Source organism: Paenalcaligenes hominis, from assembly GCF_011927625.1.
In the GTDB taxonomy this organism is placed as follows: Bacteria; Pseudomonadota; Gammaproteobacteria; order Burkholderiales; family Burkholderiaceae_B; genus Paenalcaligenes; species Paenalcaligenes hominis.
In genome coordinates this window covers 1-230686 of the sequence record NZ_JAATIZ010000002.1, presented here as the reverse complement: position 1 = coordinate 230686, position 230686 = coordinate 1, and the positions used below count along the sequence as shown (strand labels likewise).

Sequence of the window (230686 nt, the reverse complement as noted above, 5' to 3'; positions counted from 1 at the left end):
AATATCCCAACGTTGTTTGGCGTGCTCGCAAATAGCGGTAATTTCGCGTTCACACATGCCCGGATAGTGTTCTAAGAAAAGGGTGTCAGTGGGTGCATCGGGGTTGAAATCGCGTACATAGCCCATAAAAGTTAATAACGCGCCTGCATGCCCCTGATGAGCTTGATGCAAGTCTGCAATCAGCTGAGCCGCATTAAAATCGTGTTCTTGAACGATAACCATATTAGCCTCCGGTAACAGGTTCAAAGACGGCCACCTCGTCACCTGGGTGAATAATGGCATCATGGTCTACATGGTATTGATTAACAGCAATTTTCAATCGCGACTGCAGAGGGGCAAGTACAGGGTATGTGCTGACGATATGCTCTAGCCATGCGCTAACAGCAATAGGCTGATCTAACGGCCAGCTTTCTTGACGTGTTTGGGTTAGCTCGGCAACTTGAGCAAAATATAAAACGTGAATAGTTGAAGTGGACATGAGAGCTCCTTGAAAGGTAAGAAAACGATCTGGGTTTAGGCTTTTGCTTCCCACACCCCAGATTTACCTCCGGACTTGCGCAGTAAACGCGTGTCTTCAATAACAATACCTTTATCAGCGGCTTTGCACATATCGTAAATAGTGAGGGCGGCAACACTAGCAGCCATCATGGCTTCCATTTCAACGCCAGTGGTATAGGCACACCGACAGGTAGCAAAAATATGCAATACATGATGGTCAGGGTCGAGCTCAAAGTCGATCCCGACAAAGTCGAGGGCCAAGGTATGACACAAAGGAATTAAATCGGCGCAGCGCTTTGCGGCTTGGATACCAGCGATGCGTGCGGTGTTTAATACCTCGCCTTTGGCGTTATCTTGGGCAGTCAATAGTTGATAGGCCCCAGCGCTTAAGCGCACTGTGCTACGAGCAATTGCCTCACGAGCGCTGCGCGTTTTATGGCTGACATCCACCATGCGGACTTGACCGCTCTGGTCTAGGTGGGTCAGGGTTAAATCGGAATCTGTGATTTTGAAGCCCATGTTTTTCTCTGTGGTTTGAGTTCTAGACTAGCTAAATAGGCTAAGCCAATAGGTGTTCTATTATACCCACCCCGTTACGATTCAGCGCAAAAGCCCCTAACACCCTAAATGGGTCATAGGGGTAATAGGCATGTCAAAGCTTTAGCCTACTGACAAGTCTTTACTTTTTTTCTATTTTGCTGCATTGCCGTGCACGGGCACTATCTATTAGTATGACATGACTAAACCCATTCCCCTGAGGAGGAAATATGACGATAAAAGTAGGTGATACCGTACCCAACGCCACGTTGGCAGAGTTTGTTACTGGGCAGACACCACAAAGCCACCAGGTCGAGGACTTGGTTCAAAACAAACGTATTGTGCTGTTCTCTGTGCCGGGTGCTTTCACGCCCACCTGTACCGAGCGCCACTTACCTGGCTATTTAGAGCTAGCAGATGCTTTTAAAGCCAAAGGTATTGATGAAATATGGTGTGTGGCCGTTAATGACATGTTTGTCATGGAGGCATGGGGGCGTGATCGTCAGGTGAATGGTGCCATTCGCATGATGGCAGACGGCAGTGCTGACTGGATGAAAAAACTGGGTCTGGTGTTAGACTTAAGTGCAAAGGGTCTTGGGTTGCGAGCACAACGTTTTTCCGCTTATTTAGATAACGGAGAGGTCAAAGCGCTGTATATCGACGAAGGCGGCGCCCTAGACAAAAGTGATGCTCAGACCTTATTTAATCAGCTTTAATACGCCGCACGGCATTTTTGCTTTCTTAGCACAGCTGGCTTAAGCCAGCTGTCTTATTTAATGTATTCACATGCTCAACTCAATTGGTGCGTTTTCTTCCTTGTATTTAGCCACTCTGGTGCTGTTAACCGGATCAGGTTTATTTAATACTTACATGGGGCTGCGCCTTACCCAGCTTTCTGTCTCAGAAATTTGGGTAGGGGCTTTGCTGGCCATTTTCTATTTAGGTCTTGTGTTTGGGGCCCGTGTGGGGCATCGGCTTATTCTTAGCATTGGACACATTCGCGCTTATGCTGCAAGTGCTGCGTTTGTGACGGTCTCCGTATTAATCCAAATCATGGTGGATAACCTTTGGGTTTGGTTAGGTCTGCGTTTTATCGCCGGAGCGGCGATGGTGACACAATTTATTGCCATTGAAAGTTGGCTTAACGAGCAAACGGATAACGAACGCCGCGGCATTATTTTTGCTTTTTATATGGTAATGAGCAGTTTGGGTACCGTGTTAGGCCAGCTGGCATTGACACGTTTTCCTGATATGAATTACGAGCCACTTATTTTTGTAGCGATTTGTTCTGTTCTTAGTCTGGTCCCCATTGCGTTGACCCGTCGTCTGCACCCCGCGCTTCAGGTGCCTGCACCTATCCATGCGCGCTACTACATTGAGCGCGTTCCGCTATCAATTAGTGTCTTGTTAGTTGCCGGCATGCTGACGGGGGCGTTTTATGCTTTAGGGCCTGTGTATGCACTACGGGCCGAACTAAACAGCGAGCAAGTGGCTGTGTTTGTGGCTATTTCTGTGGCCGCTGGGGTTATGGCTCAGTGGCCGATCGGCTGGTTAGCTGATCGCATCGGTCGAGTCACTACCTTACGTATTAATGCTTTACTGCTCTTTGTCTTTGCCCTGCCGTTAGTCGGGTGGCTGGATTTTTCGTATTACTGGTTACTTGGCTTTTCCGCATTATTTGGTGTGTTGGTTTTTACTTTGTATCCCCTTGGGGCTGCTTTTGCTAATGACAACGTAGACCCAGACCGGCGCGTGGGTTTAAGCGCTATCTTATACATGGTGTATGGCGTAGGGGCGTGTATTGGCCCACTACTGGTTGGGGTACTGATGGACAAGCTAGGCAGCAACTGGTATTACATTTTTTTCTGTGGGTGTGGAGTGGGCTTAAGCTTTTTAGTACGTCCTACTAAAATCAAAGGCACCCATCTTAGTCAAGATGCACCGACCGATTTCGTACCCATGCCACATATGCACAGCTCTGCTGCGCTAGATCCTCGGGTTGATATCAGTAGTGATATTTCACATGACCCGGTGTTCGATGAGCTCAACCCCGAGCACGACGCAGAGCCTCCCATACCTACGGCAGACTCTGCCCCCGAGGCGCCGGTGGCGTCGAGTGTACGTGTTGATTAGTTTAAGGCAATAATGCCACAACAGCGCTTAAAGCCAGCCCTATGCCAATTATGCTAATAGGGCTGAGCTTTTCTTTAAAGGCGCCTGCCCCGATTAGAGTTCCTAAAGTGATCACCCCGATATTCATGGTGGCAAACACCAAAGTAGGGTGCTCGGGAAAGTGCTGGTGCGCTCTAATATAAAAATAAATATTCCCAAAGTTTAATAGGCCGAGCAATAACCCAGCCATTATGGATCGAGCATGCCATTGGGTTTTTTGCCAAGTTAGCCAACTAAACAAAAGTAGCGCAGCCAACACAAAGGTAACGAGTAAGCTACTGCTGAATCCCGCGCCACTTTTTGAGAGCTGTTTAAAAAGCACATCAATCGTACCGTAGCCAAGCCATACGCCTAATAGCCAGACGCTAGCAGAGACCGCGATAGGCTGGTTAAGCTTTTTAGAGCCAAAGCTTAAACACATAAGGGCCATTAACCCTAACCCAATGCCTAGCCATTTAGTGCCAGCTAATACTTCGCCAAACACTACCGCAGCGGCAATTAAGGGAATGACTAAGGACAGACGTTGAGCCGCGTCACTGAGTACAATTCCAGCATGGCGTACAGCTTGTGCCATCACCAGAAAAATACTAGGCAACAGCACACCTAAGGCGATGACGACCCAATAAGGGGTATGAGGTGTAAATAAGCTGCTGGGCTTAGGCTGTAAAAGAACAAGAGTCAGCGCAATAGCTGATACATAATTAAACGCGATGGCTTGTGCGATTTGAATGTGACGTGCACGAGCGAGCTTCAATAGGACCGATACGGCAACACTGCAAATAACGCTGCTAAAAAGTAGCCACATGATTACAGCGCTTCCGCAACAGCACGGGCTTGACCACAGCGCTTAACCGTGTCTGTGCCTAGCTCATCTTGTGCTGAACAAGTAGTGGGATCCATAGCATGATGGCTAGAGTGTAAATTTAAACGTTCAAATAGAGATTGATCCGCAGTGAATTGTGGATTGCCCGTTGTTAATAGTTGATCACCATAGAAAATGGAATTGGCCCCAGCCATAAAACATAAGGCTTGACTGGCATCACTCATGCTACTGCGGCCAGCTGAAAGTCGTACGGCGGCTCGAGGCATAGTAATACGCGCAATGGCAATAGTGCGTATAAATTCAAACTCATCAAAGTCATCATTATTCGCTAATGGTGTGCCTTGCACACGCACTAACTGGTTAATTGGCACAGACTCAGGGTATGGATCGCGATTGGCCAGTTGAGTAATAAGGCGAGCGCGCTGCTCTCTAGATTCGCCAAGGCCGACAATCCCGCCAACGCAACTTTTCAGCCCAGCTCTTTGCACACGATCTAATGTATCAATACGGTCTTGATAGGTACGCGTACTAATAATTTGTTTGTAAAAGTCTTCCGAGGTATCCAGGTTGTGATTGTAATAGTCGAGGCCAGCTTCTTTAAGGCGTTCGGCTTGACCGTCTTTTAGCATGCCTAGCGTAACGCAAGTTTCCATGCCCAAATTTTTTACTGCCTGAACTAACTCAATCACTTGGTCGACTTGCTTTTCAGTAGGTGAACGCCAAGCGGCTCCCATGCAAAAGCGTTGTGCACCATTATTTTTCGCGGCTTGAGCCGCCGCTAATACGGTTTCCACATCAAGTAAGCGTTCGTTTTCTACATCGGTCGCGTATTTAGAGGATTGTGGACAATAACTGCAGTCTTCTGGACAGCCGCCAGTCTTAATAGAGAGCAGGCTAGAAAGTTGAATAGCGTGTGGGTCGTGATGCTCACGGTGCACTTGTTGAGCTTTCCAGATTAAATCCATAAAAGGCAGCTCATACAAAGCGACCACGTCAGCGACGGACCATGCGGAAACAGTTGCGGATTGACTCACAATAGCCCCTTAAAAAACAGTGAGTTAAATAAGCACAGACTATAGTGAATAGAAGACACGACGCCAAATTTCGTATTAGATGAAAAGTGTAACTAGCATAGTTACATTGTGCATAAAGCATAATTTGTCTGCTGTTAAGCTATTTTAAAGGAACTTAACTTTATTGACGGTAATGTTTGGTTGCATATTACAGGGACTGCACAATACTTTTAGGCAACAAGGGGCAGGTGGTATATAGTCTGGTGGGCTAAATGCAAAAAAGCCTTGTGAAAATCACAAGGCTTTTAAAATCTGGCGGAGTGGACGGGACTCGAACCCGCGACCCCCGGCGTGACAGGCCGGTATTCTAACCAACTGAACTACCACTCCTAGTGGTTTATTTGCCATCTGTGTGATGGCGTCCCCACGGGGATTCGAACCCCGGTTGCCGCCGTGAAAGGGCGATGTCCTAGGCCTCTAGACGATGGGGACCTAGCGCAATAAGCGGTATATATATTTGTAATTAAGTTAGGGAATTACAAAAATATGAAATTTGGCGGAGTGGACGGGACTCGAACCCGCGACCCCCGGCGTGACAGGCCGGTATTCTAACCAACTGAACTACCACTCCTAGTAGTTTTTTGCCATCTGTGTGATGGCGTCCCCACGGGGATTCGAACCCCGGTTGCCGCCGTGAAAGGGCGATGTCCTAGGCCTCTAGACGATGGGGACCTAGTGTGCAAATAAAAACTATGGGTAAGTTTAAATAAGCGGTCAAGCAATAAATCGTTGGTGGAGGTAAACGGGATCGAACCGATGACCTCTTGCATGCCATGCAAGCGCTCTCCCAGCTGAGCTATACCCCCATTTGTTGCGGTCATATAATGTATGACTGCGCTAACGAAGAATTAGAATTATGCACTAACTTTTCGGTTTATGCAAGCCTTTTTGCAAATGATTGTAAATTTACTAAAGACTGTGTTGTGCAAGACATAAAACAAACCAAGTGTAAAAGATTGTCTTAAACTTAAGGTTGTTTTGATTGTTGTCATAATCACAACAAGATAAGAGTATACCATTAAAATATTTAAAAGCTAGTTTTATGTAGGGGGTGTTACCATGGGTTACATCGAAAAGATGTTGTTACGGTTAGCCAGCCATACTTTTTATTTATTTAACTCGTTATCGGTGACCTTACGGTTTGGACCTAAATAGTTCAGTTCATCACGGAAATTACATGTCAGCACAATCAAAAGAACGGCCTCGAATTACTAAGCAGCAACAGTTGTTTTCTAGCCTGGCAAATAATGCTTTGGTGGGTGTTGCAATTATACAAAACAATCGCTTTAGCTTTGTAAATAGACAGTTTGCGCAACTAGTTGGCTATGAGCGCAATCAACTATTAAAAATGGGGCAGGTTCATACGGTATGCGCTAACTATGACTCCATACTTGAACAATTTGTTCTGGGTCAAAAAGAACTCTTAATTGAAGACCAGTTTACTCATTTTAGTGGCCGTAAGGTCGATGTAGAAGTATGTTTTATCCGAACGCATTACGATGAAACGGCAGCGCATGTGCTGTTTGTCTTAGACATCAGTCAACGAAAGGAAAGTGAACGCTCAGCACAAATTGCTGCGTTGGTGTATGAAAATACGGGCGAGGCGATTGTGGTGACGGACGAAAATGGGTTGGTGGTAGATGTAAACCCCGCTTTTTCTGAAATAACCGGCTATGAGCTGCCAGAAATTGTAGGGCGATCAATGAATATTTTGTCTTCTGGGCGTCACAGCACTTCCTTTTATCGCAAGATGTGGCAACAGTTGCGCACCACAGGGCGTTGGCAGGGCGACCTTTGGAATAGACGAAAAAATGGCGAGGACTATGCTGAGCGTTTAAACATCAGCACTTGCTATAACGAAGACGGGTCTGTTTACAGGCGTATTGGTCTGTTTTTTGATGTCACAACCCATAAAGAACGCGAGGAGGACATTTGGCGCCAAGCTAACTACGACCACTTAACTGAACTGCCAAACCGCCAGCTGTTTCAAAAGCGTTTGCAACAAGCCATGCAAGAGGCCGACGAACACAACAAAGCCTTTGCGCTTATTTTTCTTGATTTAGATTTATTTAAAGACGTTAATGACACCTTTGGCCACGATGTGGGCGACTTGCTCTTACGTGAAGCGGCAAGACGATTGCTGTCGTGTGTGCGTGGTGAGTCCGATACCGTAGCGCGCATTGGTGGCGACGAATTCACTGTGATTGTGACTAACGTAGCTGATCAGCAGATTGTCAATCGCATCTGCGAAGACATTCTTCAAGCTATTGCCCAACCCTATTATTTAGGCGATGGAATGGCCACGGTTTCGGCCAGCATTGGTATAACCATGTACCCAGAGGACGCTGCCGATGCCAGCGAGCTACTTAAAAATGCAGATATGGCTATGTATGGGGCAAAAGATTCAGGGCGCAACCAATACTGTTATTTTATCCCTGCCATGAGCGAGGCCATTCAGGCGCGGATGATGTTCTCTGAAAGCTTACAACGCGCCATAGACGAGAATCAATTTATTCTGTATTACCAGCCTATTGTGGATATGCGCACAGGCCAAGTGGTGAAATACGAGGCCTTAATTCGATGGCAACATCCAGAGCTCGGTTTGGTGCCGCCCTCAGAATACATACCTTTTGCCGAGGACTCTGGCTTAATCGTAGGCATTGGCAATTGGGTCTTTAAGGCAGTACTAGAACAAGCCAAAATTTGGTATGAAGAAGGTCGCGAGCAGTTCATCAGCTTAAACGTTTCACCAGCACAGTTTTACACTGATGGGGTGAAAGCGGATGATTGGATTAGTTCAATCAAAGAGGCAGGGGTGCCGACGCAGATGATTGTGATTGAAATCACTGAACGTTTGCTCTTGGAAAACAACCCCGTTATTACACACATCTTGCAGCAGTTCCGCGAGGCAGGCTTGCGGATTGCTCTAGATGATTTTGGCACGGGCTTTTCTTCGTTAACGTACCTAAAACGTTATCCCATTGATATTATTAAAATCGATCAGTCGTTTGTACGTAACTTGGCCTCCGAGTCCGAGGATCTCGCTTTGTGCGAAGCCATGATTGTCATGGCTAAAAAATTGGGCTTAGAGGTGATTGCAGAAGGTGTCGAGGGCCCTGAACAGGAAAAGTTATTGCTCGAGGCCGGCTGTGCATTGGGGCAAGGCTATTTATATAGCCGCCCTGTTACTGTTCAGGATTTAGATCATTGGGCTCTGGAACGCAAACGAAATGCCATCAAAAGTAATACCAATGACCCGATTATGACAGGGCCATTTCCAACCAAAACATATATGGTTTGACCCGTCATACCCTGAATTTCTACATCCAATACACCCACTGTATGTGGCGGCAACACGGCTTGTAGCTCACCAGTGGAGCTAATGGATGCAGTCATACCCGTATTGGTGGCTCGCAACATTGGGCGCGCTGTTTCAATGCTGCGTAAACGCGCTATTTGTAAATGTTGACGCAAGGCCCACGAGTCACCAAACCAACCTAAGTTACTGATATTCACTAAGACGGTAGCGCCTGAGCCCAGTTCAGGATGATCGCGTACGCTTTGAATAATTTCTTCGCCAAATACGTCTTCATAGCAAATATCAGGACCGATGTATTCTGACCCTATGGCAAAATTTGCCTGTCGAGTGCTCCCCCGATTGAAGTCACCAAGAGGAATCGCCATGGCATCGACAAACCATCGAAAACCTAACGGTACAAACTCACCAAAAGGAACCAGGTGATGTTTATCGTAGCGCTGTTGCATTTGCAATTGCTGAATAGCAGCGGGATGAGAATCGGCCGTGATGGTAAAAGCACTATTGGTATAGATGGCTTGTTCGCCTTTTTGCGCATACAACGGCGCGCCTAATAAAAGAGTCGCGTTTTGCTGAGCTGCAATATCAATCCATTGTTGCCAAAACTGAGGCTGCCACTGATGCTGAAACAACGGTACTACCGTTTCAGGTAGCACAATTAAACTGGGTTGGCTGTTTGCACTTTTGGCAGGCAAGGCGGCAAGCTTTTGATACAGCTCGACCCCATCGTTCATGTATTGGCTATCAAATTTTATGCCTTGGTCGACATTTCCCTGAGCTAAGCGTACAAAAAAAGGCTCACCATGGGGTCTGGACCACGTCACGCTATGAAGCACAATTCCTAGCACCGCTAAGGCAAATGCAATGCCTAAAGGAAAATTGTGGCTTTTAGGTGCAACTTTGCTCGTGTTAAGCGCAAATAACGCGAGGGCACACGCTGTATACGCCACAACCCAACTGAGTCCATAGGCACCTGCCACAGAGGCCCAGCCAGCAAACATGCCGTCTACGTGACCGTATGCAATATTTAACCAAGGAAAGCCGGTTAAAAAGGTGCCTCGAATCCATTCAAATAGCGTCCACGCACTGGCCCACACAGCGGCTACAGCTAGTTGTTCTTTCCAACCGATGTCTCGACTACGCCGTATAAAAAAGCGGCTCAATGCCACAGCAAAGACGTAGTACATAGCCATAAACGCAGCAAAAAGAAACACTGCTGCGCCTGCAAGTGGGGCTGCTAACCCACCGTACTTATGCATACTGATAAAAAACCAGTATAAGCCCACACTAAATTGCGTAGTCCCAAATAACCAAGCTCCCCATAATGCCGTACGGGTTCTTGGCGCTTTGAGCATATAAAAAATAAAAGCTGCAAAGCTCAGCAACTGTAAATAGGGCAATAGCGCACTGGGTACAGGCCCCGGAGCAAAGCTTAATGCATGAATGGTGCCCAGCGGAATTAACGGGAGCACGCTAAATGAAGTAGAGCGTTGAAACATCACATCGTGTCAGATTCGTGTTCAGAAAGCGAGGGGTCAGTGGGGAGATGACGTTGCACGTGAAGCCATAACGCACGTTTAGGGTCGGCGCGTAGCACCGTAATATGAATCCCTTGAATGGTTGTGGTGTCGCCACGTTTGGGGATATAGCCCATTTCAGCTGCTAACCAACCCCCAATGGTATCGTAGTCGTCATCAGACAATTGCGTACCAAATGCCTCATTAAAATCAGCGATTTCTGTTAGTGCCATAACACGCCAGCTATTGTCACCGGCCTGGAAAATGGTTTGAGCGGTATCCTCGTCGTATTCATCTTCGATATCACCCACAACTTGTTCAAGCACGTCTTCCATGGTCACTAACCCTGCGGTACCGCCATGTTCATCAATCACAATAGCAATGTGATTGCGGCTACTGCGAAACTCGTGCAATAACACATTGAGTTTTTTCGTTTCGGGGATAAACACAGCAGGTCGGACTAGAGGACGCAAATCAATATTGGGGTTTGCGATGGAAAGCAGTAAGTCTTTAGCTAAGAGGATACCTACGATATTGTCGCGATCGTCTTCATAAACAGGAAAACGAGAGCGTCCTGTTTCGACAATAAGTGGTAAGAGTTCTGAGATAGGTTTTGAAATATCCAGCAAATCGATTTTAGATCGCGGCACCATGATGTCGGCTACCGTTTTACTGGTTAGATCAAGAGCACCTACAATCATGGTGTAGGAGTCGTTGTTGATAACCTGACGTTCTAAGGCCGCCTCAAGGATAGCCTTGATGTCTTCACGGTCGGTCGGTTCAGCGCGACGTTGAAAAAAACGGGTGATAGGAGATAAGCGTTTTTTACTACGCGGCTCGGGTTCGGGATTGGTATTTTCTGACATGCCCTAAAGGACGGAATTGATAATGGTTTAGCATAACTTAAAAGTGCAGCTTTTGTTATGCGAAATTAACCTAAATAAGGGTTAGCTATAGCTAGGTGCTGCAAAATATCGATTTCTAGACCCTCCATTTCTTCGGCCTCATCATCGTCTAGATGATCGTATCCAAGAGCGTGCAGTACCCCATGAATACAAAGGTGAGCGGCATGGTCAAGAAATGTTTTTTTCTGCTCTAGGGCTTCAGCCTCTAGAACAGGAATACAAATAATAATATCACTGCTGACTGTTTCTGTTGCATCAATGCCGTATTCGAATGTCAGCACATTCGTTGCGTAATCTTTATCGCGGTACTGATGATTTAGCGCCTTTGCCTCGTCTGCATCACAAAAGCGAAAGGTGAACTGAGCTTGGGCGTACGGAACAGATAAACCAGCATCAGTATAAACTTTAGTCGCTTCGCTTACGGCTGTTTGCACCCAGAGCGTAATCCGCTCTGAGGTGAGGTCTGGATGAGAAATAGCAAATTGAATGTCGAGTTCTACGGGAATCATACGAGTTATTGTCCGTGCGACTCGTAGGCGTCAACAATTCGGCCTACTAAGGGGTGACGCACTACGTCTTTGCTAGAGAGCTGACATAAAGCAATGCCTTTTACCCCTTTTAAAATAGAAACCGCGTGCATCAACCCACTGGATTGCCCTTTAGGTAAATCAATTTGGGAAGGGTCGCCAGTGATGACGGCTTTACTGCCAAAGCCAGTACGCGTAAGAAACATTTTCATTTGCGAGGGGGTGGTGTTTTGCGCTTCATCTAAAATAATAAATGAGTGATTGAGCGTACGCCCACGCATATAAGCCAAAGGCGCTATTTCAATGACTTGTTTTTCAAATAAACGCTGTACTTTCTCGAACCCCATCAGGTCGTAGAGTGCATCATAAAGTGGCCGTAAATACGGATCGACTTTCTGATTGAGATCCCCAGGTAAAAAGCCTAAACGTTCACCGGCTTCGACGGCAGGCCGAGTTAGCACAATGCGTTCAACGGCCTCGCGCTCAAGGGCATCAATCGCGCATGCCACCGCTAAAAAGGTTTTACCTGTGCCTGCGGGCCCGATGCCAAAGGTAATGTCGTGATTAAGAATTTGACCTAAGTAATCACGTTGACGGGGCGTGCGGGGTCTTAGATCACGTCGACGCGTGCGAAGATTAAGCTCGCCTTCATTTAATACCGGTGCAACGGGAATGTACTCCTCGCTAAAGTCGCGAATGGGGTCGGCATCCATTGGCTTTTCTTTGGCACGAAGTTCGACTAACCCTAACTGGATATCATCCAGGCTAAGAGACTTATGAACAGCGCGATCATGAAACCAACGGATGGCGTCTGCAGCCAATTCGGCCTTAGCCCCCTCTAAAATCACGTGTTCGCCGCGACGACGTAGTTGTACGTCATAAGCGACGGCAATTTGACGCAGGTTTTCATCAAGAGGGCCACAAAAATTGGCCAAGTGGGTGTTATCCCCTTCGAGGTGTACGGTTTGCTTCGGGTTGGACATTAGGCTCCACTCACAGTGTCGGTGGTAATAATTTCACCGCGTAGCGTGTTGGTTAAGGCTTCAGTGATGCGTACTTTGACCAGTTGGCCGATGAGTCGTGACTGACCTGGAAAGTTGACGATACGATTGTTTTCGGTACGGCCCATAATTTCGTTGTCGTCCCGTCTAGATAAGCGTTCAACCAATACGACTTGTTCAGTGCCCACCATGCTTTGAGCAATGGCATTGGCTTGTTCGTTAATCAAAGCTTGGAGGCGATGGAGGCGATTGAATTTTTCCTCTTTGGTGACATCGTCCGCTAGATCTGCTGCTGGTGTGCCAGGGCGACGTGAGTACACAAACGAGAACGACGTATCAAACCCGACATCTTGAATAAGTTGCATGGTTTTTTCAAAATCGGCCTCGGTTTCGCCTGGGAAACCCACAATAAAATCCGAAGAAAGCGTTAAGCCGGGGCGTGCAGCACGCAAGCGCCGTGCGATAGATTTGAATTCTAATGAGGTGTAGCCGCGTTTCATGGCGCTTAGGACACGGTCGCTACCTGCTTGCACGGGTAAGTGCAAGAAAGGGACCAACTTAGGGAGTTTGCCGTGGGCCTCAATGAGACGCGACGTCATTTCTTTTGGGTGCGAGGTGGTGTAACGAATACGTTCAATACCTGGAATCTCGTGTACGTATTCAAGCAACATCGCAAAGTCAGCAATTTCGTCGCTATCAGGCATAGCGCCACGATAAGCATTGACGTTTTGACCTAACAGTGTGATTTCTTTTACGCCTTGGTCGGCGAGATCAGCGACTTCGATCAGTACGTCTTCAAATGGACGTGAGATTTCAGCACCACGAGTATAAGGCACCACACAAAAGCTACAGTATTTACTGCAGCCTTCCATAATGGAAACAAAAGCGGTGGGGCCATCAATACGGGCAGGGGGTAGATTGTCGAATTTCTCGATTTCTGGAAAGCTAATATCGACTTGGGCTCGCCCTTTTTTCTTGCGCTCTACGATTAGCTCAGGTAGACGGTGTAAGGTCTGAGGGCCAAACACGACATCCACATACGGAGCACGCTCGATAATGGTTTTACCTTCTTGGCTGGCAACGCACCCGCCCACGCCAATGATGAGTTCTGGGTTTTGTTGTTTTAGATGACGCACCCGCCCTAAGTCAGAAAAGACTTTCTCTTGTGCCTTTTCTCGTACTGAACAGGTGTTGAAAAGAATAATATCAGCATCGTCCGGAGTGGTAGTCATTTCTACTGGGCCGTACTTATTCAGTACATCCGCCATTTTCTCGGAGTCGTACTCGTTCATTTGACAGCCAAAGGTACGAATAAAAAGTTTGCGTGGCGCCTTTGGGCTAGCTGGCGTAGCGGTATCAGAAGTGAGGGTATCTTTTTGCATAGTAGTAAGCCGTAGCGGGTGTAGACCCCGTGGGCAAAGTGAAAGTTAAACCAAGCATTATAACGGTGCCTGCTTATGAAAAGCAGTTAATTCACATGGATGCGGTATAAAAAGCACAAAAGGCTGCTTGATATCAAGCAGCCTTTTGTTTATCGCCAGCCGTAATGCGGGACAGGCAAAGTTAAATTAGCCTTAATCAAGCGCTTCAGCGGTGGGCTCTTCATCTTTATTCACTTGCTTAGGAATTAAGTCTTCGCGTTTTAAGCCTAGACCAAGAGAAATACCCGACGCCACAAACACAGACGAGTAAATCCCAAACCAAATCCCAATGGTTAATGCTAAGGAGAAATAATGCAGCGTAGGGCCACCAAAGAAGAACATGGATAACACCATTAACTGTGTTGAGCCATGCGTAATGATCGTACGAGAAATGTTTTGTGTAATAGACAAGTTAATAATTTCTGGTACGGGCATGCGACGCTGTTTGCGGAAGTTTTCGCGAATACGATCCATAACCACGACGGATTCGTTGACGGAATACCCCAGCACAGCCAACACACCTGCTAAGACCGGCAAGGAAAACTCCCACTGGAACAAAGCAAAAAATCCCAAAATAATGACCACGTCGTGCAGGTTGGCAATTGCACACGCAATGGCAAGTTTCCACTCAAAGCGGAACGCCAAATACACCATAATGCCAACCACGACAAAGAGCAGAGCCAACAAACCATTGTGTACGAGCTCTTGGCCGACCTGAGGGCCTACAAACTCGACACGACGTAGCTCTACGTCACTGTGTTGGGCTTGTAAAGCCGCCAGCACCGACTCGCTTTGTGCCGAAGTGTCATTGGTATCTGTAGCAGGCAAACGAATGAGCACATCCTGAGACGTACCAAAGCTTTGCACTTGAAAATCGCTATAGCCAATGTCAGACAGAGCGTTACGAATTTCCTCGACCTGGGCGGTTTGCTCGTAGTGCACCTCCATGACCGTACCACCGGTGAACTCAATGGAGAGATTAAACCCGCGCACCACGATAAAAAACACGGCAGCAATAAAGGCAGCAAAACTAATTAAGTTCAACACCTTCACATGCCGCATGAAGGGGATAATACGTGAAATACGAAACAGTTCCATAATTAGTCTGCCTTGTTTGAATCAGTGGGTTTCCAAACTTGCCCGATAGCAATGGTTTTCAGACGACGACGCCCGCCGTACCAAAGGTTAACCAAGGCACGTACTCCGACGACGGAAGAGAACATAGACGTCAAAATACCGATAGTATGAACAACGGCAAAACCTCGTACCGGACCGGAACCAAAAGAGAGCAACACCACACCCACAATTAAGCTAGTCAGGTTTGAGTCAAAAATGGTGGCCCAAGCGCGATCAAACCCAGCATGAATGGCTTGTTGGGGGCTGAGACCATTGCGAAGCTCTTCACGAATCCGCTCGTTAATCAGTACGTTAGCGTCAATCGCCATACCCAAGGTTAATGCCAGCGCGGCAATACCAGGCAAGGTCATCGTGGCTTGCAGCATAGACAGTACGGCTAACAGCAAGAGAATATTAAAGGTTAGACCAAGCGTAGAGAAAATACCGAAGAGGTGGTAGTACACAATAATGAAAATCGCTAAGGCAATAAACCCATATAAAGTCGAGTTAAAGCCTTGTTTGATATTTTCTGCACCGAGGCTTGGGCCAATGGTGCGCTCTTCAATAATGCTCATTGGGGCAGCTAGCGAACCAGCGCGCAACAGCAAAGCCACATCGGCAGCCTCTTGTACACCCATACTGCCTGAGATTTGTACTTGTCCGCCAGGAATTTCAGAGCGAATAACCGGTGCCGTCACGACTTCGCCTTGGCCTTTCTCAAAGAGAACAATGGCCATACGTTTATTGATGTTGTTGCGCGTGACGTCGCGGAAAATACGCGCCCCTTTGCTATCCAAAGTCAAATTAACGGTAGGTTGTTGCGTTTGAGAGTCGCGTCCAGGCTGAGCGTCTTGAAGGTTTTCACCCGTTAAGATGACTTGACGGCGTAACAGTAGCTCTTGACCATCACGGTCTTTATAGCGTTCTAGACCGAAAGGAACAGTACCCGCGGCTAGGGCAGCTAGCGCTGTGGGTGAATCATCGACCATGCGGATCTCTAGCGTAGCGGTACGGCCCAAAATCTCTTTGGCTTTTGCTACGTCTTGGACACCCGGTAATTGCACCACAATGCGGTCTGCACCTTGCTGCTGAATAATAGGTTCAGCGACGCCAAGTTCGTTAATACGATTGTGCAGCGTGGTGATGTTTTGACGTAAGGCATTGGCTTGCGTTTGCTGAATAGAAAGATCAGACAGCACCGCTTGAAGCTCAGTGTCCGAGCCGCTAGGGTTGAACTGCAAGTCAGCTAGTTGGCGACGCAAATGGGTCTGAGCGGCATCACGGTCTGCCGCCGAAGCAAAGCCCATCACAATGGATTGACCCTGACGTTCGATGCTTTGGGCGCGGATATCAGCCTCGCGTAACGCTGTACGTACTTCAGAGGCGAGGGAGTCGTAACGGCTAGTTAAGGCCCCTTGCATGTCCACTTCAAGTAAGAAGTGCACGCCACCGCGTAAGTCCAACCCTAAGTGCATCGGCTTGGCGCCAATAGCGGTGAGCCAGTGCGGCGTCGATGACATCAGATTCAGAGCGACTGTGTAATCAGGATCATCGGGATTGCGAATAAGCTCTTTTTCCAATAAATCTTTGGCTTTGAGCTGAGTGTCGGTTGAGTTGAAACGAATACGTACCGTGCCGGCAGGCCCATTTTGCTCGAAATAGGCCCCATCCATATCAATTTGATGGCGACGTAAAATATCCTCCACTTGATTAAGGGTGGATAAATCGACTTTTACAATGGATTTAGCGCTGGCAACTTGTACGGCAGGGGATTCACCGAAAAGATTAGGGATGGTGTAGAGCACGCCGATGACGAGCGCCACCAATACGGTGAGGTATTTCCAAAGGGGGTAACGGTTCATAGTTTTAGCGGCAACGGCACATAGCCCCTAGTGGCAAAGGTATCACTAGGGACCTGAACGTACCAATTACAGTGATTTGAGGGTGCCCTTAGGCAATACAGAGCTAACGGCTTGGCGTTGCACAATGATTTCAACAGGCTTGTCCGCAATATCGGCCACGGTGATAGTAACGAAGTTGTCGTTAAGCTTGGTTACTGTACCGGCAATGCCACCACCTGTAATGACTTCGTCACCTTTGCTTAGATTAGCTACCAAGTTGCGATGTTCTTTTTGACGTTTCATCTGAGGACGAATCATCAAAAAGTACAAAATCACGAACATTAAGATAATTGGCAACATGCTAGCTAAGGCGCTGGGGGCATCAGCCGCTTGTGCTGGAATCAAGGTAAGGACTTGAGTTAAGGACATGAGTTTGCTCCACTAAAGGGAAAAAGTTGTTCAGGAAATTGTAATAAATGGGCTATTGTAATGCTTATTCAATACCACGGGCACGATCTGAGGCAAATTGCTTACGCCAGGCCTCAAAGCGGCCAGCCTCAATGGCATCGCGCATTTCTTGCATGATTTGTAAATAAAAATGCAGATTATGCAAGGTGTTTAAACGAGCCCCAGTAATTTCATTTGCACGTTGTAAATGATGCAAGTAAGAACGACTGAAATGCTGACAGGTATGACAACTACAGCTCGGGTCTAATGGTTTGGTGTCATCTTTATACCGCGCATTGCGGATTTTGACATCTCCAAAGCGTGTAAACAACCAGCCGTTACGTGCATTGCGTGTAGGCATCACACAGTCAAACATGTCAATGCCATTGGCTACGCCATCGACAAGATCTTCGGGGGTGCCAACACCCATCAAATAGCGGGGTGCCTGCTCGGGTAAAGCGGGCGTGGTGTGCTCGAGGATGCGCAGCATGTCCTCTTTAGGTTCTCCGACAGATAACCCGCCAATCGCGTAGCCCTCAAAGCCAATATCTGTCAGTCCGGCTAACGATTCATCGCGTAAATCTTCGTACATGCCGCCTTGTACAATACCGAAAAGTGCGTTGGGGTTTTCGGTGTCTTTGAAAGCCTGTCTAGAGCGTTTGGCCCAACGTAACGACATGCGCATGGACTGTGCGGCTTCATCATGCGTAGCAGGGCGCCCGTCGATTAAATAGGGGGTGCACTCATCAAACACCATCGCAATATCGGAGTTTAAACTGCGTTGAATGCGCATGGATTCTTCGGGTGTTAAAAACAGTTTGTCGCCGTTAATAGGAGAGGCAAAAGTCACCCCTTCTTCGGTGATTTTACGCATTCCTTTCAGGCTAAATACTTGAAAACCGCCCGAGTCGGTCAAGATGGGCTTGTCCCAACCCATAAATGAATGCAGGCCGCCATGGTTTTCCATGGTGTGTGTGCCAGGGCGCAGCCACAAATGAAACGTATTGCCTAATACGATTTGAGCCCCAATGTCTTTGAGCTCGTGCGGCAGCATCGACTTCACGCTGCCATAGGTGCCTACGGGCATAAAAATAGGGGTCTGCACCTCACCGTGATTTAGGGTGATTGTGCCACGACGGGCTTTGCCATCGGTTTTAACTAATTGAAAATTAAGTCCACTCATGAATTAAATTTTTCTATAAACATGGCATCGCCATAACTAAAAAAGCGATAGTGCATTTGTACGGCATGATGGTATGCGGCACGGATCGGCTCAATGCCTGCCAGAGCAGACACTAACATTAATAAGGTGGATTGGGGAAGATGAAAGTTAGTGATTAACGCATCAATGCACTGAAATTGATAGCCAGGAGTAATAAAAATACGGGTATCGCCTTGGATGTCCCCATTGCTGAGCAGAATGCCCTGAGTTTTCTCGGGTTGGGCAGCAGACTCTAGGGCTCTGACACTAGTTGTACCCACCGCAATGACCCTGTTGCCGGCCGCGCGCGTTTGCGCTATGGCTGCAAGCGTGGCGGCAGGGACGGTATAGCGCTCAGCATGCATTTGGTGATCAGTAATCTGTTCAACGCGTACAGGCTGAAACGTACCAGCGCCTACATGCAAAGTCACAAACGCAATTTGCACCCCTTGGTCTTGAAGGTGTTGGAGTAAAGGTTGGTCAAAGTGCAAGCCAGCAGTAGGTGCTGCAACGGCGCCTGGATGCTGAGCATACACCGTTTGATAGCGGTCTTCATCTGTTTGTTCGGCATTGTGGGTGATATAGGGCGGCAATGGTAACGCACCAAAGCGCTCTAAGGCGTCTAAGGCCGGTTGATCAAATTCGACTTCGAACAAGGCGTCATCCCGACCTGTTACGGTTAACACCAAATCGCCCTCAGAAAAAATCAGGCGTGTACCCGGCTTGGGCGCTTTGCTTGCACGAATATGAGCCAGCGCAGCGTGCTCGTTAACAATACGCTCGATTAACACTTCGACCTTGCCGCCTGATTCTTTCTGGCCATGTAAGCGTGCTTTAATCACTTGAGTGTTGTTAAACACAAGTAAGTCACCGGCGCGAAGAAAATGCGGTAGCTCGGTAAAAGAGTGGTCGTGACACTGCCCTTGGGCATCTAAGTGCATCAAGCGGCTACCCGTACGTGTTTGAGCTGGATGCTGAGCGATGAGTTCGTCAGGTAAGTGATAATCAAAAAGAGAAAGCGGAAGCGAGGCGGAATCAGACATAGATAATAAATAATAGCTGTAGAGAAGCGCAGAGTCGTATTTTAAGCAACTCTGCCCATTTGCACACTAGGTTTTATGGTTAAAGCCGTGTCACAAGCTGAGTATTGCTGTGTAGAATGGGATTTTGTATAACGCAATGTCGTGGTTATTAACTGTATTTAGTGGGGAATCTAGTATGCGCTTTGTCGCTTTAGCGATCCGACACCGGGCTATGACGCTTGTCGGTTTGAGTGTAATAAGTGTTCAGCTTTGGGCTCAACAGTTACCGGCCGAATTACAACAGGTGTGGAAAAATACGCGCTTGCCTGATGCGGCTTTATCGTTAGTGGTAAAAGAAGTAGATGGTCCTATGCTGGTGCAGCACAACTCGACTGTGCCCCGTAATCCGGCCTCAGTAATGAAAATGGTTACCACTTGGGCGGGCTTATCTGCCTTAGGTCCCGAGCACACCTGGCGTACTACTGTTTATACTCAACCGAATGCGCGTATTGATGAACAAGGCACCTTACATGGTCCGCTTTATATCAAAGCATCAGGGAACCCAATGTTCTCTGTGCCCGATCTTTGGGACTTATTACGCGATGTACGGATGCGCGGCATTAAAAACCTAAGCCAAGTCATCATTGATCGTCAAGTTTTCGGTCAGGTGACCACAGACACCTATGCCTTTGATGGGGCCGGGGATCGTCCCTACAACGCCAGCCCTGACGCAATGATGGTAGGTTTTGGTGCCTCACGTTTGGTTTTTCAACCGGATTCAAAAAACAAAAAGTGGGTTGGGTTTATCGACCCCCCCATCCCTGGAGTACGCCTGGAAAATCAAGTGCAGTGGAGCGACCAGCGTTGCCCTGGCTCGCCCGTAGTGGGAACGCGAATTCAATCCGCGCCCAATGGCGTAACCGTACAAGCCTCAGGCACAGCAGCCGGCTCGTGTGGCGAGTTCAGTGTGTATCGCCTTACTATGGGTCAGCAGGCTTTCTTTGACGGTGTCTTTAAAATGATTTGGAAAGAGCTCGGGGGCACCTTAGCGCACGATATCAGTGCCGGGGCCGTTCCTCGTCAAGCCCAAGCCTTAGTTTGGCAAGATTCCCGTAGTTTAGCCGATCAAATACGCGTAATTAACAAGCAAAGCAATAACGTTATGGCTACTTTGCTGTTGCTAAGCGTAGGCAACCAGATTAATGGCAATGGCGCTACGGTGGGCTCAGCAGAAAATGCAGTGATTCAAATTCTACGTGCACAGGGCATTAACACTGCCGGTTGGCGCGTTTCAAATGGCTCTGGCTTAGCGCGCGAAGCCCGTGTCACAGCCAATGGCATGGCTCAAATGCTTGATGTGATCTGGCAGTCAAACTATATGCCAGAGTTTATTTCCTCTTTGGCTATTTCTGGGGTAGATGGCACGGTGCGTCGTCGTTTACGCGATGATGAGGTTCAGGGTCGGGCCCATTTGAAAACTGGTACCTTGCGCGATGCTCGGGCTTTGGCTGGGTATGTACTGGGCAGCAGCGGCAAGCGTTATATTATGGTTAGCATGGTAAATGGCGAGGGAACAGCTGCAGTACGCCCTTTTGACGATGCCTTAGTAAAGTGGTTGGCCGAGCAGTAAATTCAGCGCAAATAGCTTAAAATCACTTAGTACTCGCTCATTCCTATGAGCCCCAAAGATCTTTTTAAAGAATACGACATGGCAATACATGAAATCCAACACCCCCTGATTCGTCATAAACTTGGGCTGATGCGTCGGGCCGACCTAAGTACAAAAAACTTTAGGGAAATGTCACAAGAAATTGCGGCACTCTTAACCTACGAAGCCACTAAAGATCTGCCTTTGGAAAGTACTGCAATTAACGGTTGGTGTGGCGAGATAAACGTAGAAAAAATCGCAGGTAAAAAAATAACAGTGGTGCCTATTTTACGGGCTGGTATAGGCATGCTGGACGGGGTATTAAGCCTCGTTCCTGGCGCCAAGGTTTCGGTCATTGGTATTGCCCGCAACGAGGAAACCCTAGAGGCTCAAACCTACCTAGAGCGCTTAGTTGGCGAGCTAGATCAACGCTTTGCATTAATTATTGACCCCATGTTGGCCACAGGTGGGTCGTTAGTAGCTACTATTGATTTACTGAAAAAGGCGGGTTGTAAAACCATTCGCGCTTTAGTCTTAGTGGCTGCTCCCGAGGGCATCAAAGCAGTTCAAGACGCGCATCCAGACGTAGAGATCTATACCGCATCCATCGATAGCCACTTAGATGAGCACGGTTATATTATTCCTGGTTTGGGCGATGCAGGCGATCGTATTTTTGGCACACGTCAAAAAGTTGAGTCATAAAGTTTTTGCGATAAATTCTTACAAACTGGGGGTTTGGTTTGCAGCGGCATCGATTGAAATCAAGTAGCATGAAATTAAATTTACACGCTTTGCAGAGAATCTAAACTAGAGCTTTGCATCAAGTGGTAAAGTATAGGTATACCAATCCTGTTTTCTCTTAACCCTAGGAGTTCGTTATGGTAACTAAGAATGATGCACGTAAAGCAGAAAATGAGCTAATTGACAATGTGAAAAGCAGCTTAGACGACGCAGAGCGTTTGTTGCGAGACGCAGCAGAGGCCACCGGTGATAAGGCCAACGAAATGCGCGAAGCAGCATTAAACTCTTTACGTACTACTCGTGAGGCCTTACACGATACCCAAGAGATCATGGTGGAACGTGGACGCGAGGCCGTCAAAGCAACTGATCATTATGTTCACGACAACCCTTGGCAAGCGATTGGTATTGCCGGCTTAGTCGGCTTGTTATTTGGGATGCTAGTTAGCCGCAAATAAACCCACTTCAAGCCCTTTACTTTGTGTAAAGGGCTTTTTTACCAATAAAAGGGCAGAGCATGTCATTAAGACACCGTGTTGGTGCTCTAGGTAGTACCGCACTTTCTATCTTACGCACTCGGCTCGAGATTTTTGCTCTTGAGGCCGGTGAACAAAAAGCCAGTTTAATCCAGTTATTAGCCTTATTTGCGGGGGCATTGCTATTTTCTACCCTTGCTATTTTGGTTTTTAGTTTGTGGATTGCTTTGTTATTTTGGCCTACGGAATATAGATATTGGGCAATAGGCATATTAATGGCCGTGTATGCGGTGTTAGCCATTGTTTTTAGTCTTAGGATCGTGCGGCGTTTAACCCGAGAGCCTATGCCCTTTGCTGTGACTCTTGATGAGCTAGGGCGCGATATTCAGTTATTGGATCGGTTACGTACCGACGATGAGGACGCATAATGGCTAAATCCAATCCTTATTTAGAGCGTAAAGTTCGTATCGAGGTGTTACGAGCGCGAGCAGCAGTAGAGCGTGGTCAACTGTGCAAAGTGGCCTCCGAGCTAAGCCATAGCCTTGAACCCAGCACGTTATTCAATGTAGTCCGTAGCCAACTTACCCACGGTTTAAGTTCAGGCTTAGGTGCAGGGATGGGGTCGTGGGTTGATCTTATTTTCTCGTCAGGACGACGCTACCCTCTTTTATTTTCTGGTGCTTCTGCGTTATTAAGCAGCGTCCTTGGTAAAAAGAAATGGCGTCTTGGCGCAATGGCGTTAACGGCTTGGCGCCTATTTGGGGCCTATCAGCATTTACACGCAAAAAAGCAAGAGCGCTATATACAGCCTAGAAGCCGGTCGAAATCGACGGTTATCGGGCCATTTTAATGGCCTCATCATAATGAAAGCAGCCCTCACTACGAGGGCTGTTTTTCTATAGGCCTAGATCGCTCCAAAGGCTGTCGACTTTTTTAACTACCTCTGGGTCCATGTTGATGACGCGACCCCACTCGCGCTGAGTTTCGCCGGGCCACTTGTTCGTTGCATCCATCCCCATCTTGCCGCCTAACCCCGACACTGGCGAGGCAAAATCTAAATAATCAATGGGTGTGTTTTCCACTAGCACCGTGTCGCGTACAGGATCCATACGAGTCGTCATGGCCCACACGACCTCTTTCCAGTCGCGCGTGTCGATGTCTTCATCTACCACAACAATAAATTTTGTGTACATAAACTGGCGCAAAATACTCCAGACCCCAAACATAACGCGCTTAGCATGCCCGGCGTATTGCTTGCGAATGGAGACGACGGCGAGCCGATAACTGCAGCCTTCGGGAGGTAGGTAAAAATCGACAATTTCAGGTAATTGACGTTTTAATAAAGGCACAAAGACCTCGTTTAAGGCTACCCCTAATACTGCAGGCTCATCAGGCGGTTTGCCAGTATAAGTACTGTGATAGATAGGGTTGCGGCGCATAGTAATGCGCTCTACGGTAAATACAGGGAACCAGTCTTGTTCATTGTAATAGCCCGTATGGTCACCGTAAGGACCCTCTAAGGCCATTTCGTAATCGGAGGCGGGTAGAGGATTAACGCCCTCGGGTACCTCGGGGCGAACCGCATCGGGGTGGCTACTAGGCAGAATATGGCCCTCGAGCACAATTTCCGCATAAGCCGGTACGGAGAGATCACTGCCAATAGCCTTAGCTAACTCGGTACGAGAGCCACGCAATAATCCCGCAAATTGGTATTCGGAAAGACTGTCAGGGACAGGTGTGACGGCACCTAAGATTGTAGCGGGATCGCAACCTAATGCGACGGCAATAGGAAAGGGCTCGCCAGGATTAGCCAAAGCGTGGTCTCTAAAGTCGAGGGCGCCCCCTCGGTGTGAGAGCCAGCGCATAATGAGCTTATTGCGGCCGATTTGCTGTTGACGATAAATGCCTAAGTTTTGGCGCCGGGCATTTGGCCCCTTGGTAATGACTAACCCCCAGGTTAATAGGGGGGCGGCATCACCGGGCCAGCAGTATTGCAGGGGGATATCATCAAGATTCACGTCGGCGCCTTCGAGCACAATGTCTTGGCACGGCGGGCTTTTGACTTGTTTAGGCGCCATATCCCACAAAGCAGACTTCAGCATAGAAATCTTTGAGAAAGCGTCTTTTAGACCGCGAGGTGGCTCGGGTTCACGTAAATTAGCTAAAAGCTCGCCTACATCGCGCAAGGCGCTGATGTCATCCGCACCCATTCCCCACGCTACACGTTTTGGTGTGCCAAACAGGTTGGCTAGCACAGGGATTTTGGCAGGTTGATTTAAGTGGATGGGCTGCTCAAACAAGAGTGCAGGGCCCTCGGCTCGTAATACCCGATCTCCGATTTCTGTCATTTCTAAATGAGTGGAAATAGGTTGGGTGATACGTTTAAGTTCACCCGCTTTTTCGAGCTGTTGGATAAAGTCACGTAAGTCGCGGTATTTCACAGGGATTGAATGCTCCAGTTTCACACAGGGGGCGTTAGGGGTATGATCAGTTTAATTCATTATAGAGGAATAAGGGCTATGTCTAGTGTAGGCCACCCGTGGATCAACCGTAGCCTGCAATTTGTGCATTCACGGCTCGGTGAATTTGTTCACTTATGTGCCATTTATTTAGGAATAGCAGTACTGGTAACTATTGCTGCAGGCGCAGCGGTTCCCACTATCCGTGATCAAGCCAAGCATATCTACGAAGTCGTCGTCGAGGCGTTGCGTCCCGAGGTCATGAGCCGAGGTGAATACGTGACCCTAGGTTGGCTATTGCACAATAATGAAACGGAAGGGGTGGTAATTAATAAAGACGGAGACACTCAGGTCACTCGGCCTTCGCCTTCGGCTTACACCAGTTTTGCTCAGGTCTTACAGCAGTCGGCAGGAGGGATCAGTATTAACGGGGTCAGTCGTACCCAATTGCATGCATTACGTAGTTATATTTCACGTAAATACAAATTATCTAACGTGATTACGGGTGCGTTAATTCAATTAGCTTATGAAAATGGTCGGGATAAAGATTTGGACCCATTGCTAATTTTGGCTGTAATTGCGATTGAATCAACCTATAACCCTTTTGTAGAAAGCCATGCAGGTGCACAAGGCTTAATGCAGGTAATGACACGTGTGCACCAAGACAAGCTTGAAGGCTACACCGAAGGCAACTTGGCTGTGTTTAGCCCTGTGGCTAATATTCGCGCTGGCACACAGATTTTGTATGATTGCAAACGTCGTCGCGGGTCGGTTACCGGCGCCTTAGCCTGCTATGTAGGAGCCACCGGCCCCAGCGATGGGGGGTATGGGGCAAAAGTACTGGCCGAACGCCGCCGCATTGCATTGGCGTCCGGAATAGCTGTTAAAGACTAAGCCAAAAATTTACGCATCCGCTCAATGGCCTCTTCGAGGCGTTCCATGGTGGTGGAATACGAAAAGCGCAGCATTTTTTGTGCATAGGTAGGCCCAAAGTCCATGCCGGGTACGGCGGCGACATGCGCTTGGTGTAAAAGCTGTTCTGAAAACTGATGGCTATTAGGGCTATGGGCAGACACATCCGCATAAATATAAAAAGCACCATCAGGGGTGACTGGCACGGCTAAGCCTAACGAGGCAAAGGCCGGTAACAAGAAGTCACGACGGGCTTTAAAGGCCAAACGACGCTGCTCGTAAATAGCTAAGGCGTCGGGTTCAAAACAAGCTAAGGCGGCATGTTGCGCTAGCGAGGGCGCACAAATTGATAGACTGGCAGCTAGTTTTTCCATAGCAGGAATAATTGCGCTAGGGGCAATCAACCAGCCCAAGCGCCACCCCGTCATGTGAAAGTATTTGGAAAAACTATTAATAACGATTAAGTTTTTGTCTATACAAAGGGCGCTCTCGGGTTTGTCCTCGTAGTAAAGCCCTAGGTAAATTTCGTCCATAATCACAAAACCGCCACGGGCTTTAACGGCGTGGATGAGGGCTTCGAGATCGGCTTTAGCGATAGTCGCGCCAGTTGGATTGCTAGGCGACGCAATCAACACACCACGCGTTTTATCGGTCCAGTGTGTGGCGATATCGGTGGCTGTAAGGTGAAAACGGTTTTCAGCAGTGGTGGGAATCAGGCGTGAAACGCCTCCGGCAGCTAAGATGAAATTTTGATTGGCGGGGTATGACGGGTCGGGCATAAGGATCTCATCGCCCGGATTGATCAGAGCAAGCGTTGCCAAACTAAGTGCCCCCGATGCCCCCGCTGTAACCATAATTTGATCTGGATTCACCTGGGCATTGAAGTGTGTGCGGTAGTAGTCACAAATAGCTTGTTTGAGTTCAGGAGTGCCTGATGGCGCCGTGTATTGTGCCTTGCCCGCGGATGCCGCTCGGTTCAGTGCTTCTACTACGGATGGGGGCGCAGTAAAATCAGGTTCACCAATACCAAGGCTAATAATATCGTTGCCTTGAGCAGCTAAAGTGTTTGCTTCTTTAAAGAGTTCTACAGCATGGAATGGCAAAGCCAGCTCCGTGCGATGGGCTAGGCGGGGCATACTAAACAGGTCTCATTATTTAATTGTGAATGAAATATATCCGTGGAGGATACATGCAGAATCCATCTAGGCGCGCTTTTTTAGGTGGTAAAGCGCCCGAGTTACAACCTTGGGATCAGTTTTTGTTGGCGCTAGGACGTAAAACGCAGGGTAGCATTCGGACGTTGGGGCCGAACTCGCAGCAAGCTTTGTGCACCGCACAGCAAAGCACAGATATTCATCATGCTCGTCAATTATGCCAGACATTTGGGGTAAAGCTGTATGTGGGCCAAGACCTAATCCCTCATGAAGCCGATTTAGCCCCCTCACTCTGCTTGGATTTGTCGTATTTAAACCAATTAATGCCAGTGAATAACAAGGGGAATCAATGGTTTATGCAGGCAGGCGTCACCATGGCTCAACTACGAGAAATTGGCTTTACCATCCCCGCAGATATCCCTGACGCCCTGTGGGTGGCGCAATGGTTAGGAAGCCCCCATTATCAGTCCTACGCACTGCAGCATTTGGCTCACAGCGGGCTGGTACATGCTTCATTACTGATGGCCGATGGGTCCGTAGGTAGCTTAGGTCCTTTCGGGGTTGAAAATACCAAACCGTTAAACACCGCGACATTACGCGCGGTGATACCGCAGTTATTTCAACTCGCTCATTCAGAGTGGGCTCAGCCGCTTTCTGTATCCGAGTGGCCAGCCACTTATCGTCTTGATATATTCAATACATCAAACCCTTCACTCAATCTTGCCCATCTCCTCTTAGGTGCAGGACAAGACCTAGGTCTGTTAGAGTGGGTCGTTATGGATCTCACTGTTTGGCAAGCCGCACCACGGCGCTCCTCTGTCCCTCTCATTGAGCCTAAGACCTTAATTTATGCTCAAGAGCTTGATGCGGCAGTGAAAAAGGTGTTTGATCCCACTGAGCTTTTTATAACGCTGCGTTACTCATAACTTTTTCTTTTATATGCTGTGCTGCAGCATGGACATGTGTGGTTCAGCGAGTAGAATAGCTATTCCATTTTCTAAACAATCAGCATTACTCTTGTAGGATAGTTGTCGTCATGGATGAAAATCTGCGTAAAGCCGCGCTGGAATATCACGAACAGGGGCGCCCCGGTAAATTATCGGTTACGCCCACCAAGCAATTAGCTAACCAACGCGATTTGGCGCTCGCCTACTCGCCCGGTGTGGCCGCTGCTTGCGAGGAAATTGTGGCTGACCCACAAAATGCGTACCGTTACACAGGCCGAGGCAATTTAGTCGGGGTCATCACAAACGGTACCGCTGTGTTGGGCTTGGGTAACATTGGTGCTTTAGCCTCCAAACCTGTAATGGAAGGCAAAGCCGTATTATTTAAAAACTTTGCTGGTATTGATGTGTTTGATATTGAGATCAATGAAACCGATCCAGATAAACTCGTCGATATTATTGCGGGCCTAGAGCCAACCTTTGGTGGCATTAACCTCGAAGACATCAAGGCGCCCGAATGTTTCGAGGTTGAGCGCAAGCTGCGTGAACGCATGAATATCCCAGTCTTTCACGACGACCAACATGGCACCGCTATTTGTGTGGCTTCTGCATTCCTAAACGGCTTATCAGTGGTTGAAAAAGACCTAAAGACAGTCAAGGTGGTGGTATCAGGCGCGGGTGCTGCGGCGTTAGCATGTCTAGATCTGATGGTAGATCTCGGTTTACCTCTTGAAAATATTTGGTTAACGGACATCGAAGGGGTGGTTTTCCAAGGCCGCACCGTATTGATGGACGAAAAAAAAGCCCAATACGCTCAAGCCACAGAGGCGCGTGTATTAGCCGATGTGATTGCCGATGCCGATGTGTTTTTAGGCTTATCAGCAGGTGGGGTCTTAAAGGCGGAAATGGTGGCACAAATGGCACCACGTCCTTTGATTTTGGCTTTAGCCAACCCTACTCCTGAAATTCTGCCTGAAATTGCTCATGCTGTGCGCGATGACGTGGTCATGGCGACAGGGCGTTCCGATTACCCCAACCAGGTTAACAATGTTCTTTGTTTTCCTTATATTTTCCGCGGTGCTCTAGATATCGGGGCCACTACCATTACACGTGGTATGGAAAAAGCCGCCGTGCATGCAATTTGCCAGTTAGCACGCGAGGAACAAGACGAGTTAGTAGCCGCGGCGTATGGGCTCGAAGACGTAGAGTTTGGGCGCAACTACTTTATCCCTAAACCGTTTGATTCCCGTCTTATTTCCCGCATTGCACCCGCTGTGGCTCAAGCTGGTATGCTCGAAGGGGTAGCAACACGTCCTATTAAGGATTTTGGCAGCTACACCTACCAGTTGCAGCAATTTATGCACCGTTCTGGTGCGTTTATGAAGCCAATTTACGGTATTGCTAAGGGCTTAGTTAAAGACGGCGCAAAGTCACGCATTGTATTTGCCGAAGGGGAAGACGAGCGCGTATTACGTGCGGTACAAGTGGTGGTGGACGAACAATTAGCCAAACCTATTTTGGTAGGCCGTCCATCTGTCATTGAGCAACGTATTGCACGCTATGGTTTGCGCCTACGTCCGGGTATTGATATTGAAATCACTAACCCCGAGCAGGACGATCGTTTTAATACGTATTGGCAAGCCTATTGGGAGCTACGTAGTCGCGATGGCGTAACCAAGGAAATGGCACGCGTCGAAATGCGACGTCGTTTCACTTTGATTGGCGCCATGATGGTGCATCTAGGCGAAGCAGATGGCATGATCTGCGGCACGGTTGGCACTTATGCAAATCATTTGCGTTATGTGGATGAGCTCATTGGTAAAGCCCCCGGTGCCAAAACCTACGGCGCGATGAATATTTTAGTATTAGGCGAGCGCACCGTTGCCATTGCGGACACCCACGTTAATGACAACCCCACCGCAGAGCAAGTGGCAGAAATTACGATTGCTTCGGCACGCCGCATGAAAGAGCTTAGTCTGGTACCTAAGGCCGCGTTGTTGTCGCGCTCTAATTTTGGTACAGAGGTCACCCCTTCTAGCACCAAAATGCGCGAGGCATTAGACCTAATTCGCCAGTGGGAGCCAGACCTCGAGGTAGATGGTGAAATGCATGGCGATTGCGCTTTAGACGAAGAAATGCGCAAAAGCATTTTGCCTAATACTACCTTATCTGGTTCAGCTAACTTGTTGGTTTGCCCCAACGTCGATGCAGCAAATATTGCCTATAACCTGTTGAAAACAGACCGAGGTGGTAACGTTGCCATTGGGCCATTTTTACTAGGCGCGAATGCACCCGTCAGCATTTTAACGGCGACTTCATCAGTGCGCCGTATCATCAACATGACGGCCTTAACTGTGCTCGAGGCAAATACGAAGTACGGCGGTTAACCAACCCTCACTCCTAGGGTGCTGTGCATAAAAAACAGCACTCTAGACCATTCCGTGTTCTGTGCTTGCCTAAAGCAGCGAAAATAGATTAAAAAAGCGACTTTAATTAGTCAATAGAAAGAACTCAAGCAGGATTCAACCACCATGATTAAGCAACTCATTATTCACACTATTCTGGAGGCAAGGGAATGAGCCAAGCTACGCTGCAAGCTTTACTGCAGAATGGAGGTCTCATCGAGGCCACCGAGTCCCAGCAGGACGGGATTTTTGCTTTGGCACAAGCGGCCGATATCACTTCTGTTACGGTAGAGTGCGATCGTGCTCGTAGCCGCTCTGCTGTGCTTCGCGCTATCGTCAAAGCCGTTGATTTTCCCGAGTTTTTCGGCAACGATCTGGATGCCTTATACGACTGTTTGTGCGATACCGTTTTAGATCAAAAAACCGGCTTGTATGTCTGGTTTAATAAATTACACACTGGCGATCCGGCATTAGCTGATGACGCCCAAGCGATTATTAGTGTATGCAATGATGTGGCAGATTTTGCCAGTAACAAGGGCCGCTATTTTGCTTATACCGTGATTCACGCCGGCAAGCATCCCGACCCTGATCCAGGCATTGCGCCCACCCCCTATTCGGGCACATCCGAAGACTAATCACTCGATCCAGCCCAGTTGGCCGCGTATTGCGCCCACTAAGGCGATAGCAGCGGTTTCGGTACGTAAAACACGTGCTCCAAACCGCATAGAAATAGCGCCTGCATTGAGCGCTATTTTCTTTTCTTCGTCCGACCAGCCACCCTCGGGCCCGATTAATAGGATCCAATGAGAGCGTTGCTGTGCGGTGGCCTGGCGGATAGCGTCTGGGAAGTGCTGGGGGGCGTCGGGGTCACAAAACAGCAGTAAATCGTCTGGTTGTAATGATTGGCACAGCTGTTTTAGGGTGGCTAAGGGCTCTACCTGTAATAGCTGATTGCGTCCGCATTGCTCACTCGCTGATTGTGCAATACGCTGCCAATGTTGTAGCCGTTTTTCTAAGCGTTCACCTGAAAGCTTTAAGGTACTGTATTGGGCGGCAATAGGCTGTAGCGCATAGGCGCCCATTTCTACTGATTTTTCACAAATCCAGTCCATCTTATCGCCCGTAGCGAGCCCTTGAGCAATAGTCAAACGTAAAGGCAGCTCGCGCTCAATAGGCGTGAACGTCAAAATATGAGCGCGTACCTGTTTGCCTTCATAATGAATTTGGGCATTGAATTCACCGCCTTGGCCATTAAATAAGGTGATATGGGTTTGGTCGGCTAGTCGCAAAACACGCTGCATGTAATGAGCGAGCTCTTTCGGTAAATCGAGGGTGGCCTGAGGTTCGATGGCATAGGGGTAAAAAAAACGGGGCAAACTCATAGTTGTATAAATACAAAGTAAAGGGGGTAAAAAAGGAGTAGAACAGCGAGTGGATTCGTTGAGAGCGATTTGTATTGCTCAATAATGCTAAAATCAAAGACTTTAGAATTTCTGATTGATTTAATGGGTTTGGCAATACGCTTATTACCCCCTAGAGAGCATTTCATGGATCTTCCTCCTTCCACCGCAAAGACTATGGCTAACGCAATCCGTGCATTAGCTATGGATGCCGTTCAATGTGCTAAATCCGGTCACCCCGGCGCCCCAATGGGGATGGCTGAAATCGCCGAGGTAGTATGGAACCGTCACCTAAAGCATAATCCTCAAAACCCTAATTGGTTCGACCGCGACCGTTTTGTTTTATCTAACGGTCATGGCTCTATGTTGATTTATGCCTTGTTGCATTTAACTGGTTACGACTTACCCATAGAGGAGTTGAAAAACTTCCGCCAGCTGCATTCACGTACTCCTGGTCATCCCGAGGTAGGCTACACAGCAGGGGTAGAAACCACCACTGGACCATTAGGCCAAGGCCTAACAAATGCGGTGGGCATGGCGTTAGCTGAAGCCCTATTAGCCAAGGAATTCAATCGCCCTGACTACTCGATTATCGATCATTTTACCTATGTTTTTATCGGTGATGGATGCCTTATGGAAGGCATCTCCCACGAGGCGTGTTCCTTAGCTGGTACGCTTAAGCTCTCTAAGCTAATTGTGCTCTACGATGATAACGGTATTTCTATTGATGGTCAGGTCGAGCCGTGGTTTAGTGATGATACGCCTGCACGCTTTCGCAGTTACGGTTGGAATGTAATTCCAGCCGTAGACGGTCACGATGCCGAAGCCGTTAACGCGGCAGTCAATCAAGCCAAAACCTATGCAAATCAACACCAAGGGCCTACTTTAATCTGTTGTCGCACTGTAATCGGACAAGGTTCCCCCAATTTAGCTGGCTCTGAAAAATCACACGGTGCGCCATTGGGCGATGCAGAGATTGCACTAACTCGTGCCGCCATAGATTGGCCACATGCACCGTTCGAGCTGCCTAGCGAAGTCTACGAGCAGTGGGATGCCAAAGCCCGTGGGCAACAGGCCGAGTCCGAGTGGAATACACTGTTTGCTGCGTACCAAGCCGCCTATCCCGAGCTTGCCGCTGAACTCATCCGTCGTATGGCGGGCGAATTGCCTGCTAATTTTGATGCGTTGGCCCAAGACTTCATTGCCGCCACCAACGCCAAGGCCGAAACCGTTGCGACACGCAAAGCCTCGCAGCTCGCGATTAGTGCCTTAGCCCCTGAAATCCCTGAAATGATAGGTGGTTCGGCCGACTTAACGGGTTCTAATTTAACCAACTGGCCTGGCGTGGAGCCACTACGTGTAGGCAAAGACGGCATTCAGTTTGGTCGTCATATTAATTATGGTGTGCGCGAGTTTGGTATGGCCGCGGTCATGAACGGGATGGCCTTGCACGGTGGTTATGTGCCATTTGGTGGCACCTTCCTGACCTTCTCTGATTACTCACGCAATGCTATTCGTATGGCTGCGCTTATGAAACAGCGCGTTATCCATGTGTTTACGCACGACTCTATTGGTTTGGGCGAAGACGGCCCCACCCACCAATCTATCGAACACGCGACAAGTTTACGTTTAATCCCTAACTTGCACGTGTGGCGTCCTTGCGATACCACTGAAACGGCTGTGGCTTGGGTTCAAGCCTTGGCTCGTCCACAAAGTGTTGGCCTAGCTGTTAAACAGGGTGGGCCAAGCGCGTTATTGCTTTCACGTCAAAATCTACGTTTTGTCCCCCGTGATCAGGCCACGATAGCCGCCATTGCTAAAGGGGGCTATGTGTTGGCAGATGTCGAGCAGCCCCAGGTTATCCTCATCGCAACGGGTTCCGAGGTAGAGATTGCTTTAGATGCTCAGGCTCAGTTGTCCGATAAAGGCATTGCTGCGCGTGTGGTGTCTATGCCTTGTACTAATGTATTCGACGAGCAAGATGCTGAGTGGCGTAATAGCGTACTATTACCCGGTGTTCCCCGCGTGGCTATCGAGGCAGGGTCTACCACTGGCTGGTATAAATATGTAGGTTTAGATGGTGCCGTTATTGGTTTAGACACCTATGGGGAGTCTGCTCCGGCTGGCGCATTATTCGAACATTTTGGCATTACAGCGGCTCAGTTAGTCAAAGCCGCAGAGCAAGTTCTGTAAAGGAGATACATACATGACCATTCGTGTCGCTATTAACGGTTACGGTCGTATTGGCCGCATGACACTACGTGCCCATTACGAGTACGGTAAAAAACACGGTATTGAGATCGTCGCCGTTAACGCCCCTGGTCAAGATGTCGTCGCACGTCATCTTACGCGCTATGACTCAGTTCACGGACGCTTTAATGCGGATGTCGAGCTAACGGAAGACAACCAGTACTTAGTTGTTAATGGTGATCGCATTCGTTTGTTGTCCGAGCGCGATCCCACTAAACTGCCTTGGGGCGAGCTTGATGTGGATGTGGTGCTTGAATGTACCGGTCGTTTTACCACCAAAGAAGCCGCAGGGGCGCACATACAAGCCGGTGCTAAAAAAGTCTTGATTTCTGCTCCGGGTGGAAAAGACGTCGATGCAACCATTGTGTATGGCGTCAACCACGACACGTTGAAAGCCAGCGATACGGTTGTATCTAATGCCTCATGTACCACAAACTGTTTAGCGCCCTTAGTCCAGCCGCTACATGACGAGCTAGGTCTAGTGAATGGCTTAATGACAACCATTCATGCCTATACCAATGATCAAGTGCTCATTGATGTGGCGCATAAGGACTTACGTCGTGCCCGTGCGGCAGCAGAAAGCCTTATCCCCACTAAAACCGGAGCCGCCGCCGCAGTGGGGCTGGTGTTACCCGAGCTAAACGGCAAGTTAGACGGTTACGCTGTACGTGTGCCTACTGTGAACGTTTCCATGGTGGATCTAACCTTTGTGGCTGCACGCGCTACGGATGTCGAAGAGGTAAACCATATTCTTAAAACAGCCGCTGAAGGGCGCCTAAACGGGGTCTTAGCATACTGTGACGAGCCATTGGTTTCTATTGATCACAACCACAGCACCCCATCCAGTATTGTCGATTCTTTATTAACTAAAGTATCGGGCAACTTGGTTAAAGTCGCTGCTTGGTATGATAACGAATGGGCTTTCTCTGTTCGTATGCTCGATACGACTGCAGCCATGATGTCTGCAAAATAATCCTTTTCTGTTTTAGGCGGGGCTTGCCCCGCTTTTATTTTGTCTAAAGCAACCATGAGTACATCGATTACGACTTTGGCCGAGTTAGCGGCCGCCGGCCAACTTAAAGGCAAGCGCGTTTTTATTCGTTCCGATTTAAACGTGCCCTTAAGTAAAGGTGAAATTACTGAAGATACACGCATTAAAGCGTCGCTACCTGCGATACGTATGGCACTCGATGCTGGCGCAGCGGTCATGGTCACTTCGCATTTAGGACGTCCTAAAGAAGGCGTAGTGATGCCTGAAGACTCACTCGCTCCTGTGGCTGAGCGCCTTTCTAAAATGCTGGCTTTGCCTGTGCCCCTACGTCGTGATTGGGTTGATGGGGTTGATGTAGCGCCCGGTCAGGTAGTGCTGCTTGAAAATTGCCGTTGTAATGTGGGCGAAAAAGCCAATGACACAACCTTAGCTAAAAAAATGGCTGCTTTGTGTGATGTATATGTGAACGATGCGTTTGGTACCGCGCACCGTGCTCAAGCCACTACCGAGGGTATTGCTCGTTTTGCACCGGTAGTGTGTGCGGGGCCACTGTTAGCAGCAGAACTAGAGGCACTAGGACGTACCCTAAAAGACCCAGCTCGTCCTTTGGTCGCGATAGTAGGGGGTGCAAAGGTCTCCACTAAATTATCCATCTTATGTGCTTTGGCTGACAAGGTAGATCAGTTGATCGTTGGTGGTGGCATCGCCAATACATTCATGGCCGCAACGGGGCAACCAATTGGCAAGTCGTTGGCTGAGACGGATCAAATTGATGAGGCCAAAGCGGTATTAAAGCAAATGGCGGCGCGTGACGCAGCAGTGCCGGTACCAACGGATGTGGTCTGTGCTAAAAGCTTTTCGACCGATGCAGTGGCTACCACCAAAGCGGCTGCAGAGGTAGAAGATGACGACTTAATCCTAGATATTGGTCCCGAGTCTGCTCAACAGCTTGCAGAGATTTTACGTAATGCCGGCACGATTGTATGGAATGGTCCAGTGGGTGTGTTTGAGTTTCCGGCCTTTGCCAGTGGAACGCGTACCATTGCGAATGCGATTGCCGATTCAACCGCTTTTTCCATTGCTGGTGGGGGGGATACGCTAGCGGCCATTGCCAAGTTTGGTATTGCCGATAAGGTCGGGTATATATCCACAGGTGGCGGGGCTTTTCTTGAGTTTTTGGAAGGCAAACGCTTACCTGCCGTAGCGGTACTAGAGGAACGTGCTTTAGCGTAATGCCTCTTTCAGCTGGGTAAAGATAAAAGGCTAAGCCCTAGTGTGCTTAGCCTTTTACGTTATAGGATGGGAGTGACTTGGGTGACAGCGGAGTTAACCGCTTTAATAGCATAGGATAATACAAAGCCAGTACGACAGCACGTATTGTAATGTAGACCACTAAGGCCACCCAAAGGCCACGATTACCATAAAGCGCGCTCCACCAGGTACCCAAGGCAATTAAAACAGCTAAGGCCAATACCGTGGCATTGCGCATGGCGCGACTTTGCGTCGCTCCGATAAAAACCCCATCAAGCTGAAAGGCGGCAAACGACACAACAATATACAAAGCCGCATAAGGCAGGTGTTGGATAGCCAACTGTTGAACGTGGTGGTCTTGGCTTAGCCAAGGGATGGTGTAGGAACCGCTCGCATAGATCCCCACCCCCAATAAAGCAGCGGTAATGGCTGCTAAAACAGTGGTACGGCGCACTTCCGTTTGAAAGCGCTGTTTATCGACGGCCCCATAGGCTTGACCTGCACGCATTTCTGCCACGTTGGCATAGCCATCCAAAAAGAAAGCAGATAAGGTAATGAACTGCAAGAGTAAATGGTTCGCCGCCAAGGTCTCGTCGCCCAGCTGTGCGCCTTGTTGCGCAAACCAAGCAAAACCACTGATCAGGGCAAGGGTACGCACCATAATGTCGCTGTTGACATGCACTAAGGCCCAAAGCTTTTTGCGGTTTAAAATGCGGTTTTTTAGTGCTACAACACGGGCCTTGGGGTAACGAATGCCCATTTTCTTTAAGACCCAATATAACGCAAAAAAAACAGTAATCCATTCGGCACAGACCGTGCCTAAAGCAATCCCCTTTACCCCTAGACCAAAGCCCAGTACAAAAATGACATTAAAGAGAATATTTAATCCATTTAATAATAGTTGTACGGCTAATAGGGTGCGAGTCCACCCCATGCCAATTAAAATGCCAAGTAAAGCAAACGTGGTTAAGGTGGCCGGGGCGCCCCAAATACGTAAATAAAAATAGCTTTGTACGCGTTCGTTGACATCGTTGCTGGCGCTTAGGGTAGTCGTAGCCACCCAGCCTATAGGCTGTTGTAGCAGGATAAGGGCTAACCCAATCGCCACAGCAATAAACAAGGTTCTAAATACCAAAGCATGCAGTTCTTGGTGGTGTCGTGCCCCAGCGGCTTGAGCAATAAACCCAGTCGTCCCCATGCGTAAAAAGCCAAAGCCCCAGTACACAAAACTAAAAATTAATGAGGCAAGTGCAATAGCACCTAAGTCACTGGCTGTTCCTGTTTGTCCAATCATGGCGGTATCGACTAGGCCAAGAATAGGCACCGCAGCATTGGCTAAAATAATAGGAAAAGCCAAGCGTAGCAAATCAAGATAGGGTTTAACCAACATGCTAATGAGCTAAATAATCATCAATGACGGCGTCATAGCCAGCTAAGGTTTGAGGGTAGGTAAACGTGAAACCACTTAACAGTAAGCGTTGATTGCAAAAATGTTTAGACTCGTAGGGGATCTGGGCATCAAGCACTGGAGCGGGTACACCTAACCGCGCGCTACTGTGCAAATACAGTTGACGTAAAGGTAATGGGGTACTGTCGGTAGCTACATAACATAGCTCTGGGTTAGGGTGCTGCAAGAGATGAGCACACGCGCGAGCAGCATCATCGACATGGATACGGTTGGCGTAATTATCCATGGCCGGATTAATGCGCATGGTTTGATTCGTTAAGCGCTCAAAAACCATAGTGCGTCCGGGGCCATACAACCCACTAAAGCGCAAAATTACTAGCTTGTCGCCTAACTGTTCAGTCAGATAGCGTTCTGCTGCTTGAATGGCCTGACCCGAAAACGTCGTGGGTTTTAGCAGGGAAAATTCATTCTGTGGCACAGGATCAGGGCCGTAAACCGAGGTGCTCGAAATAAAAATAAAGCGTTGCAATGCCGTTTGGTCGATGGCGTTAATCAGATTTTTTAGGCCTTGTTCATACACGGCTTGGTAGGACTCAGCGGTGCGACTGTTCGGCGTTACGCTATAGACTACGTGGCTTGCTGAGGGTAGAGCAGACAATTGATTTGGCTGGGTAACATCGGCGTTAAAAACGTGATTAAAGCCAGGGTGAGCTGGTTCGTGTCGCTTTAATGCAATGCGGTGCCAGGTGTCGCAAGGTAAATAAGCTGCACAGCGCTGGGCAATGTCTCCTGCGCCAACCCAAAGTAAGGTGTTTTGCATAGGTGTCTCAAGAAATAAAAAGCAGCCTGAGTGTAGGCCAATTCATACGATGTGATTAGGGCATAGTATGACAGCTTGAATAATGAAATGAGAAATCAGGCTGCAGTACCTGTGTGCAAGACGTCGCTTGTGTTGGCCTGCGCACATAGTGTGCTCAGTGTAGAATAGAGGCTTAGCTATATACTTATCTGTTTTTTGTTTTAGGGATATTATGAGTTCAACGCGTTTAGTTCGTCAGCACCCCGATCAGCTTATTATTGGGCTGGTGTCTGTGTCTGACCGCGCTTCCTCGGGCGGTTACGAAGACCAAGGCATTCCTGCTTTAACCTCTTGGCTTGATCAAGCTTTAGTTCAGCCTTCACAGTATGTGGCGCGATTAATTGCTGATGAGCCAACCCTGATTGCTAATACGTTAATCGAGCTAGTTGATGAGCTCGGTTGTGATTTAGTCTTAACAACAGGGGGCACGGGGCCTGCACGACGCGACGTCACACCCGAAGCCACCCTCGCTGTAGCAACTAAAGAGATGCCCGGGTTTGGCGAACAAATGCGTCAGATTAGTTTACAGTTTGTGCCTACGGCGATTTTATCGCGTCAAGTTGCTGTCATCCGTGAAACCGACACGCATGCCGCGTTGATTATCAACTTGCCTGGTCAACCTAAAGCCATTGCGGAAACGCTTGAAGGCTTGAAAAACAAAGACGGAAGCACCCAGGTTCCAGGTATTTTTGCTGCGGTGCCTTATTGTATCGACCTAATTGGTGGCCCTTATGCGGAAACGCACGAGCAGGTTGTTGCATCTTTCCGACCAAAGTCAGCGCGCCGCGGTGTTTAAACATAAACTACACAAGCAAAAAACTTCATTCCACCTTAAAATTATCTATTCATTATTTGTTTTCTAGGAGAATTCACCATGGCATTGGTCTCCATGCGTCAGTTGTTGGATCATGCAGCTGAAAATGGTTACGGTATTCCGGCATTTAACGTTAACAACCTAGAACAGGTTCAAGCCATTATGGAAGCCGCCCATGAGACAGACAGTCCTGTCATCATGCAAGCTTCAGCAGGTGCGCGTAAATATGCGGGCGAAGCTTTCCTAAAACATCTGATCGAGGCAGCCGTTGAAACCTACCCTCACATTCCTGTGGTGATGCATCAAGACCACGGTCAATCACCTGCTGTCTGCCAAGGGGCGATCGACTTGGGCTTTACCAGTGTGATGATGGATGGCTCCTTGAAAGAAGATGGCAAAACGGTTGCTGATTTCGAATATAACGTTGACGTCACACGTCAAGTCGTTGAAATGGCTCACAAGCTAGGCGTTAGCGTCGAGGGCGAGTTAGGTTGCTTGGGTTCTTTAGAAACCATGCAGGGCGACAAAGAAGACGGTCATGGTTTCGAGGGCACCCTCACCATGGATCAGCTTTTAACCAGCCCCGAAGAAGCCGCCGAGTTCGTACGACGCACTCAAGTAGATGCACTGGCTATTGCGATTGGTACCAGTCACGGTGCCTACAAATTTACACGCGAGCCCACGGGCGATATTTTATCTATCGAGCGCGTCAAGGAAATCCATGCGCGTTTACCTAATACTCACTTGGTGATGCATGGTAGCTCCAGCGTACCCCAAGAGCTCTTAGCTGAAATCCGTCAGTTTGGTGGTGACATGAAAGAAACCTACGGTGTGCCCGTGGCTGAAATTCAAGAAGCCATTAAATACGGTGTGGTGAAAGTCAACATCGATACCGACATTCGTTTAGCTATGACGGCAGCGGTACGTCGTTTTATGTTTGAAAACCCCAGCAAATTCGACCCGCGCGAGTTCCTAAAACCTGCACGCGAGGCAGCTAAAGCGATTTGTATTGCGCGCTATCAGCAGTTCGGTACGGCAGGGAATGCCTCAAAAATCAAAGCGATCCCTCTACAAGAAATGGCTGCTAACTACGCGTCGGGTGCACTAGCCCAACACATTAAATAAGTTTTTAATCGATGTGGCGGTGATTTCACCGCCCTTTGTTTTATAGGATATACCGTGCAAGCTCTATACCAAAGCACGCTGCAATCGTTACCTTTACTTGGTCGTGGCAAGGTACGCGACATGTATGCTGTCGGTGACGACAAACTATTAATTGTTGCCTCAGACCGCTTGTCTGCGTTTGATGTGATTCTCGAGGACCCTATTCCAGGCAAGGGGGCGGTACTCACCACATTAACAGAATTTTGGTTAGAAAAATTAGCGCACCTTGTGCCTAATCATGCCACCCATATCGATCCCTTAACCGTGGTCGATGCGTCTGAACACGCGCTGGTTAAAGATCGGTCTATGGTTGTTAAACGCTTAAAGCCCATTATGGTAGAGTGCGTAGCTCGTGGCTATGTGGTGGGCTCAGGTTGGGCCGAGTATCAGCAAACAGGTCGTATTTGTGGTATTGACCTACCGGCTGGGTTGCAACAAGCTCAAAAGCTTGATCAGCCTATTTTTACACCAGCAGCCAAAGCCGAGGTCGGCGAGCACGATGAAAACGTAAGCTTTGATTATGTCGTGGCCGAGCTAGGCCTAGAGCTAGCCGAGCAGCTGCGTGACACCACATTGGCTTTATATCGTGCAGCAGCAGACTATGCGGCCTCTAAAGGCATTATTATTGCTGATACCAAGTTTGAGTTTGGCTTAGATGAAAAAGGCGTGTTGCATCTCATGGACGAGGTCCTCACTCCTGACTCATCACGGTTTTGGGATCAAACCACCTATGCAGTAGGCAGTAATCCACCCTCATTTGACAAGCAATTTGTGCGTGACTGGCTAGAGACCCAAGACTGGGATAAAACAGCCCCTGCACCGCGCTTACCTCAAGACGTTATTGATCACACAGCAGCCAAATACGCAGACGCTGTGACTCGCCTAGGAGCCTAATGCCATGACTCAAATCAAAGTGGGGATTGTAATGGGTTCCTCCTCCGACTGGCCGGTCATGCAACACGCTGCAAAAATCTTGACTGATTTTGGTGTGCCGTTCGAGGCCAAGGTGGTATCAGCGCACCGTATGCCAAACGATATGGTCGATTATGCAGCCCAAGCCAGCGCCGAAAACTATCAAGCCATTATTGCAGGTGCAGGGGGGGCGGCCCATTTACCTGGCATGTTGGCAGCACTAACCGAAGTCCCTGTGTTTGGCGTGCCGGTGCCTTCACGTTATCTAAAAGGCGAAGACTCGCTGCTTTCTATTGTGCAAATGCCTAAAGGCGTACCGGTAGCAACCTTTGCTATTGGCGAAGCCGGGGCCGCTAATGCCGCCTTGCATGTGATTGCTAATTTAGCAGTACACGATACGGCCTTAAAACAGCAGCTCGTCGCATTTCGTGCAGCGCAAACAGAACAGGCCCGCGCTATGTCTTTACCTGCTGTGGATGAGTCAAACTAATGTCAGCGCTTGAAATCGTATTGCCGGGGCAATGGCTAGGTATGGTGGGCGGTGGTCAGCTCGCTCGTATGTTTTGTTTTAGCGCCCAGCGCATGGGGTACAAAGTGGCTATTTTAGACCCCGACCCATTCAGTCCAGCAGGGGCCGTGGCTGATAAACACATTTGTGCCTCGTACGATGATGGGATGGCGTTGCTCGAGCTAGCAGAGCTGTGTCCTGCGATTACCACCGAGTTTGAAAACGTACCAGCGCAAAGCTTGATGCGTCTTGCAGAGCAGTGTCGCGTCACCCCCAGTGGCGAGGCGGTAGCTATCGCCCAAGATCGCATCCGCGAAAAGCAATTTATCACTAAAGCAGGGGTGCCTATTGCGCCGTATTGCGCCGTACACTCCATCGAAGACCTTCTGCATGCCGATGCTGGCTTATTTCCAGGCATCTTAAAAGCAGCACGCTTTGGGTATGACGGTAAAGGTCAGGCACGTGTACAAACCAAACAAGAGGCCCTGCAAGCTTTTGCTAATTTTGGTCAAGTGGCTTGTGTGCTTGAGTCCCTCCAGCCTTTGGTGGACGAGGTGTCAGTGGTAGTGGCCCGAGGGCTAGACGGTACCACCGCCATGTATGCGCCTTCTCATAATCAACACCGAGACGGCATTTTAGCTGTATCAACGGCCGCAAGCGCTAACACGCCTCAGCCGTATTATGCACAAGCCCAAGCGGCTGCCGTCGCTATTGCCGCCGAGCTTAATTACTACGGCGTTTTGTGTGTCGAGTTTTTTGTACTCGCAGACGGTACGTTGTTAGCAAACGAAATAGCACCACGCCCGCATAATAGTGGCCACTTTACGATCGAGGCCTGTTATAGCAGTCAGTTTGATCAACAAGTGCGTGTTATGACTGGTTTACCCCTTGGTTCCACCGCCGAGGTACAGCATTCAAAAATGTTTAATTTGCTGGGCGATCTATGGTTTGACCAAAACAACCAGTACAGCGAACCACAGTGGGCTCGGCTCGTTGCCATTCCTGGTGTGTATTTGCATTTATATGGCAAAGCTGAAGCCCGTCAGGGACGTAAAATGGGGCATGTGACGTTGTTAGCAACCGATACTGAGCAACTACAAGCCAAAGCGCGGCAGGTGGCTCAGGTTTTAGGGTTTGACTGGTATGAGTGATTTGGCTGCACATATTAACGAGGCGGCGCGTCGATTGGTCCAAGGTCAATTGGTCGCCTTTCCTACCGAGACGGTGTATGGGCTTGGGGCCGATGCCTCAAACGCTCAGGCGGTGGCAGCTATTTTCCACACCAAAGGCCGTCCCACCAACCACCCCGTTATTGTGCATGTGGCACCCAATGCGGACCTATCGCATTGGGTAACGCAGGTTCCACCCGAGGCTCAGCAACTTATCGATGCATTTTGGCCTGGCCCGCTAACCTTGATTTTACCGCGTGCTGCTAGCGCTTCCGCTGCGGTCTCTGGGGGGCAAGATACCATTGGAATACGTTGCCCTTCCCATCCAGTAGCTCAGGCGCTACTTAAACGCTTTGCCCAATTAAAAGGGCCCGAGCAGCCCGCTGGGGTAGCAGCCCCATCAGCCAATCGTTTCGGCCAAGTATCGCCTACCCAAGCCCAACACGTAAGAGACGAGTTTGCTCACCTAGAAGCCGATGCCCTCTATATTTTGGCAGGGGGTAACGCCGATGTAGGCATTGAATCCACCATTATTGATCTGTCTCGAGTCGGTCAAGGGGTAGCCCCTGTTATCTTGCGGCCAGGGCATATTACGGCAGAGCAAATAGAGGCCGTACTGGGTCAGCCTTTGGGACACAATGCCAAAACAGCCAGCACCCCTCGGGTCTCAGGGTCATTAAAAGCGCACTATGCTCCGCATACCCCATTGTATTTAAAACGTCGCGACCAACTGGAAGACCTAACCGATAGCAATGCGGTGGCAGTGGTATTTGACGAAACGGTGCAGACGCAAGCCCATGTGTATTTGGCTCCGGCAACGGCTGAGCAGTATGCCAGTCAACTCTATGCTATGTTGCGACAGCTTGATGAGCAGGGCTACAGTGCGATTTATCTGCAGCAGCCCCCTCAGACGACCGAATGGGAAGCCGTTAACGACCGTATAGGTCGTGCCGCCGCGGCATTTGACTCAGCGCGCAACAACGCCTAGGTATCAGCTTGGAATACCATTCAGTGTAGCTTTGCCCTAAGAACAACGCGTTGCTCTTAGGGCTGTATATTCACTAAGCGTTGGATTTTTCTAAAAACTTTGAGACGGCCTCGATCACTCGTTCTGGCATCTCAATATGAGGCGAGTGCCTGCATAGCTCTAAGACGCACAGCTCGGTGTGTGGAACCTGTTTTTTAATATCATAGAGCTGATTTAACGACGCGTATTCGTCATCCGTCCCCTGAATAGCCAGCACGGGGCATTGTATAGAGGCAATATCCTGCTCTATATTCCAGTGTTCTAGGTAGTACTCACTACCCCACACACTGGCCCAACCCCAAAATGCTGAGTCAGGGTCAGCGTGATAGCGTTTTAAGCGCGTTTTTAAATCGCCTGTCTCATACCAGCTAATGGCTTGTTGCACGCCATCTACCGTCATCCGTTCCACATAGACGTGGGGTGCGAGGATGATGATTTGTTGGGCTTGATTATTGGGCATAGCCGCGTACAGCAAGGCAATGGTTGCCCCATCGCTATGACCAAATAACGTGACGGGCTCCTGCACATTGAGTGCGGTCAATAATGCGGGCAAAGCTTGCTGGGCTTCAATATGTAGATAGTCACCTTGCCAGATTTCGTCAGCAGGGCGGGCAGAGCTGTGTCCATAGGCATAACGGGAATACACTAAGCCTCTGTAACCCAAGTGCTGACAGAGCTGATCTGGCCAGTGTTGCCAGTGCGTCAGCGAGCCGAGACCTTCGTGCAAAAACACCATGATCGGAGCAGTCGGGTCTTCAACACCTACCCACTGGTATTCAAGGGTTTTGTCTTTACCATTCCAATAGAGATCAATGGTTTTTCGATTTGTCATTGCATCTACCGCTTTATCAAAAAAGCGACTGCACGGGCAGTCGCTGAGTGGGGCAAGCACAATAGCGATTAGCTCAGGTGAGCATTCAAGCACTTGCTGAGTTCAAACATACTGATTTGCTCTTTGCCAAAAATAGGCTTGAGCTTGGCATCAGCATTGATATTACGGCGATTTTCTGGTGCCTGCAAATCATGCTTTTTAATGTATTCCCACATTTTTTTTGTTACTTCAGTGCGTGGTAGCGGTTTCTTCCCCACAATTTCAGCCAGTTCTGCGCTAGGGGTCATGGGTTTCATGAAACCAGTACCAGCCGCGTTAGCGGTTTTGGTTGCATTGGTTTTCTTTGCTGCAGTGGTTTTAGTGGCTTTAGCCATGGTTTGCTCCTCTTGAATAAGTCGCACAGGTTAGTAAGGGCAGTTGCCAGCCTCACTAAAACATATCATGCTATGAATGTTTAGCCTATCTAAGCACAGCATTTCTTTATCTTAGCCCTATAAATGTAAGAATGACGCCACAAAAACCTCTATTGACAGAACTTGATAGCCTTCAGCCCTTTATTGCTCAAGTACGGCAGCAGATTCATGCAAACCCCGAGCTTGGTTTTGAGGAGCACCGTACCGCCGCTTTGGTGGTTACCTATTTAAAACAATGGGGGCTAGAGGTGCATGAAGGCATTGGCGGCACAGGCATCGTAGCTGTGCTTAAAGGAAAACAACCAGAAGCTCGACGCATAGGATTACGTGCTGATATGGATGCGCTGCCTATCCAAGAAAAAACGCAGTTGCCTTATCAGTCCACCATTGCTGGACAAATGCATGCGTGTGGTCACGACGGTCATACGGCTATTTTGTTAATGGCGGCAGCTTACTTAGCGCAACATCGCGATTTTACCGGCACAATTCATTTTATTTTTCAGCCTGCCGAAGAAGGCCTAGGTGGGGCGCAAGCTATGATTAACGATGGCCTGTTTACCCGTTTTCCTTGTGATGCCGTATTTGCTTTACACAATTGGCCGAGCTTGCCCCCCGGCCATATTGGTATTAATGCCGGACCAATGATGGCTGCGGCTGATACGTTCACTGTGACGATCACGGGTCATGGGGGGCACGGAGCACACCCTTACTTATCCAAAGACCCCATCGTGACCGCAGCTCATTTAATTACGGCGTTACAAAGCATTGTTGCCCGTAATGTGCATCCCTTTGAAGCCGGCGTTGTTACGGTATCTGCAATGCAAGCCGGGAATTTAAGTGCATTTAGTGTAATTCCAAACCAAGTGCAGCTTTGCGGCACGGTGCGAAGTTTTTCTAAGGTCATCCAACAACAGATTCGCCAGCGCATGGACGAGATTTGTCAGGGCATGGCTCAGACTTTTGCGATGAGTATTGAGCTTGAGTACAACGAGTTATTCCCAGCCACTATTAATACGCCAGTGCATGCACATTTAGTGGCTACGGTAGCGCACGAGCTATTTGGTTCAGAGTGTGTAGAAGACAACTTAACACCCTCAATGGGGGCAGAAGACTTTTCTTTTATGCTTGAGCAATGCCCAGGCGCATATTTCAGATTAGGGCAGGGGGGTGCAGACCAAGGGCGGGTATTGCATAATGCTACTTTTGACTTTAATGATGCAGTGCTAAGCCAAGGGGCGGCGATGTTTATACGCATAGCACAACGCTTTCTGGCACAAAGCGCTGCAAATGAATAACCAATAGGATTGATTATGACGGCAACTCCACAGCAATTACGTTTTCGACGCCCCGATGACTGGCACGTGCATTTACGCGATGGCGATATGTTGGAGTCGGTAGTAGCGCATACGGCTCAACAGTTTGCGCGTGCTATTGTCATGCCGAATTTAACCCCTCCGATTATCACCACTGAACAAGCGCTTGCTTATAAGTCACGTATAGAAGCCGCGTTGCAGGCTACACCTGAAGCCCCCGCATTTACGCCTTTAATGACGTTGTATTTAACGGATAATACGCCTGCTGCTGAAATAGCTAAAGCCAAGGCATCAGGTGTGGTGCATGCCGTAAAACTGTATCCAGCGGGGGCCACAACGAATTCTGATGCCGGCGTTACGGATTTGCTTAAACACTGTGGTGCAGTGCTTGAGGCCTTACAAGCGCATCAAATGCCGCTATTGGTACATGGCGAAGTAACAGATCCTGCAATTGATGTTTTTGATCGAGAGGCGGTGTTTATTGATCGGGTGATGTTGCCGCTGCGTCAACGCTTTCCTGAGCTCAAGGTGGTGTTTGAGCATATCACTACCAAAGAGGGAGCAGACTATGTGGCTACAGCTGAAGGCCCTATAGCAGCAACCATTACGCCTCAGCATTTACTGTATAATCGCAATGCACTTTTTAGCGGTGGGCTGCGCCCGCATTGGTACTGTTTACCTGTATTAAAGCGTGAGAAGCACCGCCAGGCTCTTTTAGCCGCTGCTACTAGCGACAGTAATCGTTTTTTCTTAGGTACAGATAGTGCACCGCATGTTAAGGGACGCAAAGAAATGGATTGTGGCTGTGCTGGCTGTTATTCTGCCTTACATGCGCTTGAGCTATATGCCCAAGCTTTTGACTCGGTTGGAAAGCTAGATCGTTTTGAGGCGTTTGCCAGTTTAAATGGGCCTGCTTTTTATAACTTGCCCGTCAATAACGATTACGTTACGTTGGAACGAGTTCAAAACACTATCCCACAGGTGTTGGATGTAAAAGCCGGAGAGCTAGTGCCTTTAGCGGCAGGAGAACAGTTGGCTTGGCGCTTCGTAACAGGTGCTTAACACCCTTCTCTCCCTAAAGTGCAAGGATTCTTATGGCGCTCAGGGGCGGTATTGAGCCACCCCTGAATCGCTTCGATGAGTTCTTGCTGGCGGCATGACTGCACTGCTCACTTCACAGCCGAACGGGGCGTGTCCCGACCCTAAAACGCTGATCGCGCCAACGAGATCAGCGTTTTCCTCGAAATTGTGGTCCACGTACTGAGCGGCGGGCTGTTCCGCGCAATCTGATAAGCACGAAAACTAGCGGAAATAAACACAAATACGCTGACCATTTAATTCATGTACTTGCATAGGGATTTCATAGAGCTCAGTAAGCACTTGGCTAGTAATAATTTGCTCCGCAGTGCCTTGAAACGCTAATTGACCACGACGCATAGCAATAATATGGTCTGCATAACACGAAGCAAAGTTAATATCATGCAAGACAACAACGACAGTTTTGCCTTTTTCATCGGCCGCACGGCGTAATAATTGCATCATGCCAACCGCATGGTGTATATCGATATTGTTTAACGGTTCATCTAACAACACATAGTCTGTGTCTTGGCACATCACCATCGCTACATAGGCACGCTGACGTTGCCCACCCGATAGCTCATCCAAATGGCGATGCTGGTAGGGTTCCAAATCAAGGTAATGAATAGCTTCATCGATATGCTCTTGATCTATGGCCGTGAGGCGACCTCCAGAGTGGGGGAAGCGACCAAAAGCGACGAGGTCTCGTACGGTGAGCCTGAGTGTGGATTCATTATGCTGACGCAATATGGAGAGACGTTTGGCAAGTTCGACACTAGGGGTGTGCTTAATATCAAGACCATCGATTGCCACGCTACCAGTGCTCATGGGAGTTAAACGGCTGATCATGGATAACAGCGTAGATTTACCTGCCCCATTTGGGCCAATAATGGCTGTGATCCCCCCTTGGCTGATCTGGACACTCACCTGATCCACAACGAGTGTGTCATGGTATTTTTTGCTGAGGTTTTGTGTACTAATCACTGCTTAATTCCACGTAATAACAACATAATAAATAAGACTCCCCCGACTAATTCAATTGTCATCGCTAAAGGTAGACTAGAGTGCAAGACTTGCTCAAATATAACTTGGCCCCCAACCAAACAGATGATGCCTGCCAGTATGCTAGTAGGAAATGTCCAGCGGTGCAGATGTGTGCCTGTTAGCCAGTAAGCCAAATTAGCTACGACCAGCCCAAAGAAAAGCATGGGACCGACCAAAGCGGTACTAATAGAAATCAATATGCAAATAGCAGCCATAACCAGGGTGACTATTTTGTTATAAGGCACCCCCAAATTGATAGCTACATCTCGGCCTAGGCTTAAAATATCCAATGAGCGTCGTAATATAACCAGCACCGCAGCACAGAGGATTACACCACCAAATCCTAACCATAACAGTGACAAATTAATGCGATTGAAGCTGGCTAGACTGTTGGCTGATTGAATGGAAAACTCAGTCGGATCTGTAATACGCAGAGCCAGCTCTGCTAGTTCGCGGAAAAAAATACCCCCGACTAAACCCAGCAGTATCAGCACATGTAAGCCGCGTATAGATCGGTTAAAAAGTAGCTGAAATAGGATGAGCGCTATAGCCACCATGGTCACCACTTCTAGTAGGAATCGTAGCTCTGGCGCGCCATCTAAGCCGCTTTTAGCGCCCCATAATGTTAATCCCACGGAATGCACCAACATATATAGCACATCAAAACCCATTAACGAGGGGGTTAAAATCCGACTATGGGTAATGGTTTGAAAAGCAATGGTAGCTAAGCCCATGGCGATAGCCACTAGGAGCATGGCTAAAAGACGTTTGCCTCGGTGCTGTAAAATAAACTCCCAATCGGTTTGCACATTGATCGTCATAAAACTGACTATGCTGAGCAATGCAAATAAAAGGGTCATACTAAAAAGGACTTGGCCTCGTCGAGTTAAGCCCATTGTTTATGCCCTCTTAATAAAATAATTAAAAAAACAGCACTGCCTACAATAGAAAGTAGCGTAGCGGAAGGGACCTCATAGGGATGGATAAGCAATCGGCCAACTAAGTCTGCCCCTAGCATTAAGGCTGAACCTGAACCGGCTACGAGTGGAATAGCACGTCTTAAATTATCGCCGGTGATTAAGCGCACACTATTGGGCACAATAAGGCCAATAAAAGGCAAAATACCAGCAGTAATCACAACGCTGGCACTCACCATAGAGATTAGCAGTACACCTAGGGCCATGAGCCGCCCATAATTCACACCCACATTGGCGGCAAAGTCTTGGCCCATTCCAATAACGGTGAATCTATCGGCCAATACCATAGCTAAAAACGTCATTGCCGCAGCTGCCCAGAGCAGCTCGTAACGCCCACGTAAAATAGTAGAGAAATCGCCGCTACTCCAATTACGCAACGCTTGGCTAAGCTCAAACTGATGGGCCAGTAAACTGCTAGCTGCATACAGTACACCAGCTAAGACTAAGCCCACTAGAGGCACGATCAGGGCAGAACGCAAGGGGATGCGTTGCAAGATGCTTAAAAACAGCGTTGTTCCTAGCAGAGCAAACACGGTGGTGATGCTAAATTTTAGCCATAAGGCCATGCCAGGAGCGATAATGCTGCACACCACTAGGCCTAAGGTAGCTGCCTCTGTGGTCCCTACCAACGAGGTGTCTACTAAACGGTTACGTGCTAGCATTTGCAATATCAAGCCAGACACCGCTAAAGCGGCTCCGCTTAAAATCAAAGCCAAAGTACGAGGCCATCGGCTAACAAACAATAACTGTGTCACTCTGTCATCGGGCTGCGTAAACAGGTGCAGCAATTTCATGCTGCTTGCGCCTACATTTAAACTAGTAATAGCCAGAGTAATAATAAGTGCAATTAAGCCCAGACCCCACCAAAAAAGGCGGGGCTGAGAAGGGGCAGGAGCGAGAGCAGGCATTTATTTGGCAAAAATGCTCAATAGATGATCTACACTGTTTTGCATAACACGTATACCGCTGTTATCAAGCAAATACCAACTAATGGGTTCTAAATAGACAATTTGATCTTTAGAGCCAGCGTTTGTGGCTTTGATTAGCTCGTTGTCCATCATTTGTTTAGCGGCAACCCCTTCGCGGTTAATCGCTGCATCCCGGTCCATCACAAAGATCCAGTCGGGATTGGCCTCTAGTAAAAATTCATAAGATACAGACTGACCATGACGACCTACTTTTAAATCAGAAACGGCGGGTGTTACACCAAACACATCATGGATCATGCCGAAACGAGTCCCAATACCAAAAGCACTCATTTTGCCACCAGATGTCAGCAACGTGATGCCTGTGCCTTGATCTTTGCTTTGCTGCTGCAACGCCTCAACCGAGGTTTTTAATTGAGTGCTTAGAGCAGTGGCTTGTTCTTGACGGTCGAAAATTTCCCCAAGAATTTCGGTGTTACGTATGACACTACCTAACATGTCACTAGGGTTAGGGGTCAGGTCTAAGGTAGGCCCGTATTGGGTTACTTCCTCGTAAGTGCCGGCTCCGCGACGACCTAGAATAATTAGATCGGGCTTGAGGTTTTTTAAGGCTTCAAAGTCGGGCTCAAACAGTGTGCCGACTTTAGCAAAACGATTGTTCGCGTATTCTTTTAACATAGGAGGAACCAATGCTGAGCTTGGAATTCCCTGTGCTTGTACGCCTAAAGCAGCCATGGTGTCTAAGGTTGACCAGTCGAGTACCGCAACGGTTTTTGGGTTTTTTTGTACCTGCGTTGTGCCTTGGGCATGTTCAATGGTTACTGTTTCTTGAGCTAGTGCAGCAGAAAGAGCCCCAGTAGTTAATAAAATAGCCAAAGTAAGAAATCGGGAAAAAGCAGATAAACGCATATACATAGCGAACCTCAGTCTAAGCCATTAATCGGTTTGTGAATGATAGGACTGCTATTCTATATGAGAATGATTTTTATTTGTGGTTTATGGCTTAGTGTGATGCTCTCAGCACTATAGGGCTTTTTGTGTGGAGCAGGAAAGCTGATCAGCACCATCAGCTAAGCGCCCAAAAAACAGGATTGGAATCCTGTTTTTTGAGTGCTCATAAGCTGCATTTTTAAGGTGGTTATTGTTCTAATTTTTCCCAACGCTCAAAGAGTTCGAGTAGCTGAGCATCTAAAGTAGCCAGCTCAGCATGAATAGCCTCGGCTTTGGCATTACCATCTGCATAAATAGAGGGGTCGGCCAGCTGTTCAGCTAATGCGGTTTGCTTGGCTTCTAAGGCCGCAATTTTCTCGGGCAGCTCAGCCAATTCGCGTTCCTCCCAAGGGGCCAGTTTATTTTTGGTCGGTGCAGGTTTAGGCGCGTTTTTAAGGGTATCTGCCTTAGGTTTTTCTATAGCTGTAGGTGTGGTTGAAACAGTAGTCGGCTTGGGGCGCTGTGCCAACCAGTCGTCATAACCACCTATGTATTCCCCCCATTTACCGTTGCCTTCAGCGGCAATGACTTGAGTCACCACATTATTTAAAAAGGCGCGATCGTGACTGACGAGCATGACGGTGCCCGTGTATTCGGTAAGTAATTGCTCAAGCAGTTCCAGTGTTTCAATATCGAGATCGTTCGTGGGTTCGTCTAATACGAGTACATTTGTGGGTTGGGAAAACATGCGTGCTAAAGCTAAACGAGCGCGTTCACCGCCCGATAGCGTTTTGACTGGGGAGTGCGCACGAGCAGCAGGGAAGAGAAAGTCTTCTAGGTAGCTCATGACATGCTTGCGTTGATCACCAATTTCAATCCACTCGGTACCTGGGCTAATGGTCTCTACCAAGCTGGCGTTCTCGTCTAAATTGGCGCGCATCTGATCAAAATATCCAATGGTAAGCTGAGTGCCGTGTTTGACGTGACCATCAGTAGGGGTTTGCAAACCCAGCAAAATGCGTAGTAGTGTGGTTTTACCCGCCCCATTTGGTCCAATAAAACCAATACGGTCACCACGCATAATCACCGTAGAAAAGTCTTCGATTAAGACGCGGTCATCGAATTGCTGACGAATGTGTTCGGCCTCAATCACAATACGACCGGATTTGCGCCCCTCAGCAATGGCAAAGTTCACATTACCACTGCGCTCTCGGCGTGCGGCACGTTCGCGACGTAGGGCCTCTAAGCGCCGTACGCGGCCTTCATCGCGTGTACGTCGAGCTTGGACGCCTGTACGAATCCAGACTTCTTCTTGAGCCAGAAATTTGTCAAATTTGGCGTTTTGTTGGGTTTCAGACTCGAGCCATTCGGCTTTGCGTGCTTGCCACCGTGAAAAGTTACCCGGAAAGCTGAAAATTTGTCCTCGATCCAATTCAATGATGCGCGTGGCTACGGCATCTAGGAAGGCTCGATCATGGGTGATGACAATGATGCTGCCTCTAAATTGTTTGAGCTGTTGCTCTAGCCACAAAATGCCATCGAAGTCGAGATGGTTAGTGGGCTCGTCAAGCAGTAATAAATCAGGTTCATCTGCCATAGCTTTAGCTAATGCGACCCGTTTGCGTGTGCCCCCTGATAGCGTGTCTGTTAGGGCATCGCCATCAAGACCTAACTGATCAATCAGCGCACCCACTCGGCCTACGCGCTGCCAATCTTCGGTTTCAGCGTAGTCGTCACATAAGTAATCGTAAATGCTAATGTGGGGCGGTAAGTCGGGCTCTTGCTCGACGGTAGCAACACGCAAACCACTTTTAAACATAATTTCGCCTTCGTCAGGCTGAAAGCGCTGATCGATAAGCTTTAATAATGAGGATTTTCCAGTGCCATTGCGTCCAATTAACCCGCAGCGTTCGTTATCGTAAATGATAAGATCGGCTTCATCTAAAAGAGGATAATGCCCAAAAGCAAGTTGGACGCGGTTTAAGGTCACTAAATGAATAGACATAGGCGCATAAAAATAAAAATGAAATAGGGGCTTACGCAGGGTACAATACCCTTGTGGGGCAGGTCGGGCAATCGCGTTAAAGCATTTTAACGAGGAAGGTCCGGACTCCATAGAGCAAGATAGCGGCTAACAGCCGTCTGGCGACTCGCAAGACAAGCCAAGGACTAGGGCCACAGAGACGAGACTGCGTTGGGGGCATATTTATTATATATGCACTGGTACGGCTATCTCCGTACTGCTTAGTTGATTTTTTCAACTATAACAATGCAGGGTGAAACGCGGTAACCTCTATCTGGAGCAACATCAAATAGGCATGCGCGGGGTTATCCCCACAGGGCGGCTCGTCCCAGCATGCGGGTAGATGGCTCGAGCCCATAAGCAATTATGGGCCTAGACGAATGATTGCCAGCCTTCGGGCTTACAAAATCCGGCCTATAGACCTGTTCCACTTTTCTCCACGATTTGCTTCCCTGCAAACCGATCAAATGTTAATGATTGTAATAAATATATCGCCGCCTTATCTAAAGGCGGCATTTTTATTTTCATAAAGCACTTGCACTCGTTAGGGCAATACGTTGATTTATCAAGTTTTTTGACTAAGCCCATCCCTTAGCAGTGTAACCTAAGTGATTGTTGTCATTGCAAAACTTTGGTTTAGAGCCTTGACCAGTTTACAGGCATAGCTTAGAGTGGGAAAAAGTGGGGTTTAGTGTAAATGGATGGGGCCATGTTCCAAGGAAGCAGTGCTCTTAGTCTTGACGCTAAGGGTCGTTTGACGATTCCTACGCGTTACCGTACGACCTTATTGGTCGAGGAGGACGGTTGTCTTACGCTTACACGACATCCTGACGGCTGCTTAATTCTTTATCCCCGCTCAGTCTGGGAACAAAAGCGCGAGCAAATAGCGGCTTTACCTATAAGCGCGCGTGCTTTACAGCGTTTAATGTTGGGCTCTGCTCAAGACGTAGACATTGATTCAGCTGGGCGTATTCTCATCGCTCCCGAATTACGTCAGGCAGCGGGCCTACAAAAGAACACCATGCTTTTAGGTTTGGGCGGTCATTTTGAGCTCTGGGATGCTCAGTTGCTAGAAATCCGTCAAACTGAAGATCTAGCACAAGGGCTTCCAGAGGCACTAGAACAATTTTCACTCTGAGTCGGCTCGTTTATGGAACTCAAACATCGTTCCGTTTTGTTGGAAGCTACCGTTTCCGCATTGATTGCACCGCGTTTTAAGGCAAAACGTTGGTCGGCACTCGATTCGACTCTACCTCCGGTAGAGGGCACCTTCGTGGATGCAACCTTTGGCCGAGGTGGTCACAGTCGTTATTTACTCCAGTTTTTAGCTCCTACGGCTCGTTTGGTGGTTTTTGATAAAGACCCTACTGCCATAGAGTTTGCGCTGGCTTTACAACAAGAAGATCCCCGCGTCGTGGTGTGCCATGATGGTTTTACAAACATGGCTGCGCGTTTAAACGAACTGGGTATCGAACAAATTGATGGTGTCATGATGGATTTAGGGGTGTCATCACCCCAACTTGATGATGCTGAACGTGGTTTTTCTTTTATGCGTAATGGTCCTTTGGACATGCGTATGAATAACTCAACCGGCCCTACGGCCGCCGAATGGTTGGCTACTGCCGACCTAGATGATATTAAGGAGGTCATCGCAGATTATGGCGAAGAACGGTTTGCTTTCCAGATTGCAAAGGCGATTACAACACGCCGCGAATCCAGCCCGCTACACACCACGCATGATCTCGCCGAGTTGGTCGCCGGCACCGTCCGCACGCGGGAAAAGAATCATCACCCAGCCACCCGGACCTTCCAGGCTATACGGATTTACCTCAACCGCGAGCTCCAGGAGCTTACGGATGCGCTCCCGCTCACTCTAGAATTGCTTAAACCGGGTGGCCGCCTAGCGGTCATCAGTTTTCACTCTCTCGAGGATCGGATCGTAAAGCAGTTTATTGCTGCCGCTTCGAATCCTGCTGCGCCGTATGCACGTTTACCTGTAGCGCCACACGATTTGCCTCCTGCTTGGCTAGACAACTTAGGACGTGTGTTACCCGACACCACTGAAATCGACGGTAACGCCCGCTCGCGATCAGCGGTGTTACGCGTCGCAGAGCGCACCCCTGCTGCATTAACTACTGCTTGGCAAAGCCAGTTAGCCGAAGCGACTGCATACTTAGCTAATGCAGGAAGCTTTAAACGCGGGGGACGGCGCTGATGTTACGTATTGCTGTGCCTTTACTTGTTTTGGCAGTCATGATTTCTGCAATTAGTTTAGTAAAAACGCGTTATCATTCTCGCTCACTTTTTATTAAAAGCGAGCAGCTAAGCCTTCAGGCCCAAGAGCTAGATATTGCATGGCGACATTTGCAGTCCGATCGAGCCGAGCTTGCACGCCACGCTCGTGTCACTCAGATAGCTAAAGACCAGCTTAGTTTAGTGCCAGCCGAGCTCCCACGCACGATGTATATCCCGGGCAAACCCTCTGTGTTAATTCAAAGAGAGGGGCGGCCATGAGTGCGCGTGATCATAAAGTTAGAAAAAAACAGCCCGTCACTAGTGTCCCTCTATGGCGGGCTAGATTCGTTTTAGTCTGCATTCTTTGTGCGTTTGGAGTGCTTATTGCCCGTGCTTTGCAACTCCAAGGGCTAAATACAGAGTTCTTACAAGCCCAAGGGGAAAAGCGCTATCACCAAGAGCTCAGTTTACCGGCGATACGCGGCAAGATTTTTGACCGATCAGGCAAGGTTGTCTTGGCGTCTACCGTCTTAGTCAAAGCGGTGTGGGCGAACCCCCAAGACAGTGCTAAAGCCACTGACGAGCAACTCACCCAAGTGGGTGCCATCTTGAATCTTCCCCTAGCAGAGGTAAAACGCCTCATTGCAAAAGGCGGTCGAGAGTTCGCTTACCTTAAACGTCAAGTTGAAATGGACGAAGCAGAGCAAGTCCTAGCTTTAAAAGTGCCGGGTATCCATACGCGCGATGAGGTTCGTCGGGTCTATCCCGAGGGCGAGACCGTATCGCAAATTGTGGGTATTACCGATATTGATGGCGAAGGAACAGAAGGGGTCGAGCTCACTTTCAATACCGAGCTGGCCGGTCAAGCCGGTTCACGAAAAGTCTTACGGGATCGTTTAGGCCGAGTACTCGAAGACGTGGCAGAAGTCATTCCGCCTGTGCATGGGCAAGATTTATATTTATCCCTGGATGCGGGTATGCAGTACGACACCTACATGGCATTAGAAAAAGCCATGCAGGAAACCAATGCGAATGCGGCCAGTGCCGTGGTAGCCGATGTGCAAACAGGGGAAATTCTGGCGTTAGTGAATTTGCCTACGTTTAATCCTGCTCAACGGCATACCATTCGCCCTGAGTTCACGCGTAATCGTGCATTAACCGATACCTTCGAGCCAGGCTCCATCATGAAGCCATTTACAGTGGCTTTAGCTTTAGATATCAAACGAATTGGGTTAAATACCAAATTCAATACAGGAAATGGGCAGTACCGTTACCAAGGGCACACTATTACTGACGTTAGTCGTAATAATGGCGTGTTGGATGCGGCAGGTATCTTGCGCCGCTCTAGCAACATCGGCATGACCATGATTTCCGAGATCCTCACCTCAGAGGAAATGTGGCAGCGCTTTACGATGTTAGGCTTTGGGCGCGCCCCGCAAATTGGGTTTCCGGGTGCGGTAGCAGGGCGCCTACGCCCTTGGGATAGATGGCGCCCTATCGAGCGTGCCACCATGGCGTATGGCTACGGTTTATCCGTTTCATTGATGCAAATGGCCCAAGCCTATACGACCTTTGCCCGCAACGGCGATATGGTTTCCCTTAGCTTGATCAAACGCGAGACGCAGCCCACGACCATTCAGGTTTTTAGACCCGAGGTCGCGGTAGCAGTACGCCACATGTTAGAGGCAGCAGCAGGGCCCGATGGGGCGCGCTTAGCTCAAGTACAAGGCTACCGCGTGGCCGGGAAAAGTGGTACGGCTCGTAAGATTGTTGATGGAAAATACAGCAAATCGCTGTACAGAGGTTCCTTTGTTGGCTTTGCCCCCGTTTCGAATCCTCGCATTGTGGTGGCAGTCAGCATAGACGAGCCCAAAGGACATTATTTTGGTGGTCGAATAGCTGCTCCTGTGTTTGCTGACATTGTGGCAAATAGCTTAAGACGCCTTGAAATTGAACCGGATGAACCGGTGGACGCCTTGGTTGCCCTAGGTGCCGATCAGGAGAAAAGATAATAATGAACGCAATAACTATTGTAGATTGGTTAAAAGAACATCACGTTAAAGCGACAGCGCATTTATGTTTGGATTCACGCACTATTCAGGCGGGCGATGTGTTTTTTGCTTGTGCCGGGTTAGCAAGTAATGGCCATGACTACGTGCAGCAAGCGATCGCCGCGGGGGCGGCGGTTATCGTGCAAGACGATACAGCGTCATCAAACAGTTCAGTACCCACTTTGGTGGTACCGGGCTTACGTCAACAGTTGGGCGCCGTTGCCCACGAATGGTACGGCAAGCCTTCTGAGCACATGACTGTTATTGCCGTAACGGGCACGAATGGAAAAACCTCGAGTGTGCAGTGGTTGGCTGCCATGCTAAATAATTCCGGCGTGTCGTGCGGTACGATTGGTACGCTAGGTGTGACCTTACCCGATGGCACTAATTTAGGGGGCGCACTGACCACCCCAGATGTACTGACTATGCATCGTAGTTTGGCGGCTATTCATGCCGCTGGTGCAAATCTGGTTGCTTTAGAAGCCTCCTCAATTGGCTTAGAGCAAGGACGCCTTGATCACGTCCAGATTGATATTGCGGCCTTAACTAATTTATCGCACGACCACTTAGATTATCATCACACCCCAGAGAATTACGCCGCTGCCAAGCGTTTGCTCTTCCGTTGGCCCAATTTGCGTTTAGCGGTAGTGAATCTAGATGATGCCTTTGGTGTGCAGCTTAAAAGTGAAGCCCAAGCGCAGCGTATCTTAAGCTATTCCACCCAAGATGCGCAGGCCGATTTATTTGCCGAAGACATACATACCGCTGCAGATGGTCAAGTCTTTAGCTTGGTCGAAGCTCACGGCACAGCCCAAATCCTAACGCGTTTATTAGGTGCTCATAACGTATCTAATTTGCTGCTTGTCTCTGCGGTATTGCTAGAGTTAGGGTGGCCTATTTCTAAAATTGCGCGGTTAATGGCTACCTTAGGCCCTGTTCCTGGGCGTTTGGAAATCGTTAAACCCTTGGCGGTAGGTACGCATCGTCCGGCACCTTTAGCGGTGGTCGACTACGCCCACAGCCCCGATGCCTTAGAGCGCGCTCTGCTGTCATTGCGTGAAACAGCAGAGGTGCGCGGTGGCCGAATCTGGTGCGTATTTGGTTGTGGGGGCGACCGTGACAACTTAAAACGCCCATTGATGGGGACGATTGCCGATCGATTGGCAGATGAAGTCGTCATTACTACAGACAACCCACGCTCTGAAGATCCGCAACAGATTATTCAGCATATTGCGGCCGGCATGAGCTCGACTCCGCATACAGAGTTAGACCGTGCCCAAGCGATTTTACAAACCCTATGGCGTGCCGAACCCAATGATATTGTGCTGATTGCTGGCAAAGGCCATGAAACCTACCAAGAGGTCAATGGGCAACGCCATCCCTTTGACGACCGTCATTGGGCTGGCTTTGCCTTAACGTGGCTACGTGGTTTGTCTATTTCAACCGACACACGTACATTACAGCCTGGTCAGCTCTTTGTGGCTTTACAGGGCCAGAGCTTTGATGGACATGATCACGTACAAACTGCCAAGGAAAAAGGCGCTGTAGCCGCCGTGGTGGCTCATGCTGTCGAGGTTGACTTGCCGCAGTTTATTTTGGGTGACACGCAAACCGCCTTAACCAAGGCCGCGACATTATGGCGTCGTCGCTTTACGATTCCTGTGGTGGCTGTGACCGGCAGCAATGGTAAAACCACCACCAAGGAAATGATTGCCGCTATTTTTACGGCTTGGTTAGGCAGTAGCGATCAGTTTTTAGCGACAGCAGGCAATTTAAACAACCAAATTGGTGTGCCGTTGTCTGTACTGCGTTTACAACCTACCCATAAAGCTGCCGTTTTCGAGTTAGGCATGAATCATCCTGGCGAAATCTTGCCTTTGGCGCGTATTGCAGCCCCTACTATTGCACTCATCAATAATGCTCAGCGTGAACATCAAGAGTTTATGCAGACAGTGGATGCGGTAGCAGCAGAAAATGGAGCCGTCTTAGGTGCTTTAAACGAGCAGGGCATAGCAGTTTTCCCCGCAGACGATACCTACACCGCGTTTTGGCAAGAGTTAGCCGAGGGGCGCACTACACACGGTTTTGGCTTTAATAACGAGGCGCAGGTACGTGCTGATTCCATTCATGCAGATGCCAATGCCACTCAATTCAAGCTGATCCTCAACACAGAAACTGCCAATGTGCATCTTCCCGTACCAGGGGTTCACAACCTACGTAATGCCTTAGCGGCAGCAGCGTGTGCCGCCGCAGCGGGCGCGCCTTTAGCCGCTATCGTGGCTGGTCTCGAGTCTTTCAAGGCCGTCCAAGGTCGTATGCAAGTAAAACACTTGCCAAATGGTGTGCAGCTCATTGATGACAGTTATAATGCCAACCCTGATTCAGTCCGTGCCGCTATTGATGTCTTGGCACAATTAGAGGGTAAAAAAGTGTTGGTTTTAGGGAATATGGCCGAGGTCGGCATAAATAGTGGTGCCGTCCACTCAGAGGTAGGCGCTTATGCGCGCGAACTAGGTATTGATGTGTTATTGGTGCATGGTAACGAAGCCCTCAAGGCAGCAGAGGCCTTTGGCCAAGGGGCCAGCAGTTACGACTCACTCGAACAATTAACCCAGCAACTCTTAAAAGAAATGCCCGCTCAAACCTTAGTTAAAGGTTCGCGCAGTGCGCGTATGGAGCGTGTGGTTGCCGCGTTAGAAACGCATTTCGCGGAGACCCATTATGCTTCTTGAGCTAGCGCGGTGGCTTGCTGAATCCCATGTCCGCGCTTTTGGGGTGTTCGAGTACATTACCTTACGAGCCGTATTAGCCTGTGCCACCTCATTAATTATTGGTTTATGGAGTGGCCCCTGGGTAATTCGTCGTCTGACCGAATTAAAAATAGGTCAGGCGGTACGTAATTACGGTCCTGAGTCGCATTTGCAAAAAAATGGTACCCCTACTATGGGTGGGGTGTTGGTGCTGATTTCTATCGGTATTAGCACGATTTTATGGGCCGATTGGACGAATCGATTCGTGTGGGTTGTATTACTCGTCACGTTTGGTTTTGGCTGGATCGGTTGGGCAGATGATTATAAAAAAGTCGTGCACCGTGACCCCGAAGGCATGTCATCACGCCAAAAGTTTTTTTGGCAGGCATTAATTGGGATTGTGGCTTCGGTGTATTTAACGTTTGCGGTTTCTGCTCCGGATACAGCGGAACTGTGGCCTTTATTTAAAAGTTGGGTGCTTAGCGGCTTTACAATGCCATTGCCCACCCAAGCCGATTTGATCGTTCCTTTTTTTAAAAGCATCAGTTACCCGTTGGGGGTTTTAGGTTTTGCTGCATTAACGTGGTTTGTCATCGTAGGTTCTAGCAATGCGGTGAACCTAACAGATGGCTTAGATGGGCTCGCGATTATGCCTACCGTCATGGTGGGTAGTGCATTAGGTATTTTTGCCTATGTGGTAGGTCGAGTGGACTATTCCAAATACTTATTATTTCCGTATATTCCTGGCGCTTCAGAGCTAATGGTAATTTGTGCAGCGATTGCGGGGGCAGGTTTAGCCTTTCTTTGGTTTAATGCGTACCCCGCCCAAGTTTTCATGGGAGACGTTGGGGCGCTGGCGTTAGGTGGGGCCTTAGGGACCATTGCCGTTATTGTGCGCCAAGAAATTGTGTTCTTCATTATGGGTGGGGTGTTTGTAGTAGAAACGTTGTCAGTCATGATGCAGGTCACTTGGTTCAAATACACCAAAAAACGGTACGGTGAAGGGCGGCGGATCTTCAAGATGGCACCTCTGCATCACCATTTTGAGGTCAGTGGGTGGAAAGAAACCCAAGTGGTGGTTCGATTCTGGATCATTACGATGATGCTTGTTCTAATTGGCCTCTCTACACTTAAACTACGATGAAAGAGTCTGTCTTTACCACCTCTTCCTATGGCTACACACTTATCCTAGGCTTAGGGGAAACCGGTTTGGCTGCAGCGCATTGGTACTTACAACAACACTTGCCAATACGAGTGGCCGACACCCGGTTACACTACCAGGTGAAAACAGAGGCGTTGGCTCATCAGTACAATGATGTCGCCATCGACGTTGTATTAGGTGCAGAGGCACTCGACCCCAATGTACTAACGGGTATACAAACGGTGGTTATCAGTCCCGGCTTAGCGCCAACTGATCCGCAAGTAGCGCATTTGTTAAGCTTAGCTAAACGTCAAGGTATTTCCGTTATTAGTGAAATAGAGCTATTTGCTCGGGCTTTAACCGATTTAGCACGTACCGGTTATCGTCCTACCGTGTTTGGGGTCACCGGAACGAACGGCAAAACCACCGTCGTGCAGCTGACTAAATACATGCTCCAAGAAGCCGGCCAGTCTGTGCTTGCCGCAGGGAATATCAGTCCGGCGGCGCTATCCGCTTTGGCAGAGGCCTATGCTCAGCAGCAGCTACCGGATTACTGGATTATCGAGCTTTCCAGCTTTCAACTTGAACATACCTTTAGCTTAGCGCTGCAAGCCGGTGTGGTATTAAATATCAGTCAAGATCATATTGACTGGCATGGGTCAATGCAGGCTTATATTGCCGCCAAGGCTCATTTGTTTAGTATGTGCCAACACGTGATCGTGAATCGCGATGACCTTATCACATTCGCCATGCCTACAGCAGAGATGCAAGTACAAAGCTTCGGACTCGATCAGCCTGTGACGGCGTGTGATATCGGGTTAGGTCTTAACCAAGAGCAAGAATGGATTGCGTTGTCCACCGTGCAGACGGGGGCGCTAGAGTATGTATTACCTATTTCAGCATTGGCTCTAACGGGGCGACACAACATAAGTAACGCGTTGGCTGCACTAAGCTTATTGCGTACCACTGGCCTAGATTGGGATGCTTTGCTTCATGCTTTACATAATTATCATGGTGAGCCTCATCGCTGTCAGTTTGTGCGTATGGTGCAGGGGGTAAGCTTCATTAATGACAGTAAAGGCACGAATGTTGGGGCAACAGTAGCCGCTATCGAAGGGCTGGGCCGGTCTATGGTGCTCATAGCAGGGGGTGTAGGCAAAGATCAAGACTTTACCCCTTTAGCCGATGCTGTTGCTCAAAGTGCTTGCCGTGCTGTGATACTGATCGGACGTGATGCCGCCTTATTAGCCCGCGCCTTTGAGGCGCTAACTATCCCCGTTGTGTTAGCAATGAACCTCACTCAAGCCGTACAGCAGGCGTTTGAATTCAGTCAGGCAGGGGACACCGTGTTATTGTCACCCGCGTGCGCCAGTTTGGATATGTTCAGCAATTACATAGATCGTGGCCATCAGTTTGTGGATGCCGTCACTGAGTTAGCTTTGGACAAAGGAGAGGTGGCGTGACACGATCAGTCCCATTAAATCAGCGGGTTTTAGGAAAGCGGTCACGGGCACGGACTGCAATGCCTAGTATTGATATGCCATTACTGACGGTAGTGTGTATGTTAGCGGCCTTTGGCTTATTAATGGTGTATTCGGCCTCCATCGCCTTAGCGGATGGCCCGCAGTATCGTAATTATGGCCACTATTATTTTGTCATCCGTCATACGTTGTTTTTAAGTTTGGGCGCTGTGTTAGCGGGGGCAGCCAGTCTGGTACCGATGCGCGTCTGGGAAAAACTGGCCTTGCCCCTTTTTATCCTTGCTCTGGTGCTGTTGGTATTAGTGCTAATTCCTGGTGTAGGGCGTGAGGTCAATGGGGCACGACGTTGGATTCCCTTAGGAATAGTTAATTTCCAGCCTTCTGAGTTTATGAAGGTGGCGATGGTTATGTTTGCCTCCCTCTATGTGGTGCGCAAAAAGGAAACCATTTCCGAGTTTTGGCGTGGCTTTGTACCCATCATATTGGTAGTGGGTGCGGTAGGGGGACTCCTTATTTTAGAGCCCGACTTGGGGGCTTTTGTCGTGACAGCGTGTATCGCGATGGGCGTGGTTTTTATTGGTGGTATTGCCTTGCGCTGGATGATCGGTATGGTGGGTTTATTCGGGGGCGTTGGGGCCATTATGATTTGGTTTGCGCCGTGGCGCCGTGAGCGTTTATTTGTGTATTTAGACCCTTGGAAGCCTGAAAACGCCTATGGCAGTGCCTACCAGCTTTCGCACTCGCTTATTGCGTTTGGGCGTGGTGAGTGGACCGGTGTGGGCTTAGGTTCTAGCGTAGAAAAACTGCATTATTTGCCCGAGGCCCATACAGACTTTATTGTGGCGGTGATTGGCGAGGAGCTCGGCTTTGTCGGGGTTAGTCTGCTTATCATTGCTTTTGCTTTTGTGATTTGGCGTGCATTTGAAATTGGGCGTCAGGCTATCGCCATGGAGCGCTTATTTAACGCCATGTTCGCCCAAGGAATTGGAGTATGGTTTGGCGTGCAAACCTTTATTAATATAGGGGTTTGTTTAGGCGTATTGCCTACCAAAGGTTTGACCTTGCCATTAGTCAGTTATGGTGGTTCAGCCACAATTATGAGTCTCATTGCGTTAGCGATATTATTGCGCATCGATCATGAGAACCGAAACTTAATGCGAGGTATCCGTCAATGAGCCGTTCGATTTTGATTATGGCCGGAGGCACAGGTGGGCATATTATGCCGGGCTTGGCGGTCGCTCATTATCTACGAGCACAAGGGTGGCGCGTGTATTGGCTTGGCAACCCAGATCGCATGGAAGGTCAACTCGTAAAAGAGCACGGCTTTCCCTTGTTGCCCCTACATTTTTCCGGGGTGCGAGGTAAAGGGCTAAAGGCTCTATTGCAGTTACCGTTTCGTTTACTAAGCGCGTGTGTAGAGGCTCGACGGGCTCTGCAAGAGGCCCAGCCTAATGTCGTGCTCGGGATGGGCGGCTATGTGGCTTTTCCTGGTGGGATAATGGCAAAGTTAGCGGGTATCCCTTTAGTGGTACACGAGCAAAATGCCATAGGCGGTACAGCGAACCGCTATTTAGCTAAAATAGCGCGTCAAAGCTTAGTGGGTTTTCCTGGGGCATTACCTGGGGCCATTATGGTGGGAAACCCTGTGCGTAATGCGTTTACACGCCAACGTGCGCCTGCCGAACGTTACCAAGCCCGTAAAGGAACTTTACAAATCTTAGTATTAGGTGGCAGCTTAGGGGCCGCTCCTTTGAATAAAATCATACCCGCTGCACTGGCACAAATTTCGGCCCAGGATCGGCCTTATGTCGTGCATCAAACGGGTCAGGCGCACACCAAGACTGTCCAAGACAATTATGATGCGCTTCAGGTACACGCTCAGGTCGTCCCCTTTATTACAGATGTGGCTGCTGCCATGGCAGCGGCTGATGTCGTCATTTGTCGAGCCGGGGCCATGACGGTAGCGGAAGTCGCCGCTGTTGGGGTGGCGGCCCTATTTGTGCCATTGCCTCATGCCATTGACGATCATCAAACTGCCAATGCTAATTACCTTAGCGACTGTGCTGCGGCATGGCTGCAGCCTCAAGCCCAATTTACCGTGGAGTGGTTAGCCCAGTGGCTACAAACAACAACGCGTGCTGAACTGCAAAAGCGAGCCATCCATGCGCAAGAGCATTCATTTGTGGATGCAACAGAAAAAATAGCGAACACGTGTTTACGTTTAGCTAAAGGAAATTCATGAAACATCGTATTCAGCACATTCATTTTGTCGGTATAGGTGGCTCTGGAATGAGCGGCATTGCCGAAGTGTTGCTTAATTTAGGTTACGCCATTAGCGGGTCTGACATCCAACCGTCAGCTGTCACTCGTCGGTTAGAAAGTTTAGGAGCACGTATTGTTATTGGCCATGAAGCGGAGAATGTGAAAGGCATGGGCGCGATTGTGGTGTCCACCGCAATTGGCAATGACAACCCTGAAGTCCTAGCTGCCCGTGCGCTACGTATTCCGGTGGTACCGCGTGCGCTTATGTTGGCCGAGCTCATGCGCTTAAAACGAGGCATAGCCGTCGCCGGCACGCATGGCAAAACCACAACCACTAGCCTAGTGGCCAGCATTCTTGCTGTGGGTGGGTTGGACCCTACTTTTGTCATCGGAGGCCGTTTAAACTCAGCCGGTGCCAACGCCCGTTTAGGTCAAGGGGAATACATTGTTGTAGAGGCCGATGAGTCGGATGCCTCTTTCCTAAACTTGCTGCCTGTCATGGCGATCATTACAAATATCGATGTTGATCACATGGATACCTATGGTCACGACGTGGCACGTTTAAAAAGTGCATTTATTGATTTTACCCAGCGCTTGCCTTTTTATGGCAGTGCGGTGCTGTGTGTTGATGACCCCAATGTGAGGGAAATTATTCCGTTCGTGTCGCGTCCTGTGACCACCTATGGTATAGAAAACCCCGACGCGCAGGTACGAGCCGTGGGTATTCGTCATGTTGGTACCAAAATGTATTTTGATGTAGAACGCCAAGGCAGTGCAGGGGCTCTGCCTGTATTGTCTGTCAGTCTAAACCTGCCTGGTAAGCACAATGTACTGAACGCCTTAGCTGCCATAGCCGTAGCCACTGAGCTCGGTGTCAGCGACGCCGACATTGCGGCAGCGCTAGATACGTTTACAGGTGTAGGAAGACGTTTTACCCAATATGGCGATTTGCCCGTGCCCGAGACAGCAGGAGGGGGGCATTACACCTTGGTCGATGATTACGGTCATCACCCTAATGAAATGCAAGCCACCTTAGATGCTGCCCGTGGTGCGTGGCCCAATAGACGCCTGGTGCTCGCTTTTCAGCCTCATCGCTATACACGCACCCGCGATTGTTTCGAGGATTTTGTTCGCGTGCTCAGCCAAGCCGATGCCGTGTTATTAAGCGAGGTCTATCCAGCCGGCGAGGAGCGTATTGTGGCGGCAGACGGGCGTGCTTTAGCACGCGCTATACGCGTAGCGGGCCGTGTAGAGCCCGTGTTCGTCGAACAAATTAGCGATTTAGCCGAGTCAATCCAGAACTTTGTACGCGCTGATGATGTGGTGGTTTTAATGGGTGCAGGGTCAATAAGTCGTGTGGCAGGACAACTTAAGGAAGGACTATGAAACAGCTAGGCAAGGTTGGCGTTATTTATGGTGGGGTTTCTGCAGAGCGCGAGGTTTCTCTCATGTCCGGCGCTGGCGTCCATCACGCTTTAGTGGCGCAAGGGGTAGATGCCCATCTATTTGATACGAAAACCCAGAGTTTGGCCGAGTTAGCTCAAGCGCAATTTGACCGTGTGTTTATTACGCTTCATGGCCGTTTTGGCGAGGACGGGACACTACAAGGGGCCCTAGAGCTGTTGGGTATTCCTTATACAGGCAGTGGGCCAATGGCATCGGCATTGGCCATGGATAAAGTCATGACGAAACGCGTTTGGCTGCAGCAAGGCCTACCCACGCCTGAGTTTGCCGTCTTAAAAAACCAGCGTGACCTCGAGGGGTTATGCGATCGGTTGGCACTGCCTTTTATTATGAAACCTGCCCACGAAGGGTCCACCGTGGGCTTTACGCGTTTAGATCATGCCGATCAAGTTGAAGCCGCCTTTAACTTAGCCTATCGCTTTGATAGCTCGGTGCTTGCCGAGCGTTTTATTCAAGGGCGCGAATTAACCGTACCCGTATTAGGTAGTGCAGACCAAGCACGAGCCTTGCCTGTGATTGAAATTGTGGCGCCAGGCGGCAACTACGACTTTGAAAACAAGTATTATAGTGATGAGACTCAATACTTTTGTCCTGCCGACCTAAGCCCAGCGCTTACCGACCAGATTCAAGCTTTAGCGCGTGAGGCCTATTTGGCAGTGGGTTGCGAGGGCTGGGGCCGGGTAGATTTCATGCTGGATCAAGCTAATCAGCCTTGGTTACTCGAGGTGAATACGTCTCCAGGGATGACCAGCCACTCTTTAGTACCAATGGCGGCTAAGGCAGTGGGCTTAAGCTACGAGCAACTCTGTATCGAGATTGCACAAAGCGCGAGCTTGAAATTGAAAGCGGTGGCCAGAACAGCATAATGCAGCGTTTTTCTATGCCTCTTCTTTCAGTGAATTATCGTTGGCTGAACCAATTAGCCAACGGCCTTGCTGTGTTGGCTGTTATCGCTATAGTGACCAGTGCGCTGCTATGGCTGGCCCGTTTACCGTACTTTGTTGTGGACACGGTGAAAATCGAAGGGGTCAATAACGAGGCGCTAGTGTATGTCACCCCCGATGCGGTTCATGCCACCATTGCTGGGCAGTTAAAAGGAAATTTTTTTAGTATTAATCTAGATGAGTCCAGAGCGCTACTTGAAAAAGCCCCTTGGGTACGTCGAGCTCAAGTGCGTCGCGTGTGGCCAAACACCTTACAGGTTAAAATAGAGGAACAACAGCCTTTAGCCTATTGGAATGAATCCGATATGATCAACACATGGGGTGAGCCGTTTGCGGCAAACGAGGCCGTTATTGTCGAGGGAACTTTTTTACCCCAATTGCGCGGTCCCGCTAACTCCGAGCGCTTAGTCGTGCAACGTTACGCCGAGGTGACGCAATGGTTAACCCCTCTGGGGGTAAGCATCCAGCAGTTAAATTTAAGCCCGCGTTACGCTTGGGAGGTGGTGTTGTCGGATGGCATTCGTTTGCAGCTAGGGCGCGACCCTGCCGCCGATATTGCTGATCTGCATGGCACATCAGGGGCCATTGATTTTGCCGCACGTCTAGAGCGTTTTGTGCAGGCGTGGCCTACATTACACGAGCGCTTAGATGGTCGAACCATCCAATCCGCCGACTTACGCTATAGCAACGGATTTGCCATTAGCTTAGCGCCTCTTAAACCTACTGAATGAAATAGAAAATTTTATGACCCGTGATAATAAGGATCTGATCGTAGCATTAGACATTGGCACAAACAAAGTCGCTGCCGTGGTAGCCGAGGTGTTGCCAGAAGGGCGGTTCGAGGTTCTGGGTTTAGGTCAACACGAGTCCATGGGGATGCGTAAGGGCGTGGTCGTCAATATCGAAGCCACCGTTAACTCAATTCAGCGGGCGCTCGAAGAGGCCGAGCTAATGGCCGATTGTAAAATTGGTGGGGTGTATGCAGGCATATCAGGCAGCCATATACGTAGTCTGAACTCTAGCGGCATGGTAGCAGTCAAGGATAAAGAGGTAACGGCTACAGATGTAGCTCGAGTCATTGAAACTGCCCAAGCGGTCAATATTCCACTTGATCAACAAGTGCTACATGTGCTGGAACAAGAGTTTATTGTCGATGCCCAAGAAGACATCAAAGACCCTATCGGAATGAGCGGGTTTCGGCTCGAGGTGCGTGTGCATATTGTAACGGCCACGGTGTCATCCACGCAAAATATTGAACGCTGTGTACGCCGTTGTGGGCTAGAAGTCCAAGAACTGATGCTCGCGCCTTTAGCATCTAGTTTGGCGTGTTTGACTGATGACGAAAAAGAATTAGGGGTTTTACTCATCGATATTGGTAGTGGAACCACAGATATAGCTATATATACGGGTGGATCAATACGTCATACTCATGTTATTCCTATAGCTGGAGACCAAATTACGAATGATATCGCAACGATGTTGCGTACCCCTATGCCCGATGCCGAGGAAATTAAGCTGCGCTATGGTTTAGCGCGCGAGGATATCGCCGGGCCCGAAGAGCTTATCGAGGTTCCTGGTCTAGGTGACCGCCCTAATCGTCAAGTCAAACGTCATGCATTGGGGGCCGTCATCGAGCCTCGGGTCGAAGAGCTTTTCCAGTTGGTACAGCAAAGCGTGCGCGAATCTGGGTACGAAGACTTACTGGCTTCGGGGGTAGTCATTACGGGCGGTACGGCATTATTGCCGGGTATCGCTGAGGTAGCAGAAGACGTTTTTTTAAAACCGGTGCGTGTCGCCATGCCCATTTATCAAGGTAGCTTGGCTGACATGATGCGCAACCCACGTTTCTCTACCGCCATGGGTTTATTGTGCCAAGCACGTCAAGAGCATGGCCAAGGTCGCAAAGTCACCCGTAAAGAGGGGCGATTTAAAAGTATGGTTGCAAAAGCCAAAGAATGGTTTATGAATTAACAGCCAGACTTTGCTAAAAAGGATAATTGCAGTAAATGTGGTTTATCGGGGAGGCAAGACGTTTTCTTGCCAATATTAAAGCGAGGGAATCTAAATGATGAACTTTGAAATACTAGATACCAACGGTAATTCAACCGTTATTAAGGTAATCGGGGTAGGTGGCGCAGGTGGAAATGCGGTCACACATATGATTCATTCAGGTGTGCAAGGCGTTGAGTTTATTTGTGCCAATACAGATGCGCAGGCTCTAGCCAGCAGCGAAGCACCTATTCAAATTGCTCTAGGTCGATCTGGCCTTGGGGCAGGGGCCAAGCCAGAACAAGGCCGAGCGGCAGCAGAAACAGCCCGTGACGAAATCCGCAAGGTATTGGATGGCGCCCATATGGTGTTTATCACGGCCGGTATGGGTGGCGGCACTGGAACTGGGGCCAGCCCTATTGTGGCTGAAGTCGCCAAAGAATTAGGCATCCTCACTGTGGGAGTGGTAACTAAACCCTTCCACTTCGAAGGACGCCGACGTATGGATACGGCAAACTCCGGTATTGCCGAGCTATCCAAACATGTACATTCATTAATCGTGGTGTTAAATGAAAACCTCTACGACTTAATGGACGATGACGCAACCCAAGAAGACTGCTTTAAAGTCGCTGATGATGTGTTACATAATGCATGTGCAGGGATTGCCGAAATTATTAACGTCGAAGGTAACGTTAACGTTGACTTCGAAGACGTAAAAACCATTATGGGCGAACAAGGTCAAGCCATGATGGGTATTGCGGTAGCTTCTGGCGAAGGCCGTGCCCGCGAGGCAGCAGAGCGTGCTATTGCCTGCCCATTACTCGAAGGCGTCGATTTACATGGCGCACGTGGTGTGTTGGTTAACATCACAGCCGGTCGTGATCTTAAATTGCGTGAAACACGTGAAATTATGGATATTATCCAAAGTTACGCTGCAGAAGACGCACACGTTATCTTTGGTACGGCCTACGATGACAGCATGGGTGATAGCCTACGTGTAACAGTGGTAGCAACTGGCCTAGGTCGTCAACAAGCACGTCCTCAGTTGGTTCAAACACCCGTTGCAGAGCCGGTATTACGCACAGGAACGGATAACGAACCGACTTTAGCCGAAACCATTGCTCCTAAAGAGCCGGAAGCCGAGGTCACCCCACCTTCCATTCCATCGGTTATGCGTACACGCAACACCGAAGCTTCTTCGCAAGTACGAGCCTTAGAAACGTCCGGTATGGATCGTTTCGATATTCCAACGTACTTACGCAAGCAAGCCGACTAATCACCTAACCCCGATAGGTGAGCTCTCGCAGGTCAGTTAGATACATTATCTAACTGACCCTCTGAGCCAGTTCGTCTAGTATGTTTTATAATAACGGGTGTTATAGTCTTTATTTTCATTATCTATGTTACGTCAGCGCACCTTATCTACCGTTGTCAGCACTAAAGGAATCGGCTTGCATTCGGGTCGTTTAGTAGAAATTACTTTGCGTCCAGCCGAGCCAAACACAGGTATTGTGTTTCATCGTACTGACCTCGATCCGGTGGTGACCATCCCTGCCCAAGCACAGTATGTAGGGGGGACAACCATGGCCTCTGTCTTACAAAAAGACGGTGTCCGTGTTTCTACCGTAGAGCACTTGATGTCTGCCTTAGCTGGCCTAGGTATTGATAATTTACACATAGATATTTCTGCCGAAGAAGTTCCCATTATGGACGGCAGTGCCGGAACGTTTGTGTATTTACTGCGTTCAGCTGGCCTCCAGGAACAGTCCGTAGCCAAGCAGTTTTTACGTGTTTTAAAACCCATCGAGGTCCGAGAGGGCGAAGGCGATCAGGTCAAGTGGGCCCGACTCGAGCCCTACGACGGCTATTGCTTACAGTTTTCCATTGATTTCCAGCACCCTGCCATTGATGCCACAGCAAACTTTGCCGAGGTCGATTTTGCAAAAGACTCCTACGTCAAAACCGTAGCCAGAGCGCGTACTTTTGGTTTTGCTAGCGAGGTCGAGGCCATGCGTGCTGCAGGTCTAGCACGGGGTGGCAGTTTGGATAATGCCATTGTGATGGACGAGTTTCGTGTTCTCAATGCTGATGGCTTGCGTTACGAGGACGAGTTTGTAAAACACAAAATCTTAGATGCCATTGGTGATTTATACCTAATTGGTCATCCTTTAGTAGCACGTTATGTCGCGTGTAAGTCAGGTCATGGTTTGAACAACCAATTAGCTCGTGCGTTGTTGGCAGCGTCTGACAGTTGGGAACTTGTTACCTACACCGAAGAAGCGCCGGCCTCCGTGCCGTATGTGCGCGAATGGAAACACGCTTATTAATCAAGCATGGTGAAAGGCTGGTGCCAAGGCTCAGCCTTTATGCTTATGTCTACGTAACAAGCGCTCTACCGCTTGTGCCAAAGGACCTTCTTCTAACGATTGGTTAAGCTGCTCAAAAGCAGCAAGCCCGCTACTATCAATACCTGCTCCCCCTTGACGTACGTGTCCTACGGGTTCTACCCCAGTAAAAAGTACGGATTGGATTTGAAGGTGGACTTGATTACACTTCCATGCAGATTGGTTTAGCTTAGCAATTAACGTGGGCAGCATTTGCCTTAATTTAGTGGCATGTGCAGCGCTGGGAACTGCTAGGGTCACAGTTTGTCTATCTATATGAGCCACTCGGCAGCTGCGCATGGCAGTTGGAAGTTGGCTATGAATATATTGCTCTAACTCTAAATAGCTTTGTGCTGTAGACAGGATCTGTTTAGGATCTTGCTTCAGCCAACCAGCAATAGGGCTGGCTGGTTCACTAGAGCGAGTACTGAAGCGTTTAAAAAAAGCCCTAGACATAAGGATTAAATTGTTTGAATAAGTTAAAGAATTCGCGGCTACGCTTAAAAGCGCTGCGGGCATTAGCCATTGGTTTAGGGATTAGCGTCTCCGCCGTAGCGGGCGCTTTAGTACAATCAAAAATAGGTACAAAGCAGCTAGACCCTAGTCAGGTAGTGATATTAAATCAAGCCCAAGAGCGCGATGCGTTGTACGTCCAACAAAGTGTACAGCAGTTAGCCCAACGTTTAGGCGACCTTCAAGCCAAGGTCATTGAAATGGAAAGTTTAGGGCGGCGTATTGCTGAGCATGCAGGTGTGCAATACACCGATCCAGAACTTTTGCAGCAGATGGAGTGGCAAGACCCGGCTCCAAAGCTCAGCAGCGCCCAAGATCTAGGCCGAGAACTCGACACCTTATATTATAGTCTCTCTGAACGCCAAGATTGGCTGACTATGCTAGATAGTGTGCTTAGCCAACGCTTAGGTAACCAAGCACGCTTTCCAGCGATGCATCCTGTGGATCGCAGTTATGTTAGCTCCGGTTATGGGTGGCGTCGTCACCCCATCACAGGGCGCCATACCTTACACGAAGGCATGGATTTTTCTGCTCCGGTTGGTACCCCTATTGTAGCGGCCTCTGGTGGTATAGTGACAGAGGCGCGTTATCGTAGTGGTTATGGCAAGATGGTAGAAATTGCTCATGGCGATGGCTTAATAACGCGCTATGCTCATGCCTCGTCTATTTTAGTGCGGTTGGGCGATGTGGTCGAAAAAGGACAGCTTATTGCTCGAGTCGGGGCAACTGGGCAAGTCACCGGAGCCCATTTGCATTTTGAGGTGCGTCTTGAAGATCAGCCTTTAGACCCTATTTTATTTCTACCTAAAGAGTATTCTGATACGCTATTGGTTCAATCCAGTACGACAAAATAGTCTTTTTGGCATCTAGCTGCGTTAAACTGTATTGTTATGTTGCCAGTTTTCCCTTAACCCGAATAATAGGAATGGGAGTAGGCATGTAGTATTACATGCTGTGAATCTTACCAATACGATACAAGAATGGTTTCTTTGCTCAGAAAGCTTTTCGGTAGCCGCAACGATAGGCTGCTTAAACAGTACCGCAAGCAGGTTGCACAGATCAACGCGCTTGAACCCACCTTCGAGGCCCTAAGCGACGACGAGCTGCGGGCAAAAACGGCTGAGTTTCGTCAGCGCTTAGCCGAAGGTAAGTCGTTAAATTCTTTGTTGCCTGAGGCCTTTGCTGTGGTGCGCGAGGGGTCAAAGCGTGTCTATAACATGCGTCACTTTGACGTGCAGTTGCTGGGTTCTATTGCATTGCACAATGGCAAGATTGCAGAGATGCGTACGGGTGAAGGAAAAACCTTAATGGCCACTTTGGCTGTGTACTTAAATGCTCTAACCAGCAAAGGGGTTCATGTAGTCACGGTCAACGACTACTTGGCACGTCGCGATGCAGAGGCCATGGGCAAGCTCTACAATTTTCTCGGCCTTAGCGTAGGCGTGGTGGTACCTAACCAATCTAACGAGGAAAAGAAAGCCGCCTATCAGGCCGATATCACCTACGGTACCAACAACGAATTTGGTTTTGACTACCTACGCGATAACATGGAATACCATGCAAACGAGCGCCGTCAGCGTGGTTTGCATTTTGCGATTGTGGATGAGGTTGACTCCATCCTTATTGACGAGGCACGCACGCCTCTGATTATTTCGGGTCAAGCGGATGATAATACGGCCTTATATCAGGCCATCAACGTGGTTCCTCCTATGCTTACTCGCATGCAACAGGAACCCAAACCCCAAGAGCCCGAGCCCGAGGGCGACTACTGGGTCGATGAGAAAGCCCAGCAAATTCACATGTCCGAAGCAGGACACGAAAAAGCGGAAAAAATCTTAACGGAAATGGGGTTATTGCCCGCTGGCGAATCCCTCTACGAGCCTCGCCATATTTCGCTCATGCACCATATCATGGTGGCATTGCGTGCGCATAACCTCTTTTTCCGCGATCAGCACTATGTAGTACAGAATGATGAAATCGTCATTGTGGACGAATTCACCGGTCGTTTGATGTCAGGACGCCGTTGGTCCGAGGGCTTACACCAAGCCGTCGAGGCCAAAGAAGGGGTGACAATTCAAAGCGAAAACCAAACCATGGCTTCTATTACCTTCCAAAACTATTTCCGTATGTACGAAAAGTTGGGCGGTATGACCGGTACGGCAGATACAGAAGCCTTCGAGTTCCAAGAAATCTACAGCCTAGAGACCGTCATTATCCCGACCAACCGTCCTATGGTACGTGTTGATCAAAACGACCAAGTCTTTAAAACCGATAAAGAAAAATATGCGGCTATTTTGGCCGATATCAAAGACTGTCACGAGCGTGGTCAGCCCGTTTTAGTGGGTACAACCAGCATTGAAAACTCAGAGCTCTTAGCTGGCTTATTACAGGCCGAGGGTCTGCCACACGAGGTGTTAAATGCTAAACAACACGAACGTGAGGCTCAAATTGTGGCCGATGCCGGCAAGCCGGGTAGCGTAACCATTGCCACCAACATGGCCGGTCGGGGTACCGACATTGTGTTGGGTGGTTCTATTGAACGCTTCGTAACGGCCATTCAAGATGACGACAGCCTCAGCCCAGAACAAAAAACCGCACAAATCGAAGCCATCCGTGCGGAATGGCGTCCAGTTAACGAGCAGGTTAAGGCCGCAGGTGGCTTGCGTATTATTGGTACCGAGCGTCATGAATCGCGTCGTATTGATAACCAGCTACGTGGTCGCGCAGGGCGTCAAGGTGACCCAGGTTCCTCACGCTTTTATTTGTCCCTAGATGACTCATTAATGCGTATTTTTGCGGGGGATCGCGTACGCAATATTATGGAGCGTTTGCGTCTACCCGAAGGCGAGCCTATCGAGGCTCGCATGGTAACGCGTTCTATCGAGTCCGCTCAGCGTAAAGTCGAAGCCCGTAACTTTGATATCCGCAAGCAACTGCTGCAGTTTGATGACGTAGCTAACGATCAACGTAAAGTCATTTACGCACAGCGTAACGAGGTGCTTGAGTCGACCGATATCAGCGCTAATATCGCTTACATGCGCGAGGCCTCCCTGACTGATTTCTTCCATCAGTATGTGCCCGAGGAAAGCATGGAAGAACAATGGGATATCTCTGGTCTCCAAGCTGCTCTAGCCAGCCAATTCCACCTAGAGGTAGATGTGGTGGGAATGGTTGAAAAAGAAACGCAGCTCTCCGAAGAAGATCTATTAGACCGCGTGGTCGACGCCTCTAAAGTGGCTCTTGATGAAAAAATCGCTTTAGTAGGGCTGGAACAATGGGGAAGTTTCGAGCGCGCCATCATGCTGCAGTCTATTGATACGCAGTGGCGAGCCCATCTGCAGGCGCTTGATCACTTACGTCAAGGGATCCATTTGCGTGGCTATGCGCAAAAAGACCCCAAACAAGAGTACAAACGCGAGGCCTTCGAGCTATTTGCCGAGCTTCTCGACCGTATCCGTGACGAAGTGGTCCGCACTTTGCTGACTGTGCAAATCCAAGCACCTACCGAGGCCGCTCCGCCGCCTGCTGTCGAGCTAGAAAATGTGCGCGTTCATGCGGCCGATTACGACGAAGCCGTAGCCGCTGACCAAGCCGCCCCCGCCAATGCTGCTCCCTTAGCGGCAGACACATCACGGGTAGGGCGTAACGACGATTGCCCATGTGGTAGTGGAAAAAAATACAAGCATTGCCACGGTAAGCTCAGCTAAATTTCGCTCTTTTTTAGCCAAAACCGCCACGGGAAACCGTTGGCGGTTTTTTTGTGAAATCTAATGTTTCAAAAAATGAGATTTATTAGGGGTATATGCCTATTCTGCTCTTTTATCTAGAGAGGCACTATTAAGGCTTGCTGATATTTTGTATTAATCAGAACGCTTTGTCTCATAAAGGAGTGGGTATGGATGGTACGTTTCAGGGGGTAATTGCATTTGCCCTGATGGCCCTTATGTTAGTGTTGGGGGGCGTGATCAGACGTCAAATCCCCTTTTTACAGAACTCCTTGGTGCCAGCAAGTATTTTAGGCGGTAGTATTGGTTTTGTTTTATTAAGCTTTGATTTACTGCCTGGTTACGGTCCTAATGATTTTAACGCGTTAACTTTTCATTTTTTTACTCTGAGCTTTATGTCTTTATGCTTAACCGGTAGCAGCAAAGACAAGAAATTAGCTGGGGATAGCATTGTCAAAGGTGGGCTATGGTTAACCTTAATTTGGACTGCAAGTCTTGGCCTACAAGCGTTAATTGGGTATGGCATTATTTATGCCTATGACTCCGTAAGGGGTAGTCAAATTGGGCCGCTATTAGGCGCATTAATTACCCATGGTTTTACTCAAGGCCCCGGGCAAGCACTGACTTTTGGTGGCATTTGGGAAAACGATTATGGTTTAGTTAATGCCACACAGGTGGGTCTGATTTACGCTTCGCTAGGGTTTTTAGTGGCCTTTCTGGTTGGTGTGCCTGCGGCACGCCGCGTCATTCGTAGCGGTAAAAATTTAAATAAAAAATCCGCCATTGATGATGAGTTTTTGCTGGGCTATTTTCATAATGGTGCAGGGAAAACAGAAACACGCTTAGTCACTCATAGTGCAAACATGGATAGTTTAGCCTGGCATATAGGATTGCTTGGCTTGGCCTATATGTTGACGCACTTTTGGCTAGTGGTCATGCAAGGGGTTGTGGCAGGCAAAGAGCCTTTAGGCATTAGTCTAAGCGTACTGTTTAGTCACAATATGTTTTTTGTCCACGGTTTAGGCATTTGTGTGCTGATGCGTTGGATTATTGACTACAAAAAATGGGGCCATTTCGTTGATGATGAAAGCTTGAAACGTTTAACAGGGGCTTCAGTGGATTTCATGGTGGTAGGCACAATTATGAGTATTTCTTTCTCTGTGCTTTATGCGTTAATTGTGCCAATTTTATTGGTGACTATCGCTGTAACGGCCGCCACCTTTTTCTTATGTTGGTACGTGGGTAACTGGAGTGGCAAACTAGGCCCAGAGCGAGCCCTCACGTCTTTTGGATGCTGTACGGGGTCAACGGGCACGGGTTTATTACTGCTGCGCTTATTAGATGCTGATTTCAGTACATCGGTGGCTAAAGAGCTAGCGTTCTTTAACCTTGCTATTGTGGTAGTCAATACGCCAATCCTTTTTATTGTGACGCCCATTGCTCCCTCACTCAGCCCAAGCACTTATTTAATGGCTTTTGCTGCAACAGCAGTTATTCCCTTGGTACTCATTCCTTTGTTAATGATGAAAAAAAGCAGCGTGCGTGGTAGTGGGCGTGCTGTATTAGGAGGTAAGTTGTGATCACCATTTTTTCTGCTAAACGCATTATTACCTTAGACCCGTCTTTGCCTAGTGCAACGCATGTGGCTGTTAAGGACGGCAAGGTATTGGCAGTGGGGTCCCTAGAGGATATTGCTGATGTGGGTGAGTATGTGTTAGATACCCGTTTTGAAAACGCGTATTTGTACCCAGGGTTTGTTGAAGGGCATAGTCATGCGCTAGAGGGGGCAATGTGGAATTACGTGTACCTAGGCTATTTCCCGCGCCATACCCCTCAAGGTGAATTACGTCCAGGGAATACCAGTCTAGCAGACATTCAAAAACGCTTAGCTGAGGCGGCTCAAACTCTAGCCCCCGGTGAGCCTCTTGTAGCGTGGGGGTTTGATCCGGTTTATTTTGAGGGTGAGCGACTGGATAAGCAAGTGATTGACGCGGTGGTAAGTGATCGCCCGGTCGTCATTTTCCATGCCAACTTGCATTTAATGACGGTAAACAGCGCCATGCTGGCCCAAACACGCTTGGCTGAAACGCATGATTTAGAGGGGGTAATGCGTGATGCCCAAGGGCAACCAAATGGTGAGTTGCGTGAAATGGCAGCCATGCATGCGGTATTTGAGGCATTGGGGCGTAGCGTTTTCGAGGAGGTAGCCAGTCTTGCTACCTTACAAAACTATGCTAAAGCGGCGCAGCGTACTGGCATCACCACGATTACTGATCTCTACAACCCATTATCAGATCAGGGCGTGGCTGCGCTGGTAGAAAGCAGCCAACAGCCTCAGTATCCGGTGCGGTTGGTGCCTGCTATGGGGGCACTCGATTGGCAAAACCATCAAGGTATCGAGCGGATTGTGGCTTGCCAAGAACTAAGCAATGCCAAGTTGCATTTTGGCTTAGTTAAAGTCATGACCGATGGCTCTATTCAGGGTTTTTCTGCACGCATGCTGTGGCCGGGTTACCATAACGGCCATGAAAATGGCATTTGGAATGCGCCACCCGAAACCCTCAAGCAAATTGTCTTGGATTACCATCAAGCCGGTCTGCAAATGCACATTCATACCAATGGTGATGAAGCCGTAGAGCTTATGTTAGATGCCATTGAAGAGGCACAATCACTGTGGTATAGGGCCGATCATCGCCATACCCTGCAGCATTGCCAGTTTATTAGTCAGGCGCAAATGCGTCGTGCAGCTAAACTAGGCGTTTGCTTAAATATGTTTGTGAACCATATTTATTACTGGGGTGATATACACCGAGAAAAAACGTTGGGTTACACTCGCTCTCGACGCATGCAGCCCTTGCGCTCAGCACGTCAACTAGGTGTACCCATTGCCATGCATTGTGATGCGCCAGTAACACCTTTGGGGCCGTTGTTTTCCATGTGGTGCGCGGTAGCACGTAAAACCGCTAGCGGTCATGTATTGGGCGAGCATGAAGCCTTAACGATACCCGAGGCACTGGAGCTGATGACACTAGGTGCCGCCTATACCTTACACATGGATGATCAAGTAGGCAGCCTAGAGGTCGGAAAATTTGCGGATATGGTGGCATTAGACCGCGATTTGTATGCGATCGATACGGATGAACTGCTTGACGTTGAGGTGCTAGCGACGGTGCTTGGGGGTGAGGTGCATACTCATGCCAAGCATTAAGCCCATTGCCACCACTTTACTCACGGGCTTTTTAGGCTCGGGTAAAACAACGTATCTGAATCAATTGCTGCAAACGGATATTCCAGCACGTAGTATCGTGCTGGTTAACGACTTTGGGCGTATCAATATTGATGCTAGCTTAATTGCGTATCAAGATGACGACGTGATTCGGTTAAACAATGGCTGTGTTTGCTGCACTTTAGGTGCCAGTATGGCAGAAAAGCTAGCAGAAATAGGGCGGATGGACCCACCGCCAACGGCACTGTTTATGGAACTTAGTGGGGTCGCCAATGCAGCGCGTGTGGCAGACATGATACGCGTAGCACAGCGTTTTGAGTTAAACGAAGTGCGCTGCTTTGTGGATGTCTCGTTAGCCGCTTTGCATGCGACAGATCCCCGAGTGAATACGGTATGGGCACAACAAATTTTGAGTGCGACTCATCTGGTTTTTAACCGTTTAACGCCAGAGCAATCCCTGCCAACGTGCTTAGAGCAGCTAGTGAATCAAAGCGTAGCCCAACTGCGTTATGACTATGCCGCCACCGTGCCTCCTGCCCCTGTCGTCGCGTCACCGCCTCGTCCGGTGACAACACCTACCAAGGGGTGGCACAGTGTAAGCTTTGAGTCCAATCAGGTGCTTGCTGTGGAAGACGTACGTGCTGTATTAGAGGCCTTTACTGAGGTGCTGTATCGAGCTAAAGGCATGCTGCATACTGAGGCAGGCCGAGGCTGGGTGGTGCAGTGGACTAAAACCCAATGCGTGATTACCCCCAGCGCACGTCCTGTTAGTCAAACCCAACTGGTTTTTATTGGTATGGATGAAGCCGGTTTAGAGCAGTTGGTACAGCGTCTACACAGTCTCCAAACCGAATCCGTAGCTTAAAGTAAAAAAATGGTTGCCAAACCAAGAAAGATAAAAAAGCCCAGCGAGTCCGTACCAAAGGTTAATAAAACCGATGAACCCACCGCTGGGTCTTTACCAAAGCGGCTCCGCAAGGTGGGTATTAATACCCCAAGCGCGGCTCCTACCAGCATATTACCAATCATGGCTGCCATCATGACGAGGGCAATAGGGATAGAGCGTGAAATAAACCAGGCAAAGCCAGCCGTAACCAAACTGCCACAGGCGCCAACTAAAAATGTCACCAACAGCTCTCGCTTTACAAGAGGCCAAATATTGGCGCCTGTAATACGACCCATTGCCATCGCACGGATAATCATGGTCATGGTTTGATTACCCGAGTTCCCACCAATACCGGCCACAATAGACATTAAAAAAGCCAAAATCACAATATGGCTAACGGTGTCCTCGAAACGCGACGCCACAAATGAAGCGGTCGCCGCAGTACATAAGTTAATTAATAGCCAAGGAGCACGGTTGCGTAGAGCACTAAAAACGGGAGCGAAAATGTCTTCTTCCTGGAGACCGGCACGCGAAAGTTCTTGCTCTTGGGAGTCTTCTTGCAGTACGTCAATGACCTCATCAATCGGTACACGCCCGATGAGGCGGCCGTAGTCATCGACCACAGGCGCAGAGACTAAGTCATAGCGTTCAAAAGCATTAGCGGCGTCCGTGTCGGGGTCAAGAGGATGCAGGTAAAAGTAATCGGTGTTCATGACACTGGACACCAAGCTATCTGGGTCAGAAACTAACAAGGTAGTAAGCGATAAGGTGCCTTGTAACCGATCGCCGCGATCCACCACAAAAACTTGATCGGTATGATCAGGTAGCTCTTGGAGTCTACGCAAATAGCGCAAGACCACCTCTAGGCTAACGTCTTCGCGTACCCGAACCATTTCAAAATCCATAATGGCCCCCACCGAGTCCTCTGGGTAGCCCATAGCGGCAATAAGTTGCGCGCGCTCGGCATCGGTGAGGCCTTTTTGGACTTCGGCAATCACGTCGGGCGGCAGGTCTGGCGCAAGATCAGCAATCTCATCTGCATCCATGTTCGACGCGGCAGCGATCAGCTCTTCGGTGTCCATGGACTTAATCAAGGACTCGCGAACCCAGTCCTCGATTTCCAACAGCACATCGGCATCGTATTCATCTGACACCTGATCCCAAACTAGCTGGCGCTCGGGCTCGGGTAAGGATTCTAAAATAAAGGCAATGTCTGCTGGGTGCAGATTGTTAATAATGGCCCGAATTTCTTCTTCGTGGTGGCGATGCGTTAATTGAGTGAGCTCTTCAGAGGGTTCATTCTGCTGGTCGTCATCGGAGAGCAGGTTAACCACCTCTTGGCGTTTTAAAATGCTTTGTAAGCGCTGCAAAGCAAGCTGAGCATCTTCTGGGTCTAGACGGCGCATTTTAGACGGTGCCGTGTTCACAGTAGCTTGAGTCATATTATTCGATTAGAGGTAAAGGACGGCTGCGTCGTTGATCATCAGTGGCGACATAAGTCAGGGTGGCTTCGGTGACTTTTACGGTTTCGTCTGGCAAGAGTTTGCGTTCGGCGTAGACCTCTACCTCGACAGTGATAGAAGTGGTGCCTGTTTTTATTATTTTGGCGTACACGCTAAGTAAATCACCCACGAAAACAGGTTGCTTAAACGTAAACGAGTTCACTGCTACCGTTGCGACGCGTCCTTGGGCACGACGTGAAGCAAGCACTGAGCCTCCGATATCCACTTGTGCCATAATCCAGCCGCCGAAAACATCACCATGCATATTGGCATCGCCAGGCATAGGAATAACACGTAATACAGGGTCTTGGTCTTTAGGAATGGAAATGAGAGCAGTGCTCATAGAGGCTCCTTCTTATTAGTACAAATGCTAGTATTGTACCTAGAAGCCTCCATCTTGCCGCGAAAGTTTTTTAGGGTTCAATTGGTAGCGTCGTGTTTAGCCTGCAGCCACGAGGTAGCTAGCTTGACCCAATAGGTCGCCCCGATAGGAATAAGCTGATCATTAAAGTCGTAACTGCCATTGTGTAAGGTACACGGCCCCAGTCCGTGGCCTTGGGCTCGATGATCGCCATCGCCATTACCTAAAAATAAATAGCAACCAGGCACCTGTTCCAGCATAAAAGAAAAGTCTTCGGCCCCCATTGATGGCTGTACAGGGTAGATGACGTTTTCACTACCACGCCAGTCTTGAAGTAATTGAGCACAAAACTGGGTAGGCTCGAGGTGGTTGATGGTGGGAGGGTAGCGTCTATCGAATTCGTACTGCACGCTACACCCCAAGGCCTGAGCGGTTTGGCTGCTAAGTTCACCAATGCGTTTTTCTATGAGATCTAAGGCCTCGTTGCTAAATGTGCGAACTGTACCACGCAATTCGGCTTGGTCAGGAATGACGTTATCGGCCGAACCGGCGTGAATTTGAGTAATACTAAGCACCGCTTGCTCGAGGGGGTCGAGATTGCGACTAATGATAGTTTGTAAGCCTTGTGCGATGCTGACCGCAGCAATTACTGGGTCGGCACCCAAATTAGGCATGGCACCATGAGCCCCTTTACCTTGAATGGTTAAGCTAAATGTACTGCTAGATGCCATGATGGCGCCGGTGCGCAACCCAAACTGACCTGCAGGCATGCCGGGCCAATTGTGAAGACCAAAGACGGCATCCATAGGAAAAAGCCTAAACAAGCCGTCATCAATCATTTTCTTTGCACCCCCTAAACCTTCTTCGGCAGGCTGAAAAATAAAATAAATGGTGCCGTTAAAGTTGCGATGCTGGGATAGGTAACGAGCCGCCGCCAAAAGCATCGTGGTATGGCCATCGTGGCCGCACGCATGCATAATGCCTTCGTGCTGGCTTTTGTGGTCAAAGGTATTTTGTTCGGGCATGGGCAAGGCGTCGATATCGGCGCGTAGGCCAATGGCTGCGCCTGGGCCAGTATCGCCTTTTAGAATGCCTACTACGCCTGTACCCCCTAAACCCCGGTGCAATGGAATTTGCCATTGTTCAAGGTAATACGCAATTTTATCGGCAGTCCGGTATTCGGTATAACCCAGCTCTGGGAACTGATGGAGATCGCGGCGAATAGCGGTGAATTCGTCTTGCCAAGTCGTAAAAGGAGGAAGAGTCGTCATGGGTACCTGCATCCAAAATATCAATAAAAAAGTGGCGGCATAAGTCTATTATGCAGCAAATTGTTTATTTTGTTTGCGCTAAACGCTTGACCGTTTGGGATGGGGATGCATCGCATGGACGGCGTGGCCGTCCTGTTTGTGTGTTTTAGTTTTGTTTAGGCTTGGGTGGGATAAACCAGATGCGGTTGTAGCAAGGCCAGCAATTCAGGGGCCGTTTTAGGGTTGCCTGCGTAGATATAGCCACGCTCTGGCCAAGGCTGTTGTTCATACATGTCGTCACTAATGCCGCCGGCTTCTCGTACAATGACTGTTCCTGCTGCCACGTCCCAAGGCGCTAGTCCCATTTCCCAATAGGCATCAAAACGCCCACACGCCACCCAGGCCAGATCCAGTGCGGCGGCGCCTAAACGACGTAGCCCACGGGTGGACTCAATGGCTTGGTGTAAGGTTGGCATGTATTGGTTGGCAAAGCTGAAATCACGAAATGGAAAACCGGTAGCCACTACACTTTCAGCAAGGCTTGATGCCTGCGAGCAGCGAATAGGCTGGCCATTAAGCCAGGCGCCACCATTATAGAGAGCACTGAACATTTCATCGCGATTTGGGTCATACACTACACCTATAATAGGAGTGTCTTGGGATAAAACATGGCCATCAACCTCGGTACCAGCATGTGCAATCAGTGCAATAGAAACGGCATAGTGCGGTATTCCATGCAAAAAGTTGGTGGTGCCATCTAAGGGGTCAATGCACCAGGTTGCCATCTGACTGGCTTTGCCACCGCTTTCTTCGGCCACAATACCAAACTCGGGGGTTTGTTCCTGTAGCACACGAATGACCGCCTGTTCGGCTTCGCGGTCAGCCTGCGAGACCAAATCGTTACGCATTTTTGTATCAATCACAAGCTCGCTGCGATTTCCGGCATAGGCCTGTAGAATAACGGCGCCAGCTTGGGCTGCGGCCTTTGCGGTAGCGAGGTGGTTTTGTAGGTCTCGAGGTAGTTTCATAATCAGTCGTTTAGATAATGGGTTTGTTTGAGTTTATATGACACGTGCATTTCAGCCTTTAATTCCAGCTACGCCACGCTTTACCGCGCAAGGGCTAGCGTGTAGTGACCGTTACGATGACTTGTATCACTCGGCCTCAGGGGCGTTAAACCAAGCGGAGTATGTCTTTTTGGCTGGGAATGGGCTGCCCGAACGATGGCAGCAAAAAGAGCAGTTTACCATTTTGGAAACAGGCTTTGGTTTAGGCAATAATTTTCTTGCCACCTGGGCGACCTGGCGTGCTGATCCGCATCGTAGCCAACGTTTGCACTTCGTCTCTTTCGAGGCACACCCCTTTTATGTCCACGATTTAGCATTGATGCTAGGCCCAACGCCCGCTAGTCATCGCGATCTTGCTGATCAATTGTTAGCCCAGTGGCCACTGTTGGTGCCGGGCATCCATCGTTTAGAGTTTGAAGGCGGACAAGTCACGCTGACGTTATACTTTGGTGAAATTAGCCAGGGGGCCAAGCGGATGGCATGTCAGGCTGACGCCTTTTTTTTAGATGGGTTTGCGCCACGCGTCAACCCAGCTATGTGGGCGCCCGAGCTATTTGGTCAGTTAGTACGTATGGCTGCCCCGAATGCTACAGCGGCGACGTGGTGCTCGGCAGCACAGGTACGCCACGACCTGCAGAATGCAGGCTTTATTGTAGAGCGACACCCCGGGTTTGCGTTTAAACGCCATATGATAAAGGCACATTTGCGACCTCATTTAGGGCGAAACTACTTGGCACGGCCTTTAAAGCCAGTGGTCATTGTGGGCGGAGGCATAGCTGGGGCGGCTACAGCCTATGCGCTCGCTGAACGAGGAATTGCTTCGCAAGTCATTGACCCGCGTTTTAGTCAAGGGGCAGGCGCGGCACACTTGGGGCATCGAGCTGTTGCCATGACGCCTTTATTAACCAGTGATGATGCGCCGCGTGCACGTTTAAGCCGCGCTGGGGTACTACGTGCGCGACAGCGTTGGCAAGCTTTTTTTGGGCAAAGTCTATTTACCACGGGGGCGGCCGTGCTAAATACAGAGGCAACAGAAGCGGAATATTTACGTCATACTATACAAAATCTAGGCTTTGATCCAGATTGGGTACAATATAAAGCAGCAGGCTCAACCATTGAAGGCATGCAACACCCCTTAAAGCATGATGCGGCTTTTTTTCCTAAAGCATTAGTGGTCGACCCAGAACGGCTGATTTCTCAGCTATTGGCTCACCCCCTAATCACGTTGGTAACCGATAGGGTAACTACTGTTGCGTCGGCTAAAGACTCAGGATGGGCAGTACATATGGCTCAGCATGGTCAAGTAGATGCTGAACATGTAGTCATAGCCAATGCCGCTCAGTCTACCCATCTGCTCGCGCCGTTGCTGCCACATGCAGAGCGACTTTTAGCCATGGATATAATAAACGGTCAAAGCAGTGTGGTATTCGCTGCTACGCTAGGCACATCGGTTTCATGTATTGTGGCAGGCCAAGGATATGTATTACCTGTAGATGGAAAGCTCTACACAGTAGGAAGCACCTACGAGGACGGGCCGCTAATGCCTACAACCCAAGCCTATGCGGACATTATGCATAAGGTGGCAGAATTGATACCGCTGGGTGTATCAGCACCTGCTCTGTCCATGTGGCAAGGGCAGCGAGCTGCCTTGGCAGATCACTTGCCGGCGGTGGCTCACGCGTTACCAGGTTTATGGGTCAATGTAGGTTATGGCTCGTATGGCTTTAGTTGGGCTGCTTTAGCCGCTGATTTCATTAGCACAAATTTGGCCTCTGAGCCAGCCGTAATAGATCGTGATTTATCCCGCGCGCTATACCTGCGATAATAGTAAGGATAAGGATTGGTTTGATGTGGCTTTGCAGTCTTGCAAATATACGTCAAAATAGTATTTTAATTATGTTTTGGGCCTAGCCCTCGAGGATCGCACTGTGCCGTCCAAAACTCACTCTGATGATGTGACGCAATTGTTTAATCTTCTAAGTTCAATATCTACTAAATCATCCAGCGCTGATTTTTCAGCCGCTGACGACCAAATGTTGCGTATCGAAGCCCACGCTCCGGGTGTGTTTCGCTTGCGCTTTGGCACATTAAAACACATTCAACCCGAACGTGTAACCCCACGTGCTCAGCAGTATGCTGAAATGCTCTTAGCACGCTTAGACGCAGTGGGCGAGCTTCAGGTTATCGACCAAGACCAAGGTTGGCGAGTCGAGCAAGGAGACTGTGTTGTTGAGTTAGATAAAGACAACTTTGCCTTACGGGTTTATAGCGGCACTCAGTTGCTATTGCAAAGTCAGTCCCTCAGCTCAGGCGAACAGTGGCAGTTCCACGTTCAATTAGATCCAACCGAAGGGGTATATGGGCTAGGTGAAACCACGGCAAATTTAAATCGACGTGGCAGTGTATTGGTTTCTGATCGTCCTGCCGACCGGGTGTTACCTTTAGCCTGGAGCCCTAAAGGGTGGGGGCTGTACGTGAATACATTCGAGCGTGTAGAACACGATGTGGCCCATACCGACTCAGATCATTATGTGCTTCGTGTTCAGGCACCTATATTAGACTTCTTTATTTTTGTTGGGGCGCCCACAGAGATTTTGAATCAATACACAGCCTTAACAGGGCGAGCAGGGCAACCTGGTTTATGGCCAATGGGTGTATGGCTAGATCAAGCCGTGGGTCAGCACTTGACCGACTCCCATCAGCAGGTTCAAGCCCTTAAAGCCCTTAATGTAGGCGTGGACGTTGTCAATTTTGCTGCCCCAGCCGTCTTAGGTTTCAGCGCAGACCGCCCCTTATTCGAGTGGGACGAGTCACGCATAGGCGAATTACGTGAAACCATGACTCAAACCGAGGAAGCCCAGTTCAAATTGGCGGCGACGCTGTTTCCTGGTGTGCTAACCGGAACGGCCATGTTTGATGAGTGGGAAGATCGCGGTTGGCTACTGTTAAATGATGAAGACGGGGCTGCGCATGTTTTTTCAGGTAACCCCATCACAGGCAGCGCTGACTTTGGTCTACTCGACCTAACGCATAAAGACGCCTACAAATTATGGGTTGAACGCTTACGTCAGTCGTTTGATGAAGGGCTTGGCGCGGTCATTAGTGATTCAAGCTTTGTAATTCCTGACGGTATTACGGCTCGCGGTAATGAATGTGGAGCCATGCTGCGCACGGTTTATCCACTTTTAGTACGTCAGGCACTGTTTGATGCGTTTGCAGGACATAAAACACCCCAAGAGGGGCTTATCGCTAGCCGCGATTTATACCCATCCGCCCATCGTTTTGCTTGGCAGCTTGGTCCAGATGTCCCCAATAGTTGGGAAGGTCTAAGCCAAACCCTGCAGGCCGCTTTGGCTGTGGGCAATAGTGGCATTACCGCACAAACTCATCAAATTGGTTCGATTCATCACCCTGTGGATTCCATGACGCCCGAGCTGTTTATACGGTGGTTATCTATGGCTGTGTTTTCCGCTAACTTCCATCTGCAAGCGTTGCCAGGTTTAATGCCATCGTCTTTTGATGAAAAAACCCAAGAGCTCATTGCCCATTGGTTACGTTGGCGTTATCGACTCGTGCCGTATGTGTTGGGCATTATCGAAGAATCAGTACGCTGTGGCTTACCCGTACAGCGCGCTTTGGTGCTCGAGTTCCCTGACGACCCCGAGGTGAATGCGTGGCCCCACCAATATATGTTGGGCTCTACGCTTTTGGTTGCGCCGTTTGTCAAACCTGGCACAAAAACAGAGGTGTATCTACCAAAGGGTAGCGATTGGTGGGATCTTTCCACTGGCTGGCGCTACGAAGGGGGCACCCGTTGGGAAATCGAAGCCGACTTAGATCGTTTACCTGTGTTTGGGCGCGAAGGTCATATGTTGTGTTTAGGGCCGGCTGCACTGAATACGTCCGAGTTTAATTCAGCGCGCTTACTCGAAGAGGTATGGATGTTCGGCATGCCCGAGCACAGTCCAGCCGTCATGCGTAATAAAATACGGGTCATGCAAATGCAAGGCTCAAGCTACATTAAAGGGCTAGAGGGGTTAAAAATCTTACCCTCCGAAGGTCTCGAGGTAAAACGCCGTGGTGCAGAGGTCCGAATTTCACGAGCGCGTTAAAAAAAGCTGTACAAAGTAAAATTTCATGTTATAGTTACGTCTTTGGTTCGGGGCAGATAGGTGTTTGCCCTAGGCCAAGCCCGTTTTTATTGCTTTTTGTTTTTTTAGTATTAAAAAAACCCTTGACAAGATTCTGAATAGGTGCAATAATTACATCTTTCGGTCGGGTCGTTAGCTCAGTCGGTAGAGCAGCGGACTTTTAATCCGTTGGTCGCGCGTTCGAGTCGCGCACGACCCACCACGAACGAATACTAAAACGCCACTTATTCAATAAGTGGCGTTTTGCTTTGTGTGAAGCCCAATGGTTGCTAACTATTGGGCTTTTTTTATCGGTTGGCGTTGGCCTCTAAGCGCGCCGCATACGCTTGCCAGGCTTGCGCATGCACCTCTCGTAAGGTTTGTGTTTGCGTGGGAGCACCAAAATACGTGATCAGCTGTTTTTGATCGGTTTGATTTAATAGAGGTAACTGAGCAACACCAAGCTCTTGGTAGCGAATGACAAGGCCTTGTAGCTCATGTCCTGGCAAAGCTTCGATGATTTGCTCTCCGCTGGGCTGTAGCTGAGGATGCTCTAAGAAAGACGCGCTCGCGGCGAGCCAATACAAGAGCTCAAGCGCTGGCTCGTAGTGACGAGGCTCTGAACGAATAATAGCTCGCAGTGCTAAAACGGCCTCTTGGTAGGCAGAGCGATAAGGGAGCTTGGCTAAGGCCAGGGTTAGCCGCTGAAACGGCTTTGTATGACTGGCTTTAATTTGTTGATGCCATTGTGCGCCTAATGACAAGTCAGCAAGGGTGGCAGGATAAGGAAAGGCAGTATCAAACCAAGGCACATGGAGCGCTTGAGGTGGCTGATTTAGCACACTAGGTGTAAGAGCCGTTACCGTTAAAAATGCATTGAGCTGTTGTTTTGCGTGTTCTAATAGCGGTAGAACAGGTTCATGTGTTGTATATTTTTGTAGAGCTTTTAGAATAGCAACACTGCGCTGCAGCAAAAAAGGCGGCAAGGGTGTATGTAACTCAGCGGCAAGAAGCCATGCTTGCTGTAAAGCGCGCATGGCTTGAAGATTGACTTGGCTTTGATGGCGGTGAATAAAGTCAGGCATGCAAATCTTAGCTAAAAGTTAAGGATGCATAAAGCCTAACACAGTTAAGGATTCAGCCTAAAGCCCTCACACGACCCCCATTTGTTTTTTCGATGCAGCCACACAGTATCGCAGGCATGGCATATAAATTTGGCTTCGGCATCACCATTAGGAATCGGGGTGTATTGAGAAACCAATTTTAAACCGCTATGAGGTTGTGTTGACGTTTTTGCTACAGGTAAACCTAAGCAGTGATCACAAAGGGTTCTGGTAACGATAGCTTGCATAGTAGATCCTGAAAAGAGAGTAGTGCCGTATTGAAAGGTAGTATGTGTTTTTGCAACAAGTCGACATTTTTGTTATGAGCTTTCAGGGGGTAATAGTTCTGTTTAAGCGTGTCCTTATATTAACATTTTTTTAAGACTTAAACGTATACATCACATTCTCCTACATTTTGGAACAATGTTCACGTTTAGATCTTAACAGAAATAGTCAGCAGATTGACCAAGAGAATGGGTAGGAAATTTCTTTGATTCGTTTAGAGCATATCTATAAAACGTACGCGTCTGGCAATAAGAGTATTATTGCTTTAAATGACATTAATTTGCATATTCCAGCCGGTGAGGTATTTGGAATTATTGGACGCTCCGGGGCAGGAAAAAGCACGTTGATTCGGTTGTTAAATCTCTTAGAGCGACCTTCAGAGGGGCGTGTTTGGTTGCAACAGACGGAATTAAGTGCATTGCCCGAGGCCGATTTACGTCGGGTGCGTCAAAAAATTGGCATGGTGTTTCAGCATTTTAATTTATTACAAATGCGTACAGTACTGGACAATGTCTGTTTCCCTTTACGGTTAGCCGGCTTGTCATCTAAGTCGCAGCAAAGCCGCGCTTTAGAGGTATTGGAACTCGTGGGGTTGCAAGACCATGCTCATAAGTACCCACGTCAATTATCCGGTGGGCAACAACAGCGTGTGGGCATTGCCCGAGCCTTAGCGAATCAACCGCAGTTGCTACTGTGTGACGAGGCTACCTCTGCGCTTGACCCAGAAACCACCCAGTCTATTTTGCGCTTACTGGCAGAAATCAACCAAAAGCTAGGCATAACGATTGTTTTAATTACGCATAGCATGGACGTGATTCGTAGCATTTGTGATCAGGTGGCAGTCATTGAGGCGGGCCAGTTAATAGAATGCGGTCCGGTATTAGATGTGTTTTTGCATCCACAGCATGCCACTACTCAACGTCTATTGGCGGAAAGCGGTATGGATGATGGTGGTTGGCACGAGCTAGCTGAACAAGTGCAAGGACGTTTATTACGCTTAAGTTTTAAAGGCCAATCTACCTCGGCACCGGTTTTAAGCCAGCTCAGTCGTGAATTTAATTTGAATTTCAGTATTTTGCAGGGTGCGGTAAGCCGCATTAAGCAAACGCCTTACGGGCAACTCGTTGTGGCCGTCGAGGGCGATTTAAATCAGTGGGAACAGGTGAAGACTGTGCTGGATCAGCATCATGTCACATGTGAGGTATTACGGTCATGAATTTTACCAATATGGATTGGGCATTAATTTGGAGTGCCACAGTAGAGACGTTTGTGATGACCGGCGCCTCTTTAATTTTTACCGTGCTTATTGGTTTGCCTTTGGGTGTTATTCTCTTTTTGACGGCCCAAGGGCAGCTGCTGGAAAACCGCTGGACCTACCAAGCCTTGTCATTTTTAGTGAATGTATTGCGTTCGGTGCCTTTTTTAATTCTTTTGATCGTGATGATTCCGTTATCACGGGCACTAGCAGGTACAGCCCTTGGTGTCCAAGGCGCCATTCCGCCACTGGTTGCCAGTGCCGCGCCCTTTTTTGCACGCTTAATTGAAAATGTTTTGCGTGAGGTGGACCCGGGTGTGTCTGAAGCCTGTCGAGCCATGGGGGCGAACTCACGTCAAACAGTCACTATGGCTTTATTACCTGAAGCCACAACTGGGATTTTAGCGGCAATTACAGTGACAGCCATTACCTTAATTGGGTATTCTGCTATGTCAGGTGTGATTGGCGGTGGTGGCTTAGGGGATTTAGCGGTGCGCTTTGGCTATCAACGCTATCAAAGCGATGTCATGCTAATTACCGTGCTAATTTTAGTGGTTTTAGTGCAATTGCTGCAGATGATAGGCGATAAGCTAGCTGCTAGGATTCAAGGCAAAACGCAGTAACCTTCTTTATTTTGTTATGCAGGAGCAATGTTATGAAAAAACTACTACCTCTTTTGACTTTGTCTGTTGCCGCGTTGGCCATGGGTTCCGCTCATGCGGGCAAGCTATCCATTGCAGCAACGCCTGTGCCGCATGCAGAGTTATTAGAGTTTGTAAAACCTACCTTAGCTGAGCAGGGCGTAGACTTAGACATTAAGGTGTTTACCGATTATGTGCAGCCTAACGTGCAAGTGGCCGATAACCAAATTGACGTGAACTTTTTTCAGCACAAGCCTTACTTAGATACATTTAACAAAGAGCATAAAACCGAGCTAGTTTCCGTTGCTTTAGTCCATGTAGAGCCATTTGGTGCATACTCTAACAAGATTAAAGACTTAGCCGAGCTAAAAGACGGTGCCTTAGTGGCTTTGCCTAATGACCCCTCTAATGGCGCACGTGCTTTGTTGTTATTGCAACAAGAAGGCCTAATTGAGCTCAAAGACCCAAGCAACATTCTTGCTACGTCCCGTGATGTGGCTAAAAACCCTAAAAAACTCAAGTTCAAAGAACTCGAAGCCGCGACATTACCCCGTGTGCTAGCTGACGTAGATTTGGCCTTAATCAATACAAACTACGCGTTGGAAGCGGGCTTAAACCCCCTTAAAGACGCCTTGTTTATCGAAGGGGCCGATTCGCCTTATGCCAATATAGTGGTCACTACAGCGGAAAAAGCAGAGCAAGAAGACGTGAAAAAGCTAGTAGAAGCCCTACACTCAGATGCGGTACGTCAGCAAATTGAAGACAAATACCAAGGTGCAATTGTGCCAGCGTTCTAAGTAGAAAAGGCGATAAAAAGTCTGTTTATAAACTGACCCCAAGAAGTTGGACATGGATCCAACCTGTTGGGGTCTTTTTTATAGATAGTATGGAAAACCTTGCCCTTTAGAACGGGGGTGATGTCAAGGCAGCGGTCAATCAACGCACGTTAATAATACGCATTGCAGCGGTGCGTTGGGTGTTGCCTTCGGGATAAACCTGAATCGTCACTTGACGAGCCGTCATGCCTGAAGGAAGCTCTACTGCACCTTGAACATGCGTATAACGACCTAGTTCTACGGGAACGGGCTCAGAATCGAAATAGCCAGTACGGCCATTAGGATAACGCCCTTGAACATTTAGGCTTAATGTCCCTTTAAAGGGTTTATCGGCCTTATCACTATCTTGCATAAGCAAAATGGAATAGTCCAAGTTGTTGTCTTTGTTGGTAAAGTCGGCGGCACGAATGCCTGGCGACGTACCGCGCGGATCAGCGGGCATAGCGGCGGCAAAAAGAGCCAGGTCTTTTTCAAGGCCTGAAACGATGGCGTCATGATGAGTTAATTTTTCTGTGGCCTCGGACACCTGAGCCAGACTGGTATCGCGCTCACGCTCGGCCAGATTAATACGCGACTGTAAACGTTGATTTTCTGCCTTGGCGGTATTGAGCTCATCGTGCAATTGCTGTGATTGCTCTACGGTTAACATAGGGGGGCCGTAGCTCTTTTGAATAAATAAAAGGCCACCCGCACCCAAGACCATGCCCGTGATCATAAGCACAAGCCAACGAGGAATACGACGTTTACGACGGGTATAGCCATAAGCGGTAGGTTTAAATATAGGGCGTTTGGAACCTAGCATGAGGCAAATCGTTCCTGTAGATAAAATAGGTGAATGGCAAAAAAGCGCAAAAGCTGTCAGAAATGATAGCCTGTTACGCTTTTGCCGCCAAGTTTTGTTCTATTTGTTTCAATCGTTCGGGGGTGCCTATGTCCATCCAGGTACCTGTATAGACACTGCCTAAAACGTGGCCTTGAGCCATCGCGTGATGCAAGGGCTCACGTAAAGGCATAGAGGTATGGGTGGGTACCGTATTAAAAAATTTTGGGTCAAACACACCTATGCCACTGTAAGTATAAGATTGGTTAGATGTGTGGTGCTGCACACGGCCTGCCGTCAGGCTAAAGTCACCCTGAGGGTGGTGTGGTGGGTTAGGAACTAACACCAGATGGGCCGTGGCGGATTGAGCAGCGAGACTTTGAGCTAAGTAAAAAGCTAATTGCGGGTTCCAGTCGCTCCAGACATCTGCGCTGATGACTAAAAAGGGGTTTGAGCCCAGAAGAGGAAGTGCTTGCTTAATACCACCGGCGGTTTCTAGGGCTGAAGACTCTGCGGAGTAACGAATCTGCGCGCCCCAGTTTGACCCGTCACCTAAATAGTCTTCGATTTGTGTGCCTAGCCAAGCATGGTTCACCACAATCTCGGTAATTTGAGCAGCCACTAAGCGCTCGATATGCCATTGAATTAAGGCTTTACCTTGGACTTTAAGCAAAGGTTTGGGCGTGCTATCGGTTAAGGGCCGCATGCGCTCTCCGCGGCCGGCAGCTAAAAGCATGGCGCGTAAAGACATTAAATCGTTAATCCTAAAACAGTTTGTTTGTTTTCAAGTCGATCAAACAGACGACGCAGTGGGTTGAATTCCTCGTAGCGACCAAACACCTGACGCAAATACTGATTTACACGAGGGATATGATCAAGATAATGGTGTTTACCATCACGAATCGATAGTCGACTAAATACCCCCAGAATGCGCAGGTTACGTTGTACGCTCATCCATTCATAGGCCTTGTGAAACTCGGCAAAATCGGTAGCAATGGGCAGTCCAGCGTGGTGGGCAGCTTGCCAATAGCGAACGGCCCAGTCCAACTGTTGCTCCTCATCCCACGTATAACGCGCATCCATAACCAGAGAAGCTATGTCATAGGTAATAGGGCCAATGACAGCATCCTGAAAGTCAATAAGGCCAGGCTGCAGGCTGGCATCGGTAGGCATCATTAAATTAGGGGAATGAAAATCGCGCAAAACGAGTACAGCGCCATGGTTCACGTTGTCTGTGACTAGGGTGTGAAAAAGCTGATCGAGACTTTTTCGTTCTGCATCGGTAAGCTCTGTGTGACAATACTGCTGTATATACCACTGGTCAAATAGCTGCAGCTCCTCTAGCATGCGAGAAGCATCGTAAACCGTTAACCCGGTGGTATCTGCCTGTTGAACTCGCACTAACTCTTCGATGGCTAAACGGTATAAGGCTTGTAGCGCAGCGGGGTCCAAACCGTCTTGTAGGGCTTGATAGTAGTTTTGAGTGCCTAAATCGCTTAAAAGCATAAACCCTTGGTCGGCTTCATAAGCTAAGATAGTGGGTGTTTTGGCGCCGACTTGAGCTAGGCGGCGCTGTACATCGACAAAAGCCGCATTGTTTTCTTGGGCTGGGGGTGCATCCATCACAATATAGTTTTGGTCAGCTCCGGGCAGTCTGTAATAGCGTCTAAAACTGGCATCACTAGATGCCGGTTGCAGTTGGTCTACATCTAAACCCAAAGACGGCGACAAGGTGCCCAGCCAGTGAACCAGCTGTTGAAAACGAGGATGAGCAATGTTTTGCATAAAAAGTGACTCGAAGCAAATAAATTTTACCTGTTAAAGTGCCGCGAAGCGTCTGGCTTATCTATAATAGGCAACTGTATTTCTAAGTCGATATGGCAAGAATGACTTAGTTGAGAATTTTCAAAGGACACACAGCTTGTGCGAACGATTTGGTTTGCCCTAACTATTTTAACGGGTTTAGGTCTAGATAGTACGTTACAACCTGCTTTTTCTTCGGAGCCTCGTGTGCCGCAGTTTAAAGCGGCTACGCACTTACGCCTGCACGAAGTCAGCGAAGATAATATGTCGGCGTATTTTAACGCGGATCGTATCGAGAGCACAGCCGACGGCTCAGTGGTGTTAACGGGGGCGGCGCAGGTACGACGTGTCGACTCCATTGCCAAAGGCAACACTATCCGATTTAACCAAGAATCAGGCGAGCTAGCTATTCGAGGCCAAGGCAGCTTATTACGGGCAGGCACTATTATCCGTAGCGAGGCCATTGACTACAACGTTCAAAACGAAACCGGCACTATAGCGTCCCCTCAGTTTTATTTTGGTGGTTCAGGCGGGGCAGGTCAGGCGGATGAAGCTCAGCTGCTTTCAAAAAATCACTTACGTATGACCACTGTTGAATACAGTGGCTGCCCATGTCCGGCGCCAGCGTGGTTTATTCGTTCGCCCCAAGTCGATTTGCACAATGACACCAATACAGGCATAGCAAAACATGGGGTGCTGTATTTTAAAAATGTGCCTATTTTGTATTCACCCTACCTAACTTTCCCCCTACGCGAAGAACGTAAAAGCGGTTTGTTAGTTCCTTCGTATGGGTATTCGTCAAATAGTGGTCTCGAGCTTTCTATACCGTATTACTTTAATTTAGCGCCCAATTACGATGCTACGTTAACACCACGCTACCTCAGCAAGCGCGGCGTTCAGCTCCAGGGCGAGTTCCGTTATTTAACTCCTCGCTCCGTGGGTACGATTACAGGCGCTTATTTAAATAACGACAAAGAAACCAAAACAGACCGTTGGGCTTTTAATGCTGCCCATAACCACGATTTAGGGAATGGCTTTGGGTTTGATTACCAATACAGCCGAGTTTCAGACGACGACTACTTTAGAAACTTTTCCACGTTTGGGGTGAATGAAGCATCAGTAACCGAGCTACGCAGCCATGCGCGTTTTTCTTGGGCCGGGGCCAAATACTTTACTGCTGCCTTATCCGCGTCTCAATACCAAACCCTTCAAGATCAAGCAGCGGGTTATAGTCGTCCTGAGTACAATCGATTACCCCAACTAGAGCTACAGGGTGCCCGCTATAATTGGGGCGGGTTTGATGTGGTGTCAAAAAATTCGGCAACGCATTTTGTGATGCCTTACTACAGTGGTAGCTTATCCACCTTCGACCGTTATCGAACCGAACGCTTAGCGCCTAACAGTACCCGTGTTGCGTCTTATACCACCGTATCCTATCCGTTTATGCGACCTGGCTGGTATGTCACCCCTAAAGTAGGCTTACATTTAAGCCACTACAATACAGCATGGGACACAGTCAGCGATGCGGCACAACGCAATTTAAAACGCAATGTCATGCGTACCGTACCCGTGTATTCTCTTGACACGGGCATGACGTTCGAACGTAATACTCGTTTATTTGATATTGACTCAATTCAAACGCTAGAGCCACGTTTGTACTATTTGTATGTGCCTTATCGCGATCAAAATGCGATTCCTAATTTAGACACAGGCATTGCCACCTTTAATTTTTCCCAAGCGTTTAGTGAAAATATTTATAGTGGGGGCTGGGATCGTATTGCGAATGCAAACCAATTAACAGCGGGTTTAACCACACGTTGGTTAGATGCTGATACCGGCTTCGAGCGCGTACGTCTAGAGATCGCCCAACGTTTTCACTTTGATGATCAGCGCGTCTTTTTGCATACCTTTGCTCCAAACGAGCACTCACCCAAACAAGCACGCTCGGATTACCTCTTTGGCGCGTATGCCGCCTTGACCGATACCTTTAATGTGCGTGTGGATGCACAAATGAATGCTGATCGCTTTAGTCGCAATCGCATAAATACCAGTGTAAACTGGCATCCTAAACGTTTAGCGACTTTATCGGCTGCGTATCGCTACGAACGCGATCCCCGTGCATTTGATAACCCCGACTATAGGTTTACCACTGGCAACGACAATAAAACAAAGGAACAACTGTCTCTGACTACACAGTGGCCCTTAACACAGCGTGTATACGCATTAGGCCGAGTCGATTATTCACTGCAGGAAAAACGCAGTACCCAAACGATTTTAGGCTTTGAATACAAAGGTGACTGTTGTTGGACTGGGCGCTTTGTGGTGCAGCGTTATGCCGTCTCTGCCCAGAAAAGCAACAGTGCTGTATTTTTACAGTTAGAGTTGTCAGGATTAGGTTCATTAGGTACCGACCCAATGAGCTTACTCAGAGAACGCATTGTAGGTTATGAGTCGGTGAACCCCTCCCTACCAGAGAAAACGATTTTTGAGAGGTACGAATAAATGGATGTACAGAAATTAACACGCTCAATGGTGTTAGCACTGGCAGTAAGCGGGGCTTGGTGTGTCAATACGGTCTATGCGGTCGAGTCTGACTTTGAAACTAATAAAGCGGTCGATGGCATCGCAGCGGTGGTCAACACCGAAGTCATTACCTTGCGTCAGCTAGATAGTGAAATAGCAGATGTAGTGAAAAACCTTAAAGCGCAGCAAATTCCGTTGCCCAACACCGAAACCTTACAAAAACAGGTATTACAGCGTTTAATTGATGAGCACATCTTAACTCAAGAGGCCCAACGCATGGGTGTGGATCCAGCGGCTATTGATGTAAACGAAGCCGCTGAAATGGTTGCCTCGCGCAATAACCTCACCACACAACAGTTGCGCCACGAAGTAGAAAAAGGCGGTATGACTTGGGAGGGTTACCTCGATGGATTACGTCAAGAGGTCCTCGTGGACCAGATTCGTCAACGTGTTATTGACCCACGCATTAATGTGTCTGAGTCCGAGGTCGATGCATTACTTAAAAGCCAAGGCGTAGACCCGCGCAGTACAGGTAGCGCCCCTGCAGCACAGCAGGTCATTGAGTTAGCTCAAATTTTAATTCGCGTTCCCGCAGGTGCAGACCGCCAAACTCAAGCCCAATTACGTCAAAAAGCCGAAGACTTATTGCGTCAAGCACGTAGTGGCGCGGACTTCTCTGGCTTAGCCGCCGCCAACTCAGATGGCCAAGAAGCCCTCCAGGGGGGGATACTGGGCGCACGTCCTCTAGAGGGCTGGCCCGATGTATTTGTATCAGCTGTGCAAAATACCAGCGCAGGCCAAGTGGCCGAGCTGGTACAAAGTGGTGCAGGCTACCATATTTTAAAAGTCTTGCAGCGTGGTCAAAGCCAAGGTTTAGGCGAGTCAGAAAATGAAATGATTGTCACCCAAACCCGAGCACATCATATATTAATTAAACTCGATAAAATCACTTCCGATGACCAGGCCAGAATGCGCATTGAGCAGCTTGCAGCACGCATACGCGCTGGCGAGTCTTTCGAAGACTTAGCGCGTGCCTATTCTGACGATGCCTCGGCTCCCCAAGGCGGCGATCTAGGCTGGTTAAATCCTGGTGAAACGGTCCCGGCTTTTGAGGAAGCCATGGATGCGCTGGCTCCCGGACAAATTAGCGGGCCAGTACGTAGTCAGTTTGGTTGGCATTTAATTCGGGTTGACGAGCACCGTGAGCGCAACGTAGGCGATGAATACCGTCGTATGCAAGCACGTCAAATGCTGCTCCAGCAACGTGTTGAGCCGGCTTTTGACGATTGGTTTAGTCAGGTGCGCAGCCAAGCCTTTATTGATAATCGTATAGACCCTCAGGCCAGTTCAGGCCGCCGTAGATAGGAATCCCATGCAGCAACATCAGGCACGAAAGCGTTTTGGCCAAAACTTCTTACACGATGAGGGGGTCATCCACCAAATCGTGCGCGCCATAGACCCACAGCCGCAAGATAAACTCATCGAGATCGGCCCTGGTATGTCCGCCTTGACCTTGCCGTTGATCCAAGCCGTGCAGCATCTGCAGGTCATTGAAATCGATAGAGATCTGGTGCAGTATTTACAAAAACGTTATAGTGCAGAGCAATTAAGCATTCTTTCTGCTGATGTGCTGACGGTGGACTTTTCTCAGTTTGGGCCAGGGCTACGTATTGTTGGCAACCTGCCCTATAACATTTCTAGCCCATTATTATTTCATTTAATGCAGTTTGCGGATCAGGTCATCGATCAGCACTTTATGCTGCAAAAAGAAGTCATAGAGCGCATGGTAGCTAAACCTGGCGACTCTCTGTATGGGCGGCTCTCGATCATGCTTCAAGCCCGCTATCGGATGCAAAAGCTGTTTGATGTGGCCCCAGAGGCATTCGACCCAGCACCTAAAGTGACCTCGGCAGTGGTACGGATGCGTCCGTTAAAAGCCGACCGTCCACAGGCTAAAAATGCGGCTGTGTTTGAAAAAGTGGTGGCTCAAGCGTTTAGTCAACGCCGCAAAATGCTGCGCCGTACCCTAGCACAATGGGCGCAGCATATTGACTGGGAGCAGGTGGGTATTGACCCAACGGATAGGGCTGAGCACGTAAGTCTACAACAATACATTGCCCTTAGTGATGCCTTAACGCCTGTATTGGCTCTGTAGACTTAACCATAAAACCAATAGCTGACTGCAATAGCAGCCAGCATTCCAGCGCCATCTGCCAGCAGGGCGCAGGGTACCGCGTGACGAGCTCGTTGAATGCCCACCGCACCAAAATACACGGCTAACACATAAAACGTGGTCTCTGTGCTGCCTTGAAAGGTCGCAGCCAGTAGCCCTGCAAAACTATCTACCCCAAAATGCTGCATGGTTTCAATCAGCAGCGCACGAGAAGCCCCTCCTGAAAAAGGACGCATCAGGGCGGTAGGCAATGCATCGACAAAGCGGTTATCCCACCCTAAAGCATCAACACCCCAGCGTATGCCACTAAGCACAATGTCTAAGGCGCCTGAGCTTCGTAATAAGCCAATGGCACACAACATGGCCACTAAATAAGGAAGTAGCTCTTTACCCACTTGGAAGCCGCCTTTGGCACCTTCAACAAAACTGTCGTAGACGGGGATTTTTCTACGCCATCCTATAAATAAAAAGCAAAAAATAATCAATAAAAGGCTGAGACTGCCAAGTAATGACGACACATGGTTTAAGGCTGCACTGCTTAGAGTAGCGAGGCTGGCGATAAAAAAAGCAAAAAGCGCCATAAAGGTACCGAGCCAAAGCAGTAATACTGGATCCCAAAGTCGTATTCGTTGCACCAGGCAAACCGTGATTAATCCCACTAAGGATGACGCACTTGTGGCTAATAAAATAGGTAAGAACACCATCGTCGGGTCGGTCGCCCCTTGTTGCAGGCGGTACATAAAAATACTGACGGGAATCAACGTAAGTGATGACGTGTTCAGCACCAAGAAAAGAATCTGTGCGTTCGTGGCGGTTTTAGGGTCTGGGTTCAGTTCCTGAAGGGCGTGCATTGCACGTAACCCTATGGGGGTGGCGGCGTTATCTAGCCCCAAGCCATTTGCTGCAAAGTTCAGCGTAATAAGGCCCAGAGCAGGATGCCCGGCAGGCACATCTGGCATCAGACGTTTAAACAATGGGGTAAGCCAATGTCCTAGTCTATCGATAATACCGGCTTGTTCAGCAATGCGCAGAAACCCCATCCACAGCGTTAAGGTGCCAAACAGCACAATCATAATCTGTACGGATAGCTCAGCCATAGTAAAGAGGCTTTGCACCATGGCCCCGAAAATTTCAGGTTGGTCTAAAAAAAGCCAATGGTAAGTACCGCTTAATGCAGCAAACAAGAAGAAAAGTAACCAAAGGGTATTCAACATAAGGGCGATGCTGTAAGAGGAGTTCACTAAAAAGCGGGCCTAAGCCCGCCTCTGAACTGAAAGCCAGTTAGAAATTAGTCATTACGACCTTTGGCTTGGATGAGTTCGATTTTATAGCCGTCGGGGTCTTCAACAAAAGCAATAACGGTAGTGCCATGCATCATGGGGCCGGCTTCGCGTATGACTTTGCCACCTTTGGCTTTGATGGTATCACAGGCTTTATAGGCATCTTCGACTTCGATGGCAATATGCCCATACCCATTGCCTAGATCATAGCTTTCGGTATCCCAGTTATGGGTAAGCTCTAGGACGGTGGTATCGCTTTCATCGCCATAACCAACAAAAGCCAAGGTGAATTTTCCGTCTGGGTAGTCCTTTTGACGTAAAAGCGTCATGCCCAAGACGTTGGTATAAAAGTCTAAAGAGCGTTGTAAGTTGCCTACGCGTAACATGGTGTGTAATAAGCGCATAATTTTCCTTATCGAAGTTAAAACAAAGGCAGACTTGCAGGGTCAAACTGCTTTAGCTGCTGGCGGGCGGTATAAAAACTGGGTAATAAACGCTCGACTTCTTGCCAGAAAAGCGGGCCATGATTCATTTCTTTGAGGTGAGCCACCTCGTGAGCCACCACATAATCAATCACCGCTGGCTCAAAGTGAATAAGCCGCCAATTTAACATAATGACGCCAGCACTTGAACAAGACCCCCATCGTTTTTGGGGACTCGCTAGGCGCAAACGATGAAAACGGTCGGCATACGAGCCAAGACGTAAAAAATGCTGAATCCGCTGTTCTAGGTAGGTGTGCGCTTGTTGTTGTAGCCAGACGTGGCAGAGGTCCTGAATACGCTGGCTATCGGCATTGAGATCGAGGTGTAAACAAAGCCTATCGCCTGGCTGTGGGGCATCGGCAGCACCACTAAACACACTTTGCCGTAATAACGGGTTGAGCTGTAATTGGATGAATACCCCTAGGTAAGGTAAGCGCCCACCGTCTTGCCAGACGGTTTGGCTCATTGCCTGTTGGTTTAAGCGCTCTTGGCGTTCGGACAGCTTACGTAGAATCCATGCCTTTTTTGCCTGTAATGCCTCGAGGATTTGGCTATCAGAGGCCCAGTGCGGAGCCGTGATAATCAGCCCTTCGTCGCTGATACGTAAACCAACACTTTTGCGAGCAGAGCGCCGCAACAAATAACCAATAAGCTGGGTATTTAGCTCTGTTTGACGCCACTGCGTCTGAGGAGGAAGCTTGGCTGGTTTACGTAGATGTAGTGTCATAGCGCTCTGGGTTGAGCCGTCGCATTTCTGTTTCGATCCACGCTTCGACTTCTTTGTTCACCTCAGTGGCTGTACGGCCTTCGGTAGGGATTAACGGACCGATAGATACGGTAATCAGTCCCGGTTTTTTAATAAACGAATTGCGTGGCCAACACTCACCTGCATTGTGAGCAATAGGTATAACAGGCGCTTGGCAGCGAACAGCTAAAGCGGCACCGCCTTGCTTATAACGTATGGTTTTGCCGGGAGCCACCCGCGTGCCTTCGGGGAAAAGCAGCGGCCACCGCCCTTCGTTAAGGCGGAGCTGACCAAGTTGCACCACTTGTTCAAACGCATCTCGACCTTTGGCTCGGTTAATGGGAATCATACGCAATAAGGCTAACCCCCAGCCAAAGAAAGGAATGCGGTTAAGCTCACGTTTGTACACAAAGCAGACATCGCGTGGCATATGGGCAGTAAAAAATAAGGTTTCCCATGCCGACTGATGTTTAGAAAGGATAACTGCAGCGCCATCCGGCAGGTGTTCGGTGCCAATCATGCACCACCGTAAACCTAGAATCCATTTGGCCCCCCAGATCATTAAGCGTGGCCAGCCTGAAGTAAGCCTGTAACGCCAATGTAGCGGTAGTGGCGACCACAGTAAGCAGGCAAACGCATAGGGGATGACCGTAATGATCATAAACAGCTGATAAATAAGAGCGCGTAGATACAGCATTAGACAGAGCTTAACCAATAGTTGACCGTAGCCGCTAGATCAGCATGGATCGTTGTGCCCGCAGGCAAGGAGTGATGTTGGGTTTTTAAACCGTTGCCAGTTAATACCAAAGCGGTTTGACAGCCAATATGGGCCGCGGCTTGTAAGTCACGCAGTGAATCACCCACCGTCATGCAGTGACGAGGGTGAAGATCATAGCGCTGTACTATTTCAGTAAACAGACCCGATAACGGCTTGCGACAAGAACAGTTATCGTCGGGCCCGTGGGGGCAGATAAAAATAGCATCCACGTGGCCTCCCACTGCCGCCAGTTCACGGCGTAGTTTTAAATGCATGGCATTTAAGGTATCCATGTCAAACAAACCACGCGCTAGACCGGATTGGTTAGTGGCGATCACCACGCGCCAACCAGCATGGTTTAAGCGCGCAATGGCCTCGAGGCTGCCTGGTAAGGCAATCCACTCTTCGGGTGATTTTACAAAAGCACTGGAGTCATAGTTAATGACCCCATCGCGATCTAAAATAGCAGTTTTCACTAGGCAAGCAAGGAAAGATCAGCCACTTGGTTCATGGCTTGGTGTAGCTGCTTTAACAAAGCAAGACGGTTATTACGTACTGCAGGATCCTCGGCCATGACCATTACATCGTTAAAGAATTGATCAACAGGGTCTTTAGCCGCTGCCAAGGTGGCTAATGAGGCGGTAAAGTCTCCGTCGTTAAATTGCTGTTGCGCCACAGGGGCTAGCTGATTTAACTGCTGGGCTAAAACTTGCTCGGCGGGCTCGTGCAGCAATTGTGGGTTTAATGGGGGGATAGGCTCTGTATGGCGTTGCAAAAGGTTGCTAACGCGTTTATTAGCTGCAGCCAGTGACTCGGCCTCGGGACGTTGTGCAAAGGCAATGCAGGCGTGCACACGTGCTTGTACCTGTTGTAAAGGAGGGCGTAGAGCGAGAACGGCCTCGACCACTTTGCGGTCAGCCTGTTGAACCAATTGATTGCGATAACGCTCGTAAATAAAGCTCATGACTTCGTCAACCGTATTGTCTGCTAAGACACCTGGCTCAAAGCCCGCCGCGCTGTATTCTAGCAACTGACGTAAATCCAAGGAGTGAGTAGCGAAGTAACCCCCTTGATTGAGCTGTTCAAATGCACTGATTAGGCCAAGTGCAGCACGACGCAAGGCATACGGATCGCGTTCGCCGGTAGGAGCCAAGCCAATACCCCAAATCCCCACCAAGGTTTCTGCACGCTCGGCCAAAAACAGCAGGGTTGCGATCAAACTGTCTGGCGTCACTGCCTGTTGGATACGATGCTCGTATTGATGCTTTAGGGCATTGACCACAGCAGCGTCTTCACCGTCAGCCTCTGCGTAGTAAGCGCCCATAATGCCTTGGAGCTCGGGGAACTCGCCCACCATTAAGGTGTTTAGGTCGGCTTTGGCTAATAAAGCAGCTCGATCTGCTACATTGCGGTCTGCTCCGAGTTGATCGGCCAGATAAGTAGCAAGACGGCGCAAGCGCTCGACCCGTACGCGTTGTGAGCCCAGTTTATTGTGATAGACACTGTTATCTAGGCTTGGTAGGCGATCAGCTAAACGTTGTTTACGGTCTGTGTCAAAGAAAAAGCGAGCATCGGCAAGACGAGGCAGAATAACGCGCTGATTTCCTTCGATAATATGAGTCGGGTCCTCGACCTGCATATTGCTGACAATTAAAAACTGATGCGTTAGGGCTTGGGTATCAGGGTTAAAAAGAGGAAAGTAGCGTTGGTTCAAACGCATGGTTAGGATCAAGCACTCGCTGGGAACCTCGAGGAATATCGGGTCAAACTCACCTTTGTATACCGTGGGGTGCTCGACCAAGGCCGTCACCTCTTCGAGTAATGCCGGCACCTCGGGATCGTTGCCTAGGCTTGCGTGGTAGTGCCTGCAAGCGGCTTCAAGCTGTTGACGAATTTGTTCGCGTCGTTTGGCAAATGAGGGCACCACCCAACCGTCTTGTTCAAGCTGCTCGACATAGCTGTCAGCAGAACGGATGGTTAAGGGGGCGTCTGCCATAAAGCGATGACCTAGCGTTTGACGACCAGACTCTAGACCTAAAGTTTGCGCTGGTAGAACCACGTCGCCCCACAATACAATCAGCCCATGCGCAGGGCGCACAAAACGCACACTCGTGATGCCGTCATTAAGCTGATAACGCATGACCTTAGGAATAGGAAGGTGGGTAACAGCGTAGTCGATAGCTTCGTTAATGACATCGGTTAAATAGGCACCCGTAGCCATGCCGTTAGCGTATAAGTAGTCTTGTTTGCCGTCGGACTTGATTTCTAAATCAGCCACGCTAAGATGACCCAAACCCTTGCCTTCGAGACGTTTTTGCAGTGGAACGGTCATGCTGCCCTGGGCATCAATCCCCACTTTGGTTGGCATCAGTTTTTCGCTAAAAGCTTGATCCGCAGCCTGCTGAGCAACATCAGTAATATGAACGGCCAGACGTCGTGGGGTAGCGTATTCAGTGACTTGGCTGTTGTCAGCTAAAAGATGGCGCTCGCGCAATACCTTTGCAATGCCATCGGCAAATGCCACGCCCATTTTTTCTAGGGCTTTAGGGGGCAGTTCTTCGGTTTGCAGTTCAACAAGTAGAGAGCGGGTAGACATAGTGTGTTCAGACATTAGTGGTTCTCCTGAGCGGGCTGTTTAGGCAGCATCGGAAAACCGAGTTCTTCGCGGGAGGTATAATAGGCTTGGGCGACGCCACGGGCTAAATGACGGATACGGCCAATATAAGCCGCGCGTTCGGTGACGCTGATCGCGCCGCGTGCATCAAGCATATTAAAGGTGTGGGCGGCTTTTAGGGTTTGCTCATAAGCCGGAAGGGCTAACGGCAGCTCAATCAGTTTTTTGGCCTCGGCTTCGTGATTATTAAAGTGGGCAAATAGCATGTCAGTATTAGCATGCTCAAAGTTGTAGGTAGATTGCTCGACTTCGTTTTGATGGAACACATCACGGTAGTAAATGGCTTTGCCTTGGGTGTCGTTAGTCCATACCAGGTCATAGACGCTTTCTACGCCTTGCAAGTACATGGCTAAGCGCTCTAACCCGTAGGTGATCTCGCCCGTAGCAGGCACACAATCTAAGCCGCCGACTTGTTGGAAATAAGTAAATTGCGTGACTTCCATGCCGTTTAGCCAGACTTCCCAACCTAAGCCCCACGCGCCTAAAGTCGGGTTTTCCCAGTCGTCTTCAACAAAGCGAATATCGTGGACTTTAGGATCAATGCCGATGGCTTTTAACGAGCCAATATAAAGATCAACAATGTTTTCTGGCGCAGGCTTTAAGACGACTTGGTATTGATAGTAGTGTTGTAAACGATTTGGGTTGTCGCCATAGCGTCCGTCAGTAGGGCGGCGCGAGGGTTGCACGTAGGCGGCAGACCACGGTTCGGGCCCGATAGCGCGCAAAAAGGTAGCGGTATGAGAAGTACCCGCGCCGACCTCCATATCAAAGGGTTGCAGCAAGGTACAGCCTTGTTGGTCCCAGTAGTGAGAAAGTTGCAGTATGAGTTGTTGAAAGGTAAGCATTGCAAGTAGGCCAAATAAACGTTGTGTCCGCAAAATAAATAATTTTACCTTTTGTGCGGTCTTAGATGTAGCTTTACGCTATTTTGCCATGATTAAAGATCTGTGTTGCGGACACAAGGCGGGCAAAAACCGAATAAGCAGTAAAAAGATCGTATGATAACCAATTTAGATTGAACTGACCGATAAAGTAAATTAAGTCATCGTTTTCAAACAGAAATGAATTAAAAAGGGAGCCCCATGGCAGAACTGGTAAAGGTAGACATCCAAGATCAAGTGCTAATTATCACGTTAAACCGTCCTGAGGCACGGAATGCGGTGAATTACGAAACAGCAGTGCAGTTAGCGGCGGCATTAGACGAGCTGGATTCTAATCCCGATCTTACCGTTGGAATTTTAACCGGCGCAGGCAATACCTTTTGCGCAGGCATGGACTTAAAAGCCTTTGCTAAAGACGGGCAGCGTCCGTATGTAGGCCGTCGCGGTTTTGCAGGCATTTGCGAGCAACCCCCACGTAAACCGCTAATCGCAGCCATTGAGGGCTATGCTTTAGCCGGGGGCCTAGAAATTGCCATGGCCTGTGACATGATTGTAGCGGGGTCTAGCTCTAAATTTGGCTTGCCTGAAACCAAGCGTGGTATTGTGCCAGGCTCAGGGGGCATGTTGCGCTTACCTGCTCGCGTGCCCTACGTAGTAGCCATGGAGCTGGTTTTGACTGGTGACATGTTCAGCGCGGAACAGGCTGCGACATGGGGGCTTATTAATCGTGTAGTGCCCGAGGGCGAGGCCCTACAAGGGGCCCTTGATTTAGCCGCTCGGATTAAAGAAAACGGCCCGATGGCAGTTCAAGTCGCTAAACACGTCATTTCTCAGTCTAAAGACTGGCCCCAAGAGCATATGTTTGATTTGCAGCGGCCGCGTATTGATGCCGTTTTTGTTTCGGCTGATGCCAAAGAGGGGGCCACTGCTTTTGCGGAAAAGCGCAAACCCATTTGGCAAGGTAAATAACCCCGTTCGTTTAGGCTTTGTCTTGCAAAGCCCTTTGTTTAATTAATACAACACATCATGACAACACTCATTAAAGAAAGCGATTTAATTCAATCCCTTGCGGATGCAGTGCAGTTCATTAGTTTTTATCACCCTGAGGACTATATTCAACACCTAGCACGCGCTTATGAGCGCGAGCAAAGTCCAACCGCTAAAGACGCCATTGCCCAAATTTTGACGAACTCGCGTATGTCAGCCTTAGGCAAACGTCCTATGTGTCAGGATACGGGAGTGGTTAACGTGTTTTTAAAAGTGGGTATGAATGTCCGCTTTGACAGCGAGCGCTCTTTGCAGGAAATCTGTGACGAGGGGGTGCGCCAAGGTTATACGAACCCAGACAATCCTTTGCGTGCATCGGTTTTAGATGATCCCATTTTTGCGCGCAAAAACACCCGTGATAACACCCCCTGTATTGTGAATGTAGAGCTAGTACCAGGTAACACCATTGAGGTGGGTGTTGCAGCTAAAGGCGGTGGCTCTGAGAACAAAAGTCGATTTGCAATGCTCAATCCTAGTGAATCCATTGTGGATTGGGTCGTAGAGCAATTACCTCAAATGGGGGCGGGTTGGTGTCCGCCTGGGGTGCTTGGTATTGGTGTGGGCGGCACCGCAGAAAAGGCCATGTTAATGGCTAAACAGTCATTAATGGATGATATTGACATGTTTGAGCTGCTAGAGCGTGGCCCACAAAATAAGCTCGAAGAAATGCGCATAGAAATCTATAACCGTGTAAACGAGTTAGGTATAGGGGCTCAAGGTCTTGGGGGGTTAACTACAGTACTGGATGTTAAAATTCATACTTTCCCCACCCATGCTGCTTCTAAGCCAGTAGCGTTGATTCCCAACTGTGCGGCAACGCGTCATGTGGACTTTGTCTTAGATGGCTCAGGCCCTGCGACATTGACTCCTCCTTCAATGGATGTATGGCCTGAGGTAGAGTGGGCGCCAGATTACAATAAGTCCAAACCAGTCAATTTAGATACGCTTACTGCCGACGAGGTGGCTAGCTGGAAACCAGGCGAGACCTTGTTGCTATCCGGTAAAGTGTTAACAGGTCGTGATGCGGCACATAAACGTATTCAGACCTTATTAGAAGCAGGTGAGCCGCTACCTGTCGATTTTACAAACCGTGTTATTTACTACGTGGGCCCCGTCGATCCGGTGCGCGACGAGGCCGTAGGACCAGCCGGTCCTACTACCGCTACGCGTATGGATAGTTTTACAGACATGATGTTGGGCCAAACTGGCTTAATTTCCATGATCGGCAAAGGTGAACGTGGTCCTAAAGCCATTGAAGCCATTAAAAAGCATAAGTCAGCCTCTTTAATGGCTGTGGGTGGGGCCGCTTATTTAGTGTCCAAAGCTATACAAACAGCAAAAGTGGTGGGCTTTGAAGACCTAGGCATGGAGGCCATCTATGAGTTTGAGGTCAAAGACATGCCTGTCACTGTAGCGGTGGACTCCCAAGGGGTGTCGGTGCATAACACCGGGCCTGCACATTGGCGTCAGCTTATTAAAGAAATCCCCATTGTGGCGTCGTAGTCAGGGCTAAGTCGGTTTATCCTAACCCAAATCAAAAAGTCCACCTTAAGGTGGACTTTTTTCATACCCATACTACAAGTTTAGTCTTGATCTAAAGAGCGAATAGGTTGGTCGGCAACCCGTTGCAGCAAGTCTTGAATAGGCCCTTGTGCCAATTGCAATGTGGGTGCGAGTTCAGCTAAAGGGTGCAACACAAAAGCACGTAAATGCAAGCGAGGGTGGGGCACGGTTAGATCGGGAAGCGCAAACTGCTCATTTCCATACAAAAGTAAGTCTAGATCTAAGGTACGAGGCGCATTGGGATAGTTGCGCTCTCGGCCATGCTCGTTTTCAATGGCTAATAACGCCTGTAGTAATGCGGGGGCGGTTAAGCGAGTAGTGATAGCAGCGACGGCATTGATGTAATCAGGACCATCGGCATCCACCGGAGCCGTTTGGTAAAACCCGGAAATACGAACATCGGTGGTATGTTCGAGTTGATGCAAGGCCTCGCACGCCTTAAGTAAGGTGCCAATCGCATCGCCAAGATTAGCGCCCATGCCGATATAAGCCACTGTTGGGCTAGGGTTTAAATTAGTCATTTTGAGTCTGTGAGGTAGAAGTGCTATGACGAGGCCGGCGAGTGCGACGGCGTGGGCGTTTACCGGTGCCGGTACGGGTAGGGGGGGTACGCTCTGCGATGAGCACAGCACGTTGGTCAGTGTCGGCGTTAGCGAGATCCATCCACCATTGTGCTTCTACGCTATCGACCTCGCGCACGGCAGCACGTAACTGTAAAAAGTCCACCGAGGCACGGAACCGAGGTTGTTCAAGCATGCGCCAAATGGCGCGGTTATTGACGCGATCAAAACGTGCCTGAGTAAACCAAATTTCACGCATATCGGCTTGGAAGCGTTTTTGAATAGGCATGGCTTTGGCCTGAAGCGCTAAGGCTTCATCGCTGGCTTCGGCAATAGCTTGAGCAGCAGGTTGACCTTGCTTTTGATAGGCCAGCCATTTTTGTTTGACCGTGGGCCACAAAAGTGTAGCAAACAAAAAGCTAGGGCTGATGGTGCGGCCACTGCGTACGCGACTGTCTGTACGCGCTAAAGCGTTATCAATAAAAGCTAAGGCGTCTTCGTCAGCTAATAGTAAATCCAGTTGTGGAAACAAATGTTGATGCAGGCCTTCTTGGTGAATAAGTTTTAAACAATGCAGTGCATTGCCACAACTGAGCAATTTAATGCTTTCATCAAACAAGCGAGACTCAGGCACATGGTTAATTAAGTTAGCCAACTGAGGAATTGGCGCATGCGTCGTTGGGTCTATTGTGGCGTCAAGCTTGGCTGCAAAGCGCACAGCGCGCAGCATACGCACAGGGTCTTCACGATACCGCGTGGTAGCATCACCAATAATACGGACAGTGCGGTGGGTTAAATCGTGTACACCATTGTGGTAGTCAATTACCGTTTCTGTCGTGGGATCGTAATACAACGCATTCAAGGTGAAATCGCGGCGTAATGCATCATCTTTGAGTTCGCCGTAGTCATTGTCTTGAAGAATACGGCCATGGGCATCGACAATTTCTGTTTCTTTGGCGTCGGTGCGAAAGGTCGACGTTTCGATAATTTCGCGCCCAAAAACAACATGCACCAGTTTGAAGCGACGACCAATAATACGTGCCCGTCTAAATAGCGCACGGACTTGCTCGGGCGTAGCATTGGTGGCGACATCAAAGTCTTTAGGCTCTAGACCAACGATTAGGTCACGAACGGCGCCCCCCACAATGTAAGCCTCGTAGCCTTTGTCTTGGAGTACTTCACAGACTTTAATGGCATGACGCGATACGAGGCGGCGATCAATATGATGTTGTGCAACGCCTAAGCGCTGCGGTCCTTTAGGTGTAGGAGGCGCAGCGGAGAAAAGTCGAGAAACAAAGTTTCTTATTGTTTGAGTTAACATGCGTAATTACGATTTAGCATCCAGAAGATCGTCAAAGAGATCAATAATTTTCCAGTTTCGTTCTTGGGCAGTTTGTCGTAGGGTAGCGCTAGGGTTGGTGGCGACAGGGTGCGACACGACTTCCATAAGAGGGAGGTCGTTGGGTGAGTCACTGTAAAACCACACCTGATTAAATTGATCTCGCTTTAAGCCAAGCTCGTGCAACCATTGATCTACACGAACAATTTTACCGGCTTGATACGAAGCCACCCCAGCAATACGCCCCGTAAATACCCCGTCATGGGCTTCGGGTATGGTGGCGATTAAGTGCTCAAAACCCAAGGCTTTAGCAATAGGCGCTGTGACAAACTCGTTCGTTGCCGTGACAATAGCACAAAGATCACCTTGCTCCATATGTTGTTGAACTAAAGCATGGGCTTGGGGGAGCAGAGCAGGTGTGATCACCTCTTCCATAAAGGCCTGCTGCCATTCAATCAAGGTTTCACGAGATTGATTTGCAATTAAACCCAGCATAAATGCAGCGGACTCTTCAGCACTTAGATTCCCAGCGTTATACCGATCCATTAGCTCGTCATTGCGGCGTTGGGCTTCGATAGGGTCGCCAATACGTCCAGTGCGTGCCAAAAAGTCAGCCCATTGATAATCGCTATCTAAGGGTAAAAGGGTGTGATCTAAGTCGAACAAAGCGAGGTTTTGTGGGGATATCATGCGAGCTCACAAAGCAACGGCCCAACGGCCTAGAGACGAAGTAAAGAAAAGAGAAAAAGAAAATAGCTATCCTATTTGTGCTAATTATACAAAGCAACCGCAGTGACTGTGTTTAAATGCTGCAGACTTAGTTAATACACACTAAAATAGAATTTTCGGCTACGGCTAGTTTGCCATAGCTAAGGTACAATTTGTACGTTTAGTAATTTTACCTCTCCCACGGCGTTATTCATGACAAACAATCAATCCGTATCCTTGACCTACCGCGATGCTGGGGTCGATATCGAAGCGGGCGACGAGCTCGTCTCTCGTATTAAACCTTTGGCTGCACGGACTATGCGTCCTGGCGTGTTAGCAGGCCTAGGCGGTTTCGGCGCTATGTTCGAGCTCCCTAAAGACCTCAAAGAGCCTGTTTTGGTATCCGGCACCGACGGGGTGGGCACCAAATTGCGCTTGGCCTTCGAATGGCAGCGTCACGATACTGTTGGTATTGATTTGGTCGCCATGAGTGTCAACGATATTTTGGTGCAAGGGGCAGAGCCCTTGTATTTTTTAGACTATTTTGCCTGCGGCAAACTTGACTTAGATACCGCCACCGATGTTGTGGCTGGCATCGCCAAAGGCTGCGAGTTATCCGGTTGTGCACTAATTGGTGGTGAAACGGCCGAGATGCCAGGCATGTATCCCGATGGCGAATACGACCTAGCCGGTTTTGCGGTAGGCGCTGTAGAAAAGTCTAAAATTATTACTGGCGAGACCATTGTGGCAGGCGATGTGGTATTGGGCTTAGCCTCCAGTGGTGCGCACTCAAACGGTTACTCGTTAATTCGCAAAATTTTAAAACACGCTAACGTGCGTCCTACCGACGAACTGGATGGCATCCCTTTTGTCGACCTCGTTATGGCGCCTACACGTTTGTACGTTAAACCCGTTTTGGCTGTGCTAAATCAGTTCGAGACCGCCATTAAGGGGTTAGTACACGTCACGGGTGGTGGGTTGTTGGAAAATATTCCTCGTGTATTGCCTAAAAACACAGCGGCTCACATTGATCGTAATGCGTGGACCTTACCTCCTTTATTTCAATGGTTACAGGAAAACGGGGGCGTGGCCGACGAGGAGATGTGGCGCGTCTTTAACTGTGGTATTGGCATGATTGTAGTGGTGCCGGCCGAGCAGGCTGCTGCTATACAGGCAGCCTTTACCGCTCAGGGCGAAACTGTATTTACATTAGGCCAAATTACCCAACGTAAAGACGACGAGCCTAGCGTGGTTATTGCTTAATCCGCGGCACTACCGCACAAAAAAGCCTCTGCGTTGCAGAGGTTTTTTTTGGTCGCTAGAAAACGCACTACCAGTGTTTGGCGACTACATCCACCACAAGATCGGCACGAGCAGGGTTCATACAATCGACTTGCTCACGTTCAGGCATAGCGCGTAGCCACGTCATTTGACGCTTAGCTAGCTGACGTGTTGCACTGATTGCTCGTTCTACGGCGTCATCTAAGGACAGCACGCCATCAAGGTAATCCCAGATTTGTCTGTAGCCCACACTGCGGATCGAAGGTAAGCCGTTGTGTAAGTCAGCGCGCGCATACAGTTGCTCTACTTCAGCAACGAGGCCTTGCTCAAGCATTTGGTGATAGCGGGCTTCAATGCGAGGACTAAGCAATTGCCTTTCAGTGGGTTCTACACTGATGGTGAGGTAGTTACGTTGTTGTACAGGGCGCGGTGGTTGTTCTTTGAGCCATACCGACATAGGCTTGCCGCTGGCTCGGTAGATTTCCAGAGCCCGTTGAATGCGCTGCCCGTCATTAGGGGCAAGGCGAGCTGCTGTTTCAGGATCAATACGCGCTAGCTCTGCGTGCAAGGTCGGCCAGCCTTTGATCAAGGCTTCGGCATCCAGTTCAGCACGTAGATGAGGGGTGGATTCAGGCAATTGACTTAGCCCATCACGTAATGCTTTGTAGTAAAGCAAGGTCCCACCACATAATAAAACATGGCGCTGGCGCTGGTGAATTGCATCAATTAAGCGTTCAGTATCTTGAACAAAGCTAGCGGCCGAATACGACTCGGCGGGGTCTCGAATATCCAGTAAATGGTGTGGGGTAATGGCTTGCTCGGTTTTGGATGGCTTAGCAGTGCCTATGTCCATTCCGGTATAGATGGTGGCGGAGTCCATCACAATAATTTCCAAATCCCAACGACGGGCCAAAGCCAACGTCGATGCGCTTTTACCGGCAGCGGTAGGGCCTGTTAAACAAATTACAGTTGGCGCTGCCATCACTGACCTCGTAAAAAAAGTTTATCCAAATCGTTCATGCTCCAGTAGAACCAGGTGGGCCTGCCGTGATTGCATAAGTCAGCGCGTTCGGTGTGTTCCATAGCACGTAAAAGGGCATTCATCTCAGTAATGCTTAATTGGCGGTTAGCACGAACGGAGCTGTGACACGCCATCGTAGAAAGCAGCTCGTTACGTTGGGCCTCTAATCGGGCAGAACTACCAAAACGATTCAAATCAGCCAAAACACCACGTGCTAAGGCCTCAATGTCTGCTTGAGCCAATAGAGCAGGAACAGCGCGCACAGAAACGGACGTAGGGCCCGTAGGACGTATGATCAGCCCTAAGCTTTCCAGTTGCTCTTGGTATTCTTCAACCAGTGCACTTTCTGTTTGCGAGCAACTAAATGCCACCGGCACTAATAGCTCTTGCATGGGTAGCTCACGATCATTCATGTGTTGTTTAAGTTTTTCATATACGACTCGCTCGTGCGCGGCATGCATATCGACCAAAATTAAGCCATTTTTAACTTGAGACAAAATATAAACCCCGTGGAGTTGAGCTAAAGCCATCCCCATGGGTAAATCGGTACCTGCCTCGGTAATTGTTTCAGGCAGAGTTTGCGCGTGTGCCGCAGGAAGTGTGGCGGAAGCAGCGATTGGTGCGGTATCGGTTTGAGGCGTCTCGGCAGCGGGGGCATAAAACTGTTGCCATTGTTCGGCTTTGGGTACGGGTTGCTCGTGTAAATCCATGCGTTGTTGATAGCGTGGCATGTTGCTGTAGCCGCTAGTACTTGAGCGAAACGCCGTTGCAGCCCCAGGGCCTGAGGGGGAAAAGGCGGGTGGGGGTTGGGCGTTTGTTATAGCAGACGGAGCCAGTGGCGCCTGCTGAATGCGTTCGGCTTGGTTTTCTGCCAACGCCTCTTGGAGGGCTTTATTAATAAAGCCAAACACAGCATTTGACTCTCGAAAACGCACCTCATGCTTGGCAGGATGAACGTTGACATCGACCGCATGCGGGTCAATAGACAAATACAAAATATAAGAAGGCTTGCGATCGCCGTGTAACACGTCTTTGTAAGCGCTTTGAATGGCTGCGGTCATGACTCGATCGCGCACAAAACGGCCATTGACAAAGGTATAGGTTTGATCGGTGCGAGCTTTAGCAAAAGCTGGGCGGATAATGAGCCCTTCGAGACGAATTAGACCGGCTTCGGTTTCAAGGCCTACACTTTGCTCAACAAACTCGGCCCCAAGTATTTGCATGACACGATCTTGAATGGTGCCTGCGGGCCAATGGCGACTGGGTTTATTGTTATGAAAAATACGAAAACTGACCTGAGGATACGCTAAGGCAATGCGTTCCGCAGCAGTAATGCAATGTCCCAGTTCGGTGGCTTCTTTGCGCAAAAATTTACGGCGGGCAGGGATATGATCAAATACCTGGCGCACGTCAATCCGAGTGCCTTTGGATCCAGCACTAGGTTGGGGCTCGGTTTGTCCTGCCTGTAGCTCCCAAGCATGGTCTTGGTCTGCGGTACGTGAGCGTAGGCTTAGGGTTGCAATAGAAGCAATAGAAGGAAGCGCCTCGCCCCTAAACCCCATGGACGCCACCCCCTCTAGCTCATCTAACGAGCGAATTTTACTGGTAGCGTGTTGAGTCAGAGCCAAAGGGAGCTCTGCTTTGGGAATGCCTATGCCGTCGTCATTAACCGTAATACGATGTATGCCGCCACCATCAAGACGAATTTCTATGTTTTTCGCTTCGGCATCAAGCGCATTTTCTAGCAGCTCTTTTAATATAGAGGCGGGGCGCTCGATGACTTCACCGGCAGCAATCTGACTAACAAGAACAGGAGGAAGAGGTTGAATAGAGCGATAAGTCATAGTTTCACCGTATTAAATCTAGTCACCATTGTAGTGCATGCGCCGTATTAAAACTGACGTACAATGCGTGCTGTACGTGTTTTTGCCTTAATGATTTGTGCTTTTGAAGGGATACCATGCCAGAGATTTTGACCATGCTGCTTCATATCGATCAGTATTTAGGAATTTGGGTTGAGCAGTATGGCGCTTGGATATATGTCATATTGTTTTTGATCATTTTTGGTGAAACTGGATTGGTTATCCTCCCGTTTTTGCCAGGTGATTCGTTACTGTTTATTGCCGGCGCATTTGGTGCAACCGGCGCATTAAATCCTTTCCTTCTTGCGTGCTTGCTGTTTGTGGGGGCAGTGTTAGGCAATACGGTGAACTACCACGTGGGCCGATATATTGGGCCCAAAGTGTTTACCACTGAGTCTCGATTCTTAGATAGAAAAGCCTTAATTAAAACGCAAGCTTTTTACGCAAAGTATGGCGGCATCACGATTGTATTATCACGGTTTTTACCTGTGTTTCGTACCTTTGCGCCGTTTGTCGCAGGCGTTGGAAGCATGCCCGTGTGGTTGTTCCAGCTTTATAACGTGCTTGGTGCTGCTCTATGGATTTTTGGGTTAATTACCTTGGGTTACTTTTTCGGTAATGTTCCCATTATTAAAGAACACCTCAGTACGATTGTGTTGCTTGGCCTAGCGGCAGCGGTGGTGCCAGTAGTGCTAGGGGTAGGGTGGCGTTTTATTAAGTCGCGCCACAAATAATCCAGGCATTAGCTAGCAAAAAATAGACCCCAAAAACGGAAGCACGCTTCGCGTTGTTGGGGTTTTTTTATGTATAAGGCGAGGCGATTAACCACGTTGGGCCAATGCAGCCCCATTTTTAAAATAGTCTTGGATGCCGCTAAGCATAGCACGGGCTAATTTGTCTTGGTGGCCTGCGCTGCTGAGCAGCTTTTCCTCGGTTGGGTTACTGATAAAAGCCGTTTCAATGAGGATAGACGGAATATCGGGCGCCTTTAATACAGCAAAGCCAGCGCGCTCGACTTGACGTTTGTGCAAACGGTTTACCTTGCCAATTTCCCCTAGTACCCCCGAACCGACGCGTACCGAGTCGTTAATCTGAGCCGCTGTTGATAGGTCTAATAGAACCTGAGCAACCTGTTTGTTGTGAGAACCAATATTGATCCCACCAACTAAATCGGCCTCGTTTTCTTTTTTGGCGAGCCAACTGGCGGCGCTGCTGGTGGCACCATTTTGAGATAAGGCGTAGACCGATGAGCCCCGTGCAGTGGGCTTGATCCACGCATCGGCGTGAATAGAGATAAATAAATCGGCTTGAACACGGCGGGCTTTTTGTACACGCACCCCTAAAGGCACGAAAAAGTCTTTATCGCGTGTCATGTAAGCGCGCATGTTAGGCTGAGCATCAATGAGCTTTTTTAAGCGGTGCGCAATTTGAAGGACTACGTCTTTTTCGCGTACACCACTGGGGCCAATGGCACCAGGGTCCTCGCCGCCGTGCCCTGGATCTAACGCGACTAAGATAGGACGGTTTTGACGCGTGGGGCTGACTTGGGGCACTGGTGCGCTGGGTTTCGGTACCGAAGCGGGTCTGGTTAAAGGTGGTGGTGCGCTTTGCCCTGTGACGGTGGGCACAGGTACAGAGGGTTGGGACTGAGCCAGTTGATCTAGCACCGCAGCAAGCGGGTCTTCGTCAGCAGCGTTTTGAAGCGCTAACAGTGGGTCACGAGCGACCCGTGGATATAAGTCAATGACTAAGCGATATTTGTATTCGCCGATAGGTTTCAAGGTAAAAACCTGAGGGGCGATAGGCTGCTTAAGATCTAAGACCAAGCGCACGACATCAGCACTAAACTGACCCACCCGTACGTTTTGAATATACGGGTCGTTAGCACGGATTTTGGAAACGAGCTCGTGCAGAGTCGAGTTAAGTTGCAAACCTTTTAGGTCAATGACCATGCGGTGGGGGTTGTCGAGGGTGAAATGCTCGGACTGAAGCTCTTGATCGAGCTCTAGCGTGACACGCGTGTATTCGTCGGCTGGCCATGTACGAACTGCCACAATGCTATTGGCATGAGCAATTCGAGGCACAATGGGAAACACAAGTAGAGTCGTTGCCGAGGCAACGAAACGGCGTCGGCTGGAGCAAACGCTATTCATCGTTAGATGCTTTGATTGAGAGTGTTTAGCCATGTTTGTCCTTTGTTGCTATAGGCTGTGATAGTTAAGTCTCGCCCTTCGCCTTGGTACTCAAGGTGCAAAGATAAGTCGGGGCAGGGCAATAACCCGCCGGCTTTTTCTGGCCACTCGATAAGTACAACGGCTTTTTCTTCTAGAATATCACGAAAACCTGCCTCTACCCATTCTTCGGGGTCGTTAAAACGATAAAAATCAAGGTGATAGAGATTAAAGTTAGAAACTTTATAGTTTTCTAGCAAAGCATAGCTGGGACTTTTGATGCGACCGGTTACGCCTAGAGCCCGTAGAAAGGCGCGGGTGAAAGCGGTCTTGCCTGCGCCTAGATCGCCCTCTAAGTAAAGGTGGACGCTGCTTTCAAGCGGTTGTACCGCTTGGGCTAAACGCTGCGCCAATGCGTGGGTCGCATTTTCATCTGCCAGAAATTGATGATAAGTAGCCAGTGCCAGAGCGGGTGAGGACATAATCGTTAATTTAAGCAAATAGCCAACAAAAATGACGTGTATCTACCATAGTGGCAGAAAGCCAAAGATACCTATTATAGATTGCTTAGAAAGGTTTTTTCTTTTTATAATTTATTTTTGGCCCCATAGTTAAATGGATATAACTTTCCCCTCCTATTTTTTTGGGCAACCTAGGTGAAAACTTAGGCTTGAATGTGCTTAAATTCGGCGAACCCCCTGTTCTTAACGAGGCAACGCCGAGCGAAGCAGTGTAACCACACTGAACGTGTAGAGACTAGACAGGCACCACCTACCTAATACTTATTACAGGGTGAAGGCATAGTCCAGACCACAAAATAAACAGCAATGGGTTTATGCGGTGAAAACCGTAGTGGTACGAAGGGAAGATTGCAGGTTCGATTCCTGCTGGGGCCGCCATCATAAAAAGCGCCATAACTAAGGCGCTTTTTGTTTAAACGCATGGGCTTACCATTGCCCAAAAAACACGCCCGCTTTTTTATAAGCATCGGTGCCTTTTTCTATAGCGGCTGTGGTAACGGTAGTGCGGCGTTTTAATTGACTAAACCAGATTAATAGCTCTTGCCGTAGTTCGTCACGAATCGCCTGATGGCTTGCACTACGGCCTAGGTCTTGGAATTGATGCGGGTCATTGTCCAAATCAAACAGCTGCTCGGGTAAATCCATCCAGTACACATAATACCAACGCTCGGTACGTACTGCCCAGGCTCGCGAGTTGAGCGGGGTACGATCCAAGAGCAGCCTAGAACGTCTATAGCTATAGTCCAGCTCAGAGTACACCGTATTGCGCCACGTATCGTGTTCTTGAAAAAGTATCGGTTGTAGACTGCGCCCTTCGATACGATGAGAGGGAATGGGAATGCCCAATGCATCTAAGATGGTCGGTAAAATGTCCACGGCCTCAACCATTTCTGTCACACTTTGGCCGCGCGATGCATCAGCGCTTGTGCGAGGATCCCTAATAATCATAGGCACTTGTTGAACAGTATCGTAAAACAATTCTTTTTCACCTAACCAGTGGTCACCTAAAAAATCACCGTGGTCAGCTGTAAAAATAATCAAGGTGTTGTCCATCAGGGCTTGGTGTTCCATGTGCTCGAATAGGCGGCCTAAGTGATCGTCCAATTGGGTGATAAGGCCTTGATAAGCAGGCCGCACGGTATGAACACACTCGTCTTTGGCAAAGCTTTGAGACTCCTCTTGTTCACGGTAGGCAGCGACCACAGGATGCGCGTTGTGCTTTTCCTCTTCGTTACGTACAACAGGCAGACACTGATCAGCACTATACATAGCATGATAGGGTGCAGGGGCAATATACGGCCAATGGGGTTTCACATAGCTTAAGTGCATCACCCACGGCTGGTCGCCTTGCTTTGTCATGAAGTCGATGGCTTGATTTGTCATGTAGGCCGTTTCAGAATGCTCTTCTTTCACTAAAGAAGGAAAGCGCGCATTACGCATAAACCACCCGCTGACCTTTTCACCCTGATCATTTAACGCCGAGATAACGTAATCCGTCCAAGGGTCATCAGACGTGTACCCATGATGGCGTAAATACGCCGGGTAGCCGCTTTCTTGGCCGGGCTCATGATGGCCGTCGTAACGGTCAATTTCCTCAAAGCCGCCTTGATATAAAAGTTGGCCTAATTCACTGCCTCCGTCTAAGTTGAGTCGAGCTAAGCCTTCGTGGTCGGGCATAACATGCGTTTTTCCTGCCAACACAAGATGACGGTTGTGTTGCCGCAAGTATTCGCCCATGGTGACCTCGCCCACCGACAATGGCACGCGATTCCAAGTGGCACCATGCGTAGAGGGGTAACGGCCGGTGTAATAGCTCATGCGAGAGGGGCCGCACACCCCTGAGTTCACAAAAGCACGTTCAAATTTGACGCCCTTTTTTGCCAACGCATCAATATTTGGTGTGCGGATGTAAGGATGGCCATAACACGCTAAATGATCGGCGCGTAACTGATCGGCCATAATAAACAAAACGTTTTTTACTACTGACATTACTCGTTAACCTTGTAGCCGGATGCCTGAATAATAGGAGTCCACAGTTGTTTAAATTCTTCGACGATGTCCGTTGACTCGGCGCGGTCTGCTGCCACAGGCGGTAAATCGCTGTTTTTAAATCGCTCTTGAATCTCTGGTTGGCTCATGATGTCTTTAATTAAATCGCCTAAATAAGTGACTTTGGCTTCATCTGCCTCAGCAGACATATAAAAAGCATTCCACCCCGCCGCTTGAATATCTAAGCCACTTTTCTGGAGGGTAGGAACACCATCTAAATTGGGGTCAGGCTCTGGCCCAGAGGTCGCTAGCACACGTACTCGCCCCCCTTTATGTTGTGGGGTCAGCACGTCAATGGTATCGATAGCGACAGGAATGGTGCCCCCTATTAGATCGTTCAAGGCGGGAGCCGAACCACGGTAGCCAATCACTTCGGCATCGACCCCACTTTTTTCCGCTAACATGAGTGCAAAGAAATGAGGCAAGCTGCCCGAGGCCGGCACGGCTACATTAAAATCGTTGGGATGGTCTTTGACCCATTGCATAAGGTCGTCCATGGTTTTAAGTGGACTGTCAGCTGCTACCGCAACGCCAAAGGTGTAATCCGTGATAACGGAAACGGGCTTGAAATCGACCGCCGGGTCATAACTTAATTGGTTAATGACTAGCGGCGCAATTACCATGGTGGCCGGGTTAGCCATAATCATGATGTCTTTAGAAGCGCCTTGGTTTTTTAAATACTGCGCAGCAATACGTCCACCTGCCCCAGTTCGATTTTCTACCACGACATTGACCTTTAAGCGTTCTTGTAATTGATCGGCAACAAATCGAGCTGCACGATCAGAAGCACCACCTGGGCTATAGCCAACCGTTATATAAAAAGGGTTACTAAACGAGGGGGTCTGCGCTAAAGCGGGCCCGGCCTGCCATAGAATGCTGCTAGCCACTAAAGGTATGGCGATTTTTTTAAGCCAATGAGTCATTGCTTTGCTCCTCCAGTTTTTATAATGAGCTGCGGTAATAGGCAGAATAGCAATGGAATAAATAGTTGATCTAATCAACTATGCCAATTAAAGGGATAACCCCATACAAGAATAAGGAGACGTTATGACGAGTTTTTTACACTCTCAACCGCTGTTTCAACTGTATTTAGCGTGGTCGTCCGCTAACCCCATGTTTGTGCGTTTAAGTGAGGGGCGTTTTAATATTACGCGCCGAGAGTGGCGAGTGCTGGCAACCCTAAGCCATTTCGAGCGGTTAAGTGCATCGGCGCTAGCGCGAGAAGTGCAATTAGACTTGGTGCGTACCTCGCGTACGGTCACACGTCTAGTAGAAAAAGGATGGGTGTCTCGCGTTAAAAATAGCGCTAATGCCCGGTCAGTGTGGGTGCAACTCGAGCCTGCTGGCTATGCTATTTTTGAGCAAATGAGGCCCCTAGTCGAGGAGCTCAACCAATTGTTGATTCAAGACCTCACCGAGACCGAACAAAAGCAACTCACCACGCTGCTACACACCATCACGCAACGTGCACAACAGTTAAATGCCTCAGCGCTCATCACTGACAAGGCGCGCCGGGGTAATCGGTAATGTAGTGGTCTAGCTCTTAAAGCCCTAGGGAAACTACTAGCATTAAACATTAAATGGTTAATGTAAATTAGATGCAGTGATTGTTTTATTGATACTTAAGGAGGCGGCGATGGCTGATCTTTTTGATAACCCAATGGGTTTGGCTGGTTTTGAGTTTGTAGAGTTTGCGGCCCCTACGCCTGGCCTCTTAGAGCCTTTATTTGAAAAGCTTGGCTTTACCGAAGTAGCCCGTCATCGCTCTAAAGACGTGTCTTTGTACCGCCAAGGCGACATTAATTTTATTGTGAACCGTGAACCCAAAAGCCTGGCTTCGTATTTTGTAGCAGAACACGGTCCGTCCGCATGTGGCTTGGCGTTTCGGGTGAATAACTCGCAGAAAGCCTATAAACGAGCCCTAGAGTTAGGGGCTCAGCCCATTGATATTCCTACTGGCCCAATGGAACTACGTTTGCCTGCTATTAAAGGCATTGGTGGCGCGCCCTTGTACTTAATTGACCGCTATAAAGAAGGCGAGTCCATCTATGACATTGATTTTGAGTTTTTGCCCGGAGTAGATCGGCATCCCGTCGGTCATGGCTTTAAGATCGTTGATCACTTAACCCATAATGTTTACCGGGGTCGTATGGCGTTTTGGGCCGACTTTTACGAGCGTTTGTTTAACTTCCGTGAAATCCGTTATTTCGATATTAAAGGTGAATACACCGGCTTAACTTCAAAAGCCATGACAGCACCCGATGGCAAAATTCGTATCCCCCTAAACGAGGAGTCTAAGCAGGGGGGTGGGCAAATTGAAGAGTTTTTAATGGCGTTTAATGGCGAGGGCATTCAACACATTGCTCTATTAAGCGATAATATTTTTGAATCCATTGATGCGTTGCGTGCTGCAGGGGTGCCTTTAATGACCGCCCCCAATAACACCTATTATGAGATGCTCGCTGAGCGTTTGCCGGGTCATAACGAGGACGTGTCAGAGCTTCAAACTCGGGGTATTTTGCTAGATGGCACCACAGAAGGGCAGTCACCGCGTTTGTTGTTGCAGATTTTTTCCGAGCCCGTGCTTGGCCCAGTCTTTTTTGAGTTTATTCAACGTAAAGGTGATGAAGGTTTTGGCGAAGGCAACTTTAAAGCTTTATTTGAATCGCTTGAACGTGACCAAATTCGTCGTGGTACGTTAACCACCGAAGAAACCGCTTAAATAAAGCTCATACTATGAGTCAGGCGCTATGGCTTTATCAAGTCGTAGCGCCTGTTGTCGTAGGGTAGCCTGCTTGAATAATCATGTGGGTAATTACATCTAATTGAGTTTGGGTAGCGATTTCATCAATATCAAACACACGCATCATTGCAATCCCACGTAGAGCGGAAAAAATCACATAGGCAAACTGCTCGGGCTGGGCGTGGCACGCCGCTACTTCAGGAAAGACTTCGATAAAGTGGGCGAAATAGATGGGGTCATGCACCGAGCGATGCACGTTAATTTTTTCAAAAAGCGCAGTATTTTGTGACCCAAAGAACATGCTCCATGCGGCAATGTAGCTGGGGGCGCCGTAGACATTTTTCCAAGCTTGCTGTACGAACTCGTGGGCGCGTTGAGATAAGGGGAGCTGCAATGCATCCACCGACCACCCTTTACCGATGGTAGCTAACGGTGCCATGACGGCTTCAACCACTTCTTCCATGAGTGTTTGGCGATTGCCAAATTGGTGTTGGACTGCACCCAGAGTAACATTGGCGCCTCGGGCGATGTCCTGAAGGTTGGTTTTTTGATAGCCGACGGTTTGAAGTAAATGCAGAGCAGACTGAATAATTTTGCGTTGGGTCTCGTGACTGCGCTCGGATTGGGTGCGCCGTTTAGCTGGGGTTTTTTTAGTCATCGTTGTCATGCGGATCCACGTATAAGCGCCATAAGAATGCGTATAGAGGCTGAGTCATTGCTTTTGTCTCTAACGCATTTTAGGGTCTAGACTTTAATCTCGCAATCTAGCTAACGCACAGGGGCGTCTCGCACCGGGTCAAATTGACTGAAAGTACGTCGCGACCGCATCGGCTAATGTTTGATCATTTTGTGTATGGCGTCCGCTGACCCCAATAGCACCTATTAGGCGATGGTCGCTGCCATATAAGGGCGTGCCTCCGGGTACGGCAGTGAGTTGAGCATCCATGTAGTCTTGGGTTTGAAGGCGTTCCTGCTGCAGTTGTGCATGAAAGGCAGTGGTTGCAATACCTAAACGTGCTGCTGTATAGGCTTTAGAGATAGCAAGCGTGATGGATTGAACGGGGGCCTGATCCATGCGCTCGAACCAAATGAGATCACCAGAGCGGTCGACAATGGCAAAACAGACTGGACTTAAACCATCTTCAGAGACTGTATTGTGTAGCCAATGCGCTAAATTAAGACAGTCTAGGTGAGTCAAAAACATAGATAATTCAATGTAGGTAATTTAGTTTTTGCAAACTATTTTCATAAATTGTTGCACTAATCATATAGCATAACCCCAGTTTGGCAAAGCGTACGCCAAAGAATCCGGCTTTACACCACAGTCTGGAAAAGGCTTGACGATAAGGCAAGGCGTTGGCGTTTAATCTAGCGCTACATCGACGGGTTCAGCCGCTAATTGCTGAGTCAGAACCTGCGGGTTTAACTGCAATAGCATGCCTCGTTTGCCGCCATTAATATAAATCGTGTCGAGACTAAGAATAGTATGTTGCACCCAGACGGGCAGGGCCTTGCGAGTGCCAAAAGGTGAGGTGCCGCCCACCAAATAACCAGAGTGCCGTTGCGCTGTGGCTGGGTCACAGGGTTGGATGTGTTTAGCCCCGGTTTGGCGCGCTAGGTTTTTGGTTGAGACCTCTTGGTCACCATGCATCAGTATGACGAGAGGCTGCTTTTTTTCGTCTTCCATGATCAATGTTTTAATGGTGACGTGTGGGTCTACGCCGAGCTTATGAGCAGCGTCATTGGCACCCCCTTTAGCGGCATACTCATACACATGCTCGGTAAAGGAAACGTGGTGCTTTTTTAACCATTGTGTTGCAGGGGTTTCACTGGATTTTTTTGACATAAACCTGCCGCTTAGGCGCGTGGATGATGTTCGCGATGCAGTTGCTTTAAACGCTCGCGTGTGACGTGGCTATAAATTTGAGTCGTGCTGGGGTTTTTATGCCCTAATAACAGTTGCACCATACTAAGATTAGCACCGTTTTTTAGCAAATGGCTGGCAAAAGCATGGCGTAATGAATGCGGTGACAAAGGCGTCGATATATTGGCCTGCTGCGCGTATTTTTTAATAATTAACCAAAACCCTTGGCGTGTCATGGCTCGGCCTTGGGTACTAACAAATAATGCCTCAGAGCGACGTTGGTGCAATAAGGTGCTTCGACTTTGACTTAAATAGCGCTCTAGCCAATGCATTGCATCGGGCCCCAAGGGAATCAATCGTTGCTCGGTAAGACTAGGGTGAATCACTGCCACCACCCCTTGCTCTAATTGCAGTTGCGCTATTTCTAAACTAACTAACTCGGATACGCGCATGCCCGTGGCATAGAGCAGCTCAAGCATGCATTTGTCACGCAGCCCCAAGGCGGTATCAACGCGTGGGGTATTTAACAGCCTATCAATGTCGGCTTCACTGACCGTGGTGGGTGTTTGGGCGGGGACTTTAACTGTGCGTAAGTCTTGAGTCGGGTTGTGTGCAATGTGTTGACGGTTTTTTAGCCAATCATAAAATTTATTCAATGTGGCGAGACGACGATTGACCGTGCTGGGGGTAGGGTTGCTTTGGGTATCAGCGAGCCAATGGGAAATCAGAGTCGTGGAAACAGTCGCTAAGGTGGCAGAGGGCGTGTGCTCGTGCAACCAAAGTGCAAAGCGTTGTAGATCGCGTCTATACGCAGCGACGGTGTGGGTAGACAGTTGGTCTTGTACAAGTTGCTGGGCAAATTGCTCAATCCAGTCTTGAGTTTGGGTAGACAATGTCATCATAATTTGTAGCGGCTGTGGTTTTAATTTTATCCCTATATATATAGGGTGCTATACTACGCTTGAATGTCATTTATAAAGTAAGAATAAGGAGTCTATGGTGATTGGATTAAAAAAATCATGGCGTAGTGCTTTTTTAGTAGGTGCATTAAGTGTAACAGTCATGTCAGCCCCCGTTGCTGCGGCAGATTTGGTGGTGTCGGCTGCGGCTAGTTTAACCAATGCGTTTAAAGAAATTGGGGAGAACTTTGAAAAGCAGCAGGCAGATACTAAAGTGCTAAACAGTTTTGCAGCCTCGGATGTGTTGCTACAACAAATTGTGAATGGCGCGCCGGTGGATGTGTTTGCATCGGCTGACCAAAAAGCCATGGATAAAGCCGTTGAAGCTGGCGCAGTAGACCCGGCCACGCGCTATGACTTTGTGCAAAATAGTGTCGTACTTATTGTACCTACAGATAATCCAAAAAATATCAAAAATGTCGCGGACTTAGCCAACAAAGAGGTCACGCGAGTGGCGTATGGTAATCCTGAAACAGTTCCTGTAGGGCGCTATACCCAAGGCGCGCTAGAAAAATCAGGCGACTGGGAAAACGTAGCATCTCGTAAAGTGCTGGGCCAAAACGTGCGTCAGGTATTAGACTATGTGGCGCGAGGCGAGGTCGATGCGGGTTTTGTGTTTGCTACGGATGCCGCAGTCATGAAAGACAAAGTAATGGTCATAGAGTCGCTTGAGACCACCGTACCGGTGACGTATCCCATTGCACTAGTCAAACGTGACGGCAGCAATAAGTCTGGCCAAGCCTACATCGACTATATTTTATCGGATGAAGGGCAGGCTGTATTAGCAAAATACGGTTTTAGTCAGCCTTAATCCTACAAAAAACCAAGCAAATTAAGGCTGCGTTAAGCAGCCTTTGCGCTAGAAGAGAGTAAGTTATGACGGGTCTTTGGGTGCCGCTACTATTGTCATTAAAAGTCGCGGGGTGGGCAACATTTTTTGCTTCTGTGCTTGGCATTGGCATGGCTTTTTTGTTGTCACGCTGGCGCTCACCATTGTGTAATTTAGTGGATTCGATCCTTACATTACCGATGGTCTTGCCTCCCACCGTCATTGGCTATTATTTGTTGGTTGTGTTTGGACGACGAGGTTGGCTGGGGCAGTGGTTATCCAGTATCGGAATTGAGTTAGTCTTCACTTGGCAGGGGGCAGTATTGGCTGCTACGGTGGTGGCGTTTCCTTTGGTGCTGAAATCGGCACGCGCTGCCTTTGAGGACGTCGATAGTCGCTTGGAAAATGCAGGCATGATCCTTGGCTTAAATCAGCTCGAAGTGTTTTTTCGTATTAGTCTGCCATTAGCTATGCGCGGTATTATGGCGGGCGTGCTGTTGGCCTTTGCGCGCGCTCTAGGCGAGTTTGGAGCCACATTGATGATTGCTGGCAGCATACCGGGGCGCACCCAAACCCTGTCAATTTCTATCTACGAGGCCGTACAAGCGGGTAACGACGACCTGGCATTAATGATGGTGCTAGTTACGTCGGTTAGCTGTGTCACCGTTTTGTGGTTAGCTGGGTTATTAGCGCCACCACAACAACGCCGAGGGGTTCAGTAATGTCGGTCTATATTAATATTCAACGCGCGTTAACCAATGCGACCCGCGAGTTTTTGCTTGATATTAAATTAGAAACTCAGGCTCATCGTATTGCTTTATTTGGGCCATCCGGTTCGGGCAAGACCTTAACTATTCAAGCTGTATCAGGACTGATGAGTCCTGATAGCGGTGAAATACGTGTGAACGATAAATTGTTTTTTTGCTCAGCCACGGGCATTAATATGCCACCCCAAGAACGTCAACTTGCCTATTTGCTGCAGGACTATGGTTTGTTCCCCCATCTTACTGTGGCTCAGAATATTAGCTTTGGTTTAAAACGAGGTTGGTTGAACCCGGCTAAAAAATGGGTACCCGATGGCGCCAAACGCTGGGTAGATGCTTTTGATTTGCACGCTATTTTGGGCAATTATCCTTATGAAATCTCCGGTGGCCAAAAGCAACGTACCGCGTTGGCACGTGCTTTGGCTGTGAGCCCTGAGTTGCTGCTGTTAGATGAGCCATTGGCCGCTTTAGACATGGATTTACGTGTGCGTATGCGCCAAGAACTCTCGCAACTACAAAAGCGGCTTGATATTCCATCCATTATTATTACGCACGACCCGGAAGACGCCATTGTGCTGGCGGACGAGGTGTATCGTATTGCAGACGGTAAAATTCAAGGGCGCTGTACCCCTGAAGAGCTAAGTCAGGAAATTGAGCTCAGCAGTGAACGTTTGGCGGCAGAGTTACAGCGAGCCGCCGTGGTATTTTAGTCTATCGTACCTAATAAAACGCTTGAGGCTTTGAAAATGGCTACGGCGCGCTGGCCGACTTTTAGCTGTAAACGTTCTAGGCTTTCCATCGTAATAATGGCCGTAATACGGTGTTTATCGGAAATTTCTAAACCAACTTCTGCATTGACTGCGCCTGCTTCTACATTTACAACCGTTCCTTCAAGCTGATTGCGTGCAGAAAGCTTGCCCTCGCTGGGTAGAGCAACAATAATGGATGAGGCTTTTAGAAAAGCCAGAGCACGCATCCCTTTTTTTAACCCCATGCTTTCCACGCTTTCGCGGGTAATAGAAGCAATAATGGGCTGAGCGCCACCAATATCAAGGGATACCTCGGCATTCACTGCGCCTAAGGCGATTTTAGAAACCATGCCAGAAAAGTTGTTGCGAGCAGAAGTTTGAACCATCATAGTTTGTAATAATTCCAAATTTTTGTCTGAACCAGGTTTAGCTTTGGCCAAACGGTTCATAAAGCGCTGATGCACGGCATCTAATTGCTGATAAAGTTCTAGTATTTCTAAGGCCTTTGGGGTTAGCGAAGCACCCCCGCCACGTTGCCCCCCAGTGGTACGCAACACTAAGGGCTCGTCGGCCAAGTTATTCATGGTGTCGATGGCATCCCAAGCGGCTTTATAGCTCAAGTCAATATGGCGCGCCGCAGCGGAGATAGAGCCATGCTCGTGAATGGCGGCTAACAGCGCCATTCGCCGTGGATTGCCCCAGTTTAAGGTACCGGAGCGAAACCAAATAGAGCCAGCCAGCTCAAACGAAGGGGTATTTTCTGATGACATGGTGTGATTTAATCTGTGTCTCTGTGTTGATGAAAAGAGCAAAATTCCGTCACTGAGCATTTTTGCTGCAAAAAGGAGATGCGTTGTATGTACGCCCAATTAGATTGTACCGAGTTACTTCAGCTACAAAGCGAAGAAACGCTGGTACTTACTGTAAACAACCGTTTTGCTCGTCGCATATTATCTGATTTGCAGCAAAGCTTACGTGGTCAAAAAAAGGCCATTGCTGTCCCTGACATTATGCCTTTATCGGCGTGGTTAAGACAGGCAAACGATGATCTTAGTTTTTTTGATGATTACGTCCCTGCGTCCTATCTTTTAGACAGTTTTAGCAGTCTTAACGTATGGGAGCAAATCATTTACAACCAAGAAGAAGAAAAAGCATGGTTGATTGATGTGGCCCAAGCGGCAAAATTAGCGGACGATGCTGACCTGCTGATGGATGAATGGTCGCTGGCTATAGAGCCTCAGGAACACACAGCAGACTCACAGCGATTTGCAGTATGGCGCGAAGCCTATAAACAGTACTTAGAAGAGCACGATTTAGATGATCAAAATCGTGCTGCGGAACGAGTAGTAGTTGCTATTGAGCAAGCTTGGTATCAGCCACCGTGGAAAAATGTGGTGTTAGTGGGCTTTCATGATATGTCGCAACGGATGAGCCGTTTAATTCGTGGGCTTCAACATCAAGGCGTGAAACTCTATACCTTTTGTGACGAGGTGCGACCGCCTGCTCAGGCACAACGAGTGTTAGCGCCCACACCAGAGGCAGAGTGGCGTTTGGCCGCTCAGTGGGCTGCCCAGCAATTGCGTGATAATCCACAGGGATGCTACGCCATAGTGGCGTTTGATTTGCAAAAGCAGGTGCCGCATGTGCATCGCGTATTGGCTCATGAGCTCGCGCCTCAGTCAGACTTATGCCCGGGGTTTAAATGGAACGTCGCTGTAGGCCGCCCCTTAAGTCAGTGGCCTTTAGTTCGCGCTGCATTGGCTTGGTTACGCGTATTAGCGCAATATCAACAAGGGCGCGTGCGTTGTCAAACGTTGGGTCAAGCGCTCTTGCAAGGATACTGCAAAGGGGACCGCTCCGAACGCCATCTACGGGTCCAGCTCGATGTGAAATGGCGTCAACAGCAGACAGTTTTCTTAAACAGTGCCGATGTGGACATAGCCTTAGCCCAATTTGAACAGCTAGGGCCAGCCTGGCAGGAGGCAGTGCAATGCATTCAACATCAAGATGCTCGCTTAGCACCAGCGCTGTGGATAACTCCTATCCGTGCTGCCTTACAAGCCTTGGGTTTTCCTGGCGAGCAGACCTTAGATAGTCATGCTTATCAAACAATGCAAACCTTTGAGCAGCGCTTAGGTCTGTTTTCACGCTTAGCGCCCGTGTTTGGAGCGCCTTCTTTTGCTCAAGTCGTTGCCATGTTAGAGCGCTATTTGCATGAAACCCTCTTTCAACCGCAACGTGAAACCGGTACGCGTTTAGACATTTTAGGTCCGTTAGAGGCGGAAGGGGGGCATTGGGATGGGATTTGGGTGATCGGAACCACGGATGAGGTATTACCTGCTATCCCAAAACCGAATCCCTTTATTCCTTATCAGGTTTTACGCCAAGCCCAAGCGCCACGTTCTACGCCAGAGCGCGAATTGCAATGGGCTTATCAACTGTGCGAGGTACTCCATCAAGCAGCACCGACATTGATTTTTAGCCATGCTGAACAAGACAATGGCCAACTATTGCGACCGAGTCCATTAATTGAGTCATTGCCTGTTAAGGCCGAGCTTGACCCATTAGCCCAACCCGTTGAGCACCCGCCAGCTCTAGAGCGTCTGCTTGATGAACAAGGTCCACCGCTAGAACCAGGCCACACCATTTTTGGGGGCAGTGGCGTACTCGATAAGCAAGCGCGTAATCCGTTATGGGCTTTTGTGCAGTACCGTTTACATACTCAAGCATTGCCTTCTTACGAGGACACTCGGGCGATTCGATTATGGCGTGGCAATTTCCTACATCGTGCCTTGGAGCTTGTGTGGTTAAGTATTGAGCCCAAGGATTCCACCGGTTTAGAGCAAGCGTTCATACAGCAAACCATCTCTACTTGGATTCAACTGGCTGTAGAACAAGCTGCCCTAGAGGAGCTGGCTAAAATGCCGCTCGTTATTCGCCAGTTAGAGATTGAGCGCGCGCTGGGTGTATTAACCACTTGGTTTGAGCTCGAACGTACACGCTCCCCCTTTTGTGTGCGAGCTTTAGAGCAAGAGCACGCCCTGCCAGATTTTAATACTAGGATGCGCATAGACCGTATTGACGAGCTAAACGATGGACGCCTAGTTTTAATGGATTACAAGGCCAGTGTGGCGCATAAACGTTATGTGGCCTGGTTGCGAGAACGGCCAATTGAGTTGCAATTGCCTATTTACGCGGCGTTACTCACACAACAAGATAAAACCGTAGCTGCGCTAGGTTTTGGTTTCTTACACTACGAGGCGGTATTAGGCGGTTTTAGCCACGACCCCGAGCTCCTCACGCAAACCGATCAGAAAAAGTTTGATGAGTGTTTTAGCAGTTGGGCTGAGTTTGAGCAGCATTTAATTGAGCATGTGTGGGCAATGCGTGATGAGTTCTTACAGGGTGTGGCACGTAATCAGTATTATGCATTAGACGACTTGATGTATTGCGATGTCGTACCGTTTTTACGTTTAAATCAAGAGGTGTGGGATGAGCTTGACGAAGCCGAGTGATTATTTAATTCGAGAGGCGGCGGTCAATCCAACGCGATCTTTTTTAGTGCAAGCCCCTGCAGGCTCAGGTAAAACCGAATTATTAACAGATCGTATCTTGGCTTTATTGGCCTTAGTGCAAAAGCCAGAGGAAATTGTTGCTATTACGTTTACACGTGCAGCGGCGGCCGAAATGCATGCTCGTGTGATTGAAAAGCTGCAGGCTGCTCAACAGCCCGAGCCAGAAGAAGCCTATAAAAAACAAAGTTGGCATTTAGCACGTGCGGCATTAGCACACGATACGCAACAAGGTTGGAATTTACTTGAGCACCCAGCACGCCTTAGTATTCGTACCATTGACTCATTGTGCGCCCATTTGGTTAGAGCTATGCCTGTGCTCAGTGGGCTAGGAGGGGTCCCCGAGGTCTCAGACCAAGCGGATGCCCTATATTTACAAGCCGCCCGACACACGATAGCGCGTGCGGATCAAGAGCCCGATGTGGCGCAAGTGATCAAGCACTTAGGGGTTAACTTAGTCGATGTCGAGGCTTTATTAGTTAATATGCTTGCCATCCGCGACCAGTGGTTACCTACCCTAAGTCGTGCGGGCTCTATTGACCAATTGCAGACCTATTTAGAGGATTTGGTAGTAGAGCAATTAGAGCGTTTAGAGAATGCCTTACCCTTAGGCTGGCAAGACGAGCTCAGGGACTGTGCGGTGTATGCCCACCACAATTTATTGGCAGAGGGCAAAAAAGGCTATCCGGCTTTAGCTGATTGGACTGCGGCAGATCCGTTATTACCCATACCAGAGCACGTGACACGTTGGCAAGGTCTCATTGACTTTTTGTTAACGTCTACGCCGCCTCGTGTGCCACGCAAACCCCGCGGTATCTCAAAAACGTGCGGTTTTCCGGCAGGGGGTAATGCCAATCTGAATCAACGTATGAAAGACTGGGCAGCGACCTATGATGACACGGCTCCTTGGCTGGAGCCCTTACTGGCTATCCAGCATTTACAAGCCGATTACAGTACAGCTCAAACGCAGTTGCTTGAACAATTAACACGAACGTTACTACTGGCGGTAGCCGAGTTGCGCTTAGCGTTTATAGAAAGCGGTCAGGTGGATTTTATTGAAATCGCACAGCGCGCGCTGGATGCGTTGGGCTATGAGCAACAACCATCAGAACTCTTATTGCGCTTAGACCGCAGTATTAGTCATTTACTAGTGGACGAGTTTCAAGACACCAGCTTGAATCAAATTAGACTCTTAGAGCGCTTAACTTCAGGTTGGACGGCAGAGGATGGGCGAACGGTCTTTTTGGTCGGTGACCCTATGCAATCCATTTATCGGTTTCGTAAAGCCGAGGTGGGATTGTTCCTGCAAGTTCAACGCGAGCAGCGGTTAGGCGATGTCGAATTACGCGCCGTGGCGTTGACTAATAATTTCCGATCTGCTGCAAACTTGGTGCACTGGGTTAACGAGTTAGGCGCCCATTTATTTCCTCTCCAGCCCGACTCCGAGCTAGGCGCGGTGACCTACAACCCCTCTGAAGCATTTCATGAGGAAAAAGAGCAGTCCATTGTTCAAGTGCATCCCTTCATTTATCAACGCCACCAAGAAGGGGTGATGAATGCGGAGCAGGCACGAGAGGCGGCGCAACAGCGGGTTATCGCACTGTGTCAAACCGCTTTAGCGCAGTTTAAGGACAGTGCTAAACCGGTGGCAGTATTAGTTCGAGCACGTACTCATCTTGGTCCTTTAATTCAAGCCTTGCAACAGGCAGGTATTCCCACCAAAGCTGTAGATATCGATAGCTTGCACTCTAGGCCCGTGGTTCAAGATATTGTGCAGTTGGTACGTGCGCTTAAACACCCGGGCGACCGCTTGGCGTGGTTGTCATTATTACGGGCACCGCTTTGTGGTTTACGTTTAACCAGCTTACATCGGCTTTGTGGTCATCATCGCACCGCAACCATTCCTCATTTGATAGAAGAGGCGGATCCGCAGCAGTGGGAGGCGGATGAATGGGAACGTTTGCAACATGTGGCAAACGTGCTTTTAGATCGTTCGCAACAAAGCGGGGCATTGCCCTTTGCTGCCTGTGTAGAGCATTGTTGGTTACGCTTAGGCGGCGAACAAATCTATGGCAGCCCAAATGAAAAAGCCGATGCAGAAAATGTGTTTCGTTTGCTTGAGCAATTGGCACCGTACGGCGACTTAGACTTGGATGTTTTTGAAGAAAAAATCCAACGACTTTTTGCGGTGGCACAAAACGCCACTCAAGCGGTCGAGGTCATGACCATCCACAAATCAAAAGGGCTTGAGTTTGAGTCGGTGATTTTGTATGACTTAAACCGAGATGCCGCGCGCGACAAAGAACCGTTACTAGGTATAGAGCAAAGCCACGGGCGTTTGTATGTGGGCATGGTCAAAGCCAGTGATGCCCCACAGCGCGATCCACTAAGCCTATTTATTGCCGACCGTGAAAAAAAGCGCGCTGAGTTTGAAATGCAGCGTTTGTTGTATGTGGCTGTGACCCGAGCGCGTCATCAACTGCATTTGGTAGGAGTAGTAGAGCAAAATGTGGTTAAAGAAGAGCTTGTAGTGCGTTCACGTTCTTTGTTGCACCTGCTGTGGCCGCAGGTTGAAGCCGCGTTTAATGCCGCCACACCCGAGATCGCCCCCGTCGCAGCGCATCGTCGCGGTACCGCGCCTCATCATCAGCTTGTGCGGGTGCAGCAGCTTACTGAATTGCCCTATGTTAGACCACGTCATGTGCCTAGCGGTTCTAATCATTGGCAATGGAACGAAGAGCCTTTTAAAGAGGCGGCAATTGGTACCGTAGCGCATGCGTGGTTAGAGCGTATCGGACGCGAGGGCAGAGCCGCTTGGGGAAGCGACCGGATCGAGGCCAGCACAGGGGTAATGCGGCGTCAATTACTGCGCGCTGGTTTTGCCTTAAACGAAGTGGATGAAGCCGTTGCGGTGATTCGTGACACACTGCTGCGCACATTGTCCAGCACTAAAGGTCAGTGGCTATTAGACGTGGCTAAAGCTTACAGAGAATGGACCTTACTAGACGCCGAAGGTCGAGTATCGATTATTGATTTAGCGATTTCTCAAGAAGACCAATGGTTAATTGTGGACTTTAAAACTGGACAGCCTCACCCCGGTCAGTCCGATGCAGACTTTTTAACCGTAATGAAAGAACGCTATGCTGCACAGCTACGGCGTTATTGTGACCAAGTCACAGCGTTTGATGGTCGACAAGCGCAAGCAGCACTTTATTTTCCTCGAGCCGACCTCTGGTGCGAAATTTAGTGGTATACTTATTTCTGGTGAGCCCCTTCGCATGGTTCAACAGCCAACCTGGTCAGGTCGGGAACGAAGCAGCCACAGCTGTCTCGAACTAGTGCCGAAGCCAGGCTCACCTCTTCTTTTGGGTTTCACATCCACTTCCCGCATCTACCTCAAATCCGGTACACTTGACTAGCCTTGTGGCTTTCTTTTTTTCACCGAATTGCACTCCTTCATGACATATCAGGTACTGGCTCGCAAATGGCGTCCGCGCTCGTTCGATACCTTAATTGGCCAAGAGCACGTAGTACGCGCTTTGACACATGCTTTAGACACCCAACGCTTGCATCATGCGTGGCTCTTTACCGGCACCCGTGGCGTAGGTAAGACCACTTTATCTCGCATTTTGGCCAAGGCCTTAAACTGCGAGCAAGGCGTAAGCGCACAACCGTGTGGTGAATGTCGAGCTTGCACTGAAATTGATCAAGGGCGTTTTGTTGATTACGTCGAGCTTGATGCCGCCTCGAACCGTGGGGTAGATGAAATGACGCAGCTGCTCGAGCAAGCGGTATACGCACCTAGCGCGGCGCGTTATAAGGTTTACATGATTGACGAGGTGCACATGTTGACCGGGCATGCGTTTAATGCCATGTTAAAAACCCTCGAGGAACCGCCTGCGCATGTGAAGTTCATTCTGGCAACCACCGATCCACAAAAAATACCGGTGACTGTTCTATCGCGTTGTTTGCAATTTAATCTCAAGCAAATGACGGTGCCGGCGATCGAGTCACACCTAACAGACATTCTGCACGAAGAAGCCATTCCCGCAGAGGCACCGGCGTTGCGCTTATTAGCCCAAGCAGCCCAAGGTTCGATGCGTGACGCCTTGTCGTTGACTGACCAAGCTATTGCTTACAGTGCGGGGTCTGTTGGGACCGAAGCTGTACAAGGCATGCTGGGTACTATTGATCAGTCCCACCTCATTCAGTTACTGCAGGCCTTAATTGATGGGCAGGGCGACCGCCTCATAGCGCTTGCTGACGACATGCTGTTACGAGGCCTGTCTTTTGGGGGCGCATTAGCTGATTTAGCCGTCTTGTTATCGCGTATTGCTATTCAACAACGTGTTCCAGGTGCTTTGCCACCAGACGAGCCACAGCGTGATGCTATTCAACAGCTAGCGCTTCAGTTATCCCCTGATCATGTGCAACTGTATTATTCAGTGGTGATACACAGCCGAGACGAGTTGCGTTTAGCGCCCGACGAGTACGCCGGCTTTGTGATGGCGTGTATGCGTTTGTTTGCGCTGACCCCGGCTGGCAGCTTACCACATACACCTCAGCCCCATGCTCAGACGGAAACGGTGCCTTCTGTGTCTCATCATTCAGACCACGCCACTACTCCAGTGGCTGCTCCTAAGCCCGTTGTGCCCGCTGCAGTACCGGCAACTAAGCCCGCGTCAGCACAGAGAGCAGCGTCCTCTGAGCAACCGGCAGCAACACCAGCATCAACAGCAAAATCAACATCAACACTAGCATCAACGTCTGCGGCAAACGCACCAGAGTCCACCTCGGCGCCTACACCCGCCGCCCCAACGGGCAGCACTACCTCCGCGGCGGTGGCGTCCCCTTACGAGTCTGACTTTGATAATACAAGTGCACGCGAAGGTATCCAGCCACCCATCATAGAGCGGGGCGGTCAGGCTTTGCGGGCCCCCGAGGTAGACGACACGCCTCCTTGGGAAGACGAGGCTCCTACCACTCAGGCTCAGCCTGCTGCCGAAATTGCTGCGTCTCGCTCAACTGAAGCCGACCCGTTAGCTGCGGCCCCAACGGATGCTGCCTTAGATCCCCCTGTGTATGACGAGGAGCCTCCTTTTACCGAAGAGGACTACGGGGGGATCCCCCACAGTGACGACGACGCCGAGGATTTTCCCGCGGGGGATATTGAAAACGGTGCCACTATCCCCCAAATAGAAGATGCCGTACAACAAGCCGTAGCCGCTTTAGATTTAGCATCCCCAGCCGTCCCTAAGCCCGAGCAGATAACTCGCGCCCAGTGGGTCGATTTAGCACCAAAGCTGCCCTTGTCTGGCTGGGCCGCCGAACTAGCACAGCAAACTGAATGGATCGAGTGTGATGGGCACCATGTGGTGTTGCGTGCTGCCATTCGCTCTGCAGACGACAGTCAAGCTAAAGCTCGGATTAACACCGTGTTAAACGAGCACTTTGGTCAAGTATTACGTTTACAAATTGATTATGGCTCTACCGGTGATGACACTGCCTTTGCTGTGGCCGAGGCGCAGCGTGCGCAGCGCCAACACGAGGCAGAACTTGATGCGCAAGAAAACCCGTTTATACTAGCGCTCATTGAGCAGTTTGATGCGCAGCTATTGGCAGGCTCTGTTCGAGCCAAATAGTCAAACCTGGTGCGGTTTCTCGCATCGCATCCACTTTATTAGGACAGTTACATTATGATGAAAGGTCAAATTGCAGGCTTAATGCGTCAAGCCCAGCAAATGCAAGAAAACGTGAAAAAAGCTCAAGAGGAACTGGGCAATATTGAAGTCGAAGGGGCTGCTGGCGGTGGCTTGGTTAAAATCACCATGACCTGCCGCAACGATGTGCGTCGCGTCACTATTGATCCTTCTTTACTTGAAGACGATAAAGAAATGCTCGAAGATCTCGTGGCGGCTGCGTTTAACGATGCGCTGCGCAAAGCAGAAAGCACGTCTCAAGAAAAAATGTCAGCGCTTACAGCAGGGTTGCCGTTGCCTCCCGGCATGTCATTTCCTTTTTAAATGACCAACCCAGTTTTACCTGAGCCCGCGCCACTACGTGACTTGATTGACGCATTCAGACGCCTGCCTGGTGTGGGCGAGCGTACCGCACGCCGTATGGCCTACCACGTCTTGCAAAACGATGTGGTTGGGGCCCAAGCGCTTAGTCAGGCGTTAGACCATGCTGTCAGCACGCTTATGCATTGTCAACGTTGCAATGGTTTTTCTGAAACGGAAATTTGCCATACTTGTGCCAACCCACAACGCGACCACAGCCAATTATGCATTGTAGAAACGCCTGCTGATCAAAACATGATTGAAGCCAGTCACAGTTATCATGGCTTGTATTATGTGTTGATGGGGCGGCTTGCACCCCTCGAAGGGGTAGGCCCTAAAGATTTGCAGTTTCAACGTATTGCACAACGGGCTTCTGAGGCAGAGGTGCGCGAAGTCATTCTGGCTACGAATTACACCGCCGAAGGCGAAACCACGGCTCATCACTTAGCTGAGTATTTACGTATCCATGGGGTAACAATGACGCGTTTAGCACGCGGTGTCCCTGCCGGCAGCGAGCTGGAGTACGTAGATGCTAGCACCATAGCATGGGCGCTTATGGAGCGACGCAGCACCTAAAAAAGGTTGGCATCCATGCGCAACCCTTTTTAGGTTTGTTGAACTGGTGCATCAGTTAAAAGCAGCTAGGCAGCATTCAACTGGTGTTTGGTGTCTTGGATCAGTTGGTCTAAGGTGATGGCGTCGCGAATAAAGAGACGAATGCCTTCGGCTAGCTTTTCTGTGGCCATTGCATTGGCATTCAGATCCGTGCGGAAGGTTACCTCGTTATTGGCATGCCATTCGGGGGCATGGGCTTTAGCGTTTTCAATATCTAAGGCTTTTTCTACGGTGCCCTGCGTCGTCGCCAATTGATCCAATAGTGTTGGGCTAATCGTTAGTAAATCGCAACCAGCCAACGCTATGATTTGACCTATGTTTCTGAAGCTAGCGCCCATGATTTCCGTTTTTAAATCATAGGCTTTAAAGTAGTCATAAATTTGCTTGACTGACTGGACGCCGGGGTCATTGGCGTTAGCGTAGCGCGCTTCGTCCCAATCAGAACCCGCTGCTTTTTTATGCCAGTCGTAAATACGTCCTACAAAAGGCGAAATAAGGGTGACTTTAGCCTGAGCGCAGGCCACTGCCTGAGGCAAGCTAAATAAAAGCGTAAGATTGCAATGAATGCCTTCGCTTTCTAGTTGTTTGGCCGCCTGAATACCTTCCCAGGTTGCAGCTAGCTTAATCAATACGCGCTGACGATCGATGCCAGCGCGTTCATATTGCTGAATGATATGACGAGCGCGCTCGATACTGGCTTGGGTGTCAAAGGATAAGCGCGCATCAATTTCCGTAGAAACACGCCCAGGAACAATAGATAAAATTGCTGTACCAAACGCCACTAGCAACGCATCGTTAAGCTCGGATGCGTTGGCTTTAGGATTTTGTAAAAGGGTATCTTTTACTAAATGTTGATAGGCAGGCTGTTGCACTGCATTCAGGATTAGCGACGGGTTAGTGGTCGCATCGGTAGGACGAAAAGCCCGTATGGACTCAAAGTCTCCTGTGTCTGCTACTACAGTTGTGAACTGGCGTAGGGATTCAAGCAAGGTTGTCATAGATTTTGAACCAAAAAAGCAAAACAAGATGTACGGGTTAATGTAGACTACATTTATATTCTATGTGGCAATGTTGCTACTGAACGATATGTGCTTTATGCCTTAGTGTAGTCAGGGTATAATCGTTAAGTTTTATTTGTAAATTATGAACCGGGGTTTAAACGTGCTGCCGTCTCTTTTTCCTGACGAGTCCAATGCTAGCTCAAGTGCGATCCTAGCCCTTGCCGATGGGACCGTTTTTAAAGGTTATTCCATAGGCGCCGAGGGGTATGCTGTAGCCGAGATCGTATTTAATACGTCCATGACGGGCTACCAAGAAATTCTCACTGACCCTAGCTATAAAGGTCAAATCGTAACACTAACTTATCCACACATTGGAAATACTGGGGTAAATCCCGAGGACGCTGAGTCATCTGGTGTGCAGGCTTCTGGGTTAGTTGTTCGTGATTGCGCTTTACGCGTATCCAATTTTCGTTCCACTCAGTCGTTGCCAGACTATTTAGCTCAACAAGGCGTTGTGGCTATTGCGGGTATTGATACCCGAAAACTGACGCGAATTCTTCGCGAAAAAGGCGCTCAAAGCGCTTGTATTCTAGTCGGTGAAGATGTTGATCGGGCCATTGAACTGGCCCATTCTTTTGCCGGTCTAGAGGGGGTAGATTTAGTCAAAGAGGTTAGCCTACCCACAGCTAAAAACTGGACCCAAAGCTCTTGGCAGCTAGGTACTGGCTTTAGCGAAATCACTCCTGCTGCGGATGCACACCATGTGGTTGCGTATGATTTTGGTGTGAAAAATAACATCTTACGTTTGTTAGCCGATCGCGGCTGCAAAATCACCGTTGTTCCCGCTCAAACCCGTGCCGAAGACGTCCTAGCACTCAACCCAGATGGCGTGTTTTTATCAAATGGCCCAGGCGATCCCGCCGCATGCGATTACGCCATCGCCGCTACCCAGACCTTCCTCGAGCAAAAAATCCCTGTATTTGGTCTTTGTTTGGGGCATCAGCTCTTAGGGTTAGCCGCAGGCGCTAGCAGTGTCAAGATGAAAACAGGTCATCATGGTGCTAATCACCCAGTACAGCAGTTAGAAACAGGCCGTGTTTATATCACTAGCCAAAACCACGGTTTTGCTATTGATGCCAATACCCTACCTGAAAATGTACGTGTAACGCATGTGTCTTTATTTGATGGCACCTTACAAGGCTTAGCTTTCACGGATCGTCCTGCATTTGGTTTCCAGGGCCACCCTGAAGCCACCCCAGGCCCACGTGATATGACTGCTTTATTTGATCAATTCATTAGCCTTATTGCTAACAAACAGGCTTAATTGCCAGACTGAATATTATGCCTAAGCGTACAGATATAAAAAGTATTCTTATTATCGGAGCCGGTCCCATCATTATCGGACAGGCGTGCGAGTTTGACTATTCCGGAGCCCAAGCATGCAAGGCCTTAAAAGCCGAGGGTTACCGTACGATTTTAGTCAACAGCAACCCTGCTACCATCATGACCGACCCCGATACGGCCGATGTCACCTACATCGAGCCCATCACTTGGCAAGCCGTAGAGAAAATCATCGAGCGTGAACGTCCCGATGCCTTATTACCTACTATGGGTGGTCAAACAGCGTTGAACTGTGCTCTCGAGCTAGCGGCTCAAGGTGTACTGGAAAAGTACAACGTCGAAATGATTGGTGCCAATGCCGAAGCCATTGATAAAGCCGAAGACCGTCTGAAGTTTAAAGACGCAATGACCAAAATTGGTCTAGAGTCAGCCAAATCGGGTGTTGCCCACACCATGGATGAAGCCTGGGCGGTACAGCGTCAAATAGCCGAGGAAATTAACTCTTCTGGTTTCCCTGTCGTTATTCGCCCTAGCTTTACTTTAGGCGGCACCGGCGGTGGTATTGCTTACAACATGGAAGAGTTCGAGGAAATTTGCCGCCGTGGTCTCGAGGCATCTCCTACTAGCGAATTGCTTATCGAAGAGTCCTTACTCGGTTGGAAAGAGTACGAAATGGAAGTCGTACGCGATAGTGCAGATAACTGCATTATTGTCTGCTCCATTGAAAACTTAGACCCGATGGGTGTGCACACCGGCGACTCCATTACGGTAGCCCCTGCCCAAACCCTAACCGATCGTGAATATCAAATTATGCGTAATGCCTCAATTGCGGTGTTACGTGAAATTGGGGTTAGCACAGGGGGGTCTAACGTACAGTTTGCAGTGAATCCAGATAATGGTCGCATGATCGTCATCGAGATGAACCCACGTGTGTCGCGCTCTTCTGCATTGGCGTCCAAAGCCACCGGTTTCCCTATTGCAAAAATTGCTGCACGTTTAGCGGTTGGCTATACGCTAGATGAGCTACAAAATGAAATCACGGGTGGGGCTACACCGGCCTCATTCGAGCCATCCATCGACTACGTAGTCACCAAAATTCCTCGTTTCGCTTTCGAGAAATTCCCTCAAGCCAACTCACGCTTAACCACGCAGATGAAATCAGTGGGTGAAGTCATGGCTATGGGTCGTACCTTCCAAGAGTCCTTCCAAAAAGCCCTGCGTGGTCTAGAGGTTGGCGTCGATGGTCTCAATCAAATGACCACCGACCGTGAAAAGTTACAGATCGAGCTGGGCGAGCCTGGTCCTGAGCGTATTTGGTATGTAGGGGATGCCTTTGCCCAAGGCATGAGCCTCGATGATGTCCATCAAATCACCAAAATCGACCCGTGGTTTTTGGCTCAAATCGAGGAAATCGTCAAGATCGAATTGGCGCTAGAGCAAAAAACGCTAGCCGACTTAGACCGTGATACCTTATTTGGTCTAAAACGTCGTGGTTTTTCCGATCGCCGCTTGGCGTTCTTGTTAGATACCGTCGAGTCCGAAGTACGCAAGTTGCGTCATCAACTCAATGTACGTCCGGTCTACAAGCGCGTTGATACCTGTGCAGCCGAATTCTCTACAGATACGGCCTATATGTACTCGACTTACGAGGAAGAGTGCGAAGCCCAGCCCACTGACCGCAAAAAAATTATTGTATTGGGTGGTGGCCCTAACCGTATCGGCCAAGGGATTGAGTTCGATTACTGTTGTGTGCATGCGGCAATGGCATTACGCGATGATGGGTTTGAAACCATTATGGTGAACTGCAACCCAGAAACCGTTTCTACCGACTACGACACCTCTGACCGTTTGTATTTCGAGCCGCTTACCCTCGAGGACGTGCTTGAAATTGTGCATGTAGAAAAGCCGGTTGGCATGATTGTGCAATACGGTGGCCAAACTCCACTGAAACTAGCTCGTGCGCTCGAGGCAAACGGTGTACCTATTATTGGTACCAGCCCCGAGTCCATTGATGTGGCCGAAGACCGAGAGCGTTTCCAAAAACTTCTCAACAAATTAGGTTTACGTCAGCCACCAAACCGCACTGCGCGTACCGAAGGCGAGGCGTTAGCTTTGGCCTCTGAAATTGGCTATCCATTGGTAGTTCGACCTAGCTATGTGCTAGGTGGTCGCGCAATGGAAATCGTCCACGAGCAAGCCGACCTCGAACGCTATATGCGCGAAGCCGTTAAAGTCAGTAACGATTCCCCAGTGTTGTTGGATCACTTCCTCAACAACGCTACCGAAGTCGATGTGGATTGTATTTCAGACGGTACCGATGTGTTTGTCGGTGGTGTAATGGAGCATATTGAACAAGCTGGGGTTCACTCAGGTGACTCGGCTTGCAGTTTGCCTCCTTACTCCTTAACCACAGAGGTCGTAGAGGAAATTCGTCGTCAAACGGCACTCATGGCTAAGGCCTTGAATGTAAAAGGCTTAATGAATGTTCAGTTTGCCATCCAAGACGATGACGTTTACGTACTCGAGGTTAATCCACGTGCTTCTCGTACTGTGCCGTTTGTATCCAAAGCTACCGGCTTGCAAATGGCCAAATTGGCTGCGCGTGTTATGGCCGGTCAAAAAATTGCGGATCTCGACTTTTCTGCGCAAGCCAAAGAAGGCTTTTATGCCGTAAAAGAGGCGGTTTTCCCCTTTGTTAAATTCCCTGGTGTGGATACGATCTTAGGCCCAGAGATGAAATCCACCGGCGAGGTAATGGGTGTAGGTCGCAGCTTTGGTGAAGCCTTTGTTAAGTCACAAATGGCTGCTAGCGTTAACTTGCCTAAATCAGGCAACGCCTTTATCAGCGTGCGTGACAGCGACAAAGCTCAAGCGGTTGAAGTGGCGCGTGGCTTGATCGACTTAGGCTTTAATGTGGTTGCTACACGCGGTACAGCGGCCGCAATCCAAGCCGCTGGTTTAGCCGTAAAAGCCGTTAACAAAGTGACAGAAGGGCGTCCTCATATCGTGGATATGATCAAAAACGGTGAAATTTCGTTAGTGATCAATACCGTCGAAGAACGCCGCAATGCCATTACAGATTCACGTACTATTCGTACGCATGCATTGGCAGCTAACTTGGCTTACTACACGACTATAGCAGGGGCTCTAGCCGCCGTAGAAGGTCTACAGTACTTACGTCATGGCGAAGGCTTACGTGTGTATTCACTTCAAGACATGCACAGCGCTTCGTAAAACAAGCGACGGTACAGTCTAAAAAAGGCACACCCTTGGGTGTGCCTTTTTGTTGCCTATAGATCGCGTTAAAAGATTAAATTCCTACGTCATCTAAGGCGGTGTCCAAATGGGCATGTTGTGCCCATTGGATAGCTTGCCAGGGTGCGTGAGATGAAATTGCAAAGTGATTAACACTGGCATTTAAAATAGGGTGAGGGCGCTGACTGAGTAAGTCGACCTGATACAAGTGGCGCCAAACAATATCAATGACGCCACCGTGGGCAACCACCGCCAATTTCCTGCCCGCGTATTGGTCCGCTAGCTCGTGAAAGGCAGCAATAATACGATCATTAAATACGGTCAGGCTTTCCCCTTGGGGCACCTCTAAGGTGGGTTCGCGTAGATTGAGCTTAGGTTGAGCTTGGCCGTCGATAGCAATGAGTTTTTGCCAAAGCTCACCTTCGTAAATCCCGTAGTTCCGTTCGCGCAAGCTGCTGTATTGAGTAATCGCATTCGCGGGTAGTTCAAACGCAATTTGAGCTGTTTCCGCAGCACGACAGAGATCGCTGCTGATCACATGATCTACCCGTAACTGTTGGTGTTGAATATAGCGACGCACGGCTAGAGCCTGTTGCTTGCCCGTTGCGTTTAAGGGAATATCAATCCAGCCTTGTAGTCGTTGTTGGGCGTTCCAGTCGGTCTCACCATGACGAATAAGCCAAATTTCAGTTTTCATATCACTTATATTAAAAAGCAGTAAACGAGGGGTCTAATGCCCAGATTTCTGTTAGCATCGACACCAACGCAATAATTAAAGGCGTTTGTGAGGTTTCATTAGCGCTAATAAAACTTAAAATAGCATCGGCTTTGGTATGGCCCCAAATGGCGAAATGCTTTTTCTGTACGCCCTGAAGCGCAATTTCCTCACGAATCAGCGCGCAACCTGCACCGGCACGTACTAAGGCATCGAAATGGGCCGTGCTTTCGCTATGCATAATAATGCGAGGGCTTAGACCACGCCGCTCGAACAGCTCGCGCAGTAGTACATGAATATGACTACCTAATGGGCCATCTAGCCACGGCATTTGCGCGAGCTCTTGCCACCCGCCTAGAGTCAGCTGGGGATACAGAGTCAAGGGAACCGCAATTCTAAAGCTAACGCTACGTATGGGTAACCAGAAAATGTCTTGGGGTGGGTACGAACTAATTGCAAAAGCGGCTTGGAGCTGGCCAATTGATACCTGTTCTATAAGTGTATCAGTTGGCAAAACCACCGTCTGTAGCTCGATTAACGGTAAGCTTTCAGCTAGGCGATGAATGAGTTCGCCCAAGCGCAAAAAGTCTAAATGCTCGCTGGGTATCCCTAGACGTAACTGGCCACTTAGTTCGCCTTGTAAATCAGAAGCCGTAGAGCGGATTTGGGTAGCTAAGGCAAGCAGCTGCTCGGCCGTAGGTAACAGGTGTTCACCTGCTTTACTGACTGTCATTTTACGTGTAGAGCGCTCGAATAAAGCTAAGCCTAAGCTTTGCTCGAGGGCTTTAATTTGTGCTGTGACAGCCGGCTGTGTCAAACACAAAGCCTCCGCTGCCCGAGTCAAATTATTGAGTTTGGCAACGGTAACGAAGGCTTTGAGTTGATTGATTTCCATGCTTAAAGGGGGAGTAAACGCACTTGAGTTGGTTCAATGCCAATAGACACAGGCGCCCCGACGGTATGTTGAGGTAACCCTGAGTAGTGCGATTGGTCGGCGGTAATGACTTTTTCTCCGCATTGAATTTCATAGCGTGTAAATTCACCTAAAAACTCACTGCGGATCACATTGCCGGGTATCCAAATATAGCGCGCATCGTTGCCTTTGGTTGTGTTCCCGCTATCAAGCTGCACGGTATGAGGCCTAAAGCTAGCCGCTAATTGGGTCTGTTGAGGTACCGCATCATCGTCCAATATTGGAAGCTTTATGGTACCAATGCCATCAACTTGCAAGCTAATGGCGTTAGCGGTGCGTTCAATGACTTGCCCGTCAAGCATGTTCATGGTGCCTACAAAGTTTGCCACAAACCGATTACACGGATAATCGAATAAATTCGCCGGGGTACCGACTTGTTGTACTACGCCCTGATCCATAACGGCCATGCGATCAGCGGTCGTCATGGCCTCCTCTTGGTCGTGCGTCACAAAAATGGTGGTAATACCTAAACGGCGTTGCAACGAAAGCAGATCTTGGCGCATTTGCACCCGCAATTTTTGATCTAAGTTCGATAAGGGCTCGTCTAAGAGTAACACTTGGGGTTCAATCACGATCGTACGTGCGAGTGCCACACGCTGCTGTTGCCCACCTGAAAGCTCATTAGGTCGACGTTTAGAAAAGCTCTCTAAGCCGACCATTTCCAGCGCCGCTTGTACCTTTTTTTGAATTTCTGCTTTAGGGGTGCGACGTTCAACTAAACCAAACGCCACGTTATCCCACACCGTCATATGAGGCCACAGGGCATAGCTTTGAAACACCATGCCAATATTACGCTTATGCGGAGGCACATTGCTGATGTCTTTACCATCGACGAGAAGCTGACCGGAGTTGTGCTGATTAAAGCCAGCAATTAAGCGCAACAAGGTTGATTTGCCTGAGCCGGAGGGGCCGAGCAAGGCAAAAAATTCGCCAGGTTCAATAACTAGATTGATGTCTTTAAGGACTTCATTGTTACCGTAGGCTAATCGGATATTACGGCATTCCACACTTACTTTTTTCATAATAAGCCTATGTTAATTCTGTTGACTGGGGCGTTGACGAGCTGACGTGCGCTCAACGACTAAATGCGAGGCATAGGTACCAATTGCGACAGCAATGACAGCCAATACACCTAGCGCTGCGCCTGGGCCACGCCCAGATGGACTTTGCATATAAAGGTAAATGCCATAACTCATTGGGGCATCGCTATCACGCGTGACCAGCATGATCGTAGCGGATAGCTCGACTGCTGCCGTCATAAAACTGGTGACAAACCCCGCCAAAATACCTCCAGCCATTAAAGGAATTACCACGCGACGAATCGTACTGAATTTGTTGGCACCTACCGAGGCAGCGGCCTCTTCTAAGCTGATGGAAACTTGTTGCAAGGCCGCCATGCACGAACGCAGCGCGTAAGGTAATCGACGTACCGAGTAGGCCAACATAATAATGACCCACGTCGAAGTAATACCAACACCCAAGCCTGGGATTTCCACATCACGGAAGGTACGTAATAATCCAATTGCCAATACTAAGCCCGGTACTGCCAGGGCGGCGGAGGCAATCCAATCCAGAGTTTGGCGCGCAGGCAGTTTAGTGCGCAAAATGATGTAGGCAATGGCAGTACCCAAAATCACATCAATGAAGGCGGCCAGACCACCGTAGAGCAAGGTATTGGCAATCATACCCTGAGAGTCTTGGAATACTGAGGCGTAATGAGCCATGGTGTAGCCGTCTGGTAGAGGGGCAAAACTCCAGACGGTAGCCAATGATAAGAGCAACACACCAATGTGGGGTGACAACACTAAGAGCAAAATAAAACCAATCCATGTGTACGCCATAATGGATTGACCACGACTAAGCGTACGTTGCTGTAAGGAGTTCCCTCCCTTCTGCAGGGTGGAGTAATCGCGTCCTTTCAAAGCGCGGGCAGATAGCCACAAAGCGAGTATAGAAAAAGCGATCATAATCACGCTGATCACATAACCCAGAGGGTCATCTATACCTACTTGCGTAATACGCAAATAGGCTTGGGGAGCCAACATATTGGTGATACCCAAAACTAAAGGGGTGCCTAGGTCATCAAATACCTTAACAAATACCAGCGATGCGCCCGCTACATAGCCAGGTAAGGCTAGCGGGAAAATAACGCGTCTAAATAAACGCCAGCCTTTGGCACCTAGGTTGACTGCCGCCTCTTCCATGGCACCGTCAATGTTTCTTAAGGCCACCGTCAGGTTCATCAAAATAAAGGGGAAGTAATGAATGGCTTCAACAAAAATAATCCCGTTGAGCCCGTCCATTAACGGCAACGTAATACCAAACCAATCATCTAAGAGCAGGTTAACTGAACCAGAGCGGCCGAAAATTAGCTGCATGGCCACCGCACCCACAAAAGGCGGCATGATAAGAGGCAAAATACCCAACGTTTGGATAATCAGTGCGCCTCTAAATCTAAATCGGATCGTGAAATAAGCCAACGGAACGGCAATCAGCGACGCAAAAAAAGTGGCTGCGACGGCAACGTATAAACTGTTTTTAAATGATTCTGTTAACAGCGATTGATGCAAAAAAGCTGAAAAGTGGCCAAGTGTGAAGTGACCATCTGCGTTAACAAAAGCAGTGAAAAACACGTTCCCAATAGGAATCACAAGAAACAGTACGAGAAAAGCCAGTACCAAACCAGCGACTAATACCAGACCGATGGGAAATCGAGAAGAGAAAGAATGAGCCATAAGAAGCCAAGAGTTTAGAGCAAAGAAAAACCATCCTCATGACGCCACGAGGATGGCTAAGACTACATTACAGTCGCATTGCCTCTTTAGCTAATGCTTCTGCCTTTTCATAGTTGGTTTTAGCGGCATTGTTCCATTCGCCCTGAAGTTTGGATAATTCTTGGTTCACTTTAGGGTCTTTTTTGTCTGCTTTGAATAACTCAACCAGCGCACTGTCTTTGACTTGATCTTCGTTAAGTACAGGTGTCCAAGCCAATTTTTTCGCTTCATCTAAACGTGTTTTTGCTTCAGCAGAAGGGGAGTCGCCGAGTTTTTTCTGGGCATCCCAAATCGCTTTAGTGGCGGCTTGCAGTTCTTTGTGGCGGAAAGTGATCGTTTGATCAAACAGAGACTGCACAATGAAATAACGGCTTTGTGATAGGTTCACATCGAAGTTAACCGTGCTGCGCTCTACAATTTTCATTGGGTCAGGATAGCCTTCAGGGATGCTGGTCATTTTGTCATAAGGCAAAACGGGCAAGCGTGAAATCTGTGGCATAAGCAAAATTTCTTGACCTTCGGGGCTTAAGGTGAACTCAATAAATTTTTTGGCTTCTTCGGGGTTAGCCGATTCGCTAATTAATGCAATATTAGCGGGTACGATAGCGGTTTCGTCGGGGTAAATGAACTCGACAGGAAAGTTAGAAAACTTGCTGGATAAGCCAAAGAAGTCAATCACAGGACCCGCGCCAAACTGACCGTTGTTCACACCATCTGGTACACCAAACGAGCGGTCTGTGATGGCAGCGCTATTGCCGGACATCAGTAATAAGGTATTCCATCCCTTATCCCACCCTTCGCCTTGCAAAATCGTTTCTACTGTCAGATGCATAGTGCCTGAGCGTGAGGGGGAAGTGACCCCCACGTTGTTATACCATTCGGGTTTTAATAAATCAGACCACGTTTTGGGCTCGTCCAGTTTTTTAGCCTTAATAAAGCGCGTATTGTACATAATGCCGTAACCCGCTAGCGCTTGACCTAAAAAGAAACCGTTAGGGTCATTGACAGGAAATGAGCCAATGGCGTTAGGTACTTCGGGGTTTGCAATGTCTTTGACGCTGCTTAATAGCTTGTCTTGAGAGAGCACCTCGAATGCATCGGGTGCACTAGCCCAAAACACATCAGGGCGACGGCCAGCAGGTGTTTCTTTAACAAAAGCAATGCCAGATACTGTGTTTTTATTGAGAATTTCAACCTTTATATCTGGATTCGCATTCTCAAATGCATTTTTGTAGGCTTGGGTTAAGTCTTTTGGAAATGACGTGATGACCGTAACGGTACCCGCTTGGGCTAAAGGCGCGAGCGCGCTCAGCGCAAACGCAGTCAGTAAATGCCGTGTTAGCTTTTTCATTTTTTGTCTCCTAAGTTTTTAGATGGTAATAAACCAGTTCTAGCCTAGGTAATACAAGGGAATCTGTCCAATAAAAATAAATGATGATAGCCATAAGTAGCAAAGAAACAGAATCCGTAGCCAAAGCTTGATTGCTGGCTCGTAGCGCCGTAAACTTGCGCCACTACCTCTTTTCTCTATACCACGAATTATGTCTGAAACCTACTTTCCTCGTTGGCGCAAAGTTCCCTCTGTTGCGCCGGATGCTGTAGTCCAACCCAACGAATATTTGCCTGCCCCACAATCCGTGGCCATGGCAGCACAACACGTGGTGGCCATGTTTGGTTCAACCATCTTGGCACCCTTATTGATGGGGTTTGACCCAAATTTGGCAATTTTGATGTCGGGCATCGGCACACTGATTTTCTTCTTGTTTGTTGGTGGGCGCGTACCCAGTTATTTGGGCTCGAGTTTTGCGTTTATTGGGGGAGTCATTGCAGTCACTGGCTATGCGGGCAGCGGAGCCAATGCCAACATTGGAGTGGCGTTAGGCGCCATTATTATGTGTGGCTTGGTCTATACCTTAATTGGCGCGGTGGTGTGGGTAGCAGACGCGCGCTCAGGTGGGGCTGCTCATGTCATCAATAAACTCATGCCCCCTGTGGTAACAGGCGCCATTGTGGCTGTTATTGGTTTAAATCTGGCCCCTATTGCTGCGAAAGGGGCCATGGGCTCAGGGACTTTCGATGCCTTAATGGCATTAATGACAGTATTGTGTGTGGGCGGGGTTGCAGTCTATAGCCGCGGTGTAGTGCAGCGTCTCTTGATTTTGGTTGGCCTAATTGTGGCCTGCTTACTTTATGCTGTTTTTACTAATGGCTTGGGCTATGGCACGCCGATTGACGTGTCAGGGGTAGCGCAGGCTGCTTGGTTTGGTATGCCTAGTTTTTCTGCGCCTGTTTTCGAGGTACAGGCCATGACAGTCATTGTGCCTGTGGCCATTATTTTAGTCGCCGAGAACTTAGGTCACGTCAAAGCCGTTTCAGCCATGACAGGACAAAATTTAGATAAATATTTGGGTCGTGCGTTTGTCGGTGATGGGGTTGCCACCATGTTATCAGGCTCCATGGGGGGAACGGGCGTAACAACGTATGCAGAAAACATTGGTGTCATGGCAGCTACGCGTATCTATTCTTCATTGGTCTTTGCGGTGGCTGCACTGATTGCTATTTTCTTAGGCTTTTCCCCCAAGTTTGGCGCCGTCATTCAAATGATCCCCGGCCCTGTGTTGGGCGGGATGTCGATTGTGGTTTTTGGCTTGATCAGTGTCGCGGGTGCGCGCATTTGGGTAGTGAACCAAGTCGATTTTAGCAAAAGCCAAAATTTATTGGTTGCTGCAGTGACGTTAATTCTTGGCGCGGGTAATTTCAGCCTAGAGTTAGGTATTATTCGTTTAGATGGAATTGGAACGGCAACGTTCGGTGCAATCCTAATGCATGCTTTGCTGTCTTTGCGTCAGCAGAAAGTCACGAATTAACGCCCGTACGGTGTTCTGGTACTTGCAATTTAATTAGCTTTTGCCGACAATATATCTAAAGCCCCAATTTATTGGGGCTTTATTTTCAAGTTAGTATGCATAGCCATTTATCTACCGGCTTTTATTCATCCCATACTTTCTTAACGTAAAAATTTCTCTTGCGCTCCTGTCATCTTGGGGGCGTTTTTCATTCTTAAATCAGGAAACATATGTCTGCAATTCCGTTGACAGCGCAGGGCGCTGAACGCTTAAAAGCCGAGATACATCGCCTAAAAACAGTAGAGCGTCCCGATGTAATTAATGCCATTGCAGAAGCTCGCGCACAGGGTGACCTTTCCGAGAATGCTGAATACGATGCAGCACGAGAGCGTCAAGCCTTTGTAGAAGGACGCATTCGCGAGCTAGAGGGCACTATCTCTAATGCACAAATTATCGACCCCGCGGCGCTGGATGTGGGCGATCGTGTAGTCTTTGGTGCTACCGTTACTCTAGAGGATCTCGATTCAGGAAATCAAGTGATCTATCAGATTGTGGGTGATGTGGAATCTGATATCCGAGAAAATCGTATTTCTGTTTCCAGTCCAGTGGCTCGTGCACTGATCGGCAAATCCGAAGGGGATGTAGTCGAGGTTCAAGCCCCAGCAGGAGTGCGCGAGTACGAAATTCTTAGCATTGAGTACCGCTAAACTTACTTTCACTATGCGTTAGGCATAAATAAAGCCCACCAGTGTGGGCTTTATTATTTGTGATACTTTATTGTGGTTTTTAACGCTGAACGCGCACTTTTTTGCCACCTTTGGTTTTTTTAAGGCCAGCAGCGGCCAATTTTTTAGGTGTGTAGGCTTCGTTAGCTTTACGCACAGCGCGTGATTCGGGCTCGGTACCGTGTAAAACATCAGGACGATCTGGGTTTTGACGGTAAACTGTTAAGATCTTTCCAACGTGATTGATCGGTTCGGTACCCAGTTCGTGGCATATTTGATCATAAATAGCCAAACGGGCTTCGCGGTCATCGCCAGCGACACGAATTTTTATTAATTGGTGTACGTTTAAATGGACAGCGATTTCTTTAAGCACGGCTTCTGTGAGACCGTTATCGCCGATAAGCACCACTGGGCGTAAAGCATGGGCTGCGGCACGTAATTGGTTACGTAGCTGAGTAGTAATAGTTAATGTAGGCATAATGAGATTGTACGGGAATGGGCAAGAAAAAAACCTCTAAAGCATGGGTGCATCAGCATATTAATGATCCCTATGTGAAAATGGCGCAGCAAAAGGGTTATAGAGCCCGTGCTGCTTTTAAATTATTAGAAATCATAGAAACCGAAAGACTGTTGCATCCGGGCAACGTTGTTGTGGATTTAGGGGCTGCACCAGGAAGCTGGTCGCAAGTCGCACGCGAACGTCTAACGCAAAATGGACAGATAAATGGCCGTATTATTGCTTTAGATATGTTGCCTATGGAGCCTATAGATGGCGTTGAGTTTATTTTAGGCGACTTTAGGGAAGATGAGGTGCTTGATCAATTAAAAAATCTTTTAGGTGATCAAAAAGTCGATCTTGTTATTTCAGATATGGCCCCCAATTTATCAGGTGTGGCCGCCGCCGATTCAGTTCGCATTCAACATGTATGTGAATTAGCTCTAGATTTTGCCCAACAGCATTTAACGCCAAACGGGGCACTCATAGTAAAAGCATTTCATGGCAGCGGTTTTTCACAAATAGTGAAGTCCTTCAAAGAACACTTCCGTCAGGTCAATACGCGCAAGCCTAAGTCGTCTAGAGATCGTTCAGCGGAAACCTTTCTAGTTGGGCGGCAATTAAAAAACACGTCAGTATGCTAAGACGCCTCATTATCAGGTAGAATGTGATAATTGGCTCTTGTACAGCTAACTGTCAGCTTAGCTCTACAAGTTTAAGCAATTAGGAGGTTGGTGTTGAACAACTCATTTTCCAAAGTCGCTGTTTGGATGGTTATTGCGCTTGTCCTGTTTACTGTATTTAAACAGTTCGACGGGCGTCCTACTACCACCGATGGCGTAACATATACCCAATTTATGGACGACGCGCGTGCTGGGCGCGTGTCTAAAGTCGATATCCAAGGCGATACGCTTTACGTAACGCCCGATTCCGGCCGTCCTTATTCTCTTACCTCTCCGGGCGATCTCTGGATGGTTCCAGAGCTTGTAAAGTCCGGCGTACAGGTTTCAGGTAAAGCGCGCGAAGAGCCGTCTTTCTTGACCAGTATCTTTATTTCCTGGTTCCCCATGCTGCTATTAATTGGGGTATGGATTTTCTTCATGCGTCAGATGCAGGGCGGGGGTAAAGGCGGTGCGTTCAGCTTTGGTAAATCACGGGCTCGTATGCTCGATGAAAACACAAACCCCATTACATTTTCAGATGTAGCAGGGTGTGACGAGGCCAAAGAAGACGTCCAAGAACTTGTCGATTTCTTACGTGACCCCACCCGTTTTCAACGCTTAGGTGGTCGTATTCCACGTGGCGTTTTAATGGTTGGGCCTCCCGGTACCGGTAAAACCTTACTGGCTCGTGCTATCGCTGGCGAGGCCAAAGTTCCTTTCTTCAGCATTTCTGGTTCAGATTTTGTGGAAATGTTCGTAGGGGTTGGGGCTGCTCGTGTGCGCGACATGTTTGAAAACGCAAAAAAACACGCGCCTTGTATTATTTTCATTGATGAAATTGATGCCGTAGGGCGTCAGCGTGGTGCCGGTTTAGGTGGCGGTAACGACGAACGCGAGCAAACCTTAAACCAGTTGCTTGTTGAAATGGATGGTTTTGAAAAAGGCCAAGGCGTTATTGTTATTGCCGCAACCAACCGTCCTGACGTACTAGACCCTGCCTTGTTGCGTCCTGGTCGTTTTGACCGTCAGGTGGTGGTATCGCTACCCGACATTCGTGGTCGTGAACAGATTTTAGGCGTGCATATGCGCAAGGTGCCTTTATCTAACAACGTTGATGCTCAAGTATTAGCCCGTGGCACCCCCGGTTTCTCTGGCGCCGACCTGGCTAACCTCGTAAATGAGGCCGCTTTGTTTGCCGCCCGACGCAATGCGCGTACGGTAGATATGCAAGACTTTGAAAGTGCAAAAGACAAGATCATCATGGGCGCTGAACGTCGTTCTATGATCATGCCCGAGGAAGAGCGTCGTAACACCGCTTACCACGAGTCTGGTCATGCCTTGGTGGCTCGTTTATTGCCTAAAACCGATCCGGTCCATAAAGTCACTATTATCCCACGTGGTCGTGCTTTAGGTGTCACCATGCAGTTGCCTGAAACAGACCGCTACAGCATGGATAAAGACCGTTTGCTCAATATGATTGCCGTGTTGTTTGGGGGGCGTATTGCCGAGGAAGTGTTCATGAATCAAATGACCACTGGGGCATCCAATGACTTTGAACGCGCCACTCAAATTGCACGCGACATCGTAACGCGTTACGGTATGACAGATTCTTTAGGCCCGGTGGTGTATGCCGAAAATGAAGGCGAGGTATTCCTAGGTCGCAGTATGGCTAAACCCACCAACATTTCCGAAGCCACCATGCAAAAGGTCGACCAAGAGGTCCGTGCGATCATAGATCAGCAATACAATGTGGCACGTCGCCTCATCGAAGACAACCGCGACAAGATGGAAGCCATGACTCAAGCTTTGCTCGAGTGGGAAACCATTGATGCTGAGCAAATTAATGACATTATGGAAGGTCGTGCACCGCGTCCACCTAAAGACTACTCGGATACCAAGTCAAATGGCTCTGATAAAACACCGCCTACTTCAGGGGTGAAAATCGACGATGCTACCGAGGTCAAAACAGACGACAAGCCTGCCGACGATAAACCAGCGACTACACCTATTTAACTTTCTTACTAGTATTCCATGAAAAAAACATGGCGATGCGGGCGCTTCGAATTCGGGTTCGAGCGCCCGTTATTGATGGGGATTGTCAATATCACACCGGATTCTTTTTCCGATGGCAATCAATACCTCCAAACCGAAACCGCAATTGCGCATGCCAAACAGCTTATTGCTGATGGGGCTGATATTCTTGATTTAGGGGCCGAGTCCACGCGTCCGGGGGCGCTACCTGTCGCATTAGACGAAGAACTACGTCGTTTACTGCCAGTGATTGAGGCCTTGCACGAGCTCAATGTGCCCTTATCCATTGATACCTTTAAACCCGAGGTGATGCGGGCTGTGCTCCGTGCAGGGGCTGACATGATCAACGACATAGCCGGTTTTCAAAATCCGGCCTCTATTGCCGCCGTGGCCGACTCAGACTGTGGCTTGTGTGTGATGCATATGCAAGGCGAGCCTCGTACGATGCAAGCCAACCCCCACTATCACGATGTTAAAGCAGAGGTGCGTCATTTTTTGCAACAGCGTGTGCAAGCATTATTGGCAGCGGGCGTGCAGCCCGAACGCATTATGTTGGATCCAGGCTTGGGCTTTGGTAAAACCGCAGCACATAATTACACCCTTTTACGTGACTTAGAGCAAATTCAGTTAGACTCCTATCCATGGTTAATTGGCCTGTCGCGTAAATCCATGATTGGGCACGTCGTAAACAAAGAACCCCAGCAACGAGTTGCTGGTAGTATTGCAGGAATGTTGGCAGCGGTGGCGCGTGGGGCGGCAGTAGTGCGCGTGCACGATGTTGCTGAGTCCGCCGATGCCCTTAAGGTTTGGCAGGCAGTAGAACAAGGAATAACAAATGAGTAATCGCAAGTATTTTGGAACAGACGGGATTCGCGGCGAGGTCGGTGGCAGCACCATTAATGCAGAGTTTGCACTTCGCTTGGGCTATGCGGCAGGGGTGGTATTAGCGCGGGCACACACGTCAACAAAACGTCCCAAAGTGGTAATTGGCAAAGACACACGTATTTCTGGCTATATGCTAGAGTCCGCCTTAGAGGCTGGTTTGTCTGCTGCGGGCGTCGATGTGTTGCTAGCGGGCCCGGTTCCTACACCAGCCGTGGCTTATTTAACCCGTACCTTGCGTCTAACAGCCGGCATTGTGATCAGTGCTTCACACAACCCCTATTACGATAATGGCATTAAGTTTTTCTCGGCACAGGGTATGAAACTTCCCGACGAGATCGAGCTTCAAATCGAGGAAGCCTTAGATCTGCCCATTAGTTGTGTGGCTTCAGATAAGCTTGGCCGTGCTCGTCGTCTCGAAGACTCCGCAGGTCGTTACATTGAGTTCTGCAAAAGCACTTTTCCTAATGAATTAGACTTATCGGGTTTAAAGCTGGTGGTTGATGCCGCCAATGGTGCCGCCTATCACATTGCTCCGCACGTATTTCGTGAACTGGGTGCAGAGGTTCATGCAATTGGGTGTGAGCCTGATGGGTTTAATATCAACGAAGGGGTGGGTGCGCTTTATACCGATCATTTGCTGCAAGTAGTGCGTGAGCGTGGGGCCGATATCGGCATTGCGCTAGACGGTGATGCAGACCGATTGCAAATGGTGGGTAGCGATGGTCGCTTATATAATGGCGATGAGCTACTTTACATGATCGTACGAGACCGTATGCTGACGCAAGAGGTCAAAGGGGTAGTCGGTACGCTCATGACTAACCTAGGCTTAGAAAATAAACTAAAAGAACTGGGTTTAGAGTTCATACGTGCCAACGTAGGCGATAGGTACGTCTTGGAAAAACTACTAGAGGAAGGCTGGTTGTACGGTGGCGAAAGCTCTGGTCACTTGTTATGTTTAGATTACCATACCACTGGTGATGGTATTATTGCAGCGCTGCAGATTTTGACGGCAATGCGTCACCACGGTAGTTTATTGCGTGAGTTGGTGGCTGACCTAAAAATGTATCCACAGAAAATGGTTAACGTAGAGTGGGAACAAGGGCGTGACTGGACTGAATGCCAAGAACTGGTTGATGTAAAACAGCAACTCGAGGCAGAACTCGGCCAAAAAGGACGCGTTCTTATTCGTCCATCCGGCACAGAGCCTAAGTTGCGGTTAATGGTCGAAGCCGAAGAGCTCAGTCAAGTAGAAGACGGCATCAAGCGTCTTTTAGCAGTGAAGCTAGCTTGATAGAACCTTTGTTTACTGCACGAAGCACGATCAACTAGGCAGCCAATAGGCTGCCTTTTTAATTGGGCTTGGTATGTGGCAATGCGTTGCTGTAAACCAGTTTGACCCTAACGTCGGCTTTAGCCCACTCACTTTGCTCGGTGCGCAATGAGTATTCTGAGAGCGGACGCGTCGTGATCCATGTTTTGTCGGCATAAATAGTAGCGCCGTGCGTGCTCGTTTGTACAGATAGGGGTAGGCTATCTAGGTCTTCGCGGCGACGCATCAACATAATACTTAGGCGTAAACACAGTAAAGTTAACCAGTCGGCACGTTGAGCGTGATGCAGTTTACGCTTTTCTAACTTACCAAGTTGCCCCAGGGTTAAAAAAGCCAACAAGGACTGGTCGTCTTTAGAAAACCCTGGCATATCGGCATGATCTAACACATAGGCGGTGTGCTTATGGTAGTCGTTGTGTGCAATAGATAAACCTACCTCGTGCAAATCAGCCGCCCAGCCTAAGGCCAGTTTAAGCTCTTTGGTTTCAGGGCTAGAGGGTAGGTTTAATTGTTCAAACAATTGCATAGCCGTTTGTTTGACTCGGGCGGCTTGGGCTAAGTCGATGTGGTAGCGTTTGCTAAGCTGCACCACGGTTTCTTCGCGTTTGTCGCGGTTTGAGTCACGCCCAAGTAAGTCATATAAAACCCCCATGCGTAGCGCGCCTTCGCCGCGTTGCATCGTCGTCACTTTTAGCTCTTCAAACAGAGCAATCATAATGGCCAAACCCGCCGCTAATACTGGGGCGCGGTGAGCTTTAATGCCGGGTAAATCGGCAGGAATGACTTTTTTATCACGCACGAGTTTGCGGCGTAATTGATGCAAGCCTTCTAGGGTAATGCCGCGCTCAGAAAAGCGCATTCCTAATAAGATGGCTTCTAGCCCTTTAGCTGTGCCTGAAGAGCCATAAGCCTGTTGCCAACCTGTTTTGCGGTATTGTTGAGCGATAACCTCGACTTCGCGCCGTGCAGCAAGAATGGCTTGATTCATGCGGTTTTCCGTGATCAAACCACTGCCAAAAAAGCGATCCGTAAAGCTGACGCAGCCCATCGGTAATGAAGACAGCAATAAAGGCTGCGTATTGCGACCGATAATCACTTCGGTGGACCCACCGCCAATATCCACCATCAAGCGCCTATCGCTAGAAGGAGGGAGCTCGTTATTCACACCCGCGTAAATTAAGCGGGCTTCCTCGTAACCTGAAATGACTTCAATAGGAAAGCCCAGAGCCGCTTCGGCAATAGGGAGGATTTCATCTCGGTTTGAGGCCACCCTAAAGGTGTTGGTGGCGACGGCCCGAACGCGATTGGGGTGAAAACCTTGGATACGTTCGTGAAAGCGCTGCAAGATAGTAATAGCCCGTTTGACTGCATCGGGATGGATGCGACGGTCGGGCCCCATATCGGCAGCAAGCCGCACAGATTCATTTAAACGGTCAATCGCATAAATTTGTGCGTGGCCGTTGTGTTGTTCCACCCGCCCAATGGATAAACGAAAGCTATTAGAGCCTAAGTCAACGGCGGCAAGTAAATGTTGGTCCATAGGGAACTAACTGGTAATCAATTATGCTGCGATTATACGTTTAAGAACATAAAAACACATGATATTTAAGCTTAACGTGGTTTTATAGGCGCGAATAAAATAGTCACTTCATTCAATTGTAAAATGCATGCAGTATAAAATTTGCTATCTTTCTTTTTCTTTTCATTAGAACACTATGATCCCTCATCCCACCGTCATGCTCATTAATCGCGAGCTCTCATTATTGAAATTCAATGAACGTGTTATGGCGATGGCGGAAAATCCAACCACACCCTTATTAGAACGCTTACGTTATTTGTGCATCGTCAGCTCAAACCTAGATGAGTTTTTTGAAATTCGGGTCTCCAGCCTAAAAGAAAAAATGGCTCAAGCGCCCCACCACGTACAGGGAGACGGCTTTTCTCCCGTTGATGCCTTCACTAAAATTCAACAGGCTACACATGAGCTGGTCGACAAACAAAATAACTTGTTGCTAGAGCAGGTGCTGCCAGATTTACAAGCAGAGGGCATAGGCTTGCTACGACCTCCTCAGTGGACAGACGAGCAGCGCGCTTGGGCTTATGATACGTTTCAACGCGAAGTCATGCCCTTGTTAACCCCTATTGGCCTAGACCCCGCGCATCCTTTTCCACGGGTATACAACAAAAGCCTGAATTTTATTATTTCTCTTTCTGGTGAAGATGCCTTTGGACGTACCGGGTCTATTGCTATCGTTCAAGCCCCCCGAGCATTGCCTCGTCTTTTAAAAATGCCTGTAACGATTGCTGGTATCCCACATGGTTATGTACTGTTGACAGCCTTAATTAGCCATTTTGTTGAAGAGCTTTTTCCAGGCATGGACGTGAAGGGGTGTTATCAATGGCGCGTCACACGAAACAGCGATTTATTTGTGGATGAAGAGGAAGTCACAAACCTGCGTCAGGCGCTACAAGGTGAACTATCACAACGTAATTTTGGTGCAGCAGTGCGTTTAGAAATTGATGTGTCTATGCCAGAAAAGCTCTCTGCTTTTTTACAGCGTGAGTTCTCTCTTGAGGAAAAAGACACTTATCGTGTGCTGGGGCCAGTGAATTTATCGCGTCTGGCAGAGCTGTGCGATGTGCCAGACCGCCCTGACTTATTGTTTACGCCTTATCAGGCACCCATTCCTGTGCCATTTGATCAAATAGAAAACCCCAAGGAACTCTTTAAAGCCATTGCACGTAAAGATCATTTATTGCATCACCCGTATCAGTCCTTTCAGCCGGTATTAAGCTTTTTACGTGCCGCCGCCTTAGATCCACAAGTCGTGGCGATTAAACAAACTATTTATCGCACTGGCGAGGATTCCGAGTTAATGCAGGTTCTGGTTCAAGCGGCTAAATCAGGCAAAGAAGTGACGGTGGTGGTGGAGCTGATGGCCCGTTTTGATGAGCAAACCAATATCAACTGGGCAGCACGGCTCGAAGAAGCCGGTGCTCATGTGAGCTATGGTGTGGTCGGCTATAAAACCCATGCCAAGATGGCTTTGGTTTTACGTAGAGAAAAGGGCGAAATACGACGGTATGGTCATATAGGAACGGGCAATTACCACCCACGCACCGCACGCCTATACACCGACTTTGGTTTGTTAACCGCCAACGAGGCAGTTTGCTCTGATATGGAGCAAGTGTTTAGTCAGCTCACAGGCTTAGGTACGCGACGCAGTTTACAGGTCTTACTGCAATCACCTTTTAATTTGCATGATGGCATGCTGGTCCGAATTCAACGGGAAATACAGCATGTTAAAGACGGCAAAAAAGCGCGCATCATGGCCAAAATGAACTCGTTGCTAGAGCCTAAAATCATTTATGCGTTGTACGAGGCCAGTCAAGCGGGCGTACGCATAGATTTGATTGTGCGCGGAGCGTGTGCGTTACGGCCTGGGGTACCAGGGTTATCAGATAAAATCCAAGTACGCTCGATTGTGGGACGCTTTCTTGAGCATTCACGCGTTTTTTATTTTTATAACGCAGGCCAAGAAGACTTATTCATTGCATCTGCCGACTGGATGGATAGAAATTTTTTCCGACGAGTCGAGTTAGCCGTTCCTATATTAGATAAACGCTTAAAGCGCCGCGTGATTAACGAAGCGTTACGTTATGCCCTCAGAGACAATCAGTTGGCTTGGCGTGCTCAACCTTCGGGGCAATATGTGCGCGTACGAAGTCGTAGCAGTCATCATTTTAATTTACATGACCAACTCATGCAGGAGCTAGGGCAATAAGCGTTGTCGCAAGTAAACGACTGTCATAGACATGTCATATTCAAGTCTTACACTGGGAACCGTTGCAGATTGATCTGCCTATTTCAAATCACCAAGAGGTGCTTAGATGTTGAAACGTGCTTTTTCTAAATTGTCTGTAGGTTTGGCTTTGAGTGCGCTGACGCTATCCGTTCACGCGGTGAATGTGACGGGGGCGGGTGCGTCTTTTCCTTATCCGGTTTATGCGAAGTGGGCAGCTGCCTACCATAAAGAGACAGGGAAACAAGTGAATTACCAGTCGATCGGTTCAGGTGGAGGTCAACAGCAAATCATCGCTAAAACCGTAGATTTTGGCGCTTCGGATGACCCAATGAAAGCTGAGGCCCTAGAAAAAGACAACCTATTGCAGTTCCCAGCGGTTATCGGTGGCACGGTTCCTGTTGTAAATATTGATGGTATCAAGCCGGGTGAGCTACGTTTATCAGGCCCCGTATTAGCTGATATTTATTTAGGCAAGATTACAAAGTGGGATGATGCCGCTATTAAAGCGTTAAACCCCGATCTCAACCTACCGAATAAGTCCATCGTTGTGGTACATCGTTCAGATGGTTCTGGAACTACATTTGGTTGGACTAATTACCTTTCTAAAGTTTCCGCGGACTGGAAAGAAAAGGTAGGTGAAGGTAAAGCAGTGAAGTGGCCCACAGGTCAAGGCGGTAAAGGAAACGAAGGCGTTGCTGCGTATGTGCGCCAGCTTAAAGATTCGATTGGGTATGTGGAATACGCCTACGCAAAACAAAACCAACTGTCTTGGGCTCAGCTTGAAAACAAAGAAGGGCAATTTGTACAACCATCCCAAGAATCCTTTGCTGCTGCGGCTGCCAATGCGGATTGGCACGGTACCCCAGGTATGGGTGTAGTGTTAACCAATGAAATTGGTGCTCAGTCTTGGCCTGTGACGGCAGCCACATTTATTCTGATGCACAAAAGTCAAGATAAGCCCGCCAATGCGGAGGCTGTGTTAACTTTTTTTGATTGGGCATTTACTAATGGTAAAGACATGGCGGCTGAGTTGGATTATGTGCCTTTGCCCGCCGAGGTGACAGACCAAATCAAGCAATTATGGGCTCAGGAAATTAAAGCCAAAGATGGTAGTGCGATCTGGAAGTAGCATAACGACGACATTCAGATAGCATTAGAATCACTCAAGACGGTACTATCTAATTAGGTAGTCCGTCTTGCTGCATAACACGATGACATTTGTCCATTACCCTTTCATTAAAACCTCGTCATGAAATCTAATCAGAATGGTTTGGTAGACCTGCTATTTAAAAACCTAACCCGAAGCTTTGCCTTTTTTGTTTTTATTTTGCTGGCAGGTATTATGGCTTCTCTGGTTTGGGGCAGCCGCGAGTCGATTTCAGCTCATGGTCTTGCGTTTTTATGGACAAATGATTGGGACCCCGTCAATAACCACTACGGGGCATTGGTACCCATTATCGGAACATTATTAACCTCCGCTATTGCGTTGGTCATTGCGGTGCCGGTCTCGTTTGGCATTGCTATGTTTTTAACCGAACTGTCTCCGACTTGGCTACGACGGCCCTTAGGTACTGCGATTGAAATGCTAGCTGCCATTCCCTCCATTATCTATGGCATGTGGGGGTTATTCGTTTTTGTGCCGTTATTTCAGCGTTATATTCAGCCGAATGCGATTCAACTTTTTGATGGGGTGCCGATTTTAGGCTCTATATTTGCCGGCCCTCCGTTTGGCATTGGCGTTTTTACGGCCGGATTAATTCTTTCCATTATGATTATGCCGTTCATCACGGCTGTTATGCGTGATGTGTTTGAGCTCGTGCCGCCCATGCTCAAAGAGTCTGCCTATGGTTTAGGGAGCACTACATGGGAAGTCATGTGGCGGGTCGTCTTGCCTTTTACAAAAAATGGCGTGATTGGTGGCATTATGTTGGGCTTAGGCCGCGCGTTAGGGGAAACTATGGCCGTGACCTTCGTTATTGGTAATGCATTTAATTTGCCTAATTCCATTTTTGCTCCGTCTAATTCCATTGCCTCTGCGTTAGCTAACGAGTTCAATGAAGCTGGCGGAATGCAAAAAGCTGCGTTGCTCGAGCTAGGTTTGATCTTGTTCTTGATCACGACGGTAGTGTTGGCCGTTTCTAAAGTGTTATTGGCCCGCTTGGCACGTAACGAAGGTATCAAATCCTAATCCACTATGACTATGCAAATACCGACTTCTTCGACCTTAACCCCCACCAATCCGCTTTATAAACGCCGACAACGCTTCAATCGCTTTATGTTGGTGCTATCCGCTGCGGCGTTACTTTTTGGTTTGTTTTGGTTGTTTTGGATTATCTTAACCTTGCTAGTGAAAGGAGCGTCGGCGCTATCATTTAGTCTGTTGACGCAGCCTACGCCGCCTCCGGGCGTGGATGGGGGCTTATTAAACGCCATCATAGGAAGTTTTATGATGGCTGGCGTGGGAACACTCATAGGGACACCAATCGGCGTTTTAGCAGGGACGTATCTAGCAGAGTTCGGTCAACGAGGATGGCTGGCTCCTGCAACGCGTTTTTTAAATGATGTCTTGTTATCAGCACCGTCAATTGTTATTGGTTTGTTTATCTATGCCGTGCATGTGGCTCAAGTAGGGCATTACTCGGGTTGGGCCGGTGCATTGGCCTTGGCTATTTTAGTGATTCCTGTTGTGGTGCGCTCTACAGATAATATGTTGCAACTGGTGCCAAATAGCCTCCGAGAAGCCGCAGCGGCATTGGGCTGCCCACAGTGGCGTATTGTGATCTTTATTAGCTATCGTGCTGCGCGTGCCGGCATTATTACGGGTGTGTTATTGGCGGTAGCTCGAATTTCTGGTGAAACCGCACCTTTGCTTTTCACTGCTTTAAACAACCAGTTTATGTCTTTGAATATGAATGGCCCATTGGCGAACTTACCCGTTGTGATCTTCCAATATGCCGCCAGCCCATTTGAAGATTGGAACCGTTTAGCGTGGGCAGGAGCTGTATTGATTACCCTGTTTGTGCTCGGTATTAATATTTTAGCGCGCACTTTATTCCGCAATAAATAACGCCTCGCTTTAACGAATTGATAAATGACTATGCAAAGCATTACTACACCTACCGATCGCATTAAGCTCGAAGTCAAAGACTTGAACTTTTATTATGGTAATTACCATGCGATTAAAAATGTAAACATGAGCATCAAACAAAACAAAGTCACCGCATTTATCGGGCCCTCGGGCTGCGGTAAATCGACCTTGTTGCGTACATTTAATCGTATGTTTGAACTCTATCCTGGTCAGCGTGCCGAAGGTGAGATCTTATTGGACGGAGAAAACTTACTGACCTCCAATGTGGATATTTCTTTGTTGCGCGCCAAGGTCGGTATGGTCTTTCAAAAGCCGACTCCTTTTCCCATGAGCATTTATGACAATATTGCTTTTGGAGTGCGATTATTCGAAAAGCTCAGTAAAGGGGAGATGGACGAACGCGTGGAATGGGCACTGACTAAAGCAGCACTCTGGGATGAGGTTAAAGATAAATTACGGCAAAGCGGCAATGGGTTGTCGGGTGGGCAACAGCAGCGTTTATGTATTGCGCGTGGGGTGGCAATTAAACCCGAGGTGCTATTACTTGACGAGCCGACTTCTGCCTTGGATCCAATTTCCACAGCCAAAATTGAAGAGCTCATCTCTGAGTTAAAAAACGACTATACTGTTTTAATTGTTACTCACAATATGCAGCAGGCTGCGCGTTGTTCCGACTATACGGCATATATGTATTTAGGTGAGCTCATGGAGTTTGGGGAAACAGACCAAATTTTTGTGAAACCCGCCCGCAAAGAAACAGAAGACTACATTACCGGTCGATTCGGATAATGGGCTTTCTCGTATAGCTAGCAGCCTTAGGGCTGCTTTTTTTATCAAATCGCGCGGAAAAACCCCGCCGTTCAGGGCGCAGATGAATAGCGTGGACGCGCTAGCGTTTTCGTATCAGCTTGGCGTCTGTTGTTGCTTAATGTATTGTCGGACGATCTCGATAGGCGCACCGCCACAGCTTCCGGCAAAGTAGCTCGGCGACCAGAGGGCGCCACCCCATAGTTTGTTGTGAATACTCGGATGCTTCTTTTTGCGAATCATCTAGCACGTCTTTTGTGAACACACCACGGCGGTACTTTGTCACAAAGACCAAGTGAACGTGCATGTTAAAAACACAGGGTCTACCGCGTCTAATGGCGTTGTTTTTCTTCATAGACTACGTATAATTCTTAGCATGAAACGATTGCAAGCCTATCAATACGAACTCACGCCTAACGGCGCTCAGCGACGCGATATGCGCCGCTTTGCCGGTGCGTGTCGTTTCGTGTTCAATAGGGCGTTGGCATGGCAAAAAGACCGTTATGCCGCCGACAGCACGACGAAATTCAGCTATACCGTTCTGGCTAATTTCCTGCCCGCTTGGAAGAAGGATAAGGAAACAGCGTGGCTGAAACAATCGCCAAGTCAATGTTTGCAGCAAGCGCTTAAAGACCTAGAACGTGCCTATAAAAACTTCTTTGCCAAACGCGCCGCTTTTCCCCGCTTCAAGAAAAAAGGCCAGTCAGACCGTTTCCGTTACCCGCAAGGCTGCCAACTCGATCAGGAAAACAGCCGTATCTTTCTGCCGAAACTGGGCTGGGTGCGCTACCGCAACAGTCGCGAGGTACTGGGCACGGTGAAAAACGTCACCGTGAGTCATAAGGCAGGCCAATGGTTCATCAGCATTCAGACCGAACGGGACGTCGAGCCACCGGTTCCACAAGGTACGTCAGCGGTTGGCATCGATATGGGTGTGGCACGTTTTGCCACGCTCTCGGACGGCACGTACTATGCACCGCTCAACAGTTTCAAGCAGCACGAAACCGCCCTGCGTAAAGCGCAGCAAGCATTAAGCCGCAAAATCAAATTCAGCCACAACTGGAAAAAGGCAAAAACCCGCGTCCAGCGTATTCACTCCCGCATCGGCAACGCCCGCCGCGACTACCTACATAAAGCCACGACCGCTATCAGCCAAAACCACGCGATGGTGTGTATCGAGGACTTGCAGGTGCGAAACATGTCCAAATCGGCAGCAGGCACCACCGAGCAACCGGGGCGAAACGTTCGGGCTAAGTCCGGTCTGAATAAAGCCATACTGGATCAAGGGTGGTTCGAGTTCCGCCGTCAACTAGAGTACAAAATGGCGTGGGTAGGAGGTTGGCTTGTCGCTGTACCACCGCACTACACCAGTCAGACCTGCCCTGAATGTGGGCATTGCAGCAAAGCAAATCGCCCTACGCAAGCGCAGTTCCGATGTGTTGAGTGTGGCGTTAAGGAAAACGCCGATGTGGTCGGTGCGATCAATGTATTAAGGGCGGGACACGCCCGATTCGCCTGTGAAGTGAGCGGTGAGGTAATGCCGCCAGCAGCAGGAACCCACCGAAGCGATTCAGGGGCGGCTCAATGCCGCATCTGAGCGCCGTAGGAATCCCCGGCCTTTAGGCGGGGGAGGATGTCAAGGAGACACACTATGCAAGAGCAGCAAATCGTTATGCAACAGCTCGCGCCTTCTGGCGAGTTGCGAGTTGCATTAAATTATGGCAATGGGGTGCTGGTGCAGCGCGGTGCTGATGGCATCCCGCAAGGGGTTGCACCCGACTTGGCGCGCGAACTGGCCCGGCGCTTAGGAATAGTGCCTCGGTTTATTAGCTACGAGGCAGCAGCAAAGGTGGCAGAGGCTGCCAATACGCAGGCCTGGGACCTTGCCTTTATGGCCATTGACCCAAAACGCGGTGAGCACATTGACTTCACTAAGGCATATGTGCAAATCGAAGGCACCTATTTAGTACGTGAAAACAGTGCATGGTATAGCGTAGCCGATTTGGATCGTGAAGGGGTGCGCATTGCCGTGGGTCAAGGCGCTGCCTATGAGTTGTACTTATCGCGGGCTATTCAACATGCCGAGCTCGTGCGCTTTCCTACCTCTAATGCTGCCATTCATGGGTTTGTTGATCAAAGTCTGGACGCTGTAGGCGGCGTGCGTCAAACCTTGATGGACTTTGCAACAGGTCAAAGCGCCTATCGCGTGCTCGATGATTATTACACCGCTATTTATCAAGCGATGGCTTTGCCTAAGGGGCGTGAGGCGGCCTTGGCCTATGTCAGTGGGTTTATCGAGGAAATGAAAAAAACGGGATTTGTGGCCGAAGCGTTGCGTCGTAGCGGCCAGCATGGGGCTAATGTAGCCTTGTAGACAATAATGAAAATAATGAACCCGCCACAGTAATCATTTAACGTGGCGGGCGCTGGTTGGCAGCCGTGGTATTTTGTTTGGTTTTAGTTAGTTTGCGCCTTGATGGCAGCTGCTTCGGACTCAAGCTGGCTTAAAACGGGCGATTTTTTTCGCCATTCTTCATACCATGTATCCACACTGTCACCAAAAAAGGCTCGATCAGTAGTCAAGATTTTTGCTGAACTGTTGGCTTCAATTTGTGCTAAGTAATCGGCATCGATTTTTTCATACGCTAAGATAATCTGTTGCAGGTGTTTACTAGTAAGGCTGCTAATTAACTCTTTTTGTTCGGCTGACATCTGCCCCCATTTACGAGCGGATGCCACGGCTACCATCGGCAGCATCATGTGATTAGAATGCAGTACGGTTTTTGCATTATCAATATATTTCACATTCCACGACCCTTCAAAGTCGATTTGCATGCCGTCAATTTGGCCATTAGCAAAGGCATCGTATAAAGCTGGGAGCGGCATCGGAGTAGGCGCTGCACCCACTTTACGCCAAAAATCTAATTCGGGTTCAATAGGAATAGTGCGAATTTTTTTGCCTTTAAGCTGGTCGGCAGATTGGAGGTCTTGGCGCACCAGTATTTGTCGCATACCGGCCATGCCATAGCCTAATCCAACTAGCCCTAGACTATTTAGCTCTTCTAGCATTTTCGTAGCAGTTGGGCCTTGCAATAATTGACTGACCTCTGCTGGCGTATCGACTAAATAGGGGGCAAATAAGGCGGCATAATTAGGGCGTCGGTTTGCAATTTCGCCAGCCACTAAAAAAGCCATATCTAATGCACCACTTTGCAGTTGCTGCAGCATTTGCGCTTCACTGCCCAGTTGCCCCGAAGGAAACACCAACAGGTTAATTTCCCCGTTACTTTTTTCTTTGAGTTCTTGAGCAAGTTCGTTGGCTGAAATGCTCCATTGATGCGAAGGGGGCGTGATAAGCCCTAACCGTAAATCCGCAGCAAACGATGAACTGATTAAAGCACTGCTAATAACAAGGCTTTTTAACAAAGAGCATAAGGTACGTTTCATACGTGTCTCTATCAATAAAAGAGTGATTAGGCTAATGCACCAAAAAAGTAGCCAAGGAAGGAAAAAAGGTGATGAGTAAAATAACGCCCAGTGCAATGAAAAGGTAGGGCGTAGCTAACCAAGCAATGCGCTCTGCTTTAAGACCTGACAAAGAGGCCGAAACGAATAGTGCAGAACCTATAGGGGGTGTGAGTAAGCCAACGACTAAACTTAAGCACAGCACCACACCAAAGTGGAATGGGTCAATGTGATACACCGTAGTCGCTACTGGCAGAAGCACGGGTACGACCAAAATAATAATGGGAATCGGGTCCATAACCATGCCAGCTAATAGCAAGGCCACAATGACAATGCATAAAAAGGTGGTGGGCTCCGTAGCGATGCTTTGAATCCATGTGGCAAACAGGGTTGGTAGGTTTTCAAAGGTAATCACCCAACCAAAGACTTGTGAGGCGGCAATAAGCAATAGGACTAGTGCTGAGTTTTGGGCAGCACGAATGAGCGCAGGCCAGATAAAACGAAAATTCAACTCTTTATAGATAAATCGGCCGATTAGGATCGAGCTAATGCAAGCTAAGGTGGCCGATTCAGTAGGGGTAGCCACCCCTCCTAAAATACAACTAATAATAATCAAAGGGATGGCCGCGGCAGGGAGGCCGTCCAGCACAAGGCGACAGCGAGTTTTGAAGGCGTACTGGGGCGTTTGCGGATACGACTTTTTGCGGGCTAACCACCCTATAAAAGCCAAAAACCCTACGCTCAAGAGCACTCCTGGCAAAATCCCCGCGATAAATAAATCGCCAATAGAGATTTGGGCTATGACCCCATAAATAATAAAAAGCATGGAAGGAGGAATGATCGGGGCAAGCAAGCCACCAACTGCGGTAATAGTGACAGCATCCTCTTTGCTATAGCCCACTTTTTCCATTTCCGGTACGGCTAAGCGCATCATGATGGTGATTTGAGCAACGGTAGAGCCCAAAATAGAGGCCATCATCATGTTAGCCAGTAGATTGATGTAAGCCATGCCACCCCGTACTGAACCAATAAAAGCCGCAGCAGCCCCCATTAAGCGGCGGGCAATGCCCCCTTCATGCATGCATTCGCCTAATAAAATAAACAGCGGTAAAGCCAGCAGACCATAGTTTTCTAGCCCACCAAAAAACTGTAATGGATAAGAGCTTAATAACACCAAGTTGTCGCTTGCATAAATATAAGCCAACGCCGTCATAGCTAAAACAAAAGCAATGGGAACACTCAGTGCCAACAACATAAAAAAACCCACAGCGACCATGGTTCAGTGCTCCCCTTGGGGACGGCGCTGACAAATCGCACAAAGCACGTTTACACCGCTATGAAATAAACCGCAGACCGCAAACCACGGCAAGATCAACCAAACCCATCCTTTTTTTATGCCTAAGGTCATAGTGGGCTCGTCATAAATAAAATTGAGTTGCGCAGCAGCAAAAGCATGGGTATCGCCTTGGTATTTCACCAAGAGCGTAAAGGGGTCAAAGGCCAGAATTAACAAATAAAGAAAAACGACAAAAAATAGGCTCAAGCAGACATCGACTATGAGAGTTAGGCCATGGTGTAAAGAGGGGCTCAGGCGATCTTTGAGTAATGTAATGGCAATGGCTGACCGGTAATGAATACCGGCGGAAGCAGCAAATAACGCCATCCACACCATCAAACTTACCGCTGCTTCGTCAATCCAGTAAAGAGAGTGGCTAGCTAGACGAGTCAGTATATTTAGCAGCAACAGGAGAAAAATTAGGCCTAAGCAGCTCGCAGCAGCATATATTTCAAACGCGGCCAGGGCGTGACTAAGACGGTGCAGGCGATGAGAGGTCGTCGCATTAGCGGGGGTAGGGCGGTAAAGGTGTTCCATGTGCTAAGTCTCAACACGCTTGTAGTCGTGCTGCTATAAAACTGATGAGTATAACAATGATAATGATTACTATTAACGCTATTCTAGTCTGAGTGGAACCGTTTGCACAGAGTGAAAGCAAGGTGAAAACAAAGAAGGTGAAATGATTGCCAAATTATGGCCACAGAAAAGAAAAAAGGGCTTATGCGTTTTATTGCATAAACCCTTGTTTTCTTTGAGAATTCTTGGTCGGGGCGATAGGATTCGAACCTACGACCCTCTGGTCCCAAACCAGATGCGCTACCAGGCTGCGCTACGCCCCGAAAGATTTAACTATAGCATGTATTGTTTTTAAAAAGCAAGCCTTTTGCTAAAAAAGGCCCTAGGGCGTTAGCGCAATGCCTATTCGTACCTGAGATTGATTAGTTTTGTTGTAGTGCAATAAGGTTTCACCGTAGCCATTTAGATATTGCGCATATAAATACCCATTTAAGTTCAATGGCGTACGTTTTAGAGGCCAAGCCACATCAAGTTGTTTAGTGCGACGACCTTGCTTGCCTTGGTGGTAGCTACCCATCAGACTGAGACCATTGGCTTGTTGCCAACGAAGACGCCAATTAACTGAACCCATATAGTCTTTGTAATCAGCGTTTTCAGCACTTACCCCCACATAGTGTTTAAATCGAGGCATAAAACGCAATTGGCTACCATTCGCAAAGGTGTAGTTCAGTTCAGGCTGCAGATAAAAATCGTTTAAAGAGCGAGAGCTAGCTCCACTTTTACCGTTGGACTCATGTTCTACGCCAGCGTTTAAGCCCAAGTAAAAAGGGGATGCAGCCGTTTGCCACATTTTTTCTTGGTACCAAAATAGGCTTGGATTGTAGGAGCTATCCACAAAAGGCAAGGAGTCGCTGCCTAGATCCCAAAGTGAGCGTTGTGTATAACCTAAATAGAAATGATGGTAAAAACGACTGGTCTGCACAGACTTTGGATTCAAGAGGCGGTATTTAAAACTAATTTGAAATCGAGCATGACTATCGGGCCGAGTACCAAAAATAAAATACATCGGCTCATAAACAGATAAAGCATTTCGCACTTGTTCAAACGCCGTTAAAGAGGGCTCAGCGTTTTTGCCGGTGGCAATAGCATGGATAGCAGGCTCGATGGTAGTCGGAGTGGTGGGGGCAGCCGTTTTCGCAAACGTGGGCGCTTTGATTTCTAGAGCAAGAAGTTGAGGCGAACCATCGATAGCTAAGGTACGGATCCCCGTCGCGAATGCGGGTACTTGGGTTTGCCATTCTGCTTGCGCAAAGCCATTAACAGGTACATGCCGAGTTGGGTAAGTCTCGGTAGGCGTGGCTAGCGCTTGCACTGATGCACCGTGTTCAGTGTGCCAACGCAAGATCAATTGTTGGGGTGGGGTCCATTCGGTGGCTTCGGTGGTGTCGTTAATATAGATGGCTCGAACAGTAATAGGCTGATTGGCTTGTGCGGTAGGCGGATCCACAGAAAAGCTTGTGGCAGCATTGGCCAAAGATTGGTAGAGTATGAGCCACAGTAAAGAGATAAGTGAAGAAAAACGGTACATACCATCCATGGTGGGTGCAATAAGAAAATCAAAATAGCCCTAATTTACCACTGAGTTAACCATTTAAAGACATATTCAACTATTTATTACCATCTATTTTTTCGTTAAGGGGAAGCCGTAATGATTCCTATTTTAATGTATCACCAAATTGCTGTCCCCCCGCCTAAGGGCACACGACTACGGGGCAGTACGGTGCACCCTATACGCTTTGCTAGACAAATGCAGTGGCTCAAGCGTTTAGGGTATACCGGACTGTCTTTGGCCGAGCTTGAGCCTTATGTATTGGGGCAAAAAACCGGTCGAGTGGTAGGCATTACGTTTGATGATGGTTATCAAAACGTGTATGACAACGCCTTGCCTGTGTTAAAAAAACTAGGCTTTAGCTCCACAAATTTTATTGTGTCGGGCGAAATAGCTGGACAGAATACGTGGGCCCAGCGTGCTGGCAGCCCATCGGCCGATCTCATGGACGAGCACAGCATTTTGCGTTGGGTAGACGCAGGTCAGGAAATCGGGTCGCATACCGTATCTCATGAACGCCTTGCCGAGTTAGATGACAATGAGGTGCAAGTACAATTACAGCGTTCAAAGTCTGATCTTGAACAGCTTATCCAAACCGAGGTGCAATCCTTTTGCTACCCTTACGGCAGTGTCAGCACAGCGGTGAAAGCTCAGGTCGCTGCCTTGGGTTACAAAAGAGCCGTCACCACAGAGCGAGGCTTAGCGCATGCGCATGACGACGTCTATGCCTTACCGCGCGTTACGGTGCTGCGCTCCACGCATTTAGTGCATTTCTTGCGTAAAGTCGTAACGCAGTACGAAAATAGAAAACGGACTGGTAAAGATTAGTGTATCAGGTATAATCTCTTTTTTTACGCGTCTGTAGCTCAGTTGGATAGAGCACCCGCCTTCTAAGCGGGCGGTCACAGGTTCGAATCCTGTCAGGCGCGCCATATCTTTTAAGACGCTTGTTTCAAGCCGTTTCTGTTTGTTTTCTCTAGGCCACCAAATCGTTCATAAAAATAGCGATCTGCTTCGGGGGCGTTTTCATCTTCCGTGCGCAACGTAGCTAAAATATGTGTCTGCGACCCGGCCAGCAAATGTTGGTACACCTGATGGCAAATTTCATAGGCTTGCTTGCCGCTCCAACTTTTGGGCAATAGCTCTAAAGGCAGCTGCGGGTCATGCAGTTGGGCGCGTCGGTATTCATGAATTAATAATGTACGCATCACAAAAGCGAGCTCGTCAGAAAGCACAGGCTGGGTGCGTAAATAAGCTAATACCGGAGCAAACCGCTCGATAAAGCGAGAATAGCGCAGGCTGACCTCGTCTAGCTGCCAGCATTCATCAATTAAATGAGCCAATGCTTTGCTGTGGCTAAGCTCGGTATTTTTTTGTTGCACTACATAGACAGACTGAGCGCAATGGCTTTCTTCGATGAGGGCATTGAGTGCATTTAAATCGGGGCTAGGATGAATAAATGCAAATGGCGATAAGGCCCCAAAGCCCTCCCAAAGCAATGCTTTACGTAAGTCAGCACGTTGTTTAGTGCTAATACTAGCGGAAAGAAAAAAAACTTGGGTCCAGGCGCCATCCCAAGTGAGATCACTGGGTGTATAGATACGTTGGTGCGCTTTTTGAAAACGTTGTGAGGCTTGAGGACGTAAGGTATACATGCTGCGGCGTCCCTCGCGTTGAGCACTGAGCCAGCCTTCTTCAGCTAGCCGATATACACTAGTGCGCACTAAACGATCATTAATACCAAAAGGTGCTAAAAGACGGATTAGACTACCTAACCAGAGGGCGCCACCGTGGGGGCGGATGACATCCCCAAAGAGCGTCATCACTAAGGATTTAGTGCGAGGTGGGTGCTCGGCTAAGTAAGTCTCACTCCACGATTTTAAAAAGCAATTAGACATGGTCTACTTCTCGTCATTGTTATTTGCCCATATACTACACAATTTTGTATGAGCTAGGTAAAGATGTATCGTTTTCACCTAGAGGTAAGGGCTGGCTAACCAAATGACACGGTTCAAAAGGCGCTGTTTAAAAGGCATTTGCTCTAATTGCTCGAGGGTTAAAGCGTCGGCATGTTGAATTTCAGCATCGATAGCGTCTTGGATTTTTTGCGCGGTGTCTAGACAATAAATTTCCACATCTAATTCAAAATTAAGCCGTAAACTGCGTGGGTCTAGATTAGACGAACCGACATAACTCCACTGACCATCAATAGTTAAGAGCTTGGAGTGATTAAAACTGCCCGTAGCTAACCAAACATGGGCTCCAGCTGAGATCACTTGGTCAATTTGAGCCAGCATGGCACGGCTGACTAATTGCAAGTTATTTTGTTTTGGAATCACAATATCAACGCGTACCCCTCGTCTTGCTGCTGTATTAATGGCGCCAAGCAACACCTGATCGGGCAGGAAGTACGGGGATTGGATACGAATGTGTTGTTGGGCAATAGCCAATGCACCTAATAGCATGGAATGAGTGCTAGCAATAAAGCTGTCAGGCCCAGAGCGTATACAACGTGCAGGCACGTGGGGCAGGGGGGCATCACATGAATCTTGGCGCCAGAACTCGTAACTTAGCTCTTCTTTTGTAGTGAACTCCCAGTCATGGGCAAACGCAGAAATAAGTTGGGCTGCGATAGGACCTTGTAATTTGAAGTGGGTATCCAATGCTGGCTCGGGCGTATATTCACTGTAAAAACCTTCACGAATATTCATGCCGCCCGTAAAGGCCACAAAGCCATCTACAATCAATACTTTACGGTGACTACGTAAATTGGCATATGGGCGCTTTAAGAAACTAAGAGGCAACAGCGGAATAGACATAAACAACGCACATGGGATGCCTTTTTTACGTAAAACGCGATGAATGGGATGGCGTGAATATTGCACACCAATGGCATCAATTAAGATGCGAATTTGCACACCGCGTTGTTGGGCTTGCTCTAAGGCGTCCACAAACTGCATGCCAAGGCGATCATTATCAAAAATATAGCTTTGCAGTGCGATAGAATGCGTAGCGGTATTGATGGTCTCAAGCATGGCGGGGTAGGTTTCATCGCCGCCTTTTAAAAGTTGTACATGATTGCCGCCACGTAATTGAAAACGGCTAACTTCATCGCCTAAGGTTTTAAGAGATTGAAACTGGGGGCCGAACTCATCACTAAGCTCGGTAATAGGGGATACGTTATAACGAATGTATTCTTTAATTTGATTATCACGTAGGCCAGTAATTTGAGTTTGACGAACACGGTTGATGCCCGCAATCAAATACAAAATAGACCCTGCATAAGGGGATAATAGAATGACCCCTACCCAACCAATGGCAGCGCGCACTTCTGTCTTATTCATAGCGGCATGGATAGCGGTAGGGATGCTAATTACCAAACTTAGGACTAAAGTAATATGAGGCCAATACTCAATCCAAATGCTATAGATCTGTTGTGATAAAGGAGTCATATAGATCGAAAATTCCTTGTGTTAATCGATTAAGGACGAGTGCGTAACGAGTATAACCAGTTTGGGTTAGGGGTGCCGGCGCAGGCAAATTGTTGGTGCCGTGAATGAGAGCGCCACACCCCACCGCCGATGCTAGGCTCTGGGGGCACGCTATACCAATACCAGTCACCGTTTTCGTCTTGGGCACACCAATTAAAGTCGGTTGGCGCTTGATCCCAGGCAGGGGGTAAAGAGGAAGCTGTGGTCATGGTTCAAAGTTGGCGCAGTAAGTAGCCACTACTATACGTGCAAAAGGGGTAGACATGAAAAAAGCCCGCATAATCTATAAATTATACGGGCTTTGAATCTGGGGTGACCGACGGGGCTCGAACCCGCGACAACCGGAATCACAATCCGGGACTCTACCAACTGAGCTACGGTCACCATCATTTGTAGCTGCACAAGTGATGCGCTTGCTGCAAAGAAATATAACTATAACATAAAAAATAAAAAAGTACACCCATTTTGAATTTTGCTAAGCTTATGGTTGATACGGTACTGACTCGGCGTCTCTAGCACGGCCCTACCAGCCAGTGCCTATCTGCAATAGGTTATTTTTATTGAACCAAAAAGAGGAAAGACTATGGCTCAACTTTTTGAAGTACACCCACAGAATCCACAGCCACGTTTACTAGCACAAGCCGCTGATATACTAGCCAAAGGGGGATTAGTTGCTGTACCGACAGACTCAAGTTACGCGGTAGTAGCGCGGTTAGATGACCGCTCGGCTGCTGAAGCCTTACGTCGTTTACGTGGTTTAGATGAAAGGCATAACTTAACCTTATTGTGCCGTGACTTAGCAGAGATCAGTACGTTTGCTCGGGTAGATAACAGTCAATACCGTTTACTTAAATTAGCAACACCAGGGCCGTGGACGTTTATTCTCGAAGCCACCAAAGAGGTACCTCGTCGGGTATCGCATCCCTCACGTAAAACTATTGGGATTCGGGTGCCCCAAAACACGGTGCTATTAAGTCTGATCGAGCAAGTGGGGTCGCCATTACTTTCTACTACCCTCATACCTGAAGGGGAAACCGAAGCGCTAAACGAGGCAGAAGAGATTGCAGAGCGCTATAAATACGACTTAGAGGCAGTGATTGATGGGGGACCTTGCCCTGCCGATTTCACTACTGTGATTGATTTAACAAGCGGTCAGCCTGAAGTGCTGCGTCGTGGTTTAGGTGACCCACAGAAACTCGGCTTAGAGTAAACTGCAGACTATTCATTTAAGCTCTAGTCTATTGGGCTAGGGGTCATAGGAAATCGACGCGTTATGGAAAGTTTAATACAGACGATTGCGGTATATGCCATACCCGTCTTATTTGGTATTACCTTGCACGAGGCTGCACATGGTTATGTGGCCCGTTATTTTGGCGATCCAACTGCCCACGAGGCAGGGCGTATCAGCCTGAACCCAACGCGTCATATTGACCCCATTGGAACTATTGTGGTTCCTCTGTTTTTACTTATTTCCACCAAACTATTGGGCGGGGCGGGCTTGTTATTTGGTTGGGCTAAACCAGTTCCAGTCAATTGGGCCCGTTTACGCAACCCCAAAAAACATATTTTATGGGTCGCATTAGCCGGGCCCGCTTCGAATTTGTTCATGGGGATTCTGTGGGCTATTGCATTACGCATTCAGGTTTCATTGGGACTAGATCCTAGCGATTTTTGGGCACGTATGGCCATTGCAGGGGTTCAGGTTAATTTGGTCTTGATGGCGTTAAATTTAGTGCCTTTGCCCCCATTAGATGGCGGGCGTATTGTATATAGTTTATTGCCTCAAACCTATGCCAATCACTATGCGCGTCTCGAGCCATATGGCATGTTGATACTCATTGTATTGATGTTTACTGGGGTGCTCTGGGTCATTTTGCAACCTTTTTTACTATTTGGGCAGACCATTATTCGTTTGTTCTTATGAGTTTTGGCGTGAATCCGGTAAACTTAGAAGATACTTTGTTTGTTATTTTTGGCTTTAGCTCGTCTTATCCAGGAGACTTTTTCTATTATGGCTAGTTCGGATACTGCAACCCCTATTTTTCAAGGCAGCATGGTTGCCCTTGTCACGCCTATGCTTCCTGACGGAAGTCTGGATTTGGACGCTTACCGAAAACTGATCGATTGGCATGTAGCCGAGGGCACTGACGCACTTGTGGTAGTGGGCACAACAGGCGAATCCCCTACCGTTGATATGACAGAACACGCCGAGCTGATTCAACTTGCTGTGGAACACGCAGCAGGACGTATTCCTGTTATTGCGGGGGTAGGGGGCAACTCAACGGCTGAAGCCATCGAATTAGCCACCCATGCCCACGAAGTCGGCGCTCAAGCAGGTTTGTCCGTGGTACCGTACTACAACAAACCCACCCAAGAGGGCCTCTACCAGCACTTCAAAAAAATTGTGGAAACGGTCGAGTTACCTACTTTCCTTTATAATGTGCCAGGTCGTAGCGTAGCCGATATGTCCAACGAGACCGTTCTACGCTTAGCCCAAATCCCTAACATTATTGGCGTCAAAGACGCCACCGGTGATATTGGTCGTTTGGCTCAATTATTGCGCGACAAACCAGACGAGTTTGTTGTGTTAAGTGGCGATGATGCCACCGCTGCTGCGTTAATACTGTTGGGTGGCAAAGGCAATATCTCTGTTACCGCTAACGTAGCGCCTCGACTCATGAAGCAACTATGCCAAGCTGCCCTTGACGGCGATCTCACTACCGTACGTCAAGTTAATGGCCAATTAGCCGACTTAAATAAAATGTTGTTCGTCGAGGCCAATCCTATTCCTGTTAAATGGGCTTTAGCAGAAATGGGCTTAATTCAGCTAGGCTATCGTTTGCCTATGACACCATTAGCAACGCAGCATCATGCAGGGCTGCGTGAATTACTAATTAAAGCAGGGTTAATCGCATGAAAATCACCCCAAAACCAACGCCTTGGTTTGCTGTAACTGGTTTAAGTCTCGTGCTTCTAAGCGGTTGTTCCGCTTTAGATGAGTTCACAGGCAAACAAGAAAGTGTTGATTACAAAAGCACGGTTTCAGGGGATCCCCTCAGCATCCCACCTGATTTAACCCAAGCTAACCGCGATGCTCGTTTCCAAGCGCCTGCACGTGGCGCCATGAGCTATAGCGAATACGCTGAATCCCAGGCTGAAAGCAATACCGTAACCCAAAACTCACGGGTTTTACCTAGTGCTGATGGCATTCAGGTAAAGCGGGATGGCGAGTTGCGTTGGTTGACCGTTGATCAGCCCGCCGAGGTCATTTACCCCCGCGTTATCGAGTTCTGGAACGAGCAAGGTTTTACTATTCAATCAGACGATCCCCGTGCTGGTTTAATTGCTACCGACTGGGCTGAAAATCGTTCTAAAATTCCTGATAGCTGGATTCGCTCTTTATTGGGGTCTGTTATTGATCAGGTATTCGATAGCGGCGAGCGCGAGCGTTTCCGTACACGTTTAGAACGTGTTGACGGCAAAACCGAAGTCTACATCAGTCACCAACACATGTACGAAACCCCTACAACAGATGGGGCAGCGTTTAAATGGGTGCATGGCAAAGAAGACCAAGGTTTAAATGCGGTGATGTTAGCACGTCTAATGGTGTTTTTAGGTACTGACCTAGAGCAGGCTCAGGCTCAAGTTAAAGCCGCCGAAGCCGATACCGCCGAGCCTTTAGTTCAAGTCCAAGACACCTCTAACAACCGTCAACTCACCCTCAACGAAGGCTTTGACCGAGCCTGGCGTCGAGTCGGCGTGGCCATTGATTCAGCTGGGTTCTCGGTCGAAGACCGCGATCGTAGTGCGGGTGAATACTACATTCGTTATCTCGATGCCGATAGCGGCGAAAAAATCGAGCAGCCTAATATTATTGGGCGTTTGTTCCGTGCTCGTAACACCGCCGAAGCGCAACGCTTACGCATCCGCGTTCAGGCACAGGGTGCAGCAAGCACTGTAGTTCAAGTGGTGGATGAACAAGGTCAAGTGTCAAATACCGCTACGGCGGGGCGCATTATTAATGTGCTTTCCAGTCATATGGCACCTTAGCTCTTATAGACGAATAAAAAGCCCTGCAGTATGCAGGGCTTTTTTTATAGACAAACTCACTTTTATTGTTAATAATAATGATTCTCATTTAGTGATGTTGGAGTTTACCATGTCATCAGATCGCTTCACTGTTTCTCCATTGGCACCACAAAAAACGTATCGTTTTGAACCCACTTGGTGGCACATTGGGCTCAGTGCCACCGCCATTTTTGTCTTGCCTTTAGCTTTGGCTGCTTTGTTAGTTTAGCTTTCTGGCTTTAGGTAGAGCGTTTGCCATTGATAAAGTAAATCTAAGGCTGCACGTGGGCTTAGTTCATCCAGTTTCACTTGGTCCAGTTGCTGTTGTAGGTCAAGCGCTAATGCTTGTGCTGGGCTTAAAGTGGGAGCTGTAGTCGAGCCAGTGTTAAATAAATTTAACTGGGGCGCTGGGGCATGCAGTTGTTCCAACCGTGCGAGTTCTGCGGTGGCATTTTGAATGACCGAAGCAGGAATCCCTGCACGCTGCGCCACTTGGATGCCATAGCTACGACTAGCAGGGCCTGGGCGCACCTCATGCAAAAACGCAATCCCTTCTTTGGTTTCTGCAGCGGCTAAGTGCACATTGGCTGCTCCGGTTTGCTCGTCTGCTAAACGAGTTAACTCAAAATAATGGGTAGCAAATAGGGTCAAACAACGGTTATGTTGTAGCAAGCGCAGGGCAATGGCCCACGCCAAAGACAACCCGTCATAGGTCGACGTGCCGCGTCCGATTTCATCCATTAACACCAAACTGTTTGCCGTGGCTCCTGCTAAGATAGCGGCAGCTTCTGTCATTTCCATCATAAAAGTAGAGCGACCGCCAGCTAAGTCGTCTGCTGCGCCAATACGTGTAAATATCCTGTCTAATGGCCCAACCGTAGCGGCTTCAGCAGGTACATAACTTCCCGTACGCGCTAACAAAGCGATCAGGGCTGTTTGACGCATATAGGTTGACTTACCGCCCATATTGGGACCGGTAATCATTAACAGCCGCTGCGACAAATCAAGTTCACAGCTATTAGCGGTAAATTGCTCGATAGTGTGCTCAACAACGGGATGCCGTCCGGATTGAATGTGAATCTCAGCCTGTTCACTTAATACCGGAGCCACCCAATTATTGTCTAATGCATGACGAGCAAAGCTAGCTAGGGTATCAATTTCAGCCAAGGCGGCAGCCACTGCAGATAAAGAGGCCGCGTATAAGGCTAAATCGGCTAATAGTGTGTCAAAAAGAATTTTCTCACGGTTTAGACTACGCTCTTTGGCTGATAGAACTTTGTCTTCCCATTCTTTGAGTTCGGGTGTAATAAAACGCTCTGCGTTTTTCAGTGTTTGGCGACGGCGGTATTCAGTAGGCACGTTATCCGCTTGGGCGCGACTTACCTCAATAAAAAAACCATGGACGCGATTGTATTCCACTTTTAAGGTGCTGATCCCAGTGCGCTCACGTTCACGGGCTTCGAGCTTGAGTAAGAAGTCACCGCTATCGTTAGCTAACGACCGCAATTCATCTAGCTCGGCATCAAATCCATCTGCAATGACACCGCCGTCGCGAATTAATAGTGCGGGCTCGTTGGCTACCGCTTGCTGAAGTAAGTGTAAGAGATCAGGCGATAAGCCTTGGATAGTCTGGAGCCAGTTATCTAAAGCATGACTGTTTTGGTTCGTTGCCACTAATGTGTTTTGCACATTGGGGAGCAGTTGGAGGGCATCGCGTAAACTGGCTAATTCGCGAGGACGTACGGTGCCCAGTGCAATACGCGTGGCAATACGCTCTAGGTCAGGAAAGCGCTGCAAGCTTTTTTGTAATGCGCGCAATGGAGAGTGAAGCGCATTGTCCTGTTCTTTTTGTACGAACTGAGTGACGATGCGTTGACGTTGTAAAATAGTTGGATTGTGGCGCAACGGTTGGTGCAACCAGCGACGCAACAAGCGTGCCCCCATAGGCGTAGCACAATGGTCAATGGTGCTAAACAAGCTAGGCTTGGCTTCACCGCTAATGGTTTCAGTCAGTTCAAGGTTCTTGCGTGTCACACCATCAAGCACTACAAACTCGCCTAGCTGTTCAATATGTATGGTTTGAATATGCGCTAACTGTTGAGCTTGGGTATGTTTCACATATCGTAATAGGGCCCCTGCTGCATAGGTCGCTAAAGGTAGCTCGTCTAAACCAAAACCCGCCATGCTATCGACTTGAAAATGCTCAAGTAACACTTGCAGGGCATTATCAGCGGCGAAATGCCAATCGGGCAAAGCGACTTGGCTTTGTGCATCGGGGTAAACCAGTCTGTGTTGCTCTGCATGTAATAGCTCAGCCGGCTGCAAACGGCTGAGCTGGGTGTCGAGCAGCCGGCTTTCACATTCATACACTTGAAACTGGCCGCTAGCCAGGTTCATCCATGCAATCCCCATGGCCTGCGGCGCACTGGGTGTATCAGGCAGTATCGCAGCAATAATACGATCTGACTTGGCTGGCAACAAGGCGTCATCCGTTAATGTGCCTGGGGTCACAATACGTACAATTTGGCGCTCAACAGGGCCTTTACTAGTGGCCGGGTCACCAATTTGTTCACAAATGGCAATGGATTCCCCCAAGGCCACTAACCGGGCTAGGTAGCCTTCGAGTGAATGAAAAGGCACCCCTGCCATAGGAATCGGTTCACCATTCGAGCTGCCTCGCTTAGTGAGAGTGAGATTAAGCAAGCGAGCCCCTTTTTCTGCATCTTCATAAAATAACTCGTAAAAATCCCCCATTCGGTAAAACAGTAAGTACGACTTGGCTTGCGCTTTAAGCTGTAAATACTGGCGCATCATGGGGGTGTGGTGAGAGTAATCAGTATGGGTCATAGATCTCGTTGCTTATGAGCCGATACGGGCTCAGTACAGTTGAATTCAAGGTGCTATTGTAGCCAATGATCGGTTTCTTCTACTAGGTAACCATGGCTAAAATGCGGACTCATTGCATCGGCTAAGCCAGAAACCGATCCACCACTAGGGTGGTCATGCAAGACAGCGATATACTCGCGTATAGAAATAGCACGCTAACAGATACTAGGCATAAGGCCTGTGCAATGCCATAATTATGGTCTAAACCGTAAAGCACAACATTAAATAGTGTGCGCAGGTTTAGTTAATGAATCCACTGATATAAGGTTGATTATGGACCCAGATTCGAGGCGGTTTACCGCCACATTTATTCAAATTAAGACGCTGGCACACAGCGGATGCAAGCGTTTCTAGCGCCCACGATTCTTGGTTCTACACCATAAGCTCAGTCGGCGCCCTAACGCTGTAGAGAGCAGTATGGTTTTTTTATTTTCCCATCTTTTGTGGTTTGCGATTTCTACTTCGTACCACGATGTCTCTATTTATCCTCTGAACGCATACAACCATCGATACTTTACGCATCGATCGTGGTACTAGCTCGGCGTCACTATTGCCTCTCTAACTCTTCCTTTGGCCTGGGTTTATCCAGTTTGCCAGCTCAGCGTGATGCCCGCATTCATTACAAGGAGATAATACGATGACAACTCAATCATTACTTCACCGATGCGCTCGCCGCCATACTCAGACCACACCCGTAGCAACGTACCCCACGCAACGGGTAGACGCTGTGATGAGTGCGTCGTTTATGGTGTTAAAAGCAGATATTAGTGTCAAAGACGCTTTAGATCAGATTCGTTTAGATGCACCTGTGAAAGACACGATTTACTTTGCCTATATATTGGATGAACGCGGTGGTTTACGAGGCACAGTATCACTACGAGATCTGATTCTGGCACAACCAGAGACGAAAATTGAAGCCTTAATGACGACTCAGGTAGTTAGCTGCTCTATCTTTGATGAGGCAACTGAAGCGGTACGCCTAATTTCCGCTTATGACTTACTCGCTGTTCCTGTTTTGGACCGACACGAGCGTATGGTCGGCATTGTGACATACGACGAGGCCTTAGATGTGACAGAAGAGGAATCCACGGAAGATCAGCTCAAGCTAGGGGGTGTGGGTAAGTTAATGGGCTCAATCAAAGACTCAACCATTTCACGTCTATATAAAATGCGTGTAGGTTGGTTAGTATTATTGGTCTTTGGGAATGTGTTTTCAGGGGCTGGGATTGCTCATTTTGAGGACTTAATTGCCAGTATGGTGGCACTCGTATTTTTCCTACCGCTATTAGTAGATAGCGGAGGCAATGCTGGCTCGCAAAGTGCCACGTTGGTGGTACGAGCCCTTGCAACCGGAGAAGTTAAGCGGCGCGATTGGCTGCAAATGCTAGGCAAAGAATGCACGGTGGCCTTACTGTTAGGTTTAACCATGGCTGCCGCAGTGGCGTCAATTGGTTGGTGGCGAGGTGGGCCAGAAATTGCTGCTGTGGTGGCGGCGACTATGGTTTTAATTGTTTTAGTTGGGAGCGTTATTGGGCTGTTGTTGCCTTTTCTCTTCAACCGCTTGAACTTAGACCCAGCAGCGGCAAGTGCGCCTTTAATCACCTCTATTTGTGATGCGACTGGCGTTTTGATCTATTTTAGTATTGCAGATGCATTTTTAGTTATTCCTGTGTAATGAAGAAATAAATAGGTTGAAAGGAAATCGTATGAGGAGTTGGCAAACCTTGTCTCCTGTAGTGCGTTATGGCATTTTAGGAGTGGTGTTAATGAGTTTATTCATTGCCGATACGCGCACCGATTACGAAGTGGCTATTGCGGTATTTTATATCTTAATCATTATTATCACTTCACATGGTGCTAGCCAACGTCAGATACTGAGTTTAGCTGCAGTGTGTATTTTATTGACGAGTTTAAGCTTTGCTCTGACCCCTCACGGTGACCTGCATGGGGGGTTGATTAACCTAAGTATCAGTTTGGCAACCATCGCCATAACCAGCTATCTCATCATTCAAATAGAAAAAGCGCGTCAAGCTGCGCTTCAAGCACAAGACCAACTTTTGCGCCTAGCTCGGGTGCAAAGTTTAGGTGCTTTAACCTCATCGATTGCGCACGAGGTGAACCAGCCCTTAGCCGCATTAATGACCAGTGGCCATGCTTGCCAACGGTGGTTAGCCCAGCAGCCGCCTCATGTGGACAAAGCACAGCAGGCTCTGCAGCGTATGCTCGATAGTGCTGAGCGTGCTAGCCACATTATTAAACGGGTGCAGAGCTTGATTAAATCGGAGCCCGCTCGCAAGCAGTGTTTTGATATGCATGATGCGCTAGAGGAGATCATTGCTTTATCTGCCGCCGAATTAAAACGCCAAGGCGTCGAGGTACACTATGATTTCACAGCACATCCTGCCCTGGTATGGGCCGATCGTGTACAAATTCAGCAAGTCATTGCTAACTTGGTGGTAAATGCGTTAGATGCCATGGAGGGCAAGCCCGCCAAAAAATTGCTGTTACGTACTCGAACCCAGACGACTGGGGTTCAAGTCGCTATTCATGATACAGGAAAGGGTATAGAGCAGCCTGACGCCATCTTTGAGGCTTTTTGGACCACTAAAGACCAAGGGGTCGGGGTCGGCCTAAGCATGAGTCGGTCTATTATAGAAAGTAATGGGGGCATGATTTGGGTTTGTGAGCAGCCTAAAGGCGGGGCGTGTGTGTGTTTTACTGTGCCTTACAAACCTGCTGATCCGTTAAGGTAAGCCATGATAAAAACGCCAATCCAATGGGTTTATGTCGTAGATGATGATGAATCAGTGCGGCTAGCTATAGAGGACTTATTGGCCTCTGTGGGGCTAGCCGTACAGGGCTTCGAATCTACCCACGATTTTCTCGCTTATCCTCGGCCGACTGTACCGAGCTGCTTATTATTAGATGTACGCATGCCAGGTCAAAGCGGCATGGATTTTCATCGGCAAATGCAAGACCTCGGTGTGAGGCTCCCTGTCATTTTTATGACAGGGCATGGCGATATAGAGATGGGCGTACAAGCCATGAAACAAGGGGCACTAGACTTTTTCACTAAGCCCTTCAGAGACCACGACGTATTAGAAGCCATTTATCAAGCGCTCGAGTACGATGCACAACGCTTAAAGCACGAGCAAGCCCATGCGCGCTTAGTAGAACGCTGGCAAAGTCTAACCAGTGCCGAGCAGCATGTGGTGCATCAAGTGGTGGCAGGACTGTTAAGCAAGCAAATTGCTGCTGAGTTAGGTTTAAGTGAGGTGACAGTCAAAGTACGTCGGGCAAGTGCTATGCGCAAATTAGAGCTGAACCATGTGGTCGATCTCGTCCGGTTTATGCACGCCTTGGAAAGTGACCCCAAGGCATACCACACCGCTAAACCGTAGGGGTAGCAGGCTTAAGATGGGGGTGGGCCTGAGCAATCAGGGCATAGGATTCGAGTCGCGCCGCGTGATCATACATATTGCTGGTAATCATGAGTTCATCTGCCCCTGTTTTATCTATAAAGGCTTGGGTTTGCTCGATAATGGTATCTAGCGAGCCAATTGCTGCACAGTTAAGGGCATGATCCATCACGGCTTGGCCGAGTGGCCCGCTGCGTTCTATGTAGTTCACCACTGGCGGAGGCAGCTGAATGGGCCTGTCTTGACGTAAACTGACGAAGGATTGTTGCCACGACGAAGCCAAATACTGAGCTTTATTGTCGGTTTCTGCGGCAAACACATTAAAACCCAGCATCACATAGGGTTTTTGTAAATAGCTAGACGGCTTAAAGTGGGTACGATACACCGCAATGGCGTCCATCATTTGTGCTGGCGCAAAGTGCGACGCAAACGCATAGGGCAGGCCAAGCATAGCCGCCAACTGTGCACCAAATAGACTTGAGCCGAGAATCCAAACGGGCACGTTGCTGCCTCGGCCAGGTACCGCTGGGATCGGCTGCTCTGGTTGATCAGACAAGTAGTCAAGCAACTCGAGCACATCACGCGGGAATTCGTTGGGATCCGAGCTGAGATTCCGGCGTAGCGCTTGGGCTGTACGTTGATCGGAGCCCGGGGCGCGACCTAAACCTAAATCAATTCTTTTAGGAAAAAGAGCCTCGAGCGTGCCAAACTGCTCTGCAATCACTAAAGGGGAATGGTTGGGCAGCATAATGCCCCCTGCACCCACGCGAATGCGCTGAGTGTGGTTAGCTAGATGAGCAATTAATACTGACGTGGCTGCACTGGCAATACCTACCATGCCATGATGTTCAGCTAGCCAATAGCGTGTGAAATGCGCTTGATCGGCTTGTTGGGCCAAGCTCACACTGTTTTGAAATGACTCCGCAGCTGTGCTGCCTTGAGTAATAGGAGCCAGATCCAATACAGATAAAGGGTACAACGTAGACATAAACGCATCCTTTGGTGAAAAGACAGAAAAAGGGATGGCCCTGTGATCAATCAAGATTAACAAAAAAGATGAAGGCTGCGAACTCTTTTTAAAATCGTTATCATGTGGGGGTTCATTTTAATTAGGAGAGAAAGTATGGAGACTCAAACTGCTTTTGTGGCAAGTCTGCCGTGGCTCGAGTCCATTGCGTTAAATCTATTGTTAGCTATTTTGATTTTAATTATTGGATGGTGGCTTTCAAATTTTTTAGGTAATTGGATTCGAAAAATAGCCCAACGCTCTCCCCATATTGATTTCACTGTGGTGCCCATGGCGCAAGCCGTGGTGGTGTGGACTATCCGCATTTTTGTATTAATTGCGGTGTTGGCACGTTTTGGTGTGCAAACGGCCAGTATTATTGCTGTGCTTGGGGCCGCTGGCTTAGCCATAGGTTTGGCCTTACAAAGTACCCTGCAAAATATTGCCTCAGGCATTATGCTGTTAATATTGCGTCCTATTCGCACAGGCGAGTTCGTCTCTATTGTGGGTAAGGGCGATGGCACAGTGTTGGAGGTAGGTTTATTCATGAGCCAGTTCCAACAAGCAGATGGCGTGAAGTTTTGCTTGCCCAATAATTTAATTTGGGGCAACCCAATCATCAATTACAGCCGCAATGACACACGCCGTATGGATATTCCATTAGGTGTGCGCTATGGCGACGATTTAGATAAAGCCATTCAAGTTCTGACTCAACTTCTCGAAGAGCACCCTGCGGTACTTAAAGACCCAGCACCGTTAGTCTTTGTTAGCGATTACAAAGAAAGTACAGTGGTAGTTAATGTACGAGCTTGGGCAAGCAGTGCGGATTTCTGGGATTTGCGGTTTGAGTTAAACCGAGTGGCGTTGCAACGACTCCAGCAGGCTGGCTTAAGTCACCCTGTACCAGTACGCGCTATGTTGCCGGAAGACAAAGCCGCTTAAACTAATTTTTCATGCCGCCACCCTGATACTGGGTGGCGCACCATTGAGCTTGACTGGGGCTTATAAACACAGCGTACCGTTTTATCGGATAACACGGAAAAATTCGTCCTTTAGGGCAGGGAGGATGTCAAATTTTTTCTGCTATTTGCTCTAGTGTTTGATGAATCAACCGAGCAATTTCCTTTTGGCGGCGGGCGGGCATGCGTTCTGTAATGGCAGTAACACTTAGGGCAAACAACGGGTAACCTTGGCTACTGCACAATGCACAACCTACGCCTAAGGCACCGCGAACTGCATAATTGCCCACCACAGAATACCCACGTGTACGTGTGTTATCAATGAGCTGGCGCATTTCGCGTTGTGTCATACCACCGTAATGATCCAATGCGTTGCTATTACTTTCAATGATTTGGCTGATGGTGTCGTCGTCCAGCTGAGCCAGTAAAGCCATGCCAGCTGATCCTACGCCTAGTGGCTGTCGCTTATTAACGTAGGTGCCCAAGATCTGCACAGGATAAGGCCCGATTTCACGCCATAAAGTTAACGAGTTGTTATTTTCCCGAATTATCAAAAATACGGCATCGCCGACTTTAAAAGCCAACTCTCGCATAAAGGGTTTGGCAATTTCAACTAAATGATGTTCGGTTTCGGTAGGAGCAAGCACCTGTTTGGTGGCGGCGTAGCGCCGAGTTTTACCCACTGTCTGGACAAAATCACATTCAGTTAAGGCAGCCAAAAGACGATAAATAGTTGGGCGCTGCAAACCGGTTAATCGAGAAAGCTCGGTGACACTCAGACCGTTTTCATCGTGTGCTTGGAGTGTTTGCAATATATGCAACCCCCGTCTAAGGGTTCTGGGGCCGGCACTATTATCGGTGTTCGCGGTTGTCATTTGACTCACTCCATCATTTTATTTAGACGTTCTACATCCAGCGGTTGCTGGCCATTTTCAATCTTTTTACCTAAGTCTTCAAGGGCATGACACAACTGGCTGATCCGTTGCTCTTGTTGAGCAGAGTGATTGATGAGCTCGTGTAAGACTTGAACTAGAGGATCGTTATTGGTGCTGTCGACGGCATAGGCACTAAACGCATCTGAGGCAGAAAATGGGTCAGTACCGGACGCATTGCGCGTACTGCGCTCTAGGAGTTCTTTCAGAGGCTTGCCTGTCCATTCAGATTGACAGGGTGAAGGGGTTGAGGTTTTTTCGGGGGCGGTTTCGTCCGCTTTTTTTTGAGCACGATCCTCAGCGGTAATAATACGTGCCGGGTTACCTACGGCAGTGGCTTGAGCGGGTACGGGTTTAACCACGACTGCGTTAGAACCAATTTTGGCGTGTGCCCCTACAGTAAACCCACCTAAAATTTGTGCTCCAGCACCTACCACGACCCCATTTTCTAGAGTGGGGTGGCGTTTAGTCCCTTTATAAAGACTGGTGCCGCCTAATGTGACCCCTTGATAAATCGTGCAGTCATCACCGATCACCGCTGTCTCACCAATCACAATACCAAGCCCGTGATCAAAAAAAACGCGTTTACCAATTTGCGCCCCCGGGTGGATTTCAATACCCGTGAACAGACGAGTGAGATGGGATAAAAAACGAGCCAGCCACAAAAAGCCTTTATTCCACAGCCGATGAGATAAGCGATGAAATAAAATGGCATGTAGGCCAGGATAACAGGTTAAGATTTCCCACCGACTCCGTGCAGCCGGATCTCGTTCGTAAATACAGGCAATATCTTCGCGTAATTGTTTAAACATAATGCGTGATGTGAGGTTGCTTTAAGGGCAAAAAGAAAACACCTACTTAATAAAAAGCGTCGTCTAGGCTATTTTACGTGCAGTTTTAATCATTGCGGTGCATACCCCTCTAAGCATAGCGACTTCCGCTTGAGTTAACTGGCTTCGTGTAAAAAGTTGCTGCATGCGTAATTGAAGCTTTTTTGGGTGCTGTGGGTCTAAAAAGTCTACTTCTATTAGGGCTTGCTCCCAATGCTCAAGAAAAGCATGAATATGGTCTTGGGTCGCAGGTAGGTCAGCGTCTACTTGTTTACCTGGGGTGCGTAGTTCTAGCTGTTGATCTTGAATTTCCAGTAGTGCGTACCGTAGCTCCCATGCTGCAAGCTGTAGTGCCTGCGCTACATTTAACGAACTGTATTCAGGGTTGGCTGGGATATAGCAAACATATTGGCACTGATTAATATCGCTATTTTCTAGGCCAGTACGCTCAGTACCTAATACAATGGCAATCTGTGCCGATGTGTGTGTTTGTACGTGTTCTGCGCTTAAATGGGCGCTCTCACGTATGGTTTTTGCTGGTGGTCCAATATAGCGTGGGCGTGAGGTTAGAGCGAAAGCCAGACTAACCGGAGCCAATGCTTGCTCTAAACTGTCGAAAATACGTGTATTTTCTAACACATCGGTGGCCCCGCTTGCCATGGCAATGGCTTGCTCATGCGTTATGATGGTGGGCAATTTAGGATTAACTAGACAAAGTTGGTTAAATCCCATCGTTTTGATGGCTCTGGCGGCAGCACCAACGTTGCCGGGGTGGCTAGGTTCAACCATAATAAAACGAATTTGGTTGAATAAAGGCTCATTGTGGGTCGGAGTCATTTAAAATACTAAAACTGTTGTTAGCCTTGCAATAAAGTTGTTTATTTTAGGGCTTATTTTTAAGAATTACGGAAATCTATGCACCCGATGCTATTTACCGCTATTAAAGCGGCTCGCCGAGCAGGCGACATTATTACCCGTGCTAGTCGTGATCTGGAACGTGTTCAGATTGCACGCAAAGGGCCAAATGACTATGTTACCGAAGTGGATCAGGCAGTAGAAGAAGCCATTATAGAAGTTTTATCCGAAGCCTACCCAGATCATGCATTTTTAGGTGAAGAGCTTGGCGAACGTTTGCCCGAGGCAGATAAGGTCGGTAAAGGCGGAGTAGAGTATCAATGGGTGATCGACCCATTAGATGGCACCACTAACTTTATCCATGGGTTTCCTCATTACGCTGTTTCTATCGCAGCTTTGCATCGTGGGCAGGCCATGCATGCTGTGATCTTTGACCCCAGCAATAACGAGATTTTTGCTGCGAGCCGAGGCAGTGGCGCTTTTCTTGATGATCGTCGCATTCGTGTATCTGACCAACGTCGTTACCACGATGCGCTGATCGGTGCCCATGTGCCAGGTTCAGGGGGTGCCTTGACCTCCACCTCACCGTTTACTGCATTATTAACGGAATGTGCCGCAGTGCGTCGTACGGGTTCAACTGTACTTGATTTGGCTTATGTAGCTTGCGGCCGATTAGATGGGTTTTGTGCTGTAAACTTAAAACCCTGGGATATGGCAGCCGGAGCCCTGATTGCTCAAGAAGCCGGTGCATTGGTTGGCGACCTCGAGGGCGAGCAAAGTTGGTATAAAACAGGCCAGATTATGGCAGCTACCCCCAAAATATTCCCGCAAATGATCATGCATTTACAAGACTAATAATGCATTTAAGCCACTGCTTGGGCAGTGGTTTTTTTTCTAATTGCCACATGGAGCCCCTTAAATGGAGTGGATGTCAGACCCGACGGCTTGGGCCGGGTTATTAACGTTAGTTATTCTTGAGATTGTTCTAGGCATAGACAACCTCATTTTTATTGCCATTTTGGTGGACAAGCTACCACCACAGAAGCGTGATAAAGCCCGTATCGTTGGTTTGAGCTTGGCGTTATTAATGCGTCTGGGTCTGTTAACAATCATGTCGTGGTTAATTACTTTAACAGCGCCGTGGTTTAACTTGTTTGGCCATGATTTTTCCGGTCGTGACGTTATTTTAATCGTTGGCGGTCTATTTTTACTCTTTAAGGGCACGTTAGAGCTCCACGAGCGCTTAGATCCCCGGACGCAGCATGCGTCAGGCTCTCGCATGTATGCCAGCTTTTGGATAATTATTACTCAGATAGTAATCTTAGATGCGGTGTTCTCTATCGACGCCGTCATTACTGCCGTAGGCATGGTCGAGCACCTATCAGTGATGATGATTGCCGTGATCATTGCCATCGGCATTATGATTGTGGCGTCTAAACCATTAACTCAATTCGTCAATCAGCACCCAACAGTGGTGATTTTATGTCTGGGCTTTTTGCTCATGATTGGGTTCTCTCTCCTAGCCGAGGGGTATGGCTTCCATGTACCTAAAGGGTATTTGTATGCTGCTATTAGTTTTTCGGTACTGATCGAGGTCTTCAACCAAATTGCTCGTCGTAATCAGCGCAAGGCTGAAGACAGACGCCCTATGCGTGAACGTACAGCGGAAACCGTGTTACGTATGCTTGGCAAACGCCCGATGACAGCCAACGACAATGGTACCGAGATCGACGAATCCATGCCCCAAGACCCCTCGTTGGTATTTGGTGATGAAGAGCGCAATATGGTGAGCGGAGTCTTAACTTTGTCCGAGCGTAATGTGCGCTCAATTATGACGCCCCGTAACAGTGTGGCGTGGATTGATTTAACGGATACGCCCGAGGCAATTCTTGCCGAGCTCGAGTCAGAACCTCATAGCTACTTGCCGGTATGTCGTGGCAGTTTAGACGAGGTGATCGGTTTGGGGCAGGCCAAAGAAATGATGGCTGGTCTGATCACCACAGGTCAGGTGGATGTTAAAAAACTCCGTGAGTCGTTGATTGTGCACGAGTCCATTGGTATTTTGCAGCTCATGGATTTATTCAAAGAAACACGTGGGCAATTAGCATTAGTCACCGATGAATTTGGAGCCATCGAAGGGGTAGTGACACCCATTGATATTTTTGAGGCCATTGCGGGTGAGTTTCCCGATGAAGACGAACTACCAGATATTGTGGCCGCTAGTGAAAACCAATGGTTAGTTGACGGGGCCGCCGATCTTCATCACCTAGAGCAAGTATTAGGCGTAGATGGGCTCGTCGATGAGGACGAGGAGTACTCGACCTTAGCAGGGTACTTATTAGAACGGTTTGGTACCTTGCCTCAGCCAGCAGACCACTGCAGTTTAAAGTGGGGGCACGATGTGTTTACTTTTACAGTAAAAGAATTAGACGGGCGTCGTATTGCACAAGTCGCTATACGTAAAGAAACCGAAGACCCTCATCCCGAACTCAGTACAGAGCATGCCTAATCATGGACTATTATTGGTACTTACTAAAAGCCTTATTTCTTGGCGTAATAGAGGGGTTTACTGAGTTTATTCCCGTCTCTAGCACGGCACATTTGCTGTTATTAGTCGAATGGATTTCATTTCCCTCCGATGCCAACAAGGTCTTTGAGGTCGTTATTCAGTTTGGCTCAATTATGGCTGTCATTTGGCTCTTTAGAGCACGCATTATGCAGTTAATAAAGGGGGTGTTAAACGGCGACCCCACCGAGCGTGTGTTTATGCGTAATCTGGTGATTGCCTTTCTACCTGCAGCGATCATAGGGGCTTTAACGATTAAATACATCAAGATGCTCTTTCATAGCCCGATGGTCTTTGTGTTTACGCTGATCGGGGGCGGTCTGATTATGTTATGGGTAGAGCGTAAGCCTGCATACGCTAAGCAGCTCGATCACAGTGCGGTAACGGCCACTACGGCACGAGCCACCTCACATCAAATTGAGCAAATCACATGGCGCCAGGCCTTAGTGGTGGGGTTTGCACAGTGTTTAGCCATGGTGCCCGGCACATCACGTTCCGGTGCCACAATTATCGGAGGCATGCTTTCGGGCATTGACCGCAAGGCAGCAACCGAGTTTTCATTCTTTTTGGCTATGCCAACCATGTTAGCCGCTACCGTTTACGATTTATATCGTAATGGGGCCGCGTTAAGCACAGAGCAAACATGGGCGATTGTGGTGGGGTTTATTGCGGCTTTTTTTAGTGCATTAGTTCTAGTTAAAGCTGTTTTGTATTTTGTCTCTAAACACACTTATCGCCCCTTTGCGTGGTATCGCATTGGGTTGGGGGTGGTCGTATTGATTTGGTTAAGTCTTGCCTAAGGCTTAGCAGGAAGGTAGCGGCTCAGTACCCAGCTGATGCCGCCTACTAAAGCCAATAAACGCAGCATATGGTGACTAGCCACCATCGCCGGATCAATATCTAATGCTAATGCCATCACACCGACCTCGGGCGCCCCACCTGGTAAAAAAACCAATAATAACGGCGCGAAATCCAAGCCAAACACATAGCTCAAAAGTAGCGCGGCGCTCATGGCTAACAGAGCAAGCAATACCCCTATGACGATAGAAAGCCACCCGTCATAAAAAATATCACGCCATCGATAACCCACGAAGCGAATTCCTATCGAGGTGCCTAAAATAGTCTGCGCTATAGAGGCAATCACTAAGGGCACTTGAGTAGTAATAAGACCCGAGGCGTGAGCTGTGGCAGATAAAATAATAGGAAACAGCAACACGCCGGTGGGGAAGCGACATAGGTGCGCTAGAACTAACCCAGCCACAGCACACAGGCTTAGAACCCCATAGCCCACTAAGGACTCGCTATCTATCGCAATGCTGAAACTAGGCAAGGTGCTTTTGGGAATCGCGTGTTGCCCAATAAATTTAAGAATAATAGGTACTAAAATTAATAACGCCACTAAGCGTGCGGAATGACTGAGAGCAATACGTCGCGTATCGGCGTTATACATTTCAGAAATAGCGCTAACAATAGCTAAGCCACCCGGCACCGCTGAGAACATAGCGGTTAAACGGCTCATATTCGACCAACGGGATAAGATCTGATAGCTGACCAGCAAATAACACACCGTCATCAGCAACATAAAGCCAATGCTTATGCTCCAGCTAGGTAAAGCATGCACGGTATCTACATCAAAGCTGCCCCCTAAGATTGTCCCGATAGTAGCCAAAGCGCCCGACCGCCATAAAGACGGAACCTTGAGTTGATAACCACACAATGACACGATCGCGCATGCGCTCATGCTACCTAACACCCAAGGCAAGGACATGCCAAGATAAATAAAAATGAAGGCGCCACTCGCTCCTATAGTAAGAGCGAGCAGACCTTTCCAATAAGGGGTAAATGGGGACATGAAAAATACCGTTTAGACGGGAGCTTGGGTTTTCTTTTCTTTTTGTTTGCGTAGGATCGGCATAACAATAGCAGATAAGATGAACAGAACGAGTAAAACAATCGCAATTGGCCGCTCTGCAAAATAGGTCAGCGGGTTTCCAGCTGAAATCTGCAAGGTACGTACCATTTCTCCCTCTGCCATTTTTCCTAAAAGCAAACCAATGACCGTCGCAGCCACGGGGTAGGCATGACGACGCATTAACCAACCTAAACCAGCAAACACCATTACCGTCATGGGGCCTGCTACCGTACCCGTAATACCAAACCCACCCCAGGCGCATAAAGCAAGCACCGAGGGCACTAAGTAGGTAAGAGGAATACGCACTACCAAACCTAAAATCGGTAGGATCATGAGCGCAACAAAGGCCAGCAAAATAACTTGACCAAAGTTACCGATAATAATGGAGTACACAAGGTCGCGTTGGTCTCGGATAAACGCCGGGCCCCCAACCAAGTTGTGGAAAGAAAAAGCCGCTAATAAAACCGCTGTAGCCGCACCGCCGGGGATACCCAAAGCCAAGAGTGCCGTCATTGAGCCGCCCTCAGAGCTGGAGTTTGAGGATTCGGCTGCAATTAGGCCTTCGGGTGCACCTTTACCAAACTCGTCTTGGTTTTTAGCATTACGACGGATTTCCCCATAGGCCACCAAGTTAGCCACCGATGATCCCACTCCGGGTACAGCGCCAATCAGTGCGCCGATAAAACTGCCTTTAAGTAAAATTTTTGGGTGTTTGAATACTTCGAAAAAGCCTGAAAGAATTTTCTTAAAGGAGATTTTGCGTGAGGCTTCCTCTTGGACTAGGAAGGCATTGCTGCGAATACGTAATAGTTCTGATGCCGCAAATAAGCCAATCATGGCCGGTACTACCGCTATCCCGTCTATTAAATAAGGGTTACCAATAGTGGTGCGCATAACCCCGGTAGACGACATACCCACTTGGCTTAAGAGCAGGCCAAGCACCCCAGCGAGTAAGCCTTTGGCGACGGTGCTGTCATTCAGCGTAGCAATTAAGGCCAAACCCCAAAGGACAATCATTACCATTTCTAGCGGCCCTAAGCGCAACACCATGCCCGCTAAGGGTTGAATCAATAGTAATAATAAAAGATAGCCAATAAATGTACCGACCACTGAAGCCCCTAGCCCTAGACCTAGCGCTTCATTGTGTTTGCCTTTTTGGGCCATCGGATACCCATCAAAGGCGGTCGCCACACTAGACGAAGAGCCTGGTATGTTCATGAGAATAGCGGTTACGCCACCCCCATATGCCCCACCGGTAAAAATGGCCGTTAAAAACAGCATGGCTTGTAAAAAATCCATCATCCAAGTGATGGGCAAAAATACTGCCATTGCCATGGAAATTTGCAAACCTGGCACTGCACCAAAAATCAGACCGATCATTAACCCTGGAATGACGTATAACCAAGGAGACAAATCGGAAAAAAGAAGATTGATGGCTTGAGAAAAAGCGAAAGTATCAATCATTTAGAACACCAACAGAGGCATAGGAAAAGGAAACAAAGCGCCAAAACCTTTAATTAACGCTAAGGTAAATACCGCTGAGAAGAGCGGGGGAACGATCCAGTTTTTCTCGCCGCCCAACATAATGCCAAACCAAACAAACAAAAACGTCGCCACATCAAAACCGATGGTGGTCAAGCTGAGGCAGAAAACGGCAAATAACCCTAACAATGCCAAGTCACCTACCAGAGCGCGGTGTTGTGATTTTTTTTGATTTTCATCGTCCGTGGTTTGATCGGAGCTTTTGATAAAAATAAAAGCCGCTAATGCCAAAATAAGAATGCCGCTAGGCACCATAATAATTAGGTTAAATAGCGTAGGAGATGCATTGATTGCGCTCCAGTTGAGATACAGCGCGGTGCCGCTAATTAAAACTAAAAAAATAAGATGACTGGTAGATAGACGTCGCATGACGTGTTATTTCCTAGTAATTAAACTGTGCAAGACGGTCATACCGTCTTGCTGTGTGAAGCGAATTAAATTTGATCTTGGAAGCGTTCTAGGATTTTGTAGTTTTGCTTAATGATCTCGGTGGTTTTGTCTGGACCTAGCCAATCTGAGCCGATCATTTGATCTTTAAGTTGTTTCTTGAAATCGGGATCGCTCAATACTTTCTCATAAGCCGCCGCGAATTTTTCAAAGCGCTCTGGGTACTTTTCTTTAAACTCGGCGTGAGCAGCCAGACCGCGCATGGAGCCTACCAAGGGCGTCACTGGTTCGGCACCACGGGCAATAAGCACTTCGTTCAAAGTAGGAGTGTCCCATTCCTCTAGACGCTCTTCGGAGGCTACGGCCAAGGGGCGAATGAACTCTTTAATGGAAATGCTGCCATCTGCAGCCAATACGGTCATATCAACTTGACCGCCCGCTGCAGCAGTACGTGCTGCACCACCGGATTCATACGTCACAATATTCACTGCATCTGGCTTTAGACCGTACGCTTCAAGTAATAAGATGGTGTTAATGTGGCCAGTAGACCCTGGTACCACGCTTACGCGGTATTTACCGGGCTCTTTGGCGACAGCCGCCATGAACTCGTCCAAGGTTTGGAAAGGAAGTTTGGCATTTAATGCAAATAAATCGGAGTCAGTCCATTGGCCATTGATAAAAGCAAAATCATCTAACTCATACGACGCGTCTTTACCTAAAATGGCGCTACTGATGTAGGGGTGAATCGAGGTAAAAAGGAAAAAACTGCCGTCTTTAGGCATATTCATAAAATAAGTATGCCCTACGTGACCGCCACCACCTTGTTGGTTAATGGCGCGAATAGGTACCCCTAGCTCTTCTTGCATACGCTGTGCGACCAAACGGGCGGTACGGTCGGCCGAGCCACCCGGGCCAAGAGCAATCACAAAGGTGAGCTGTTTATTAGGCCAGTTGTCGGCAGCCTGAGCTGTGGTTGCTGTGACACCCATTAAGGAGGCGCCTAACAAAAGCCCCGCAGCCCAAGATTTAATTTTTGATAGTGACATATGTACTCCTAAGACTTGTTGTGCCAGATTGTTAACATTCTGGTATTTTAAGCTCCTATTTGATAGGTAGAAGCAGTATGTCGGCAATAAGGGTTTACCCATAGCTATGGTTATTTTGTCAACAATAATGATATATTTCAGCCATAAACTAGAATTTGTCCAAGAAAAGGGGTTAAATTGTTTACAAAGTACGATTCTCTAGAGCCAGAACACGGCAGCTCTTCGGCGCAGATTGTTAACAATCTCTATGAGCGCATTACTTCAGGACAAATGGAGTCAGGCACTAAGCTAGTGGAAACGGTATTGGCCGACTCATTTAAAGTGAGCCGAGGCCCAGTTCGCGAGGCATTACGTCATTTAGCTAGCTTGGGTTTAGTGAGTTTTGCTCCCAATCGCGGTGCCAGTGTACGAGTGATTAGTCTGACAGAGGCTAAGGCGTTGTACGAGTACCGAACCGCTTTAGAGGCAGAAGCGGCCTATTTAGCCGCCCAACGTATTCAAGCAGAGGGAGCGCAACAGTTACGCTTACTTTTAGCAGATCACACCTCTTTGGTAGCGGCCAGTCCAGATGGCGCGTATGTAGTAAAAAATCGCGATAGTGACTTTCATAGTTTGGTGGCCTTTTTGAGTGGCAGTGAATACATTATCCAAGCCCTTACTAAGACACTGTATCCCCAACTTGTACTGTTACGTCGTCAACATAAAAATGTACAAGGTCGCGGGCAGGTCGCTTTAAAAGAACATAAGCGTATTGCTGAAGCCATCCAGGAAAGCGACGCAGAGCTGGCTAGTTTATTAATGAGACGCCACTTGCAATGCAGTTGGTTGTCCCTAGAGGGGCAACTACTCAATCAAAAGAAACGTAATCAAGAGAATGGATTACTCGACTGACAGGAGAAATTTAATGGATCACAATGAACGTGTAGCCGTTTGGCTAGAGCAGCCTAGTCCTACGGGCTTAGGGGCGCAGCTTGCAAAAAAATGGGCAAATAACGAGTTTGTATCGATTGCGGGCGCATACGACCCGATTGGTGCCTTATTAGCACGTCAAGCGGGGTTTGATGCTTTGTATTTATCTGGTGGGGCATTAACGGCTTCGCTAGGCTTGCCCGATTTGGGCTTGATCACGATGGAAGAGTTAGTGGATCGCGCCCGAGCCATTGTACGTGCTGCGCGTGTGCCACTAGTAGTAGATGGTGACACGGGATTTGGCGAAGCACTTAATGTGATGCGTCTGGTACGAGAACTAGAAGACGTAGGCGTGGCTGCCGTTCAGTTAGAGGATCAAGTGCTTCCAAAAAAATGTGGTCATTTAAACGGCAAGCAACTGGTTACTGCCGAGGAAATGGCATTAAAAATTGCTGCAGCAGCACGAGCCCGCCGCGATTTACGTATTATTGCGCGTACTGACGCGGTAGCGACTGAAGGGCTTGAGGCGGCCATTGAGCGTGCCCGTTTATATGTCGAAGCGGGGGCTGATGCAATCTTCCCCGAAGCATTAACCGATGCTGCGCAGTTCCAAGCATTTGCGCAGGCAATCGATGTGCCTTTGTTGGCCAATATGACTGAATTTGGACGTACACCACAAACATCGGCCAAGCAATTCGAGCAAATGGGTTACGCCATGGCAATTTGGCCTGTCTCCAGCTTGCGCATTGCCGCCAAAGCTATGCAGTTGTTTTACGAGGAATTAAAACAAACAGGCACCGCGGCAGGCCAAGTCAAAAACATGCAAACGCGTGCTGACCTGTACGAGTTGATTAATTACTTTGGTTACGAGTCGTTAGACGGTACGATTCAGCGTACTGTGGTACCAGAGGTATTGGATTAATGGGGTGGCTTGAGCGTTAAGCGCAGCGTAGGGTGGTGCAGACGATGCATTTCAACTGTGCCACTTTGCTCGAGCACAATCCAGCCAGCGCGGGTGGGGGTACTGTGATCAAACTCCCAATCCGGTAAAACGATGCGAGTCAGGTCTGAGTCTTCGTTTCGATGCAAGCGGTGAAAAGAAGGCCTGTGTGTATGACCATGAATCAATAACCATTGGCCATGCTGTTCTAAAAGCTCAATGGCGCTTTGTTCATTAATGTCACTGATAGACCAGTCAAGTTGCTGCTGTTGTTGGTGACTGCGTTGGCGCAGTCCACCCGCAATGGCTAAGCGCCACCGCAAGGGTAATTTTAAAAACCAATGCTGTAGGTGTTTATTACGTACCCGTTGCCTAAAGCGCTGGTAGCGGAGGTCATCAGTACAGAGTTCGTCGCCGTGCGTGAGGATAAGGCGATGAATATCCGTTTTAAGGATAATTTGATCACTTAATAGCTGTGCCCCTACATAATGCGCAAACCGAGCATCCAGCAAAAAGTCTCGATTGCCACGCATAAAAAAAAGAGGGGTATCTTGACTGAACTGACGAAAGTGATGAATTGCCTGAGCCAACCAAGACGGTGGCTCGATGGCAAGGTCTGCGCCAACCCAGGCGTTAAAAATATCACCACACAGGATAAGCGCACTGGCTTCGCGTCGCGCTTTATGAAGAAACTCATAAAACGCTTGAGCCGTTTTGGGGCTGTTGGGCCCCAAGTGCATGTCTGCGGCTAACCAAACGTTGCCGTGCAGTTGCAGTTTACTCAAGTACGGTTGCGCTTTCGATGATGACATCTTCAACGGGTACGTCTTGGTGGAAGCCTTTGCTGCCTGTTTTAACGCCTTTGATGGTATCGACGACATCGGTGCCATCAACAACTTTACCAAATACCGCATAGCCCCAACCATTAGGGGTAGGGTTGGTATGGTTTAAAAAGTCGTTGTTTTGAACGTTAATGAAGAACTGAGCCGTGGCTGAATGAGGATCGTTGGTGCGTGCCATGGCAACAGTGTAGACCTCGTTTTTGAGACCATTGTTGGCTTCATTTTCAATTGGGTTTTGTGTTTCTTTTTGCTTCATGCCCACTTCAAAACCACCGCCCTGGACCATGAAATTATTAATGACACGGTGGAAAATGGTGCCATTATAAAATCCATTGTTGACATAATTTAGAAAGTTTTCAGTGGTTTTAGGCGCTTTTTCAGCATCTAGCTCTAGTGTGATGTCGCCTTTGTTCGTCTTAAGTAAAACCTTTGGGTTTGTGCTCATAGTAGTCCCTTTTGGTGTGGTTGTAGTTGTGGCTTGTGCTGTGGATAATACGGTCATTAGTACCAGCCCAAGCGTAAAAATAGCCATACGTTGTAAACGCAAGACATGATTTATAGTGAAGTATTGCAGCATTGTAAAGAAATTCCCGTCTTTAGTTAGTTGGCAAAAGATAATACGTGTCTTTGGAACGGTCTGTGTTTTGTGCTTTTTCAAATGAGCGATGCGCTAACATCAGTTGAAGCTCGCCTTGATTTTGCAAAGCCAGTGCATAGTTAGGGTCGGCTAGCAGCGCCATATCAAGCGCTTCTTTAGCGAGATCCAATTGGTCGAGTCGCATGTATTCAGTGGCTAAGTTATTCCATGGTTCGGGCAGCTCGGGATAAAACACGGTGAGCTGCTTGTAAGATTCGATAGCCTGAGGATGCTGGCCTAATTGCGAGTAAGCCCGGCCCTGTAAAAATAGCAGTTGTACATCAACACCAATTTCCGCTTGGTTTTCACGTTGTATTAAGCGTTTTTCAATGGCATCCAGCGCCTCTTGATTTTGCCCGTTATCTAAGAGCAGCGCGATGCGATCGGTAATCTCTTTTGGGGTTAAAGCTAACGACGTGTCGATATTAGGGGTCAGGGCATCTAAAGCGCGCACCAGTGGTTTCCAACCTCGGACCTCGGGGTTGGCCTCGGGGAAAATAGGTGACTCGGTTTGGGCTTGGGCGGGCGCTACAGCCCATACGATACAACCCAAGTAAGCAACCCACGAGTAAAAAACAGGAAGTCGTTTAGGCACGAGTGAATCCCTTGGAATCAATAATAGTCATAAGTAAAAGTATATAAGACGACACGTGGCTGTGTAGGCTTGCTATACTTGAATGCCACCTATTTTAGCCTTTTATTTATAGACCATAACCCTTTATGTTGCGTATTTATAGTTCTCTGTCACGTACCAAAGAAATTTTTAAGCCAGTCGAGCCGGGTAAAGTCCGTATGTATGTATGCGGAATGACCGTATACGACTTCTGCCATCTAGGTCATGCTCGTATGCTGGTTAGCTTTGACGTGATTCAGCGCTGGTTACGTACCATGGGCTATCAGGTCAGTTATGTGCGTAATATAACGGATATCGACGATAAAATTATTCGTCGTGCGGTCGAGCGCAATCAGCGCATGCACGAGGTAACGGAGTTTTATATTAATGCCATGCACGCTGATGAAAAAGCCCTCAATGTGCAGTCACCTGATTTCGAGCCACGTGCTACGCAGCATGTGGGCGATATGTTGGGCATTATCAAGCTACTCGAAGACAAGGGCCTAGCCTATCAGGGCTCTGATGGGGACGTAAATTATGCAGTGCGGCAGTTCCCCGGTTATGGCAAGCTCTCAGGCAAGTCCTTAGACGACTTACGTGCCGGCGAACGCGTTGCTGTGGCCGATGGTAAACGGGATCCATTAGATTTCGTACTGTGGAAAGCCGCTAAAGACAGCGAGCCAGCCGAGTCCAAGTGGCAGTCTGCCTATGGTATGGGGCGTCCAGGTTGGCACATCGAGTGTTCAGCCATGAGTCACGCTTTATTGGGTATGCCTTTAGATATCCATGGGGGCGGGCCCGATTTAAAATTCCCTCATCACGAAAATGAAATTGCTCAGTCTGAGGGCGCTTTTGGTGGCCAAATGGCCAATGTATGGATGCATTGCGGTCCGCTTATGGTGGACTCCGATAAAATGTCCAAATCGCTAGGCAATTTTTTCACTATACGCGAAACGCTTTCTGTGCAGGCTTCTGACGACCAGGCTCACTATACGAGCAACCCACGCGAGGCCGAGATGTTGCGCTTTTTTATTGTGCGCAATCACTATCGCAGCACACAAAACTATGCCCCCGACAACCTTTACGATGCGCAACAGGCCTTAGATCGCCTCTACCAGACGCTTGCCAATGTGCCGCCTGTTGCCGAAGCCGGTATTAACTGGAACTCCGAAGCTTCACAACAGTTTCGCGAGGCAATGAATGACGATTTCAATACAGCGGGGGCCGTCGCTGTGCTCTTTGATCTAGCCAATCAGATCAACAGAGAAAAATGTGCAGAACTCAGTGCTGAATTAAAAGCGCTAGGCGGCGTTTTAGGTTTATTGCAGCATGAGCCTCAGGTGTATTTGCGCTCTTCAACCCGTTATTTACGCGATGCATCAGCCGCGGCTTCCACGCTGACTGATACGGAAATTGATGCGTTAGTGCTCGAGCGTAATGAAGCCAAGGTAAATAAAAACTTTGCCCGAGCCGATGAAATCCGCGCTCACTTGCGCACAGAGGGCATTGAGCTCGAGGACAAAGCGGGTGGTTTGACGCAATGGCGTCGCGCTTAACGCCATGAGTGGGTTGGGTTTACCGAGCTACTGGCGGTCAGCACAAACACAGCTGATGAAAAGTGATCGGATTCTGCGTAAAATAATTCCTTTACATAGCGATCAAGGGTTAACCGAGGTAGAGGCACCATTTGTTACCTTAGTGCGTGCCATCATGGCCCAACAAGCCAGTCGTCAAACGGCCCTTCGGCAATGGCAGCGCTTTACGGATATCCATGGAAATCAGCCAAATCCTGAAAAAATCGCTATACTTTCGGCTGATTGTTTACGGCAAATTGGTTTGCCTAAGCGTAAAGCCGACTATATTATTGAGGTATCCACGCATTTTGTCAGTGGCCATATCGACATGGCCCATTTAGCTACTTTAGATAACGAGCAAGTTATTCAAACGCTATGCAAAATTCGTGGGGTAGGCCGCTGGACGGCCGAAATGTTTTTGATCTTTAATTTGCGTCGTGCCGACGTGTTGCCTCTAGATGATGCGGCTTTACTTAAAGCTATATCGAAACATTATTTTAGTGGTGAGCCGGTATCACGATTCGAGGCACGTGAGGTGGCACAAGCCTGGGCACCTTGGTGTACGGTAGCTACATGGCACCTATGGCGTAGTTTAAATGCCGTGGCTGTGCATTATTAACACAAACAAAGACTACAATGCGAAATACATTTTTAGAGTTCGAGCAGCCTATTGCCGAACTCGAACAAAAAATTGACGAACTGCGATTTGTACAAGCGGATTCCGCTGTAGATATCTCCGAAGAGGTCACTCGTTTACAGCAAAAAAGTCAGGCTTTGGCACGCAGTATCTATGCGAAGCTAACGCCATGGCAGACCGCTTTAGTGGCACGTCATCCCCAACGTCCTTATACCTTAGACTATGTGCGTGAAATCTTTACGGATTTTCACGAGCTACATGGCGATCGCATGTATGCGGACGATAAAGCCATTGTAGGTGGGTTTGCGCGTTTTAACGGCACACCATGTATGGTGATCGGTCATCAAAAAGGTCGCGATACCAAAGAACGAGCAAAGCGCAACTTTGGCATGCCTCGTCCCGAAGGCTACCGCAAGGCGCTGCGTTTAATGCGTTTGGCTGAAAAGTTCAAGTTACCCATTTTCACCTTTGTGGATACCCCCGGCGCATACCCTGGCATTGGTGCCGAGGAACGAGGCCAATCCGAAGCCATTGGCTACAACTTGTACGCTATGGCCGAGCTAAATGTACCTATCATCACTACGATTATTGGCGAGGGCGGCTCAGGTGGGGCTCTTGCCATTGCGGTGGGTGATGTCGTGTTAATGTTGCAATACGCCACCTATGCTGTGATTTCCCCCGAGGGGTGTGCTTCGATTCTTTGGCGCAGTGCGGACAAAGCCTCGACGGCAGCCGAAGCCCTGGCCATTACGGCCGATCGCCTTAAAGACTTCGAGCTCATTGATCGTATTGTGAACGAGCCAGTTGGGGGCGCTCATCGCGATCCCACCCTTATGGCACGTCAGCTAAGCCGTGCGTTGGCTGACTCGTTACGCCAAGTGTCTGGTTTTGATGCCGAGCAACTTCGTGAGCGTCGCTTAGAGCGTTTACTTTCTTACGGCCGCTATCAAGAAACCCGTGCCTAACAGCGACCCCTACCACCTCGTCTCTACCGAGCTTTTGCAGCAGTTGGCGCATCCGCCTGTTTTAAAGGCGATGCAGCAGCTCAGCCCAACAGGTCCGGCACAGCAGGTGGCTGTAGCATGTAGCGGAGGGGTGGATTCTGCCATGTTGGCGCTTCACGCCACCTTATGGGCACGTTTGCAGGGGCACACCCTGCATTTTTTTCATGTGCACCATGGGTTACAGCAGCGCGCTGAGGGTTGGGTGCAGCAGGTACATGCGCTTGCTCAGCGTTTAGGGGTCGCATGTCATACCCAACGTGTGCAGGTGGATCTTACGCAAGGTGACGGTATGGAGTCCGCGGCGCGTACCGCCCGCTACCACGCGTTCAATCAACTGGCCGCCTTCACAGGGGTAAGCCATATTTGGTTAGGTCATCATTTAGATGATCAGGCCGAAACCGTACTGCTGCGCTTACTACGTGGTGCCGGTCTAACCGGTATGGCAGCTATGAGCGCTCAAACTAACCGCGATGGCCTGGTGTATTTACGTCCCTTGTTATCGGTGCCGCGCTCTGCCTTGCTGGCTGTAGCAGAGCAATTTGCGGCCCAAACCGGCTGGCAACCTGTGTGGGACCCAACCAATTTACAAGATGACTACACACGGGGTGCATTGCGTGAGCGCTTGGTGCCGCACTTAAATGAACGTTGGCGTGGCTGGCAACAGGTACTTGCCCGGCACGCCCAACAAAGTCAAGAAACTGCCCAAGTCCTAGACGAGGTAGCAGCAGGGGATTTAGCACAGTTAGACCTCGCTGCCGACCTTAGTTTTTGTCTCGCCCGTTGGCGTGAGTTGACTCCGGCACGTCAAGCGTTGGTGCTGCGCTACTGGCTGGGCCAACAGGGTTTAAAAATGCCATCTCAAGCCCGTCTCAATGATATGCTCAAACAGTTACGTCAATTACATCAATTAGGTTTTGACCGACACATGCGAGTCAAACATGGACAGGTGTGGGTGTGTTGTCGTAAAGGGCGTGTGTTTATCGACAACCAAGCTGGGCAGCACGCTTCTTAGTTAATTAGTCTTTTTTTGTGGCGAGAGCCATTTTTTTAAGTTTGTAATATTATGTCCTTGATCGTTCAAAAGTATGGCGGCACATCGATGGGCTCAGTGGAGCGAATCAAAAATGTGGCGCGCCGAGTCGCCAAATGGCACAAAGCAGGACACCAAGTCGTGGTCGTTCCATCGGCTATGTCCGGTGAAACTAACCGCTTGTTGGGTTTAGCCAAAGACATTTCCGCCCATCCTAATTTACGCGAGCAAGACATGCTAGCGGCTACTGGCGAGCAAGCAAGCAGTGCTCTGCTAGCCATGGCACTGATCGAGCTCGGGGTGCCTGCGCGCAGTTATGCTGGTTGGCAAGTACCTGTGAAAACCGATTCCTCTTATAGCAAGGCGCGTATTAAGGATATTGACGGCGCGCGCGTACAAGCTGATTTGGATGCGGGCCGAGTTGTCATTGTGACGGGTTTTCAAGGGATTGACGAGAAAGGGCACATTACAACCTTAGGTCGAGGTGGTTCTGACACCTCAGCGGTAGCGATTGCCGCTGCCCTTAAAGCCGATGAGTGTTTGATTTTTACCGATGTGGATGGGGTGTATACCACCGATCCGCGTGTGGTTCCCGAAGCCCGTCGCATGCGTGTGATTTCCTTCGAGGAAATGCTAGAGCTGGCCTCCTTAGGTTCTAAAATCTTACAAATCCGCTCTGTGGAATTTGCCGGTAAATATCGCGTGCCGGTACGCGTTCTTTCATCTCTCACTGACCCTGAAATGCCCATCGAAGAGGAAGACTCCTCGGGCACGCTTATTACCTTCGAGGAAGATACAAAAATGGAAGCTGCTGTTGTTTCTGGTATTGCTTTTAGCCGCGATGAGGCCAAATTCACCTTACGTGCGGTGCCAGACACCCCAGGCGTTGCCTATTCAATTTTAGGTCCAATTGCTGAAGCCAATATCGATGTGGATATGATCTTGCAGAACTTATCCGTACAAGGCACCACCGATTTTTCCTTTACGGTAAACCGTGCAGATGCCGAGCGCACCCAAGAAATCCTAGAAAAAGACATTGGTCCAAAAATTGGTGCTGGTGAAATTGTGGGTGATTCCAAGGTATGTAAAGTGTCGATCGTTGGAATTGGTATGCGCAGTCATGCTGGGGTCGCAAGCAAAATGTTCCGCGCCTTATCCGAAGAAGGCATTAATATTCAAATGATCAGTACTAGCGAAATCAAAACCTCTGTCATTATTGATGACAAGTACATGGAGTTGGCAGTACGTACTTTGCATCGTGTTTTTGAGCTTGATCAAGAGACAAACTAAACCTTTTTTGGGGCTAGCTTTTTTATAATAAGCTATGCTATAGTTATGTCTTTACGGAGATGTGGCCGAGAGGTTGAAGGTACTCCCCTGCTAAGGGAGCATGCGGCTTATACCCGCATCGAGGGTTCGAATCCCTCCATCTCCGCCAAAAAGCACAATCAAGCCCTTGAATTTCAAGGGCTTTTTTGTTTTCTGCTTCTTTCGGTATGCCATTTGGTATGCCATTTGGTATGCCACTAGGTATTGGTTGAGTCTGTCTCAAAATATTCATTCCCTGTGAAAGCCTGTAAGAGGAGCTCCTCCAGCTCTTCATTATAGATGTTTCTTAAAGACTCAAAGGTATGTGCCTGATCCATTCGGCTAGATAGTGAGTCGACCTTCCCACCCAGCACTTTTAGGACCTCGTATGCAAGTTTAGTTGTGTTTAGGGTCTTAAATTTTTGATTTGTATTGATATTTGAAATAGATTAAATCGGTTTTTAGTGAGTGATTATCCTGTTTTTTTAGGTTTTTTTTCGCTTCATCAGGATTCTTGTGTCGATGTTTTCAGCAAAAATGGACCTCTACCTAAAGAAAGCCTGTGCAGACATCAATACTCACGAGTATATGAATGAAGCGTTTAGGCGGTTGCTTAATAACAAGCGCAGTAATCGGTTGTTTAATCATTATATCTCTCATGAAGTCAAACTAGAGTATGGAGCAGATAGGCTCTGGCATTTTCATGTGGTGTTTTTCTTTGATGGACAAAAAAGAAAGAATGACTACTTGTTAGCTCAATCCATAGGAGACCATTGGGTTAAAGTCATTAAACGAGGCTCAGGAGACTATTACAGTCCGAATATGAATGCGAATAAGTATGACCTCTTTGCTTTAGGAATAATTGACTACAGTGATGAGCTAGGTATAGCAAACCTTAAAGCGGCTTTAGACTACTTGGTTAAAGAAGGGCGCGGAGAGTCCGTAAGAAGAGATAAATCAGGTAAAACCTACGTTCGTATAGACAGAGTCAATACAGGCCTGGAAACAGCCTCTTAGGGTGTCCTAGGTTGTATTAAGACCATCAGCTATTAGTAAAGGGTGGGTGTGACCTTGAAAGGATAGGGCTTGCTTTAAGCCTTATCCATCAAGGGTTTGAGTTAACCTTGGTTGATTAGACATAAGCTATAATCCGTCACAATTTATGAACGCCGCTTACCTGAAGGACTAGAACTCATGTCACCATTGCATACTTTGCTTAACTCATTTCGTCAGACTGCAATGACTGAACGGGAAAAGGGAACGTATTTTGAGGAACTAATACTGACCTATCTACGCAATGAAGCAAGGTATAAAGATTTGTACAGCGATGTGTGGACGTACTCAGAGTGGGCAGCTTTACAGGGCATAGATCAACGCGATACAGGGATTGACCTTGTCGCTAAGCGATGGGATACAGGTGATTATCATGCGATCCAGTGTAAGTTCTATGCGGAAGACTATAAGGTTAAGCGTAGTGATATAGATAGTTTCTTTACGGCATCAGGGCAACGTCCTTTTACGCATCGTATTATCATCACCACGACTAATAATTGGACTGAGCATGCTGAGGATGCGCTGCGTGATCAGCAATTATCGATTAATAAAATAACTCTTAACGATTTAGAAAATAGCCAGATTGACTGGTCGCAATATCAAGTTGGTCAGGCTCCCGTTTTCAAGCCTAAAAAAGAATTACGACCTCATCAGAAAAACGCGTTAGAAGCGGTGAGAGAAGGCTTAAAGCAGGCAGACCGAGACAAGCTAATCATGGCTTGCGGAACTGGTAAAACGTTTACTAGCTTAAAAATAGCCGAGCAGCTAGCAGGAGCAGGAGGTCGTGTTTTATTTCTAGTTCCTAGTCTTTCGTTACTGTCTCAAACACTAACGGAGTGGACACAAGAAAGTGAAGTGCCTTTGCATAGCTTCGCCGTGTGCTCCGATAGTGATGTGGGTAAAAAGCGTAGTGGGAATGATGATGCCGTGCAGATGCTTACCCACGAGTTGAGTTATCTAGCGACAACCAATGCACAGCGTTTAGCGACAGAAATGCAGAAGCGTCATGATGAGGAACACATGAGTGTCGTGTTTAGTACGTATCACTCCATTGCGACCATTAGTGACGCCCAACATCAGTTTAATTTGGCAGACTTTGATTTAGTCATTTGTGATGAAGCATACCGTACTACGGGTGCGAGCTTCGCCGATGAAGATGAAAGTGCTTTTGTAAGAGTGCATGATGCAGACTTCTTACGCGCCAAAAAACGCTTGTATATGACGGCTACCCCTCGCATCTATAGTGCCGATGCAAAGTCTACCGCAGCAGAAAGCAATGCCGCGATTTACTCGATGGATAATGAAGAGCACTATGGCAAGGAACTATTTGTTATTAACTTCTCAGAAGCCGTTCAGCGTGGCTTACTGGTGGACTACAAGGTGATTGTCTTAGCGGTAGAGGAAGAGCACGTTAACCGCCGCCTACAGAAGCTATTGGCGGATGATAACAATCAGTTAAAGGTAGATGATGCAGCCAAAATTGTTGGGTGTTGGAAGGCGCTTGCTAAACAGGACTTGGATGAGCGCTTAGAGTACGATTCAGAACCAATGAAACGGGCAGTGGCCTTTTGTCAGGTGATTCGTCCTACAGCACGAGCCAGAAAACATCAGGTCGCCTCAGTCAATATCGCTGCGATGTTCCAAGAGGTAGTAGAAGTGTATCAAGAAGCAGAAGCCTTTGAGAGTTTAGACCCAGAGACTGCCGTACGACTTAACTGTGAAGCCGAGCACATTGATGGCAGCATGAACGCCAGTCAAAAAGAAGAAAAACTCAATTGGTTAAAAGCTGAAACGCCTGATAGTACCTGCCGCATTTTAAGTAACGTGCGTTGTTTATCCGAAGGGGTAGACGTGCCAGCGCTTGATGCCGTTCTGTTTTTGACGCCCCGTAACTCACAAGTGGACGTGGTGCAATCCGTAGGCCGTGTGATGCGTAATGCACCGGGTAAAAAACTGGGTTATGTGGTGCTACCCGTTGTGATTCCAGCAGGCGTAGAGCCGCATGAGGCGTTGAACGATAACCAGACCTATAAAGTAGTGTGGTAAGTCTTACAAGCTCTGCGCTCGCATGATGACCGCTTTGATGCGATGGTCAATAAGCTTGAGTTGATTGGGCAAGATCGCAGCAAGATGGAAGTGATCGCCATCACCGATAAGGTACAAAAACGCAGTAGAACCTCAAGCAAAGAAAAAAAGAAGCGAACAGGCAAAGGGCAGCATAGCTTAGGAGAGCCTGTAACTAAATATCCTACACAAGAGCAGACTAGCCTTCAGTTTGAGATTGGGGAAATTGAACGTGCGATTTATGCCAAGCTGGTAGAAAAGGTAGGAAACCGTCTGCATTGGGAAGAGTGGGTAGAAGACATCGCCAAGATCGCTAATACCCACATTGATCGGATTAAGGGGATTTTAGAAAATCCTGAGAACATAACAGAGCGAGCGGCCTTTGATGCGTTTGCCAGTGAGTTACATGATGACTTAAACCACTCGATCAGTGATGATGAAATTGTGGAGATGCTAGCTCAACACCTGATCACAAAGCCAGTCTTTGATGCGCTCTTCAAAGGGTATAACTTCACTGAGCATAACCCCATGTCGAAGGCGATGCAGGCCGTTGTGACGGCGTTAGAAGCGCACCATATAGACAAGGAGGCAGACACGCTCCAGTCGTTCTACCAGTCGGTACAGATGCGTGCAGAGGGCATTGAAAGTGCCGAAGGAAAGCAGCGCATTATTGTTGAGCTGTATGATAAGTTTTTCCGTAAAGCCTTTCCTCGTATGACGGATCGTTTGGGGATTGTGTACACGCCAGTAGAAGTGATGGACTTCATCATTCACAGTGTCGAAGACGTGATGCGTAAAGAGTTTAACTCCAGCTTAGCGGATGAAAACGTTCACATCATTGACCCCTTTACGGGCACAGGTACATTTATTACGCGTCTTCTACAAAGCGGTATTATTCCAGCCGATAAGCTGCCGTACAAATTCAAGAACGAAATCCACGCTAATGAGATTGTACTTTTGGCGTACTACATTGCCGCCATCAATATTGAAGCGACCTATCACGGTATTTTGTCTGGAAATATAACGGGCAAAGAAGATGAAGCGGACATCACAGATGTGGCCTATGTGCCGTTTGAGGGCATTTGCTTAACTGACACCTTCCAGATGTACGAGTCCGAAGATCTAGTGGATCAACTGCTAGAAGAAAACAGCGCCAGACGTAAGCGTCAGAAGCAGCTGGATATTCGGGTCATTATTGGTAATCCGCCGTACTCTATAGGACAAGGAAGTGCTAATGATAACAATGCTAACTTGTCTTACCCTGAGTTAGATAAGGGACTTGAGCAAACGTATGTTGCACAATCTAACGCCGCTTTATCTAAAGGGATGTATGACAGTTACATACGAGCTATTCGTTGGGCATCTGATCGCATTGGGGATCAAGGGGTGATTGGCTTTGTAACCAATGGTGGGTTCCTTGAAACTAACACGGCAGATGGAATGCGCAAGTGTTTAGCTGAAGAGTTTAGCAATCTGTATGTGTTTCACTTGAGGGGGAATCAGCGTACATCGGGTGAGTTATCACGCAAAGAAGGAGGTAAAATTTTTGACTCCGGCAGTCGTGCCCCCATTGCTATTTCTGTGTTAGTGAAAAATCCCGATGCAAAAGAGCATGGAAGAGATCTCTGAGTGGAAAGTTATCACTCCTGATGAGCATGGTGATTGGTTGAGCCAGAGGGATGATAGCTTTGGTGAGTATATCGTTTTAGGGGATAAGGGCCGAGAGCCACAGTTAAGGCTATTTGATAATTTTTCCTTAGGTGTCGCTACTAATCGTGATGCGTGGGTCTATAACTCCAGTCAAGTGAAAATGACGGACAATATACGTCGAATGATTGCTAACTACAACGAAGAGTTGAATAGATTTAATGTAGTTCATCAAAATTTAGATAGGAGCTCTAGGCGAGCGGCGATTGATAGTTTTGTAACCAATGATCCGACAAAAATTAGTTGGACACGCGGTTTGAAGCAAGATTTTGTAAAAATATTCAGTTACAATTTGATGCTCATCATTTACAGCAGTCACTTTACCGACCATTTACTAAACAATGGCTTTATTTTAATAGTCAGCTTAATGAAATGGTGCTTCAAATGCCTCGTATCTTTCCAAATTCTGAGGCTGAAAATTTGGTAATTATGGTTACAGCTCGTGGGGCAAAAGAGTTTAGTGCTACCATTAGTTCGATAATCCCTGATCTAAACTCAATGGAAGCAGGTGCGCAGTGTTTCCCCTTATACCTCTATGAGGAGCAGGCTTAAAGCGTAGTTAGTGACCAAGATGACCTATTTAGTGAGCAGGAAGTATCAGGTCAATTAAAACGCCGTGATGCCATCACTGACGAAGGCTTAGCGCACTTCCAAGAGGCGTACCCAAATCAGACGATTGGTAAAGAAGACCTGTTCTATTATGTCTACGGTATCTTACACAGCGAAGATTATCGGGGTCGTTTTGGTAATAACTTGAGCAAAGAGCTACCGCGTATCCCCCGTGTTAAAACATTTGAGGACTTTAAAGCCTTTGAGCAGGCAGGTCGTAAGCTCGCTGACTTGCACTTGAACTATGAAACCGTAGATAAATACCCTATGGTCTTTACAGGTAAGCTCCAGCATAGCGGAACAGATTTCATTGGTGCAACAGACGAAGATTTTTATGTCACTAAAATGAAGCATCCAAAGAAAAAAGATGAGGAAACGGGTAAGAGTGTAAATGACCTGAGTAAGATCATTTACAACAATAAGATCACCTTGTCTGAAATACCTTTAGAGGCGTATGACTATGTGGTCAATGGTAGGTCTGCTATTGCTTGGGTGATGGAGCGTCAAGCGGTGACGACTCATAAGGCATCGGGTATTGTGAACGATGCTAATGACTGGGCCATTGAGACGATGGGTAATCCACGCTATCCGTTGGAGCTATTGCAGCGTGTGATTACGGTTAGTTTGGAGACAATGAGTATCGTGAGAGGATTGCCTGAATTGGATATTTAGAGTTGCTTGAGTTGTTAATTTTACTCATGAGTTTTTTATTGAAAGCTATTGCTGAGTAAAGGAATAGATCGATTAAAAGCTGCTTATCTTTTTCTGATATTTATAGGGGGGTGAGAATGGGGTGTAATGCGTGGAATCATTCACCAGATTGCGATTGCGGGTGGGGAGGGGTTTGGCATGGGTCTACTAATAGAGGGAGTTGGCTTTTTAATAAGACAGCAAAACGCGAGCTAGGGTATCAAGAGGCTACAGTAGAGTCTGTTGCTGGTGGTTATACGAATCCCAATGCCTTTTGTCCTGTGTGCGGAGATGCTGTTTATTTTTATGAGTCTCCCTATGGGGGAAGAATTTTTTTTGATGAGCTCGGTCCTCCATGGCCCAAGCATCCCTGCACTTATCACGGGGCACTGAAAGAAAGCAATGAGGGCATCTTATGGCATAAGAATGGGTGGGGATCCTTGTCCGCAGTATCTATTACTAGTAGTCAAGCCGATAAAACGCTTTATTCAATAAAAGGTAAGCATGATGGTACTTCCCATCAGCTCTATTTTTTGTCACATAAGCCAGTTATGGCAGATATAGTGCGCTATAAAAATACAGATCAGCCAGATACTTTTTTAGTATCTATCCTTTTTTATGATCCGCCACTTAATAGTTGGACTATCGTTAATATAAAAGCGTATGTGAGTAAGGAAGCTGCGTTAAGTGAGGGCGTTTTTGCAAGTTTCCAGCAAACATCTATAAGTCAAAAAAAAGAACCCGTCTATCAGTCTCCCGCTCTTAATGAAGAAAATATAGCGAAGAAGGGGGCTGAACCAAATCTTAAAGCGAAGATTTTTAAATGTAACTGGTGCTCTTATAAAGGAGCTAGTTTACTTGCTCTAGCTCGGCACTTATCAGATAAGCATGGATTTATTGCTTTGGGTACAGCTGAAAATATGACAGGGGCTTTTCTTATTCCAAAGGAGGTTTCCTCAAATAAAGATAAGATTGAGCAAAAAGAATTTTTAGAAACTGAACGTTTAAATCAGATTGAGCAGGCCGCAACAAGTTTATTCAAAGGTGACAGATTTAAGGCTTCTGAATGGATGCACACTCCAAATAAGTATATTTCAATGTTGCGGCCAGCTTCTAGGGTTAAAAATGCTCGTCAGTTAAACGTTGTTTTAAGCTTAATTGAAAGACTGCGGGCAGGAGAGCTTGATTAGAAATAGTTTAGCTGTTACTAGCAGTAGCCAGACAGCCAAGGCAAATCTTCATTGTTTACTTATATAACGTTCTAAATAGCGCCGCTCTCAGCCAACGACTCACCCCCCTTAGCCCCGACCACAATGTGATCCAGCACCCTCACATCCACCAACGCTAACGCCTTATGCTTAGCATCCAACAAGAGTACGGCAAACACTTCGTGCTCGTAGTCTTGTAGTAATTTTTGACGGCTTGAGGGCTGCAAATGCTACGGCCTTTGCTTAAACGCTTTCTAGAGAGTTGATTAGCTATCGTGAGAATGTCCGCCTCGGATAAGACGGTGGACTCCATCAAGTAAAGACCGGACTCAGAACACACTTTCATTTTGTGATAACGCATAATGGTTTCCTTTAGACGTAAAAAAGCCACCCGTTCAGGTGGCTTGTATGCTGTGTAAATAAGAGGGATTAAGCGCTAGCTCGTTGGTCTAGCTTTTCTACTAGAGAGTGAGAAGTAGAAGGGATGTTAGACGCTTGGGTCTCTGGATAAAACTCTTCAATGACTTCCATTGCATCGTCTTCATTATCCTCAAATGCGCCATTGGCAAAACCTAATCTAGCCGCTCGATCTAAAGCGACTTGATCGTAGCCTGCACTCAGGCGTTGTTGGTGTAAGGCTTTGGCTTGTTGAATAGCCTCTTCAAGGCTCAGTCCATCTCGCACTGTCATGTCCACGTAGTAGATCGCTGACTTAAAGCTTTGAGTGGTGCTCTTGCCTCGTAACTTGAGCTCTAATGGTATGCACGCCAATAACCCACCGGATACTGCATGGTAATAATGCAGTCGAGCGATTAACGCCTCGTCTCTGTGAATGCGGTGAATCTGTAAATCCTAACCACAGATAAAGACCGCCACACCCGCTGCCTGTTTACCTGTGACAGCTAGGTGATGCTGTACTTGAATTTGCACGTACTCCGGTACACCGTCACGCCAAAGCCGTGCACCGTATTCACCTGCTGTCTTGCACTCAAGAATATCCACCTCTTTTGTACCAAGAACTTCACGGTCAATGTTAGCAAGCATCCAAGGGAGCTCAAGATGCTGTAGCACCGCATTAATACGGCGTACCCGATGTCCGGTATGGGTTTGATCTAACGCATCCCAAAGGCTGCACCTGCCGCACAACCCGCGACGCCACCGACTAAGCCACCCACAATGGCGCTTAGGATGGTTTGAGGGGATAGGGTTTTGTCTGAGAAGTGTTGCACGGCAAAGGAAGCGCCGGTAGCCGCTCCACTGGCGGCACTACCTAGCGCAGAGCCAAAACCAGCAACAGCGCCGATACTAGCGCCCACCTTACGGCCTGTGTGTTTAGTTAAGACCCGTTTAGAAAAACAACGTGGGCATTGAAGTGAAGAGGACATGAGGATTTCCTTAACGAAAACAAAAAGGCAGAGTTCATGCTCTGCCGGATTCATTAAGGTGATATATCAATGAAAAAATTTGGATTGCAAAAATAGTTGGGTGCTTGTTTTTGGTGAGAGGGTGTAGTTAATGAGTTGGGTTATGCAAAGGAGGTCTGTATAAGAACTGCTACAAAAATAACGTTAATAGCGGTCTTTTGCCTCTTCTTTAGGGTAAGTAAAGCTTCTAGGCTATAATTTTATTTCTACATGGAGGTGAGTCTAATGGCCAATGCAAGTCAACTTAAAGCCCTGTTCCAGTCGCATCTGGAGGGGGATGATGCGCGCTTTTACTCCGTGGCTATGCAGGTTGCGGCTAATGAAGCCAAACAGGGACATGGCAGACTTGCCGAGGAGTTGCGTGATTTACTTGATCGAGCGAAAGCGCGACATTTAATTACACCGAAGAAGAAAGTTCTCCCCATTAGTAGGCCACGAGGTGAGTTAGCTGATTTACTAACAGTTAGTTATCCAAAGTCTCGACTTGTAGATATGGTATTAAGTACCGAGCTTGAGTTGCAGCTGAAGCGCATTATTCTTGAGCAGCGTCATGCAGCAGAGATTTTATCCCATGGTTTACAGCCTCGACGAAAGCTATTGTTAGTTGGGCCTCCAGGAACAGGTAAGACGATGACGGCTTCTGTTCTGGCTAGTGAGCTTGGGCTGCCACTACTTGAGGTTCGTTTGGATGGTTTAATCACGAAATTTATGGGTGAGACGGCGGCTAAACTTCGTCAAATTTTTGAATCGACACAACAGACTAGGGGCGTTTATTTCTTCGATGAGTTTGATGCGATCGGGTCACAACGTGGGCTAGCTAATGATGTTGGCGAGGTTAGGCGTATTTTGAATAGTTTCTTGCAAATGATTGAGCAAGATGACTCTCATAGCCTAATTATTGGTGCTACTAATCATCCTGAGATTTTGGATCCAGCCCTTTTTCGACGCTTTGATGATTTGCTGCATTATGAACTACCTGATGAAGAGAGTATTGCCAATACCCTAAAAGGGAGACTCTCACATATATCTATTAAAAATATCTCATGGAAGCGTTTGGCAAAAAAAGCTTCAGGGCTTAGCTATGCGGAATTAACTAGGGCTTCAGATGAGGTATTAAAAACAGCGTTAATGGAGGGTAGAGACTTAGTTCGGGAGAAGGATGTCAGTCTTGCGATAGAAGAGAGACGAAGACTTGCGGTGCGCTTGAGTTATAAAAATAATTAAATAAGGAGGAGTCGTGACAGAGATGAGTCAAGAAAAACGTCTACATTTTATTTTATCTAATACAGGCATCGCAGAAGAGTTCGCTATGCCTTCTAGAGCTATAGGGGAGAATATTCAGGCGTTTACTCCTAATCGAAAAAGTCATGGCGCTCATTTATTAAAGCAGGTACAGCAGTTAAAAGAAACGCTTTCAGAAAGCGCTCAACAACAGAAAGAAGCTAGGGTTGAGGAAGGATTGGGGTTGCAGATTGAGTTTGAAAGTTTTTCAGAGGTAAGTCTTGCTGTCGAGTCCTTAGATAAAGATAGGTCAGGTATTGAGTTGCGAAATGTTCGCTTTGATGGTGAAGGGAAGACTTTTGCTACTGTTTTTGTACCAGATGGAAAGCTTGATATCTTTGAAAAACAGATTAACTCTTATTTGGATAGTAGTAAGGATAGTAAAAAAGGCCCTAAATATAGCAACTTATTGAACACGATAAAAGATATACGAGCTGCTACTGTAAAAGCCTTATGGACTGATGTGTCGGACTTGATGCCAGCATTAGATGATGAGGAGATTTGGTGGGAAGTATGGTTGCCTAGAAAGAGTGATGGCTACGATATAGTTCAAAGGTTTCGTGAGACAGCAGAAAGATTAGGGTTTAAGGTAGTTAAGGGTGAGTTAAGGTTTCCTGAGCGAGTTGTGTTACAGATGTATGGCTCTTTAAGTCAGATGAAGAGCTCGACCTTAATACTTAATAGTATTGCGGAACTACGTATAGCAAAGGAAACGGCTGAATTTTTTGACTCGATTGCGCCTAGGGAACAACATGGATGGGTAGAAGAGTTAAGTTCCCGCTTAAAAGTTACTCTGGAAGAGGATGATGTCCCTTATGTTTGTTTACTTGATACAGGTGTTAACAATGGCCATCCACTTTTGAAGTCGTTGCTAGCCCCTAATGACTTACACACAGTAGAGCCGAGCTGGGGGGTTAATGATCAAAATGGGCATGGCACTAGCATGGCTGGGGTTGCGTTATTTGGTGATCTAAGCGCAGCATTAGCAACAGATGAGTCTATTGTAATAGGGCATCGCTTAGAGTCCGTTAAGCTTCTTCCGACTGTGGGGTCGAATGGGAATGATGCTGTACATCATGGTTATTTAACGCTAGAGGCAGTATCAAGGCCTAGAATTACAGCACCTAATCGTAAGCGCTTATTTAGCATGGCTGTAACTGCTAGGGATAATCGTGACCGAGGTCGGCCTTCAGCATGGTCAGCAAGTATAGACCGATTAGTGTTTGGTGGTGGTGAGTTGGATTTCCCCCAAAGTCTATTCATCATTTCTGCTGGAAATATAGAAGACCAAAATGCTTGGTTGGAATATCCAGCAAGCAATGAAACAGATAGTGTCCATGATCCTGCTCAGGCTTGGAATGCTTTGACGGTAGGCGCTATGACAGATTTAGTGGCGATCACAGAGCCGGATGCTAAGGGGTATCAGCCTATTGCGCCAGAGGGTGGGTTAAGTCCATTTAGCACAACCTCTCAAACTTGGGTTTCACATTGGCCCTTAAAGCCAGATGTTGTATTTGAGGGGGGAAATGCAGCTAAAGATAGCTTGAGTGCATCATGGTTCCCCTCTCTTAGTTTATTAACCACTCATTCTGAGATTAATAAACGGCTTTTTTCAACGGCGAATGCAACTAGCGCGGCAACATCAGCCGCTGCGCGAATGGCAGCGCAGATAATGGCTCATTATTCTCAGCTTTGGCCAGAAACAGTTCGTGGCTTGATCGTTCATTCTGCTGAATGGACTCCAACTATGAAAGCAGAGTTTTTAAGTGATAGAGGACAGCCAAGTAAAGCGAGTGTTACTCGGCTAATACGTCATTGTGGATTTGGTGTGCCCAGCCTTGAACGGGCTCTATGGAGTTTGAGTAACTCATTGACTTTGATATGTGAAGACTCTTTGTATCCTTTTAAACGTGAAGGTAGTAAAGAACCAACGTATAACGAGATGAATCTTCATGCCTTACCTTGGCCTCTCGAGGAGTTGCAGTCTTTGGGCTCAGCTGAGGTGGAAATGAGAGTGACTCTTTCCTATTTCATCGAGCCTAATCCGTCAGCTCGTGGTGTTACCTCACGTTATCGTTACGAGTCACATGGATTGAGGTTTGATGTGAAACGCCCTGTGGAAAGTGAAAGCTCTTTTCGATCTCGTATTAATAGAAAAGCACGAGACAACGAAGAGTACTTTTCTAGTAGAGATAGTGATAGTGCTTGGCTGGTCGGTCCTTCGGGAAGGCATAGAGGGTCAATACATTCTGATATTTGGAAAGGAACTGCTGCTGATTTAGCTAGTCGAGGTGCAATTGCTATTTATCCGTCTTCAGGCTGGTGGAAAAGCAGACCTAGGCTTGAGCGGTATGATCAGTCGGTACGTTATTCGCTGATTGTTTCAATTAGAGTGCCTGAAGTAGACGTTGACTTGTACACTCCAATCGAAAATCAAATCTCTACACCAATAGCTATAAATGGTTAATAGGAAGTCTTTATTATCTTCCTAAGCTAGCCAAAAAACTTCTCTTTAGGTCGAGATCAGTATTTTTATCAGCTTTTGAGACGCTGCACACAAAGTCACACCAGTCTTGCATCATCGGTCGTCTTTGCTCTAATAAATCTGTGCGGTGATAGGCAGCCTCGACCTTGTTTTGTACTGTGTGAGCTAAAGCTCGTTCTGCTAAGTCTCTAGCATAGCCGTGTTCACTACACCAATCTCTAAAGCTGGATCTAAATCCGTGAGCGGTAGCTGGGCGGTCTTTAGTTGTACTAGGAGCGTCAACATCACGTAAGTATTTGGTAAGAGCCATATCTGATAACTCTTTACCAGCTCTCGGTGAAGGAAAGATAAGTTCTGGGTGTAGCCCCCTTTGATTGTGCAAGATCTCTACTGCTCGGCTGTTTAGAGGAACACGGTGAGGTGTTTTCATTTTCATACGCTCGGCAGGTATTTCCCAGACCTGATTCTCCCAGTCTATTTCAGTCCATCTAGCGCCTCTAGCTTCCCCTGACCGGCAAGCCGTTAAGATGACAAACTCTAAGAGCGAACGGGTGACGTTACTTTTGTCTTTTATGGTGACGTGGATTTGAACAAACTTTGGAATCTCTCGCCAGTCCATTGCTAGATGGTGCTCAGTGCTTGTGCTTTTGCTGGGCTGTGGGGGAAGTAGGGAGTCTACGACATCAGCAGGGTTTGAAATGCAAAACCCATGTGCCCATCCCCATTTTAAGACGGCATGAATGCGCTGTTTAACTCGTCTCGCTGTTTCTGGTTTATCGAGCCATATAGGACGTAGTGCGGTGGCGATGTGTCGTGGCTCTATGGCATCGAGTTTTAGATTGCCTAGTGTTGGGAAAGCATAGTCTTTGAGAGTGTTGATCCATTGGTTGATATGCTTGCTGTGTTTCCAAGCAGGGCTTTGTTCTTTGTGAACAGTGTATGCGGCAGACTCAAAGGTGGGTGTTTGCTGTATTTCTTGGATTTTTTTCTTTTCTTCTAGTGGGTCAAGGCCTTGTTGGATTTGCTCCTGCATTTCTAGAGCAAGTTTAGCTGCTTGAGCAATACTGACAGCGGGATAAGTTCCGAGTCCTGCATTGCGGCGTTTTTGAGTAACTGGGCTTGTGTAACGTAACACCCATTTTCCTGATCCATTAGTTGAGCTTGGATGTAGGGTGAGTTCTTTTACGCTACCGTACGCTACAGGCTTGCTGCCTGCTTTTATGTTTCGTTCTTTGGTCTCGGTTAGGGTAGCTATGATCATTTGTATTGAGTCATCGAAGGCTTTCCTAAACAATAAAAAAGCACTGCGTATGCAGTGCTGGGTTTACTTTGCCATCCTTTCCGTCCTAAACGACGAGGCTTTACGCGCATTTTGGTAAGGCTAGCTACGGAAAAGTCCTTCTTTTTTAAGAAAATTCACCACTTCTGCTACGCCTTCGCCGTTTTTTAAATTACACATAAAAAAAGGTTTACCATTGCGCATATGCTGCGTGTCGGATTCCATAATGGAAAGGTTGGCCCCCACATAGGGTGCTAGATCTGTTTTGTTAATAATAAAAAGATCAGATTTGGTAATGCCTGGGCCCCCTTTGCGAGGGATTTTTTCACCGCTGGCAACGTCAATCACGTAGATGGTTAAATCAGACAGCTCGGGGCTAAACGTCGCAGCCAGGTTATCGCCGCCCGACTCAATAAACACAATATCCGCATTTGGAAACTTCTCGAGCATTTGATCAATTGCTGTGAGATTAATGGAAGCGTCCTCACGAATAGCGGTGTGGGGGCAGCCGCCTGTTTCCACACCTAAGATCCGTTCTGCCGGCAGTGCACCAGAAAGAGTCAGTAGGCGTTGGTCTTCTTTGGTGTAGATGTCGTTGGTGATGGCAATTAAGTCTAATTCGGGATGCATGGCTTTACATAGCATCTCGAGTAGGGTGGTTTTACCTGAACCGACAGGGCCGCCTACGCCAACGCGTAGTGGAGGCAGTGATTTACTGCGTAAGGGAACAGAGTTTTTATGCATAGTATGCGTCGATAAAAATTAAGAACGAAATAAGCGTGAAAACTGGGTTTCATGCCTAGAGGCCACAATGGCATACTGCGGCGCAAACGCATTAAGTTGCGGTGGTGATGCAGCGCTGCATGCAATGGCTTCTTGTTGAATGGCTGGTATGTGTTGCATGACCTGCCTAAGAATGCGTTGACCAGCAAGTTGACCTAGCGGCACGCTTTTAATGGCAGCGGCGACTTGGTTTTCTAACCAAGTAAATAAATACGCACTGAGCGCCACCTCTAGAGGTAAGCATGCGCTAACGCAGACAAATGCATGCACGCAGGGTAAGGTCAATGGGTCAAGCTGGCTAAGTTGCGCTACTGCTGGGGCCTGACCCCAATTAAGCGCTTGCACGAGTTTATACAGGGATAAGCCCATTTGCTTGGTTTCTTGGCGTAGCTCTTGGGATTCGCGTGACGCATAAAACCATTGATTCCATTCATCTAATGCGGGCCAATCCTGAGCTTGCCAAGCCTGATACATGAGGCACCAAAGCGGTGCTTCGGTGCGTGCTATTACCATTTGCAATTGTTGCTCAATCCAGTGCAGCGCAGTTGGCTCATCGTGAATAAGCTGTAACTCAACCGCGGCCTCGAGCCCTTGTGAGTAGCTGAACCCACCTATCGGCAAGGCCGGTGAGGACAGGTGCAGCAAACGGGTGATTTGGTAAGGGTCAAGAGCTAAAGCACGGGCAGAGTTCATGGGGTCTTGTCCTGCGCCCCATCAAGCGAAGTGGAATCATGCATAGGGTGAGTGTGTCCCTCGTGATGATGCGGGTGAAAATGTGCATGGTTATGACTATGGCTATGGCTATGGCTATGGCTATGAGTAGAGTCGTGATCATGCGTTGCTTCATGGTGATGGAAAGCGGCTTGGGCTAACGCATAATCCTCGTCAAAGCTTTCATCGTGACCATGACGGTGCCCTCCGCCATAAGCCCCCACATCTGGCTCAAAAATTGCCGCTACAGTTTCTATGGTGAGGTCGCCAATTTGCTCTAGCATATCTATCAGTACGGGATCGTATTCAAATTGCAAAAAGCCGTCGCCAATTTCTAAAAGAATATGACGATTGCCTAAGTGATACGCCGCCCGTGCAAGTTGCCACGGTGAAGCGGCTCTGACGCGCACGACCTGTTCTAAGGCGGCTAGAACCCGAATATATTGATTTTGATCGGTGACCAACACATCGTGATGACGTAAGGTTTGACCACGTTCAATGGCCATGCCTATGTCGGTGCCATTGTCTAGCTGTAAACGCTGGCGACTGCGTCTACGCTGCGCTAAGCTAAGGGTCACGGTGGGGCAGCCGTCTAAATGAAGGTCGGCGGCGGCGTTATTTCGTATAAAAGTATCAGCTATTTGCATAATTAAAATAAAAAATACCGTTGTGCCATAGGAAGCTCACTGACTGCCTCACAATCAAGTAATTCGCCATCGGCGTAAACCTGATAGGTTTCTGGGTCAACAGAGATAGTGGGTAACCAATGGTTGCGCACCATATCGTGCTTAGTCACGGTTCTACAGCCTTTCACTGCTTCAAGGCGTTTTGTTAACCCTAAGCCGATTAGGTCAGGATTGCTGAGGCTTAATTGGGACACAAAGTTAATAGAGGTATGGAGCGCTTTACCGTAGCTGCCCCACATAGGGCGGATTTGCACGGGTTGAGGCGTAGAAATGGAAGCCCCCATATCGCCAATGCTGGCGCACACTACCATGCCGCTTTTTAAGACCATGTTGGTTTTGACACCAAAAAAAGCGGGGCGCCACAGCACTAAATCAGCCACTTTGCCTACTTCAATGGATCCGACCAAGTGGGCAATCCCATGCGCTAAAGCGGGGTTAATGGTGTATTTGGCAATATAGCGCTTGATCCGTTCGTTATCGGCACGTTCAGAGTCTTCAGCTAAAGGGCCGCGTTGCAGTTTCATTTTGTGAGCCGTTTGCCAAGTACGGAGCACCACTTCGCCGACGCGCCCCATGGCTTGAGAGTCTGAGCTCATAATGGAAATGGCGCCTAAGTCATGCAGAATGTCTTCGGCCGCAATGGTCTCACGACGAATACGGCTTTCGGCAAAAGCCAGGTCTTCTGCAATAGCAGGGTCAAGGTGGTGACACACCATCACCATATCTAAGTGTTCATCAATGGTGTTGTGTGTAAAGGGTAGGGTGGGGTTAGTGGATGCCGGTAAAACATTAGCCATCCCTGCTGCACGAATAATGTCAGGTGCGTGTCCGCCACCTGCTCCTTCTGTGTGAAACGAGTGAATCGTGCGTCCTTTGAACGCGGCAAAGGTGTCTTCCGCAAAACCCGATTCATTCAACGTGTCACTATGGATAGCCACTTGGACATCGGTCTCATCGGCTAAGGTCAAACACGCATCAATGGTGGCAGGGGTGCTGGCCCAGTCCTCGTGAATTTTTAAACCCATAGCACCCGCACGCACTTGTTCAAGCAGCGCATCGTGGGAACTAGAGCTGCCTTTGCCTAATAGACCAATATTAATTGGGAAGGCGTCTAAGGCCTGGAACATGGTAGCGATATGCCATGGCCCGGGGGTGCTGGTAGTGGCTAACGAGCCCGTAGCCGGCCCCGTGCCCCCGCCAATCATTGTGGTGGTACCAGTGGCTAAGGCTTCTTCGACTTGTTGCGGGCAAATAAAGTGAATGTGGGTATCAATAGCGCCAGCTGTTAGGATCATGCCCTCGCCGGCAATGACTTCGGTAGAGGCGCCAATAACAATGGTCACGTTAGGCTGGGTATCTGGGTTGCCTGCTTTACCAATGCCTGCAATCAAACCATTTTTGATGCCTACATCCGCTTTGATGATGCCTGTGATGGCGTCGATAATTAGCGCATTAGTAATAACCGTGTCCACACAATCAGCGCTTAAACGCTGACTTTGGCCCATACCATCACGGATCACTTTACCACCACCGAACTTAACTTCTTCACCAAAAACAGTGTGATCGTGTTCTACCTCTGCCAAAAGAAGCGTATCAGCAAGTCGAATGCGATCCCCTTTACCATCGGCGTAAGTCGGGCCATAAATCTCAGTGTAGGCGGTACGAGAGAGTGAGCTCATGCGAGTTTCCCCATAACTTTACCTTGGAACCCATAGACTTCACGGTCGCCTGCAAAAGCGACCAACTCAATGGTGCGGCGTACGCCCGGTTCAAAACGAATCGCGTTTCCCGCCGGGATATTTAATCTATAGCCAAGAGCCAAAGCGCGATCGAATTCGAGCGCATCATTGACCTCGGCAAAATGATAATGTGAGCCGACTTGCACAGGTCTGTCACCATTATTAATGACCGCAAGACGTTGGGTTTCACGCCCTGCATTAATGGTAATGGAGCCCGGCTCTGCAATAATTTCACCTGGAATCAACATGGCGCTATCCTTACGCCCCAACAAAAAGCAGTGCGCCATAACCTGCAATACCGGCACCAAGTAAACGAGACATCCATTTCCCGTGGGCTTTAAGCTTGAAGCCAGTGAATAGACCAAGTAAATGTAAGGCTAAGGTGCTGATAACAAAGCCCACAATAAAGGCGGTAGCGCCATGACCTTGGGGTAGCTCCATGCCGTGCGCTAAGCCATGAAATAAAGCAAATACCCCGACAAGAGCAAAACTATACTGACTCTTCATGGTGACTTGGCCTGCTACGAGTAAACCCAATACCAGTAAAGAAGACATAATCATGGGTTCTACTGCAGGTAAATGCACACCGGCCAGGCCTAATACTGCGCCCACGAGTAATAAGCTCACAAAAACAAAAGGCAGCATAATGGCTTCACGCACGGATTGATGTGTGAGTGCGCTCCAAATACCCACTGCTAACATGGCTAAAAGGTGATCTATGCCCGTTAATGGATGTTCTAAACCGTGGGTGAGCATATGCCAGGTATCGTGATCACCAATATGGCCGGGATGGGCATAAGCGCTGGTTGATAGAACCAACAACGTGGCGGCAAGCGCGGCGAGACTTTGTGTTTTTTTTGAATTGTTTTTCATAATAAGTACCTGTAGTTGTTTTGTTAAATTCGTTAAATAATCGGGTTATGCACCGTAATTAATTTGGTGCCATCAGGGAAAGTGGCTTCAACCTGAATGTTGGAAATCATCTCGGGAATGCCTTCCATGACGTCCTCGCGTCGTAGGATTTGGCTGCCTTCGCTCATTAGTTGAGCCACGGTCTTGCCGTCTCGAGCGCCCTCCATGATGGCCGCCGTAATCAACGCCACGGCTTCGGGGTAATTTAATTTCAAGCCCCGCGCACGGCGTCTTTCCGCTAACAGTGCGGCAGTAAAGATGAGTAATTTATCTCTCTCTCTTGGTGTTAATTCCATTTCATGCACTTCCTTAATAACAGGGGAATCATCGTGTTCCCCAACGAAAAGAAAAGGTAACTAGGTCGCCCAGAGCCTTAGGGGGGTACCGGGGGTATGCAGCACATGCTGACGCAACAGGGCCCACGCTTGTTCGAGCACCGCGCGAATGTCTTCCATATGAACGCCAATACAGCGCACCAAATAAAGCGCTTGATGGTCGTCATAGGGGATTACCGTAGACGCCGCTCGAAGCCCATCGTTCCACGGTAACTGTTGACTGAGTGTCTCGTAGTGCTGCGTAGCTAACGTAGGGCCAAAGCACCACAGCACAGCATGGGCTGGAAAATTAGCTAAACCCGAAGTGCTGCAGCGGATGGGGTCATCGGCTTGGATTAGGCCTTGATCTATCCATAGCCATTTACCATCGACTTTGAGCCGTGTTTCGGTTTGCATAGAGCCGTTATCCCAATAGTTGGGTTTATTGACGCGCCCAAGTTGAAACGCATCCCAACCTATTGCCGCTGCCCCGGATTCCAGTTCGATAACCGTACGCGAAGCAGCGTTGGCTTGTTCGAACACAATATTTTCTAGCGGTAGCCAATCAAGACGGCTTCCTTTTGCCACGCGAATATGAACGGTTTGTGAGGCTAGCTTGCCGTTGGACTTATACCAGCGGGTTGCGCCAGGAGCAAAAAGAGTGGCCTTCGCTTGATCGCTAAGAGTGACCTGAATAGAGAGATGATCCCCCCCAGCAATACCAGAGGGGGGATGAAGGATTGCCACATGGCAAATGTGTGGCCCTTCGGGATACAAGGTGCGCTGCACCAGTAGGGGCCCTTTATGTTCACGTAAATTAAGTACAGAACGCCCGTTTACGTCTAAGCCAAATTGTAAATTTAGGCTAGCGTACCAATGATCAACGAAGTTGGACATTAATCGTACTCACATACGCTGTTGATGCGTATCAAAAAACTAGGATGCGCTATTATTTACTATTTGCGACAGAAGGTCTATAGGTGTCCACCTGGTGATAATATTTTATTTGCTAGTTAAAAAGAGCGGGTGATTAATTCTTTTTTTTATGTTTTTTTCGTAGCAGTAAACGGGTGCTAACTAATTCATTTTTTTTAATAATGTTTGGTAAAAAGTGGGCAGGAATTGATAAGTAGAACGTTAGGAATAAAAAAATCAAGTCACAAACGATGGCAATTTTTTATTGCTTGGATTTCTCATAAATAAAGCTCACTTTTTGAAAGAAAAAGACAACGCTTTTTTTCACATCGTGGCTAGGATGGCAAAACATAAATGCTTAGTTACAGTAGGGGAAGTCTATAAATAGGTTAGAGCGCGTAATATAAGTAAGATCACACATTCAACGTTTTATTCCAGAGGTGGATTATGGGGTTATTAGTCGATGGGCAGTGGGTAGACGAGTGGTACGATACGCATTCAACCGGGGGGCGTTTTGTGCGCTCTGATGCGCAATTCAGAAATTGGATTACTGCAGACGGCGAGGCAGGCCCAAGTGGTCAGGCGGGGTTCAAAGCCGAAGTAGGACGCTATCATTTATATGTATCTTTAGCGTGTCCGTGGGCACACCGTACATTAGTGTTTAGGGCATTAAAGGGCTTGGAGCCATGTATTAGCGTATCGGTAGTTAACCCCCATATGGGCGAAGAGGGGTGGACCTTTAGCCCTGCCTCTGGGGTAACTAAAGACCCAGTATTAGACGCAAAGTATTTATATCAGCTCTATCAGCATGCCCAACCCGACTACACAGGTCGAGTGACGGTGCCATTATTGTGGGATCTTAAACAAAACATACCTGTCAGTAATGAGTCGTCAGAAATTTTACGCATGTTTAATTGCGCTTTTAATGAGCTAGGGGCAAAAGAAGGAAATTATTTTCCTGTTCAATACGGCGCGCAAATCGAGGAAATAAATGCTTTTGTATACCAATATATTAATAATGGTGTGTATAAAGTAGGTTTTGCTACCGAACAATCGGTGTATGAACAAGAGGTTGTCGCCCTGTTCGAGGCATTGGATGAACTCGAGGCGCGTTTAGCCAAGCAGCGCTATTTAATTGGCGAATACATCACCGAGGCCGACTGGCGCTTATTCACGACGCTAGTACGTTTTGATGACGTGTATTACAGTCATTTTAAATGTAATTTACGGCGTCTTATTGACTACCCTAATCTCTGGGCTTACACCCGAGAGCTTTACCAATGGCCCAGTATTGCTGCGACCATGAATAGGGATCACATCAAAGCCCATTATTTCACCAGTCACCCAACCATTAATCCGAACAAGATCATCCCGTTAGGGCCCGAGCTAGATTGGTCTGAACCACATCAACGCTCGCATTTAGCTGCCGCATTAGAGTGCTAAAGCTAAACGTACAAGTGACAATCTGCATGGCAACACGTACTGCTTAAAATCCGTACTATTGCTAGGTAGACTTGATCCAGTGCGCGGCAAACCTCGCCCTTCAGGGTGGGGAAGGATAGCGTGGGCGGCGTAGCCTTCCTTTGGGCGGATAGTTCACCAGCAGGTGAACATGGTCATCCTCGCCATCGAACTCAGACAGCTGCGCCGCGAAGTTGGCGAAGATGCCACGCAAGTCGTCCAGTATCACTTTGGTGAAGACGTTGCGCCAATACTTGGTGACAAAGACCAAGTGAACGTGCATCAGGAAAACGCAATGTCTGCCGTGGCGAATGTCGTTGTCGTTACTCATAGACCACACTATACTATTCACATGCAACGCATCCAAACCTTCAAATACGAACTTCGGCCAGACGGCCAGCAAGCGCGCCAAATGGCGCGTTTCGCTGGTTCCTGCCGTTTCGTCTATAACAAGGCGCTGGCGATGCAAAAGGCCAACCATGAAGCCGGCGGCAAGTTCATCGGCTACGTGGCAATGGCCAAGCACCTGACGGCCTGGCGCAATGGCGATGAAACGCCGTGGCTGGGCGATGCGCCCGTGCACCCTCTGCAACATGCGCTCAAGGACTTGGAGCGGGCCTACAAGAATTTTTTTGCCAAGCGGGCGGCCTTTCCACGCTTCAAGAGGAAAGGTCAGAGGGACAGCTTTCGTTATCCCGACGCCAAGCAAATCAAGCTCGATCAGGCCACCAGTCGCCTCTTCCTGCCCAAGCTGGGTTGGCTGCGGTATCGCAACAGTCGGGACGTATTGGGCACGGTGAAGAACGCTACCGTCAGCCAATCGGGCGGCAAGTGGTTCGTTTCGATCCAGACTGAACGGGAAGTGGAGCAGCCCATACTGCAAGCCACATCAGCAGTGGGTATTGACTTGGGGCTGGCCCGCTTCGCCACGATGAGCGATGGCAGTTACCTCGCCCCGCTATCGAGCTTCAAGA

203 protein-coding genes, 10 tRNA genes, 2 other RNA genes and 6 pseudogenes (1 of these 221 cut by a window edge) are annotated in these 230686 nt (G+C 48.5%); 114 read left to right on the top strand and 107 right to left on the bottom strand.

The window, feature by feature from the left end; all coding sequences use genetic code 11:
• The 3 genes in view from GGR41_RS05115 to moaC are tightly spaced (at most 35 nt apart) and all read right to left on the bottom strand, a layout consistent with a single transcriptional unit that may run on beyond the window.
• Nucleotides 1–222: the 5' portion of a molybdenum cofactor biosynthesis protein MoaE gene (locus GGR41_RS05115; RefSeq protein ID WP_077734571.1), read on the bottom strand. The gene continues 240 nt to the left of window position 1, outside the view; 222 of the gene's 462 nt are visible here — the first part of the coding sequence; it begins with the start codon at nucleotides 220–222; the stop codon falls past the left edge of the window.
• Between the two features lies 1 nt (nucleotide 223).
• On the bottom strand, nucleotides 224–478 hold the full coding sequence (locus GGR41_RS05110; RefSeq protein WP_077734573.1) for a MoaD/ThiS family protein: 255 nt from the start codon (nucleotides 476–478) through the stop codon (nucleotides 224–226).
• 35 nt (nucleotides 479–513) lie between these two features.
• Nucleotides 514–1017 carry a cyclic pyranopterin monophosphate synthase MoaC gene (moaC, locus tag GGR41_RS05105; RefSeq protein ID WP_167660938.1) on the bottom strand — a complete coding sequence of 168 codons (504 nt, stop codon included), beginning with the start codon at nucleotides 1015–1017 and terminating at the stop codon, nucleotides 514–516.
• Between the two features lie 248 nt (nucleotides 1018–1265).
• Between moaC and GGR41_RS05100 the strand changes: the two genes are divergently transcribed.
• Both GGR41_RS05100 and GGR41_RS05095 read left to right on the top strand, forming a co-directional pair.
• Nucleotides 1266–1751 carry a peroxiredoxin gene (locus tag GGR41_RS05100; protein WP_167660937.1) on the top strand — a complete coding sequence of 162 codons (486 nt, stop codon included), beginning with the start codon at nucleotides 1266–1268 and terminating at the stop codon, nucleotides 1749–1751.
• Nucleotides 1752–1821: 70 nt separating this feature from the next.
• A complete protein-coding gene (locus GGR41_RS05095) occupies nucleotides 1822–3168 on the top strand; it encodes an MFS transporter (RefSeq protein WP_167660936.1) in 1347 nt (448 codons plus the stop codon).
• Nucleotide 3169: 1 nt separating this feature from the next.
• On the opposite strand, the gene GGR41_RS05090 is transcribed toward GGR41_RS05095, so the two are convergent.
• The 7 genes from GGR41_RS05090 to GGR41_RS05060 form a co-directional block, all read right to left on the bottom strand.
• The gene (locus tag GGR41_RS05090) at nucleotides 3170–4012 is read right to left on the bottom strand and encodes a DMT family transporter (protein WP_167660935.1); all 843 of its coding nucleotides are present in this window, start codon (nucleotides 4010–4012) and stop codon (nucleotides 3170–3172) included.
• 2 nt (nucleotides 4013–4014) lie between these two features.
• On the bottom strand, nucleotides 4015–5064 hold the full coding sequence (bioB, locus tag GGR41_RS05085) for a biotin synthase BioB (RefSeq protein WP_229711047.1): 1050 nt from the start codon (nucleotides 5062–5064) through the stop codon (nucleotides 4015–4017).
• A 292-nt stretch (nucleotides 5065–5356) separates the two neighbouring features.
• Nucleotides 5357–5433: transfer RNA gene (locus GGR41_RS05080), tRNA-Asp, on the bottom strand.
• Between the two features lie 26 nt (nucleotides 5434–5459).
• Nucleotides 5460–5535, bottom strand: a tRNA-Glu gene (locus GGR41_RS05075).
• Between the two features lie 62 nt (nucleotides 5536–5597).
• Nucleotides 5598–5674 (bottom strand) — tRNA-Asp (locus GGR41_RS05070).
• Between the two features lie 25 nt (nucleotides 5675–5699).
• Nucleotides 5700–5775: transfer RNA gene (locus GGR41_RS05065), tRNA-Glu, on the bottom strand.
• 58 nt (nucleotides 5776–5833) lie between these two features.
• Nucleotides 5834–5909 (bottom strand) — tRNA-Ala (locus GGR41_RS05060).
• 371 nt (nucleotides 5910–6280) lie between these two features.
• Here GGR41_RS05060 and GGR41_RS05055 point away from each other — a divergent pair.
• Complete coding sequence (locus GGR41_RS05055; protein ID WP_167660934.1) at nucleotides 6281–8404, top strand: EAL domain-containing protein; 2124 nt, start codon at nucleotides 6281–6283, stop codon at nucleotides 8402–8404.
• Here GGR41_RS05055 and lnt read toward each other — a convergent pair.
• From lnt to queA, 10 genes are all read right to left on the bottom strand, one after another.
• Nucleotides 8308–9918 (bottom strand): apolipoprotein N-acyltransferase, encoded by a 1611-nt coding sequence (gene lnt, locus GGR41_RS05050; RefSeq protein WP_167660933.1) that lies wholly within the window; start codon nucleotides 9916–9918, stop codon nucleotides 8308–8310. The two genes, GGR41_RS05055 and lnt, sit on opposite strands and share 97 nt — an antisense overlap.
• Nucleotides 9918–10802 (bottom strand): HlyC/CorC family transporter, encoded by an 885-nt coding sequence (locus GGR41_RS05045; RefSeq protein WP_167660932.1) that lies wholly within the window; start codon nucleotides 10800–10802, stop codon nucleotides 9918–9920. The genes lnt and GGR41_RS05045 overlap by 1 nt, the downstream gene beginning before the upstream one ends.
• A 65-nt stretch (nucleotides 10803–10867) precedes the next feature.
• Entirely contained in the window at nucleotides 10868–11350 is a 483-nt protein-coding gene (gene ybeY, locus GGR41_RS05040) for an rRNA maturation RNase YbeY (RefSeq protein ID WP_167660931.1), read from the bottom strand.
• A 5-nt stretch (nucleotides 11351–11355) separates the two neighbouring features.
• Nucleotides 11356–12351, bottom strand: coding sequence for a PhoH family protein (locus GGR41_RS05035; protein ID WP_077734583.1), 996 nt, complete (start codon nucleotides 12349–12351; stop codon nucleotides 11356–11358).
• Nucleotides 12351–13751, bottom strand: a complete 1401-nt coding sequence (gene miaB, locus GGR41_RS05030; protein ID WP_167660930.1) for a tRNA (N6-isopentenyl adenosine(37)-C2)-methylthiotransferase MiaB — start codon at nucleotides 13749–13751, stop codon at nucleotides 12351–12353. Before miaB ends, GGR41_RS05035 begins: the two co-directional genes overlap by 1 nt.
• Nucleotides 13752–13943: 192 nt before the next feature.
• Nucleotides 13944–14888 carry a protein translocase subunit SecF gene (secF, locus tag GGR41_RS05025; protein ID WP_077734587.1) on the bottom strand — a complete coding sequence of 315 codons (945 nt, stop codon included), beginning with the start codon at nucleotides 14886–14888 and terminating at the stop codon, nucleotides 13944–13946.
• Nucleotides 14889–14890: 2 nt separating this feature from the next.
• Nucleotides 14891–16768 (bottom strand): protein translocase subunit SecD, encoded by a 1878-nt coding sequence (secD, locus tag GGR41_RS05020; protein WP_167660929.1) that lies wholly within the window; start codon nucleotides 16766–16768, stop codon nucleotides 14891–14893.
• 66 nt (nucleotides 16769–16834) lie between these two features.
• Nucleotides 16835–17176, bottom strand: coding sequence for a preprotein translocase subunit YajC (yajC, locus tag GGR41_RS05015; RefSeq protein WP_167660928.1), 342 nt, complete (start codon nucleotides 17174–17176; stop codon nucleotides 16835–16837).
• Nucleotides 17177–17240: 64 nt separating this feature from the next.
• A complete protein-coding gene (tgt, locus tag GGR41_RS05010) occupies nucleotides 17241–18377 on the bottom strand; it encodes a tRNA guanosine(34) transglycosylase Tgt (RefSeq protein WP_077734591.1) in 1137 nt (378 codons plus the stop codon).
• A complete protein-coding gene (queA, locus tag GGR41_RS05005; protein ID WP_167660927.1) occupies nucleotides 18374–19438 on the bottom strand; it encodes a tRNA preQ1(34) S-adenosylmethionine ribosyltransferase-isomerase QueA in 1065 nt (354 codons plus the stop codon). Before queA ends, tgt begins: the two co-directional genes overlap by 4 nt.
• A 175-nt stretch (nucleotides 19439–19613) precedes the next feature.
• Between queA and dacB the strand changes: the two genes are divergently transcribed.
• From dacB to GGR41_RS04980, 5 genes are all read left to right on the top strand, one after another.
• Entirely contained in the window at nucleotides 19614–21047 is a 1434-nt protein-coding gene (dacB, locus tag GGR41_RS05000) for a D-alanyl-D-alanine carboxypeptidase/D-alanyl-D-alanine endopeptidase (RefSeq protein WP_167660926.1), read from the top strand.
• A gap of 78 nt (nucleotides 21048–21125) precedes the next feature.
• Nucleotides 21126–21767, top strand: coding sequence for a uracil phosphoribosyltransferase (gene upp, locus GGR41_RS04995; protein ID WP_167661255.1), 642 nt, complete (start codon nucleotides 21126–21128; stop codon nucleotides 21765–21767).
• Between the two features lie 176 nt (nucleotides 21768–21943).
• A complete protein-coding gene (locus tag GGR41_RS04990; protein WP_077734597.1) occupies nucleotides 21944–22261 on the top strand; it encodes an ElaB/YgaM/YqjD family protein in 318 nt (105 codons plus the stop codon).
• Nucleotides 22262–22320: 59 nt separating this feature from the next.
• Entirely contained in the window at nucleotides 22321–22707 is a 387-nt protein-coding gene (locus GGR41_RS04985) for a phage holin family protein (protein ID WP_077734599.1), read from the top strand.
• Nucleotides 22707–23129, top strand: coding sequence for a hypothetical protein (locus tag GGR41_RS04980; RefSeq protein ID WP_167660925.1), 423 nt, complete (start codon nucleotides 22707–22709; stop codon nucleotides 23127–23129). Before GGR41_RS04985 ends, GGR41_RS04980 begins: the two co-directional genes overlap by 1 nt.
• A 46-nt stretch (nucleotides 23130–23175) precedes the next feature.
• Here GGR41_RS04980 and GGR41_RS04975 read toward each other — a convergent pair whose 3' ends face one another.
• Nucleotides 23176–24720, bottom strand: a complete 1545-nt coding sequence (locus GGR41_RS04975; RefSeq protein WP_077734603.1) for a UbiD family decarboxylase — start codon at nucleotides 24718–24720, stop codon at nucleotides 23176–23178.
• Between the two features lie 78 nt (nucleotides 24721–24798).
• Between GGR41_RS04975 and GGR41_RS04970 the strand changes: the two genes are divergently transcribed.
• Nucleotides 24799–25632 carry a transglycosylase SLT domain-containing protein gene (locus GGR41_RS04970; protein ID WP_167660924.1) on the top strand — a complete coding sequence of 278 codons (834 nt, stop codon included), beginning with the start codon at nucleotides 24799–24801 and terminating at the stop codon, nucleotides 25630–25632.
• On the opposite strand, the gene GGR41_RS04965 is transcribed toward GGR41_RS04970, so the two are convergent.
• A complete protein-coding gene (locus GGR41_RS04965) occupies nucleotides 25629–26786 on the bottom strand; it encodes a pyridoxal phosphate-dependent aminotransferase (protein WP_167660923.1) in 1158 nt (385 codons plus the stop codon). The genes GGR41_RS04970 and GGR41_RS04965 overlap by 4 nt on opposite strands.
• 53 nt (nucleotides 26787–26839) lie before the next feature.
• Here GGR41_RS04965 and GGR41_RS04960 point away from each other — a divergent pair, with 53 nt between their 5' ends.
• From GGR41_RS04960 to GGR41_RS04950, 3 genes are all read left to right on the top strand, one after another.
• Nucleotides 26840–27730, top strand: a complete 891-nt coding sequence (locus GGR41_RS04960; RefSeq protein WP_167660922.1) for a hypothetical protein — start codon at nucleotides 26840–26842, stop codon at nucleotides 27728–27730.
• A 110-nt stretch (nucleotides 27731–27840) separates the two neighbouring features.
• Complete coding sequence (locus GGR41_RS04955) at nucleotides 27841–30135, top strand: NADP-dependent malic enzyme (RefSeq protein WP_167660921.1); 2295 nt, start codon at nucleotides 27841–27843, stop codon at nucleotides 30133–30135.
• A 188-nt stretch (nucleotides 30136–30323) separates the two neighbouring features.
• Entirely contained in the window at nucleotides 30324–30788 is a 465-nt protein-coding gene (locus tag GGR41_RS04950) for a barstar family protein (protein ID WP_077734611.1), read from the top strand.
• On the opposite strand, the gene GGR41_RS04945 is transcribed toward GGR41_RS04950, so the two are convergent.
• Nucleotides 30789–31535 carry a 16S rRNA (uracil(1498)-N(3))-methyltransferase gene (locus GGR41_RS04945; RefSeq protein WP_167660920.1) on the bottom strand — a complete coding sequence of 249 codons (747 nt, stop codon included), beginning with the start codon at nucleotides 31533–31535 and terminating at the stop codon, nucleotides 30789–30791. It abuts the gene before it with no gap.
• 165 nt (nucleotides 31536–31700) lie between these two features.
• Here GGR41_RS04945 and tkt point away from each other — a divergent pair, with 165 nt between their 5' ends.
• The 3 genes from tkt to GGR41_RS04930 are packed head-to-tail and all read left to right on the top strand — an operon-like array spanning nucleotide 31701 to nucleotide 36027.
• Nucleotides 31701–33746 carry a transketolase gene (gene tkt / locus GGR41_RS04940; protein ID WP_167660919.1) on the top strand — a complete coding sequence of 682 codons (2046 nt, stop codon included), beginning with the start codon at nucleotides 31701–31703 and terminating at the stop codon, nucleotides 33744–33746.
• Between the two features lie 13 nt (nucleotides 33747–33759).
• Nucleotides 33760–34776 (top strand): type I glyceraldehyde-3-phosphate dehydrogenase, encoded by a 1017-nt coding sequence (gap, locus tag GGR41_RS04935; RefSeq protein WP_167660918.1) that lies wholly within the window; start codon nucleotides 33760–33762, stop codon nucleotides 34774–34776.
• Nucleotides 34777–34830: 54 nt separating this feature from the next.
• Entirely contained in the window at nucleotides 34831–36027 is a 1197-nt protein-coding gene (locus GGR41_RS04930) for a phosphoglycerate kinase (RefSeq protein WP_167660917.1), read from the top strand.
• Nucleotides 36028–36073: 46 nt separating this feature from the next.
• On the opposite strand, the gene GGR41_RS04925 is transcribed toward GGR41_RS04930, so the two are convergent.
• Together GGR41_RS04925 and GGR41_RS04920 are read right to left on the bottom strand one after the other, a co-directional pair.
• Nucleotides 36074–37435: an MATE family efflux transporter gene (locus tag GGR41_RS04925; RefSeq protein WP_167660916.1), complete on the bottom strand. Its 1362-nt coding sequence runs from the start codon at nucleotides 37433–37435 to the stop codon at nucleotides 36074–36076.
• Nucleotide 37436: 1 nt separating this feature from the next.
• Entirely contained in the window at nucleotides 37437–38273 is an 837-nt protein-coding gene (locus GGR41_RS04920; protein ID WP_167660915.1) for an NAD-dependent epimerase/dehydratase family protein, read from the bottom strand.
• A 211-nt stretch (nucleotides 38274–38484) separates the two neighbouring features.
• Here GGR41_RS04920 and mog point away from each other — a divergent pair, with 211 nt between their 5' ends.
• The 6 genes from mog to GGR41_RS04890 all read left to right on the top strand — a co-directional run bounded on the left by mog (nucleotide 38485) and on the right by GGR41_RS04890 (nucleotide 43867).
• Nucleotides 38485–39108: a molybdopterin adenylyltransferase gene (gene mog, locus GGR41_RS04915; protein WP_209279750.1), complete on the top strand. Its 624-nt coding sequence runs from the start codon at nucleotides 38485–38487 to the stop codon at nucleotides 39106–39108.
• Nucleotides 39109–39186: 78 nt separating this feature from the next.
• Nucleotides 39187–40251: a class II fructose-bisphosphate aldolase gene (fba, locus tag GGR41_RS04910; protein WP_077734624.1), complete on the top strand. Its 1065-nt coding sequence runs from the start codon at nucleotides 39187–39189 to the stop codon at nucleotides 40249–40251.
• Between the two features lie 54 nt (nucleotides 40252–40305).
• On the top strand, nucleotides 40306–41184 hold the full coding sequence (locus tag GGR41_RS04905; RefSeq protein WP_167660914.1) for a phosphoribosylaminoimidazolesuccinocarboxamide synthase: 879 nt from the start codon (nucleotides 40306–40308) through the stop codon (nucleotides 41182–41184).
• 4 nt (nucleotides 41185–41188) lie between these two features.
• Nucleotides 41189–41692, top strand: coding sequence for a 5-(carboxyamino)imidazole ribonucleotide mutase (purE, locus tag GGR41_RS04900; protein WP_229711053.1), 504 nt, complete (start codon nucleotides 41189–41191; stop codon nucleotides 41690–41692).
• Nucleotides 41692–42861 (top strand): 5-(carboxyamino)imidazole ribonucleotide synthase, encoded by a 1170-nt coding sequence (locus tag GGR41_RS04895; RefSeq protein WP_167660913.1) that lies wholly within the window; start codon nucleotides 41692–41694, stop codon nucleotides 42859–42861. The genes purE and GGR41_RS04895 overlap by 1 nt, the downstream gene beginning before the upstream one ends.
• Nucleotides 42854–43867: an L-threonylcarbamoyladenylate synthase gene (locus tag GGR41_RS04890; protein WP_167660912.1), complete on the top strand. Its 1014-nt coding sequence runs from the start codon at nucleotides 42854–42856 to the stop codon at nucleotides 43865–43867. Before GGR41_RS04895 ends, GGR41_RS04890 begins: the two co-directional genes overlap by 8 nt.
• A 73-nt stretch (nucleotides 43868–43940) precedes the next feature.
• On the opposite strand, the gene GGR41_RS04885 is transcribed toward GGR41_RS04890, so the two are convergent.
• Complete coding sequence (locus GGR41_RS04885; RefSeq protein ID WP_167660911.1) at nucleotides 43941–44738, bottom strand: alpha/beta fold hydrolase; 798 nt, start codon at nucleotides 44736–44738, stop codon at nucleotides 43941–43943.
• 68 nt (nucleotides 44739–44806) lie between these two features.
• The gene (locus GGR41_RS04880; RefSeq protein ID WP_077734632.1) at nucleotides 44807–45112 is read right to left on the bottom strand and encodes an SWIB/MDM2 domain-containing protein; all 306 of its coding nucleotides are present in this window, start codon (nucleotides 45110–45112) and stop codon (nucleotides 44807–44809) included.
• A 131-nt stretch (nucleotides 45113–45243) separates the two neighbouring features.
• Here GGR41_RS04880 and GGR41_RS04875 point away from each other — a divergent pair, with 131 nt between their 5' ends.
• Both GGR41_RS04875 and pyrC read left to right on the top strand, forming a co-directional pair.
• Nucleotides 45244–46446: a M20 aminoacylase family protein gene (locus tag GGR41_RS04875; protein ID WP_167660910.1), complete on the top strand. Its 1203-nt coding sequence runs from the start codon at nucleotides 45244–45246 to the stop codon at nucleotides 46444–46446.
• Between the two features lie 15 nt (nucleotides 46447–46461).
• Complete coding sequence (pyrC, locus tag GGR41_RS04870) at nucleotides 46462–47526, top strand: dihydroorotase (RefSeq protein ID WP_167660909.1); 1065 nt, start codon at nucleotides 46462–46464, stop codon at nucleotides 47524–47526.
• 240 nt (nucleotides 47527–47766) lie between these two features.
• On the opposite strand, the gene GGR41_RS04865 is transcribed toward pyrC, so the two are convergent.
• From GGR41_RS04865 to GGR41_RS04845, 5 genes are all read right to left on the bottom strand, one after another.
• A complete protein-coding gene (locus GGR41_RS04865) occupies nucleotides 47767–48525 on the bottom strand; it encodes an iron ABC transporter ATP-binding protein (RefSeq protein ID WP_167660908.1) in 759 nt (252 codons plus the stop codon).
• Entirely contained in the window at nucleotides 48522–49445 is a 924-nt protein-coding gene (locus GGR41_RS04860) for an iron chelate uptake ABC transporter family permease subunit (protein WP_167660907.1), read from the bottom strand. Before GGR41_RS04860 ends, GGR41_RS04865 begins: the two co-directional genes overlap by 4 nt.
• 26 nt (nucleotides 49446–49471) lie before the next feature.
• Entirely contained in the window at nucleotides 49472–50470 is a 999-nt protein-coding gene (locus GGR41_RS04855) for an ABC transporter permease (RefSeq protein ID WP_167660906.1), read from the bottom strand.
• A complete protein-coding gene (locus GGR41_RS04850; protein WP_167660905.1) occupies nucleotides 50471–51403 on the bottom strand; it encodes a siderophore ABC transporter substrate-binding protein in 933 nt (310 codons plus the stop codon). It abuts the gene before it with no gap.
• Between the two features lie 223 nt (nucleotides 51404–51626).
• The gene (locus GGR41_RS04845) at nucleotides 51627–53423 is read right to left on the bottom strand and encodes an ATP-binding cassette domain-containing protein (protein ID WP_167660904.1); all 1797 of its coding nucleotides are present in this window, start codon (nucleotides 53421–53423) and stop codon (nucleotides 51627–51629) included.
• Between the two features lie 55 nt (nucleotides 53424–53478).
• Between GGR41_RS04845 and rnpB the strand changes: the two genes are divergently transcribed.
• The 16 genes from rnpB to lpxC all read left to right on the top strand — a co-directional run bounded on the left by rnpB (nucleotide 53479) and on the right by lpxC (nucleotide 72085).
• Nucleotides 53479–53874: RNase P RNA component class A (rnpB, locus tag GGR41_RS04840), an RNA gene on the top strand.
• Nucleotides 53875–54150: 276 nt separating this feature from the next.
• Entirely contained in the window at nucleotides 54151–54579 is a 429-nt protein-coding gene (mraZ, locus tag GGR41_RS04835; protein WP_167660903.1) for a division/cell wall cluster transcriptional repressor MraZ, read from the top strand.
• A gap of 12 nt (nucleotides 54580–54591) precedes the next feature.
• Nucleotides 54592–55656: a 16S rRNA (cytosine(1402)-N(4))-methyltransferase RsmH gene (gene rsmH, locus GGR41_RS04830; RefSeq protein ID WP_167660902.1), complete on the top strand. Its 1065-nt coding sequence runs from the start codon at nucleotides 54592–54594 to the stop codon at nucleotides 55654–55656.
• On the top strand, nucleotides 55656–55955 hold the full coding sequence (gene ftsL, locus GGR41_RS04825) for a cell division protein FtsL (RefSeq protein WP_077734655.1): 300 nt from the start codon (nucleotides 55656–55658) through the stop codon (nucleotides 55953–55955). Before rsmH ends, ftsL begins: the two co-directional genes overlap by 1 nt.
• On the top strand, nucleotides 55952–57688 hold the full coding sequence (locus tag GGR41_RS04820; RefSeq protein ID WP_167660901.1) for a peptidoglycan D,D-transpeptidase FtsI family protein: 1737 nt from the start codon (nucleotides 55952–55954) through the stop codon (nucleotides 57686–57688). The genes ftsL and GGR41_RS04820 overlap by 4 nt, the downstream gene beginning before the upstream one ends.
• A gap of 2 nt (nucleotides 57689–57690) precedes the next feature.
• Complete coding sequence (gene murF / locus GGR41_RS04815; protein ID WP_167660900.1) at nucleotides 57691–60459, top strand: bifunctional UDP-N-acetylmuramoyl-L-alanyl-D-glutamate--2,6-diaminopimelate ligase MurE/UDP-N-acetylmuramoyl-tripeptide--D-alanyl-D-alanine ligase MurF; 2769 nt, start codon at nucleotides 57691–57693, stop codon at nucleotides 60457–60459.
• Nucleotides 60449–61621 (top strand): phospho-N-acetylmuramoyl-pentapeptide-transferase, encoded by a 1173-nt coding sequence (mraY, locus tag GGR41_RS04810; RefSeq protein WP_167660899.1) that lies wholly within the window; start codon nucleotides 60449–60451, stop codon nucleotides 61619–61621. The genes murF and mraY overlap by 11 nt, the downstream gene beginning before the upstream one ends.
• Nucleotides 61618–63081, top strand: a complete 1464-nt coding sequence (gene murD / locus GGR41_RS04805) for a UDP-N-acetylmuramoyl-L-alanine--D-glutamate ligase (protein WP_167660898.1) — start codon at nucleotides 61618–61620, stop codon at nucleotides 63079–63081. Before mraY ends, murD begins: the two co-directional genes overlap by 4 nt.
• Before the next feature lie 59 nt (nucleotides 63082–63140).
• A complete protein-coding gene (gene ftsW / locus GGR41_RS04800) occupies nucleotides 63141–64274 on the top strand; it encodes a putative lipid II flippase FtsW (protein ID WP_077734659.1) in 1134 nt (377 codons plus the stop codon).
• Nucleotides 64271–65341 (top strand): undecaprenyldiphospho-muramoylpentapeptide beta-N-acetylglucosaminyltransferase, encoded by a 1071-nt coding sequence (murG, locus tag GGR41_RS04795; protein ID WP_167660897.1) that lies wholly within the window; start codon nucleotides 64271–64273, stop codon nucleotides 65339–65341. Before ftsW ends, murG begins: the two co-directional genes overlap by 4 nt.
• Nucleotides 65338–66747, top strand: a complete 1410-nt coding sequence (gene murC, locus GGR41_RS04790; RefSeq protein ID WP_167660896.1) for a UDP-N-acetylmuramate--L-alanine ligase — start codon at nucleotides 65338–65340, stop codon at nucleotides 66745–66747. Before murG ends, murC begins: the two co-directional genes overlap by 4 nt.
• Nucleotides 66744–67691, top strand: a complete 948-nt coding sequence (locus GGR41_RS04785) for a D-alanine--D-alanine ligase (RefSeq protein WP_167660895.1) — start codon at nucleotides 66744–66746, stop codon at nucleotides 67689–67691. Before murC ends, GGR41_RS04785 begins: the two co-directional genes overlap by 4 nt.
• Nucleotides 67692–67705: 14 nt before the next feature.
• Nucleotides 67706–68500, top strand: a complete 795-nt coding sequence (locus GGR41_RS04780) for a cell division protein FtsQ/DivIB (RefSeq protein WP_077735028.1) — start codon at nucleotides 67706–67708, stop codon at nucleotides 68498–68500.
• A 13-nt stretch (nucleotides 68501–68513) separates the two neighbouring features.
• Nucleotides 68514–69740 carry a cell division protein FtsA gene (gene ftsA / locus GGR41_RS04775; protein ID WP_167660894.1) on the top strand — a complete coding sequence of 409 codons (1227 nt, stop codon included), beginning with the start codon at nucleotides 68514–68516 and terminating at the stop codon, nucleotides 69738–69740.
• Between the two features lie 94 nt (nucleotides 69741–69834).
• The gene (gene ftsZ / locus GGR41_RS04770; protein WP_077734665.1) at nucleotides 69835–71034 is read left to right on the top strand and encodes a cell division protein FtsZ; all 1200 of its coding nucleotides are present in this window, start codon (nucleotides 69835–69837) and stop codon (nucleotides 71032–71034) included.
• A gap of 124 nt (nucleotides 71035–71158) precedes the next feature.
• Nucleotides 71159–72085, top strand: a complete 927-nt coding sequence (gene lpxC / locus GGR41_RS04765; RefSeq protein ID WP_077734666.1) for a UDP-3-O-acyl-N-acetylglucosamine deacetylase — start codon at nucleotides 71159–71161, stop codon at nucleotides 72083–72085.
• A 30-nt stretch (nucleotides 72086–72115) separates the two neighbouring features.
• On the opposite strand, the gene GGR41_RS04760 is transcribed toward lpxC, so the two are convergent.
• Complete coding sequence (locus GGR41_RS04760) at nucleotides 72116–72598, bottom strand: DciA family protein (protein ID WP_167660893.1); 483 nt, start codon at nucleotides 72596–72598, stop codon at nucleotides 72116–72118.
• Nucleotides 72599–72612: 14 nt separating this feature from the next.
• Between GGR41_RS04760 and GGR41_RS04755 the strand changes: the two genes are divergently transcribed.
• The 5 genes from GGR41_RS04755 to GGR41_RS04735 all read left to right on the top strand — a co-directional run bounded on the left by GGR41_RS04755 (nucleotide 72613) and on the right by GGR41_RS04735 (nucleotide 80471).
• Nucleotides 72613–73509, top strand: a complete 897-nt coding sequence (locus GGR41_RS04755; RefSeq protein ID WP_229711059.1) for a M23 family metallopeptidase — start codon at nucleotides 72613–72615, stop codon at nucleotides 73507–73509.
• Between the two features lie 126 nt (nucleotides 73510–73635).
• Nucleotides 73636–76362 (top strand): preprotein translocase subunit SecA, encoded by a 2727-nt coding sequence (secA, locus tag GGR41_RS04750; protein WP_167660892.1) that lies wholly within the window; start codon nucleotides 73636–73638, stop codon nucleotides 76360–76362.
• A 188-nt stretch (nucleotides 76363–76550) separates the two neighbouring features.
• Nucleotides 76551–77960 (top strand): sodium/glutamate symporter, encoded by a 1410-nt coding sequence (locus GGR41_RS04745; RefSeq protein ID WP_167660891.1) that lies wholly within the window; start codon nucleotides 76551–76553, stop codon nucleotides 77958–77960.
• On the top strand, nucleotides 77957–79588 hold the full coding sequence (locus tag GGR41_RS04740; RefSeq protein ID WP_167660890.1) for an amidohydrolase: 1632 nt from the start codon (nucleotides 77957–77959) through the stop codon (nucleotides 79586–79588). Before GGR41_RS04745 ends, GGR41_RS04740 begins: the two co-directional genes overlap by 4 nt.
• Entirely contained in the window at nucleotides 79575–80471 is an 897-nt protein-coding gene (locus GGR41_RS04735; protein WP_167660889.1) for a CobW family GTP-binding protein, read from the top strand. The genes GGR41_RS04740 and GGR41_RS04735 overlap by 14 nt, the downstream gene beginning before the upstream one ends.
• On the opposite strand, the gene mgtE (GGR41_RS04730) is transcribed toward GGR41_RS04735, so the two are convergent.
• The 4 genes from mgtE (GGR41_RS04730) to GGR41_RS04715 form a co-directional block, all read right to left on the bottom strand.
• Nucleotides 80468–81934 carry a magnesium transporter gene (gene mgtE, locus GGR41_RS04730; RefSeq protein WP_167660888.1) on the bottom strand — a complete coding sequence of 489 codons (1467 nt, stop codon included), beginning with the start codon at nucleotides 81932–81934 and terminating at the stop codon, nucleotides 80468–80470. The genes GGR41_RS04735 and mgtE (GGR41_RS04730) overlap by 4 nt on opposite strands.
• Before the next feature lies 1 nt (nucleotide 81935).
• Nucleotides 81936–82337 carry an acyl-CoA thioesterase gene (locus GGR41_RS04725; protein WP_077734670.1) on the bottom strand — a complete coding sequence of 134 codons (402 nt, stop codon included), beginning with the start codon at nucleotides 82335–82337 and terminating at the stop codon, nucleotides 81936–81938.
• 77 nt (nucleotides 82338–82414) lie between these two features.
• On the bottom strand, nucleotides 82415–83626 hold the full coding sequence (locus GGR41_RS04720; protein WP_167660887.1) for a M20 aminoacylase family protein: 1212 nt from the start codon (nucleotides 83624–83626) through the stop codon (nucleotides 82415–82417).
• 155 nt (nucleotides 83627–83781) lie between these two features.
• Nucleotides 83782–84633 (bottom strand): inositol monophosphatase family protein, encoded by an 852-nt coding sequence (locus GGR41_RS04715; RefSeq protein ID WP_167660886.1) that lies wholly within the window; start codon nucleotides 84631–84633, stop codon nucleotides 83782–83784.
• A 37-nt stretch (nucleotides 84634–84670) separates the two neighbouring features.
• Between GGR41_RS04715 and mnmC2 the strand changes: the two genes are divergently transcribed.
• The 3 genes from mnmC2 (at nucleotide 84671) to GGR41_RS04700 (ending at nucleotide 89025) form a co-directional block, all read left to right on the top strand.
• Nucleotides 84671–86497, top strand: coding sequence for a tRNA (5-methylaminomethyl-2-thiouridine)(34)-methyltransferase MnmC2 (gene mnmC2, locus GGR41_RS04710; protein WP_167660885.1), 1827 nt, complete (start codon nucleotides 84671–84673; stop codon nucleotides 86495–86497).
• Nucleotides 86498–86600: 103 nt separating this feature from the next.
• Nucleotides 86601–88784, top strand: coding sequence for a glycoside hydrolase family 31 protein (locus GGR41_RS04705; RefSeq protein ID WP_373868042.1), 2184 nt, complete (start codon nucleotides 86601–86603; stop codon nucleotides 88782–88784).
• Nucleotides 88785–88949: 165 nt separating this feature from the next.
• Nucleotides 88950–89025, top strand: a tRNA-Lys gene (locus GGR41_RS04700).
• Nucleotides 89026–89110: 85 nt separating this feature from the next.
• Here GGR41_RS04700 and GGR41_RS04695 read toward each other — a convergent pair.
• Entirely contained in the window at nucleotides 89111–89887 is a 777-nt protein-coding gene (locus GGR41_RS04695; protein WP_167660884.1) for a hypothetical protein, read from the bottom strand.
• Nucleotides 89888–90395: 508 nt separating this feature from the next.
• Between GGR41_RS04695 and GGR41_RS04690 the strand changes: the two genes are divergently transcribed.
• The 3 genes from GGR41_RS04690 to GGR41_RS04680 are packed head-to-tail and all read left to right on the top strand — an operon-like array spanning nucleotide 90396 to nucleotide 92883.
• Nucleotides 90396–91406, top strand: a complete 1011-nt coding sequence (locus GGR41_RS04690) for a methionine ABC transporter ATP-binding protein (protein WP_167660883.1) — start codon at nucleotides 90396–90398, stop codon at nucleotides 91404–91406.
• Nucleotides 91403–92068: a methionine ABC transporter permease gene (locus GGR41_RS04685; RefSeq protein ID WP_167660882.1), complete on the top strand. Its 666-nt coding sequence runs from the start codon at nucleotides 91403–91405 to the stop codon at nucleotides 92066–92068. The genes GGR41_RS04690 and GGR41_RS04685 overlap by 4 nt, the downstream gene beginning before the upstream one ends.
• Before the next feature lie 32 nt (nucleotides 92069–92100).
• Nucleotides 92101–92883, top strand: coding sequence for a MetQ/NlpA family ABC transporter substrate-binding protein (locus GGR41_RS04680; RefSeq protein WP_077734676.1), 783 nt, complete (start codon nucleotides 92101–92103; stop codon nucleotides 92881–92883).
• A gap of 139 nt (nucleotides 92884–93022) precedes the next feature.
• Here GGR41_RS04680 and GGR41_RS04675 read toward each other — a convergent pair whose 3' ends face one another.
• The 3 genes from GGR41_RS04675 to GGR41_RS04665 form a co-directional block, all read right to left on the bottom strand.
• A complete protein-coding gene (locus GGR41_RS04675) occupies nucleotides 93023–93724 on the bottom strand; it encodes a bZIP transcription factor (protein ID WP_077734677.1) in 702 nt (233 codons plus the stop codon).
• Nucleotides 93725–93797: 73 nt separating this feature from the next.
• Nucleotides 93798–94493 carry an N-acetylmuramate alpha-1-phosphate uridylyltransferase MurU gene (murU, locus tag GGR41_RS04670; RefSeq protein ID WP_167660881.1) on the bottom strand — a complete coding sequence of 232 codons (696 nt, stop codon included), beginning with the start codon at nucleotides 94491–94493 and terminating at the stop codon, nucleotides 93798–93800.
• The gene (locus tag GGR41_RS04665; RefSeq protein ID WP_167660880.1) at nucleotides 94493–95527 is read right to left on the bottom strand and encodes an aminoglycoside phosphotransferase family protein; all 1035 of its coding nucleotides are present in this window, start codon (nucleotides 95525–95527) and stop codon (nucleotides 94493–94495) included. The genes murU and GGR41_RS04665 overlap by 1 nt, the downstream gene beginning before the upstream one ends.
• A gap of 138 nt (nucleotides 95528–95665) precedes the next feature.
• On the opposite strand from GGR41_RS04665, the gene GGR41_RS04660 reads away from it, so the two are divergent.
• Genes GGR41_RS04660 through rsmA form a run of 3 tightly spaced genes read left to right on the top strand, consistent with a single transcriptional unit; the run spans nucleotide 95666 to nucleotide 100223 of the window.
• The gene (locus tag GGR41_RS04660) at nucleotides 95666–98047 is read left to right on the top strand and encodes an LPS-assembly protein LptD (protein WP_229711060.1); all 2382 of its coding nucleotides are present in this window, start codon (nucleotides 95666–95668) and stop codon (nucleotides 98045–98047) included.
• Nucleotides 98048–99433: a peptidylprolyl isomerase gene (locus GGR41_RS04655; protein ID WP_229711061.1), complete on the top strand. Its 1386-nt coding sequence runs from the start codon at nucleotides 98048–98050 to the stop codon at nucleotides 99431–99433.
• A 7-nt stretch (nucleotides 99434–99440) separates the two neighbouring features.
• A complete protein-coding gene (gene rsmA, locus GGR41_RS04650) occupies nucleotides 99441–100223 on the top strand; it encodes a 16S rRNA (adenine(1518)-N(6)/adenine(1519)-N(6))-dimethyltransferase RsmA (RefSeq protein WP_167660879.1) in 783 nt (260 codons plus the stop codon).
• A gap of 2 nt (nucleotides 100224–100225) precedes the next feature.
• Here rsmA and GGR41_RS04645 read toward each other — a convergent pair whose 3' ends face one another.
• From GGR41_RS04645 to glyQ, 7 genes are all read right to left on the bottom strand, one after another.
• Nucleotides 100226–101455, bottom strand: a complete 1230-nt coding sequence (locus GGR41_RS04645) for a nucleoside recognition domain-containing protein (protein ID WP_167660878.1) — start codon at nucleotides 101453–101455, stop codon at nucleotides 100226–100228.
• Between the two features lie 74 nt (nucleotides 101456–101529).
• The gene (gloA, locus tag GGR41_RS04640) at nucleotides 101530–101925 is read right to left on the bottom strand and encodes a lactoylglutathione lyase (RefSeq protein ID WP_077734681.1); all 396 of its coding nucleotides are present in this window, start codon (nucleotides 101923–101925) and stop codon (nucleotides 101530–101532) included.
• A 17-nt stretch (nucleotides 101926–101942) separates the two neighbouring features.
• Nucleotides 101943–102731 (bottom strand): M48 family metallopeptidase, encoded by a 789-nt coding sequence (locus GGR41_RS04635; RefSeq protein WP_167660877.1) that lies wholly within the window; start codon nucleotides 102729–102731, stop codon nucleotides 101943–101945.
• Entirely contained in the window at nucleotides 102712–103446 is a 735-nt protein-coding gene (locus GGR41_RS04630) for a lysophospholipid acyltransferase family protein (RefSeq protein ID WP_167660876.1), read from the bottom strand. Before GGR41_RS04630 ends, GGR41_RS04635 begins: the two co-directional genes overlap by 20 nt.
• The gene (gmhB, locus tag GGR41_RS04625; protein WP_167660875.1) at nucleotides 103446–103982 is read right to left on the bottom strand and encodes a D-glycero-beta-D-manno-heptose 1,7-bisphosphate 7-phosphatase; all 537 of its coding nucleotides are present in this window, start codon (nucleotides 103980–103982) and stop codon (nucleotides 103446–103448) included. The genes GGR41_RS04630 and gmhB overlap by 1 nt, the downstream gene beginning before the upstream one ends.
• Nucleotides 103982–106117 (bottom strand): glycine--tRNA ligase subunit beta, encoded by a 2136-nt coding sequence (gene glyS, locus GGR41_RS04620; protein WP_167660874.1) that lies wholly within the window; start codon nucleotides 106115–106117, stop codon nucleotides 103982–103984. The genes gmhB and glyS overlap by 1 nt, the downstream gene beginning before the upstream one ends.
• The gene (gene glyQ / locus GGR41_RS04615) at nucleotides 106117–107025 is read right to left on the bottom strand and encodes a glycine--tRNA ligase subunit alpha (RefSeq protein ID WP_077734684.1); all 909 of its coding nucleotides are present in this window, start codon (nucleotides 107023–107025) and stop codon (nucleotides 106117–106119) included. Before glyQ ends, glyS begins: the two co-directional genes overlap by 1 nt.
• Nucleotides 107026–107262: 237 nt before the next feature.
• Here glyQ and GGR41_RS04610 point away from each other — a divergent pair, with 237 nt between their 5' ends.
• Together GGR41_RS04610 and GGR41_RS04605 are read left to right on the top strand one after the other, a co-directional pair.
• Entirely contained in the window at nucleotides 107263–108030 is a 768-nt protein-coding gene (locus GGR41_RS04610; protein WP_167660873.1) for a crotonase/enoyl-CoA hydratase family protein, read from the top strand.
• Between the two features lie 57 nt (nucleotides 108031–108087).
• Nucleotides 108088–109611: a fumarate hydratase gene (locus tag GGR41_RS04605; protein WP_167660872.1), complete on the top strand. Its 1524-nt coding sequence runs from the start codon at nucleotides 108088–108090 to the stop codon at nucleotides 109609–109611.
• Nucleotides 109612–109691: 80 nt separating this feature from the next.
• Here the strand turns inward: GGR41_RS04605 and folK are convergent, their stop codons facing one another.
• From folK to GGR41_RS04590, 3 genes are read right to left on the bottom strand one after another with little or no spacing between them, the layout of a single operon-like run.
• Nucleotides 109692–110192, bottom strand: a complete 501-nt coding sequence (gene folK / locus GGR41_RS04600; protein WP_167660871.1) for a 2-amino-4-hydroxy-6-hydroxymethyldihydropteridine diphosphokinase — start codon at nucleotides 110190–110192, stop codon at nucleotides 109692–109694.
• The gene (gene pcnB / locus GGR41_RS04595; RefSeq protein ID WP_167660870.1) at nucleotides 110185–111552 is read right to left on the bottom strand and encodes a polynucleotide adenylyltransferase PcnB; all 1368 of its coding nucleotides are present in this window, start codon (nucleotides 111550–111552) and stop codon (nucleotides 110185–110187) included. Before pcnB ends, folK begins: the two co-directional genes overlap by 8 nt.
• A 6-nt stretch (nucleotides 111553–111558) precedes the next feature.
• The gene (locus GGR41_RS04590) at nucleotides 111559–112257 is read right to left on the bottom strand and encodes an HAD family hydrolase (protein ID WP_077735032.1); all 699 of its coding nucleotides are present in this window, start codon (nucleotides 112255–112257) and stop codon (nucleotides 111559–111561) included.
• Between the two features lie 234 nt (nucleotides 112258–112491).
• Here GGR41_RS04590 and purM point away from each other — a divergent pair, with 234 nt between their 5' ends.
• Nucleotides 112492–113541 (top strand): phosphoribosylformylglycinamidine cyclo-ligase, encoded by a 1050-nt coding sequence (gene purM / locus GGR41_RS04585; RefSeq protein ID WP_077734689.1) that lies wholly within the window; start codon nucleotides 112492–112494, stop codon nucleotides 113539–113541.
• 67 nt (nucleotides 113542–113608) lie between these two features.
• Here the strand turns inward: purM and miaA are convergent, their stop codons facing one another.
• A complete protein-coding gene (gene miaA / locus GGR41_RS04580; protein WP_077734690.1) occupies nucleotides 113609–114541 on the bottom strand; it encodes a tRNA (adenosine(37)-N6)-dimethylallyltransferase MiaA in 933 nt (310 codons plus the stop codon).
• Nucleotides 114541–116424 carry a DNA mismatch repair endonuclease MutL gene (gene mutL / locus GGR41_RS04575; RefSeq protein ID WP_167660869.1) on the bottom strand — a complete coding sequence of 628 codons (1884 nt, stop codon included), beginning with the start codon at nucleotides 116422–116424 and terminating at the stop codon, nucleotides 114541–114543. The genes miaA and mutL overlap by 1 nt, the downstream gene beginning before the upstream one ends.
• Before the next feature lie 116 nt (nucleotides 116425–116540).
• On the opposite strand from mutL, the gene GGR41_RS04570 reads away from it, so the two are divergent.
• Nucleotides 116541–117176 carry a VTT domain-containing protein gene (locus GGR41_RS04570; RefSeq protein WP_167660868.1) on the top strand — a complete coding sequence of 212 codons (636 nt, stop codon included), beginning with the start codon at nucleotides 116541–116543 and terminating at the stop codon, nucleotides 117174–117176.
• A gap of 87 nt (nucleotides 117177–117263) precedes the next feature.
• Here the strand turns inward: GGR41_RS04570 and GGR41_RS04565 are convergent, their stop codons facing one another.
• From GGR41_RS04565 to GGR41_RS04550, 4 genes are all read right to left on the bottom strand, one after another.
• Nucleotides 117264–118628, bottom strand: coding sequence for an N-acetylmuramoyl-L-alanine amidase (locus tag GGR41_RS04565; RefSeq protein WP_167660867.1), 1365 nt, complete (start codon nucleotides 118626–118628; stop codon nucleotides 117264–117266).
• On the bottom strand, nucleotides 118598–119095 hold the full coding sequence (gene tsaE, locus GGR41_RS04560) for a tRNA (adenosine(37)-N6)-threonylcarbamoyltransferase complex ATPase subunit type 1 TsaE (protein WP_077734693.1): 498 nt from the start codon (nucleotides 119093–119095) through the stop codon (nucleotides 118598–118600). Before tsaE ends, GGR41_RS04565 begins: the two co-directional genes overlap by 31 nt.
• A gap of 465 nt (nucleotides 119096–119560) precedes the next feature.
• Nucleotides 119561–121123, bottom strand: a complete 1563-nt coding sequence (locus tag GGR41_RS04555; RefSeq protein ID WP_167660866.1) for a sulfatase-like hydrolase/transferase — start codon at nucleotides 121121–121123, stop codon at nucleotides 119561–119563.
• Nucleotides 121123–122106, bottom strand: a complete 984-nt coding sequence (locus GGR41_RS04550) for a tripartite tricarboxylate transporter substrate-binding protein (protein WP_167660865.1) — start codon at nucleotides 122104–122106, stop codon at nucleotides 121123–121125. Before GGR41_RS04550 ends, GGR41_RS04555 begins: the two co-directional genes overlap by 1 nt.
• A 124-nt stretch (nucleotides 122107–122230) precedes the next feature.
• Here GGR41_RS04550 and GGR41_RS04545 point away from each other — a divergent pair, with 124 nt between their 5' ends.
• A complete protein-coding gene (locus GGR41_RS04545) occupies nucleotides 122231–122710 on the top strand; it encodes a MarR family winged helix-turn-helix transcriptional regulator (protein WP_077734696.1) in 480 nt (159 codons plus the stop codon).
• A 109-nt stretch (nucleotides 122711–122819) separates the two neighbouring features.
• Complete coding sequence (hppD, locus tag GGR41_RS04540; RefSeq protein ID WP_167660864.1) at nucleotides 122820–123905, top strand: 4-hydroxyphenylpyruvate dioxygenase; 1086 nt, start codon at nucleotides 122820–122822, stop codon at nucleotides 123903–123905.
• Nucleotides 123906–123942: 37 nt separating this feature from the next.
• Here hppD and GGR41_RS04535 read toward each other — a convergent pair whose 3' ends face one another.
• The 4 genes from GGR41_RS04535 to GGR41_RS04520 form a co-directional block, all read right to left on the bottom strand.
• On the bottom strand, nucleotides 123943–124584 hold the full coding sequence (locus tag GGR41_RS04535) for a TetR/AcrR family transcriptional regulator (protein ID WP_167660863.1): 642 nt from the start codon (nucleotides 124582–124584) through the stop codon (nucleotides 123943–123945).
• 138 nt (nucleotides 124585–124722) lie between these two features.
• Nucleotides 124723–125130 carry a GlcG/HbpS family heme-binding protein gene (locus tag GGR41_RS04530; RefSeq protein ID WP_167660862.1) on the bottom strand — a complete coding sequence of 136 codons (408 nt, stop codon included), beginning with the start codon at nucleotides 125128–125130 and terminating at the stop codon, nucleotides 124723–124725.
• A 159-nt stretch (nucleotides 125131–125289) separates the two neighbouring features.
• Nucleotides 125290–125772: a Cys-tRNA(Pro) deacylase gene (gene ybaK / locus GGR41_RS04525; RefSeq protein WP_167660861.1), complete on the bottom strand. Its 483-nt coding sequence runs from the start codon at nucleotides 125770–125772 to the stop codon at nucleotides 125290–125292.
• An 11-nt stretch (nucleotides 125773–125783) separates the two neighbouring features.
• Complete coding sequence (locus GGR41_RS04520; RefSeq protein WP_167660860.1) at nucleotides 125784–126692, bottom strand: site-specific tyrosine recombinase XerD; 909 nt, start codon at nucleotides 126690–126692, stop codon at nucleotides 125784–125786.
• 94 nt (nucleotides 126693–126786) lie between these two features.
• On the opposite strand from GGR41_RS04520, the gene modA reads away from it, so the two are divergent.
• From modA to GGR41_RS04505, 3 genes are all read left to right on the top strand, one after another.
• Entirely contained in the window at nucleotides 126787–127560 is a 774-nt protein-coding gene (gene modA, locus GGR41_RS04515) for a molybdate ABC transporter substrate-binding protein (RefSeq protein ID WP_167660859.1), read from the top strand.
• A gap of 65 nt (nucleotides 127561–127625) precedes the next feature.
• The gene (gene modB / locus GGR41_RS04510) at nucleotides 127626–128300 is read left to right on the top strand and encodes a molybdate ABC transporter permease subunit (RefSeq protein ID WP_167660858.1); all 675 of its coding nucleotides are present in this window, start codon (nucleotides 127626–127628) and stop codon (nucleotides 128298–128300) included.
• Nucleotides 128300–129052 carry an ATP-binding cassette domain-containing protein gene (locus tag GGR41_RS04505; protein ID WP_167660857.1) on the top strand — a complete coding sequence of 251 codons (753 nt, stop codon included), beginning with the start codon at nucleotides 128300–128302 and terminating at the stop codon, nucleotides 129050–129052. Before modB ends, GGR41_RS04505 begins: the two co-directional genes overlap by 1 nt.
• Here GGR41_RS04505 and GGR41_RS04500 read toward each other — a convergent pair.
• The gene (locus tag GGR41_RS04500) at nucleotides 129049–129861 is read right to left on the bottom strand and encodes a TOBE domain-containing protein (RefSeq protein WP_167660856.1); all 813 of its coding nucleotides are present in this window, start codon (nucleotides 129859–129861) and stop codon (nucleotides 129049–129051) included. The two genes, GGR41_RS04505 and GGR41_RS04500, sit on opposite strands and share 4 nt — an antisense overlap.
• A gap of 87 nt (nucleotides 129862–129948) precedes the next feature.
• Between GGR41_RS04500 and GGR41_RS04495 the strand changes: the two genes are divergently transcribed.
• The 6 genes from GGR41_RS04495 to recR all read left to right on the top strand — a co-directional run bounded on the left by GGR41_RS04495 (nucleotide 129949) and on the right by recR (nucleotide 139298).
• The gene (locus GGR41_RS04495) at nucleotides 129949–132606 is read left to right on the top strand and encodes a PD-(D/E)XK nuclease family protein (RefSeq protein WP_167660855.1); all 2658 of its coding nucleotides are present in this window, start codon (nucleotides 129949–129951) and stop codon (nucleotides 132604–132606) included.
• The gene (locus GGR41_RS04490; RefSeq protein ID WP_167660854.1) at nucleotides 132584–135910 is read left to right on the top strand and encodes a UvrD-helicase domain-containing protein; all 3327 of its coding nucleotides are present in this window, start codon (nucleotides 132584–132586) and stop codon (nucleotides 135908–135910) included. Before GGR41_RS04495 ends, GGR41_RS04490 begins: the two co-directional genes overlap by 23 nt.
• A gap of 16 nt (nucleotides 135911–135926) precedes the next feature.
• An RNA gene (gene ffs, locus GGR41_RS04485) (signal recognition particle sRNA small type) lies at nucleotides 135927–136024 on the top strand.
• A 97-nt stretch (nucleotides 136025–136121) separates the two neighbouring features.
• A complete protein-coding gene (locus tag GGR41_RS04480; protein WP_167660853.1) occupies nucleotides 136122–138305 on the top strand; it encodes a DNA polymerase III subunit gamma/tau in 2184 nt (727 codons plus the stop codon).
• A gap of 54 nt (nucleotides 138306–138359) precedes the next feature.
• Nucleotides 138360–138686 carry a YbaB/EbfC family nucleoid-associated protein gene (locus GGR41_RS04475; protein WP_167660852.1) on the top strand — a complete coding sequence of 109 codons (327 nt, stop codon included), beginning with the start codon at nucleotides 138360–138362 and terminating at the stop codon, nucleotides 138684–138686.
• Nucleotides 138687–139298: a recombination mediator RecR gene (gene recR, locus GGR41_RS04470; protein WP_167660851.1), complete on the top strand. Its 612-nt coding sequence runs from the start codon at nucleotides 138687–138689 to the stop codon at nucleotides 139296–139298.
• A gap of 65 nt (nucleotides 139299–139363) precedes the next feature.
• Here recR and tal read toward each other — a convergent pair whose 3' ends face one another.
• Nucleotides 139364–140335: a transaldolase gene (gene tal, locus GGR41_RS04465; protein ID WP_167660850.1), complete on the bottom strand. Its 972-nt coding sequence runs from the start codon at nucleotides 140333–140335 to the stop codon at nucleotides 139364–139366.
• A 163-nt stretch (nucleotides 140336–140498) separates the two neighbouring features.
• Here tal and carA point away from each other — a divergent pair, with 163 nt between their 5' ends.
• Complete coding sequence (gene carA / locus GGR41_RS04460) at nucleotides 140499–141662, top strand: glutamine-hydrolyzing carbamoyl-phosphate synthase small subunit (protein ID WP_167661249.1); 1164 nt, start codon at nucleotides 140499–140501, stop codon at nucleotides 141660–141662.
• 17 nt (nucleotides 141663–141679) lie between these two features.
• Complete coding sequence (carB, locus tag GGR41_RS04455; RefSeq protein WP_167660849.1) at nucleotides 141680–144913, top strand: carbamoyl-phosphate synthase large subunit; 3234 nt, start codon at nucleotides 141680–141682, stop codon at nucleotides 144911–144913.
• 76 nt (nucleotides 144914–144989) lie between these two features.
• Here the strand turns inward: carB and GGR41_RS04450 are convergent, their stop codons facing one another.
• The 5 genes from GGR41_RS04450 to GGR41_RS04430 all read right to left on the bottom strand — a co-directional run bounded on the left by GGR41_RS04450 (nucleotide 144990) and on the right by GGR41_RS04430 (nucleotide 150747).
• Nucleotides 144990–145631: a histidine phosphatase family protein gene (locus tag GGR41_RS04450; RefSeq protein ID WP_167660848.1), complete on the bottom strand. Its 642-nt coding sequence runs from the start codon at nucleotides 145629–145631 to the stop codon at nucleotides 144990–144992.
• Between the two features lie 10 nt (nucleotides 145632–145641).
• The gene (locus GGR41_RS04445; RefSeq protein ID WP_167660847.1) at nucleotides 145642–146544 is read right to left on the bottom strand and encodes a LysR family transcriptional regulator; all 903 of its coding nucleotides are present in this window, start codon (nucleotides 146542–146544) and stop codon (nucleotides 145642–145644) included.
• A gap of 2 nt (nucleotides 146545–146546) precedes the next feature.
• A complete protein-coding gene (locus GGR41_RS04440; protein ID WP_167660846.1) occupies nucleotides 146547–147644 on the bottom strand; it encodes an ABC transporter ATP-binding protein in 1098 nt (365 codons plus the stop codon).
• 12 nt (nucleotides 147645–147656) lie between these two features.
• Nucleotides 147657–149357 (bottom strand): ABC transporter permease, encoded by a 1701-nt coding sequence (locus tag GGR41_RS04435; RefSeq protein WP_167660845.1) that lies wholly within the window; start codon nucleotides 149355–149357, stop codon nucleotides 147657–147659.
• A 67-nt stretch (nucleotides 149358–149424) separates the two neighbouring features.
• A complete protein-coding gene (locus GGR41_RS04430; protein ID WP_167660844.1) occupies nucleotides 149425–150747 on the bottom strand; it encodes an ABC transporter substrate-binding protein in 1323 nt (440 codons plus the stop codon).
• 190 nt (nucleotides 150748–150937) lie between these two features.
• Between GGR41_RS04430 and GGR41_RS04425 the strand changes: the two genes are divergently transcribed.
• On the top strand, nucleotides 150938–152263 hold the full coding sequence (locus GGR41_RS04425) for a solute carrier family 23 protein (protein WP_167660843.1): 1326 nt from the start codon (nucleotides 150938–150940) through the stop codon (nucleotides 152261–152263).
• Between the two features lie 209 nt (nucleotides 152264–152472).
• Nucleotides 152473–152949, top strand: coding sequence for a transcription elongation factor GreA (greA, locus tag GGR41_RS04420; RefSeq protein WP_167660842.1), 477 nt, complete (start codon nucleotides 152473–152475; stop codon nucleotides 152947–152949).
• A 79-nt stretch (nucleotides 152950–153028) separates the two neighbouring features.
• On the opposite strand, the gene GGR41_RS04415 is transcribed toward greA, so the two are convergent.
• Complete coding sequence (locus GGR41_RS04415; RefSeq protein WP_167660841.1) at nucleotides 153029–153445, bottom strand: YhbY family RNA-binding protein; 417 nt, start codon at nucleotides 153443–153445, stop codon at nucleotides 153029–153031.
• 17 nt (nucleotides 153446–153462) lie between these two features.
• Between GGR41_RS04415 and GGR41_RS04410 the strand changes: the two genes are divergently transcribed.
• From GGR41_RS04410 to glmM, 4 genes are all read left to right on the top strand, one after another.
• Complete coding sequence (locus GGR41_RS04410; RefSeq protein WP_077734714.1) at nucleotides 153463–154107, top strand: RlmE family RNA methyltransferase; 645 nt, start codon at nucleotides 153463–153465, stop codon at nucleotides 154105–154107.
• Nucleotides 154108–154200: 93 nt separating this feature from the next.
• A complete protein-coding gene (gene ftsH / locus GGR41_RS04405) occupies nucleotides 154201–156138 on the top strand; it encodes an ATP-dependent zinc metalloprotease FtsH (RefSeq protein WP_229711062.1) in 1938 nt (645 codons plus the stop codon).
• A gap of 18 nt (nucleotides 156139–156156) precedes the next feature.
• A complete protein-coding gene (gene folP / locus GGR41_RS04400; protein ID WP_167660840.1) occupies nucleotides 156157–156999 on the top strand; it encodes a dihydropteroate synthase in 843 nt (280 codons plus the stop codon).
• A complete protein-coding gene (gene glmM / locus GGR41_RS04395; RefSeq protein ID WP_167660839.1) occupies nucleotides 156992–158332 on the top strand; it encodes a phosphoglucosamine mutase in 1341 nt (446 codons plus the stop codon). The genes folP and glmM overlap by 8 nt, the downstream gene beginning before the upstream one ends.
• A gap of 58 nt (nucleotides 158333–158390) precedes the next feature.
• Here glmM and GGR41_RS04390 read toward each other — a convergent pair whose 3' ends face one another.
• Entirely contained in the window at nucleotides 158391–159911 is a 1521-nt protein-coding gene (locus tag GGR41_RS04390) for a Ppx/GppA phosphatase family protein (RefSeq protein WP_167660838.1), read from the bottom strand.
• Between the two features lie 175 nt (nucleotides 159912–160086).
• On the opposite strand from GGR41_RS04390, the gene ppk1 reads away from it, so the two are divergent.
• The 5 genes from ppk1 (at nucleotide 160087) to pstB (ending at nucleotide 166054) form a co-directional block, all read left to right on the top strand.
• The gene (gene ppk1, locus GGR41_RS04385; RefSeq protein WP_167660837.1) at nucleotides 160087–162156 is read left to right on the top strand and encodes a polyphosphate kinase 1; all 2070 of its coding nucleotides are present in this window, start codon (nucleotides 160087–160089) and stop codon (nucleotides 162154–162156) included.
• 106 nt (nucleotides 162157–162262) lie between these two features.
• Nucleotides 162263–163306, top strand: a complete 1044-nt coding sequence (gene pstS / locus GGR41_RS04380; protein ID WP_167660836.1) for a phosphate ABC transporter substrate-binding protein PstS — start codon at nucleotides 162263–162265, stop codon at nucleotides 163304–163306.
• 120 nt (nucleotides 163307–163426) lie between these two features.
• On the top strand, nucleotides 163427–164365 hold the full coding sequence (gene pstC / locus GGR41_RS04375; RefSeq protein ID WP_167660835.1) for a phosphate ABC transporter permease subunit PstC: 939 nt from the start codon (nucleotides 163427–163429) through the stop codon (nucleotides 164363–164365).
• A 6-nt stretch (nucleotides 164366–164371) separates the two neighbouring features.
• The gene (pstA, locus tag GGR41_RS04370) at nucleotides 164372–165244 is read left to right on the top strand and encodes a phosphate ABC transporter permease PstA (RefSeq protein ID WP_229711063.1); all 873 of its coding nucleotides are present in this window, start codon (nucleotides 164372–164374) and stop codon (nucleotides 165242–165244) included.
• Nucleotides 165245–165274: 30 nt separating this feature from the next.
• Nucleotides 165275–166054 (top strand): phosphate ABC transporter ATP-binding protein PstB, encoded by a 780-nt coding sequence (gene pstB / locus GGR41_RS04365; RefSeq protein WP_077735036.1) that lies wholly within the window; start codon nucleotides 165275–165277, stop codon nucleotides 166052–166054.
• A 114-nt stretch (nucleotides 166055–166168) separates the two neighbouring features.
• Here the strand turns inward: pstB and GGR41_RS13335 are convergent.
• A pseudogene (locus tag GGR41_RS13335) lies at nucleotides 166169–166261 on the bottom strand (transposase); the annotation flags it as partial.
• A gap of 57 nt (nucleotides 166262–166318) precedes the next feature.
• Nucleotides 166319–166379: pseudogene (locus GGR41_RS13330) on the bottom strand (IS200/IS605 family transposase); the annotation flags it as partial.
• A gap of 69 nt (nucleotides 166380–166448) precedes the next feature.
• On the opposite strand from GGR41_RS13330, the gene GGR41_RS04355 reads away from it, so the two are divergent.
• The gene (locus tag GGR41_RS04355) at nucleotides 166449–167669 is read left to right on the top strand and encodes an RNA-guided endonuclease InsQ/TnpB family protein (RefSeq protein ID WP_167660834.1); all 1221 of its coding nucleotides are present in this window, start codon (nucleotides 166449–166451) and stop codon (nucleotides 167667–167669) included.
• 54 nt (nucleotides 167670–167723) lie between these two features.
• A complete protein-coding gene (locus GGR41_RS04350; protein WP_167660833.1) occupies nucleotides 167724–168446 on the top strand; it encodes a transporter substrate-binding domain-containing protein in 723 nt (240 codons plus the stop codon).
• Between the two features lie 83 nt (nucleotides 168447–168529).
• Here GGR41_RS04350 and GGR41_RS04345 read toward each other — a convergent pair whose 3' ends face one another.
• The 5 genes from GGR41_RS04345 to GGR41_RS04325 all read right to left on the bottom strand — a co-directional run bounded on the left by GGR41_RS04345 (nucleotide 168530) and on the right by GGR41_RS04325 (nucleotide 172986).
• Nucleotides 168530–169519: a TRAP transporter substrate-binding protein gene (locus GGR41_RS04345; protein ID WP_167660832.1), complete on the bottom strand. Its 990-nt coding sequence runs from the start codon at nucleotides 169517–169519 to the stop codon at nucleotides 168530–168532.
• 31 nt (nucleotides 169520–169550) lie between these two features.
• Nucleotides 169551–170813 carry a TRAP transporter large permease gene (locus GGR41_RS04340; protein WP_167660831.1) on the bottom strand — a complete coding sequence of 421 codons (1263 nt, stop codon included), beginning with the start codon at nucleotides 170811–170813 and terminating at the stop codon, nucleotides 169551–169553.
• 3 nt (nucleotides 170814–170816) lie between these two features.
• The gene (locus tag GGR41_RS04335; RefSeq protein WP_167660830.1) at nucleotides 170817–171410 is read right to left on the bottom strand and encodes a TRAP transporter small permease; all 594 of its coding nucleotides are present in this window, start codon (nucleotides 171408–171410) and stop codon (nucleotides 170817–170819) included.
• A gap of 225 nt (nucleotides 171411–171635) precedes the next feature.
• Nucleotides 171636–171712: transfer RNA gene (locus GGR41_RS04330), tRNA-Pro, on the bottom strand.
• 59 nt (nucleotides 171713–171771) lie between these two features.
• A complete protein-coding gene (locus tag GGR41_RS04325) occupies nucleotides 171772–172986 on the bottom strand; it encodes a phospholipase A (protein ID WP_167660829.1) in 1215 nt (404 codons plus the stop codon).
• 111 nt (nucleotides 172987–173097) lie between these two features.
• On the opposite strand from GGR41_RS04325, the gene GGR41_RS04320 reads away from it, so the two are divergent.
• Together GGR41_RS04320 and GGR41_RS04315 are read left to right on the top strand one after the other, a co-directional pair.
• Nucleotides 173098–173826 (top strand): polysaccharide deacetylase family protein, encoded by a 729-nt coding sequence (locus GGR41_RS04320; protein WP_229711064.1) that lies wholly within the window; start codon nucleotides 173098–173100, stop codon nucleotides 173824–173826.
• Nucleotides 173827–173853: 27 nt separating this feature from the next.
• Nucleotides 173854–173930, top strand: a tRNA-Arg gene (locus GGR41_RS04315).
• Between the two features lie 6 nt (nucleotides 173931–173936).
• On the opposite strand, the gene paaX is transcribed toward GGR41_RS04315, so the two are convergent.
• From paaX to GGR41_RS04295, 4 genes are all read right to left on the bottom strand, one after another.
• Nucleotides 173937–174896 carry a phenylacetic acid degradation operon negative regulatory protein PaaX gene (gene paaX / locus GGR41_RS04310; protein WP_167660828.1) on the bottom strand — a complete coding sequence of 320 codons (960 nt, stop codon included), beginning with the start codon at nucleotides 174894–174896 and terminating at the stop codon, nucleotides 173937–173939.
• A gap of 78 nt (nucleotides 174897–174974) precedes the next feature.
• Nucleotides 174975–176450, bottom strand: coding sequence for a phospholipase D-like domain-containing protein (locus tag GGR41_RS04305; protein ID WP_167660827.1), 1476 nt, complete (start codon nucleotides 176448–176450; stop codon nucleotides 174975–174977).
• A 29-nt stretch (nucleotides 176451–176479) separates the two neighbouring features.
• On the bottom strand, nucleotides 176480–176698 hold the full coding sequence (locus tag GGR41_RS04300) for a hypothetical protein (RefSeq protein ID WP_167660826.1): 219 nt from the start codon (nucleotides 176696–176698) through the stop codon (nucleotides 176480–176482).
• Nucleotides 176699–176797: 99 nt separating this feature from the next.
• Nucleotides 176798–176873, bottom strand: a tRNA-His gene (locus GGR41_RS04295).
• Nucleotides 176874–177072: 199 nt separating this feature from the next.
• Here GGR41_RS04295 and GGR41_RS04290 point away from each other — a divergent pair.
• The 5 genes from GGR41_RS04290 (at nucleotide 177073) to GGR41_RS04270 (ending at nucleotide 180786) form a co-directional block, all read left to right on the top strand.
• On the top strand, nucleotides 177073–177699 hold the full coding sequence (locus GGR41_RS04290; RefSeq protein WP_167660825.1) for an L-threonylcarbamoyladenylate synthase: 627 nt from the start codon (nucleotides 177073–177075) through the stop codon (nucleotides 177697–177699).
• A 63-nt stretch (nucleotides 177700–177762) separates the two neighbouring features.
• Entirely contained in the window at nucleotides 177763–178413 is a 651-nt protein-coding gene (locus tag GGR41_RS04285) for a site-2 protease family protein (RefSeq protein WP_077734725.1), read from the top strand.
• A gap of 87 nt (nucleotides 178414–178500) precedes the next feature.
• Entirely contained in the window at nucleotides 178501–179406 is a 906-nt protein-coding gene (gene dapA, locus GGR41_RS04280) for a 4-hydroxy-tetrahydrodipicolinate synthase (protein ID WP_167660824.1), read from the top strand.
• The gene (gene bamC, locus GGR41_RS04275) at nucleotides 179403–180539 is read left to right on the top strand and encodes an outer membrane protein assembly factor BamC (protein ID WP_167660823.1); all 1137 of its coding nucleotides are present in this window, start codon (nucleotides 179403–179405) and stop codon (nucleotides 180537–180539) included. The genes dapA and bamC overlap by 4 nt, the downstream gene beginning before the upstream one ends.
• A gap of 109 nt (nucleotides 180540–180648) precedes the next feature.
• Nucleotides 180649–180786, top strand: coding sequence for a hypothetical protein (locus GGR41_RS04270; protein WP_167660822.1), 138 nt, complete (start codon nucleotides 180649–180651; stop codon nucleotides 180784–180786).
• Here GGR41_RS04270 and mutS read toward each other — a convergent pair.
• Entirely contained in the window at nucleotides 180783–183404 is a 2622-nt protein-coding gene (gene mutS, locus GGR41_RS04265; protein WP_167660821.1) for a DNA mismatch repair protein MutS, read from the bottom strand. The two genes, GGR41_RS04270 and mutS, sit on opposite strands and share 4 nt — an antisense overlap.
• 676 nt (nucleotides 183405–184080) lie before the next feature.
• Here mutS and mgtE (GGR41_RS04260) point away from each other — a divergent pair.
• Genes mgtE (GGR41_RS04260) through GGR41_RS04250 form a run of 3 tightly spaced genes read left to right on the top strand, consistent with a single transcriptional unit; the run spans nucleotide 184081 to nucleotide 186844 of the window.
• Nucleotides 184081–185118, top strand: a complete 1038-nt coding sequence (gene mgtE, locus GGR41_RS04260) for a magnesium transporter (RefSeq protein ID WP_167660820.1) — start codon at nucleotides 184081–184083, stop codon at nucleotides 185116–185118.
• A gap of 31 nt (nucleotides 185119–185149) precedes the next feature.
• On the top strand, nucleotides 185150–186196 hold the full coding sequence (locus GGR41_RS04255; RefSeq protein WP_167660819.1) for a sensor histidine kinase: 1047 nt from the start codon (nucleotides 185150–185152) through the stop codon (nucleotides 186194–186196).
• A gap of 3 nt (nucleotides 186197–186199) precedes the next feature.
• Nucleotides 186200–186844, top strand: a complete 645-nt coding sequence (locus tag GGR41_RS04250; protein ID WP_167660818.1) for a response regulator transcription factor — start codon at nucleotides 186200–186202, stop codon at nucleotides 186842–186844.
• Here the strand turns inward: GGR41_RS04250 and GGR41_RS04245 are convergent.
• Entirely contained in the window at nucleotides 186834–187850 is a 1017-nt protein-coding gene (locus tag GGR41_RS04245) for an LLM class flavin-dependent oxidoreductase (RefSeq protein ID WP_209279748.1), read from the bottom strand. The two genes, GGR41_RS04250 and GGR41_RS04245, sit on opposite strands and share 11 nt — an antisense overlap.
• Before the next feature lie 135 nt (nucleotides 187851–187985).
• Here GGR41_RS04245 and GGR41_RS04240 point away from each other — a divergent pair, with 135 nt between their 5' ends.
• The gene (locus GGR41_RS04240) at nucleotides 187986–188810 is read left to right on the top strand and encodes a mechanosensitive ion channel family protein (RefSeq protein ID WP_077734731.1); all 825 of its coding nucleotides are present in this window, start codon (nucleotides 187986–187988) and stop codon (nucleotides 188808–188810) included.
• Nucleotides 188811–188937: 127 nt separating this feature from the next.
• Here GGR41_RS04240 and GGR41_RS04235 read toward each other — a convergent pair whose 3' ends face one another.
• The 3 genes from GGR41_RS04235 to GGR41_RS04225 all read right to left on the bottom strand — a co-directional run bounded on the left by GGR41_RS04235 (nucleotide 188938) and on the right by GGR41_RS04225 (nucleotide 191426).
• The gene (locus GGR41_RS04235; protein ID WP_077734732.1) at nucleotides 188938–189702 is read right to left on the bottom strand and encodes an IclR family transcriptional regulator; all 765 of its coding nucleotides are present in this window, start codon (nucleotides 189700–189702) and stop codon (nucleotides 188938–188940) included.
• A gap of 5 nt (nucleotides 189703–189707) precedes the next feature.
• Nucleotides 189708–190571 carry a serine O-acetyltransferase gene (gene cysE / locus GGR41_RS04230; protein WP_167660817.1) on the bottom strand — a complete coding sequence of 288 codons (864 nt, stop codon included), beginning with the start codon at nucleotides 190569–190571 and terminating at the stop codon, nucleotides 189708–189710.
• A 63-nt stretch (nucleotides 190572–190634) separates the two neighbouring features.
• A complete protein-coding gene (locus GGR41_RS04225; protein WP_167660816.1) occupies nucleotides 190635–191426 on the bottom strand; it encodes an RNA methyltransferase in 792 nt (263 codons plus the stop codon).
• Between the two features lie 78 nt (nucleotides 191427–191504).
• Between GGR41_RS04225 and GGR41_RS04220 the strand changes: the two genes are divergently transcribed.
• The 3 genes from GGR41_RS04220 to GGR41_RS04210 all read left to right on the top strand — a co-directional run bounded on the left by GGR41_RS04220 (nucleotide 191505) and on the right by GGR41_RS04210 (nucleotide 194810).
• Complete coding sequence (locus GGR41_RS04220; protein WP_167660815.1) at nucleotides 191505–192299, top strand: inositol monophosphatase family protein; 795 nt, start codon at nucleotides 191505–191507, stop codon at nucleotides 192297–192299.
• Between the two features lie 64 nt (nucleotides 192300–192363).
• Complete coding sequence (locus GGR41_RS04215) at nucleotides 192364–193953, top strand: TerC family protein (RefSeq protein ID WP_167660814.1); 1590 nt, start codon at nucleotides 192364–192366, stop codon at nucleotides 193951–193953.
• Nucleotides 193954–193955: 2 nt separating this feature from the next.
• Entirely contained in the window at nucleotides 193956–194810 is an 855-nt protein-coding gene (locus GGR41_RS04210) for an undecaprenyl-diphosphate phosphatase (RefSeq protein ID WP_167660813.1), read from the top strand.
• On the opposite strand, the gene GGR41_RS04205 is transcribed toward GGR41_RS04210, so the two are convergent.
• From GGR41_RS04205 to GGR41_RS04190, 4 genes are all read right to left on the bottom strand, one after another.
• Nucleotides 194807–195862, bottom strand: a complete 1056-nt coding sequence (locus tag GGR41_RS04205) for an AbrB family transcriptional regulator (protein WP_167660812.1) — start codon at nucleotides 195860–195862, stop codon at nucleotides 194807–194809. The two genes, GGR41_RS04210 and GGR41_RS04205, sit on opposite strands and share 4 nt — an antisense overlap.
• A 12-nt stretch (nucleotides 195863–195874) precedes the next feature.
• Entirely contained in the window at nucleotides 195875–197386 is a 1512-nt protein-coding gene (locus GGR41_RS04200) for a tripartite tricarboxylate transporter permease (RefSeq protein ID WP_167660811.1), read from the bottom strand.
• Entirely contained in the window at nucleotides 197387–197833 is a 447-nt protein-coding gene (locus GGR41_RS04195; protein WP_167660810.1) for a tripartite tricarboxylate transporter TctB family protein, read from the bottom strand.
• 65 nt (nucleotides 197834–197898) lie between these two features.
• On the bottom strand, nucleotides 197899–198897 hold the full coding sequence (locus GGR41_RS04190) for a Bug family tripartite tricarboxylate transporter substrate binding protein (RefSeq protein WP_167660809.1): 999 nt from the start codon (nucleotides 198895–198897) through the stop codon (nucleotides 197899–197901).
• Between the two features lie 177 nt (nucleotides 198898–199074).
• Here GGR41_RS04190 and GGR41_RS04185 point away from each other — a divergent pair, with 177 nt between their 5' ends.
• Nucleotides 199075–199788 carry a GntR family transcriptional regulator gene (locus GGR41_RS04185; RefSeq protein ID WP_209279747.1) on the top strand — a complete coding sequence of 238 codons (714 nt, stop codon included), beginning with the start codon at nucleotides 199075–199077 and terminating at the stop codon, nucleotides 199786–199788.
• A 13-nt stretch (nucleotides 199789–199801) separates the two neighbouring features.
• On the top strand, nucleotides 199802–200728 hold the full coding sequence (prpB, locus tag GGR41_RS04180) for a methylisocitrate lyase (RefSeq protein WP_167660808.1): 927 nt from the start codon (nucleotides 199802–199804) through the stop codon (nucleotides 200726–200728).
• Here prpB and GGR41_RS04175 read toward each other — a convergent pair.
• From GGR41_RS04175 to GGR41_RS04165, 3 genes are all read right to left on the bottom strand, one after another.
• Nucleotides 200725–201531, bottom strand: a complete 807-nt coding sequence (locus GGR41_RS04175; RefSeq protein ID WP_167660807.1) for a UDP-2,3-diacylglucosamine diphosphatase — start codon at nucleotides 201529–201531, stop codon at nucleotides 200725–200727. The genes prpB and GGR41_RS04175 overlap by 4 nt on opposite strands.
• Nucleotides 201524–202033, bottom strand: coding sequence for a peptidylprolyl isomerase (locus GGR41_RS04170; protein WP_077735039.1), 510 nt, complete (start codon nucleotides 202031–202033; stop codon nucleotides 201524–201526). The genes GGR41_RS04175 and GGR41_RS04170 overlap by 8 nt, the downstream gene beginning before the upstream one ends.
• A 151-nt stretch (nucleotides 202034–202184) precedes the next feature.
• Nucleotides 202185–202820, bottom strand: a complete 636-nt coding sequence (locus GGR41_RS04165; protein WP_167660806.1) for a tetratricopeptide repeat protein — start codon at nucleotides 202818–202820, stop codon at nucleotides 202185–202187.
• Nucleotides 202821–202945: 125 nt separating this feature from the next.
• On the opposite strand from GGR41_RS04165, the gene cysS reads away from it, so the two are divergent.
• The 11 genes and pseudogenes from cysS to GGR41_RS04120 all read left to right on the top strand — a co-directional run bounded on the left by cysS (nucleotide 202946) and on the right by GGR41_RS04120 (nucleotide 215704).
• Nucleotides 202946–204394 carry a cysteine--tRNA ligase gene (gene cysS, locus GGR41_RS04160; RefSeq protein WP_167660805.1) on the top strand — a complete coding sequence of 483 codons (1449 nt, stop codon included), beginning with the start codon at nucleotides 202946–202948 and terminating at the stop codon, nucleotides 204392–204394.
• A gap of 4 nt (nucleotides 204395–204398) precedes the next feature.
• Nucleotides 204399–205031: a DNA-3-methyladenine glycosylase family protein gene (locus GGR41_RS04155; RefSeq protein WP_167660804.1), complete on the top strand. Its 633-nt coding sequence runs from the start codon at nucleotides 204399–204401 to the stop codon at nucleotides 205029–205031.
• A gap of 17 nt (nucleotides 205032–205048) precedes the next feature.
• Nucleotides 205049–206014: an acetyl-CoA carboxylase carboxyltransferase subunit alpha gene (locus tag GGR41_RS04150; RefSeq protein WP_167660803.1), complete on the top strand. Its 966-nt coding sequence runs from the start codon at nucleotides 205049–205051 to the stop codon at nucleotides 206012–206014.
• The gene (gene tilS, locus GGR41_RS04145) at nucleotides 206007–207065 is read left to right on the top strand and encodes a tRNA lysidine(34) synthetase TilS (RefSeq protein WP_229711066.1); all 1059 of its coding nucleotides are present in this window, start codon (nucleotides 206007–206009) and stop codon (nucleotides 207063–207065) included. The genes GGR41_RS04150 and tilS overlap by 8 nt, the downstream gene beginning before the upstream one ends.
• A gap of 51 nt (nucleotides 207066–207116) precedes the next feature.
• A complete protein-coding gene (locus GGR41_RS04140; RefSeq protein WP_167660802.1) occupies nucleotides 207117–208373 on the top strand; it encodes an aspartate kinase in 1257 nt (418 codons plus the stop codon).
• A gap of 55 nt (nucleotides 208374–208428) precedes the next feature.
• Nucleotides 208429–208521, top strand: a tRNA-Ser gene (locus tag GGR41_RS04135).
• Between the two features lie 392 nt (nucleotides 208522–208913).
• Entirely contained in the window at nucleotides 208914–209408 is a 495-nt protein-coding gene (locus GGR41_RS04130) for a YagK/YfjJ domain-containing protein (protein WP_167660801.1), read from the top strand.
• Nucleotides 209409–209585: 177 nt separating this feature from the next.
• Nucleotides 209586–211490 carry a restriction endonuclease gene (locus GGR41_RS13095; RefSeq protein WP_229711067.1) on the top strand — a complete coding sequence of 635 codons (1905 nt, stop codon included), beginning with the start codon at nucleotides 209586–209588 and terminating at the stop codon, nucleotides 211488–211490.
• A 42-nt stretch (nucleotides 211491–211532) separates the two neighbouring features.
• Complete coding sequence (locus GGR41_RS13090; protein WP_229711068.1) at nucleotides 211533–213137, top strand: Eco57I restriction-modification methylase domain-containing protein; 1605 nt, start codon at nucleotides 211533–211535, stop codon at nucleotides 213135–213137.
• Nucleotides 213109–214496: pseudogene (locus GGR41_RS13080) on the top strand (type ISP restriction/modification enzyme). Before GGR41_RS13090 ends, GGR41_RS13080 begins: the two are co-directional and overlap by 29 nt.
• A gap of 116 nt (nucleotides 214497–214612) precedes the next feature.
• Complete coding sequence (locus GGR41_RS04120) at nucleotides 214613–215704, top strand: MbcA/ParS/Xre antitoxin family protein (RefSeq protein WP_167660800.1); 1092 nt, start codon at nucleotides 214613–214615, stop codon at nucleotides 215702–215704.
• A gap of 71 nt (nucleotides 215705–215775) precedes the next feature.
• Here GGR41_RS04120 and GGR41_RS13030 read toward each other — a convergent pair whose 3' ends face one another.
• From GGR41_RS13030 to GGR41_RS04100, 4 genes and pseudogenes are all read right to left on the bottom strand, one after another.
• Nucleotides 215776–215949, bottom strand: a complete 174-nt coding sequence (locus tag GGR41_RS13030) for a Mov34/MPN/PAD-1 family protein (protein ID WP_209279746.1) — start codon at nucleotides 215947–215949, stop codon at nucleotides 215776–215778.
• A 202-nt stretch (nucleotides 215950–216151) separates the two neighbouring features.
• Nucleotides 216152–216538, bottom strand: a pseudogene (locus GGR41_RS13025) (recombination directionality factor); the annotation flags it as partial.
• 39 nt (nucleotides 216539–216577) lie between these two features.
• Nucleotides 216578–216823, bottom strand: a pseudogene (locus tag GGR41_RS04105) (lambda-exonuclease family protein); the annotation flags it as partial.
• Nucleotides 216824–216834: 11 nt separating this feature from the next.
• The gene (locus GGR41_RS04100) at nucleotides 216835–217107 is read right to left on the bottom strand and encodes a hypothetical protein (protein WP_167660799.1); all 273 of its coding nucleotides are present in this window, start codon (nucleotides 217105–217107) and stop codon (nucleotides 216835–216837) included.
• Nucleotides 217108–217371: 264 nt separating this feature from the next.
• Between GGR41_RS04100 and GGR41_RS04095 the strand changes: the two genes are divergently transcribed.
• Nucleotides 217372–218370: an AAA family ATPase gene (locus GGR41_RS04095; RefSeq protein ID WP_167660798.1), complete on the top strand. Its 999-nt coding sequence runs from the start codon at nucleotides 217372–217374 to the stop codon at nucleotides 218368–218370.
• Between the two features lie 22 nt (nucleotides 218371–218392).
• The gene (locus GGR41_RS04090) at nucleotides 218393–220894 is read left to right on the top strand and encodes a S8 family peptidase (protein ID WP_229711070.1); all 2502 of its coding nucleotides are present in this window, start codon (nucleotides 218393–218395) and stop codon (nucleotides 220892–220894) included.
• A 13-nt stretch (nucleotides 220895–220907) separates the two neighbouring features.
• On the opposite strand, the gene GGR41_RS04085 is transcribed toward GGR41_RS04090, so the two are convergent.
• The 9 genes from GGR41_RS04085 to GGR41_RS04045 form a co-directional block, all read right to left on the bottom strand.
• On the bottom strand, nucleotides 220908–222173 hold the full coding sequence (locus GGR41_RS04085) for a tyrosine-type recombinase/integrase (protein ID WP_209279744.1): 1266 nt from the start codon (nucleotides 222171–222173) through the stop codon (nucleotides 220908–220910).
• 120 nt (nucleotides 222174–222293) lie between these two features.
• Nucleotides 222294–222935, bottom strand: a complete 642-nt coding sequence (gene ureG, locus GGR41_RS04080; protein WP_167660797.1) for an urease accessory protein UreG — start codon at nucleotides 222933–222935, stop codon at nucleotides 222294–222296.
• Between the two features lie 18 nt (nucleotides 222936–222953).
• Nucleotides 222954–223667 carry an urease accessory protein UreF gene (locus tag GGR41_RS04075; RefSeq protein WP_167660796.1) on the bottom strand — a complete coding sequence of 238 codons (714 nt, stop codon included), beginning with the start codon at nucleotides 223665–223667 and terminating at the stop codon, nucleotides 222954–222956.
• The gene (gene ureE / locus GGR41_RS04070) at nucleotides 223664–224332 is read right to left on the bottom strand and encodes an urease accessory protein UreE (RefSeq protein WP_167660795.1); all 669 of its coding nucleotides are present in this window, start codon (nucleotides 224330–224332) and stop codon (nucleotides 223664–223666) included. The genes GGR41_RS04075 and ureE overlap by 4 nt, the downstream gene beginning before the upstream one ends.
• A 2-nt stretch (nucleotides 224333–224334) precedes the next feature.
• A complete protein-coding gene (ureC, locus tag GGR41_RS04065) occupies nucleotides 224335–226050 on the bottom strand; it encodes an urease subunit alpha (protein ID WP_167660794.1) in 1716 nt (571 codons plus the stop codon).
• A complete protein-coding gene (locus GGR41_RS04060; RefSeq protein ID WP_167661240.1) occupies nucleotides 226047–226355 on the bottom strand; it encodes an urease subunit beta in 309 nt (102 codons plus the stop codon). The genes ureC and GGR41_RS04060 overlap by 4 nt, the downstream gene beginning before the upstream one ends.
• A 13-nt stretch (nucleotides 226356–226368) precedes the next feature.
• Nucleotides 226369–226983 (bottom strand): HupE/UreJ family protein, encoded by a 615-nt coding sequence (locus GGR41_RS04055; RefSeq protein ID WP_167660793.1) that lies wholly within the window; start codon nucleotides 226981–226983, stop codon nucleotides 226369–226371.
• 32 nt (nucleotides 226984–227015) lie between these two features.
• Nucleotides 227016–227318: an urease subunit gamma gene (locus GGR41_RS04050; protein WP_077734751.1), complete on the bottom strand. Its 303-nt coding sequence runs from the start codon at nucleotides 227316–227318 to the stop codon at nucleotides 227016–227018.
• A 60-nt stretch (nucleotides 227319–227378) separates the two neighbouring features.
• Entirely contained in the window at nucleotides 227379–228233 is an 855-nt protein-coding gene (locus GGR41_RS04045; RefSeq protein ID WP_167660792.1) for an urease accessory protein UreD, read from the bottom strand.
• Between the two features lie 465 nt (nucleotides 228234–228698).
• Between GGR41_RS04045 and GGR41_RS04040 the strand changes: the two genes are divergently transcribed.
• A complete protein-coding gene (locus tag GGR41_RS04040) occupies nucleotides 228699–229694 on the top strand; it encodes a glutathione S-transferase family protein (RefSeq protein ID WP_167660791.1) in 996 nt (331 codons plus the stop codon).
• Between the two features lie 139 nt (nucleotides 229695–229833).
• Here GGR41_RS04040 and tnpA read toward each other — a convergent pair.
• Nucleotides 229834–230043 (bottom strand): annotated as a pseudogene (gene tnpA, locus GGR41_RS04035) (IS200/IS605 family transposase); the annotation flags it as partial.
• A 21-nt stretch (nucleotides 230044–230064) separates the two neighbouring features.
• Here tnpA and GGR41_RS04030 point away from each other — a divergent pair.
• On the top strand, nucleotides 230065–230686 hold a 622-nt coding region (locus GGR41_RS04030; protein WP_167660790.1), incomplete at its 3' end, for an RNA-guided endonuclease InsQ/TnpB family protein.

Bases quoted from the DNA above. Each gene is read 5' to 3' on its own strand.
- GGR41_RS05110 (WP_077734573.1), bottom strand. From the start codon at position 478: ATGTCCACTTCAACTATTCACGTTTTATATTTTGCTCAAGTTGCCGAG.
- moaC (WP_167660938.1), bottom strand. From the start codon at position 1,017: ATGGGCTTCAAAATCACAGATTCCGATTTAACCCTGACCCACCTAGAC.
- GGR41_RS05100 (WP_167660937.1), top strand. From the start codon at position 1,266: ATGACGATAAAAGTAGGTGATACCGTACCCAACGCCACGTTGGCAGAG.
- GGR41_RS05095 (WP_167660936.1), top strand. From the start codon at position 1,822: ATGCTCAACTCAATTGGTGCGTTTTCTTCCTTGTATTTAGCCACTCTG.
- GGR41_RS05090 (WP_167660935.1), bottom strand. From the start codon at position 4,012: ATGTGGCTACTTTTTAGCAGCGTTATTTGCAGTGTTGCCGTATCGGTC.
- GGR41_RS05055 (WP_167660934.1), top strand. From the start codon at position 6,281: ATGTCAGCACAATCAAAAGAACGGCCTCGAATTACTAAGCAGCAACAG.
- lnt (WP_167660933.1), bottom strand. From the start codon at position 9,918: ATGTTTCAACGCTCTACTTCATTTAGCGTGCTCCCGTTAATTCCGCTG.
- GGR41_RS05045 (WP_167660932.1), bottom strand. From the start codon at position 10,802: ATGTCAGAAAATACCAATCCCGAACCCGAGCCGCGTAGTAAAAAACGC.
- ybeY (WP_167660931.1), bottom strand. From the start codon at position 11,350: ATGATTCCCGTAGAACTCGACATTCAATTTGCTATTTCTCATCCAGAC.
- GGR41_RS05035 (WP_077734583.1), bottom strand. From the start codon at position 12,351: ATGTCCAACCCGAAGCAAACCGTACACCTCGAAGGGGATAACACCCAC.
- miaB (WP_167660930.1), bottom strand. From the start codon at position 13,751: ATGCAAAAAGATACCCTCACTTCTGATACCGCTACGCCAGCTAGCCCA.
- secF (WP_077734587.1), bottom strand. From the start codon at position 14,888: ATGGAACTGTTTCGTATTTCACGTATTATCCCCTTCATGCGGCATGTG.
- secD (WP_167660929.1), bottom strand. From the start codon at position 16,768: ATGAACCGTTACCCCCTTTGGAAATACCTCACCGTATTGGTGGCGCTC.
- yajC (WP_167660928.1), bottom strand. From the start codon at position 17,176: ATGTCCTTAACTCAAGTCCTTACCTTGATTCCAGCACAAGCGGCTGAT.
- tgt (WP_077734591.1), bottom strand. From the start codon at position 18,377: ATGAGTGGACTTAATTTTCAATTAGTTAAAACCGATGGCAAAGCCCGT.
- queA (WP_167660927.1), bottom strand. From the start codon at position 19,438: ATGTCTGATTCCGCCTCGCTTCCGCTTTCTCTTTTTGATTATCACTTA.
- dacB (WP_167660926.1), top strand. From the start codon at position 19,614: ATGCGCTTTGTCGCTTTAGCGATCCGACACCGGGCTATGACGCTTGTC.
- upp (WP_167661255.1), top strand. From the start codon at position 21,126: ATGGCAATACATGAAATCCAACACCCCCTGATTCGTCATAAACTTGGG.
- GGR41_RS04990 (WP_077734597.1), top strand. From the start codon at position 21,944: ATGGTAACTAAGAATGATGCACGTAAAGCAGAAAATGAGCTAATTGAC.
- GGR41_RS04985 (WP_077734599.1), top strand. From the start codon at position 22,321: ATGTCATTAAGACACCGTGTTGGTGCTCTAGGTAGTACCGCACTTTCT.
- GGR41_RS04980 (WP_167660925.1), top strand. From the start codon at position 22,707: ATGGCTAAATCCAATCCTTATTTAGAGCGTAAAGTTCGTATCGAGGTG.
- GGR41_RS04970 (WP_167660924.1), top strand. From the start codon at position 24,799: ATGTCTAGTGTAGGCCACCCGTGGATCAACCGTAGCCTGCAATTTGTG.
- GGR41_RS04965 (WP_167660923.1), bottom strand. From the start codon at position 26,786: ATGCCCCGCCTAGCCCATCGCACGGAGCTGGCTTTGCCATTCCATGCT.
- GGR41_RS04960 (WP_167660922.1), top strand. From the start codon at position 26,840: ATGCAGAATCCATCTAGGCGCGCTTTTTTAGGTGGTAAAGCGCCCGAG.
- GGR41_RS04955 (WP_167660921.1), top strand. From the start codon at position 27,841: ATGGATGAAAATCTGCGTAAAGCCGCGCTGGAATATCACGAACAGGGG.
- GGR41_RS04950 (WP_077734611.1), top strand. From the start codon at position 30,324: ATGAGCCAAGCTACGCTGCAAGCTTTACTGCAGAATGGAGGTCTCATC.
- GGR41_RS04945 (WP_167660920.1), bottom strand. From the start codon at position 31,535: ATGAGTTTGCCCCGTTTTTTTTACCCCTATGCCATCGAACCTCAGGCC.
- tkt (WP_167660919.1), top strand. From the start codon at position 31,701: ATGGATCTTCCTCCTTCCACCGCAAAGACTATGGCTAACGCAATCCGT.
- gap (WP_167660918.1), top strand. From the start codon at position 33,760: ATGACCATTCGTGTCGCTATTAACGGTTACGGTCGTATTGGCCGCATG.
- GGR41_RS04930 (WP_167660917.1), top strand. From the start codon at position 34,831: ATGAGTACATCGATTACGACTTTGGCCGAGTTAGCGGCCGCCGGCCAA.
- GGR41_RS04925 (WP_167660916.1), bottom strand. From the start codon at position 37,435: ATGTTGGTTAAACCCTATCTTGATTTGCTACGCTTGGCTTTTCCTATT.
- GGR41_RS04920 (WP_167660915.1), bottom strand. From the start codon at position 38,273: ATGCAAAACACCTTACTTTGGGTTGGCGCAGGAGACATTGCCCAGCGC.
- mog (WP_209279750.1), top strand. From the start codon at position 38,485: ATGAGTTCAACGCGTTTAGTTCGTCAGCACCCCGATCAGCTTATTATT.
- fba (WP_077734624.1), top strand. From the start codon at position 39,187: ATGGCATTGGTCTCCATGCGTCAGTTGTTGGATCATGCAGCTGAAAAT.
- purE (WP_229711053.1), top strand. From the start codon at position 41,189: ATGACTCAAATCAAAGTGGGGATTGTAATGGGTTCCTCCTCCGACTGG.
- GGR41_RS04895 (WP_167660913.1), top strand. From the start codon at position 41,692: ATGTCAGCGCTTGAAATCGTATTGCCGGGGCAATGGCTAGGTATGGTG.
- GGR41_RS04890 (WP_167660912.1), top strand. From the start codon at position 42,854: ATGAGTGATTTGGCTGCACATATTAACGAGGCGGCGCGTCGATTGGTC.
- GGR41_RS04885 (WP_167660911.1), bottom strand. From the start codon at position 44,738: ATGACAAATCGAAAAACCATTGATCTCTATTGGAATGGTAAAGACAAA.
- GGR41_RS04880 (WP_077734632.1), bottom strand. From the start codon at position 45,112: ATGGCTAAAGCCACTAAAACCACTGCAGCAAAGAAAACCAATGCAACC.
- GGR41_RS04875 (WP_167660910.1), top strand. From the start codon at position 45,244: ATGACGCCACAAAAACCTCTATTGACAGAACTTGATAGCCTTCAGCCC.
- pyrC (WP_167660909.1), top strand. From the start codon at position 46,462: ATGACGGCAACTCCACAGCAATTACGTTTTCGACGCCCCGATGACTGG.
- GGR41_RS04860 (WP_167660907.1), bottom strand. From the start codon at position 49,445: ATGACCCTTTTATTTGCATTGCTCAGCATAGTCAGTTTTATGACGATC.
- GGR41_RS04855 (WP_167660906.1), bottom strand. From the start codon at position 50,470: ATGCCTGCTCTCGCTCCTGCCCCTTCTCAGCCCCGCCTTTTTTGGTGG.
- GGR41_RS04850 (WP_167660905.1), bottom strand. From the start codon at position 51,403: ATGTATATGCGTTTATCTGCTTTTTCCCGATTTCTTACTTTGGCTATT.
- GGR41_RS04845 (WP_167660904.1), bottom strand. From the start codon at position 53,423: ATGTCTATTCATTTAGTGACCTTAAACCGCGTCCAACTTGCTTTTGGG.
- mraZ (WP_167660903.1), top strand. From the start codon at position 54,151: ATGTTCCAAGGAAGCAGTGCTCTTAGTCTTGACGCTAAGGGTCGTTTG.
- rsmH (WP_167660902.1), top strand. From the start codon at position 54,592: ATGGAACTCAAACATCGTTCCGTTTTGTTGGAAGCTACCGTTTCCGCA.
- ftsL (WP_077734655.1), top strand. From the start codon at position 55,656: ATGTTACGTATTGCTGTGCCTTTACTTGTTTTGGCAGTCATGATTTCT.
- GGR41_RS04820 (WP_167660901.1), top strand. From the start codon at position 55,952: ATGAGTGCGCGTGATCATAAAGTTAGAAAAAAACAGCCCGTCACTAGT.
- murF (WP_167660900.1), top strand. From the start codon at position 57,691: ATGAACGCAATAACTATTGTAGATTGGTTAAAAGAACATCACGTTAAA.
- mraY (WP_167660899.1), top strand. From the start codon at position 60,449: ATGCTTCTTGAGCTAGCGCGGTGGCTTGCTGAATCCCATGTCCGCGCT.
- murD (WP_167660898.1), top strand. From the start codon at position 61,618: ATGAAAGAGTCTGTCTTTACCACCTCTTCCTATGGCTACACACTTATC.
- ftsW (WP_077734659.1), top strand. From the start codon at position 63,141: ATGCCTAGTATTGATATGCCATTACTGACGGTAGTGTGTATGTTAGCG.
- murG (WP_167660897.1), top strand. From the start codon at position 64,271: ATGAGCCGTTCGATTTTGATTATGGCCGGAGGCACAGGTGGGCATATT.
- murC (WP_167660896.1), top strand. From the start codon at position 65,338: ATGAAACATCGTATTCAGCACATTCATTTTGTCGGTATAGGTGGCTCT.
- GGR41_RS04785 (WP_167660895.1), top strand. From the start codon at position 66,744: ATGAAACAGCTAGGCAAGGTTGGCGTTATTTATGGTGGGGTTTCTGCA.
- GGR41_RS04780 (WP_077735028.1), top strand. From the start codon at position 67,706: ATGCCTCTTCTTTCAGTGAATTATCGTTGGCTGAACCAATTAGCCAAC.
- ftsA (WP_167660894.1), top strand. From the start codon at position 68,514: ATGACCCGTGATAATAAGGATCTGATCGTAGCATTAGACATTGGCACA.
- ftsZ (WP_077734665.1), top strand. From the start codon at position 69,835: ATGATGAACTTTGAAATACTAGATACCAACGGTAATTCAACCGTTATT.
- lpxC (WP_077734666.1), top strand. From the start codon at position 71,159: ATGTTACGTCAGCGCACCTTATCTACCGTTGTCAGCACTAAAGGAATC.
- GGR41_RS04760 (WP_167660893.1), bottom strand. From the start codon at position 72,598: ATGTCTAGGGCTTTTTTTAAACGCTTCAGTACTCGCTCTAGTGAACCA.
- secA (WP_167660892.1), top strand. From the start codon at position 73,636: ATGGTTTCTTTGCTCAGAAAGCTTTTCGGTAGCCGCAACGATAGGCTG.
- GGR41_RS04745 (WP_167660891.1), top strand. From the start codon at position 76,551: ATGGATGGTACGTTTCAGGGGGTAATTGCATTTGCCCTGATGGCCCTT.
- GGR41_RS04735 (WP_167660889.1), top strand. From the start codon at position 79,575: ATGCCAAGCATTAAGCCCATTGCCACCACTTTACTCACGGGCTTTTTA.
- mgtE (WP_167660888.1), bottom strand. From the start codon at position 81,934: ATGACTCAAGCTACTGTGAACACGGCACCGTCTAAAATGCGCCGTCTA.
- GGR41_RS04725 (WP_077734670.1), bottom strand. From the start codon at position 82,337: ATGAGCACTGCTCTCATTTCCATTCCTAAAGACCAAGACCCTGTATTA.
- GGR41_RS04720 (WP_167660887.1), bottom strand. From the start codon at position 83,626: ATGACGACTCTTCCTCCTTTTACGACTTGGCAAGACGAATTCACCGCT.
- GGR41_RS04715 (WP_167660886.1), bottom strand. From the start codon at position 84,633: ATGAAACTACCTCGAGACCTACAAAACCACCTCGCTACCGCAAAGGCC.
- mnmC2 (WP_167660885.1), top strand. From the start codon at position 84,671: ATGACACGTGCATTTCAGCCTTTAATTCCAGCTACGCCACGCTTTACC.
- GGR41_RS04695 (WP_167660884.1), bottom strand. From the start codon at position 89,887: ATGCCTGACTTTATTCACCGCCATCAAAGCCAAGTCAATCTTCAAGCC.
- GGR41_RS04685 (WP_167660882.1), top strand. From the start codon at position 91,403: ATGAATTTTACCAATATGGATTGGGCATTAATTTGGAGTGCCACAGTA.
- GGR41_RS04680 (WP_077734676.1), top strand. From the start codon at position 92,101: ATGAAAAAACTACTACCTCTTTTGACTTTGTCTGTTGCCGCGTTGGCC.
- GGR41_RS04675 (WP_077734677.1), bottom strand. From the start codon at position 93,724: ATGCTAGGTTCCAAACGCCCTATATTTAAACCTACCGCTTATGGCTAT.
- murU (WP_167660881.1), bottom strand. From the start codon at position 94,493: ATGTCTTTACGCGCCATGCTTTTAGCTGCCGGCCGCGGAGAGCGCATG.
- GGR41_RS04665 (WP_167660880.1), bottom strand. From the start codon at position 95,527: ATGCAAAACATTGCTCATCCTCGTTTTCAACAGCTGGTTCACTGGCTG.
- GGR41_RS04655 (WP_229711061.1), top strand. From the start codon at position 98,048: ATGGATGTACAGAAATTAACACGCTCAATGGTGTTAGCACTGGCAGTA.
- rsmA (WP_167660879.1), top strand. From the start codon at position 99,441: ATGCAGCAACATCAGGCACGAAAGCGTTTTGGCCAAAACTTCTTACAC.
- GGR41_RS04645 (WP_167660878.1), bottom strand. From the start codon at position 101,455: ATGTTGAATACCCTTTGGTTACTTTTCTTCTTGTTTGCTGCATTAAGC.
- gloA (WP_077734681.1), bottom strand. From the start codon at position 101,925: ATGCGCTTATTACACACCATGTTACGCGTAGGCAACTTACAACGCTCT.
- GGR41_RS04635 (WP_167660877.1), bottom strand. From the start codon at position 102,731: ATGACACTACATCTACGTAAACCAGCCAAGCTTCCTCCTCAGACGCAG.
- GGR41_RS04630 (WP_167660876.1), bottom strand. From the start codon at position 103,446: ATGCTGTATCTACGCGCTCTTATTTATCAGCTGTTTATGATCATTACG.
- glyS (WP_167660874.1), bottom strand. From the start codon at position 106,117: ATGTCTGAACACACTATGTCTACCCGCTCTCTACTTGTTGAACTGCAA.
- glyQ (WP_077734684.1), bottom strand. From the start codon at position 107,025: ATGCTTACCTTTCAACAACTCATACTGCAACTTTCTCACTACTGGGAC.
- GGR41_RS04610 (WP_167660873.1), top strand. From the start codon at position 107,263: ATGGCAGAACTGGTAAAGGTAGACATCCAAGATCAAGTGCTAATTATC.
- GGR41_RS04605 (WP_167660872.1), top strand. From the start codon at position 108,088: ATGACAACACTCATTAAAGAAAGCGATTTAATTCAATCCCTTGCGGAT.
- folK (WP_167660871.1), bottom strand. From the start codon at position 110,192: ATGACTAATTTAAACCCTAGCCCAACAGTGGCTTATATCGGCATGGGC.
- pcnB (WP_167660870.1), bottom strand. From the start codon at position 111,552: ATGTTAACTCAAACAATAAGAAACTTTGTTTCTCGACTTTTCTCCGCT.
- purM (WP_077734689.1), top strand. From the start codon at position 112,492: ATGACAAACAATCAATCCGTATCCTTGACCTACCGCGATGCTGGGGTC.
- miaA (WP_077734690.1), bottom strand. From the start codon at position 114,541: ATGGCAGCGCCAACTGTAATTTGTTTAACAGGCCCTACCGCTGCCGGT.
- mutL (WP_167660869.1), bottom strand. From the start codon at position 116,424: ATGACTTATCGCTCTATTCAACCTCTTCCTCCTGTTCTTGTTAGTCAG.
- GGR41_RS04570 (WP_167660868.1), top strand. From the start codon at position 116,541: ATGCCAGAGATTTTGACCATGCTGCTTCATATCGATCAGTATTTAGGA.
- GGR41_RS04565 (WP_167660867.1), bottom strand. From the start codon at position 118,628: ATGGCTAAACACTCTCAATCAAAGCATCTAACGATGAATAGCGTTTGC.
- tsaE (WP_077734693.1), bottom strand. From the start codon at position 119,095: ATGTCCTCACCCGCTCTGGCACTGGCTACTTATCATCAATTTCTGGCA.
- GGR41_RS04555 (WP_167660866.1), bottom strand. From the start codon at position 121,123: ATGTCAGTAGTAAAAAACGTTTTGTTTATTATGGCCGATCAGTTACGC.
- GGR41_RS04550 (WP_167660865.1), bottom strand. From the start codon at position 122,106: ATGACTCATTGGCTTAAAAAAATCGCCATACCTTTAGTGGCTAGCAGC.
- GGR41_RS04545 (WP_077734696.1), top strand. From the start codon at position 122,231: ATGACGAGTTTTTTACACTCTCAACCGCTGTTTCAACTGTATTTAGCG.
- hppD (WP_167660864.1), top strand. From the start codon at position 122,820: ATGGCTGATCTTTTTGATAACCCAATGGGTTTGGCTGGTTTTGAGTTT.
- GGR41_RS04535 (WP_167660863.1), bottom strand. From the start codon at position 124,584: ATGACTAAAAAAACCCCAGCTAAACGGCGCACCCAATCCGAGCGCAGT.
- GGR41_RS04530 (WP_167660862.1), bottom strand. From the start codon at position 125,130: ATGTTTTTGACTCACCTAGACTGTCTTAATTTAGCGCATTGGCTACAC.
- ybaK (WP_167660861.1), bottom strand. From the start codon at position 125,772: ATGTCAAAAAAATCCAGTGAAACCCCTGCAACACAATGGTTAAAAAAG.
- GGR41_RS04520 (WP_167660860.1), bottom strand. From the start codon at position 126,692: ATGATGACATTGTCTACCCAAACTCAAGACTGGATTGAGCAATTTGCC.
- modA (WP_167660859.1), top strand. From the start codon at position 126,787: ATGGTGATTGGATTAAAAAAATCATGGCGTAGTGCTTTTTTAGTAGGT.
- modB (WP_167660858.1), top strand. From the start codon at position 127,626: ATGACGGGTCTTTGGGTGCCGCTACTATTGTCATTAAAAGTCGCGGGG.
- GGR41_RS04505 (WP_167660857.1), top strand. From the start codon at position 128,300: ATGTCGGTCTATATTAATATTCAACGCGCGTTAACCAATGCGACCCGC.
- GGR41_RS04500 (WP_167660856.1), bottom strand. From the start codon at position 129,861: ATGTCATCAGAAAATACCCCTTCGTTTGAGCTGGCTGGCTCTATTTGG.
- GGR41_RS04495 (WP_167660855.1), top strand. From the start codon at position 129,949: ATGTACGCCCAATTAGATTGTACCGAGTTACTTCAGCTACAAAGCGAA.
- GGR41_RS04490 (WP_167660854.1), top strand. From the start codon at position 132,584: ATGAGCTTGACGAAGCCGAGTGATTATTTAATTCGAGAGGCGGCGGTC.
- GGR41_RS04480 (WP_167660853.1), top strand. From the start codon at position 136,122: ATGACATATCAGGTACTGGCTCGCAAATGGCGTCCGCGCTCGTTCGAT.
- GGR41_RS04475 (WP_167660852.1), top strand. From the start codon at position 138,360: ATGATGAAAGGTCAAATTGCAGGCTTAATGCGTCAAGCCCAGCAAATG.
- recR (WP_167660851.1), top strand. From the start codon at position 138,687: ATGACCAACCCAGTTTTACCTGAGCCCGCGCCACTACGTGACTTGATT.
- tal (WP_167660850.1), bottom strand. From the start codon at position 140,335: ATGACAACCTTGCTTGAATCCCTACGCCAGTTCACAACTGTAGTAGCA.
- carB (WP_167660849.1), top strand. From the start codon at position 141,680: ATGCCTAAGCGTACAGATATAAAAAGTATTCTTATTATCGGAGCCGGT.
- GGR41_RS04450 (WP_167660848.1), bottom strand. From the start codon at position 145,631: ATGAAAACTGAAATTTGGCTTATTCGTCATGGTGAGACCGACTGGAAC.
- GGR41_RS04445 (WP_167660847.1), bottom strand. From the start codon at position 146,544: ATGGAAATCAATCAACTCAAAGCCTTCGTTACCGTTGCCAAACTCAAT.
- GGR41_RS04440 (WP_167660846.1), bottom strand. From the start codon at position 147,644: ATGAAAAAAGTAAGTGTGGAATGCCGTAATATCCGATTAGCCTACGGT.
- GGR41_RS04435 (WP_167660845.1), bottom strand. From the start codon at position 149,357: ATGGCTCATTCTTTCTCTTCTCGATTTCCCATCGGTCTGGTATTAGTC.
- GGR41_RS04430 (WP_167660844.1), bottom strand. From the start codon at position 150,747: ATGAAAAAGCTAACACGGCATTTACTGACTGCGTTTGCGCTGAGCGCG.
- GGR41_RS04425 (WP_167660843.1), top strand. From the start codon at position 150,938: ATGTCTGAAACCTACTTTCCTCGTTGGCGCAAAGTTCCCTCTGTTGCG.
- greA (WP_167660842.1), top strand. From the start codon at position 152,473: ATGTCTGCAATTCCGTTGACAGCGCAGGGCGCTGAACGCTTAAAAGCC.
- GGR41_RS04415 (WP_167660841.1), bottom strand. From the start codon at position 153,445: ATGCCTACATTAACTATTACTACTCAGCTACGTAACCAATTACGTGCC.
- GGR41_RS04410 (WP_077734714.1), top strand. From the start codon at position 153,463: ATGGGCAAGAAAAAAACCTCTAAAGCATGGGTGCATCAGCATATTAAT.
- folP (WP_167660840.1), top strand. From the start codon at position 156,157: ATGAAAAAAACATGGCGATGCGGGCGCTTCGAATTCGGGTTCGAGCGC.
- glmM (WP_167660839.1), top strand. From the start codon at position 156,992: ATGAGTAATCGCAAGTATTTTGGAACAGACGGGATTCGCGGCGAGGTC.
- GGR41_RS04390 (WP_167660838.1), bottom strand. From the start codon at position 159,911: ATGGACCAACATTTACTTGCCGCCGTTGACTTAGGCTCTAATAGCTTT.
- ppk1 (WP_167660837.1), top strand. From the start codon at position 160,087: ATGATCCCTCATCCCACCGTCATGCTCATTAATCGCGAGCTCTCATTA.
- pstS (WP_167660836.1), top strand. From the start codon at position 162,263: ATGTTGAAACGTGCTTTTTCTAAATTGTCTGTAGGTTTGGCTTTGAGT.
- pstC (WP_167660835.1), top strand. From the start codon at position 163,427: ATGAAATCTAATCAGAATGGTTTGGTAGACCTGCTATTTAAAAACCTA.
- pstA (WP_229711063.1), top strand. From the start codon at position 164,372: ATGACTATGCAAATACCGACTTCTTCGACCTTAACCCCCACCAATCCG.
- pstB (WP_077735036.1), top strand. From the start codon at position 165,275: ATGCAAAGCATTACTACACCTACCGATCGCATTAAGCTCGAAGTCAAA.
- GGR41_RS04355 (WP_167660834.1), top strand. From the start codon at position 166,449: ATGAAACGATTGCAAGCCTATCAATACGAACTCACGCCTAACGGCGCT.
- GGR41_RS04350 (WP_167660833.1), top strand. From the start codon at position 167,724: ATGCAAGAGCAGCAAATCGTTATGCAACAGCTCGCGCCTTCTGGCGAG.
- GGR41_RS04345 (WP_167660832.1), bottom strand. From the start codon at position 169,519: ATGAAACGTACCTTATGCTCTTTGTTAAAAAGCCTTGTTATTAGCAGT.
- GGR41_RS04340 (WP_167660831.1), bottom strand. From the start codon at position 170,813: ATGGTCGCTGTGGGTTTTTTTATGTTGTTGGCACTGAGTGTTCCCATT.
- GGR41_RS04335 (WP_167660830.1), bottom strand. From the start codon at position 171,410: ATGGAACACCTTTACCGCCCTACCCCCGCTAATGCGACGACCTCTCAT.
- GGR41_RS04325 (WP_167660829.1), bottom strand. From the start codon at position 172,986: ATGGATGGTATGTACCGTTTTTCTTCACTTATCTCTTTACTGTGGCTC.
- GGR41_RS04320 (WP_229711064.1), top strand. From the start codon at position 173,098: ATGATTCCTATTTTAATGTATCACCAAATTGCTGTCCCCCCGCCTAAG.
- paaX (WP_167660828.1), bottom strand. From the start codon at position 174,896: ATGTCTAATTGCTTTTTAAAATCGTGGAGTGAGACTTACTTAGCCGAG.
- GGR41_RS04305 (WP_167660827.1), bottom strand. From the start codon at position 176,450: ATGACTCCTTTATCACAACAGATCTATAGCATTTGGATTGAGTATTGG.
- GGR41_RS04300 (WP_167660826.1), bottom strand. From the start codon at position 176,698: ATGACCACAGCTTCCTCTTTACCCCCTGCCTGGGATCAAGCGCCAACC.
- GGR41_RS04290 (WP_167660825.1), top strand. From the start codon at position 177,073: ATGGCTCAACTTTTTGAAGTACACCCACAGAATCCACAGCCACGTTTA.
- GGR41_RS04285 (WP_077734725.1), top strand. From the start codon at position 177,763: ATGGAAAGTTTAATACAGACGATTGCGGTATATGCCATACCCGTCTTA.
- dapA (WP_167660824.1), top strand. From the start codon at position 178,501: ATGGCTAGTTCGGATACTGCAACCCCTATTTTTCAAGGCAGCATGGTT.
- bamC (WP_167660823.1), top strand. From the start codon at position 179,403: ATGAAAATCACCCCAAAACCAACGCCTTGGTTTGCTGTAACTGGTTTA.
- GGR41_RS04270 (WP_167660822.1), top strand. From the start codon at position 180,649: ATGTCATCAGATCGCTTCACTGTTTCTCCATTGGCACCACAAAAAACG.
- mutS (WP_167660821.1), bottom strand. From the start codon at position 183,404: ATGACCCATACTGATTACTCTCACCACACCCCCATGATGCGCCAGTAT.
- mgtE (WP_167660820.1), top strand. From the start codon at position 184,081: ATGACAACTCAATCATTACTTCACCGATGCGCTCGCCGCCATACTCAG.
- GGR41_RS04255 (WP_167660819.1), top strand. From the start codon at position 185,150: ATGAGGAGTTGGCAAACCTTGTCTCCTGTAGTGCGTTATGGCATTTTA.
- GGR41_RS04250 (WP_167660818.1), top strand. From the start codon at position 186,200: ATGATAAAAACGCCAATCCAATGGGTTTATGTCGTAGATGATGATGAA.
- GGR41_RS04245 (WP_209279748.1), bottom strand. From the start codon at position 187,850: ATGTCTACGTTGTACCCTTTATCTGTATTGGATCTGGCTCCTATTACT.
- GGR41_RS04240 (WP_077734731.1), top strand. From the start codon at position 187,986: ATGGAGACTCAAACTGCTTTTGTGGCAAGTCTGCCGTGGCTCGAGTCC.
- GGR41_RS04235 (WP_077734732.1), bottom strand. From the start codon at position 189,702: ATGACAACCGCGAACACCGATAATAGTGCCGGCCCCAGAACCCTTAGA.
- cysE (WP_167660817.1), bottom strand. From the start codon at position 190,571: ATGTTTAAACAATTACGCGAAGATATTGCCTGTATTTACGAACGAGAT.
- GGR41_RS04225 (WP_167660816.1), bottom strand. From the start codon at position 191,426: ATGACTCCGACCCACAATGAGCCTTTATTCAACCAAATTCGTTTTATT.
- GGR41_RS04220 (WP_167660815.1), top strand. From the start codon at position 191,505: ATGCACCCGATGCTATTTACCGCTATTAAAGCGGCTCGCCGAGCAGGC.
- GGR41_RS04215 (WP_167660814.1), top strand. From the start codon at position 192,364: ATGGAGTGGATGTCAGACCCGACGGCTTGGGCCGGGTTATTAACGTTA.
- GGR41_RS04210 (WP_167660813.1), top strand. From the start codon at position 193,956: ATGGACTATTATTGGTACTTACTAAAAGCCTTATTTCTTGGCGTAATA.
- GGR41_RS04205 (WP_167660812.1), bottom strand. From the start codon at position 195,862: ATGTCCCCATTTACCCCTTATTGGAAAGGTCTGCTCGCTCTTACTATA.
- GGR41_RS04200 (WP_167660811.1), bottom strand. From the start codon at position 197,386: ATGATTGATACTTTCGCTTTTTCTCAAGCCATCAATCTTCTTTTTTCC.
- GGR41_RS04195 (WP_167660810.1), bottom strand. From the start codon at position 197,833: ATGCGACGTCTATCTACCAGTCATCTTATTTTTTTAGTTTTAATTAGC.
- GGR41_RS04190 (WP_167660809.1), bottom strand. From the start codon at position 198,897: ATGTCACTATCAAAAATTAAATCTTGGGCTGCGGGGCTTTTGTTAGGC.
- prpB (WP_167660808.1), top strand. From the start codon at position 199,802: ATGGATCACAATGAACGTGTAGCCGTTTGGCTAGAGCAGCCTAGTCCT.
- GGR41_RS04170 (WP_077735039.1), bottom strand. From the start codon at position 202,033: ATGAGCACAAACCCAAAGGTTTTACTTAAGACGAACAAAGGCGACATC.
- cysS (WP_167660805.1), top strand. From the start codon at position 202,946: ATGTTGCGTATTTATAGTTCTCTGTCACGTACCAAAGAAATTTTTAAG.
- GGR41_RS04155 (WP_167660804.1), top strand. From the start codon at position 204,399: ATGAGTGGGTTGGGTTTACCGAGCTACTGGCGGTCAGCACAAACACAG.
- GGR41_RS04150 (WP_167660803.1), top strand. From the start codon at position 205,049: ATGCGAAATACATTTTTAGAGTTCGAGCAGCCTATTGCCGAACTCGAA.
- GGR41_RS04140 (WP_167660802.1), top strand. From the start codon at position 207,117: ATGTCCTTGATCGTTCAAAAGTATGGCGGCACATCGATGGGCTCAGTG.
- GGR41_RS04130 (WP_167660801.1), top strand. From the start codon at position 208,914: ATGTTTTCAGCAAAAATGGACCTCTACCTAAAGAAAGCCTGTGCAGAC.
- GGR41_RS13095 (WP_229711067.1), top strand. From the start codon at position 209,586: ATGTCACCATTGCATACTTTGCTTAACTCATTTCGTCAGACTGCAATG.
- GGR41_RS13090 (WP_229711068.1), top strand. From the start codon at position 211,533: ATGGTCAATAAGCTTGAGTTGATTGGGCAAGATCGCAGCAAGATGGAA.
- GGR41_RS04120 (WP_167660800.1), top strand. From the start codon at position 214,613: ATGGGGTGTAATGCGTGGAATCATTCACCAGATTGCGATTGCGGGTGG.
- GGR41_RS04100 (WP_167660799.1), bottom strand. From the start codon at position 217,107: ATGTCCTCTTCACTTCAATGCCCACGTTGTTTTTCTAAACGGGTCTTA.
- GGR41_RS04095 (WP_167660798.1), top strand. From the start codon at position 217,372: ATGGCCAATGCAAGTCAACTTAAAGCCCTGTTCCAGTCGCATCTGGAG.
- GGR41_RS04090 (WP_229711070.1), top strand. From the start codon at position 218,393: ATGAGTCAAGAAAAACGTCTACATTTTATTTTATCTAATACAGGCATC.
- GGR41_RS04085 (WP_209279744.1), bottom strand. From the start codon at position 222,173: ATGATCATAGCTACCCTAACCGAGACCAAAGAACGAAACATAAAAGCA.
- ureG (WP_167660797.1), bottom strand. From the start codon at position 222,935: ATGCATAAAAACTCTGTTCCCTTACGCAGTAAATCACTGCCTCCACTA.
- GGR41_RS04075 (WP_167660796.1), bottom strand. From the start codon at position 223,667: ATGAACTCTGCCCGTGCTTTAGCTCTTGACCCTTACCAAATCACCCGT.
- ureE (WP_167660795.1), bottom strand. From the start codon at position 224,332: ATGCAAATAGCTGATACTTTTATACGAAATAACGCCGCCGCCGACCTT.
- ureC (WP_167660794.1), bottom strand. From the start codon at position 226,050: ATGAGCTCACTCTCTCGTACCGCCTACACTGAGATTTATGGCCCGACT.
- GGR41_RS04055 (WP_167660793.1), bottom strand. From the start codon at position 226,983: ATGAAAAACAATTCAAAAAAAACACAAAGTCTCGCCGCGCTTGCCGCC.
- GGR41_RS04050 (WP_077734751.1), bottom strand. From the start codon at position 227,318: ATGGAATTAACACCAAGAGAGAGAGATAAATTACTCATCTTTACTGCC.
- GGR41_RS04045 (WP_167660792.1), bottom strand. From the start codon at position 228,233: ATGTCCAACTTCGTTGATCATTGGTACGCTAGCCTAAATTTACAATTT.
- GGR41_RS04040 (WP_167660791.1), top strand. From the start codon at position 228,699: ATGGGGTTATTAGTCGATGGGCAGTGGGTAGACGAGTGGTACGATACG.